This window comes from Flavobacterium aquidurense (assembly GCF_031458035.1).
GTDB lineage: Bacteria > Bacteroidota > Bacteroidia > Flavobacteriales > Flavobacteriaceae > Flavobacterium > Flavobacterium aquidurense_C.
This window is the reverse complement of record NZ_JAVDXR010000007.1, coordinates 1-230,686: the sequence shown is the minus strand read 5'-3', so window position 1 is coordinate 230,686 and position 230,686 is coordinate 1. Positions and strand designations below refer to the sequence as shown.

The 230,686-nt window shown below is 34.1% G+C and carries 188 protein-coding genes, 6 tRNA genes and 1 pseudogene (1 of these 195 cut by a window edge); 101 read left to right on the top strand and 94 right to left on the bottom strand.

Annotation, left to right across the window (positions count from 1 at the left end):
* A protein-coding gene (locus J2X17_RS13220; RefSeq protein ID WP_310298768.1) for a DUF4270 family protein crosses the window boundary here: on the top strand, positions 1 to 1,254 show its 3' portion. It extends 75 nt beyond the left edge of the window; only the last 1,254 of its 1,329 coding nucleotides appear in the window; its start codon lies off the left edge, out of view; its stop codon occupies positions 1,252 to 1,254.
* Entirely contained in the window at positions 1,255 to 2,490 is a 1,236-nt protein-coding gene (gene bamG, locus J2X17_RS13215) for a BamG family beta-barrel-assembly machinery protein (protein ID WP_310298766.1), read from the top strand. It abuts the gene before it with no gap.
* Positions 2,491 to 2,494: 4 nt separating this feature from the next.
* Here bamG and murI read toward each other — a convergent pair whose 3' ends face one another.
* The 8 genes from murI to J2X17_RS13175 all read right to left on the bottom strand — a co-directional run bounded on the left by murI (position 2,495) and on the right by J2X17_RS13175 (position 11,004).
* On the bottom strand, positions 2,495 to 3,271 hold the full coding sequence (gene murI / locus J2X17_RS13210) for a glutamate racemase (RefSeq protein ID WP_310298764.1): 777 nt from the start codon (positions 3,269 to 3,271) through the stop codon (positions 2,495 to 2,497).
* A gap of 156 nt (positions 3,272 to 3,427) precedes the next feature.
* The gene (locus J2X17_RS13205) at positions 3,428 to 3,931 is read right to left on the bottom strand and encodes an OmpH/Skp family outer membrane protein (RefSeq protein ID WP_310298762.1); all 504 of its coding nucleotides are present in this window, start codon (positions 3,929 to 3,931) and stop codon (positions 3,428 to 3,430) included.
* 14 nt (positions 3,932 to 3,945) lie between these two features.
* Complete coding sequence (locus J2X17_RS13200; RefSeq protein WP_310298760.1) at positions 3,946 to 4,959, bottom strand: OmpH/Skp family outer membrane protein; 1,014 nt, start codon at positions 4,957 to 4,959, stop codon at positions 3,946 to 3,948.
* 61 nt (positions 4,960 to 5,020) lie between these two features.
* Positions 5,021 to 7,792, bottom strand: a complete 2,772-nt coding sequence (locus J2X17_RS13195) for a BamA/OMP85 family outer membrane protein (RefSeq protein WP_310298758.1) — start codon at positions 7,790 to 7,792, stop codon at positions 5,021 to 5,023.
* Positions 7,725 to 8,465, bottom strand: a complete 741-nt coding sequence (locus J2X17_RS13190; protein WP_310298860.1) for an isoprenyl transferase — start codon at positions 8,463 to 8,465, stop codon at positions 7,725 to 7,727. The genes J2X17_RS13195 and J2X17_RS13190 overlap by 68 nt, the downstream gene beginning before the upstream one ends.
* Positions 8,466 to 8,469: 4 nt before the next feature.
* Entirely contained in the window at positions 8,470 to 9,159 is a 690-nt protein-coding gene (gene porG, locus J2X17_RS13185) for a type IX secretion system protein PorG (protein ID WP_310298756.1), read from the bottom strand.
* Between the two features lie 173 nt (positions 9,160 to 9,332).
* Entirely contained in the window at positions 9,333 to 10,217 is an 885-nt protein-coding gene (locus J2X17_RS13180) for an NAD kinase (RefSeq protein ID WP_310298754.1), read from the bottom strand.
* A 127-nt stretch (positions 10,218 to 10,344) separates the two neighbouring features.
* Positions 10,345 to 11,004 carry a CBS domain-containing protein gene (locus J2X17_RS13175; RefSeq protein WP_310298752.1) on the bottom strand — a complete coding sequence of 220 codons (660 nt, stop codon included), beginning with the start codon at positions 11,002 to 11,004 and terminating at the stop codon, positions 10,345 to 10,347.
* 116 nt (positions 11,005 to 11,120) lie between these two features.
* Here J2X17_RS13175 and J2X17_RS13170 point away from each other — a divergent pair, with 116 nt between their 5' ends.
* From J2X17_RS13170 to J2X17_RS13140, 7 genes are all read left to right on the top strand, one after another.
* On the top strand, positions 11,121 to 11,834 hold the full coding sequence (locus J2X17_RS13170; protein WP_310298750.1) for a pyridoxine 5'-phosphate synthase: 714 nt from the start codon (positions 11,121 to 11,123) through the stop codon (positions 11,832 to 11,834).
* 133 nt (positions 11,835 to 11,967) lie between these two features.
* The gene (locus tag J2X17_RS13165) at positions 11,968 to 12,732 is read left to right on the top strand and encodes an alpha/beta fold hydrolase (protein WP_310298748.1); all 765 of its coding nucleotides are present in this window, start codon (positions 11,968 to 11,970) and stop codon (positions 12,730 to 12,732) included.
* 166 nt (positions 12,733 to 12,898) lie between these two features.
* The gene (locus tag J2X17_RS13160) at positions 12,899 to 13,243 is read left to right on the top strand and encodes a phage holin family protein (protein WP_310298746.1); all 345 of its coding nucleotides are present in this window, start codon (positions 12,899 to 12,901) and stop codon (positions 13,241 to 13,243) included.
* 116 nt (positions 13,244 to 13,359) lie between these two features.
* Complete coding sequence (locus tag J2X17_RS13155; RefSeq protein ID WP_310298744.1) at positions 13,360 to 14,682, top strand: trigger factor; 1,323 nt, start codon at positions 13,360 to 13,362, stop codon at positions 14,680 to 14,682.
* Between the two features lie 330 nt (positions 14,683 to 15,012).
* Positions 15,013 to 15,687 carry an ATP-dependent Clp endopeptidase proteolytic subunit ClpP gene (gene clpP / locus J2X17_RS13150; RefSeq protein ID WP_310298742.1) on the top strand — a complete coding sequence of 225 codons (675 nt, stop codon included), beginning with the start codon at positions 15,013 to 15,015 and terminating at the stop codon, positions 15,685 to 15,687.
* A 168-nt stretch (positions 15,688 to 15,855) separates the two neighbouring features.
* The gene (gene clpX / locus J2X17_RS13145) at positions 15,856 to 17,088 is read left to right on the top strand and encodes an ATP-dependent Clp protease ATP-binding subunit ClpX (protein WP_310298740.1); all 1,233 of its coding nucleotides are present in this window, start codon (positions 15,856 to 15,858) and stop codon (positions 17,086 to 17,088) included.
* 387 nt (positions 17,089 to 17,475) lie between these two features.
* Positions 17,476 to 18,564: a hypothetical protein gene (locus J2X17_RS13140; protein ID WP_310298738.1), complete on the top strand. Its 1,089-nt coding sequence runs from the start codon at positions 17,476 to 17,478 to the stop codon at positions 18,562 to 18,564.
* A 292-nt stretch (positions 18,565 to 18,856) separates the two neighbouring features.
* Here the strand turns inward: J2X17_RS13140 and J2X17_RS13135 are convergent, their stop codons facing one another.
* Entirely contained in the window at positions 18,857 to 19,318 is a 462-nt protein-coding gene (locus tag J2X17_RS13135; RefSeq protein WP_310298737.1) for a hypothetical protein, read from the bottom strand.
* Positions 19,319 to 19,373: 55 nt separating this feature from the next.
* The gene (locus J2X17_RS13130) at positions 19,374 to 20,339 is read right to left on the bottom strand and encodes a GlxA family transcriptional regulator (RefSeq protein ID WP_310298735.1); all 966 of its coding nucleotides are present in this window, start codon (positions 20,337 to 20,339) and stop codon (positions 19,374 to 19,376) included.
* A 130-nt stretch (positions 20,340 to 20,469) separates the two neighbouring features.
* On the opposite strand from J2X17_RS13130, the gene J2X17_RS13125 reads away from it, so the two are divergent.
* The 7 genes from J2X17_RS13125 (at position 20,470) to serB (ending at position 24,756) form a co-directional block, all read left to right on the top strand.
* Positions 20,470 to 20,886: a VOC family protein gene (locus J2X17_RS13125; RefSeq protein ID WP_310298732.1), complete on the top strand. Its 417-nt coding sequence runs from the start codon at positions 20,470 to 20,472 to the stop codon at positions 20,884 to 20,886.
* Positions 20,887 to 20,962: 76 nt separating this feature from the next.
* The gene (locus tag J2X17_RS13120; RefSeq protein ID WP_310298730.1) at positions 20,963 to 21,283 is read left to right on the top strand and encodes an SRPBCC domain-containing protein; all 321 of its coding nucleotides are present in this window, start codon (positions 20,963 to 20,965) and stop codon (positions 21,281 to 21,283) included.
* A 22-nt stretch (positions 21,284 to 21,305) separates the two neighbouring features.
* Positions 21,306 to 21,710, top strand: coding sequence for an SRPBCC family protein (locus J2X17_RS13115; protein WP_310298728.1), 405 nt, complete (start codon positions 21,306 to 21,308; stop codon positions 21,708 to 21,710).
* 265 nt (positions 21,711 to 21,975) lie between these two features.
* Entirely contained in the window at positions 21,976 to 22,383 is a 408-nt protein-coding gene (locus tag J2X17_RS13110) for a VOC family protein (RefSeq protein WP_310298726.1), read from the top strand.
* 2 nt (positions 22,384 to 22,385) lie between these two features.
* The gene (locus J2X17_RS13105) at positions 22,386 to 22,823 is read left to right on the top strand and encodes an SRPBCC domain-containing protein (protein WP_310298724.1); all 438 of its coding nucleotides are present in this window, start codon (positions 22,386 to 22,388) and stop codon (positions 22,821 to 22,823) included.
* A gap of 100 nt (positions 22,824 to 22,923) precedes the next feature.
* Positions 22,924 to 23,382, top strand: a complete 459-nt coding sequence (locus tag J2X17_RS13100; protein ID WP_310298722.1) for a VOC family protein — start codon at positions 22,924 to 22,926, stop codon at positions 23,380 to 23,382.
* 144 nt (positions 23,383 to 23,526) lie between these two features.
* On the top strand, positions 23,527 to 24,756 hold the full coding sequence (gene serB / locus J2X17_RS13095) for a phosphoserine phosphatase SerB (protein ID WP_310298720.1): 1,230 nt from the start codon (positions 23,527 to 23,529) through the stop codon (positions 24,754 to 24,756).
* 282 nt (positions 24,757 to 25,038) lie between these two features.
* On the opposite strand, the gene J2X17_RS13090 is transcribed toward serB, so the two are convergent.
* Entirely contained in the window at positions 25,039 to 26,547 is a 1,509-nt protein-coding gene (locus J2X17_RS13090; RefSeq protein ID WP_310298718.1) for a GH3 auxin-responsive promoter family protein, read from the bottom strand.
* Positions 26,548 to 26,798: 251 nt separating this feature from the next.
* Between J2X17_RS13090 and J2X17_RS13085 the strand changes: the two genes are divergently transcribed.
* Together J2X17_RS13085 and J2X17_RS13080 are read left to right on the top strand one after the other, a co-directional pair.
* The gene (locus J2X17_RS13085; protein ID WP_310298716.1) at positions 26,799 to 27,593 is read left to right on the top strand and encodes a DUF2797 domain-containing protein; all 795 of its coding nucleotides are present in this window, start codon (positions 26,799 to 26,801) and stop codon (positions 27,591 to 27,593) included.
* Positions 27,594 to 27,833: 240 nt separating this feature from the next.
* The gene (locus J2X17_RS13080) at positions 27,834 to 28,907 is read left to right on the top strand and encodes a glycosyltransferase family 9 protein (RefSeq protein ID WP_310298714.1); all 1,074 of its coding nucleotides are present in this window, start codon (positions 27,834 to 27,836) and stop codon (positions 28,905 to 28,907) included.
* A gap of 60 nt (positions 28,908 to 28,967) precedes the next feature.
* On the opposite strand, the gene J2X17_RS13075 is transcribed toward J2X17_RS13080, so the two are convergent.
* The 3 genes from J2X17_RS13075 to sppA form a co-directional block, all read right to left on the bottom strand.
* Positions 28,968 to 31,559, bottom strand: coding sequence for an AsmA-like C-terminal region-containing protein (locus tag J2X17_RS13075; protein ID WP_310298712.1), 2,592 nt, complete (start codon positions 31,557 to 31,559; stop codon positions 28,968 to 28,970).
* A 178-nt stretch (positions 31,560 to 31,737) separates the two neighbouring features.
* Complete coding sequence (locus J2X17_RS13070; RefSeq protein ID WP_310298709.1) at positions 31,738 to 32,685, bottom strand: alpha/beta hydrolase family protein; 948 nt, start codon at positions 32,683 to 32,685, stop codon at positions 31,738 to 31,740.
* A 6-nt stretch (positions 32,686 to 32,691) separates the two neighbouring features.
* Positions 32,692 to 34,449 (bottom strand): signal peptide peptidase SppA, encoded by a 1,758-nt coding sequence (gene sppA / locus J2X17_RS13065; protein WP_310298706.1) that lies wholly within the window; start codon positions 34,447 to 34,449, stop codon positions 32,692 to 32,694.
* 268 nt (positions 34,450 to 34,717) lie between these two features.
* Here sppA and folK point away from each other — a divergent pair, with 268 nt between their 5' ends.
* The gene (folK, locus tag J2X17_RS13060) at positions 34,718 to 35,851 is read left to right on the top strand and encodes a 2-amino-4-hydroxy-6-hydroxymethyldihydropteridine diphosphokinase (protein ID WP_310298703.1); all 1,134 of its coding nucleotides are present in this window, start codon (positions 34,718 to 34,720) and stop codon (positions 35,849 to 35,851) included.
* 53 nt (positions 35,852 to 35,904) lie between these two features.
* Here the strand turns inward: folK and J2X17_RS13055 are convergent, their stop codons facing one another.
* The 3 genes from J2X17_RS13055 to J2X17_RS13045 form a co-directional block, all read right to left on the bottom strand.
* On the bottom strand, positions 35,905 to 38,853 hold the full coding sequence (locus tag J2X17_RS13055) for an Ig-like domain-containing protein (protein WP_310298700.1): 2,949 nt from the start codon (positions 38,851 to 38,853) through the stop codon (positions 35,905 to 35,907).
* A 106-nt stretch (positions 38,854 to 38,959) separates the two neighbouring features.
* The gene (locus J2X17_RS13050; RefSeq protein WP_310298698.1) at positions 38,960 to 39,502 is read right to left on the bottom strand and encodes an RNA methyltransferase; all 543 of its coding nucleotides are present in this window, start codon (positions 39,500 to 39,502) and stop codon (positions 38,960 to 38,962) included.
* Between the two features lie 76 nt (positions 39,503 to 39,578).
* A complete protein-coding gene (locus tag J2X17_RS13045; RefSeq protein WP_310298695.1) occupies positions 39,579 to 40,016 on the bottom strand; it encodes a DUF1573 domain-containing protein in 438 nt (145 codons plus the stop codon).
* Between the two features lie 156 nt (positions 40,017 to 40,172).
* On the opposite strand from J2X17_RS13045, the gene mutS reads away from it, so the two are divergent.
* The 4 genes from mutS to J2X17_RS13025 all read left to right on the top strand — a co-directional run bounded on the left by mutS (position 40,173) and on the right by J2X17_RS13025 (position 43,700).
* Positions 40,173 to 42,779, top strand: coding sequence for a DNA mismatch repair protein MutS (gene mutS, locus J2X17_RS13040; RefSeq protein WP_310298692.1), 2,607 nt, complete (start codon positions 40,173 to 40,175; stop codon positions 42,777 to 42,779).
* Positions 42,780 to 42,931: 152 nt separating this feature from the next.
* Positions 42,932 to 43,004, top strand: a tRNA-Gly gene (locus J2X17_RS13035).
* A 14-nt stretch (positions 43,005 to 43,018) separates the two neighbouring features.
* Positions 43,019 to 43,104, top strand: a tRNA-Leu gene (locus J2X17_RS13030).
* 221 nt (positions 43,105 to 43,325) lie between these two features.
* Positions 43,326 to 43,700 (top strand): DUF1508 domain-containing protein, encoded by a 375-nt coding sequence (locus tag J2X17_RS13025; protein WP_310298689.1) that lies wholly within the window; start codon positions 43,326 to 43,328, stop codon positions 43,698 to 43,700.
* 153 nt (positions 43,701 to 43,853) lie between these two features.
* Here J2X17_RS13025 and J2X17_RS13020 read toward each other — a convergent pair whose 3' ends face one another.
* The gene (locus J2X17_RS13020) at positions 43,854 to 44,066 is read right to left on the bottom strand and encodes a PG1828 family lipoprotein (RefSeq protein ID WP_026985591.1); all 213 of its coding nucleotides are present in this window, start codon (positions 44,064 to 44,066) and stop codon (positions 43,854 to 43,856) included.
* 349 nt (positions 44,067 to 44,415) lie between these two features.
* Positions 44,416 to 45,648, bottom strand: a complete 1,233-nt coding sequence (locus J2X17_RS13015) for a 3-deoxy-D-manno-octulosonic acid transferase (protein ID WP_310298684.1) — start codon at positions 45,646 to 45,648, stop codon at positions 44,416 to 44,418.
* A gap of 136 nt (positions 45,649 to 45,784) precedes the next feature.
* Between J2X17_RS13015 and J2X17_RS13010 the strand changes: the two genes are divergently transcribed.
* From J2X17_RS13010 to J2X17_RS12995, 4 genes are all read left to right on the top strand, one after another.
* Positions 45,785 to 46,918, top strand: a complete 1,134-nt coding sequence (locus J2X17_RS13010; protein ID WP_310298681.1) for a DegT/DnrJ/EryC1/StrS family aminotransferase — start codon at positions 45,785 to 45,787, stop codon at positions 46,916 to 46,918.
* A 43-nt stretch (positions 46,919 to 46,961) separates the two neighbouring features.
* Positions 46,962 to 47,975 carry a UDP-glucose 4-epimerase GalE gene (galE, locus tag J2X17_RS13005; protein WP_310298678.1) on the top strand — a complete coding sequence of 338 codons (1,014 nt, stop codon included), beginning with the start codon at positions 46,962 to 46,964 and terminating at the stop codon, positions 47,973 to 47,975.
* Between the two features lie 130 nt (positions 47,976 to 48,105).
* Entirely contained in the window at positions 48,106 to 48,300 is a 195-nt protein-coding gene (locus J2X17_RS13000; RefSeq protein ID WP_310298675.1) for a hypothetical protein, read from the top strand.
* A complete protein-coding gene (locus tag J2X17_RS12995; protein ID WP_310298673.1) occupies positions 48,285 to 48,611 on the top strand; it encodes a hypothetical protein in 327 nt (108 codons plus the stop codon). The genes J2X17_RS13000 and J2X17_RS12995 overlap by 16 nt, the downstream gene beginning before the upstream one ends.
* Positions 48,612 to 48,702: 91 nt before the next feature.
* On the opposite strand, the gene fabD is transcribed toward J2X17_RS12995, so the two are convergent.
* Entirely contained in the window at positions 48,703 to 49,578 is an 876-nt protein-coding gene (fabD, locus tag J2X17_RS12990; protein WP_310298670.1) for an ACP S-malonyltransferase, read from the bottom strand.
* Positions 49,579 to 49,635: 57 nt separating this feature from the next.
* Complete coding sequence (locus J2X17_RS12985; protein ID WP_310298667.1) at positions 49,636 to 49,998, bottom strand: DUF983 domain-containing protein; 363 nt, start codon at positions 49,996 to 49,998, stop codon at positions 49,636 to 49,638.
* Between the two features lie 367 nt (positions 49,999 to 50,365).
* Here J2X17_RS12985 and J2X17_RS12980 point away from each other — a divergent pair, with 367 nt between their 5' ends.
* Positions 50,366 to 51,229 (top strand): helix-turn-helix domain-containing protein, encoded by an 864-nt coding sequence (locus tag J2X17_RS12980; RefSeq protein ID WP_310298664.1) that lies wholly within the window; start codon positions 50,366 to 50,368, stop codon positions 51,227 to 51,229.
* 295 nt (positions 51,230 to 51,524) lie between these two features.
* Here the strand turns inward: J2X17_RS12980 and J2X17_RS12975 are convergent, their stop codons facing one another.
* From J2X17_RS12975 to J2X17_RS12955, 5 genes are all read right to left on the bottom strand, one after another.
* Positions 51,525 to 52,058: a YceI family protein gene (locus J2X17_RS12975; RefSeq protein ID WP_310298661.1), complete on the bottom strand. Its 534-nt coding sequence runs from the start codon at positions 52,056 to 52,058 to the stop codon at positions 51,525 to 51,527.
* Between the two features lie 180 nt (positions 52,059 to 52,238).
* A complete protein-coding gene (locus J2X17_RS12970; RefSeq protein WP_310298657.1) occupies positions 52,239 to 52,472 on the bottom strand; it encodes a (4Fe-4S)-binding protein in 234 nt (77 codons plus the stop codon).
* A gap of 172 nt (positions 52,473 to 52,644) precedes the next feature.
* The gene (locus J2X17_RS12965) at positions 52,645 to 53,361 is read right to left on the bottom strand and encodes a pirin family protein (RefSeq protein WP_310298654.1); all 717 of its coding nucleotides are present in this window, start codon (positions 53,359 to 53,361) and stop codon (positions 52,645 to 52,647) included.
* 553 nt (positions 53,362 to 53,914) lie between these two features.
* A complete protein-coding gene (locus J2X17_RS12960) occupies positions 53,915 to 54,277 on the bottom strand; it encodes a hypothetical protein (RefSeq protein ID WP_310298651.1) in 363 nt (120 codons plus the stop codon).
* A gap of 7 nt (positions 54,278 to 54,284) precedes the next feature.
* The gene (locus tag J2X17_RS12955) at positions 54,285 to 55,766 is read right to left on the bottom strand and encodes a helix-turn-helix domain-containing protein (RefSeq protein ID WP_310298648.1); all 1,482 of its coding nucleotides are present in this window, start codon (positions 55,764 to 55,766) and stop codon (positions 54,285 to 54,287) included.
* Positions 55,767 to 56,144: 378 nt separating this feature from the next.
* Between J2X17_RS12955 and aceB the strand changes: the two genes are divergently transcribed.
* Both aceB and aceA read left to right on the top strand, forming a co-directional pair.
* Complete coding sequence (aceB, locus tag J2X17_RS12950) at positions 56,145 to 57,746, top strand: malate synthase A (RefSeq protein WP_310298645.1); 1,602 nt, start codon at positions 56,145 to 56,147, stop codon at positions 57,744 to 57,746.
* A 204-nt stretch (positions 57,747 to 57,950) separates the two neighbouring features.
* The gene (aceA, locus tag J2X17_RS12945; RefSeq protein ID WP_310298642.1) at positions 57,951 to 59,231 is read left to right on the top strand and encodes an isocitrate lyase; all 1,281 of its coding nucleotides are present in this window, start codon (positions 57,951 to 57,953) and stop codon (positions 59,229 to 59,231) included.
* A 79-nt stretch (positions 59,232 to 59,310) separates the two neighbouring features.
* On the opposite strand, the gene J2X17_RS12940 is transcribed toward aceA, so the two are convergent.
* From J2X17_RS12940 to J2X17_RS12905, 8 genes are all read right to left on the bottom strand, one after another.
* The gene (locus J2X17_RS12940; RefSeq protein WP_310298639.1) at positions 59,311 to 59,886 is read right to left on the bottom strand and encodes a Crp/Fnr family transcriptional regulator; all 576 of its coding nucleotides are present in this window, start codon (positions 59,884 to 59,886) and stop codon (positions 59,311 to 59,313) included.
* Positions 59,886 to 60,203, bottom strand: a complete 318-nt coding sequence (locus J2X17_RS12935) for a DUF6370 family protein (protein WP_310298636.1) — start codon at positions 60,201 to 60,203, stop codon at positions 59,886 to 59,888. Before J2X17_RS12935 ends, J2X17_RS12940 begins: the two co-directional genes overlap by 1 nt.
* Before the next feature lie 2 nt (positions 60,204 to 60,205).
* Positions 60,206 to 61,366, bottom strand: coding sequence for a formate-dependent phosphoribosylglycinamide formyltransferase (gene purT, locus J2X17_RS12930; protein ID WP_310298633.1), 1,161 nt, complete (start codon positions 61,364 to 61,366; stop codon positions 60,206 to 60,208).
* 253 nt (positions 61,367 to 61,619) lie between these two features.
* Positions 61,620 to 63,494 carry a peptidase U32 family protein gene (locus J2X17_RS12925; protein WP_310298631.1) on the bottom strand — a complete coding sequence of 625 codons (1,875 nt, stop codon included), beginning with the start codon at positions 63,492 to 63,494 and terminating at the stop codon, positions 61,620 to 61,622.
* A 143-nt stretch (positions 63,495 to 63,637) separates the two neighbouring features.
* A complete protein-coding gene (locus J2X17_RS12920) occupies positions 63,638 to 64,231 on the bottom strand; it encodes a hypothetical protein (protein WP_310298629.1) in 594 nt (197 codons plus the stop codon).
* A 125-nt stretch (positions 64,232 to 64,356) separates the two neighbouring features.
* The gene (locus J2X17_RS12915; RefSeq protein WP_310298626.1) at positions 64,357 to 64,815 is read right to left on the bottom strand and encodes a ferritin-like domain-containing protein; all 459 of its coding nucleotides are present in this window, start codon (positions 64,813 to 64,815) and stop codon (positions 64,357 to 64,359) included.
* Between the two features lie 375 nt (positions 64,816 to 65,190).
* Entirely contained in the window at positions 65,191 to 66,381 is a 1,191-nt protein-coding gene (locus J2X17_RS12910; protein ID WP_310298623.1) for a pyridoxal phosphate-dependent aminotransferase, read from the bottom strand.
* 92 nt (positions 66,382 to 66,473) lie between these two features.
* The gene (locus J2X17_RS12905) at positions 66,474 to 67,568 is read right to left on the bottom strand and encodes a fatty acid desaturase family protein (RefSeq protein WP_310298621.1); all 1,095 of its coding nucleotides are present in this window, start codon (positions 67,566 to 67,568) and stop codon (positions 66,474 to 66,476) included.
* A 107-nt stretch (positions 67,569 to 67,675) separates the two neighbouring features.
* On the opposite strand from J2X17_RS12905, the gene rsmG reads away from it, so the two are divergent.
* The gene (gene rsmG / locus J2X17_RS12900) at positions 67,676 to 68,305 is read left to right on the top strand and encodes a 16S rRNA (guanine(527)-N(7))-methyltransferase RsmG (protein WP_310298618.1); all 630 of its coding nucleotides are present in this window, start codon (positions 67,676 to 67,678) and stop codon (positions 68,303 to 68,305) included.
* An 88-nt stretch (positions 68,306 to 68,393) separates the two neighbouring features.
* On the opposite strand, the gene J2X17_RS12895 is transcribed toward rsmG, so the two are convergent.
* A complete protein-coding gene (locus J2X17_RS12895) occupies positions 68,394 to 69,125 on the bottom strand; it encodes a hypothetical protein (protein WP_310298616.1) in 732 nt (243 codons plus the stop codon).
* Positions 69,126 to 69,671: 546 nt separating this feature from the next.
* Positions 69,672 to 71,297 (bottom strand): L-glutamate gamma-semialdehyde dehydrogenase, encoded by a 1,626-nt coding sequence (gene pruA, locus J2X17_RS12890; RefSeq protein WP_310298613.1) that lies wholly within the window; start codon positions 71,295 to 71,297, stop codon positions 69,672 to 69,674.
* A gap of 202 nt (positions 71,298 to 71,499) precedes the next feature.
* On the opposite strand from pruA, the gene J2X17_RS12885 reads away from it, so the two are divergent.
* From J2X17_RS12885 to pdeM, 4 genes are all read left to right on the top strand, one after another.
* On the top strand, positions 71,500 to 72,558 hold the full coding sequence (locus J2X17_RS12885; RefSeq protein WP_310298610.1) for a ligase-associated DNA damage response exonuclease: 1,059 nt from the start codon (positions 71,500 to 71,502) through the stop codon (positions 72,556 to 72,558).
* 190 nt (positions 72,559 to 72,748) lie between these two features.
* On the top strand, positions 72,749 to 74,350 hold the full coding sequence (locus tag J2X17_RS12880; RefSeq protein ID WP_310298606.1) for an ATP-dependent DNA ligase: 1,602 nt from the start codon (positions 72,749 to 72,751) through the stop codon (positions 74,348 to 74,350).
* 103 nt (positions 74,351 to 74,453) lie between these two features.
* Positions 74,454 to 76,913 (top strand): ligase-associated DNA damage response DEXH box helicase, encoded by a 2,460-nt coding sequence (locus J2X17_RS12875; RefSeq protein ID WP_310298603.1) that lies wholly within the window; start codon positions 74,454 to 74,456, stop codon positions 76,911 to 76,913.
* A gap of 7 nt (positions 76,914 to 76,920) precedes the next feature.
* Positions 76,921 to 77,556 (top strand): ligase-associated DNA damage response endonuclease PdeM, encoded by a 636-nt coding sequence (gene pdeM / locus J2X17_RS12870; RefSeq protein WP_310298601.1) that lies wholly within the window; start codon positions 76,921 to 76,923, stop codon positions 77,554 to 77,556.
* On the opposite strand, the gene apaG is transcribed toward pdeM, so the two are convergent.
* The 5 genes from apaG to map form a co-directional block, all read right to left on the bottom strand.
* Positions 77,553 to 77,939 carry a Co2+/Mg2+ efflux protein ApaG gene (gene apaG / locus J2X17_RS12865; RefSeq protein ID WP_310298598.1) on the bottom strand — a complete coding sequence of 129 codons (387 nt, stop codon included), beginning with the start codon at positions 77,937 to 77,939 and terminating at the stop codon, positions 77,553 to 77,555. The two genes, pdeM and apaG, sit on opposite strands and share 4 nt — an antisense overlap.
* A 79-nt stretch (positions 77,940 to 78,018) precedes the next feature.
* A complete protein-coding gene (locus J2X17_RS12860) occupies positions 78,019 to 79,278 on the bottom strand; it encodes a type IX secretion system plug protein (RefSeq protein ID WP_310298595.1) in 1,260 nt (419 codons plus the stop codon).
* An 84-nt stretch (positions 79,279 to 79,362) separates the two neighbouring features.
* On the bottom strand, positions 79,363 to 80,136 hold the full coding sequence (locus J2X17_RS12855) for a methyltransferase domain-containing protein (protein WP_310298592.1): 774 nt from the start codon (positions 80,134 to 80,136) through the stop codon (positions 79,363 to 79,365).
* 42 nt (positions 80,137 to 80,178) lie between these two features.
* A complete protein-coding gene (locus J2X17_RS12850; RefSeq protein WP_310298588.1) occupies positions 80,179 to 80,583 on the bottom strand; it encodes a GxxExxY protein in 405 nt (134 codons plus the stop codon).
* 69 nt (positions 80,584 to 80,652) lie between these two features.
* Positions 80,653 to 81,471, bottom strand: coding sequence for a type I methionyl aminopeptidase (gene map / locus J2X17_RS12845; RefSeq protein WP_310298585.1), 819 nt, complete (start codon positions 81,469 to 81,471; stop codon positions 80,653 to 80,655).
* Between the two features lie 260 nt (positions 81,472 to 81,731).
* Between map and J2X17_RS12840 the strand changes: the two genes are divergently transcribed.
* A complete protein-coding gene (locus J2X17_RS12840) occupies positions 81,732 to 82,985 on the top strand; it encodes a DUF445 domain-containing protein (protein ID WP_310298582.1) in 1,254 nt (417 codons plus the stop codon).
* Between the two features lie 150 nt (positions 82,986 to 83,135).
* Here the strand turns inward: J2X17_RS12840 and gpmI are convergent, their stop codons facing one another.
* Complete coding sequence (gene gpmI / locus J2X17_RS12835) at positions 83,136 to 84,653, bottom strand: 2,3-bisphosphoglycerate-independent phosphoglycerate mutase (RefSeq protein ID WP_310298579.1); 1,518 nt, start codon at positions 84,651 to 84,653, stop codon at positions 83,136 to 83,138.
* A 139-nt stretch (positions 84,654 to 84,792) separates the two neighbouring features.
* Positions 84,793 to 87,222, bottom strand: coding sequence for a DUF5916 domain-containing protein (locus J2X17_RS12830; protein WP_310298577.1), 2,430 nt, complete (start codon positions 87,220 to 87,222; stop codon positions 84,793 to 84,795).
* 320 nt (positions 87,223 to 87,542) lie between these two features.
* Here J2X17_RS12830 and J2X17_RS12825 point away from each other — a divergent pair, with 320 nt between their 5' ends.
* The gene (locus J2X17_RS12825) at positions 87,543 to 88,265 is read left to right on the top strand and encodes a murein L,D-transpeptidase catalytic domain family protein (RefSeq protein WP_310298575.1); all 723 of its coding nucleotides are present in this window, start codon (positions 87,543 to 87,545) and stop codon (positions 88,263 to 88,265) included.
* On the opposite strand, the gene J2X17_RS12820 is transcribed toward J2X17_RS12825, so the two are convergent.
* A complete protein-coding gene (locus J2X17_RS12820; RefSeq protein WP_310298571.1) occupies positions 88,254 to 89,855 on the bottom strand; it encodes a L,D-transpeptidase family protein in 1,602 nt (533 codons plus the stop codon). The two genes, J2X17_RS12825 and J2X17_RS12820, sit on opposite strands and share 12 nt — an antisense overlap.
* A 1-nt stretch (position 89,856) precedes the next feature.
* Entirely contained in the window at positions 89,857 to 90,294 is a 438-nt protein-coding gene (locus tag J2X17_RS12815; RefSeq protein ID WP_310298568.1) for a GNAT family N-acetyltransferase, read from the bottom strand.
* A 133-nt stretch (positions 90,295 to 90,427) separates the two neighbouring features.
* On the opposite strand from J2X17_RS12815, the gene J2X17_RS12810 reads away from it, so the two are divergent.
* Both J2X17_RS12810 and J2X17_RS12805 read left to right on the top strand, forming a co-directional pair.
* Positions 90,428 to 90,500, top strand: a tRNA-Gly gene (locus J2X17_RS12810).
* Between the two features lie 106 nt (positions 90,501 to 90,606).
* Positions 90,607 to 90,679, top strand: a tRNA-Gly gene (locus J2X17_RS12805).
* 144 nt (positions 90,680 to 90,823) lie between these two features.
* Here J2X17_RS12805 and pepE read toward each other — a convergent pair.
* Entirely contained in the window at positions 90,824 to 91,531 is a 708-nt protein-coding gene (gene pepE, locus J2X17_RS12800) for a dipeptidase PepE (protein ID WP_310298566.1), read from the bottom strand.
* Positions 91,532 to 91,694: 163 nt separating this feature from the next.
* On the opposite strand from pepE, the gene J2X17_RS12795 reads away from it, so the two are divergent.
* The 7 genes from J2X17_RS12795 (at position 91,695) to J2X17_RS12765 (ending at position 97,766) form a co-directional block, all read left to right on the top strand.
* Positions 91,695 to 92,462 (top strand): carboxypeptidase-like regulatory domain-containing protein, encoded by a 768-nt coding sequence (locus J2X17_RS12795; RefSeq protein ID WP_310298564.1) that lies wholly within the window; start codon positions 91,695 to 91,697, stop codon positions 92,460 to 92,462.
* Positions 92,449 to 93,174, top strand: a complete 726-nt coding sequence (locus J2X17_RS12790; RefSeq protein WP_310298562.1) for a carboxypeptidase-like regulatory domain-containing protein — start codon at positions 92,449 to 92,451, stop codon at positions 93,172 to 93,174. Before J2X17_RS12795 ends, J2X17_RS12790 begins: the two co-directional genes overlap by 14 nt.
* Entirely contained in the window at positions 93,164 to 93,925 is a 762-nt protein-coding gene (locus tag J2X17_RS12785; RefSeq protein ID WP_310298560.1) for a BamP family beta-barrel-assembly machinery protein, read from the top strand. Before J2X17_RS12790 ends, J2X17_RS12785 begins: the two co-directional genes overlap by 11 nt.
* Positions 93,915 to 94,421 carry a DUF6702 family protein gene (locus tag J2X17_RS12780; RefSeq protein ID WP_310298558.1) on the top strand — a complete coding sequence of 169 codons (507 nt, stop codon included), beginning with the start codon at positions 93,915 to 93,917 and terminating at the stop codon, positions 94,419 to 94,421. Before J2X17_RS12785 ends, J2X17_RS12780 begins: the two co-directional genes overlap by 11 nt.
* A gap of 67 nt (positions 94,422 to 94,488) precedes the next feature.
* Entirely contained in the window at positions 94,489 to 96,735 is a 2,247-nt protein-coding gene (locus tag J2X17_RS12775; RefSeq protein ID WP_310298556.1) for a M1 family metallopeptidase, read from the top strand.
* Positions 96,736 to 96,841: 106 nt separating this feature from the next.
* Positions 96,842 to 97,201, top strand: a complete 360-nt coding sequence (locus J2X17_RS12770) for a Sec-independent protein translocase subunit TatA/TatB (protein WP_310298554.1) — start codon at positions 96,842 to 96,844, stop codon at positions 97,199 to 97,201.
* Between the two features lies 1 nt (position 97,202).
* The gene (locus J2X17_RS12765) at positions 97,203 to 97,766 is read left to right on the top strand and encodes a phosphatase PAP2 family protein (protein ID WP_310298552.1); all 564 of its coding nucleotides are present in this window, start codon (positions 97,203 to 97,205) and stop codon (positions 97,764 to 97,766) included.
* Between the two features lie 20 nt (positions 97,767 to 97,786).
* Here J2X17_RS12765 and J2X17_RS12760 read toward each other — a convergent pair whose 3' ends face one another.
* Both J2X17_RS12760 and J2X17_RS12755 read right to left on the bottom strand, forming a co-directional pair.
* Complete coding sequence (locus J2X17_RS12760; protein ID WP_310298550.1) at positions 97,787 to 98,428, bottom strand: O-methyltransferase; 642 nt, start codon at positions 98,426 to 98,428, stop codon at positions 97,787 to 97,789.
* A gap of 114 nt (positions 98,429 to 98,542) precedes the next feature.
* Entirely contained in the window at positions 98,543 to 98,875 is a 333-nt protein-coding gene (locus tag J2X17_RS12755; RefSeq protein ID WP_310298548.1) for a hypothetical protein, read from the bottom strand.
* 208 nt (positions 98,876 to 99,083) lie between these two features.
* Here J2X17_RS12755 and rlmN point away from each other — a divergent pair, with 208 nt between their 5' ends.
* Positions 99,084 to 100,127 carry a dual-specificity RNA methyltransferase RlmN gene (gene rlmN / locus J2X17_RS12750; RefSeq protein WP_310298546.1) on the top strand — a complete coding sequence of 348 codons (1,044 nt, stop codon included), beginning with the start codon at positions 99,084 to 99,086 and terminating at the stop codon, positions 100,125 to 100,127.
* Positions 100,128 to 100,211: 84 nt separating this feature from the next.
* On the opposite strand, the gene J2X17_RS12745 is transcribed toward rlmN, so the two are convergent.
* Entirely contained in the window at positions 100,212 to 101,072 is an 861-nt protein-coding gene (locus tag J2X17_RS12745) for a hypothetical protein (RefSeq protein ID WP_310298545.1), read from the bottom strand.
* Between the two features lie 160 nt (positions 101,073 to 101,232).
* On the opposite strand from J2X17_RS12745, the gene J2X17_RS12740 reads away from it, so the two are divergent.
* From J2X17_RS12740 to dnaG, 5 genes are all read left to right on the top strand, one after another.
* Positions 101,233 to 102,210 carry a polyprenyl synthetase family protein gene (locus J2X17_RS12740; protein ID WP_310298543.1) on the top strand — a complete coding sequence of 326 codons (978 nt, stop codon included), beginning with the start codon at positions 101,233 to 101,235 and terminating at the stop codon, positions 102,208 to 102,210.
* A 200-nt stretch (positions 102,211 to 102,410) separates the two neighbouring features.
* Positions 102,411 to 102,971: an RNA polymerase sigma factor gene (locus J2X17_RS12735; protein WP_310298541.1), complete on the top strand. Its 561-nt coding sequence runs from the start codon at positions 102,411 to 102,413 to the stop codon at positions 102,969 to 102,971.
* Positions 102,958 to 103,674: a hypothetical protein gene (locus J2X17_RS12730; protein WP_310298539.1), complete on the top strand. Its 717-nt coding sequence runs from the start codon at positions 102,958 to 102,960 to the stop codon at positions 103,672 to 103,674. The genes J2X17_RS12735 and J2X17_RS12730 overlap by 14 nt, the downstream gene beginning before the upstream one ends.
* Positions 103,675 to 103,875: 201 nt before the next feature.
* A complete protein-coding gene (locus J2X17_RS12725; protein WP_310298537.1) occupies positions 103,876 to 104,928 on the top strand; it encodes a hypothetical protein in 1,053 nt (350 codons plus the stop codon).
* 128 nt (positions 104,929 to 105,056) lie between these two features.
* Positions 105,057 to 107,120 (top strand): DNA primase, encoded by a 2,064-nt coding sequence (gene dnaG, locus J2X17_RS12720; protein WP_310298534.1) that lies wholly within the window; start codon positions 105,057 to 105,059, stop codon positions 107,118 to 107,120.
* Here the strand turns inward: dnaG and J2X17_RS12715 are convergent.
* Positions 107,117 to 107,746, bottom strand: a complete 630-nt coding sequence (locus tag J2X17_RS12715; RefSeq protein WP_026730588.1) for a response regulator transcription factor — start codon at positions 107,744 to 107,746, stop codon at positions 107,117 to 107,119. The two genes, dnaG and J2X17_RS12715, sit on opposite strands and share 4 nt — an antisense overlap.
* A gap of 92 nt (positions 107,747 to 107,838) precedes the next feature.
* Entirely contained in the window at positions 107,839 to 108,645 is an 807-nt protein-coding gene (gene nadE, locus J2X17_RS12710) for an NAD(+) synthase (protein WP_310298532.1), read from the bottom strand.
* A gap of 100 nt (positions 108,646 to 108,745) precedes the next feature.
* Between nadE and gldB the strand changes: the two genes are divergently transcribed.
* Complete coding sequence (gene gldB / locus J2X17_RS12705) at positions 108,746 to 109,702, top strand: gliding motility lipoprotein GldB (protein ID WP_310298530.1); 957 nt, start codon at positions 108,746 to 108,748, stop codon at positions 109,700 to 109,702.
* Entirely contained in the window at positions 109,702 to 110,037 is a 336-nt protein-coding gene (gene gldC, locus J2X17_RS12700) for a gliding motility protein GldC (protein ID WP_026985662.1), read from the top strand. The genes gldB and gldC overlap by 1 nt, the downstream gene beginning before the upstream one ends.
* A gap of 988 nt (positions 110,038 to 111,025) precedes the next feature.
* Here gldC and yihA read toward each other — a convergent pair.
* Both yihA and J2X17_RS12690 read right to left on the bottom strand, forming a co-directional pair.
* Entirely contained in the window at positions 111,026 to 111,646 is a 621-nt protein-coding gene (yihA, locus tag J2X17_RS12695; RefSeq protein ID WP_310298528.1) for a ribosome biogenesis GTP-binding protein YihA/YsxC, read from the bottom strand.
* A 42-nt stretch (positions 111,647 to 111,688) separates the two neighbouring features.
* Positions 111,689 to 112,453 (bottom strand): alpha/beta fold hydrolase, encoded by a 765-nt coding sequence (locus J2X17_RS12690; RefSeq protein WP_310298525.1) that lies wholly within the window; start codon positions 112,451 to 112,453, stop codon positions 111,689 to 111,691.
* Between the two features lie 379 nt (positions 112,454 to 112,832).
* Here J2X17_RS12690 and mraZ point away from each other — a divergent pair, with 379 nt between their 5' ends.
* The 18 genes and pseudogenes from mraZ to J2X17_RS12600 all read left to right on the top strand — a co-directional run bounded on the left by mraZ (position 112,833) and on the right by J2X17_RS12600 (position 143,471).
* On the top strand, positions 112,833 to 113,306 hold the full coding sequence (gene mraZ / locus J2X17_RS12685; RefSeq protein WP_310298524.1) for a division/cell wall cluster transcriptional repressor MraZ: 474 nt from the start codon (positions 112,833 to 112,835) through the stop codon (positions 113,304 to 113,306).
* Positions 113,281 to 114,189 carry a 16S rRNA (cytosine(1402)-N(4))-methyltransferase RsmH gene (gene rsmH / locus J2X17_RS12680; protein WP_310298522.1) on the top strand — a complete coding sequence of 303 codons (909 nt, stop codon included), beginning with the start codon at positions 113,281 to 113,283 and terminating at the stop codon, positions 114,187 to 114,189. Before mraZ ends, rsmH begins: the two co-directional genes overlap by 26 nt.
* Positions 114,190 to 114,204: 15 nt before the next feature.
* On the top strand, positions 114,205 to 114,552 hold the full coding sequence (locus J2X17_RS12675) for an FtsL-like putative cell division protein (protein WP_209576056.1): 348 nt from the start codon (positions 114,205 to 114,207) through the stop codon (positions 114,550 to 114,552).
* Positions 114,543 to 116,555 (top strand): penicillin-binding protein, encoded by a 2,013-nt coding sequence (locus tag J2X17_RS12670; protein ID WP_310298519.1) that lies wholly within the window; start codon positions 114,543 to 114,545, stop codon positions 116,553 to 116,555. The genes J2X17_RS12675 and J2X17_RS12670 overlap by 10 nt, the downstream gene beginning before the upstream one ends.
* Positions 116,552 to 118,015, top strand: a complete 1,464-nt coding sequence (locus J2X17_RS12665) for a UDP-N-acetylmuramoyl-L-alanyl-D-glutamate--2,6-diaminopimelate ligase (protein WP_310298517.1) — start codon at positions 116,552 to 116,554, stop codon at positions 118,013 to 118,015. Before J2X17_RS12670 ends, J2X17_RS12665 begins: the two co-directional genes overlap by 4 nt.
* Positions 118,016 to 118,091: 76 nt before the next feature.
* Positions 118,092 to 119,324 (top strand): phospho-N-acetylmuramoyl-pentapeptide-transferase, encoded by a 1,233-nt coding sequence (mraY, locus tag J2X17_RS12660; RefSeq protein ID WP_310298515.1) that lies wholly within the window; start codon positions 118,092 to 118,094, stop codon positions 119,322 to 119,324.
* A gap of 52 nt (positions 119,325 to 119,376) precedes the next feature.
* Positions 119,377 to 119,729, top strand: a pseudogene (locus J2X17_RS12655) (four helix bundle protein).
* 64 nt (positions 119,730 to 119,793) lie between these two features.
* A complete protein-coding gene (gene murD, locus J2X17_RS12650) occupies positions 119,794 to 121,125 on the top strand; it encodes a UDP-N-acetylmuramoyl-L-alanine--D-glutamate ligase (protein ID WP_310298512.1) in 1,332 nt (443 codons plus the stop codon).
* A gap of 82 nt (positions 121,126 to 121,207) precedes the next feature.
* On the top strand, positions 121,208 to 122,521 hold the full coding sequence (locus tag J2X17_RS12645) for an FtsW/RodA/SpoVE family cell cycle protein (RefSeq protein WP_310298509.1): 1,314 nt from the start codon (positions 121,208 to 121,210) through the stop codon (positions 122,519 to 122,521).
* Between the two features lie 42 nt (positions 122,522 to 122,563).
* Complete coding sequence (gene murG / locus J2X17_RS12640; RefSeq protein WP_310298506.1) at positions 122,564 to 123,649, top strand: undecaprenyldiphospho-muramoylpentapeptide beta-N-acetylglucosaminyltransferase; 1,086 nt, start codon at positions 122,564 to 122,566, stop codon at positions 123,647 to 123,649.
* A gap of 221 nt (positions 123,650 to 123,870) precedes the next feature.
* On the top strand, positions 123,871 to 125,220 hold the full coding sequence (gene murC, locus J2X17_RS12635; protein WP_310298503.1) for a UDP-N-acetylmuramate--L-alanine ligase: 1,350 nt from the start codon (positions 123,871 to 123,873) through the stop codon (positions 125,218 to 125,220).
* Positions 125,207 to 125,929 carry a cell division protein FtsQ/DivIB gene (locus J2X17_RS12630; protein WP_310298500.1) on the top strand — a complete coding sequence of 241 codons (723 nt, stop codon included), beginning with the start codon at positions 125,207 to 125,209 and terminating at the stop codon, positions 125,927 to 125,929. Before murC ends, J2X17_RS12630 begins: the two co-directional genes overlap by 14 nt.
* A gap of 6 nt (positions 125,930 to 125,935) precedes the next feature.
* Positions 125,936 to 127,357: a cell division protein FtsA gene (gene ftsA / locus J2X17_RS12625; RefSeq protein ID WP_310298497.1), complete on the top strand. Its 1,422-nt coding sequence runs from the start codon at positions 125,936 to 125,938 to the stop codon at positions 127,355 to 127,357.
* An 84-nt stretch (positions 127,358 to 127,441) separates the two neighbouring features.
* A complete protein-coding gene (ftsZ, locus tag J2X17_RS12620) occupies positions 127,442 to 129,439 on the top strand; it encodes a cell division protein FtsZ (protein WP_310298494.1) in 1,998 nt (665 codons plus the stop codon).
* A gap of 203 nt (positions 129,440 to 129,642) precedes the next feature.
* Entirely contained in the window at positions 129,643 to 130,092 is a 450-nt protein-coding gene (locus J2X17_RS12615; RefSeq protein ID WP_074659845.1) for a GatB/YqeY domain-containing protein, read from the top strand.
* 79 nt (positions 130,093 to 130,171) lie between these two features.
* Positions 130,172 to 130,245 (top strand) — tRNA-Arg (locus J2X17_RS12610).
* Positions 130,246 to 131,259: 1,014 nt separating this feature from the next.
* A complete protein-coding gene (locus J2X17_RS12605) occupies positions 131,260 to 142,569 on the top strand; it encodes an HYR domain-containing protein (protein ID WP_310298490.1) in 11,310 nt (3,769 codons plus the stop codon).
* 17 nt (positions 142,570 to 142,586) lie between these two features.
* Positions 142,587 to 143,471, top strand: a complete 885-nt coding sequence (locus tag J2X17_RS12600; protein ID WP_310298486.1) for a PorP/SprF family type IX secretion system membrane protein — start codon at positions 142,587 to 142,589, stop codon at positions 143,469 to 143,471.
* A 314-nt stretch (positions 143,472 to 143,785) separates the two neighbouring features.
* Here the strand turns inward: J2X17_RS12600 and J2X17_RS12595 are convergent, their stop codons facing one another.
* From J2X17_RS12595 to J2X17_RS12575, 5 genes are all read right to left on the bottom strand, one after another.
* Entirely contained in the window at positions 143,786 to 144,955 is a 1,170-nt protein-coding gene (locus J2X17_RS12595) for a dipeptidase (RefSeq protein ID WP_310298483.1), read from the bottom strand.
* A gap of 370 nt (positions 144,956 to 145,325) precedes the next feature.
* The gene (locus J2X17_RS12590) at positions 145,326 to 148,565 is read right to left on the bottom strand and encodes a VIT domain-containing protein (protein ID WP_310298480.1); all 3,240 of its coding nucleotides are present in this window, start codon (positions 148,563 to 148,565) and stop codon (positions 145,326 to 145,328) included.
* 400 nt (positions 148,566 to 148,965) lie between these two features.
* Positions 148,966 to 149,712, bottom strand: coding sequence for a hypothetical protein (locus J2X17_RS12585; protein ID WP_310298477.1), 747 nt, complete (start codon positions 149,710 to 149,712; stop codon positions 148,966 to 148,968).
* 159 nt (positions 149,713 to 149,871) lie between these two features.
* Positions 149,872 to 150,336, bottom strand: a complete 465-nt coding sequence (locus J2X17_RS12580; protein ID WP_310298474.1) for an Mpo1 family 2-hydroxy fatty acid dioxygenase — start codon at positions 150,334 to 150,336, stop codon at positions 149,872 to 149,874.
* 82 nt (positions 150,337 to 150,418) lie between these two features.
* Positions 150,419 to 151,120 (bottom strand): gasdermin, encoded by a 702-nt coding sequence (locus J2X17_RS12575; RefSeq protein WP_310298471.1) that lies wholly within the window; start codon positions 151,118 to 151,120, stop codon positions 150,419 to 150,421.
* Positions 151,121 to 151,389: 269 nt separating this feature from the next.
* Between J2X17_RS12575 and J2X17_RS12570 the strand changes: the two genes are divergently transcribed.
* Positions 151,390 to 151,944, top strand: coding sequence for a DUF4494 domain-containing protein (locus J2X17_RS12570; protein WP_310298469.1), 555 nt, complete (start codon positions 151,390 to 151,392; stop codon positions 151,942 to 151,944).
* Between the two features lie 211 nt (positions 151,945 to 152,155).
* Here the strand turns inward: J2X17_RS12570 and J2X17_RS12565 are convergent, their stop codons facing one another.
* The 7 genes from J2X17_RS12565 to J2X17_RS12535 form a co-directional block, all read right to left on the bottom strand.
* Positions 152,156 to 153,382 carry a TMEM143 family protein gene (locus tag J2X17_RS12565; protein ID WP_310298466.1) on the bottom strand — a complete coding sequence of 409 codons (1,227 nt, stop codon included), beginning with the start codon at positions 153,380 to 153,382 and terminating at the stop codon, positions 152,156 to 152,158.
* A 135-nt stretch (positions 153,383 to 153,517) separates the two neighbouring features.
* Entirely contained in the window at positions 153,518 to 154,576 is a 1,059-nt protein-coding gene (locus tag J2X17_RS12560; RefSeq protein WP_310298463.1) for a DUF3644 domain-containing protein, read from the bottom strand.
* A gap of 27 nt (positions 154,577 to 154,603) precedes the next feature.
* Positions 154,604 to 155,140 (bottom strand): hypothetical protein, encoded by a 537-nt coding sequence (locus J2X17_RS12555; RefSeq protein ID WP_310298461.1) that lies wholly within the window; start codon positions 155,138 to 155,140, stop codon positions 154,604 to 154,606.
* 9 nt (positions 155,141 to 155,149) lie between these two features.
* Positions 155,150 to 155,422 (bottom strand): CRISPR-associated protein Cas2, encoded by a 273-nt coding sequence (locus tag J2X17_RS12550; RefSeq protein WP_310298459.1) that lies wholly within the window; start codon positions 155,420 to 155,422, stop codon positions 155,150 to 155,152.
* A gap of 45 nt (positions 155,423 to 155,467) precedes the next feature.
* Positions 155,468 to 156,010, bottom strand: coding sequence for a toll/interleukin-1 receptor domain-containing protein (locus J2X17_RS12545; protein ID WP_310298456.1), 543 nt, complete (start codon positions 156,008 to 156,010; stop codon positions 155,468 to 155,470).
* A gap of 2 nt (positions 156,011 to 156,012) precedes the next feature.
* A complete protein-coding gene (locus J2X17_RS12540) occupies positions 156,013 to 156,987 on the bottom strand; it encodes a caspase family protein (protein WP_310298453.1) in 975 nt (324 codons plus the stop codon).
* Positions 156,988 to 156,990: 3 nt separating this feature from the next.
* A complete protein-coding gene (locus J2X17_RS12535) occupies positions 156,991 to 157,401 on the bottom strand; it encodes a TIR domain-containing protein (protein WP_310298451.1) in 411 nt (136 codons plus the stop codon).
* A gap of 253 nt (positions 157,402 to 157,654) precedes the next feature.
* Between J2X17_RS12535 and J2X17_RS12530 the strand changes: the two genes are divergently transcribed.
* Complete coding sequence (locus J2X17_RS12530) at positions 157,655 to 159,184, top strand: SulP family inorganic anion transporter (RefSeq protein ID WP_310298447.1); 1,530 nt, start codon at positions 157,655 to 157,657, stop codon at positions 159,182 to 159,184.
* Between the two features lie 120 nt (positions 159,185 to 159,304).
* Here J2X17_RS12530 and J2X17_RS12525 read toward each other — a convergent pair whose 3' ends face one another.
* From J2X17_RS12525 to miaB, 10 genes are all read right to left on the bottom strand, one after another.
* Positions 159,305 to 160,504, bottom strand: coding sequence for an alkaline phosphatase family protein (locus tag J2X17_RS12525; protein ID WP_310298444.1), 1,200 nt, complete (start codon positions 160,502 to 160,504; stop codon positions 159,305 to 159,307).
* Positions 160,505 to 160,914: 410 nt separating this feature from the next.
* Positions 160,915 to 162,543, bottom strand: coding sequence for a chaperonin GroEL (gene groL / locus J2X17_RS12520; protein WP_310298441.1), 1,629 nt, complete (start codon positions 162,541 to 162,543; stop codon positions 160,915 to 160,917).
* Between the two features lie 132 nt (positions 162,544 to 162,675).
* Positions 162,676 to 163,032 (bottom strand): four helix bundle protein, encoded by a 357-nt coding sequence (locus J2X17_RS12515; protein WP_310298439.1) that lies wholly within the window; start codon positions 163,030 to 163,032, stop codon positions 162,676 to 162,678.
* A 138-nt stretch (positions 163,033 to 163,170) separates the two neighbouring features.
* Positions 163,171 to 163,446, bottom strand: coding sequence for a co-chaperone GroES (locus tag J2X17_RS12510; protein WP_012023920.1), 276 nt, complete (start codon positions 163,444 to 163,446; stop codon positions 163,171 to 163,173).
* Positions 163,447 to 163,588: 142 nt separating this feature from the next.
* Positions 163,589 to 163,927 (bottom strand): preprotein translocase subunit SecG, encoded by a 339-nt coding sequence (secG, locus tag J2X17_RS12505; protein WP_310298436.1) that lies wholly within the window; start codon positions 163,925 to 163,927, stop codon positions 163,589 to 163,591.
* Between the two features lie 3 nt (positions 163,928 to 163,930).
* Positions 163,931 to 165,406, bottom strand: coding sequence for a tetratricopeptide repeat protein (locus tag J2X17_RS12500; protein ID WP_310298433.1), 1,476 nt, complete (start codon positions 165,404 to 165,406; stop codon positions 163,931 to 163,933).
* Between the two features lie 71 nt (positions 165,407 to 165,477).
* Positions 165,478 to 165,981, bottom strand: coding sequence for an LptE family protein (locus J2X17_RS12495; RefSeq protein WP_310298430.1), 504 nt, complete (start codon positions 165,979 to 165,981; stop codon positions 165,478 to 165,480).
* Positions 165,982 to 166,129: 148 nt separating this feature from the next.
* Positions 166,130 to 167,383 carry a sigma-54 interaction domain-containing protein gene (locus J2X17_RS12490; RefSeq protein WP_310298426.1) on the bottom strand — a complete coding sequence of 418 codons (1,254 nt, stop codon included), beginning with the start codon at positions 167,381 to 167,383 and terminating at the stop codon, positions 166,130 to 166,132.
* A 52-nt stretch (positions 167,384 to 167,435) separates the two neighbouring features.
* Entirely contained in the window at positions 167,436 to 167,807 is a 372-nt protein-coding gene (locus tag J2X17_RS12485; RefSeq protein WP_310298423.1) for a GxxExxY protein, read from the bottom strand.
* Between the two features lie 86 nt (positions 167,808 to 167,893).
* Entirely contained in the window at positions 167,894 to 169,339 is a 1,446-nt protein-coding gene (gene miaB, locus J2X17_RS12480) for a tRNA (N6-isopentenyl adenosine(37)-C2)-methylthiotransferase MiaB (RefSeq protein ID WP_310298421.1), read from the bottom strand.
* Between the two features lie 818 nt (positions 169,340 to 170,157).
* Here miaB and topA point away from each other — a divergent pair.
* The 7 genes from topA (at position 170,158) to J2X17_RS12445 (ending at position 179,858) form a co-directional block, all read left to right on the top strand.
* Positions 170,158 to 172,674 (top strand): type I DNA topoisomerase, encoded by a 2,517-nt coding sequence (topA, locus tag J2X17_RS12475; protein ID WP_310298419.1) that lies wholly within the window; start codon positions 170,158 to 170,160, stop codon positions 172,672 to 172,674.
* A 3-nt stretch (positions 172,675 to 172,677) separates the two neighbouring features.
* On the top strand, positions 172,678 to 173,829 hold the full coding sequence (locus J2X17_RS12470; protein WP_310298418.1) for a formimidoylglutamase: 1,152 nt from the start codon (positions 172,678 to 172,680) through the stop codon (positions 173,827 to 173,829).
* A gap of 263 nt (positions 173,830 to 174,092) precedes the next feature.
* A complete protein-coding gene (gene porK, locus J2X17_RS12465; protein WP_310298416.1) occupies positions 174,093 to 175,496 on the top strand; it encodes a T9SS ring complex lipoprotein PorK/GldK in 1,404 nt (467 codons plus the stop codon).
* 61 nt (positions 175,497 to 175,557) lie between these two features.
* Positions 175,558 to 176,205, top strand: a complete 648-nt coding sequence (gene porL / locus J2X17_RS12460) for a type IX secretion system motor protein PorL/GldL (RefSeq protein ID WP_310298414.1) — start codon at positions 175,558 to 175,560, stop codon at positions 176,203 to 176,205.
* A 52-nt stretch (positions 176,206 to 176,257) separates the two neighbouring features.
* Positions 176,258 to 177,796, top strand: coding sequence for a type IX secretion system motor protein PorM/GldM (gene porM / locus J2X17_RS12455; protein ID WP_310298411.1), 1,539 nt, complete (start codon positions 176,258 to 176,260; stop codon positions 177,794 to 177,796).
* Between the two features lie 44 nt (positions 177,797 to 177,840).
* Positions 177,841 to 178,731: a type IX secretion system ring subunit PorN/GldN gene (porN, locus tag J2X17_RS12450; RefSeq protein WP_310298858.1), complete on the top strand. Its 891-nt coding sequence runs from the start codon at positions 177,841 to 177,843 to the stop codon at positions 178,729 to 178,731.
* A 77-nt stretch (positions 178,732 to 178,808) separates the two neighbouring features.
* Positions 178,809 to 179,858, top strand: coding sequence for an NAD(P)/FAD-dependent oxidoreductase (locus J2X17_RS12445; protein ID WP_310298409.1), 1,050 nt, complete (start codon positions 178,809 to 178,811; stop codon positions 179,856 to 179,858).
* Positions 179,859 to 179,860: 2 nt separating this feature from the next.
* Here the strand turns inward: J2X17_RS12445 and J2X17_RS12440 are convergent, their stop codons facing one another.
* Positions 179,861 to 180,244, bottom strand: a complete 384-nt coding sequence (locus J2X17_RS12440) for a DUF983 domain-containing protein (RefSeq protein ID WP_310298406.1) — start codon at positions 180,242 to 180,244, stop codon at positions 179,861 to 179,863.
* Positions 180,245 to 180,310: 66 nt separating this feature from the next.
* On the opposite strand from J2X17_RS12440, the gene J2X17_RS12435 reads away from it, so the two are divergent.
* Positions 180,311 to 182,224 carry an ABC-F family ATP-binding cassette domain-containing protein gene (locus J2X17_RS12435; protein ID WP_310298405.1) on the top strand — a complete coding sequence of 638 codons (1,914 nt, stop codon included), beginning with the start codon at positions 180,311 to 180,313 and terminating at the stop codon, positions 182,222 to 182,224.
* A gap of 92 nt (positions 182,225 to 182,316) precedes the next feature.
* On the opposite strand, the gene J2X17_RS12430 is transcribed toward J2X17_RS12435, so the two are convergent.
* Positions 182,317 to 183,279: an App1 family protein gene (locus J2X17_RS12430; RefSeq protein WP_310298403.1), complete on the bottom strand. Its 963-nt coding sequence runs from the start codon at positions 183,277 to 183,279 to the stop codon at positions 182,317 to 182,319.
* Positions 183,280 to 183,341: 62 nt separating this feature from the next.
* Between J2X17_RS12430 and J2X17_RS12425 the strand changes: the two genes are divergently transcribed.
* A complete protein-coding gene (locus tag J2X17_RS12425) occupies positions 183,342 to 184,211 on the top strand; it encodes a diacylglycerol/lipid kinase family protein (protein WP_310298399.1) in 870 nt (289 codons plus the stop codon).
* A gap of 4 nt (positions 184,212 to 184,215) precedes the next feature.
* Here the strand turns inward: J2X17_RS12425 and J2X17_RS12420 are convergent, their stop codons facing one another.
* Together J2X17_RS12420 and J2X17_RS12415 are read right to left on the bottom strand one after the other, a co-directional pair.
* A complete protein-coding gene (locus J2X17_RS12420; protein WP_310298396.1) occupies positions 184,216 to 185,361 on the bottom strand; it encodes a peptidogalycan biosysnthesis protein in 1,146 nt (381 codons plus the stop codon).
* A gap of 118 nt (positions 185,362 to 185,479) precedes the next feature.
* Positions 185,480 to 185,968 (bottom strand): DUF1761 domain-containing protein, encoded by a 489-nt coding sequence (locus J2X17_RS12415; protein WP_310298393.1) that lies wholly within the window; start codon positions 185,966 to 185,968, stop codon positions 185,480 to 185,482.
* 181 nt (positions 185,969 to 186,149) lie between these two features.
* On the opposite strand from J2X17_RS12415, the gene J2X17_RS12410 reads away from it, so the two are divergent.
* The 4 genes from J2X17_RS12410 to J2X17_RS12395 all read left to right on the top strand — a co-directional run bounded on the left by J2X17_RS12410 (position 186,150) and on the right by J2X17_RS12395 (position 188,898).
* The gene (locus tag J2X17_RS12410) at positions 186,150 to 187,007 is read left to right on the top strand and encodes a leucine-rich repeat domain-containing protein (RefSeq protein ID WP_310298390.1); all 858 of its coding nucleotides are present in this window, start codon (positions 186,150 to 186,152) and stop codon (positions 187,005 to 187,007) included.
* Positions 187,008 to 187,257: 250 nt separating this feature from the next.
* Entirely contained in the window at positions 187,258 to 187,875 is a 618-nt protein-coding gene (locus tag J2X17_RS12405) for a cysteine hydrolase family protein (protein ID WP_310298387.1), read from the top strand.
* Between the two features lie 2 nt (positions 187,876 to 187,877).
* Positions 187,878 to 188,408, top strand: a complete 531-nt coding sequence (locus J2X17_RS12400; protein WP_310298384.1) for a hypothetical protein — start codon at positions 187,878 to 187,880, stop codon at positions 188,406 to 188,408.
* 184 nt (positions 188,409 to 188,592) lie between these two features.
* Positions 188,593 to 188,898 carry a hypothetical protein gene (locus J2X17_RS12395; protein ID WP_310298380.1) on the top strand — a complete coding sequence of 102 codons (306 nt, stop codon included), beginning with the start codon at positions 188,593 to 188,595 and terminating at the stop codon, positions 188,896 to 188,898.
* A 140-nt stretch (positions 188,899 to 189,038) separates the two neighbouring features.
* Here J2X17_RS12395 and J2X17_RS12390 read toward each other — a convergent pair whose 3' ends face one another.
* From J2X17_RS12390 to J2X17_RS12375, 4 genes are all read right to left on the bottom strand, one after another.
* Positions 189,039 to 190,016 (bottom strand): helix-turn-helix transcriptional regulator, encoded by a 978-nt coding sequence (locus J2X17_RS12390; RefSeq protein ID WP_310298378.1) that lies wholly within the window; start codon positions 190,014 to 190,016, stop codon positions 189,039 to 189,041.
* Positions 190,017 to 190,019: 3 nt separating this feature from the next.
* A complete protein-coding gene (locus J2X17_RS12385; protein WP_310298375.1) occupies positions 190,020 to 191,000 on the bottom strand; it encodes a helix-turn-helix domain-containing protein in 981 nt (326 codons plus the stop codon).
* Positions 191,001 to 191,701: 701 nt separating this feature from the next.
* Complete coding sequence (locus J2X17_RS12380; RefSeq protein WP_310298372.1) at positions 191,702 to 192,679, bottom strand: helix-turn-helix domain-containing protein; 978 nt, start codon at positions 192,677 to 192,679, stop codon at positions 191,702 to 191,704.
* Position 192,680: 1 nt separating this feature from the next.
* Positions 192,681 to 193,661: a helix-turn-helix domain-containing protein gene (locus J2X17_RS12375; RefSeq protein WP_310298369.1), complete on the bottom strand. Its 981-nt coding sequence runs from the start codon at positions 193,659 to 193,661 to the stop codon at positions 192,681 to 192,683.
* Positions 193,662 to 193,921: 260 nt separating this feature from the next.
* On the opposite strand from J2X17_RS12375, the gene J2X17_RS12370 reads away from it, so the two are divergent.
* The 4 genes from J2X17_RS12370 to J2X17_RS12355 all read left to right on the top strand — a co-directional run bounded on the left by J2X17_RS12370 (position 193,922) and on the right by J2X17_RS12355 (position 196,563).
* Positions 193,922 to 194,416: a CAP domain-containing protein gene (locus J2X17_RS12370; RefSeq protein ID WP_310298367.1), complete on the top strand. Its 495-nt coding sequence runs from the start codon at positions 193,922 to 193,924 to the stop codon at positions 194,414 to 194,416.
* Between the two features lie 124 nt (positions 194,417 to 194,540).
* Entirely contained in the window at positions 194,541 to 194,711 is a 171-nt protein-coding gene (locus J2X17_RS12365) for a hypothetical protein (protein WP_310298363.1), read from the top strand.
* Positions 194,712 to 194,769: 58 nt separating this feature from the next.
* Positions 194,770 to 195,366, top strand: coding sequence for a murein L,D-transpeptidase catalytic domain-containing protein (locus J2X17_RS12360; RefSeq protein ID WP_310298360.1), 597 nt, complete (start codon positions 194,770 to 194,772; stop codon positions 195,364 to 195,366).
* A gap of 348 nt (positions 195,367 to 195,714) precedes the next feature.
* Complete coding sequence (locus tag J2X17_RS12355) at positions 195,715 to 196,563, top strand: hypothetical protein (RefSeq protein ID WP_310298357.1); 849 nt, start codon at positions 195,715 to 195,717, stop codon at positions 196,561 to 196,563.
* 96 nt (positions 196,564 to 196,659) lie between these two features.
* Here J2X17_RS12355 and J2X17_RS12350 read toward each other — a convergent pair whose 3' ends face one another.
* The gene (locus J2X17_RS12350; RefSeq protein WP_310298356.1) at positions 196,660 to 197,298 is read right to left on the bottom strand and encodes a hypothetical protein; all 639 of its coding nucleotides are present in this window, start codon (positions 197,296 to 197,298) and stop codon (positions 196,660 to 196,662) included.
* Between the two features lie 404 nt (positions 197,299 to 197,702).
* Here J2X17_RS12350 and J2X17_RS12345 point away from each other — a divergent pair, with 404 nt between their 5' ends.
* Positions 197,703 to 198,959, top strand: a complete 1,257-nt coding sequence (locus J2X17_RS12345) for a fibronectin type III domain-containing protein (RefSeq protein ID WP_310298353.1) — start codon at positions 197,703 to 197,705, stop codon at positions 198,957 to 198,959.
* 309 nt (positions 198,960 to 199,268) lie between these two features.
* Here J2X17_RS12345 and J2X17_RS12340 read toward each other — a convergent pair.
* Positions 199,269 to 199,341 (bottom strand) — tRNA-Met (locus J2X17_RS12340).
* A 289-nt stretch (positions 199,342 to 199,630) separates the two neighbouring features.
* A complete protein-coding gene (locus J2X17_RS12335; protein WP_310298350.1) occupies positions 199,631 to 201,157 on the bottom strand; it encodes a glycosyltransferase family 39 protein in 1,527 nt (508 codons plus the stop codon).
* A 302-nt stretch (positions 201,158 to 201,459) separates the two neighbouring features.
* Here J2X17_RS12335 and J2X17_RS12330 point away from each other — a divergent pair, with 302 nt between their 5' ends.
* Positions 201,460 to 202,308: a DUF4861 family protein gene (locus J2X17_RS12330; protein ID WP_310298347.1), complete on the top strand. Its 849-nt coding sequence runs from the start codon at positions 201,460 to 201,462 to the stop codon at positions 202,306 to 202,308.
* 105 nt (positions 202,309 to 202,413) lie between these two features.
* Here the strand turns inward: J2X17_RS12330 and J2X17_RS12325 are convergent, their stop codons facing one another.
* The 7 genes from J2X17_RS12325 to J2X17_RS12295 form a co-directional block, all read right to left on the bottom strand.
* On the bottom strand, positions 202,414 to 203,685 hold the full coding sequence (locus J2X17_RS12325; protein ID WP_310298345.1) for an acyltransferase family protein: 1,272 nt from the start codon (positions 203,683 to 203,685) through the stop codon (positions 202,414 to 202,416).
* 24 nt (positions 203,686 to 203,709) lie between these two features.
* A complete protein-coding gene (locus tag J2X17_RS12320) occupies positions 203,710 to 206,706 on the bottom strand; it encodes a serine hydrolase domain-containing protein (protein ID WP_310298343.1) in 2,997 nt (998 codons plus the stop codon).
* 258 nt (positions 206,707 to 206,964) lie between these two features.
* Positions 206,965 to 208,473 carry a sodium:solute symporter gene (locus tag J2X17_RS12315; protein WP_310298341.1) on the bottom strand — a complete coding sequence of 503 codons (1,509 nt, stop codon included), beginning with the start codon at positions 208,471 to 208,473 and terminating at the stop codon, positions 206,965 to 206,967.
* Between the two features lie 269 nt (positions 208,474 to 208,742).
* Complete coding sequence (murQ, locus tag J2X17_RS12310) at positions 208,743 to 209,564, bottom strand: N-acetylmuramic acid 6-phosphate etherase (RefSeq protein WP_310298338.1); 822 nt, start codon at positions 209,562 to 209,564, stop codon at positions 208,743 to 208,745.
* A gap of 416 nt (positions 209,565 to 209,980) precedes the next feature.
* A complete protein-coding gene (locus J2X17_RS12305) occupies positions 209,981 to 211,180 on the bottom strand; it encodes an exo-beta-N-acetylmuramidase NamZ family protein (protein WP_310298335.1) in 1,200 nt (399 codons plus the stop codon).
* 265 nt (positions 211,181 to 211,445) lie between these two features.
* Positions 211,446 to 213,179: a RagB/SusD family nutrient uptake outer membrane protein gene (locus J2X17_RS12300; RefSeq protein WP_310298333.1), complete on the bottom strand. Its 1,734-nt coding sequence runs from the start codon at positions 213,177 to 213,179 to the stop codon at positions 211,446 to 211,448.
* A 24-nt stretch (positions 213,180 to 213,203) separates the two neighbouring features.
* Positions 213,204 to 216,470 carry a SusC/RagA family TonB-linked outer membrane protein gene (locus J2X17_RS12295; RefSeq protein ID WP_310298330.1) on the bottom strand — a complete coding sequence of 1,089 codons (3,267 nt, stop codon included), beginning with the start codon at positions 216,468 to 216,470 and terminating at the stop codon, positions 213,204 to 213,206.
* A 247-nt stretch (positions 216,471 to 216,717) separates the two neighbouring features.
* Between J2X17_RS12295 and J2X17_RS12290 the strand changes: the two genes are divergently transcribed.
* The 8 genes from J2X17_RS12290 (at position 216,718) to nagA (ending at position 229,215) form a co-directional block, all read left to right on the top strand.
* Positions 216,718 to 217,467, top strand: a complete 750-nt coding sequence (locus tag J2X17_RS12290; RefSeq protein ID WP_310298326.1) for a DeoR/GlpR family DNA-binding transcription regulator — start codon at positions 216,718 to 216,720, stop codon at positions 217,465 to 217,467.
* Between the two features lie 135 nt (positions 217,468 to 217,602).
* Positions 217,603 to 218,010, top strand: coding sequence for a hypothetical protein (locus J2X17_RS12285; protein WP_310298324.1), 408 nt, complete (start codon positions 217,603 to 217,605; stop codon positions 218,008 to 218,010).
* A 164-nt stretch (positions 218,011 to 218,174) separates the two neighbouring features.
* The gene (locus tag J2X17_RS12280; RefSeq protein WP_310298321.1) at positions 218,175 to 221,090 is read left to right on the top strand and encodes an FAD-binding and (Fe-S)-binding domain-containing protein; all 2,916 of its coding nucleotides are present in this window, start codon (positions 218,175 to 218,177) and stop codon (positions 221,088 to 221,090) included.
* A gap of 233 nt (positions 221,091 to 221,323) precedes the next feature.
* Positions 221,324 to 222,805 carry a glycoside hydrolase family 10-like protein gene (locus tag J2X17_RS12275; protein ID WP_310298319.1) on the top strand — a complete coding sequence of 494 codons (1,482 nt, stop codon included), beginning with the start codon at positions 221,324 to 221,326 and terminating at the stop codon, positions 222,803 to 222,805.
* A gap of 13 nt (positions 222,806 to 222,818) precedes the next feature.
* Positions 222,819 to 225,323 (top strand): beta-N-acetylhexosaminidase, encoded by a 2,505-nt coding sequence (locus tag J2X17_RS12270; protein ID WP_310298316.1) that lies wholly within the window; start codon positions 222,819 to 222,821, stop codon positions 225,321 to 225,323.
* A 4-nt stretch (positions 225,324 to 225,327) separates the two neighbouring features.
* Positions 225,328 to 226,632 (top strand): serine hydrolase domain-containing protein, encoded by a 1,305-nt coding sequence (locus J2X17_RS12265; RefSeq protein WP_310298313.1) that lies wholly within the window; start codon positions 225,328 to 225,330, stop codon positions 226,630 to 226,632.
* Positions 226,633 to 226,884: 252 nt separating this feature from the next.
* Entirely contained in the window at positions 226,885 to 228,036 is a 1,152-nt protein-coding gene (locus tag J2X17_RS12260; RefSeq protein WP_310298311.1) for an exo-beta-N-acetylmuramidase NamZ family protein, read from the top strand.
* Between the two features lie 36 nt (positions 228,037 to 228,072).
* Positions 228,073 to 229,215 carry an N-acetylglucosamine-6-phosphate deacetylase gene (nagA, locus tag J2X17_RS12255; protein WP_310298308.1) on the top strand — a complete coding sequence of 381 codons (1,143 nt, stop codon included), beginning with the start codon at positions 228,073 to 228,075 and terminating at the stop codon, positions 229,213 to 229,215.
* Between the two features lie 111 nt (positions 229,216 to 229,326).
* On the opposite strand, the gene J2X17_RS12250 is transcribed toward nagA, so the two are convergent.
* A complete protein-coding gene (locus J2X17_RS12250; RefSeq protein ID WP_310298305.1) occupies positions 229,327 to 230,421 on the bottom strand; it encodes an exopolyphosphatase in 1,095 nt (364 codons plus the stop codon).
* Positions 230,422 to 230,686 lie beyond the last annotated feature (265 nt).

The window sequence follows — 230,686 nt, the reverse complement described above, 5'->3', positions numbered from 1 at the left end:
TTTGTTGTCGGATCTGATTATTTAGCTTTAAATAACAAAGTCCTTTTAATTGATACAGTAACAGTAGATATGTCAACCATAAATTTCGATTCTCTTGTTACTTCGGGTCAGAGCCGAATTTTAATTGGAAACTACGAAGATCCGATTTTCGGAAAAGTAAAGTCTAACAGCTATTTTCAACTTGCTTCTAATATCTATTCTTTAAATAATGATGGATCTGACACAGAAACAACTAATTATGTTTTTGATTCGATTTCCATGATTTTGAAATATGATAACTACTATTATGGAGATACTACAAAAGTGCAGACTTTTGATATTCATCGTCTTACCCAAAAAGTTAAAACGAATATTGATAGTAAAAATTTTTACAATAATTCTGCTTTAACTTATAGTGATGAAAGCTTAGGAAAGATTTCATATAAACCCAGACCAATCGAGAAAGATTCAATTATTATAAAAATGAATGATGCTTTTGGGGCGGCAATTTTTCAAAAAATTAAGAAAAGAGAAATTACAGGCTTTGATAATTTTTCAGAATATTTAAAAGGACTTGTTCTGGTTCCGTCAACTGATGATTCTTCAAGTGTGATTGGTTTTAATGCAGTCACAAGCAAGATAAGATTGTATTATTCAAAATATCAGGCAGATACTGAAGAAACGCCGTACGTAATTGATTTTACAATTATGGATGTCAGTAAACAATTTAATTCGATATCATCAGATAAAACAGGAACCTTATTGCAGAATTTACCAGTTTCGAGTAGTAAATTGTCCACTTCTTCCACGGATCGGGCGGGTTTTATACAATCTGGTTCCGGAGTGGCATGTCGAATAGATTTTCCCAATATCAAACAACTCAAATATATATCAAATAAAGGTGCTATAGTTGATGCTCAGTTGATTTTAAAACCTGTTAATAATTCTTATTCAGAGAAATATCCATTAGCAGACTCTCTAAAAGTATATGTAGGAGATAATTTAAATAGAATTAGTGGCTCTTTGATAAATTCGGCAGGAACGGCTGTGTTTGGTATTTTAAATAAAAAGAGTGACGAGTTTAATGAGAATGTTGGGTATACAATTCCCATTGGTGGATTCTTGCAAAAAGAAATGTGGAAACAGTCTGACTCTAAATACTCTCTGATTCTGACATTGCCCGGAATTTCTAAAACAGTAAACAGAATTGTTTTAGGAGATCAAAAACATTCGAACAATAAAATTCAACTGAAAATTTATTACCTCTCTTATTAAATGAAAAATAAAATAGTTTATTTAAGTTGCTTCATTTTGATGTCGTTGACGTCATTTTCACAAAGTATTTCTAGTTCTCCTTATTCGTTATATGGCGTAGGAAGTTTATATGATTCTGATTTTGGTGTAATTCCATCTATTGGTTCGTCGGGAATTGCGTTGCCGTCATCGACTTTCATTAATAATCTAAATCCATCGTCATTAGGTTATTTGCCTCAAAATCATTTCATGTTTGATATTGGGGGAAAAGCTATCGCAACAATATATCAGAGTGGTTCAAAGACTGAGAATCGTAATAATTTCCAGTTTTCACATTTAGCTTTTGCTTTTCCAGTGACAAAAAATTCTGGTTTTAGTGTTGCTTTGAGACCTTATTCAAGTGCAACATTTAAAATCTCTAATCTGAAATTGCCTTTAGAAAATAGCCAGGAGTATTATTACCTAACTGCAACAGGTTCGGGTGGACTAAATAATTTTGATTTTTCATATGGATATCGATTTGGAAAAAAATTGTCGGTTGGTGCATCTGCCTCGCTTTTGTTTGGAAATACAGTTGATGACCGGAATTTTTTAATATTAAATTCAATTACAAGCATTCATAAAAAAACTAATTATGATGGTTTGCGCGGCACAGTTGGTGCTCAATATAAAATTGATTCGACACTGACAATTGGGACGACGTTTAAAATGCCGGCTAAGATTAAGGCTTCTAAGATTCAAACAGTTGAAACAATCGCAGATGAGGTTGTAACTACGATAGAGTCTGATGTGCCTTCTGATATAGATGATTATTATATGCCTTCAGAGATTGGAGTAGGGGTGAGTAAACGGTTTAAGAATAATTTAAATATGACTTTAGATTATGAAAAGAGCTTATGGGATAATACAAATCAATCAGAGTTATACGGAAATTTTGTAAATCAGGATCGGTTTGCGATTGGGTTTACGTATAGCGCAAAAAAGAATATCCGAAAATATTGGGATCGGGTTCAATATGCAGCCGGGGTAAATTTAAACAACGGATATCTCGAAGTTGATGGTAAGCGTATAAATAATGCGGCTATTTCAGTTGGATTGTCATTACCAATAGAAAACACTTTTTCAGTCTTCAATATCTCCTATTCTTATGGACAAAAAGGAAAGATTTCAGAAAATTTAATAAAAGAAAATTATCATAAAATATCTCTTAATTTGTCACTTGACGGAATTTGGTTTCTTAAACGAAAAATAGAATAGGGGTTTAAAAATCCTTTTTAATTACATTATATTTATCATTTAATATTGACTTTAAAACAGCGGGATCTGAATTGATATAAAATTCAGGCTCGACTTTTTCAGTATCCGAAAAACCAACTTTTTCACGTAGAACATTTTGCGTTTGGCGTGCAACAGCTTCACCAGAATCAATAATTTGAATGTGCTCGGGTAATATTTTTTTAATCTGAGGAATCAAATAAGGATAGTGACTACATCCCAGAACCAGGTAATCAATATTAGCGTCAATCATCGGCTGCAAATATGAGTCTAGTAACTGAGTCATTTCAGGTGAGTTGAGATTTCCATCTTCAATAAGTTGAACAAGGCCATAACCAACCTGTTCAATTATGGTAGTATGCTGAAACATCTCAGCAGTTTTATTGAACAATTCGCTGTTCAAAGTTCCCTTTGTAGCGAGTATACCGATAACTTGTGTTTTTGAATTGTTTGCTGCGGGTTTTATTGCGGGCTCAATTCCTATAAACGGAATGTTATAAGTAGCACGAAGTTCGCGAATTGCATTTGTGGTGGCAGTATTGCAGGCTACAACAATTAATTTGCAGTTCATTTCTAGTAAAAGATCAACATTTTTTTTGCTTAGATCAACAATTTCTTCTTTGCTTCTTTGACCATAAGGAGCATTTTTGCTGTCGGCTAAATAAATGGTTTTTTCATTTGGGAGTAGATCGTGAATGGCGCTCCAAATGGAAGTTCCTCCAATACCGGAATCAAAAACGCCTATAGGATTGTTGTTCGTCATGCCACAAATTTAGTATTTTTTGAAATAGATTTATATTCTTAGTAAACTGAAATTATCAAATACTATTATTTTTTAATCATAATTTAATATATAAAAAAAAACTGCTCAGACTTTTTGGAAAGGTTGAACAGTTTTTAATAGATAGGAATTCGTTTATTAGAATCCTAAATCTTTTTTGACATCAGCAGTAATGTTTGGACCATCAGCTAAGATTAGCGTAGAACCATCTAGTACATATTGGTATCCTTTAGCTTTTCCAACTTTTTGGATAGAAGCTCTTACTTTTTCCATGATAGGTTTTACGATATCAGAATCTTTTTGTTGCAATTCTTTTTGAGCGTTGTCTCTGTAATCAGTAATTCTTTTTTGCATATCCTGAACTTCTTTAGAACGTTCAGTGTTGACAGCTTCAGTTACAGTTGTAGCTTCTGCTTCATACTTTTTGATTTTAGTTTGATATTCGTCAATCATTTTTTTGTATTCAGCATCGTATGTACCGCTTAATTTTTGTAGTTGATTTTGGGCATCAAGCATTGCAGGCATTTTCGACATAATCTCAGCAACATCAACATGGGCAACCTTCGCCTGTGCATTCATTGTGTTATTTGCTCCTAAAATTAATATAGCAGCAATTAGTAAAGTTTTGATTTGTTTCATCATTTTTAAAATATTAATTAATTATTGGTCGTATTTGTTTTTTGTGTTTCAGCCTCTTTTGCTTTTTTAGCCGCTTCTCGTTCTTCTATTATTTTCTTTCTTCTCTCTTCTAATTCTTTTTTACGCTGTTCGTAAAGTTTCTGTCTTTCTTCAGCCTTGTTTACAGTTGGTTCAGGCGGGGTTGTGTCGTCTGTTCCACTTGTTGTGGCTGGTTTAGCTGTTGCAGGATCTGTTTTAACCGCTTCATTTGTTTTTGCAGGTTCAGAAACCGTGCCATTTTTTTTGGCTTCTCTTTCTGCCAATATCGCTTTTCTTCTGTCTTCGTATTCTTTTTTCTTGGCTTCTTGTTCTAGTTTTCTATCTTCAATTAGCTTTTCTCTTGCCGTCCTTTTTTCATCAAGAACTTTTTGTCGATCAGCCATCGCCGGATTTTCATCGATAGCATTTTCTTTGCTTTCTACAGCTTCTTGTTCCTTCAATTGTTTTTTAGTCAATTGTTCCCGCTTGTCAGTTCGGTTTAAAATACGTAAAACCTGATCACTGATATCAAATCTTTTATTGCTGAAAAGCATTGTCAAATCTGATGATTTATCAAAAACAAAATCATAGTTTTTTGCTTCAGCTATATCTTGTACAGCGGTAAAAACCTGATCCTGTATTGGCTTTGCTAAAGCTGCTTTTTGGTGAATTAAATTTCCGTTTGCTCCAAATTGTTTTTGTTGGTAATCCAACATTTCATCTTCCAGAAATTTGATCTCAGTTTCTCTTTCATCAATAAGCTCTTTAGTAAGCAAAGCTTTTTCAGCTTTAAGACTCTCTTTGAGTGTATTGATTTCTAATTTTTTGGCTTCAATTTCCTGTTTCCATTTTTGAGCTTTTAGTTCTAATTGAGCTTTTGCTTCTTTATAATCGGAAACATTTTCCAAAATATATTCCATGTCGATGTAGCCTATTCTAGTGGTCCTTGTCTGAGCCTGACTTGTACTAGCTACAATCAGGGCTAAAAATATAAATAAAAATTGTTTTCTCATAACATTACTTTCATTTGAAAATTTTTAACCAAATGTACTAAATTGCGTACTATAATTCGCACTAAAATTGCTGGCCGATGATAAAGTGTGTTTCCCAACCATTTGCTTTATTAGTCACAGATCCAGGAAGAGCATCAAAACCATAACCAAAATCAATACCTAACAATCCAAATGCTGGCATGAATACACGTAAACCAAGACCGGCAGAACGGCTTAAATCAAAAGGGTTATAATCTTTAAACGTTGGGTATGATGAACCTGCCTCTAAGAATGTTAATGCATAAATAGATGCCGACGATTTTAATGTAATTGGATAACGTAATTCCATAGAGAATTTGTTATAAATTGTTGCACCAATTTGCTGTCCATATCTAGGATCCTTTCTGTCTTCAATAATTGGTGTTAATGAATTATTTGGATAACCTCTTAACTGAATAGTTTCTCTACCATCCATTGAATAATTTGCCATTCCATCTCCACCTAAATAGAAACGTTCAAAAGGTACAACTCCTCGAGCCTGATCATAAGCTCCCAAGAAACCAAATTCGGTTAATGTTCTTAAAACTAATTTACCATAAACTTTGGTATACCAATCTGCTTTAAACTTAACTTTATAGTATTCTAACCAGTTATATTTTTTCTGGTCAACTTTAGCAATATCTGTATCGGCACTTGCATAATCAGATCCAACACTAACATATCCTGATTGCCCGCCTATTGTTTCTGTTTTTACAAAATCGCCAGTGTTAAGCGGTTGTCCATCTACACCAGACATTGGTGCTCCTGTATATTGAGTTTTGTATTCTTTTTGATTTTGTAAATCTGCATAATCAATTCCGTTAAACAATGAATATGGAGGAGTAACTTTTGCAGAGATACTAAATTCAGAACCATAAGTTGGGAATATTGGGTTTACCCCTTTATTACTTCTCGATAATCCAATTGTATAAGCGAAGTTTCTTGAAGCTCCGTTTCCAAAAGTAAATAAACCAGTATTATAATTGTTCAGATCGTAGTGTTGGTAGCTTACAGATTGTGATAAAACGAAATAATCATCCGGCACTGTTAATCTTTTCGCTAAACCAACTTGTACAGTAAAAATATTAAAACTTTTGCTTTTGTCTACATCTCTGGTAACATAATTGTTTAAGTATTGTTTACTGTATGAAATAGATGAGCTGAATTGTACTGGTTTTTTTCCGCCAAACCATGGTTCAGAGAATGATAAACTATAGGTTTGGAAATAAGTACTTCCTTGTAAACGAAGTGCTACTTTTTGACCATCTCCCATTGGAAGTGGTTTGTAGGCTTCTTTTTTAAACATGTTTCTTGCCGAGAAGTTGTTAAATGAAAGCCCTAAGGTTCCAATGAAACCTCCTCCACCGTAACCTCCCTGAAGTTCGACCTGACTTGATCCTTTTTCAACAACCTGGTACTCGATATCTACTGTTCCGGCTCCTGCATCAACATTTCTGAATTCAGGTTTTATAGCCTCAGGATCAAAGAAACCTAACTGACCGATTTCACGAATAGTTCTAACCAATTGTTCTTTACTATATTTTTCACCTGGTTTGGTTCTTAATTCTCGGTAAATAACGCGGTCATTTGTTTTATCGTTTCCGGTTACATAAATTTTATTGAAATAAGCAATAGGCCCTTCGGTAACTCTAATTTCAAAATCGATTGTATCATTAGCAGTTTTTACCTCTACAGAATTGATTTTTGAAAATAAATAACCGTTGTTTTGATACAAGTTAGTTATATCATCAGCGTCAGGTTTTGTATTATCAGCAATTCTTTTTTCTAACAAAACCCCATTGTATGTTTCTCCTTTTTTAATTCCCAAATAACGGTTTAAAAGTTGATCAGAGTAAACAGTATTTCCTATAAATTTGATATTTCCGAAGTAATATTTATTTCCTTCTTCCATATTGATTTTAATGTCCAGCATATTTTTTTCTTTGTTATATGTAACAGAGTCATATATAATGCGGGCATCACGATATCCTTTTTCTTTATAGGCAGCTATAACTTTTTCTAAGTCGGTTTTATATTTTTCAGGAATAAATTTTGATGCTTTTAAAACACGAAAAACATTCTTTTGTTTTGTGTCTTTCATAGCGCCTCTCAATTGAGAGTCAGTAAGTTGTTTGTTTCCTATGAAGTCAATACTACTGATTTTTACTTTATCTCCCTTGTCTACGCGAACGAGCATATTAACCTGATTTCCGGCAATAGAGTCAGGGGTATTTGTAATAGTAACTTTTGTGTTATAAAAACCTTCTTTTTTATATTTATTTTCGATATAATTTTTAGTAGTCGTAATTAAGTTTTCATTGACTATTTTGTTCTTTGTCAGGTTGTTATCTTTAATTAGTCCTTCAACTTTGCTCTTTTTAATACCAACAAATTTGACCTCGTTAAGTTTAGGAAGCTCAACAATATTTAAATCTAAGTAGATGCTGTCATTATCAATTTTATTTACATAAAAAGAAATTTCATCAAATAGGCCAAGTTTACCTAATTTTTTAATCGCACCACTAATTTCTTCGCCAGGAACAGTTATTTCCTGACCTTTTTGAAGACCAGAAAAAGTAACAACAGTTTGTTCATTGAAGCTTATTTTACCAACAACAGAAACTTTAGCAAGAATATATTTTTTTCCTTGATCAAAAGGAACTCTTTCTTGTGCTTTAATTTGTGAAAAACTACCCAAAAGAAGTAGGGTAAGTACTATTTGTATTCTTTTTTGTAACACTAAAAAATTATTTAATTTGTTCACTGGTTTTTCCAAATCTACGTTCTCTTTTTTGATAACTAATAATAGCCTCATATAAATCTTGATCTTTAAAGTCTGGCCACAAGACATTAGTAAAATATAATTCTGCATAGGCTATCTGCCATAGCAAAAAATTACTTATTCTATGTTCTCCACTTGTTCGTATTAATAAATCTACATCAGGTAAATTTTGCGTGTAAAGATGCTCATTTATAATTGAATCGTCAATAGTGTCTATTGAAATTATATTATTTTTAACTTTATCACTGATGATTCTAACGGCATTTACCAATTCTTCCCGTGATCCGTAGCTTAACGCGAGTGTTAAGGTGAGGCGAGTGTTATTTTTAGTCTTATCAATAACGTCCAAAAGTTCTTTTTGAGCTGTTTTTGGCAATTTTTCAAGATTGCCTATGGCATTAAGTCGGATATTGTTTTCCTGAAGCGTAACAAGTTCTTTTTTTAATGAATTGATCAATATTTTCATTAAAGCATCAACTTCAAGTTTTGGGCGATTCCAATTTTCTGTAGAAAAAGCATAAAGAGTTAAATACTCGATACCCAGTTTCGCACAGGTTGTAATTGTTTTTTTTACCGATTTTGTTCCGTTTTCGTGACCAAAAGCACGCAGGAAGCCTTGTTGTTTGGCCCAGCGTCCATTTCCGTCCATGATAATGGCCAAATGTTTGGGTAAATTTGTTTGATCTATAGAGTCTAGTAAGTTCATTTTATTATTCTGCGCAATAGCAAGGTTTTTGTCCAAAGGTATAAGTTAAAGTTAAACCTGAAAAGACATACCAGTCATTATTATTTAAATTTCCAAATTTCATTATTGTGGAGCTGTTTGTGTTAGGATTACTCCCGTCAATATCGTCTGTGAAAGTGTAACGTGCTCCAACTTCAGCTCCTAAAACAAAATGCGGTGTGATGTTCGATTTTACTCCTAATATTATAGGTATTCCAAATGAACTTGAATTTTGTGATTGAGTTACATTTGGAGTAGATATGGATCGATATAATTGATCATATAAAAAAAAGTTTAATCCTGAATATATATAAGGAGTAACTTTAGTGTGATAATCATGAAGATTAAAATCGAAAAAATTAAATTCTAATCCGGCTGAAAGTTCTTTTATATGATTTTCAAAACTATAACCTCTTTGGTTTCGTCCCGTTTCTTTTGAATCTAAATCATTTCCTGCTACTGTTGATTGCATGTAGGAAAAGCGATATGCGTGTCGTGGGCTCTTATTCCACTTATACAAAATACCAAAAGCTAATTTTTCAGGTGCAATGTAGGTTGTGCTTCCAACGTCACCTACAAAGTTGCTTCCCCCAAGAAAAACACCTATCTCATTTATTTGAGCATTTAGTGTGATAAAGGGGAAAAAACATAACAATAAATTAAAAATTTTCTTCATTTAATTCAAAATTGCGTGCAAATATAATAATTATCGATACGAATCAACGTTCCTTTAGTTAAATGTGCTTTTTTTTCAATTTACTATATGATTTTGAGCAATTTAATGATGATTCACTATATCCAAAACGGGGAAAAGTGATATTATTGTATAGTAAGGAGTCAGAAAAAAGCTTAATTTCTCTTGTCTTCTCCCCATAGCAATTTATTTCTCAGGGTTTTTAAGAAAGTTTCACCTGGAATCTCAACCATTTTTATTTTAAAATCAGTTTTTTTGATCGTTAAAACAGATTCGTTTTTTACAGATGAAATTCGGGAGTCCAGAGAAATTAAATATTGATCTTCCCTTCCGGAAACGCGAAGTTTTATTTCTGTGTCATCAGGAATTACCAAAGGTCTTGCAGTTAGGTTGTGTGGAGCAATTGGAGTAATCACCAGGCTTTCAACGTTAGGGGTTAATATTGGGCCGCCGCAACTTAGTGAGTATCCTGTTGAACCTGTTGGTGTTGAGATGATTAAGCCGTCTGCCCAATATGAATTTAAATATTCATTATTCAGATACGTTTCAACAGTAATCATCGAAGTGGTGTCTTTTCTGCTTATTGTGACTTCATTCATCGCAAAATTCAAATCGGCAATAGCCGCATTTTGTGGTTCACACGTAAGACTTAACAATGTTCTCTCGGTGATAGTATAATTCTTGTCGATTACAAATTGTAAAAAACTGTCGATGTTTTCTTTTTGTACGGTTGCTAAAAAACCCAATCTTCCCGCGTTGATTCCTAAAATAGGTACGCCTGAATTACGAACCAGGGTTGCAGCTCTCAAAATTGTACCATCGCCACCAATACTAATCAGCATTTCAAAACTATTATCTAATGAAGTGCTCAATGAAAAAGTTTCATATTCCTTTTGTATCAGATCCTTTTCATAAAGCATTTTTAAGAAGCTTTCTTCAATTACCATTTCGATATTATTGGTATTGAAAAACATAAAAATATCTTTGATAATGGGCTCGGTACTGTTTTGATAATACTGTCCGTATATGGCTACTTTCATTTTTTTTAATTAGATAATGAGTCAATTTGATAATGAGGCAATGTGTCAATTAGATAATTATTCATTCGGATAATATATTAGGTTATTAAGGAATTATCTAATTGAGTCATTCTCTAATTGACTATTTTTATATGTTAAGATATTTGTCTAAATAATCAGAACGTTCTTTAAGGCTATTAATGTAAGTGTCTTCCTGGTGCTCTGAAATAATTTCGTAACCATATCTTCTGTAAGTCTGGATAATTTCATTCATTGGGCCAACACCAATTTTTATTGTAATCTGAACATTTTCTAAATCAGCTTCAGACACAAAACAGCCTAGGATTTTACCATTATTACTTTCTACAATCTGAGTTACTTCACTCATAGAATAATCTAAAAGCCCTTTTTGTACGATAATAATACCGCCCTGTTCTTTTAAAAATGGAGTTTCCTGAAAAAATTTCATGATATCTTCCATTTCATAGTAACCAATATAGGTGTTGTTTTCATCAATAACGGGAACAGTATTGGTGTGATTTTTTGCAAAAACTTCCAGAACATCAAGCCAAAGCATCGATTTTCTGGCAAAAAAGCGTTCCAAAGTATATTTGTAATCAATCGCTTTTTTATCTATGTCAAAAGTTTCAACATCATCAGCAGCAATGCTTCCAATGAAAGTGCCGTTTTCCAAAACAGGAAAATGCGAGAAATTCAAATCGGCAAAAAAGTCCTGAACCGATGCTATCGTTTCCTGACTGTCAATGGCTCGAAAATCGTTTGTGATATAGTTAGTAATTTCTGTCATAAATCAATTGGAGATATTTCATGCAAAATAATCAAAAAATAGCAAAAAACGCTACGTTTTACTTTGTATTTTTGTCGTAACAAATATAGTGTTACTAGAATTAATTATCTATTTATATGACAAAGTTAAGTGTTAATATCAATAAAATTGCAACCTTAAGAAATGCACGTGGCGGAAATGTCCCTGATTTATTAAAAGTGGCAACCGATATTCAGAAATTTGGGGGACAAGGAATTACAATTCACCCGCGTCCGGATGAGCGCCACATTCGTTATCAGGATGCCCGCGATTTAAAATCTATTGTATATACTGAATATAATATTGAAGGAAATCCGCAGCACAATTTTATTGATTTGGTTTTAGAATGCAAACCAACCCAGGTAACATTAGTTCCTGATGCAATTGGCGCTATTACGTCTTCTGCGGGCTGGGATACTATGAAAAATCAGGATTATTTAACCGAAGTTATTCAGGAGTTTCAACGAAATGGAATCAGGACATCGATTTTTGTTGATCCGATTTTGGAAATGATTGAAGGCGCTAAAAAAACAGGAACTGACAGAATTGAATTATATACAGAAGCTTTTGCTCACGAATATGCTCTCGGAAATAAAAGCGGAATCGATCCTTATGTTGAGTCGGCAGAATTAGCAAACGAATTAGGTTTAGGAATTAACGCCGGCCACGATTTAAGTTTAGATAATATTCAGTTCTTCAAACAAAACATCCCAGGGTTATTAGAAGTTTCTATAGGACATGCTTTGATTGCAGAAGCGCTTTATCTTGGTTTGGATAATGTTGTAAATATGTATTTAAATAAATTGAAGTAAGGTTTTGTAAAGAGCTATTCCTCAGAAATACACAAAAAAACATACAGAGATTCTCAAAGATAATTTTGTGTTTCTCTGTGTAAAACCTTTGTGAATCTTTGCGGAATAAATTTTTTCATAAAAAAAATATAAAATGTTATACTCAAAAATAGAAGGCGAAGGCAAACCATTTATCATCATGCATGGATTTCTTGGCATGTCTGATAACTGGAAAACACTAGCCGGACAATATGTCGAAGCCGGATTTCAGGTTCATATTTTAGATTTAAGAAATCACGGACGCAGTTTTCATTCAGATGAATGGACTTACGAAGCAATGGCTAAAGATGTTTTCGAATATTGCCAGGCCAATCAATTAAACAAAATAGATATTTTGGGACATTCGATGGGAGGGAAAGTGGCGATGGTTTTTGCTACTACATACCCTGGAATCGTCGATAAATTGATTGTGGCCGATATTGGTCCGAAATTTTATAAACAGCATCATCAGGATATTTTGGCAGGATTAAATGCAGTTGATTTTTCATTAAAGCCAAGTCGTAATGATGTTGAAGCAATTGTAGCGCAATATGTTCCCGATTTTGGAACGAGACAATTTTTATTGAAAAATCTATATTGGAAAGAACCGGGTCAATTGGCTTTTAGATTCAATTTGGAAGTTTTTAATAATAATCTGGAAGCTATTGGGAAAGCGCTGGAAGACGATTTGATTTTTGATCATCCAACTTTGTTTATCCGCGGAGGAGAATCAGGTTATATTTTAGATTCAGATTTTGATGCAATTCGCAAGCATTTTCCAAATGTCAAATTCGAAACCATTCCAAATGCCGGACATTGGCTTCATGCCGAAAATCCTAAAATGTTTTTTGAGATGACAACGGAGTTTTTAAAAGAGTAATTTATTTTTATTTTTTTATAGCCACAGATTAAAAGGATTAGAAGATTTTTTTTCAAATGCGGAATTTAAATCTGTGAAAATCTTTTAATCTGTGGCAAAAAACAGAAATGAAATGTTGGATAAATATAAAATTCATTACTTTTATTAAAACTTTAAATCAAAAACTATGAAATTGTTACTCAGACTTCTTGTTACAGCTGCACTGGTTTTATTAATTGCCAATTTTCTGCCAGGAGTTCATGTTGCCAGTTTTACGACAGCTATAATCGTTGCAGTAGTTCTGGGATTATTAAATCTTTTTATAAAACCAATATTGGTAATCTTAACATTGCCGGTAACATTAATTACTTTGGGCTTGTTTTTATTGGTGATTAACGCCATTATTATTTTGCTGTGTACCAATATAGTAGGAGGTTTTGCCGTTGATTCATTCTTAACAGCTTTGTTCTTTAGTATCATCTTGTCTGTTCTTCAGTCTATTACTTATAAAATATTGGGAGACGATAAATAAATCGAAATAAAAGGAGCTCAAAAACGGCTTCAAATACAATAGATTAAAAACTTGGTTGGGTTGCAAAAATTTTATAATTTTGCAACCCAATTTTATTATGTAAATTAAAGAAGAAGATGGATATTAAAAGAGTAGCAACAGACGCTGTGAATGAAACGATTGTATTAAACGTTGTTCACATGGATTATAAAGGTCAAGTAGCAAAAAGAATAAACGAAAAAATGCCATTGGCTACTGTTAAAGGTTTTAGAAAAGGACAAGTTCCTAAAGACCTTGTTGAAAAACAATACGGAAAAGCTATTAAGCAGGAAGAAGTTAAGAAAGTAGTTGATTTGGCTTTAGAGCGTTTTGTTCAATCTGAAAGATTAAATCTTTTAGGAACTCCTCTTGCTAAAGAAAACGAAAACTTTGATTGGGATGCTGAAGAACTAACTTTCGAATACGAAATTGGTTTAGTTCCTAACTTCGAAATTGATTTAGAAGCAAAAAATAATATCGTAAAATATATCGTTACTGCTGATGATAAATTAATCGACGGACAAGTAGAGCGTATCCAAAAACAATTCGGAAAAGCAATTCCACAAGATAAAGTTGAAGCTGATTCTGATTTAACTGGAACTTTCACTAACGAAGAAGCAGGTATCAACAACACTACTACAATTTCTGTAACTACTTTCAACAAAGCTGCTGGAGATAAATTCATTGGTAAAAAAGTTGGAGATGTTGTAACAGTAAGTACAAAAGGTTTATTCGAAGACGATCACCAATTAATGGATTACTTAAAAGTAGCTCATGATGATGTTCACGGTTTAGACATCGAAGTAAACTTTACTATCGAGGCTATCAACGGAGCTGAATTGGCTGAATTAAACCAAGAATTATTTGATAAACTTTTTGGTGAAGGAAAAGTAGCTTCTTTAGAAGATTTGAAAGCTAAAATTAAAGAAGATGCCGAAGCGCAGTTCGCACAGCAAGCAGATCAAAAATTATTATTAGACGTTCAGGATTTCCTGATCGAAAATACAAAATTTGATTTACCAGCTGCATTCCTTAAAAAATGGTTGCAAACTGTTGGAGAGAAAAAACTTTCTGCAGAAGAAGCTGAAGTTGAATACGCAAGATCTGAAAAAGGTTTACGTTTTCAATTAATCGAAGGAAAAGCAATGGCTCAAAGTAATATCCAAATTACATTTGAAGATTTGAAAGCATTTACAACAAACGCTATCAGACAACAAATGGCTCAATTTGGTCAAACAAATCCAACTGACGAAGAAGTTCAGGGAATTGTTGCCAGAGTTTTATCTAATCAGGAAGAGGTAAAAAGATTATCTGAGCAAGTAGTTGCTGAGAAATTATTGGAAGTGTTCAAAGAAAAAGCAAATCCAACAACTAAAGAAGTAACTTACGAAGAATTTATCGCTGCGTCTTACGGAGAATAAATTTAGTCAAAAGTCAAAAGTTATAAAGTAAAAAGTTAGGAGTACAGCCAATTGGCTTTATTTCAAATTTTAAGATTTTATTACAGATATTGAAAGATAAAAAATAGTTATATTTGAGCGTCAAGAGATTTTTCTTTTGACGCTCTTTTTTGTTTCAAGTTTTATTTTGTTTCAAGTTTCAAGTTTTCGGACTTCAACAATTTGAAACCTGAAACCTGAAACAATTTTAAAATAAGACAAATTGGCATCCTTTATAAAAAGGTATGAACTTTGTTTTATCGGTTTAGGTCACTTTCAGACTTTAGACTTTCAAACTTTTAAACTAAAAATATGAACTACGGTAAAGAATTCAAAAAATTTGCTACAAAGCACCAAGGAGTAAACGCAATGTATTACGATAAAATCGTAGCCGCGATGAACCCAACAAACATGACTCCATATATTATCGAAGAACGCCAGTTGAATGTTTCTCAATTAGACGTGTTTTCAAGATTAATGATGGATAGAATTATCTTTTTAGGAACAGGTATCGACGATCAAATCGCGAATATCGTTCAGGCGCAGTTATTATTTTTAGAAAGTGCTGATGCATCAAAAGATATTCAAATTTATCTAAATTCTCCCGGAGGAAGCGTTTACGCAGGTCTTGGAATTTACGATACCATGCAATACATCAAACCAGACGTTGCGACAATTTGTACAGGAATGGCAGCTTCAATGGGAGCAGTTTTATTATGTGCAGGAGCAGCAGGAAAACGTTCGGCTTTGCCACATTCAAGAGTAATGATTCACCAACCATCAGGAGGAGCACAAGGTGTTGCAACTGATATGGAAATCAACTTACGTGAAATGTTGAAACTGAAAGATGAATTATACAATATTATTTCTCACCATTCAGGACAAACTTTTGAAAGAGTACACAAAGACAGTGAGCGTGATTACTGGATGAAAGCTGATGAAGCTAAAGAGTATGGAATGATTGATGAAGTGTTGAGAAGAAGCTAAATTTGTTAAGGTTCAAAGTTGCAAAGGGACTAAGGTTCAAAGGTTAACTTGAAACTTGAAATATTTAACTTGAAACAAAAATATAAGTTAATAAGTTACTAAGTTTTTGAGGTTTTAGTGATAAATCTCAGAAACTTAGTAACTTTGCCGCTTAGTAACTAAAAAAGAATGGCTAAAGTAGTATTAGAATGTTCGTTTTGTGGAAGAAAAAAGCCAGAAACCAATTTGTTGATTGCTGGTATTAATGCACATATCTGCGATAAGTGTATTGAGCAGGCACACGGAATTGTATTAGAAGAATTAAAATCAAGCGGAAGCGCAAAACTTGTTGGTGATTTAATTTTAAAGAAACCAAAAGAAATCAGAGCTTTCTTAGACCAGTATGTTATTGGTCAGGATCAGACAAAAAAAGTAATGTCGGTTGCGGTTTACAATCATTACAAACGTTTAATGCAACAGCAATTAGACGACGAAGTAGAGATTGAAAAAAGTAACATCATTATGGTAGGTCAAACCGGAACCGGAAAAACATTGGTAGCAAAAACTATCGCAAAAATGTTAGATGTTCCTTTGGCTATTGTGGATGCAACTGTATTAACAGAAGCCGGTTATGTAGGAGAAGATGTCGAAAGTATTTTGACTCGTCTATTACAAGCTGCTGATTACGATGTAACCAAAGCAGAAAGAGGAATCGTATTTATTGATGAAATTGATAAAATTGCCCGTAAGAGTGATAATCCATCCATAACACGTGACGTTTCTGGTGAAGGTGTGCAACAAGCTTTATTGAAATTATTAGAAGGAACAGTTGTAAACGTACCACCAAAAGGAGGACGTAAACACCCAGACCAAAAATTTGTTGAGGTAAATACGCAAAACATCTTGTTTATTGCCGGTGGAGCTTTTGATGGCGTAGAGCGTATTATTTCAAAACGTTTAAACCGTCAGGCAGTTGGTTATTCTACTTCTAAAAACGTAGATAACATTGATAAAGACAATTTATTACAATATATTATTCCAAAAGACATTAAAGACTTTGGATTGATTCCTGAGATTATTGGTCGTTTGCCAGTTTTGACACACATGGATCCTTTAGATAAAGAAACTTTGCGTGCAATCTTGACTCAGCCGAAAAATGCTTTGGTAAAACAATATCAAAAATTATTCTTAATGGATGATGTTGAATTTACTATTACAGATGAAGCATTAGATTTTATCGTTGATAAAGCCTTAGAATACAAATTAGGAGCCCGTGGATTACGTTCTTTATGCGAAGCAATCTTAACTGATGCTATGTATGAGTTACCAAGTTCAGATGATAAAGTTCTCGTAATCGACGAAGATTACGCAAAACATACTTTAAGTAAAAATTTATTGAAGAGAATGGAAATTGCTTCGTAAATCTTGAAATATCTTTATCAAGTTCGAAACTTTGACAAAGTTTAAACATAAAAAAACCTGTTCATTTAGTTGAACAGGTTTTTTTATGCTAATAATTTAAGAGAAAATTGTTTTACAATCTAATTCGAAAAATGAAGTGTAGTTAATAGAATTGTGTTAAAAAACTTATTGTGGCGTTTTTTTGTCTTTTTGAAGTATAATACTACAAATAAAATAAGTCAACTTTGTTAGTGTCATGAATAATAATTTAACTAATTTTTTATAAATATCATAACATATTTTTTTTCTAGTTGTGTTTTTATGTAATTATTTGTGATGTTGTTAATGTGATAATAAAACCTTTTCTACCCAGCATATGCAAAACGAAAAGGTATTCAAACAAACAGTATGAGACAAAATTTTACAAAAATTGCAAGATTTTCATTGTGTTTTATTTTAGCTTTGGTTAGTTGTGAGGATGAAAATTATTCAACAAAAAATGAAACGTTAATTCAGGATAACAAAATTACTGAAGCACAAAAGTGGTTTAATAAAAGTAATCCTGAGCTCACTGTTTTAAAAGAAACTAAAAAGATAGATTGGGACCACGCAATTGTCACTGACGGATTAAAAGGTAAGGTTGTTGAAGTTCCAATTATTCTAAATGACAACATTGCCGTAAAAAACGATGATAAATCTATTACAATGTACAATAGATTAATGTTTATTCAGGATGAAAAGGAAAGTTATAAATTGTCACATGTTTTAATCGGAACAAAAAAAAATACATTTGATAATAATGATAAAGATTTTAATTTTTATAAAATTAAAGATGATTTTGAAGGTTCTATAACTATCTTAAATGCTAAAAATGAAATTACTTACAATCATGATGTAGCTAAAAAATCTTCTTCATTAGTCAGTAAGATAAAAATTGACGAGCATGGTTGTCTTGCTTTGTGTTTAATGTATAGTGATGGAAGCTATGACATATTGTTTATAATTTCTTGCACTGGTAGCGAAACGGCTAACAATGGTTCCGGTACGGGAGATATTTATGGGGGTGATGGAAGTGGTTCGGTAGCATCAAATTGGCAATTACAGGGTTACATTAATCAAAGTGATCCTGCAGCTTTTGCTATTGATTTCATGGAGCAATTTCAAGGACAAAAAAACCAAGTAATGGCTAAAACTAGTTTTTATCTTATGCCTTGGTGTGGAATTGATGTGTTTGTAGTTCAAAATAAAAATCCCGGAAAACCTTTTACAATTGATGCAGTTACTACAGATACTTGGGGTCTTACTCTTGGCTATACTTGGACTCAAGATGCGTTTACACAAAATACTACTGGAAATAGAACAGTTTTGACTATTACAGGTACATTAACATATAATACAGGTATAGAAGGAGTAGGGAATGTTTTTTCTAGTAATATTACCTATACCGTTATTATTAATAATACTTATGGTAATATTCAATCAGGAACTAGAAACTAATAATAAAAATATGATAAAGATATTCGAAGATTTTGAGATTGGATTATTTTTTTGGCAAATTATAATATGTGCGTTTTACATATATATTTTGTATTTAATATACTTTATTTTTAAATTTTTTAAAAATAAAAATAATAAAAGACAAGGTTATTGAGGACAATACCAAAATGAATCAGCGACATTAAAATGATTTAGGATTATGGAAATTGCTTCAAAAAGCCTAACTTTAATGAAAAGTAAAACCACCTGACAAAAGTTATTTGCAGGTGGTTTTTTTATTTTAAGAAATGTACTATTTCACAATTTTTAAATATGGATTAACATTAGAAACTAATTCATTATTTAGCCAAATAGTTTTTTTACTAACTGAATTACGAGTTCTGTTATATTCAATTTTTATTATATCAGTACTTTTTTCGCTCCATTGAATATAGGTTTCTGGATATTTTTCTTCTTTTGAATCATTGAGGAAAATGCGAATAATGTTGAGATTGTCTTGCTTGTAAATAAAAAAATTGCGAGGATAATCAGTGCCATTAGGCTTTTCAATTAATTTACCCTCTACTAAGTAAAGTATTTTTATTTTACTTTGATCATAGGCATCAGGTGTATTAGGATCCAGTAAATCGCCACCATTAGAATTTGTTATTAGGATGTTTAAACTCGCATCTAATAAGAATCCCTCAACTTCTTCACCAGAATCACAACCGAATAAAAATAGGATCAGCAAACAAATTGATAAAATTTTCTTCATTTTTGGATTTTTATAATTCAGGTAAATATAAGAAAAAAGTTAATAAAAAGATTTCTTACTGCACCCTAAACTTCTCCCGATATTCAACAGGTTTCATTCCGACCATTTTATAAAATACTTTCCTAAAGGCTTTTGGATCGTTGTAACCTGTTTTTTCTATAATTTCTGAAATTGAAAGCTGGGTCTGTTCCAAATATTTCTTAGAACTCTCCACTCGTATATTCTGTAAATATTCAATTGGCGGAATTCCTGTCACTTGTTTGAATCTTCGTGTCATGTTTCGCGCACTGGTCGGAATGTCCTTTGTAATTTCTTCCAGTTTTTCGATAGTGTTGTAATTGCTTTCTATTTTTTGCTGTAACATCGCAACTAAAGTATCATTATGTAAATGATTCGGTCTGAAAGTACTGAAATAACTCTGCTTGTATCGGTTTAAATCAATCGAGAAAATTTTTGCAATTTGAACTGCAATTTCATTTCCGCAATATTTCTGAACCAAAAGAATTAGCAAATGAAATGATGAGGTCGATCCGCCGCTTGTGTACAAACTTCCGTCTGCGGTTAAGGTTTCTTCTGATTTTAATTTCACCAAAGGAAAAGCTTTTGTAAACGCACTGCACGCATCTACGTGTGTAGTAGCAAGCTTTTCATTTAATAAACCTGAAGCTGCGAACAAAAAAGCGCCCGTACAGAAACTGGCCAATTCAGCTCCTGATTGATGTTGTTTTTGCAGCCACGGAATAAATTTATGATTCTTAACAATCATTTCGCTCATATTATCAGTAGTAAAAGCCGGAATCAAAATGAGTTCCAGATTTATATCAGAAGTTTGGATAGCATGGACCTCATAGCCAAACAAATGCCTTTGTTCTATTTGTTCTGCCGATTGAAAAATCATAATTTCAAAAGGTTTATCAGGCCCTTTATGTAATTTATTAGCAGTTTCAAAAACTTCTAAAATCGCGGCAATACTCAATAATTTATAGTCATGTGGGACAATTAAAGCTATTTTCTTACTCATGGCTTTTGATTTAAGATTCATACAAAAATAGCCATTTTGTCTTAAATGACCCTAAAGTTGACTTTTAAAGTAATATTAAGGTGGTTCTGAAATTCTAAATTTGTATCAGATAATTTGTAATTTTATAGATATGAAAACAAAAATTTTCTTAAATCTTCCTGTAAGAGATTTAGATAAATCGATAGCATTTTTTACGGAGTTAGGTTTCTCGTTTGATGCAAAATTCACAAATGAAAAAGGAACTTGCCTGATAATTGGTGAAAATATATTTGCAATGCTTTTGTTAGAAGATTTTTTCAAAACATTCACTCAAAAAGAAATTTGTAATACAACGACAAGCACAGAAATGATTACCGCAATTTCTGTTGAAAGCAGAGATAAGGTTGACGAAATTTTGTCTGCTGTTTTGAAAGGGGGCGGTAAACTACACAATGAAGCTAAAGATTATGGTTGGATGTACCAAAGAGACTTTTTTGATTTGGACGGACATCATTGGGAGGTTTTCTTTATGGATGAAAGTCAGATTCCGGATAATACGGAAGCATGATAGCGGTAAAAAATACAATTAATGCATCCATAGATAAAGTTTGGGAATTGTGGATATTGCCCGAACATATTATGAAGTGGAATATTTTTCAAATTGGCATACACCTTATGCAGAAAATGATTTGAACGTAGGTGGAAAATTCAAATTTACAATGACTGCGAAAGATGGAAGTGACGGATTTGATTTTGAAGGAACATATACTAGAATTGAAAAATTTTCATTGATAGAATATCGCCTTACAGACAACAGAACGGCAAATGTGCGTTTTGAAAACAATGGCACCGAAACAAAACTCACCGAAACATTCGAACCAGAACCTAATATTTCTGAGGAGATGCAAGAGCAATTTTGTCAGGCTGTTATTCAGAACTTTAAAAACTATGCTGAGAACTTTTAAAAACAAATAAACAATAAACAGAATGATAACAGTACAAAACACAATTAACGCAACAATCGATAAAGTTTGGGATTTCTGGACACTACCAGAACATATTACAAAATGGAGTTTTGCTTCGCCGGATTGGCATACGCCTTATGCCGAAAATGATTTGAAAGAAGGCGGAAAATTCAAATCGACTATGGCAGCAAAAGATGGCAGCATGAGTTTTGATTTTGAAGGAGAATATACTTTGGTAAAACAAAACGAAGCCATCGAATATGTAATGGGCGACGGCAGAAAGGTAGAAATCAGTTTCAAAGAAACACCAAACGGAGTTGAAGTAATTGAAAGCTTTGATCCAGAAACAGTAAATCCGGAAGAAATGCAGCGCGGAGGGTGGCAAGCGATCCTCAATAATTTTAAAAGTTATGTAGAAGCTAATTAGTTCTTTTTAGGCTCAAAGTGGCAAAGTGGCAGAGGTTCAAAGGCTTTGGAGAAAAAAACTTCGTGCCTCGTTTAAAATTGGAGAGGTTTTCAATCTTTGCGTTTCTCTGTGACTTCTTTGTGAATCTCTGTGGTAAACTTTTATGCAAAGTTCACTAAAATTGCACAAAGTGAGATTTGTATGCGTTGCGGGAGACGCACAGCTGTGCGCCTCTACGTTACCAACATTGTGGCAAAAAAAATGTTTAACGTAAAACAGTAAAAAGATGACAAAACAAATATGGCTGAATTTGCCGGTAAAAGAGGTGGCAAAATCTAAAGCCTTTTTCTCGAAAATAGGTTTCTCTTTTAACGACGAACACGATACGCCAAGCTCGACTTGTATGGTTGTTGGCGAAGGAAAATTTGTAGTGATGCTTTTTGAAGAATCTTTGTTTGCCAGTTTTTCTCAAAATAAACTAACAGATACACAAGAAAGCTCAGAAATTTTAATTTCTATTGATGCTGAAAGCAAAGAGGAAGTTGATGAATTGGCCAAAAAAATAGAAGAAGCCGGCGGTACTGTTTTTTCACCTCCTGCAGAAAGCCAAGGTTGGATGTACGGTTGTGGTTTTGCAGATTTAGACGGTCATCGCTGGAATGTTTTATATATGGATTTTAGTAAATTGTCATAATTATGGAAACGCTTGAATTTAAAATAAGAATCAAAGCTTCTGCAGAGAAAATTTGGTCAGTTTTATGGGATGATGAATCCTATAGAAAATGGACAAGTTCTTTTTGCGAAGGATCATATGCAGTTAGCGATTGGAATCAAGGCGATAAAATTTATTTTATGGGACCAAACGGAGGAGGAATGAATAGTATAATCGAAACTAAAATTCCAAATGAATATATGGCTTTTAAGCATTTAGGAGAAATGAAAGACTTTAAAGAATTGCCAATTGACGACGAAACAAGCAAGTGGAGCGGCTCAATGGAAACCTATCGCTTAACACCCGATGACGAGTTTACAGATTTGGTCGTTCAGGTCGATGTAGTCGAAAAATTTATCGATTATTTCAAAGAATCTTTTCCAAAAGGATTAGAAACTGTGAAAGAACTTTCGGAGAAATAGAAGAAAGAAAATAGAGCAAAGAGCAAAGAGAATAGAATAAAGAGAATAGAGCAAGATTAAGATTTAATAATAGTAATAAACAATAAAAAAATATCAAATCATGGCAACATCAGTAAACCCTTATTTATTATTTAATGGAAATTGCGAAGAAGCATTTCTGTTTTACAAATCAGTTTTTGGAGGAGAATTTCCTTATATCGGAAAATTTAAAGATATGCCTAAAGGCGAAGATGGAAGCTGTCCCGAAATATCAGATAAAGACGCCAATCGAGTAATGCACGTTTCATTGCCAATTGGGAATACCATTTTAATGGGAAGCGACAGCAACGAACAATCAGGCGATGTAGTTTTTGGAGGAAATTTTTCAGTTTCAATCAATGTAGAAAGCGCAGCAGAAGCAGACAGAATTTTCAACGGACTTTCAGCAGGAGGAACAGTTTATATGGCCATGAACAAAACATTTTGGGGAGCTTATTTCGGAATGTTCAAAGATAAATTCGGCGTAAGCTGGATGGTTAATTTTGATGAATCCGAAGCGCATAAAGAATATAATAGTTAGGTTATTTTAATAGCGGAACATATTTGTTAAATTACTTCAAAAAGCACATTGTTATGTGCTTTTTGTTTAGAAAAAACGAACGATATACTTTTTTATCAACAATAGATTGCCGATTTTTGTCGCTTCAAAATCAACAGGAATAAAATGGCAATAGAAGATAAAGAGATTATTTTATTAAAAGTTTCAGGACATGATAAAATAGGGGTTACGGCAGGTTTAACATCTGTATTAGCTGCTTATGATGCTAATATTTTAGATATTGGCCAGGCTGATATTCACGATACACTTTCCCTGGGGATTTTGTTCGAAATCGAAGCAGGTTCTTCTTCTGCGCCCGTTTTAAAAGACTTATTATTTAAAGCTTACGAACTTGAAATCAAGGTGAAATTTATTCCAATTTCTATTGAAGATTACGAAACGTGGGTAAAATCGCAATCAAAACAGCGCTACATTATTAATATTTTAGGCGAAAAACTAGCTGCTTCACAGTTGGCTGCGGTGACAAAAATAATGTCCGACCAAAACCTGAATATTGACTCAATTGTACGTTTAACCGGCAGAACTTCTGTTGTAGATATAGAAGAATATCCGCGTTCTTGCATTCAATTATCTGTAACCGGAGAAATTGTGGATAAGATTTTAATGACAGCGAGTTTTATGGAAATTTCCAGAACGCTTGATGTTGATATTTCATTTCAGGAAGACAATATTTACAGAAGAAACAGACGTTTGGTTTGCTTCGATATGGATTCGACTTTAATCCAAACCGAAGTCATCGACGAGTTGGCAGAATTGAACGGCGTAGGCGATCAGGTGAGAGCTATCACAGAATCGGCTATGAATGGCGAAATTGATTTCAACGAAAGTTTCAAACAGCGTATGGCGTTATTGGAAGGTTTGAGTGAAGATGTTTTACAAAAAGTGGCCGAGAATTTACCAATAACTCAAGGTGCGCACCGTTTAATGAAGGCCTTAAAATATTACGGCTACAAAACCGCTATTTTATCAGGAGGATTCACTTATTTTGGAGAATATCTTCAAAAAGAATTGGGAATCGATTACGTTCACGCCAATCAGTTAGAAATAAAAGACGGTAAACTAACCGGAAAATATATAGGTGACATTGTCGACGGTCAAAAGAAAGCCGAACACTTAAAGGCTATTGCCGAAAAAGAAGGAATCCACATCAATCAAACCATTGCCGTTGGTGACGGAGCAAACGATTTGCCAATGCTAAATTTAGCCGGCCTCGGAATCGCTTTTCACGCAAAACCAAAAGTAAAAGAAAGTGCCTCAACGTCAATTTCTAGTCTTGGTCTTGATGGTGTTTTATATCTTTTAGGCTATCACGATAGGTATATTGATATGATGTAGAAATAAGAATTTGGAGTTTTTTGTCATTTCGATCCCGAAGTTTCGAGATCGACATAACAAACTAGACTTAAAAAATAAAAAACCTTAGTTCAAAATGTGAACTAAGGTTTTTTTATGAGTATGTCCCGCCAAACAAAGACCATCGGGCTATCCGTTCCAATCTTTTGTATCTCCCGAAGCCTCGGGACTGGCACAAAAGGATTTCCACTACTATCCCTCATGCGGTTTAGTCGGATTTAAGTATTTTAATTCGTGAAAATTCGTGAAATTTGTGTTTAAATACTACATCTCCTTCAACTGCTCCAAATAATCTCTCTGATTCGAAAGTCTCGGAATCTTGTGTTGTCCACCCAATTTATCTCTTTCCTTTAACCAATCGTAAAATAAGTTCTCACGAGCGACATTAATCACCAAAGGATTTAACGTCATATTGTTTTGGCGTTTAGCTTCGTAATCAGAGTTTAAAGTCTGTAAAGTTTCATCAAGAACTTTCTGGAAAAGACCAACATCAGCCGGTTTTTTCTTGAATTCAATCATCCATTCATGAGCACCTTTCTCTTTGTCCTGCATAAAAATAGGAGCAACGGTGTAATCAATCACTTCAGTTTTAGTAACCTGACAAGCTTTGGCAATAGCCTGATCCGTATTTTCGACCATTAGTTCTTCCCCAAAAACATTAATATGGTGTTTGGTTCTTCCCGTAACCCTAATTCTGTACGGATTTAACGAAGTAAAACGAACCGTGTCACCAATTAAATAACGCCATAAACCAGAATTGGTCGTAATTACAATCGCGTAGTTTTTATTCAATTCAACATCGGCTAGGCGAATCACTTTTTGATTTGGAGTATCAAAAGTATCCATCGAAATAAATTCGTAGAAAATTCCGTAGTCCAGCATCAATAGTAAATCACTGGAATTGTTTAAATCCTGAATCGCAAAAAAACCTTCAGAAGCATTGTATATTTCGTAGTATTTAAAGTCTTTGCTAGGCAAGATTTTCTGGTATTGTTCTTTGTAAGGAGAAAAACTCACACCGCCATGAAAGTAAACTTCAAGATTAGGCCAAAGTTCTAATAAATTTTGATTGCCTGTATTTTCTAAAACCTTATTCATTAAAACCAACATCCACGACGGAACACCGGCAAAACTGGTAACATTTTCATTTTTGGTCTCATTGATTATGGCAGCAATTTTGGCTTCCCATTCGCTCATAAGTGAGGTTTTACTGCTTGGCGTACTGCTGAATTCGGCCCAAATTGGCATGTTTTCAATTAAAATAGCGGATAAATCGCCGAAAAAAGTATTGTTGTTTTCGTAAATCTGAGAACTTCCGCCTAAGCGAAGACTTTTTCCTAAAAATAACTCAGAGTCTTCGTTGTTGTTCAAATACAAACAAAGTAAATCTTTGCTGCCTTTGTAGTGGCAATCTTCCAGGGCTTCATTACTTACCGGAATAAATTTGCTTTTAGCATTTGTTGTTCCGCTTGATTTAGCGAACCATTTTATTGGAGTTTCCCAAAATACGTTTTGCTCACCCTGACGCGTGCGCTCAATTAAGGGCTGCAATTCTTCATACGTTGCAATCGGAACTCTTTCTGTAAAGGTTTGGTAAGTGTTTATCGAAGCAAAATCATACTGCTTTCCTATAACTGTATTTTCTGAAGCCGTTAGTAAATTATGCAGTAGTTCTTCCTGAACTTCATTCGGATATTTTAGAAAAAGTTCGATTTGATGTATCCTTTGTTTAAGGACCCAGGATGCGAAAGAATTGATAATAGATACGGGCATGGATAATTTTTGATTTTAGATTGCTGATTTTAGATTTTGCTATTAGTGCAAAATCAGGAAATTTAAAATTTGATTATTACTAACAAATATTAACTTTGTCCCTCATATCAAAAATAGTGTTTTTTTGCAAAAAACAATTCTATTTGTAGTAAGATTCGATTTCAATAATTGAATTTTAACAATAAAAATTCACTATACTGAACAATCTAAAATCTAATCCCGAAGCTTCGGGACAGCAATCTAAAATAACCATGACATATCAGGGCGTACTTACAAAAATGCAGACCGAAATTGGAAATCCAATTCAATATTATCTTGTTTTTGAAGATAGTTTTTTAAGTATGAACCAGTTATTGGGTAAAGAAATCGAGATAAATTTTACAGGCTTTCAATGTTTGAATTGCAGTAAAAAGAAAAAAATCTACAGGCAAGGTTTCTGTTACGATTGCTTTTATTCTAGTCCCGCTGTGGGCGATTGGATTATGAGACCAGAATTAAGTACGGCTCATTTAGGTATTGCAGATCGTGATTTAGATTATGAGCAAAAAGTACAATTGCAGCCACATGTTGTTTATTTGGCATTGTCAACAGAGGTAAAAGTGGGTGTCACACGTAAAACTCAGGTTCCAACGCGTTGGATTGATCAGGGTGCAACACGTGCTATAGCTATTGTTGAGGTTCCAAACCGATATTTAGCCGGAATTACCGAGGTTGCGTTAAAAAATCATTACACAGATAAAACAAACTGGCGAAAAATGCTTCAGGATACTGAAGTCGCTTTTGATTTAATCGCTGAAAAAGCGAAAGTCGAAAGTTTACTTCCACTACAAGTTCAGGAGTATTTTTATACCAAAAGTGATGATTTGTTCGAATTGAATTATCCGGTTTTAAATTATCCGGCAAAAATCGCAAGTTTAAATTTGGATAAAACGCCAACTTATAATGGAAAGCTTGTTGGTATTAAAGGTCAATATTTAATTTTCGAAGACGGAACTGTTTTTAATATTCGTGGTTCTGAAGGTTATGTCGTTGATATAAACGTCTAGTTTTATTGGGTGTTTGTTTATGTTTTTAAGTTAACTATCTGGTATTTGCTTGTTTACATATTTTTTTTGTATTTTTATTTCTCTTTCAAGGTGTGAATATTAATAAATTTGATTACAATTTTATAATAATTACTTGTCAGAGAGATTCTATTTTTAGAAAAAAAAGAGACTAGTTTTGATTTTTTGAAGAAAAGATCATTAGTTTTTTTTCAAAAAAATATATCAAAAACAAATACCACAATGAGTAATTTAAAAAAAGTTAACGCATTCAGGCGAGGTCTGATGCGTAATTTGACCAAGAATATTGGTAACTCTATTAAAAGTGATAGTAAACCGATTGATAAAACTAAAATTAAAAAGGTATTAATCTGTCGGCCTAACGGAAGATTAGGTAATCTATTATTAATTACACCCCTTGTTCAGGAAGTGACCAAAACATTTCCAGGGTGTAAAATTGACTTGTTTGTAAAAGGATTTCTGGCTCCAATAGTTTTCGAAAATTATAATAACATTGATAAAATAATTCCCCTTCCTAAAAAACCTTTCAAGGAATTAATAAAGTATTTCAAAGTTTGGACATTAATAAAAAAACAGAATTATGACATTGTAATTAATGTAGACCAAAATTCATCTTCAGGACGTTTGGCAGTCCAATTTTCAAGTGCCAAATATAAATTCTTTGGCGATCTGCCAGAGAATATTCAGCTTCCTTATGAAGATTATGATCATATTGCAAAGTACCCAGTTTATAATTTTAGATATTTTCTAAATCAGGTTGGTTTAGAGAAAAATGATGAACCAGTAGCATTGGTTGATTTGAAATTGTCAGAAAAAGAAATTGAAAACGGAAAAAAGATTTTGAACGATATTATAAATCCACATAAAAAAACAATTGCAATTTTCACCTATGCAACAGGTGAGAAGTGTTATTGTGTAGAGTGGTGGGGTGAGTTTTATGAGATTTTGAAAAAAGAATATCCTGATTATAATATTTTCGAAATTTTGCCTGTAGAGAATGTATCTCAGATAAATTTTCAGGCTCCAAGTTTCTATAGTAAAGACGTTCGTGAAATTGGGTCTGTTATGGCGAATGTTGATGTTTTTATTGGAGCTGATAGCGGAATTATGCATTTGTCAAGCGCTTCAAAAGTACCAACAGTTGGCTTGTTTTCGATTTCGAGTCTGAAAAAATACCAGCCTTATGGCAATAATAGTGTGGGTATTGACACTAATACAGCTGGTTATCCGGAATGTTTGAAAGCAATAAACCTTATTTTAGATAAGGGAGAATCACACAAATTACATGCATCATAAATAAAAAACCTGCTTTCAAAATGATATTTTCGAAAGCAGGTTTTTTATAAAATCACAAGATTATTTCTTTTTAAACAAGCCATTTATCAAGTCGCTTGCTTTTTTGGTCACTTCCTGAGTCTTTTGCTCTTTTTCTGTTTTTGCAGCTTGCGTTGTATCTTTAGCTTTGGTGTTTTTATTAATCAAATCGTTAAGGGCAGACGTTCCTTTTTGCGTCAGTTTTTCTTTTTGTTGATTTGCTACTTGCGCAGCTAAACTACTAACAGCACTTTTCATATCTGTCGAAACTTTCGGATTCGAAAAGTTTCCGGTTATCATCGCATTAATCGGAATGTTTTGCAATTTCGCCTGATCTGCCGGAGACATTTTAGCAATAAAAGCATTTGCTTCAGATCCTAAATATTTAGCCGGAACATCTAGTTTTAAATTATAGTTCATCGTTTGATCAAAACCGTGAGTTCCGCCAACGGTTACTTTAATATCCTGATATTTAATATCAAAAGGTTTTACGTTTACCTTTCCGTTTTCAAAAGTCAACGCAGCTTTAATATCGTTTAGATTTACCTTATTCATGTCAATAAATTTGATGTTTGAACCTAAAGCATTTAATAAAGTAGAGTTTTTAGCATTTATAGTGCTTGAAAGCAATTGCCCAAGTAAATCTCCAGAAATTGATTTCAAGTCCGGAGTTAATTCTTTCGCATCAAGATTTCCATTTAATTTTATAGTTGAATTTAATTTTCCGTTGATGATTCCTGCTATTGGAGCAATTTTTTTCATCATGTCCAACTGTGTAAAAGTCTGTGCAATATCCACTTGATTAAAACCTAAATTCATATCAAAAGTTGGTACTTTTTCTTTAGTCGAAACCGCTCCGGTCAAACCGATTGTTCCTCCAAAAATCGATGTTTTAAAGTTTTCCAAAATTGCTTTTTCGTCCTTAACAATCAATTTTCCTGAAACGGCAGTAAGTTTTAAATTATCATATAAAACAGTATTTGCTTTTGCATTTATGGTACAATTTAAGAAAGCTGGGATTTTCATGGCTTCCGTTGGTTTTGCAGCGGTTTTTTCTGTTGCAGGTTCGCCCGCAGTCATAAAATCATCAACAGCCAGTTGGTTAGAACTCATGTTGAAATTTCCTTTCAGTTCTTGTTTTTTAAACATAAAACCATAGAAATTTTCTAGAACTCCGTTAATAGCAAGATCACTTTTTCCAGTAGTTGCATTAAATTGTTTTAAGTTGATGGTACTCGGATTAAACTCAACAAGTGCGGTGCTGATGTTCATCGATTTATTATTTTCATCAGTATATTTAAATCCTGACAAACTCATGGTTCCGGCATTTTTGATGTTTTGGTATTGACTTTTTTCAACAGAAGCCATATCAAATTGTGTGGTTACATCAGCTTTTAAAATTCCTGCCAAAGGTTTGTCCATTTTAATTGGATATGCTTTTGAAAGGTTGGCTAAGTTGATAGTTCCTTTTAATGCAGCACTCACAAGAGGATTAACAGTAATATTTTTAACATTCGCTTTAGCGTTAAAAACGTCCTGATCGATTCTAAAGGAAAGTTTATCTAAATTGACGTAGGTATCATTTAGAATTCCGGTTTCATTGATAATTTTGGTATCAATTACAATATTCTGAACAGATTTTGGTAAGTTCGGATATTGAAAAGAAGCATTGTTTGAAGCAATTTCAATACTGAATTTAGGAACTGTAATATCTGTTAATTCGCCTTTTGCAAAACCAACAACAGTAAAATCTCCTGTTGTTTTAACGCCATCTAAACCTGCAGCATAAGCCGAAGGAATTAATCCTAAGAAGTTGGTGAAGGATGAGGTCGGGGTTTTAAATTTCAAATCATAAATCTGACCCGCATCAACCATCTGAATAAATCCGTCAAATTCTAAAGGCAATTGATTAATTAAAGCTTTATTCTCTTTAAAAGTATATTTGCTTTTATCAAGATCAATTCCTAAAACAGCATCTAAAGTCAGTTTTACATTTTTCATGTAATTAACTTTATCCATATCCAAAGATACTTTAGCCGTAGATTTTGTCGTTAAATCTAATTTTGAATTCGTGAAATCGCCAGTTCCTTCGTGGTTCAAACTGTCGATTACCATTTTTATTTTAGAACCCTGATCAATATATCTGAAAGTGAAATTCTCAATTTTGTAATTTTGAATTTTTAAGGAAAGCGGTTTGCTTTTATCATCTTTGCTTTCTTCTTTTTTGTCCTTTAAGGCAATATCAAAGTTTCCAACGCCATCTTTGTTGAAAATAATATTGATCAAACCATTTTCTGAAGTGATTCCCTGAATACTTAAAGGCTCTTCTTTTCCTTTGAAAAGTTCCTTGATGCTCATTTTTAAATTCAATTCTCCTAATGAAACCAAAGTATCGCCTTCAAAAGGTGCTTTGTTAATAATGACCAATTTTTCAATGCCTACAGTAGCATTCGGAAAATTTCTAAACAAACTTAAATCGGCATCAGCAAAACTTACTTTTGCATCAACACTTTCGTTGATTGCTTCTGCAATTTTTGCTTTAATCTGATCTTTAAAAAAATAAGGAATGGCAAACAATGCCGCAACAAATACCACGAGAACAATGGCGGTAATCTTTAAAATTTTCTTAAGCATAATTATTTATAGATTTGAGGGGTTAAGTTGAAATTCAACTGATGCAAAAATAATTTTTTTTGGATGAGTTAGTAATAATTTTTTCACAAATATGTAAGAATATATCTAATAGTTGTTAAAAAATAAAAATCCGTCTGAATATCTATTCAAACGGATTTTTAATGATTTTATGATTTCATTATTTTTTAATAAATGAAATAATTCGGGCCGTCATAATTTCTGAAATGGGCAACGTCTCATTATTATAACTATCTAAATTTGCCTGTTTATCGCCTTCAATGGTTTTCATGACATGATTCATTTTTTCAACAATCAAAAGCTCTGCATTTTTATTCGCTTGTGATAAAAGTTCTGCATCTTTTACCGTTACCTGCAAGTCGTTGTTTCCTTGTATAATTAAAATAGGGACGGTTAGTCTTTTAATTTCTGCCTGCGGATTATATTTAAACCACGAAATTAAATACGGCTGAATGCTTGGCCTGAAGAGCGAATTAAGCATTGGGTCAACTTTTTTTACATGATTTCCGTTTGCCAGACTATCGATTATCGGAAAAGTCATGTCTTCTATTTGTTTGTTTGACTTTGATGCAATTTGTGCTTTTATAAGTTTATCTGCAGATTCACCAGGGCCGGCAATCGAAATGTATTTACTTGCTTTTGCGCCGGCAATCATTCCAATCAGAGAGCCTTCACTATGTCCGATTACAATAATTTCTGAAAAACGTTTGTCCTGTTTTAATAAATTAATCCAGCTTTTTGCATCTTCTGTATAATTCTCAAAAACAAGGCTTTCTTCAGAAATCGCAGATGCTTTGCTTTCGCCAATTCCTCTTTTATCATATCTCAAAGATGCTATTCCGTTTTTTGCCAGAGCTTCAGCCAACATTTTCAACGAATTGTTTTTCATCATTGAATTATTTCCATTTCGATCTGTTGGGCCAGAACCCGCAATAATTAAGGCAACGGGATATTTCTTTTTTAAATCCGGAGTCGTTAACGTTCCAAAAAGCTGATCGATATTAATTTTTAAAATTATTGGAGATTCTTTAAAAGTAACTTCATCCTTATTCTGAGCATTTGCAACGCTCAAAAATAAAACAGCAATACATAGAAATAGCTTTTTCATTTTTGATTATTTAATGTTTAATCCAAAAGGGAGCAGTGCCTGAACACCTTGTTGTCTCTGGAATTTTTTTACCTGCTCCAGAAGAAGGTAGTTTTCTTCACCAATTTCTTCTTTAATAAAAGCTTCCTTAGATTGGGCGAAAGGTAAATTTGATAAAATATCACTAAATGTTTTTTCGTATTCAGGATAATTCTGAGTGCTGTATGTTTTTATTTTTGCAATTCGTGCCGCTTCTGCGATCGCGTCATTCAATCCTCCAATTTTATCCACTAAGCCAATTTTAAGAGCCTCTGTTCCAGACCAAACTCTTCCCTGAGCAATGGCATCAACTTGAGCGAAAGTCATTTTTCGGCCTTGAGCCACATGCGTCACAAAAGTGTTGTAAATATGTTCGACACCTTCTAAAGTAAAAGCTTTGAATTTTTCATCAACAGGCACAAACGGACTATAATTTGCTGAGTTTTCGTGCGTTTTTACCTGTTCTGTATTGATGCCTAATTTAGTAGCCAATGGTGAAAAGTTTGGTAATATTCCGAAAACGCCAATTGAACCGGTAATCGTGTTGCTTTCAGCAAAAATCTTGTTGGCATTGCAGGCAATATAGTAACCGCCAGAAGCAGCGTAATTACCCATAGAAACCACAACAGGTTTTACTTTTTTAGTTATTTCGATTTCTCTCCAGATCAGGTCAGAAGTTAGAGCACTTCCTCCGGGGCTGTCAATTCTAAGTACAATTGCTTTTACATCATCATTTTTTCTGGCTTCTTGTAAGGAACGGCGCATTGAGCCTTCGCCAATTATATTTACATCTCCTTCACCACTTTCAATTTCGCCTTGTGCGTAGATAATCGCAATCTGATCGCTTGCAGTATTAGTTAAAGCGGTCGTTACATTGTTTTGAGTATAATCTAAAATCGAAATTTTGTTGTAATCATCATCCCCGGTTACTTTCAGTGCTTTTTTGATAGCGTTGTGATAAACATCTTCATAAGCAACAATGTCAACCAAGCCTTCTTTTTTAGCCATTTCCGGAGTTCTTGCCAATAATCCATTAGCAATTTCATTTAATTTTGGAAGCGGAATATTTCGGCTTTTTGAAATGTCGGAAGAAACAGTAGTCCAGATCGAATTCAGTAGCACTGTAATCTGCTGTCTGTTTGCATCACTCATTTTGTTTTCTAAAAATGGTTCAACGGCACTTTTGTATTTCCCATGACGAATCACTTCCATATGAATGCCTGATTTATCCTGAAAATCTTTAAAAAACATTACTTCAGACGATAACCCTTTAAAATCTAAATCACCTGCAGGATTCAAATAAACAGTATTAGCAACGGAGTTTAAATAATATTCTTTTTGCGAATAAGTATTGGCATAGGCCCAAACAAATTTCCCTGATTTCTTGAAGCTTTCAAGCGCATTTCTTAAGTCTTTATATTGAGCAAGTCCTAATGAAGACTCGTCGTTTAAAATCGAAATACCTTTAATATTATTATCAGTTTTTGCAGCTTCGATAGCGTTGATCACATCAGTTAAACCAATTTCTTTTTGTTCAGAAAAAACAGTTACCCAAGGGTCTTTATATTTTCCGGCGTAATCATTTTTTATTTCTTTTAAATCTAATTCTATAACAGAATCATTTTTGACAGAAATTTTATCATCACCACCAAAAATAGCCCCAATAAGAATTACTCCAAAAAAGAATAACATAATAAATACAAAAATACCAATCACTGTGGCAATTACATTTCCTAAAAACTTCATAATACTATTTTTTTAATAAGTCGTCAAAAAGGTCGCTTTGTTACAAATATAATCTAAATGAAATGGAAGTGGTATATATAAATATATAAAATAGTTGTAGTTTTTACATTTTTAAATTCTCTAAATAAGGATCTGTTATTTTATCTCACACATCGTTTTTCTGGCAGGCTTATGTATAGATATGACTTCGAAATAGTTCAAAACTTCTGATTCTTGAGTTAAATAATGTAAGTAATTCTAAAATAGTTTTAGTTAATTTGCAGTAATTATGAAGTCACAGCATCAAATCGTTTTATCTATAGGCAGTAACCAGGGAAATCGGTTAGAAAATATCGAAAGTTGTATTGCATTGATACATCAGGAAATAGGTACCGTTATTCAGGTTTCGAAACTATATGAGACGCCCGCCTGGGGATTCGAGAGCGATGCTTTTTATAATTGTGCATTGCTGCTTCATAGTACTTCATCAGCACAAAAAATACTCAGTCAGGTATTAAAAGTGGAGAAAAGGCTCGGTCGTATCCGATCAAATCAGCAAGGATATCAATCCCGAATAATCGATGTTGATTTAATTGTTTTTGATGATGAAATCATAGATTCTGAAAAGCTTCAGATTCCGCATCCGCTAATGCAAAACAGAAAATTTGTATTGCTACCAATGCTGGATTTAAAATTGAACTGGAAACATCCTGTCATTCAGAAATCTATTGCAGAATTAATTGCTGTTACACCAGATGAAAGTGTCTGTACTGCTGTTAAGGATTTGAAAAATCCTTTAGAAGAAATTCCGTTAGAAAAGTTTAACTATATTGCTTTTGAAGGAAATATTGGAGCTGGAAAAACAACACTTGCAAAAAAAATAGCAGACGATTTTAATGCGAAAACCGTTTTGGAACGCTTTGCTGATAACCCGTTTTTACCAAAATTTTATAAAGACCAGAACCGATATGCTTTTCCGCTTGAAATGTCTTTTCTGGCTGATCGTTATCAGCAATTATCTGATGATTTAGCGCAATTTGATCTGTTTAAAGATTTTGTCGTAGCCGATTATCATATTTTTAAATCGTTGATTTTTGCTAAGATTACGCTTGCTGAAGATGAATATCGTTTGTACAGAAACTTATTCGATATCATTTATAAAGAAATGCCAAAACCTGATTTGTATATTTATTTATATCAGAATACAGATAGGTTACTTCAGAATATCAAGAAGCGCGGCAGGAATTATGAGCAGAATATTGAAGCTGCTTATCTGGATAAAATCAACAACGGCTATTTGGATTATATTAAATCCCAAACAAATTTAAATGTCTTAATAATTGATGTTTCGGATCGTGATTTTGTAAAAAGACATGAAGACTATCTTTTTATTTTGAATGAAATTAAGAAGAAGATTGTATAATTGGATAATGTATCAATTATCTAATTTTCTAATTGACACATTATCTAATTAACTTACCTCTTCAATGAAAAATGACCTCGAAAAACTGGCATTGTATTGTCAATTTTTACAGCATACCAATAATCTGAAGCAGGTAGAGGGAATTTGTTATAAGTGCCATCCCAACTCATTCCCGAAGCGGATAATTGAGCAAGTAATTTTCCATAACGATCAAAAATAGTGACTTGTGCCTGTGGATAATTTTCTATTCCGGTTATTTCCCAAACGTCATTAAAAGTATCATTATTAGGTGTAAAGAATGCTGGAAATACAAGCACCACAAAGTTTAGTGCAGTGCCACCACAGCCATTTTTTTCTTGCACATAAGCTGTTTGCGATCCGCCGGGAACGTTATTAAATACATTAGAATCCTGAAAAGTAGTACCATCAACAGAAAATTCATAATACTCTTCTTTTTTAAGGAGATGAATTGTCACAGTGGTCCCGTTTACATCAATATGATCTATTTTTGGAGTCTGATGTTCTTCAACTTTAATAGTTTTTGTACTTGAACAACCTCCTTCTGCAACAGAATTTGTAACTTCAACAGTATAAGTTCCGCCTTTATAAATATCAATTTGTTGTGTCGTTTCTCCAGTAGACCATTTGTAAGTCATTCCAGATATGCCTGCGTCCAATGTTTTCTTTTGATTTTCACACATCATAAGTTCTTCATTTGTGACAGCCGGAGGAGTGTAGATAATGATATTTATTGGCGTACGATCACTATTGATGCAGTCATTATTTGACGCTTCGGCATAATATATAGTATTAGTTGAAATTGTAGGTGTTGGAAAATTGGCACCATTGTAAATACTTGTGCCACCAGTTGGAGTTTTGTACCAGTTAATGTTGCCGATATCGCTCATGGCCTGAAGATTTACACTTCCTGGGCCACATCTTGAAACATCTGGCGAAGAAACTGTTGGTTTTGCAGGAGTTTTATTAACGACCGCCGTAACCGATTTTCGATTTGAATTACAACCTGCATCAACGTAATAAGTTGTTGTTGTATTAATTGTTGTTGTATATGAATTTCCCGTACCCAAAAGAGTACCTCCGGTTTGCTGGTCATACCAACTAATAATTGCGCCAGGGGCAGTAGTTGCATTTATTGTGACGCTACCCGAATCGCAAATTGGATTTGGAGTAATAGGAGTAGCTTCCGGAATTGTAATTTTAGTACTCGTTGCTATTTGTAAAATGGGGTCTCCAGGCGATCCGCCAAATTCAACAACATAGCCTTTTGGTTGATAATTACCACTCGGGTCTCCAGTATTTGATAAGTCATTCCAAGAGCCTTTTATTCCAACGCCAGGCTGAGTGATGTGGGCATAATCTTCATCTCCCCGTTGATTAGGTTCGCCGGTATTCCAAAAAGTATAAATCATTGAGGTTCCTGCTTCAGGGCCTGTGACCCATTTCCAAGTACCCTCTGTCTCAGCATCACTTCCGCCAATCCACCCTGTTCCTGATGCTTGTTCTCCAATTAATTTGGCTTCGTCAGCAGATAAGATTGTGGCTAAATATCCTTTAAGGCCATAATAATTCTCTGCCTCTGCTAAGGCTTTTGCCTGAGACCAAGTGACACCAATTCTTGATTTAAACCAATAATAATGGTCTGTTGAAGGCAGATAGTTGGCCTGGCCCATTGTAATAGAAAAAGTTCTGCTTCCAGACGCTGTGACTGAAGAATTGGAAAATACAACATCTTTGATGGCTTCTTCAAAATCAGAGTATAAAACATTGTCTAGACCTGTTGAACTTGATAATTTTAGTTTTCCGGTAACCGGATCCCAGGATGTTGTAATAGATGGGTGCGCTGTTGGATTTGAAAGTTCCAGTTTGTCTAAATTGCTGGAATAACCTGAAGAAATTTGAATATAAATGGCTTCGGTTCCTGTTTCTGCAGGATCATGATCAATATGAATTGTTTCTACAATTTTCAAAGTGGTTAAAGGACAGTATATTTGGTCTCCGGTAGCTTCTATTTTAAGTGTGGTATTATTTAATATGTTACAGTTTTCCGAATAGGAAGCGGAAGCATCTTTTTTTGTAGACCAATTAACAATAGAATATGCTGCATTATCAACCTGTATACAGGTGAGATTAGGGTTAGCATTAATTAACAATGTAGAAATGGATAATGCAGTATTGTTTCCATTTTTTAAATTAAGACTATTTAGTTGATTATTTGAACAGGAAAAATTAGTTAACGATGTATTTTTCGAAACATCCAAATTAGTTAGCTGATTACTGTCGCAATAAAAATTTATCAAAGCTGTATTGTTAGCGCTATTTAAATTAGACAATCTGTTTTTACTGCATTCTAAATCGATTAAAGCTGTACATACACTAATATCCAAGTTTGCTATTTGATTTTCATCACAGCTTAAATGAATTAAAGAAGTATTGGTAGAAACATCCAGATTTGCTATGCGATTTTGATCGCAATGTAAAAAATTTAGAAGAGTATTTTTTGATAGATCGAGATTACTTAATTGATTTTCACTACAGTAAAGTTTTGTTAGTTCAGTATTTTTGGAAAGATCTAAAATGGTTAATCTGTTTTTCTGACAGTCTAACTCTTGTAAGGCGATATTTTGAGAAACATCTAAAGAGGATAATAGGTTGTTGCTGCATCCTAGACGAACTAGAGCAATATTTTTAGAAACATCTAAAGTCATTAAGGGATTTTGAAGACAAAATAATTCTTGTAAGGAAACAAAATCCTGAATTCCAGTTAAGTTAGTACATCCTCTGCTGGAGATATTTAAACTAATAACTGCAGCTGCACTTGAGGTGAGCACTTTACCATCAATAACTCCACTATCAATATTTAAATCTATAAGTGCTTGTTCAAAATTTGGATCAGGAATTAAAGTGTATTGAGCAAATCCAAAAAAGCTGGATAGCAGTAAAGAAAACAAAAGAGTTATTTTATAGAAACTGGCATTTTTCATTTTATAAAAGTATCAATTTTATAATAATAAAAAAATATAATTAAATTTCTAGCAATCAAATTTATAATTTACTAAGAAATACTATTTCAGTATGATAAAATGTTGATTAATCAGCACTTGGCCAATTTAGCTTCTGGAATAAATCCCAAACTACAATTCCGGCACTCACTGCAATGTTCAAAGAGTGTTTGGTGCCTAATTGTGGGATTTCGATACAGCCGTCGCAAATTGCAACTGCTTCCTGAGCCACGCCGTAAACTTCATTACCAAAAACTAAGGCGTACTTTTGATTTTTCTCGACTTTAAAATCCTGAAGAAAAACGGAGCTTTCAACTTGTTCAATGGCAAGAGTCAGCACATTTTCTTTTTTCAGACTCTCGATAACTTCCAAAACATTTTCGTGATGTTCCCAAGCAACCGTTTCGGTAGCACCAAGAGCTGTCTTATGGATTTCTTTATTGGGAGGAGTAGCTGTAATGCCGCATAAAATGATTTTTTCGATTAAAAAAGCATCAGCTGTTCTAAATACCGAACCTATATTGTGCAAACTTCGAATATCATCCAAAACTAAAATTAGAGGTGTTTTGTCTGATTTTTTAAAATCTTCAATCGATTTGCGATCCAGTTCGCTATTTTCAAGTTTTCTCATTGGATTGTATTTAGTCATAAAAAAAGCTTCCAAAGATATGGAAGCTTTTTTGATTATTTTCTTTTTGTTTTTCAGATTAGCTTTTTACTGGATCTGGTAAAACAGTACCTTTAATTGTAAGTACTTTTGTTGGCTGTCCTTCTGCATTAGAAGTAACTGTTACCGTTTTTGTAAAAGCACCAACTCTGTCAGTAGCATATTTTACACCAATAATACCTTTAGCACCCGGAGCGATTGGCTCTTTTGGTGTTGTTGGTACAGTACAACCACAAGAACCTTGTGTGTTTGTAATGATTAATGGTTTTGTTCCGTTGTTTACAAAAACAAACTGACGGTTACCATCGGCATTGTGAGCAACTGTTCCGTAATCAATAGTTTCGTTTTCGAAAACCATCCCTGCGCCTTCAATTTTTGCAACTTTTGTAGCTTTAGTTGTAGCCTTTTTGGTAGTTTGAGCGTTAGAAGCTGTAATTCCAACAACAGCTAACATAGCAAATAAAATTATTTTTTTCATTTTTTGGAGTCTTTTTATTTATGAAACAAATCTATGTAAAATTCTTATATCTCAACTTAAAAATTTCTTAAAATATTTTAATTTTTGAAGCCCTTCGATATTCCTCCAAAATATTATAAATTCGCTGTCATAATTTTCATTTAAAAACAGATTAATTTGGCAGCGAAAGAGAAAGTGGTGAAAGAAACACCTTTAATGAAACAGTACAACGAGATCAAGAGAAAATATCCTGATGCATGTTTGCTTTTCAGAGTAGGGGATTTTTACGAAACCTTTGGAGAAGACGCCATCAGAGCTTCGAAAATTCTTGGAATAACATTAACTAAAAGGGGTGCGGGTTCTGAAACTGAAACAGCACTGGCAGGTTTTCCGCATCATTCTATTAATACCTATTTGCCTAAATTGGTCAAGGCCGGACTTCGTGTGGCAATTTGCGACCAGCTTGAAGATCCGAAAATGACCAAGACTATCGTGAAGCGTGGCGTTACGGAATTGGTAACTCCGGGAGTTTCTTTAAACGATGAGGTTTTACAATCTAAATCAAACAACTTTCTGGCATCTGTCTATTTTGCTAATAAAAATATCGGAATTTCCTTTTTGGATGTTTCAACAGGAGAGTTTTTAACGGCTCAGGGGAACGCAGAATATATAGATAAACTTTTGCAGAATTTTAATCCGAGCGAAGTATTAGTTCCAAAGAATAATAAAGGTGATTTTAAAGCTGCTTTTGGAGAAGATTTTCATAGCTTTTATTTAGAAGACTGGATTTATAAGGAAGATTATGCTTTAGAAACTTTGACCAAACATTTTCAGACTGTCTCTTTAAAAGGTTTTGGAGTCGAAGAATTAAAAGAAGGAATTATTGCTTCCGGAGCGATTTTATATTATTTATCTGAAACACAGCACAATCGTGTACAGCATATCACGGCGATTCAGCGTATTGCTGAAGATGCGTATGTTTGGATGGATCGTTTTACTATCAGAAATTTAGAATTATATCACAGTTATAATCCAAATGCAGTAACGCTTTTAGATGTAATTGACAGAACACTTTCGCCGATGGGGGGGCGTTTGTTGAAACGTTGGCTGGCTTTACCGTTAAAAGACAGCAATAAAATAAAAGGCCGCCATGATGTAGTTTCGTATTTGAAATCAAATCCGGAAGTGCTGCATAATATTCAATATCAAATCAAACAAATTTCAGATTTAGAACGTTTAATTTCTAAAATCGCAGCCGGGAAAGTTTCCCCTCGTGAAATTGTTTATTTGAAAGAATCTTTAGATGCTATTATTCCAATTAAGACTTTAGCATTGCAAAGTCCACAAGAAGCAGTGAACGTGATTGGAGATAGTTTGCATGCCTGTGATTTATTGAGAGAAAAAATCAAAACAACATTAAACCAGGATGCGCCGGTTGCTATTGCAAAAGGAAATGCTATTGCAAAAGGAATTAGTGAAGAGTTAGATGAATTGCGTGCCATCTCGACTTCTGGAAAAGAATATTTAGAAGGAATTGAAAAAAGAGAATCAGAGCGAACGGGGATTTCATCTTTGAAAATTTCTTTCAATAATGTTTTTGGATATTATATCGAAGTTCGAAATACACATAAAGATAAAGTTCCGACAGAATGGATTCGTAAACAAACATTGGTAAATGCCGAACGTTATATTACGGAAGAATTAAAGGAATACGAAACCAAAATTTTAGGTGCTGAAGAAAGAATCCATAAAATTGAAAGCGACCTTTTTGAACAATTAGTAGCCTGGATTGCGACTTATATTAAGCCGGTTCAGATGAATGCCAATTTGGTGGCGCAATTAGATTGTCTATGCTCATTTACGCAATTAGCAATTGAGAATAAATACGTTTGTCCGGAAATTGATGAAACTTTTGAGTTGGATATCAAAAATGGAAGACATCCTGTTATCGAAAAACAATTACCTGTTGGAACTCCTTATATCGCCAATGATGTCTATTTGGATAGAGAAACACAGCAACTTATTATGATTACTGGTCCTAATATGTCGGGTAAGTCGGCTATTTTGAGACAAACAGCTTTAATTGTGTTGTTGGCTCAAATGGGAAGTTTTGTCCCTGCAGACAGTGTCAGAATGGGAATCGTGGATAAAATTTTTACAAGAGTCGGAGCTTCTGATAATATTTCGATGGGAGAATCTACTTTTATGGTAGAGATGAATGAAACGGCTTCTATTTTGAATAATATTTCCGATCGAAGTTTAGTCTTGTTAGATGAAATTGGAAGAGGAACAAGTACGTATGACGGAATCTCGATTGCGTGGGCGATTGCTGAGTTTTTACACGAACATCCGGGAAGGGCAAAAACATTGTTTGCAACGCATTATCATGAGTTGAATGAAATGACAGAATCGCTTTCAAGAATTCAGAATTATAATGTGGCAGTAAAAGAATTAAAAGATACTGTTCTTTTTGTTCGTAAACTGGTAAAAGGAGGAAGTGCGCACAGTTTTGGAATTCACGTGGCTAAAATGGCAGGAATGCCTCAAACTGTTATTTTGAAAGCGCAAAAGCTTTTAAAGAAATTAGAGAAAAACCATTCCAGCGATGCTTTAAACGGAATCAAAGCGGCTAATGATGAAATGCAGATGAGCTTTTTTAATTTGGATGATCCTTTGTTGGAAGAAATAAAAGAAGAGATCCTGAGCCTTGATATAAACTCAATTACACCGGTTGAAGCCTTGATGAAACTCAATGAAATTAAAAGAATGATTGTTAAGAAATAAATTTTCATATTTAAGGTTTAGGTTATCAGAAGGTTATAAAATAAGTATTATTTTTTTTTCAAAAAAGACTTGTATAATTGAATAAATGTCCTAAATTTGCACTCGCAATACGAAACAAGTTTGGTGTTGCAGTTCTTACAAAAATTTGAAACGCGAAAATAGCTCAGTTGGTAGAGCGCGACCTTGCCAAGGTCGAGGTCGCGGGTTCGAGCCCCGTTTTTCGCTCAAAATTATATAATGCTCGGATGGTGAAATTGGTAGACACGCTGGACTTAAAATCCAGTGAACAGCAATGTTCGTGCGGGTTCAAGTCCCGCTCTGAGTACTAAAGCCTCTTCTTTTGAAGGGGCTTTTTTTATGCTGTAAATTTAAGGTTCTAAGATTCTAAGGTTCTAAGGTTCTGAGGTTCTAAGGTTCTGAGGTTCTGAGGTGCTAAGGGGTCGGAAGTCTAAGGGTCCAAGAGTCTAAGGGTCCAAGAGTTTAAGAATTCAAGAGTCCGAGAGTCCAAAAATCAAAAATCAAAAATCAAAAATCTGAAATATAAATATGGGTGCTTTCGTAATCAGTAAAAGATTTAATGATGAATATAAATTTGTTTTCACTTCCAGAAAAGGGAAGGTGATATTTACTAGTTTAAGTTATGAGTTGAAATTTGAATGTGAAGAGGATATTGAGAAATTTAAGCTAAATACGGATGCTGCTAAGTTTTTGAAATTTAAAGGCTCGGGTGGTAAGTATTTTTTTAAATTGATGCTGGGGGAGATTCACTTTGCTACAAGCCGAAAATATACTACAGAATTGCTTTTGCAAAAAGGAATAAAAGAAATTGTTACTTATGCGTCTAGAGCAGAAATTTTAGATTTCTCGTCCAATGATTCGATTTTTGAAGATGAAGAAGTGGTTGAGGATGAAATGGAATAAAAAATAAAATTCCAATATTAAAAAATTCCAAATTCCAAATAGCACAGTGTGTGTTGTTGGAGTTTGGAATTTTTTTATTGGAATTTTTTAAATTTTGAGCAAAAAAAAACCATCTCAAGGATGGTTTTAAAATTTTTAGAACTTAGGTTCTAATTATTTTTTTACTTCTTCTACTTTAGCAGCAGCAGAGTCAACTTTAGCAGCAGCAGAATCAACAGTTGCAGCAGCAGAATCAACTACAGCAGCAGCAGAATCAACAGCAACAGCAGTAGAATCTACAGCTGGCTCAGCAGCAGCATCAGCTTTTTTACAAGAAACAACAGTTAAAACAGCAACAACAGCTAAACTTAAAAATACTTTTTTCATCTTACTTTATTATAAAAGGTTAATTATTAATTCGTGGCAAAGATATAAATTTTTTAATATGTAAAATATTTTTTCACTTTTTTTTTAAAATATTTTCCTTACTCACGATTATCTTATTTATCAAAGAATATGCCAAAATACTAAAAAAATGTTATATTATTGAATTTTTCGTCTAAATTATTTTTTGTTGCATATTCTATAAGAGAATTGGCTATTTTGATTCTCTTATTTGCACTTTATTTGGCTTTTGGCTGATTATTACGTAAGCTTCTAAGGTTAAAATACTGCGATTTAAGCCATTTTTATGTTAAGCTTATTATCGAAATGCAGTTTTGCTGATTTTAAGTCCTTACAAAACGATTTTCATGATGCTGTTTGTAGCGCCTTTATTGTCCTGAATGTATGATTTACAGATTTGGCTTTTTTCTTTTAGATAATTTTCATCCAAAAGTAATCGATCAAGGTTTTGTTTTAATTCTATGCTATTTGAAATTACAGTGCAGCCTCCAATTTTTACCAGTTCAACTGCTTCTGCAAAATTTGAATAATTAGGGCCAATTACAATTGGGATTCCAAAGGTCGCGGGTTCCAGTATATTGTGAATCCCGGGGTTTCCAAATCCTCCGCCAACATAGGCGATTGTTCCGTAGCTGTATATTTTGGTTAGTAAACCAACTGTGTCGATGATAAAGACGTTATAATGTGATAAATCGGCAACAGTGTCTTTTTCAGAAAACAAAACCATCGATTTAGTTATCTGAGATTTTAAACTTGAAATCTGTTCTTGTTTAATGTTATGCGGAGCAATAATGAATTTTACATTCTCCGGAGCCTGATTAATGTATTCAGCAAGTAAAGCTTCATCTTTTGGCCATGAACTTCCAATTACAATAGTTGGAGCGTTGTTTGTGAATTTTTCTATAAAATCAACTGTATTGTCTCTTTCGAGAATTGCTGCAACGCGATCGAAACGGGTATCTCCAGAAACAATGACATTTTTAAATCCGATTGCTTCTATCTTTTTCTTTGAACTTTCATTCTGAACAAAAAAATAAGTGAAGGCATTTAGTGCTTTTCTGTAAAACCCGCCATACCATTTAAAAAACATCTGATTGTCTCTGAAAATTCCGGAAATCAAATAGGTCGGAATTCTACTTTTTTCTAATTCTTTTAAATAATTCAGCCAAAATTCATATTTGATAAAGAATGCCAATTCGGGATGAACCAGTTTTAAAAACTTTTTTGCGTTGCTTTTGGTGTCCAATGGCAAGTAAATTGTAACATCCGCAACTGTGTTGTTTTTACGTACTTCGTAACCTGAAGGGGAGAAAAAAGTAACAATGATTTTATAAGAAGGGTATTTCTCTTTTATTTTTTCAATAACAGGTAATCCTTGTTCGTATTCGCCAAGTGAGGCTGAATGAAACCAGATAGTCTTGTCTGTTGGTTTTATTTTTTCTTCTAAAATTGAAAAAACATTTTTTCTTCCATCAATAAAAAGCTTGATTTTCGGACTAAAAAGAGCTACAATTTTCAGAAAAAACCCTGCAATAGAAATAACCAAATTGTATAGAAAAAGCATATCTGTAATTTTGGCGCTAAATTACGCTTCTTTCGATTATTTTCATTGTCCAAAGCTATTAAATAACTATTTTTGTTCCTCGTTTTCGAGATTAGTTTTAAAATCCAATCTCAAAGTTTTAAATAAATAAAGACAAATGAAAAAAATTCAAATGGTTGACTTAAAGAGTCAATACGAGAAAATAAAATCTACCGTTGATGCTTCAATTCAGGAAGTTTTAGATACAAATACTTATATAAACGGACCATTGGTTCATCAATTTCAAAAAAATCTTGAAGATTATTTAGGAGCAAAACACGTGATTCCGTGTGCAAATGGAACTGATGCTTTGCAAATTGCCATGATGGGTCTGGATTTAAAACCAGGAGATGAGGTAATTACTGCCGATTTTACTTTTGCAGCGACTGTTGAGGTAATCGCTTTATTGCAATTGACACCGGTTTTGGTCGATGTTGATATGACAAATATGAACATCGATATTGATGCTATTAAAAAAGCAATTACGCCAAAAACAAAAGCAATTGTTCCGGTACACTTATTTGGCCGCGCGGCAAATATGGATGCAATTATGGAAATTGCTGCGGAACATAATTTATATGTAATCGAAGATAATGCTCAGGCAATTGGTGCCGATTACATTTCAAAATCGGGTACAAAAAGCAAAGTAGGAGTTATTGGTCACGTTGCTGCAACGTCATTTTTTCCATCTAAAAACCTAGGTTGTTATGGAGATGGAGGAGCGATTTTTACAAACGATGATAAATTGGCACACACTATCCGTGGAATCGTAAATCACGGAATGTATGAGCGTTATCATCATGATGTTGTTGGCGTAAATTCTCGTTTAGATAGTATTCAGGCAGGAGTTTTAAATGCAAAATTGCCTCTTTTAGATGAATATAATGCAGCGCGTCGTTTTGCGGCTTCAAAATACAATGCGGCTTTCGCAGGAAATGCACACATTATCACACCAGAATTTGATGCAAACGAAAATGATCACGTTTTTCATCAATATGTGTTAAGAATTATAGATGCAGACAGAAATGCTTTGATGCAGCATTTATTGGATAAAGCAATTCCGTGTGCAATTTATTATCCAATTCCGTTGCACTCACAAAAAGCCTATGTAGATACTCGTTATAAAGAAGAACAATTTCCAGTAACAAATCAATTGGTGAAAGAAGTTATCGCATTACCGATGCATACAGAACTTGACGATGAGCAAATTAAATTCATTACAGATTCTGTTTTAGAATTTTTAAATAAATAAGAATAATTCAACCAAATAAACAACAGGACAAAACAACCAAAAAATGAAAGTATTAGTAACAGGAGGATTAGGATTTATTGGTTCTCACACTGTAGTCGAATTGCAAAATGAAGGCTTTGAAGTAGTGATAATTGATAATCTTTCGAATTCTACAGAAGATGTTTTAAAAGGAATTACGAATATTACAGGAAAAATACCTTTATTCGAAAAATTAGATTTAAGAGAAAAAGCGTCAGTTCAGGATTTCTTTAAAAAACATAATGATGTTACAGGAATAATTCATTTTGCCGCTTCAAAGGCAGTTGGAGAAAGTGTTGAAAATCCGTTGTTATATTACGAAAACAACATTAGCAGTTTGGTATATCTTTTACAGGAATTACAGCAAAAACCAGAGGCAAGTTTTATTTTCAGTTCGTCTTGTACAGTTTACGGTCAAGCCGAAAAAATGCCGATCACTGAAGATGCTCCTATTCAGGCAGCGATGTCTCCTTATGGAAATACGAAGCAAATTGGAGAAGAAATTATTACAGATACAGCCAAGGTGACTAATATCAGTGCCATTTTATTACGTTATTTCAATCCGGTTGGAGCACATTCAAGCACTGAAATTGGAGAGTTACCTTTAGGTGTTCCGCAAAATTTAGTGCCTTTTATTACACAAACAGGTGTTGGATTGCGTAAAGAATTATCAGTTTTTGGAGATGATTACCCAACTCCTGACGGAACTGCTGTTCGTGATTATATACACGTTGTAGACTTGGCAAAAGCGCACGTGATTGCACTGCAGCGTTTGTTCAATAAAAAGAATTTGCAAAAAGTAGAAACCTTTAATTTAGGAACAGGAAAAGGAAGTTCGGTTCTTGAAGTGATTCATAGTTTCGAAAAAGTAAGCGATAAAAAATTACCATACAAAATAATGCCGCGTCGCGAAGGTGATATTACCGAAGCGTATGCAAATACAGACAAAGCAAACAATGTTTTAGGTTGGAAAGCAGAATTAAGCTTAGACGAAGCAATGGCAAGTGCCTGGAAATGGGAACAGAAAGTTCGCTCTTAATAAGTTTTCAGTAGAGACGCACAGCAGTGCGTCTTTCGTACATAAAGAAATCCCAATTAATCAATTTAGATTATTTGGGATTTTTATTTCAATTTATTTTGTATTTTTGTAAGATTAAAATGTAGGAATCATGAAGCAAAACGAGGAAAATAAAAAGAATGATAAGGTCGAAGAGCCTAGAATTGAATATGAAATTCAGAAACCTGAATTTAAAGGAATAGATCGCGAGACTTTTGATTTTGACGCTGAGTTTGCAAAAGGATTGACATTAGAAGAGGCAAAAGCTAAATCAATTAGAAGAATTAGAGAATGGTGGGGGAAATAGAAATTATTTTTACACCAAGCGTAATTCATTATCTTGATGATTTAGTTATTATTTTATATAAAAAAGAGTATTTTGGATTTATCGAATCTGCAATACAATATGTTTCCAATATTTATAATGTTATTCCTGAAAGAATAAAAAAGACTTCGCATAAAAGAACACCAATGCCAATTCAACATTTAGGTTTGAATTATGTTTTTTACAAGGCTAACGCTAGAACAACTTGGTATATTTTTTTTGAAAAAAGAGATCAAAATTATTTGATCACGGGAATTATAAATAATTATTGCATAGAAGCAAAAGAGCTTTAAAAACAAATCCTCACGAACAGATGTTCATGAGGATTTGTTTTTAGGTGTAGTTTTAAACTGAAAACTTAAAACCGCGACTGAATACTAAAAATTAAGCATTGGCCGTAACCGCTTCCTTATCAATTTTATTAATCAAGCCAGCTAATACTTTTCCGGGACCAACTTCTGTAAATAAAGTAGCGCCGTCAGCGATCATTTGCTGTACAGATTGCGTCCATTTTACCGGAGCAGTCAATTGTATAATTAAGTTCTTTTTGATTTCGTTTGCGTCAGAAACAGCATTTGCTGTAACATTTTGATATACTGGACAAATAGGAGTAGAGAAAGTTGTTGCTTCAATTGCTGCAGCCAATTCTTCTCTAGCAGGTTCCATCATTGGTGAGTGAAATGCACCTCCAACAGGTAAAATTAAAGCGCGTTTTGCGCCCGCCGCTTTCATGGCTTCGCAAGCTTTTTCAACCGCTGAAGTTTCTCCGGAAATTACTAATTGTCCTGGGCAGTTGTAATTTGCAGCAACTACAATTCCGTCGATAGAAGCACAAACTTCTTCAACAACATTATCAGCTAAACCTAAAACAGCAGCCATTGTAGATGGAGTGATTTCACAGGCTTTTTGCATGGCCAAAGCACGTTGTGAAACTAATTTAAGGCCATCTTCAAAAGATAAAGTTCCGTTGGCAACCAAAGCTGAAAATTCACCTAAAGAATGTCCTGCAACCATTTCAGGTTTGAAATCTTCGCCTAAAGTTTTAGCCAAAATAACAGAATGTAAAAATACTGCTGGCTGAGTCACTTTAGTTTCTTTTAGTTCTTCGGCAGTGCCTTCAAACATAATATCTGTAATTCTAAAACCTAAGATTTCGTTAGCTTTTTCGAATAGTTCTTTGGCTAAAGCCGATGATTCATATAAGTCTTTGCCCATTCCTGTAAACTGTGCGCCCTGACCCGGAAATACGTATGCTTTCATTTGTCTAATTTAAAGTTGAATTTTTAGTTTCAATTGAAAGGCAAAAATAATACTTTTTTAGCTCGTATAATCCTTAAACATATAAATCCATAATAATCGGGAAAATCTGAGATTAAAAAATGACAGACTAATAATTACAACGGCAATAATTGGAATGATTCGCAAATCGAAAGTCTGCTCAAAGAAAAACTGAGCAACACAATAAGTAGCAATACCTTGCGCAACTGTCAATCCGTAATTTACATACATCGCTCCAAAGAAATATCCAGGTTCTTTTTGAAATTTATAATGACAATGACTGCAATATTCATTCATTTTCGGGAAACCGAAATTCAGAAAGATGTTTTTGTCTTTAAAAACTTTTCCTTTATGACAATTCGGACATTCGTTGCTTAAAATATGAGTTAATGTATTTGACATGACTTTGTTATTTTTTATTTCTACAAAGGTATTTTAGAATCTATTATAAGTCTTTTTTATATCTTCGCTACTTATAGCATAATAAAGACATTTTGATTCAAATTCCAATAAAAAAAATCCAAATTCCAAAATCAGAAATGACAATTTCAGAATTCATAAATAAACCCATTAAGTGTAATTATTTTAAACACATAGAAACATAGATTGTTGAACTTAAAAAAGGTGTTTCACTTGCATTAACAAACATAGCTATGTATGAGAAACTAGTTTCTTTTGATTTACTTTTTTCAAAATATAAAATCTATGTTTCTATGTGTTTTATTAAATTTTTAAGCATTTCACCCCATAGTTAAAGAATATCCTAAATATGAAAAAATATCCAATTTATAGTGTAAAGAATTTCAGTTGTAATGATGTTCATCGAGATTTTTATGTCAATACTTTCGCAGAGCATTTAAAAAGCCACAGTTTTGTAGAAGAGCCACATCGGCACGATTCCTATTTAATGGTTTTTTTTACAAATGGATCGGGAATGCATGAAGTCGATTTTGATCAATTTGAAATAAAAAGAGGGAGTTTATTTGTTCTTCAGCCTGGGCAAATGCACCATTGGAGTTTGTCTGAAGATATTGAAGGTTTTGTGATTATTTTTTCTCAGGAACTTTACAATTTATACTTCGGACAGAAAAAAATCAACGAATATAATTTTTACCATTCCATTCATAACCGGCCGGAAATGGCTTTTGAAGAAAATGAAATTCTGAAAATCCTGCCTTATTTTGATTTGCTGATTCAGGAAAACAATCAGAATAACAAATTTCAATTGGATAAAATGCTGAATTTATTAGATTGCATTCATATTGAAATTTCCAGAAAATACAGTGAGACCTATTCGCATCAAACGCATTCGTACAATATTAAAATCAACAAATTTGAATTGCTTTTGGAACAATATTTCAGACAGGAAAAACTGCCATCCTTTTACGCTGAAAAATTAAATATCACGCTCAAGCATTTAAATAGAATCTGCAATGAAATTCTACAAAAAACAGCCACAGAAGTCATTATGGATCGGGTAATTCTGGAAATAAAAAGAATGTTAATCGATAAACAATTAGCGGTAAACGAAGTTGCGTTTGGAGTCGGATACGAAGATTACTCTTATTTCTCCAGATTTTTCAAAAAACAAACCGGAATGTCTCCCACAGAATTTCGGAATACTTTGCGATGATTTTTTTTAGCCACGACCCGAGCGATAGCGAACAGGCGAAGCAATTCACAAATTTTCACGAATTTTTTTCTCAAAAAGCGTAAATATTTTTTGCCACAGATTAAAAGATTTTCACAGATTTTAAAATCCATAGAATCTTTTAATCTGTGGCAAAAAAGAATAATTCGTGAAATTCGTGTAATTGCTCCGCCTGTTCGCTATCGCTCGGGTCGTGGCAAACCAAAAAAAAGAAAACCCTGCACTTCCTTGGAAGTACAGGGTTTTCAACCAACCAAATTAAATTGAAAATCTATGATTAAGCTTGTTTTACAAATTGTAATTCAATGTTCAGGCGAACTTCTTCTCCAACCAAAACACCACCAGTTTCAAGAGCTGAGTTCCAGTTTAAGCCCCAATCTTTACGATTGATTTTTCCTTCAATGTTTAATCCTACTTTAGTATTTCCCCAAGGATCAGTCATGATTCCGCTAAATTCTACTGGGAATTTTACTGTTTTAGAAACACCTTTGATAGTTAAATCTCCAGTTAATTCGTAATCTCCGTCATCAATTTTTTTGAAAGAAGAACCTTTAAAAGTTAATTTTGGATGACTTTCAGCATCAAAGAAATCAGCACTTCTTAAGTGACCATCTCTGTCTGCATTTGCAGTGTCGATAGAAGCAATATCTCCTGAAAATTGGATATCAGCATTTTCGAAGTCATTTCCTTCTGTAGTAATTGTTGCATCGTAAGTTCCAAATTTACCTGAAACATTTGTAAACATCATGTGTTTAACTTTAAAACCAATTTCTGAATGTGTTGGGTCAATTGACCATTTTGTAGTTGACATAATTTTTATTTTTAAATAATTAATTTCATTTTGATAGGACAAAGTTACGGTGGTAGTAGGCGTAACACACTTAACCTAGATTAAGAAATAAAAAATGCTATAACTTTTTGATTATCACATTGATATTGTTGTTGTCTTGCCAGACCAGACCTAACAGGTTTTAAAAACCTGTTAGGTCTCTTAGGATTTTTGATTATTCATATAAAACGTCAAAGCGCCCGACGGACATTTATGAACGGTTTCTATTATTTTTTCAGTTGTTGATTGTTCAGGAAGAATCCACGGTTTTTCTTTTGGATGAAAGACGTCCGGATTGTTTTTTACGCAATTGGCAGAATGAATGCATTTTCCGGATTGCCATACGATTGTTACTTCACCGTTTGTGTATTCTTTAGTAAGGTTATTTGGATTCATGGTTGAAAATTTTAATGGTTAGTTTTATTTTGAATTCAGACCAATTTTCTATTATAAAATTAATCTTTCTTTTTTGTTTTGAGAAAATTTGGGCAAAAAAGAAACGATAATAATCTGAATTTCAGATTGATTACCGTTTCTGGAAAAAAAAGTATTAATTGTGTTGTACAGGTTAATAGTTCATCGGAATGTCCATCAATAAGAATTCCGCATCCGTGTTTGCTTTTATATTCAAAATATCAGTTCCAGAAATTCCAACAGCATCACGAGTGTTTAATTCCTGACCGTTGATCGTTACATTTCCTTTTAAAACGAAAGCGTAAACCCCGTTTCCTTCTTTTTTAATTTTATATTCTGTTGCAATTCCGGCATCAAAATTTCCCATGTTAAACCAGGCATCCTGGTGAATCCAAACTCCATCATCATCTGCATTTGGAGACAAAATTTGTGCTAATTTATTATGTCTGTCGGCAACATCTAAAGTAATTTGTTGGTAACGTGGTGCTACATTTCTTTTGTTCGGAAACAACCAGATTTGCAACAATTTTGTTTGTTGATCTGCATTTGGATTAAACTCACTATGTTGAACTCCGGTTCCTGCACTCATAACCTGAATGTCACCATTTTTGATGATTTCAGTGTTTCCCATGCTGTCTTTGTGCGCTAAATCGCCTTCTAACGGAATACTTATGATTTCCATATTATCATGAGGATGCGTTCCAAAACCCATTCCGCCTGCAATTGTATCGTCATTTAAAACACGAAGCGCTCCAAACTGAATTCTGTCTGGATTGTACCAGCTTGCAAAACTAAAACTATGGTAAGCATTAAGCCATCCGTGATTTGCATTTCCTCTTGTTTCTGCTTTGTGCAATACTATATTTTCCATGATCTGTGTGTTTTGTTATTTTTATAGTACAAATTTACGATCAACATGGAGGAAAAGTACTTAATGTAGGTTAAGAAAAAAGGGGCTGAGGTTCTGAGGGGCTAAGATGCTGAGGTTTTTGTGTTGATAGAAAATACAATAGAAATAAAAAAGTCCCAGCGGGACAATATGTTTATAGAAAATAAATGAAGCAAATCGTCAAAGCTCCAGAGGAGCGAAATGTTATTATTGGGAAAAATATCGCTACGTTGGAGCTTTGATGTTGGATTGGATATTTCTAAGGTTTTTTTGAAGCAGAAATTTTGGTTTTCAAAAGACGTCTAGTCCCGCTATCCGTTTCAATCTTTTGCGTCCGCGGCGGCGGACACAAAAGGATTTCCACTTCTATCGGGGCTAAATGAGAAATTTTGTTTTCAGAATTTGTCAAACTTTGGCGAGCTGCTTGTGTGATCTCTCCTTCGTCGAGATGACAAGATTGTATTTAGAGAATTATATTCAAAGTGAAATAAAACTTTGCGACTTCGCGTCTTTGCGAGATTAAAAGAAACTCGAATTATTTAATCCTAATCAATTTCCCTTTTCCAACGACTTCGTCAAGATAATTCGCAGCCGAACTTTGCTTATCATGCATGTAAAATGGAATAGTATCTTTTGTGATTTGATCTTTTGAAATACTTATAATTAAATCGGTATTCATAAAATTTTCCAATAGAATTATATTGCCATAAGAAATTTTTCCTTTTGGCATGTACTTGTTATCAAACACAAAAACACTATCCTTAAAAGTAATTTTATCTTTTTGGATATAGGAATTGTTGTCTTCAATTAAATAATTGTAACGGCCATTAAGCTTATCATTTTCCTGACTGTTGAAATTGATAAAAAAGAAAGTGATTATTAAAGTAAAATATTTCATAATATTTCTAACTAAATTGATTTATAAACTGTTGCACAACTGCATCAGTATTATCATGGCGTTTTTTCTGTTCTAAAGCAATTGGCGGTGCGGCTCTTTCTAAACAATTTTTCACGTCACAAGTCTCGCAAGTTACACCAACAATTCTTTTTACAAGCGGTTTTCCTTCGATGAATTTGAATTTCTTTTTCATCGTCGGATTAATTAAAATTCCGACTGAAATACTTCGAATAGTATCCTGCATAAAAGGATCTTTTGTAGCTGATGAAAAAACCAAATATTCATTTCCACTATGAACGTAACTCGAAATTTGAGCATCAAAAAAATGAGGTTTATTTTGTTTGATGGCTTCATCTATTGTTTTTACCGAAACCCATCTTCTGCAATAATGCTCATTGGTTTCGTTGGCGTGCGGTTCCTGCTGATTGGTAATATGTAATTCTTTTTTAATCTTATATACGTCGGAACCAATTCTGTGCGACATTCTTAAAAAGAATAAGTTCTTCAGATGAAAATCTTTTGGTAATAAATTAGTTAATCTCTGATAGAAAGATTCTGGAGAAACCTCGAAACTTTCAATTAAAGATACAAATTCTTCCGGGTTCGGACTTTCGTTATTTAAAAAATCATTGATTTTGTCAACAACCAATTGTCTTGGTAATAATAAAGCTCCGGCAAAATAGGAAGCGTAAAAATTATGCAAAACCTGATCGAAGTTTTCGAATTTTATCCAGCTGAAAGTCAGCAAACGATCGGATATTTTTAAGTAATTATAGGCAATTTCTTTGGCTAAAATAAAAGCCCTCTGTGGATCATCAATTTCTGCTGAAAGTAATAGCGTTTTGCTTTTCGGAACATAAATGGAACGTAAATCGCCCAAAGCTTCCTGATCTGAAAAAGCAATTTCTTTTATAGTATAATCGTATTCTTCTTTTAAAATCGCTTCTAATTCTTCAATACTAATTTTTGGATCTAAATTAATCTGAAACGACTTCGAAAATTCAATTACTTTCTCTTCTAAATCTTCAAAATAGTTACTGTGCGCTTCCTGATAAGAACGCAATGCGGCCAAAAAGAAACTTTCGCGACTTAAATTATAGTGTTGGGCAATTTCGATAATGGTACTGATAAAGGCATTGACTTTGGCTGGAGCATTGGCAATAATGTCAATTAAATCGGCTTCCTGAATTCCAAAAAGCTCAAGCGGAATCTCTTTTAAAATTCCGGATTTTAAGATTTCTCCAATCGGAGCGAGGTTGTTATCTAGTTTTAAAGACACCATTTGGTCGTAAGCCACGTCCAAATGCTCGCACAAAAGTAAAATTTTATCTGTTTTTGGATATTTTTTTCCCTTTTCAATTTCGTTTAAGTACGATTTTGAAAGATTTGTCAATTTGGCTAAGCCAAAAAGGGAGAGGTTTTTTTGAGTTCTAACCTGCTTCAGTTTTAGCCCAAATATCAGCTTTATATAGTCTTTTTCGATATCCATAAATCAAATATAGCTATTTAAAAAATAATCGCCAAAAAATTATTTTTAATATTTAGCGAACGTTCGCTTGTTTTGTATAAAACTTTTTTCTAATATTGTGGTGTAGAAATTATTAGATATCAAGTTGTTATGATTATAGTTTTAAAATAAATGAATTTTAGATAATTGATTTCTAAAAAAAAATAATTAAACACATAGAAACATAGATTTTATGTTTTATGAAAAAAGTAAATCAAAAGAAACAAGATCCTCACACATAGTTATGTGTGTTAAGGCAAGTGAAACGCCTTTGTTGAGTTTAATAATCCATGTTTCTATGTGTTAAATAAATTGTGTTCAAAGAGTTAATAATTACAATGAAAAATAAAATCCACAGCTATGAAAAACCAATTAGAGATTACCGAGACGGCAATGGAATTTTTAGCCGAAAAGAACCTTTCTTATCCAACTATTTGGACAGAAGAAGCAATTGTTTTTATAACAGAATTGCATCGAAAATTCGAAGCGCAACGTAAATTGCTTTTATTACAACGTGATCAAAAACAAGTCGCTTTGAATCTGGGTATTATGCCTTCTTTTCCTTCAGATACCAAAACCGTTAGAGAAAGTAATTGGGTGGCTGGAGAAATTCCGAAGGATTTATTAGATCGAAGAGTAGAGATTACCGGACCAGTGGATCGCAAAATGATAATCAACGCATTGAATTCGGGAGCCAAAACTTTTATGGCCGATTTTGAAGACAGTACTTCTCCAACCTGGCAAAATTTGATGGAAGGACAAATGAACCTAATTGATGCTGTAAACAAAACGATTTCTTATACAGATTCCGTTAAAAACAAAAGTTATCAGTTAAATGAAAAAATAGCAACGCTGATTGTTCGCCCAAGAGGATTGCATTTGCCTGAAAAACATCTTTTAATTGATGGAAAGGAAGTTTCAGGTTCTTTGGTAGATTTTGGATTGTATGTGTTTCATAATCATAAAAAGCTTTTAGAAAACAATTCAGGGCCGTATTTCTACATTCCAAAATTGGAACATTATCTGGAAGCGCGTTGGTGGAATACCGTAATTGATTTTACTGAGAATTATCTAAAATTGAAAAGAGGAACTATAAAAGTGACGGTTTTAATTGAAACGATAACGGCAAGTTTTCAATTAGATGAAATTATCTATGAATTGAAAGAACATATCGTTGGCCTGAATTGCGGGCGTTGGGATTATATTTTCTCTTATATCAAGAAATTCGGTAAGAATCCAAAGTTCATCGTTCCGGATCGTGATCAGGTAAATATGACTTCGCCTTTTATGAACGCCTATTCGAATTTGGTAATTCAGAGATGCCACAAAAGAGGAATTCACGCTATTGGCGGCATGGCAGCACAAATTCCGATTAAAAATAATGAAGAAGCCAATGCGCTTGCTTTCGCAAAAGTAAAAACCGATAAAGAACGAGAAGTTCGAAACGGTCACGACGGAACCTGGGTAGCGCATCCGGATTTGGTTTCATTGGCAAAAGCGGTTTTTGATGCTGGAATGCCAACTCCAAATCAGATTCACATTAAAAGAGAACATCGAAAAATAACGGAAGCTGATTTGCTTGAACCACCAATTGGAATCATAACAGAAAATGGTGTTCGAAAAAATATCAATGTAGGAGTTTTATATTTGGCTTCATGGCTGAACGGTCAAGGTGCCGCAGCATTACATAATTTGATGGAAGATGCAGCAACGGCTGAAATTTCAAGATCGCAATTGTGGCAGTGGCTTCAAAATAAAGTCACTTTGGATAATGACAAGAAATTAGATTTGGCTTATTATCACGAATTGGCTTTAGAGGAATATCAAAAAATTAAAGTGGAATTAGGAGAGGAAAACTATGAAAAACGTCAATTTCCTCTAGCCGAAAAAGTATTAGAAAGATTAGTAGTAAACACTGATTTTGTTGACTTTTTGACGATTCCTTGTTACAAATATCTATAAACTGAGTTTTTAAACACATAGAAAACATAGGTTTAAAATTAAAAAAAAAGGATATTTTAAAAAATCTAGATTTTCACACATAGCTATGCGTTTTTAAACAAGTGAAACGCCTTTAACCACAAAGAAAAGGTATGTTTCTATGTGTTGAAAATTTAAACTCAAACAAAAGAAAACGCTTTACTAACCAACTTAACTATATTATTTATGAAAACAACAGAAGACAGAATTCAGGAATTGATTAACGATTGGATCACGAACCCGAGATGGAAAGGCGTTGAGCGTCCTTACACGGCTACAGAAGTAGTTACGCTTCAGGGTTCGTATCAAATTGAGCATTCTATTGCAAAAATGGGAGCGCAAAAATTATGGAAAAAGTTAAAAAGTCAGGATTATGTTGCTGGTTTGGGCGCATTGACAGGAAATCAGGCGATTCAGGAAGTCGATGCTGGTTTAGAAGCGATATATTTAAGCGGCTGGCAAGTTGCGGCCGATGCAAATTTGGCAGGAGAAATGTACCCTGACCAATCGCTTTATCCGGTAAATAGTGTGCCAATGGTGGTGAAAAAGATTAATAGCGCTTTATTGAGAGCTGATCAGATTCAGGTAGTAAATGAAGTGGAAGATAAAAAAGATTATTTAGTTCCGATTGTGGCTGATGCCGAAGCTGGTTTTGGGGGAAACCTAAATGCTTTTGAACTAATGAAGTCAATGATTGAAGCCGGAGCTTCTGGAGTTCACTTTGAGGATCAGTTAAGTTCTGCTAAAAAATGCGGGCATCTTGGCGGAAAAGTTTTAGTACCAACGCAAGAAGCAATTAATAAACTAATTGCGGCTCGTTTGGCAGCGGATGTTATGGGAGTTTCGACTTTAATTGTTGCAAGAACCGATGCCGATGCTGCTAATTTATTAACCAGCGATGCGGATCCAAGAGATGCTAAATTTATTACAGGCGAAAAAACGAACGAAGGTTTTTTCTACGTAAACAGCGGTATCGATCAGGGAATTGCGAGAGGCTTAAGCTACGCACCATATGCCGATTTGATTTGGATGGAAACCAGTAATCCTGATTTAGTATATGCTAAAAAGTTTGCTGATGCCATGCGAAAAGAATTCCCAGATAAAATGTTGGCATATAATTGTTCTCCGTCATTCAATTGGGCAGCTAAATTATCAGTTGCTGAAATGGAAACGTTTAGAGAAGATTTGGCTGCTATGGGATATAAATTCCAGTTCATCACTTTGGCAGGATTCCATGCTTTGAATACGAGTATGTTTGAATTGTCTAAAGCATACAAAGAACGCGGTATGGCGGGTTATTCTGAATTGCAGGAAAGAGAATTTGCACTACAGAAAAACGGATTCAGAGCGGTAAAACACCAGGCTTTTGTTGGGACTTCTTATTTTGATGCAGTTCAAAATACAGTAACAATAGGAAGATCTTCAACTACAGCGATGAAACATTCTACGGAGGTTGAGCAATTTTAATTTTTTTCCGCCACGAATTCACGAATTTTTACTCTTAAAGATTGTAAAAAAATAATTCGTGAATTCGTGGCGGAAAATCTTATTTCTTTAAAAGCCTTGCTTTCATTTTGCTGAAAAATTCTGGTGTAACGCCGATGAAAGAAGCGATTTGTTTTTGAGGAACTTTATGAACTAGTGTTCCGTATTTGGCGGTAAACTTTTCAAAACGTTCTTCTGCAGGTAAACTCAAATTATCCATTAATCTTTGCTGATTGGCAACTAAGGAGTTTTCAATTAAAATTCTGAAAAAGCGTTCCAGTTTCGGAATTTCAAGATACAATTGTTCCTGATTTTCTTTTGAAAGAGAAACCACTTCCGCATCTTCTAAAACTTCAATAAAAAGCTGTCCCGGTTTTTGCGAAAAGAAACTGTACATATCGCTCATCCACCAGCCTTGGCAAGCGAAAGCTAAAACATGTTCGACAATATTGTCGTTAATATTAAAGCTTCTTAAAATTCCGGAATTTACAAAATACGAATGTTTGCAAACTTCGCCTGCATTTAATAAAACGGTTTTGGCTTTGTACGTGTTCGTTTCTAATTTAGATAAAAAATGAGCTTGCTCTACTGGAGTCAGTGAAACGTGTTTCGCGATATTTTCAAGAATTAACTCCATTATTTTCCTTTTATCAAAGTGAATGAAGTGGCTTTAAAACGATCGTTTTCTACTTTTCCGGTAACAGATGCTTTACGAATTGCATTGCAAAAACCATCTTTTGCATGTGCGTCGCCATGTTGGTCAATTGTTGTTCCATCAACAAAATACGCTTTTCCATCAATGCGAACGGCTAAATCACAACCATTCCCTTTCATTCCGAATTGACATTCTCCACAAGCTGTTTCTACAATTTGAGGTTTCTCCGTTGTTTTTTTATCCTGAGCCTGCGCTGCGATTCCAACAAATAGGAATAATATAAATAATGCTTTTTTCATTTTTAAGAATTTACAGTTATTAATTTTGAAGTGGTTTTGGCGCGTTCCACAATTTCTTCGATTGGTGTTGCTAACGAATCATGACTTAAAACAACTCCCATTCGGCGATACGGTCTTGAAGTAGGTTTTCCGAATATTCTGAAATCAGTTTTTGGCAATGCGGCTACTTTTTCTATTCCGGTAAAAGTTGGATTTTCTGAATCTTCAGAAGCTAGAATTACAGCACTTGCTCCGGCTTTTTCTAAAGTAATTTCGAAAATAGGCAAACTTAAAATGGCTCTCAAGTGCAATTCGAATTCATTAAAATTTTGAGTTCCGGCCAAAGTTACCATTCCGGTATCGTGTGGGCGAGGAGAAAGTTCAGAGAAATAAACACCGTCGTTGGTTAAGAAAAATTCAACACCAAAAAGTCCCGCGCCTCCAAGTGCTTCGGTAATTTTTTCGGCCATATCCTGCGCTTCGTACAAGTCTTTTTCTGAAACTAAAGCCGGCTGCCAGCTTTCCTGATAATCGCCGCGTTCTTGTCGGTGTCCAATTGGAGCGCAAAATAAGGTTGGATTATTATTTTGTGTAATCGTTAAAAGTGTTATTTCAGAATTAAAATCAACAAAGGCTTCTACAATCACTTCGATAACATCCCCACGTGAACCTGCAACGGCGTATTGCCATGCTTTTTCGATATCGCCTTCTGTTTTTATAGTCGATTGTCCTTTTCCGGAAGAAGACATTAAAGGTTTTACCACACATGGAATTCCGACTTCCTGAACTGCTTTTTGCAATGCTGAAGCTGATGTGGCATATTGATATTTAGCTGTTTTTAAACCTAATTCTTTTGAAGCTAAATCACGAATGGCTTTACGATTCATAGTGAAGTTAGCTGCTTTCGCTGAAGGAACAACGGTAATTCCTTGTTTTTCGTAATCGTAAAAGCGTTCTGTACGGATGGCTTCTATTTCAGGAACGATAAAGTCAGGTTTGTGTTTGGCTACAATTCGGTCCAGCGCTTCGCCATCGAGCATATTGATAACTTCAAATCCGTGAGCGACTTGCATTGCCGGAGCATTTTCGTAACTGTCAACAGCGATTATAGTTTGTCCGATTCGTTGTGCGGCAATGACAAATTCTTTGCCTAATTCGCCAGAACCGAGAAGTAGTATCTTCATAGGGGGAAGTTTGAAATTTTGGAATAGTAAAAGTAGGGAAAAATGTTTTTAACCGCAAAGTTCTATTTACAAGTCTTAATGTAGAGGCGCACTGCAGTGCGTCTACGAGATCTATAATTAACCGCAAAGTTCGCAAAGAATTACGCGAAGAACGCAAAGCTTTGTTTTGAAGTAAAATAAAAAAGGTTCGCAAAGATTTTATAATCTTTGCGAACCTTGCGTAATCTCTTTGCGAACCTTGCGGTTAAATTATCTAGTGAAAATGATCTTCCTCAATTTCGAATTCGGCGTCTTTTTCCCAAATTTCCATTTCACAAGGTTTACAGTTGAATTTTAGTTTGTATTCTAATTCACCTTGTTTCAATACTAATGGTTCTTTTACCTTGACACCAACAATGTCTTTTTGGTGTATCGGGCATTTTTTTAATTCGTATTTGATGCAATATTTGGTCGTCATTACACGCGATTTTCCTGGATCCCATTGTAATTCGAATGCTTTTTCGATTTCGGTAACACCGTGGCGTTCGTAGAATTTACGAGCGGTTTTGTTCGAAACATTGTACATGAAATCTAATTTGGTTTCAGGATACGGATGTGACGTTTTTACTATTTGGTGTTCTTCTCGTTTGTAATTTTTCAAACGAATTTCAGTTAACTGATCGTAAACCGTTCTTCGCATTTCGTTGATTTTTGAAATAGGAAGGAACCATTTTTGAGAGAACATAATATTGATTTCATTAGCAGTATAAGGTGTAAAACCTGTTTTTGCCAATTGCGTTTTGATGTTTTCTTCAATTGATTCTCCGGTTTTAGTCTGCTCTTTTGCGTGTTCTAAATTAACGATGCTTACATTTCCGTCTTCATCGGTAGCGATTAATTCGAAACCAGTTTCATTTTCTGTAAGTAATAAAGTCGTGCTGATTTTTCGGACAGCACTGTCTTCTCTTTCTACAATTTTAATGAAAGCGGCGTCGTTATTTCTGTAGATGAAAGTTCCGTCTTTTATTTCTTTTAGAACATTCGGATATATTTTACCGTTTTCTGCTTTGTTTACGTAAATTCCGTCAGCTTCATTGTTTTCGTTGATGAAACAAAGTCCATCACCATTGTTTAGGAATTCTCCGTTTTCGATTTCGTAAGCGTTTCCAACAGTTCTGATTAACTTACCAATATATTGCCCTTTTGATTTTGGGCTTTCCCAAGAACCAATAGAGCTGTGTCTTTCGTTTACAAAATAATCGGTGTAACCGCGGTTGAAAGTTCTGTTCAAAGACGAATCAAAAGTATAGGTACAAGTTCCTGATGAAGCTTTTGTGTATTTTTCGCTTCCTTCGCCTTCTAGATAGCTATCTAATTTTTGACGTAAATACGATACGTTGTTTTTTACATAAACAACATCTTTCAATCTTCCTTCAATTTTAAAAGAAACAATTCCGGCTTCAATCAAATTCGGAATCTGTTCTGAAATATCTAAATCTTTGATCGAAAGTAAGTGACTGTTTTTAATTAAAGTTTCTCCGTTCCCGTCGATTAAGTTATACGGCAAGCGGCAGTTTTGAGCGCAAGAGCCACGGTTGGCGCTGCGTTCTCCATTAGCGACACTCATGTAACAGTTTCCGCTAAAAGAAACACATAAAGCTCCGGTGACGAAAAACTCTAACTCAACATCAGCTTCGTCGTATATTGTTTTAATTTGATGCAGATTTAATTCGCGGGCTAAAACCACACGTTTGATTCCGGCATCTTTAAGGAATTTAATTTTATCTGCGTCACGGTTATTGGCTTGGGTGCTGGCATGAAGTACGATAGGAGGCAAGTCCATCTCCATAATTGCCATATCCTGAATAATTAAAGCATCAACACCAATATCGTATAACTCCCAAATCATTGAGCGACACGTTTCCAGTTCGTTGTCGTATAAAATGGTATTCATAACGACAAAAACCTGAGCGTTAAATAAATGCGCATATTGCACTAAAGCGGCAACATCTTCAATAGAGTTGTTGGCATTTGAACGGGCACCAAATTGTGGCGCACCAATATAAACGGCATCGGCTCCACTGTTTATAGCAGCCATTCCGCCAATTAAATCTTTTGCCGGAGCTAATATTTCAATCTTCTTCTTCATTTCTAGTACTTTAGGCTTTTGTGGTATTCACGCAAAAAAGTCTGCAAAGTTCTTATAAATATTTTGAGTTTACTAATGCTGAAGGGATTTTTTTAGAAATAGTTAACTAATATGGAATGATGATGGGTAATTTGAGATCGCTATTAATCTAAAGGGAAAGTATATCCTAGAGCAAATATTGCGTTTGATTGTTTAGCTGCAGGATGAAAATAGCCGGAAATACCGATTTCAAAATTGTGTTTTCGGCCAATAGCTAATCCTAAACTAAATGGAATATGGAGTAGTACATCGCTTTTGTCGAAATTAACATTAGGCGTTAACGTTTCAAACTTACCTATTGAAGTACCAATACCTCCTTCAATAAATGGTGCCACCCAAGGAATGGGGGCGAAAAAACGAACTTTTCCTCCAAGTAAAATAGCATTGGTTGTTACTTTGTATTGAGGCTGATTTTGTAAATCAGGAATTTCATCAACTGATGTAAAAATTCCACCAACATAAGGTCTTACACTAAACCATGAAGTCATTCCAAAAATATATTCTCCCTGTAGATAAAGTCCACCCCCCATAACATCTACTTCATCTTGTGCGCCATAACTTTCAATATAATAAGATGAGCTGCTTGCAAAACCTATTGAAGCTTTTATTGCATTGCCTTCTGTTTGAGCTTTTGATAAATTTGAGAAAAATAAAGTAAAGATTGTAATAAAAAAGAATTTGCGTAAAGTTATATTCATAAAATAATTTTGGTTAAGATTTATAATTTTGGTTGCGGCGAAAGTAAAGATTTATTTTATAAAACAAAAAAACTACCCAGTTTTACAACCAAGTAGTCTTCTTCTCAAAAAAAAATAGCATCAATTTATGACGATCTTTTAGCTTTAATTTTATCCAATGTACTTTGGATACTGTTTAATTGTTTGGAAACAATGGCGATTTGACTTCCGTCTAATTCGTTTTTTTCAAGTGCCATTTTGTATTTTTCAACGGCAGCTTCTTCTCCGGTAATACAAGCATTGATAATTGCTTCTGTATCTCCACCGGTAAAAGAGGATTTGATGTCAATCCATGTACGGTGCAAAGCTCCTAACGGACCTCCGCCAGAAGTATCTGTCGATTTTCCTAGTTTATTGATTTGATCTTGTAATTCAACTATGAATAAAGCTCTTTCGCGGGCGTACTCTAAAAAATCAGCTTTGATAATCAGATCTTCTACGTGTTCTGCTGCATTGGTATATCCTAGTTTCCCGTCTTCCAAAATAGAAATTAATCCTTCTAAAGTATTAACTGCTTCTGTTGTGGTTTCTTCTGTATGTATCATAACTTTTAGTTTTTAAATTAATGTATAATACAAAGTTGGGATTTTAGGAAGCCTTATGTCTTATAGAATTACAACGGTTGTTTATAAGATTGTAGAATGGGAATTTTGAAAGTGAATTTTGAAAATGAAATTTTATCTCACGCAGATTTTGCAGATTTATTTTGTTTTTTTTTTAAATGAGAATTTCTTGTTACCGATTTGCGTGAGGGATAGTAGTGGAAAGCCCACAGCCGTGAGGAACGAACAGGCGAGGACTTGTAACGGATAGCCCGACCCGGAGGGTCACGCCCAAAATAATCCAATAAAAAAAACAGCTTAAAGTATAAAGTGATGAAACTTTGAACCTTAAGCCGTTTTAATAAACTTATTTATATTTTATACAGTCAAAGCTTCTTTGATTCTGCGTAATGCTTCTTTTAAAATATCGTCGCTGGTCGCATAAGAAAAACGAATACAATTTGGATTTCCGAAAGCGTCACCTGTTACAGTTGCTACGTTAGCCTCAGCTAAAAGATACATCGAAACATCGTTTGCATCTTTAATTTCAGTTCCTCTCAATGTTTTTCCGAAGAAAGAAGAAACGTCTGGGAATACATAAAAAGCTCCTTCCGGAACGTTGATTTTTACACCAGGAATTTCTTTTAATAATCCAACTACTAAATCTCTACGAGTGTGGAATGCCTGAACCATGTGGTTTAATACACTTGGATCAGCGTCTACAGCCGTAATTGTAGCACGTTGCGCTACAGAGTTTGCTCCAGAAGTTACTTGTCCCTGAATTTTTGTACATGCTTTTGCGATGAATTCCGGTGCTCCGATGTAACCAATTCTGTATCCTGTCATGGCGAATGCTTTTGCAACTCCATTCACCGTGATTGTTTTTTCCAACATTCCAGGAATTGAACCGATACTGCAGAAAGTACCTGAGAAATTAATGTGCTCATAAATTTCGTCAGCAACTACATAGATATTTGGGTGTTTTTCCAACACTTTAGCAAGAGCTGTTAACTCTTCTCTGCTATAAACAGAACCTGAAGGGTTACAAGGAGAACTGAACCACATCATTTTTGTTTTTGGTGTGATCGCAGCTTCTAATTGTTCTGGAGTGATTTTAAAATCAGTATCTACAGAAGTTGGAACTTCAACCGGAACTCCGCCTGAAAGTTTTACAATTTCGAAGTAAGATACCCAGTATGGTGCTGGCAAGATAACCTCGTCACCATCGTTTAACATTACTTGTGCAATGTTGTATAAAGATTGTTTTGCTCCTGTAGAAACTACGATTTGAGTTGGTTTGTACTCTAATCCGTTGTCTCTTTTGAATTTTCTTGAGATTGCTTCTCTCAATTCTAAATAACCTTCTACTGGAGAATATGTGCTATAATTTTCGTCTACTGCTTTTTTAACAGCTTCTTTGATAAAGTCTGGTGTATTGAAATCTGGTTCACCTAAACTTAAACTGATAATATCTTTTCCTTGTGCTTTTAATTCGCGTGCTAAAGCGGCCATTGCCAAAGTTTGTGAGGTCGCTAGGTTGTTGATTCTGTCCGAAAGAATGTGATTCATTTTTGTAGTTAATTGCGGTTTAATATTATATTGAGATTGTATTGTAGAGATGCATTGCTGTGCATCTTTACGTTACGATATTTTAAATTGATTTATGCTAATTCAGGTTTCATTCCAAGATCACGCAAATGCTTAAAGTGAGCAATTACGGCACTTGTCATGGTTTTGTATTCGTAGTAAGGCAAATTACATTCTTTTGCAGTTTCTTTCACGATTTTTGCAATTTTACCATAGTGAACGTGACTGATATTTGGAAAAATATGATGTTCGATTTGGTGATTTAATCCACCAGTGTACCAGTTAACTATTGCGTTTTTAGGAGCAAAATTAGTAGTAGTAAACAATTGGTGAATGGCCCAGGTATTGTCCATTTCGCCCAATTCGTTTGGAGAAGGATTTGTAGTTTCTTCAACAACGTGTGCCAATTGAAAAACAATGCTCAAAATTAATCCGGCAGTGTAATGCATTATAAAAAAGCCAATTAAAACTTTCCACCACGTAATTCCGATAACTATTGGAAGAACAATCCAAATAGAAACATAAATTACTTTTGTGATGATTAGAGTTGTCCAAAGAATTTTCGGACTTTTTGGCTCTCCATAAGATAATTTTCTTTTAAGGTAACTTCTCATTTGCTTAAAATCGGTCGTAATTGCCCAATTGAAAGTCAATAATCCGTATAAGAAAACAGAATAATAATGTTGAAAACGGTGGAAACTATGCCATTTTGCATCTTTAGTAAAACGGATGATTCTTCCGGCATCTAAATCTTCATCGTGTCCGGGAATGTTAGTATAAGTATGGTGTAATACATTATGCTGAACCTGCCAGTTGTAAACGTTTCCTGCCAAAACATAAATAGTTCCGCCCATGAATTTATTAATCCAGTTTTTGGTTGAAAAAGAACCGTGATTTCCGTCATGCATTACGTTCATACCAATACCAGCCATACCAATTCCGATAACGATTGATAAAAGCAGCATTAGCCAAAACGGCATTTCAAGCGTAAGTATCAAAAAGTAAGGAGTCAAAAAAACAGCGAACAGAATAACTGCTTTTAAATGCAATTTCCAGTTTCCGGTTTTCTGAATATTATTTTCTTTGAAGTAATTGTTTACCCGTGAGTTAAGTGTCCTGAAAAACTTCAGATTGTCTTGCCTTGCAAATGTAGGTGCGGTATTATTCATAACTATTTTAAATAGGTTTCAAAGGTAATTATTATAAATTCTCAATTTGCAAAATTGAGTTAAATATTTCAATCGTAAAGTAGTACTTTTGTTAAAAATTTATAGCAATGGATGAGATATTGAAATATTTTCCAGATTTGACCGATGTTCAAATCGAACAATTTCAAAAATTAGACTTTTTATACCACGACTGGAATGAAAAAATCAATGTAATTTCTAGAAAAGATATTGATGCCTTATATACAAAACATATTTTGCATTCGCTTGGAATTGCAAAAATCATGAAGTTTGAGCCCGGAGCAACTGTTTTGGATGTTGGAACCGGTGGAGGTTTTCCTGGAATTCCGTTAGCGATTCTTTTTCCGGAAACACGTTTTTATTTAATTGATGTTATTGCAAAGAAAATAAAAGTGGTTCAGGGAGTAGTTGATGCATTAGAATTAAAGAACGTAAAAGCAGAACAAAAACGTGCCGAATTGGTAAAAGGCGATTTCGATTTTATCGTTAGTCGTGCCGTTACAAATATGCCGGATTTTGTTTCGTGGATAAAAGATAAAATCAAAAAACAGCACAAGCATACTTTAAAAAACGGAATCTTATATCTGAAAGGTGGAGATTTAACGGAAGAATTGGCTGCTTTTCCGAAAGCGACTTTGTATGATTTAGCGACTATTTTTGAAGATGAATTTTTTGAAACTAAAAAAGTGGTGCATTTACCGTTGAAGTTTCAACCTTAGAAAATTTGTGGTTTCAGGTTGTTGCAACTTATGGACAATAAAAAATCCGAATCTAATTTTAGATTCGGATTTTTTATTTAAATTGAAATTAGCTGGCATTTTTTTGAATGCACAAAAATGGATTGGTTTTGTAGTCTAAATTATTAATGAAATTATTTAATGCCTTTTCAGAAGATTCAGGTGAATATTTGAATTTAGGATCAAAGAAGAAGTCGCGGGAAATTGGCGTTTCAGTTGATGAGTCATATACAGCCTCATCACTTTCATCGAGATTCTCAGTGCTGTATGGGCAAGGAAATGATAGGGTTAATTCTTTTATTGTTTTGTCGAACCATTTCTCAAAAACTTTTCTCTTTGGACAAAGATGACGTGCCAGTAAAACTAAACCAATGATTTCACTTTGAAGGAAATATGATCCTTTTCTATATCGTACATCAACCATTTTTACAGTCATAAGAGCGGTCCACATTGGTCCATCCACACTTCCTTTAGCAGGCATATCCAGGTCTATATCAAAGTCTAGTGGCATTGTGTATTCAGGGTTGTCTATCAGACACCATAAGGCTTCAATGCGTTTTTCTACGTCATTTGCAGTTGTGGCGTATTTCCTAAAACGCCAATGTACCCATTCCAAAAGAGCTGCAGTTAACCCCACTGCGGCTTTGTGGTTAATTTTGCTAAGTATATTTTCGAGTTGTTCATTTCCCACAAAAGGATCAACAAATTTTTGCATTTTTTTATTGTTCCATTTGTAATCTATAGGATGGTTAATACATTTGGCTTTTAAAATTATTTGTGGGACATCTTTTTGGTTTTTCATGGCTTTCTAGTTTAATGAATTTATAATATTACCTTAATCTAAGCGTGAACAATACGTTCTCTTTTTTAATTTCTGTTAAAGGCAAATTTATTGGTTCACTTATTTATGATGAGATAAGAAAAGTCTTAAAAACAATAAAATAGGGTTTTTAATAATTACAAGTCATTGAAAATAAACATTATAGGAAAAATATTACAAAAGAATTATAGTAGATATTGTGAGTTCTTTATTTTATGATGATTAAATAAACTGAAGAATGAACTTTATAAAAAGAGTCATAGCAACTATGTTAGCTTTGGTTTTATCGTGTAAAACCGAATAAATTCAAAACACTGGAACGGAAAAAGTAAAAAAACAAATTCCACTAAAAGAGAAAGTTTTTAACTGCAGCCAAATAAAAAGAACTAAAGCCGGATTTAGTAATTCAGAGATTAAAAAACGAAATAATAGCAATAATTAAAAAGGAAAAGCCGAATCTAAATTTAGATTCGGCTTTTTTATATAGACAAAGTTTCAAACCTGAAACCTTAAACCTGAAACAAATTATTATCCCAAGAAAGGATATCTGTAATCTTCCGGAGTTACAAAAGTTTCTTTGATCGTTCTTGGAGAAGCCCAACGTAATAAGTTCAATGCAGAACCTGCTTTGTCGTTCGTTCCTGAAGCTCTCGCTCCCCCAAATGGCTGCATTCCTACAACAGCTCCTGTTGGTTTATCGTTGATGTAGAAGTTACCGGCAGCATTTTGCAATTTCGTAGTAGCTACTTCAATAGCATAACGATCCTGGCTGAAAACAGCTCCTGTTAAAGCGTACTCAGAAGTAGTATCAACTAATTCTAAAGTCTCTTCCCATTTTGCATCTTCGTAAACGTAGATAGTAATAACTGGTCCGAATAATTCGGTTTCCATTGTAGTATATTTTGGGTTTGTAGTTACAATAACTGTTGGCTCAATAAAGTAACCTACAGATTTATCATAATTTCCACCGATGATGATTTCAGCATCAGCATCCTTTTTTGCCTGATCAATATAACTAGCTAATTTATCAAAAGAACCTTCGTGGATAACTGCAGTAATGAAGTTTCCAAAATCTTCCGGAGAACCCATTTTCATAGATTTTACATCAGCAATTAATTGTTCTTTTACAGCTGGCCACAAACTTTGCGGAATATAAGCTCTTGAAGCTGCAGAACATTTTTGTCCTTGAAATTCAAATGCACCACGAGTAATACCTGTAGTCACTTGTTTTACGTTAGCACTTGGATGAGCAATGATAAAATCTTTACCACCAGTTTCACCAACGATTCTTGGATATGTTTTATAGTTGTGAATGTTTGCACCAATTTTAGCCCAGATATCTTTAAATACATGAGTTGATCCTGTAAAGTGAACTCCAGCGAAATCGCGGCTTGCTAAAACAGTATCCGTAATCATTAAAGCATCTCCAAAAACAACGTTGATAACACCATCAGGAACACCAGCTTCTTTGAAAACATCAATGATGATTTTTGCAGAGAAAACCTGGCTGTCGCTTGGTTTCCAAACCACAACGTTACCCATCATAGCAGCACTTGCAGGAAGATTAGCAGCGATAGCAGTAAAGTTGAAAGGAGTAATAGCGTAAACAAAACCTTCAAGAGGTCTGTATTCTAAACGATTCCAAACAGTAGAATCAGATTTTGGCTGATCGTTGTAAATTTGAGTCATGAATTCTACGTTGTAACGTAAAAAGTCGATCAATTCACATGAAGCATCAATTTCTGCCTGATGAATATTTTTAGATTGTCCAATCATTGTCGCAGCATTGATACGTGCTCTGTATGGACCTGCAATTAGTTCCGCAGCTTTTAAGAAAATAGCAGCACGTTGTTCCCATGCCATGTTTGCCCATGCTTTTCTTGATTCAAGTGCATTTGCAATTGCTTTTTCAATATGTTGTTTTTCAGCTAAATGATACGTTCCAACGATATGTTTGTGATCGTGTGGAGCTGAAATTGTTTTTGTATTTCCAGTTTTGATTTCTTCACTTCCAATGTATAACGGTACATCAATTTTTGAGTTCCACATTGTAGTGTAAGCCGCTTGAACTGCTGCTTTTTCTGGTGAGTTTGGTGCGTAACCTTTTACTGGTTCGTTTACCGCTTTTGGTACATGAAAGAATCCTTTTAACATGGGATAAATTATTTTTAAAATTACGAATTGTCTAATTTTTTACAAAAGTACAAATGATAATTTGATTATATCACAATACAATATTAAAAAGTTGTAATTTAATAAAGTAATCCCGCGAAACTGTAAAACAGCTTCATTGATAAATAGTTAAATTTGATAGAATGTGCCAATATGGATTATAAACATTAAAAATGGTAACACCATGAAAATCCCACTCTTAGCTTTTAACGATAATGGAATTTATTGCCAGCAGGCCGATGTCTATCTTGATCCATGGAAACCTGTAAAGAATGCCATTATAACGCACGGACATTCCGACCACGCACGTTGGGGAAATCAAAATTACATTACACATCATACTAATATTCCGATAATCCGTCATCGTTTGGGAGAAATAAATGTTACCGGCAAAGAGTGGGGAGAAACCTTCATAATCAACAATGTAAAATTTTCATTTCATCCTGCCGGACATATTATTGGAAGTTCTCAAATTCGGGTAGAGCACAAAGGAGAAGTGTGGGTTTTTACAGGCGATTATAAAACAGAGGATGATGGAATCTCGGTTCCCTATGAAGTTGTAAAATGTGACACTTTTATAACCGAATGTACTTTTGGTTTACCGGCTTTTAACTGGACGCCACAAGCTGAAGTAATGACAGAAATCAATAACTGGTGGGCAGAAAACAAAGCCGAAGGAAAAACTTCAGTTCTGTTTGGTTATTCATTAGGAAAAGCCCAGCGACTTTTAAAATACCTCGATACCGATATTGGAACAATTTATACTCACGGTGCTATCGAAAATATGACAAATGTTTTACGTCCGATGGTTGATTTCCCTCCTACAACATTAGTGACACGTGAAACTAAAAAAGAAGATTTATTAGGAAACATTGTCCTGGCGCCGCCAAGCGCGCATGGAAGTATCTGGATCAGAAAAATGACTCCTTTTGTTACTGGTTCTGCAAGCGGCTGGATGGCGTTTCGCGGAGCCAGACGCAGACGCGCTATCGACAAAGGTTTTGTGTTAAGCGATCATTGCGATTGGTTTTCCTTATTAGAAAGCATAAAAGCAACTGGCGCAGAAAAAATAATTTGCACGCACGGTTACACCGATATTTTCTCTAAATATCTAAGAGAATTGGGTTACAATGCCAGAACCGAAAAAACGCAATACGAAGGCGAAACGGTCGAAATGGAAAAGGAAGAAGAAAAAATAGCAGGAATAAATCAAAACGGAACTGAGATTATTTCTGAAAATTAATCATAAAAAAAATAACACATTGTAACCTAGTTTACTTTGTGGTTAAGGGCATTTCATTTGTTTAAAGAAACATAGCTATGTGTGAAAATCTGGATTTTTTAAAAACATCTTCTTTTTCAATTTAGAATCTATGTTTCTATGTGTTTAATAATTATAAGCAAAGAGTTTAAAATAGTAATAGTAGATGTAGATGAAAAATTTCGCACAACTTATAAAAACACTTGACAGTTCTAATAAAACGAATGTAAAAGTCGACGCCCTGACAACGTATTTTAAAAATGCATCGCCGGAAGATAAAGTATGGACCATTGCCATTCTTTCGCATCGACGCCCACCGAGACCGGTTAATACAACTTTATTACGAATTTGGGCAAATGAATTGGCTAATATTCCACTATGGCTTTTTGAAGAAAGTTATCATATTGTGGGAGATTTAGCAGAAACAATTGCTTTGATTATTCCCACTACAAAAGAACATTCGGATAAAAGTTTAACTGAATATCTTCAGGAAATCATCGCTTTAAAAAAGAAATCGGATATAGAAAAAAAAGAATATTTACATGAAAATTGGCTGGCTTTAAATTATTACGAACGTTTTGTTTTTACCAAATTAATTACAGGAAGTTTAAGAATCGGTGTAAGCCAAAAATTAATGACAAGAGCTTTATCAAAAGCAGAAGATGTGGATGAAGACGCTTTGGCATATAAATTAATGGGGAATTGGGATCCGAATACCATCACTTTTCAGGAATTGATTTTAGATGAAAAAAGCAGTGATTATTTATCGAAACCTTATCCGTTTTATCTGGCGTATCCAATTGAAGGTGAAGTGGACAATTTAGGTAATCCCGAAGATTGGTCCGTTGAACATAAATGGGATGGAATCCGGTCTCAGACGATCATCCGCGAAAGCGAAATTTATGTGTGGTCAAGAGGCGAGGAGCTGGTAACCGACAAATATCCGGAGTTTCATTCTTTGGTCGGATTGATTCCAAACGGAACTGTAGTCGATGCCGAAATTTTAGCTTATCCCGAAGGAGAAATAGGAACTTTTAATGACTTGCAAACCCGAATTGGACGCAAAACAATATCAGCTTCTTTGCTTGAAAAAGTTCCCGTCATTCTAAAAGCGTATGATATTTTAGAATGGGAAGGTCAGGATATCCGGAATTTACCATATTCAGAACGCAGATTATTATTAGAGCAATTATACGATTCGATAAAAGATAAAACTAAAAATTTTCAATTATCAGAAAGGGTTTTGCTCCATTCCTGGGAAGATGTTGCGGCCGAAAGAATGCGTGCCCGCGAAATGAAAAGCGAAGGTTTGATGATTAAACGCAACGATTCAACTTATCAGGTGGGAAGAAAAAAAGGCGATTGGTGGAAATGGAAGATAGAACCTTTAGTGATTGATGCCGTTTTAACGTACGCCATGCGCGGCCACGGAAGAAGATCGAATTTATTTACTGATTATACTTTTGCACTTTGGCAAACAAATGATAAAGAGGAAAAAGAACTGGTCACTTTTGCAAAAGCTTATTCTGGTTTAACCGATGCCGAATTTCGACAAGTAGATGATTTTATCAAAAAAAACACCTTAGAAAGATTCGGTCCAGTCCGAAGTGTCACGCCAAAACTAGTTTTTGAAATTGGTTTTGAAGGAATTGCACTTTCAAAAAGACATAAAAGTGGAGTGGCAACGAGATTCCCGAGAATTTTAAGATGGCGACATGACAAGAAAATTGAGGAAGCCAATACGATTGAAGATTTAAAAAGTATGATTTCATAAAAGGTTCAAAGGGACAAAGTGACAGAGTTTCAAAGAAAAAAACTTTAGGAAACAGCTAAACTTTGTCCCTCTGAGCCTTTGCAACTTTGAACCTTATAAAAAAATGAACAGAGAAGAACTATACACAATTGCAGAAAAATGGTTTCAGGATCAGGGTTGGAAATCTTTTCCGTTTCAAACTCAGACGTGGACTGCTTTTCTGCAAGGCAAAAATGGGTTATTAAACGCACCAACAGGAAGCGGAAAAACCTATGCCTTATGGTTTCCTATTGTTCTCGATTACATGAAAAAAAATCCGGATTTTAAAACCAAGCATAAATCAGGATTAAAGGCAATCTGGATTACGCCTTTGCGCGCACTTTCTGTCGAAATAAAACAAGCGGCTGAACGAATTATTACAGATTTAGAGTTGCCATTGACAGTAGGAATTCGGTCTGGAGATACTTCACAAAGCGAAAGAACGAAGCAAAGCAAAATAATGCCCGATTTATTGATTACTACTCCTGAAAGTTTACAATTGCTTTTAGCCTCAAAAGAGTTTTCTAAAACTTTCTCTAATTGCGGTGCTATTGTAGTTGATGAATGGCATGAATTATTAGGTACAAAACGAGGTGTTCAAATGGAATTGGCTTTGTCCCGATTAAAAACAGTTGCTCCGAAAATGAAAATTTGGGGAATTTCAGCAACCATTGGAAATCTTGAATTAGCACAACAGGTTTTGTTAGGTGTTAATTCTGAAGCTTATGAAAATTCGGTTTTGATAAAAGCGAATATCAACAAGAAAATAAAAGTGATTTCAATCCTTCCGGAGAAAATGGAGAGCTATCCATGGCGCGGTCATTTAGGTTTGCATTTAATTGATGAGGTTGCTAAAATCATCAGAAAAAGCAAAACCACTTTAATTTTTACTAATGTACGTTCCGTTTGCGAAATGTGGTATCAGGCAATTTTGGAGAAATACCCTGAATTTGCCGGCGAAATGGCGATGCATCACGGAAGCATAAGCAGAGAAGTTCGGCAATGGGTTGAAAATGCCATTCGGAATGAAGAATTAAAAGTAGTAGTTTGTACGTCAAGTCTGGATTTGGGTGTTGATTTTGCACCAGTTGAAAGCATTATTCAGATTGGCGGTCCAAAAGGCGTTGCACGTTTTCTGCAAAGAGCGGGAAGAAGTGGTCATCAGCCCGGAAAAGAAAGTGTTATTTATTTTCTCGCTACTCATGCAATAGAATTAATTGAAGCATCAGCATTAAAAAAAGCAGCTGAAAAAACGATTGTTGAAGATCGGATTCCGTATTTGAACAGTTGGGATGTGTTAATTCAATATCTAAATACTCTGGCGGTTTCTGACGGATTTTTCCCTGATGAAATTTACAAGGAAGTAAAACAAACCTTCTGCTATCAAAATATAACCAAAGAAAACTGGAATTGGATTCTCAATTTTATTACCAAAGGAAGTCAAAGTTTACAAGCGTATGATGAATTCAAAAAGATAGAAATTGAAGAAGACGGACGTTTTAAAATCAATAGCCGACTCATAGCAATGCACCATAGAATGCAAATTGGAACTATCGTTGGAGATGCAGTTCTTAACGTAAAATATTTAAGCGGAGGTTATATCGGAACCATTGAAGAATGGTTTGCTTCAAAATTACAACCCGGAGATGTCTTTACGTTTGCCGGAAAACGACTCGAATTATTTAGAGTAAAAAATATGCAGGTTTTGGTGCGGAAAGCAGATCCGAAAAAAAGCTCTAAAACGGTGAGCTGGATGGGCGGGCGTATGGCGTTATCTGTACAAATGAGTGAATTGCTTCGAGAAGAATTATATGCCGCCAATACAGATAATTTAACTCCGGAATTAAAAGCCTTAAAACCTATTTTTGACAGACAGCGAAAAGAAAGTATTGTTCCTGATGCAAATGAATTTTTAATTGAAACATTTAAAACAAGAGAAGGCTTTCATGCGATTTTTTACCCTTTTGAAGGCCGTTTTGTGCATGAAGCTTTGGCAAGTATGTTGTCTTATCGTATCAGTTTGCTGTTTTCTATAACTTTTTCACTGGCCTATAATGATTACGGATTTGAACTGCTTTCTGATCAGGAAATTGATATGCAGGCTGTTTTTGACAATGATTTGTTTTCGACAGAATACGTACATCACGATTTGCAAAAAAGTCTGAATTCGACTGAAATGGCAAGAAGAAAGTTCAGGGATATTGCCGTAATCGCCGGATTGGTTTTTACCGGAATGCCTGGCAGACCTGTTAAGACGAAACATTTACAAAGCGGTTCCCAATTGCTTTTTGAAGTTTTCCGCGATTATGAACCTGACAATTTATTGCTTCATCAGGCGTTTATAGAAACCTTTGAACATCAGTTGGAAGAAGGGCGTTTGATTCAGGCTTTAGAAAGAATTAGCCGGCAAACAATTGTGTGGAAACAGTGTAATAAACCAACGCCTTTTAGTTTTCCGATAATTACAGATCGTCTTAGGGAAAAATTATCCAGCGAAACTTTACAGGAAAGAATCAAAAAAATGACCGCCAGTTACATGAAATAATTTCTTTATGCGAATAGTAATTAATAATCAGAATTTTATTCTGCACCAATCTGGTGCTGCTTTTTGGGAGGAAAAAAAGATGCTTCTGATTTCTGATGTTCACTTAGGAAAAGTGACACACTTTAGAAAATACGGCATTGGAATTCCCAAAGAAGCAATTTTTGAAAATTTCAGTCGTCTGAAAACGGTTTTAGAAATATTTAATTCAGAAACTATTGTTTTTTTGGGTGATTTATTTCACAGTAAAATCAATACTGAATGGGATTTTTTTGTGGATTGGATAAAAGAACGATCCCAGAAAATAATTTTAGTGGAAGGAAATCATGATATCATTTCAAAAAGATATTATACAGATTTGAATATCGAAATTTATAATGAGCTAATAATTAATGGTTTTTCATTGACCCATCATCCAACAGATAGTGAAAATTATTTTAATTTTTGCGGACATATACATCCTGGAATAAAATTAAAAGGATTAGGGAGACAGTTTTTAAGTTTACCCTGTTTTTTTCTGAAACCAAAGCAATTGATTTTTCCTGCTTTCGGTGAATTTACGGGAAACTCGTATATTATTCCGACAGAAAATGACAAAGTCTACGCCATTACAAAAGAAGGAATAATAGAAGTGGAAATAAATTAGTTTATAGCAAAAGGAGCACACATTCTAAAAGTAGGTACAATTACTTTGAATGTTTTTGTAGTAGTGAAATTAATCATATTAAAATGACCTTTCATCGCTCCATAAGGAGATGATAATAAACAGCCTGAACTATATGTGTGATTTTCACCTGGTTTCAGGACCGGTTTTTTTCCAATAACACCTTCTCCGTCCACTACTTCGATATCGTTCAAAGAGTCGAAAATTTCCCAGTGACGAGAAGTTAATTGTACAGAATCTTTACTATGATTTTCGATTGTAACTACATAACTAAAGGCAAAATGAATCTTGTAGTTTTTGAAGTAAGTTCCTTCAAAACTAGTCAAAACGGATATTTTTATGCCTCTTGTAATTTGAGAAACCATACTAACGTAGTATATATGTGTGTGTTATAGCTGCAAACTTACGAAAAAAAATCGTTCAACGAAATCCTTTAACAATGTTTTAATTGGTGATATTTATTGAGTTTGCATTTCCTTTTCCGATTACTCTTTCATATCGATCTGAACTGTGTTTGTAATAAACTAACACAGTGTACTCATTTTCTGTCTGATAGAAATTACCATCAATAGCATTTTCAAAATCTATTTTGCCTTTTTTATCAGCTACCCGATACATATAATTTGTAAAACCCTGTTTGATCATAACGGCTTTTTCAAAAACTCCTTTATCTGCATTATAATCCATCTTGTATTCGGGAGTAAGACTATAATTATTGAACATTCCCACAATATAAACATCTTTGTTTAATTGAAAAGCCGGAGCCGAAAGGCTAAAGTACACCCAAGCGTAATCCGCCTCAATTTCATGGTTGAAACCGTTTATGTTTTTCACAACAAAATTTCCATCTACATCTTCATATAAAGTATAAATTTGGTTTGCCCGTGCATGATTGGTGTACAAATAGGAGCTGTAAACATCATTGCTCGAACCAATTTTTGCAACATTATTAGCGGCAGCGCGAATGTCTTTATTTTCAAAATATAAAAATTCATTGCCCGCCCAAAACTGTGTTTCTGTATTGTATTTGTAAATGAGCTGATTACCCATATTGTATTGCGGAGGAATATTTTTGATACCCGTGCTAAAATCGCTGTTTTGTAATAAAAGCACTTTTACGTTTTGCAAAGGTGTTTGAAAAACAATATCATTTGAAAGTACTGTAAATTCAAGACTTTGCTTGTAATCAATATTGCTGAGGTTTCGGCTTCGTTTTACCACAACTCCAACAGTCGAATGGTTTTCGAATAAAACGAATTTTCTGGAGAAAACGACTTCCTTATCTTCATTCAGAATTCTCAGCATATAGTTTCCTGAGATTCGCAACTGCGTTGTAAACTGGTTTGGAAAAGAAAGGCGATAATGCGAAAAAGACTGAAGCGTATTAAATGAATTGGAGTAATCTGTAATTCTCTGATTATCGAAACCACGAATATAATCCGTTTTCGGAATATCAGAGGGAGCCCAATTGTAATCACAGTGAATTATATCAAAATAATAATTGGCTTCATTGCCAAATAAATCATCAAATTGCAATTCAAATACGGAGCCTAATTCGAAAATCGGAACTACATTACTTCCATTCTGAACAAATGAAACCGTTTTGATATTATAAGGAGGAGTAACTTCGGTTTGTACTTCCTGAGCAGTCGCCGAAGTAAAAATGAAAAGTAAAAATAGACTTTGAAATAAAAATTTTGGCATCTTATTGCGTTGTAAGATTGTAAATATAACAATTTATATAACGTAATAAGATGCCATTTTATTGACCTGAGAGGATTTTAGGTTTTAATTTTCCTTTTTGAAGCAAAGCGGAATAATTTCTCCTTTTGCCAGGCAATATTTTTCTACTAATTCCGGAGCAATTTTATTGGTGTAATCTTCTTCGATTACGATAAAACCAATGCTTCTTAATTTATCAAAATAGTCACGGCCATAAATACGTACGTGATCGTATTGGCCGAAAATTTTAGCGCGTTCTTTTTGATCTGTAATTGTATCGTCTGCAAAGGTAACTTCTCTTGATAAATCCTGAGGAATTTGTAAAATCGCCATTCCTCCTGGTTTTAACACGCGAAATAATTCCTGCATCGCTTTCGTATCATCCGGAATATGCTCTAAAACGTGATTACATAAAATCACATCATATTCGTTATCTTTAAAAGGTAAATTACAAATGTCTGCTTTTACATCTGCCAAAGGCGAAAACAAATCGGTTGTGGTATAATCCAGATTTTTTTGCTTGCGGAATAATTTATAAAAAGCCTGTTCCGGAGCAAAATGAAGTACTTTTTTGGGTGCTGTAAAAAAATCAGTCTGATCATTTAAATACAGCCAAAGCAAACGGTGTCTTTCTAAAGAAAGTGTACTTGGCGAAAGCACATTATTACGTTGTTTTCCGTATCCGTAAGGCAAAAACGATCTAAAACTTTTTCCGTCAATCGGATCAGTAAATTTATCTCCTTTTAATGATAATGCTAAAATCGGACGCGCCACATAACTCAAACGAATTAATAATGGACGTGGTATTGTATTAAGTACTAATTTAAATAGTTTCTTCATAGGGGGCTGTTTCGCAAAGTTGCACAAAGGAGACACAGAGTTTCACAAAGTGTTTATAAATCTTTTGATATTATTTTTTAAAATTTTTGAATCAAAGTTAATAAGTAATCCTAATGGATAATTTCCTAGTTTTAAATAAGTCAATATTTGTGCAAAATGGACATCTGTAAATGCTTCGACAGTTTTCAATTCAATTACAATCGTATTTTCGATTAATAAATTAAGTCGATATCCATGATCAAGTTTTATGTCTTTATAAATAATTGGTAAAACTTTTTGTCTTTCAACCGTCAAGCCGGCATTTACTATTTCATAATATAAACATTCCTGATAAGCGGATTCTAATAAACCAGGACCAAGCTGTTTGTGCACTTCAATCGCTAAACCAATAATTTTATATGTAATTGCATCTAATCTATTACGAGATTCATTGTTTTCTTCAAACATTTAATCGGCTTGTAAAATAAATAATTTTGTGAATCTTGGCGTATATCTTTGTGAATCTCTGTGGAATAACTATAAAACTAAAGGCACTTGTCTGAATTCGTCTTCTTCGTTGCTTTCGATTCCTAATGCTTTGTAGATGTATTGAAAAGTCGATAATAATTCTGGTTTTCCATCAATCAATGCAACATCGTGTTCGAAATGCGCACTTGGTTTTCCGTCAGCGGTAAGAATTGTCCAGCCGTCTTTTAATTGTTTGATATTTCTTGTTCCCATGTTAATCATTGGCTCGATCGCAACGACCATTCCTTCAACAAAAAGTTTTCCGCGACCACGTTTTCCGTAGTTTGGCATTTCTGGTTCTTCGTGCATTTTTTGCCCTAAACCGTGACCTACCAATTCACGAACCACTCCGTATCCGTGAGATTCTGTATATTTTTGAATCGCATTTCCAACGTCTTCAACACGATTTCCAGCCTTAAATTCTCTGATACCTACATAAAGAGATTCTTTAGTCACTTTCAATAGTTTTTTAACTTCCGGAGCAACTTCTCCAATTTCAAAACTATAAGCATGATCTCCGTGATATCCATTTTTGAACGCACCACAATCTACCGAAATAACATCACCGTTTTTTAGAGGTGTATTGTTTGGAATTCCGTGTACAACTTGTGCATTCGGACTCATACAAAGTGAATTCGGGAAATCATACAACCCAAGAAAACTTGGTACTGCACCATGATCACGAATAAATTCCTCGGCTAATTTGTCAAGATATAATGTGGTAACTCCTTCTTTAATTTCAGAAGCAATCATTCCTAATGTTTTAGATACGATTAACGCACTTTCGCGCATTAATTCAATTTCTTCTCTACTTTTTTGGATAATCATATTTTTCAGATTTTCAGTTCGCAAAAGTACAATTTTAATATTATTTTTTTGCCACGAATTTCACGAATTAGCACGAATTCATTTGTTATATAGAAATTGAATTTTGAGAATGCATTGTTTCTGTAGTTTGGGAAAGAAAAAATTAGTGAAAATTGGAGAAATTCGTGGCAAACCTTTTTTTATGCTCATTGATTTCAAAGTTTTTCAGCTTATTATTTGAGAGAAAAAACGTAAATTAGTAGTTAAAAACGTTTAAAATCATGGAAACTTCAACAGATCAGGATATAGTTAAATTAAAAGCTTTACGAAAAATGAAAGCGAGCGCTTTGTCCCTTTTAGGATTCGCGGTACTTTTGTTTATTATTGCTATTTATTTTAAAATTCCAATACTTCAGGCTTTTAGCGAGGCAGCAATGGTTGGCGGAATTGCCGATTGGTTTGCAGTTGTCGCATTATTTCGCCATCCGCTTGGAATTCCGATTTGGCATACCGCAATTATTCCAACAAAGAAAAATGAAATTGGAGAAAACCTCGGAAATTTTGTTTCAGAAGAATTTCTAAATCGGGAAAAATTAGAAATTAAACTGGAAGAATTCAACTTTGCGACGAAAGCGTCAGATTGGCTTTCACATGAAGAAAATGCCGATAAAATTGCCGATTCGATTGCGTTGCATGTTCTTCCCGGAATTCTAAAAACAATAAAAGATGAAGATGTAAAGCGATTTATTCAGGTTCAATTTAAAGAAAAATTAGAAGGGATAAATTTTGGAGATTGGGTTGCGCTGGCTTTGGAGCCTTTACAGAAAGGAAATATGAAAGATCAGCTGCTAACGAATCTCGTCGAAGTAATGAGTTCGGAATTGGCTAATAATAAAGATCTGATTCGGAAGAAAGTAAAAGAATCTACACCTTTTTTGAGTTTTGGTCTCGCCGATAAAAGTATTTCAGAAGGTGTTTTTAAAGGATTGGCCGAGTTTTTAGATGAAGCAAAAAATCCAGAAAGTGCGGTCAGAATCAAAATCGACGAATATGTTTATGATTTTCTTGATAAAGTCAAAAATTCCGAAGAAATGAGAATCAAAATCAACAATTTAATTCTTGGTTTTGCCGGCAAAAAAGAAGTTCAGGATTACATCAACGGAATTTGGGATGAAATCAAATTATCGATTTCCAATGATTTAGAAAAAGGAGATGAATCTTCTATTAAAAAAAGTATAGCCAGTTTAATTCAGGGTTTTGGAAACGGGATCAAAGAGGATTCACTGATGATTGACAAAATTAATAATTTTATCAAAAATGATTTATTAGAAGTACTTCTGAATAACAAAAAAGTAATCGGCGATTTAATTTCTTCAACCGTAAAAAGCTGGGATGGGAGAGAGGTTTCTGAAAAATTAGAATTAGAAATAGGAAAAGATTTGCAGTATATCAGAATCAACGGAACTTTGGTTGGTGGCTTAATTGGAATTATAATTTATGGTGTCGAATGGACGTATCATTATTTTGTAATATGATTATTTTAAACCATATAAGTTATATAAGTAATTCTTTTCTAAGTATTCTTTTTAAATGAACTTATATAACTTATATGGTGAAAATGAATAAAAACAAAAAAGAGACAAATCCTAAAACTTGTCTCTTTTTCTATTAAAAAAAGTGGTTTTCTATAATAATGAATGACAAGTCATTGCAGCCGGCTGCTGAACGCCCATCAATTCTAAAATGGTTGGAGCAATGTCGCCCAATACACCATCGTTGATATTTTTAAGCTCCTTATCAACCAAAATAATCGGCACTGGATTTGTTGTATGCGCCGTATTCGGGCTTCCGTCAGGATTGATCATAGTTTCGCAATTTCCGTGATCGGCAATTACAATTGTAGTATAATCGTTCGCAAGTGCCGCTCCAATAACTTCTTTTACGCAAGCATCTACCGCTTCGCAAGCTTTAATGGCTGCAGCCATGATTCCGGTGTGACCAACCATGTCTCCGTTAGCAAAATTCAGACAAACGAAATCTACTTCACCTTTATTTAATTCAGGAACAAGAGCGTCTTTTAATTCGAAAGCACTCATTTCCGGCTGTAAATCGTAGGTTGCAACTTTTGGAGAATTTCTCAAAATTCTTGATTCACCTTCAAAAGGAGTTTCTCTTCCGCCAGAAAAGAAAAACGTTACGTGAGGATATTTCTCTGTCTCGGCAATACGAATTTGTTTTTTGCCCGCTTTCTCTAAAACTTCACCAAGAGTTTCGGTAATATTATCTTTATTGTAAACAACTTTTACATTTTGATACGTTTCGTCGTAATTGGTAAGCGTTACATAATACAATTTTAATTTGTGCATGTTTTGCTCGTGGAAATCTTGCTGAGAAAGTGCTTCTGTAAGTTCACGACCTCTGTCAGTTCTAAAATTAAAGAAGATTACAACATCATCTTCAACAATTGTTGCCAATGGTTTTTCCTGCTCGTCAACCATAATGATTGGGGCGATAAATTCGTCAGTAACATCGTGCGCATAACTGTCAAGAACACTTGCAACTGCATTTTTTGATGGCGTTCCGGTACCGTTAACGACTAAATCGTAAGCTAATTTTACACGTTCCCAGCGTTTGTCACGATCCATTGCGTAATAACGGCCAATGATTGAAGCGATTTTTACCGGTGTATCTTTAATGTGTTCTTCTAAATCATGAATGTATTTTGCTCCTGATTTTGGATCAACATCACGTCCGTCTGTAAAAGCATGAACATAAACTTGATCTAAACCATATTCTTGCGACGCATCAATTAATCCACGTAAGTGTGATGTGTGAGAGTGAACACCTCCATCAGAAACTAATCCTAAAAAATGTACTTTTTTATTGTTTTCTTTAGCGTATGTAAAAGCGTCAATAAGCACTTGTTCTTTTGCAAGTGTTTTATGTGCAACTGCCAGATTTATTTTGGCTAAATCCTGATAAACGATTCTACCTGCACCAAGATTCATATGGCCCACTTCGCTATTTCCCATCTGACCTTCAGGTAAACCTACGTTTAATCCGTCAGTACGAAGTTGCGCGTTTGGGTAATTTTTGTAAAGACTGTTTATAAAAGGAACATTTGCATTGTCTATTGCAGATACTTTAGGGTCAGGAGATTTTCCCCAACCATCTAAAATCATAAGGATAACTTTCTTGTTCATTATTTTTTGTTTTTTACAAAGATAAGCCATTTATAAAACTTGCAAGAGCACCTTGCTACAATTGTATTTAATAAAATGAACGCTATTGAAAAATAATAATTTAATTAAAGAAGGCTTTATTTTTTAAAATTAATTCACGCTACGCTCTCTTTCTAAGCTTATTTTTGACAGCATTATAGTCAATAAAATATTTCACACTTATTGAAAAAACATGTTTTAAGGTATCATTATTAAGCAAGCCCGTTACATTGTCTTTAAAGTCCTTGTCGATTGTTCGTTCAAAATTGTCAGAACTGTTGCGGTATAAGACAGAAACCTGACTTCCGGGAGCAAACCACCATGAGTAGGATAAGTCGGCATTCCAGGTATTAAAACTCGAATTTTTATTTTCAGTATATTGAGGATAAGGTGTTAAAGTTCCGTCTGGTTGCAATTCAAGAATGTCTTTATTTTCAGCATACGACCAATATTGGCGAAGTGATAAATTAAGTGTCATAGTGCTGTTTAAAGCATATTTTCCTGAAATGGTATTCGAGTACGTAATTACATTTCGATTAGCAAAAACAATAGTTTCCGGAGTGCTTTCGTTGTTGTCGTTATCAACATTGTCTATATACCCTTTGTTATTATTTTTTCTGTAAAAACTAAAATTATAAATTAATAGCAGTTTGTCACTAAAACGATATCTTGGCCCAATATCAAAACCGTAAGACATTCTTCCGGATTCATCAGCAACAAAAATTGACGGATTTATATCTATTGCAAATTTATGATTGTAATTTGTAGAAATACTACCCCAGGCCTCTATTCTTCGTGGGAGAATAACATAACGATTTTCAGCTCTTGGCTCATAATAATCACACACTAACATAGGATAAACAGTAATTCCCCCGCCATAATAATTATTTTTGACAGTGTTTAAATTTACATTTGCATTAATGCTGTTGTCCTGAATTTTTCCAGATTCCTTATTGAATTCAGCATACATATTGTAGTTTACTCTGAAACTATTAAAAAGCTTTGTCGGATTCAGGATTCTGTAATTAGCGTTTCCGTAAAAATTGTAATAATTTTTGTAAAAGTTAATTCCGAGGTCATTTGGGTCGTAATCTTTTGTAACAAAATCAGAACCTACACTATAGCGATAATTTCCGGAAGTTTCAGCCAAGCTAATGGTTGAAAAAACACCTGTTTTATCCTCTGTTTGATTGATGATGCTGTATTTTACATTTCCGGATAAATTATAGGTATTTGCTTTAGTATTTAAATCCCAGGCAAGACCAGAAACATTGGCGTCTCTGTAATGTCCGTTTCGTGTAACGTTCGTATTAATAAATGTTACCGAAGAGTTTTTACGAAAACGCTGATCTAAGACCAAAACGTTATAATTAGCCAATGGTTCAATAATTACGTTTCTTGTTTCGCCCGAAATGGTGTCTTTTACAGTGGCATAAGTTTTTTCGGTTACAGCATTTAAAATCCCAATTCCTAACCCGTTTTTAGTTCTTCCTGAAATTTTCAAAGCATTAATTAAATTAACATTTTGCACCGTTTCAACAACTTCCTCATTATCGTGTAAGTCTGGATCTATAGAAGGTGCTCCTCCAATTCTTCGTGAATAAAAGATATTACCTTTATTGAACAAATCAGTTCCTTCGGTAAAAAAAGCTCTGTTTTCATTAAATTGCTGTTCAAACGGACTCAAATTCAAAATCTGATCATCATATTTAGTCTGTCCAAAATCAGGTACCAAAATTGCGTCGAGTGTAAAAGCATCATTTATTCCGTACTTAATATCCATACCGCCTTTCATGGTGCCGTATGTTTTTTGACCATCCGCGGCATTTAAATAATAAGAAGCGTAAGGCATAAAAAATAATCGGGTAGGAGGTTTGATGTTTTCGATTCCCGCCAATTCTCCGTTTTGTTGTGTAAAAGTTCCAATTTTGGTATCAATCAGATTCCACGTATATTTTTTGCGTTCTCTTTTTACTTCTCTGAAAAAATTAATCCCCCAGATTTGCTTGTTTTCACCTGAAAAACGTAAAGCTGCGTACGGAATTTTAATCTCAACAACCCATCCTTGATCTGTTATTCTGGCTTTGCTGAGCCAAACGGCATCCCAGGAATAGTCTTCTCCAATTGCATCTGTCATAATGCAGTCGCCCTGAACATCAGCTGCAGAAACAAAAAACTCAAAGTTTTGCTGCCCATCATTAAAACCATTAATAAAAACTCCAAAAATATCGGCAGTTCCAAAGTTATCGCGTTGCGAAATCTCTTTTAAAATTTTATGCGGTTCATCGTCATACATAATCGCAGCAATATAAATGGCGTCATTATTGTATAAAACCTTGATGTCAGTTTTTTTAGTGTCAGGAATTGGTTTCCCGTTATCGGGTTCAAACATGATAAAATCTGTTGCAACGGGTACGTTTTCCCATGCTGGCTCGTCTAATTTTCCGTCAATAGTTATGTTTTGCGGGGTTTGTTGTGCCTGCAAAACTTTTTTCTGGCTATGACACCAAAATGCGGATAGTAGAAGACTAAAAAAAAGTATTTTATTCATGAATTTTTGGAAAATGGAATGTCTGAAACCTTAGTGGTTGGATTAATAGACAGTCTTTTGTAATATTTGTTACAGTCTTAATTTTAAAAACGCTGCGAAGTTATACTAATTTTAAGAAATTGACTAAAACTGATAGGGTTTTAAGTATAGCTAAATATCTTACAAAAAGGAAATGTTTTTGACTGAAATGCTAATTATTTACTTTGTTTTTGTTAAAGTTTCAACAAAAAGTGGCTGATTTACAGGCTTCTATTTTGACAACTATATTTTTTTTATACTTTTGCCAAACCCAAACCTTTTGTTTAACCTAAAGAAATTCAATGATTTACAAAATATATCCTCTATTTGTGTTTTTGCTATTATCTTTTGGAAAAGATTCAAAAAGCACTTCCGAAATTAAAAAAGAAACAAGTAAAAGTATTGCAAAAGTTGTAACACTTACTGTCGATGCTAAAATTGAAAGTGTTTACAATACTTTGAACACTAACAGTTTTCAGTTGCCAGAACTTAAGACTTTTTCCGAAGCCTTAAAAGGATTTTATTTGCTGAAAGAAAAAGGAAAAATTCAAAAAGATATTTTAACGTTGATTGATTTCAGCTTGTCGTCTAACACCAAACGTCTTTGGGTAATTGACCTGGCAACAAATACTATTTTATTTCAGTCTTTGGTAGCTCACGGAAGAAATACCGGAGAAGAATATGCTTCAGCATTTTCAAATTCAGATTCGTCATATAAAAGCAGTTTAGGTTTTTACTCAACTGGTGAAATTTACCAGGGAAAACACGGTGCTTCTTTACGTTTAGACGGCTTAGAAAACGGTGTGAATGACCATGCGCGCGGAAGAGGAGTTGTGATGCACGGAGCTGATTACGTCTCAGAATCTTTTATCAGAAATAATAAGAGATTAGGAAGAAGTCAGGGCTGTCCGGCGATTCCTTTTGAGTTGACCAATAAAATAATTCAAACAATAAAAGATAAATCTTGTTTGTATATCTACCATCCGTCAAGAAGTTTTGCGATGGAAGAAAAACTAATTTCTTAGTTTATTATACAAATCCTGATCTAAATTATAAATATCAGCTCTAAAAATGAGCTGATTTTTTTTGCTCCAGGCTGTCCAGTACCATTGGTATAAGGCATACTTTTTTGTTATTTTAGCGTAGGTTGTTATTTTGGTTTCTATGATGGAATCAATTTTTTCTTTGGGCCAAGTGGTCGCTATAGTATCATTTAAAATATGTTCTGCCAGTTCTAATGGATTTTCAATACGAACACAGCCAGAACTTAAGGAACGATTGTTTCTCCCAAAATAATTACGATGATTTGTGTCATGCAGATAAACACTATGGTGATTTGGAAATAATATTTTCATTAATCCTAACGAATTATTTGCGCCCGGACTTTGAACGTATTTATAACTATGAGGTTTATTTTCATTCCATTTTGCAGGATTAACTTCATTACCAGCTGTATCATAAATCGTAATATTTTTATTTTTTAAATAATTGCGATTAAGCTTCATGGCGGGAACTACATCTTCTTTTAAAATTGTTGGAGGAACAGTCCAGGTTGGGTTAAATACCACGGTCTTTAATACAGAAGTGATAATAGGTGTTTTTCTTTTGCTGGTTCCAACCACAATATTACGTGTTAAAGTAGTGTCTTGACTTTCAACAACATTTAAGCTATAATTCGGAATGTTGATAATGAAATAATTTTCGGCAAAGTCATTATTATACCATCGCCATCGTTCTAAATTGGCAATAATTTGCTGTTTCCTTTTTTCTTTGGAATAATTTAAAGCACTAATTGTCCCCTGACCAATAACACCGTCTGAAGTTAAGCCATGTCTTTCCTGAAAAATCTTTACGGCATCAAAGGTCCTTTTATTATAAATAGTGGACAAAGTATCTTTTCCGGACAAATCTCCCCAAAACAAAAGTCTTTTCTTGATGTTTCTTAAGGCAGGATTTGTGTCATTTAAAGTTATTTTCTTTGTTAAAGAGTCGAATTTAATCGGTCCAATATTTTCTTCAGGAAACGTATTGATAATTTCAAGTGCTTTTAAAAGCTGTTTGTACGTTTGTGATTTCGGTTGAATATATTCGACAATGCTGTCTAGTTTATTTTTGTTAAAAGCCTTTATTAAAACACTATTAACATCTAATGTTTTTTCTGCAAGATCCCAATCTGTGTATAATTTTTTGGGATCTAGTTTTCCTTTGAACAAATTATTTAGGTACAATTCAAAATTATAAGTAAGTAAAATATCGTAAGTGGCTAATTCTTTATCATTAAGGGAGCTCACTCTTTTTTCGTATTTTTCAAGTTCTTTAAATTTGTAATCGTCTGGATTTAAGCCTAGTTTTTCGCAATCTTTTAATTGTGACAAGACATACGTTCTCTTTTTTAGATTGCCCCAAACGGTTTGATGGTTGGAGGAGTTGTAAAATTCTTCGAGTGTTTTGCTTTTAAAAACACCAATTAATACAGTGTCAATAGAAACTTTTCTTTCATCAGTTAATAGGATTGCCGGAGGTGGAATTGCTTTTTTTACAGGAATAACTTTTGGTTCTTCCTTTTTGCAACTCATAAAAATGCATACTACTATAAGAAAGTAAAATTTCTTCATTTTATAATTTTTTAAACATTAGAGAATGTTCGCCTACATCTTTGATATCAAAAGCTTCGCCAATGGTTTGATAATTCATTTTTTTGTAAAATCCAACGGCAGCTGTTCTGGCATTAAACCAAATTAAATCTACATTTTCTTCGATGCAGTATTCTTCGCAATATTTTACCAGGGCTTCGCCAAAACCTTTTTTCTGATGTGTTTCCAAAACTGCCATGCCGCGAATCTGAGCCTGATTCTTTTCGGCAAAGGTAGTATTGATTTGTTTGAAAAGTGAAATAATTCCTGTTAAATTTTCATTGTCAAATAGACCAAAGTGATGTGTAGTGTCTAAATCGTCTCCTTCAAAGATACAACTTTCTATAGGTTTTCCTTTTCTGAGAACCGGTTGACGAACGATATAGGTTTCTTTTGAAGGTATTTCTTTAATTTGAATCATAATTGTGAAAAATAATTGTCTCTATAACTTTTTAGTTTTAAATAGGTTATAAGAAATTGTTGTTTTTAATTCATTTTTTTTGAAAAAAAGCTTGTTTTGAACTGAACTTATTTTTTATATTTGCACCAGTAATGCGAAAGTAGCTCAGTTGGTAGAGCTCCAGCCTTCCAAGCTGGTTGTCGCGAGTTCGAGCCTCGTCTTTCGCTCTAAAAAACCGGAACTTAAATGTTTCGGTTTTTTTATCAAAGTTGAATAATTATTGATTTTTATTTTTTTAAATGATTTAATTATTTATATTTGCACCCTGTTAATGCGAAAGTAGCTCAGTTGGTAGAGCTCCAGCCTTCCAAGCTGGTTGTCGCGAGTTCGAGCCTCGTCTTTCGCTCTTCAAAAATCCTCAAACATTTGTTTGGGGATTTTTTGCTTTTAAACGGTTATTGTAAATCCCAATATTTTGAAATTCCAAATTCCAGGTTTAAGACAAATGAATGTAAAGATTTGGAATTTGGAATTTTAAAACTTGGAATTTCTATTTTAAGTTGCTCAAATCGCTTTCGGTTTCTAATTCAATCGGACTTTGATTTTGTTTGAATAAACGAGCGGTCAGACTTCCTTTTAAAGTTATTTTTTCTCCTTTTACTTCCAGCCAGCTTCCTTCTCTTAAGCCCAAAACAGGAATTGCATTAAAAGCATGAAACTCCTTTATTCTGGTTTCGCGCGTTTCTCCCATGTGGTTAGATTGCAAATCCGGATCTAGATAATGCGGATTTAAATTGAAAGGAATTAATCCTAAAGTTTGAAAACTTGGTGGGTAAATAATCGGCATATCATTGGTTGTTTGCATAGATAGGCCGCAAATATTGCTTCCGGCGCTCGTTCCTACATAAGGAGTTCCGTTTTTTACAGTTTCAGCAAGAAGCTGCATAATGTTATTTTGGTATAATTGTGTTACCAGCAAAAAAGTATTTCCTCCGCCAGTGAATATTCCTTCTGCATTTTTAATTGCATTTTCCGGACTTTCAAACTCGTGAATTCCTTTTACGGAAATGTGGATACCTGCAAATGCCTGTGCAACTTTTTCGGTGTAATCATTATGTGAAATCCCGCCTGGACGTGCGAAAGGAATAAATAAAATGCTTTTGCAATTTTTATAATGAATTTTTAAAGTAGGTAATAGGTATTCTAAATAACTGCCTCCGTGTAAGGTAGAAGTGCTGGCAATAATAATGCTTTTCATAAAATTTAAACTCAGATTGTTTATGTTAAAGGTATTAAAAACTCTTTTTTAAGACTAGGGAATCGGGGTTTAATTAACAAATTTTTACCAAGCCGTTAATACTAAATTTGGAACACATTAAGATATTTTTACACTTTTAACGATAATTTTATTTTTTTTTATTTTGATCAACAAAATTTTATGCATTTTGATTGTTGTTTTGAGTCAGACTTCATGGTCTCAGAATCAGGATCGTTCTATTATAAGCGGTAAAATCATTTCCAATACAAATGATTTGGAAGGTGTTTATGTGGTAAATGCAAAAACCGAAGTCATGACAACTACAGATACTGATGGTGGTTTTTCAATTCTTGCTAAACCAGGAGATACACTTGTTTTTTCTTCTATTCAATTTAAAGAAAACAGAGTTTTGCTGGCAAATGATGATTTTACGAGTCTTAATTTTACAGTTAAGCTAGGTCTTGTCATGCATCAACTACAGGAAGTAATTGTAAAGCGATATGATAATATTAATGCCAGAAATTTAGGTATTGTTCCTTCAAATCAGAAAACATATACAGAAAGCGAAAGAAAACTACGTACTGCTACAGCTTTAGACGCGACTGCAAGCGTAAGTGGAATGGCGGGTGGTTCGATTTCTGCGGACCCATTTTTAAATTTTTTATCGGGCAGGACAAAAATGCTTAAAAAAGAATTGGTTGTGGAGCAAAAGGAATATTTTATGAAACTCTTAGAGAAGATGTTTTCACTTGATCATTTCGTGAACATATTAAAAATTCCTGGTGATTATGTAAAAGGGTTTGAGTATTACGCTGTAGAAAATGATAAGTTTACGGTTATCTTAAATTCGAAAAATAAGACTTCGACAGAGTTTTTATTAGGAGAGTTGGCTGTTAAATATAAAGAAATACTTGCAGGTGAAAATAAATAATACTTTACTAATTCTTTTTCTATGGATTGCTCAAATTTCATTTGGACAAACTTCCGGTGCCAAAGAAATTCTGGGGCAGGTATTTGAGGAATCAACTTCTGTCGGAGGCGTAAATATCATCAATAATATAACTCAGGTTGCGACTGTTACAGATGAAAACGGTAAGTTTTCTATCGTTGTAAAAGAAGGTGATGTTTTGGTTTTTTCTGCTGTTAATTTAGATCCTCTCAAGCATAGAATTACAATTGAAGACTTAAATTCTGCTTCAATTCAGATAAAAATGACTGCTAATCAAATAGAACTGAAAGAAGTTATTGTAAATGAAAATGCAGATATTACCACTAAAAATCTCGGAATTGTTCCGCAGGGACAAAAAACTTATACCCCGGCAGAAAGAAAAGTCTTTACAGCAACTTCTACATCTGTAGATAAGTTGCTAAATAAGATTTCCGGGCGTACCGCTATGCTTAAAAAAGAAGTAAATGTTGAGAAAAAAGAAATGCTTTTCAGGAAGCTGGAATACCTTTTTGATGATAATTATTATACTGAAAGATTGAAAATTCCGCTAGAATATGTTAAAGGATTTCAATTATTTTGTGTAGATGATTCAGAATTTGCCGTATCTTTGAATAGTAAGAACAAGACAATGAGTATGTTTTTAATAACCGAATTAGCCAGAAAATATCTAAATATCCTAGAAAATGAAAAATAGCCTGAAAATACTCATTTTATGCTTCTTTTGTCAAATTACCTTCGGACAAAACGATTCAAGAAGATCACTACACGGTCAAGTGGTTAATGCTTCTCTTCCTATTGAGAGTGGTTATGTGATGAATATTAATGCAAAGACCAGAACTTTTATTGGTTCAGGAGGATTGTTTGATATCATGGCAAAACCCAAAGACACATTGTTGTTCTCGGGGATGGCATTTCAGTCTAAAAAAATTGTTTTGACTGAAAAAGATTGCTCGCAAATACTATTTTCTGTTTCTTTAGATTTGGTGAATAATCAACTTAAAGAGGTTTTGGTCCATAAGGATTTGAAAGTAAAATCTCTTGATAAAAATTCACAGCAATATGTAGACATGCAGTTTGAAGACGACAATCAGTCTACAGCGAAAAACACGGTTATGTATTCTGATCAAACGATTAAGTACGGAACTGATTTTGTTCGAATTTTTAAAGATGTTAAGAAACTCCTTCGTAAAAATGATGATGTCAAAGAGGAAGTTATTAGTGATATAGCTTTTACAGAATATGCGAAAGATAATTTCACTCATGATTTTTTCAATAAAACACTAAATTTGAAAGATGATGAAATAGATTTATTTCTGATGTATTGTTCTAATGATCCTGAATCTAAAAGATACTTAAAACCAGATGATAAATTCCACCTAATCGAATTTATGATCAATAAAAACAATGAATTTAAGAATGTTACTGTTTCTAAAAATGAAAAATAAATTATTCTACCCCTTAATTGGGGTATTATTTTTGTCGTTATCCTCGTTTGCTTTCCATAAATTTTACATGGGCGTTTTTCAGGTAAATTACGCATCCGAAAAGAAAATGATTCAAATTACCTCCCGTATTTTTATTGATGATTTGAATAGCGGACTGGAAAAAAAATACCATAAAAAAACATTGGTAGGAACAGAAAAAGAAACACCTGAAGATTTAGAGCTATTTAAAAAATATTTAGCTGAAAATTTCACCATAAAAATAAACGGTCAATCTAAACCGATCACTTTTTTGTCTAAAGAAATTGAAGCAGGGGATGTATTAGTGTGTTATTCCAGAATAAAAGACGTTGATAAGTTTAAAACAATTGAAATATCCAATACTATTTTAGTTGACTGGAACGCTGAACAGCAGAACATTACACATATTTCAGCTTATGGTACTAAAAAGAGCGTGCTTTTTACAGAATCTTCAAGGAAAGAATTGTTAAAGTATTAATAAATAGGTAGAATTATCATTTTAATTGTTATTTTCACACCCTGACAAAATTATTCTATTACATTTTATGAAAAAACTTTCATTATTATTAATTTTTCCTGCTTTGTTAATGGCTCAGGAAAAAAACACTACTACTGTTGCCCCAAAACAACAAGGTAAATATGATACCAACAAATTCAGCCAGATGTATGACTTATTAGCAACGCCTAATATGTTTCGTACGGCTTCGGGAGCACCGGGTCCTGCTTATTACCAACAACAGGCAGATTATAAAATTGATATCGAATTAGACGATAAAAATTCAAAATTAAGTGGATCTGAGGTTATTACTTATTCGAACAATTCTCCGGATAGTTTAGAATATCTATGGATTCAATTGGATCAAAATCAGGCTAAAGCAAACACACAAGCACCATTAGCGGAAAGCGAAAAAATCAACCAGGTATTGCCGTTAGATGGTTTTTCAAGCAAATATTTGAAAAAAGATTTAGAGCGCGGTTTTAATATCGAGCAAGTAAAAGATGCAAAGGGTAACCCAATGTCTTATACGATCAATGAAACGATGATGCGTATTAATCTGGCAAGTCCTTTAAAACCAGGTGAGAAAATCTCATTGGCTATAAAATGGTGGTACAACATCAACAATTATAGAAAAGAAGGCGGACGTTCAGGTTATGAATTATTCGAAAAAGACGGAAATAAATTATATGTAATTGCACAATTCTATCCAAGAATGGCAGTTTACAACGATGTTGAAGGATGGCAAAATATGCAATTCTGGGGAAGTGGAGAGTTTGCTCTTCCTTTCGGAAACTTCGACGTAAATATTACAGTTCCTGCTGATCACGTTATTGATGCAACAGGAGAATTAACCAACAGAAGCGAAGTATTTACTGCAGAACAAGTAAAACGTTATGAGCAGGCTCAAAAATCATTTGATAAACCTGTTGTAATTGTTACTCAGGCTGAAGCTGAAGCTGCTGAAAAAGGTTTCTCTGAAAAGAAAAAAACATGGAAATTCAGCGCTAAAAATGTACGTGATTTCGGAATTGCTTCTTCAAGAAAATTCATCTACGATGCAATGGCTGTAAAATTGGGTGGTAAAATTGTTATGGCAGAATCTGTTTATCCTAAAGAAGCAAATCCGCTTTGGGGAGAAACGTCTACAATGACAGTAGCGCATACTTTAAAAAGCTATTCATCTCATACTTTCGATTATCCTTATCCAAAAGCAGTTTCAGTTTCTGCGGAAGATCAGGGAATGGAATATCCGATGATTTGCTGGAATTTTGGTCGTCCTGACGAAAATGGAGTAACAAGTAAAGAGATTAAAAACGGAATGATTGGTGTTGTAATCCACGAAGTTGGACACACTTTCTTCCCAATGATTGTAAACTCAGACGAGCGTCAATGGACTTGGATGGATGAAGGTTTAAATTCATTTTTAGAATATTTGGCTGAACAGGAATTAGATTCAAATTTCCCTTCAAGACGTGGGCCTGCGAAAAATATTGTTCCTTATATGAGTGGAGATCAAAAGTTTTTAGAACCAATTATGTCTAACTCTGAAACAATTGCTCAATTTGGAAATAACGCTTACGGAAAACCAGCTACGGGTCTTAATATTTTGAGAGAAGTAGTTATGGGAAGAGAATTGTTTGATTATGCTTTCAGAACATATGCAAACAGATGGAAGTTCAAGCACCCAACTCCTGAAGATTTCTTCAGAACGATGGAAGATGCTTCGGCAGTAGATTTAGATTGGTTTTTCAGAGGATGGTTTTATTCAACTGATTTCGTAGATATCGGAATTAAAGATGTAAAACAATATTATGTTTCTGATACTCCAACAGCGGATATTAAAGATGTAAAAGTTAGAAAAGGACGTTTCGGATTTGATAAAGGACCATTCGTTTATTTGGTTTCAAGCGACAATGCTGAGGTAAGTGCTTCTAAGAAAAAAGCATTACAGGTTGATGACGTAAAATTATTGGCAGATTATGTAAACCAAACTTTTACTGCTGAAGAAAAAGCAAGTTTAAAATCGCCTAAATATTTCTACGAAGTTGAGTTTAACAAACCTGGCGGAATGATTATGCCAATTTTAGTGGAGATCACTTACGAAGATGGTTCCAAACAAAACTTCCAGTATCCGGCACAAATCTGGAGAAAGAACAATGATACTGCTAAGAAAGTTTATGCAACTGCAAAAGCAATCAAAAGCATTCAGATAGATCCAAAATTGATGACAGCTGATATTGATGTAACCAATAACTCTTGGCCAAAAGTAGAAGAGAAATCAAAATTTGATTAAGGATAAAACTAAAAAAGACTCTGAAAAGAGTCTTTTTTTTTTAAGTAAATTTTAAAACAGTCCGCTACAAATTTTAATATCTTTGTGGCACATTAAAATATAAGATATGTTTGGTATAGGAGGAGGGGAATTAGTTTTCATACTGTTTATAGTGCTAATGCTTTTTGGTTCTGATAAAGTGCCGGAAATAGCGCGTACAATGGGAAAAGCTATGGCGCAATTAAAAAATGCAACCAACGACATTAAAAGCGAAATTCAAAAAGGAGCAGAGTCAAATGGTCTTGATACAAAATCTTTAACAGATATTACAGGAAATATTAATGCCCAGATTAACGATGCAAAAACGAATTTGCTGGGCGATACCACTAATATCACTGGTAATTTGTTAGGCGATACCGCTACAGAAATCGACAAAGTAAAAGAAGATATAGATTCAATCTCAGGACCTGTAAAACGCCAAATGTAATATGCTCGAAAAAATACAAGAATTAGATACGCAATTATTTGTCTATCTGAATGGTTTAGGTTCCGAAACATACGACAAACTTTGGCTGATAATTACGAATCAGTTGTATTGGACACCATTTTTTCTATTACTTTTTTTTATGATTTATAAAAAAATAGGAGGAAAACAAACCTTGTATTTATTGCTTTTTATAGCGGTTCTAATTGCTTTTACAGATCAGACCTGCAATTTATTCAAACACACTTTCGAACGCTTGCGCCCCTGCAATAATCCCGAATTAAAATCATTTATTCGTATTGTTCAGGTTCGTTCATCATATAGTTTTTTCTCTGGTCATGCTGCAAATACAATGGCTGTGGCAACCTTTTTATTTTTGATTCTAAAAGACAAATTCAAATACTTAGGATTCTTGTTTTTATGGCCGTTAGTCTTCGCCTATAGCCGAATTTATTTAGGGTTGCATTATCCGGCAGATATCCTGACAGGTTATTTCTTCGGAGCACTTTTCGGATTTTTGATTTTCCTGGTTTATCGAAAATTAAAACCACGATATTTCCCGGGATAATTTACAAAGATTCCTTTTTCCTAAAGAACCCGACTCACTGTCAACCCATCACGAATTGGCAATAAAACTGTTTCAACTCTCGGGTCATTTTTTAAAAGTAAATTATATTCTAAAAGCACTTTTGTACTAACATCATTTGGATGAACAGGCTCCAGAATTTTTCCGCTCCATAAAACATTATCAGATAAAATAATGCCGCCTTTATTCATTTTCGGAACAATCATTTCCCAGTAATTCAGGTAATTTTCTTTGTCAGCGTCAATAAAAACCAAATCAAATTTCACATCCAACGTTGGAATAATATCTACGGCTTCACCCAAGTGCTGAAAAATCTGTTTTCCCCAAGGCGAGGCATCAAAATATTTTCTTTGAAAATCAATCAATTCTTCCTTAATATCAATCGTATGCAACTGACCATTTTCCTGCATCCCTTCGCACAAGCATAAAGCAGCGTAACCGGTATAAGTACCAATTTCGAGAATATTCACAGGACGAATCAATTTTGATAACATACTTAAAACACGTCCCTGAAAATGCCCGCTTAACATTCTTGGTAAAAGAATTTTCTGGTAAGTTTCCTTATTAAGTTTTGCTAACAATTCTGGTTCGTTTTCAGAATGTTGTTCGATATAATCTTCTAAGTCTTGTGAAATAAAATGCATGTTGTAGTGTCTTCTAATTTTGAAGCAAAAATACAAAAAATATCCACTCTGTTTTTTGCATAAAAAAACCATCCGCCGTGGAGGATGGTTTCAGTTTTCTCAAATCAGAAGAATTTATTTTTTCAATGCTTCATCAACATCTTTGGCAGTTTTTACTGTCCCGTCTTTAGCAGCTTTAGCGGCAGCTTCTACTTTTTCAGCACCTTTTTTTGTAGCGTCTTTTACATCCTCAGCGGCTTGTTTAGTAGCATCTTTTACTTCTTGGGCGGCTTTTTCAGTTTTAATAACCGCGCTGTCTTTAACTTCTTCAATATCTGTGGTCAGCGAGTCAACTTTGTTTCCAAGAGTTAATTCATCTTCTGCAGGTTTTGGTTCTTTCTTCTCGCAAGATTGAACGGCGAAAGCTAATAAAGCAACAACAGCTAAGCTTAAAATTTGTTTTTTCATGATTAAATTCATTTTTAAAGTTGATAAATATAAAGGTTATAAAGCTGAAAAAATAAAAGTACAAATTTTAAAATTAGGCGCGCTTTGTAAGATTATTTTTCTTTTGAGAGCAAGACAATTCTCATGCCAAATTTTAAGATTTCAAAAGATTCCGCTAAAGTTTTTTCAGAATGAAAAGGTTTCCATAAATACTTAGTAACTTTGCACCATGCAAATTGAGAAAAAAGACATAAGAGCCTTATCAAAAGATCAGTTACGAGATTTTTTTGTCGCAAATAATGACCAGGCATTTCGTGGTAATCAGGTTTATGAATGGTTGTGGAGCAAAGGAGCACACAGCTTTGACGACATGACGAATGTTGCCAAAGCGACACGCGCCATGCTCGAGAATAATTTTGTAATCAATCATATTAAGGTTGACACAATGCAGCGCAGCAGCGACGGTACAGTAAAAAATGCAGTTCGTTTGCACGATGGGTTAGTGGTAGAATCTGTTTTGATTCCAACCCAAACCAGAACAACAGCTTGCGTTTCAAGTCAGGTGGGTTGTAGTTTGGATTGTAATTTTTGTGCGACTTCACGTTTAAAAAGAATGCGAAATCTGGAACCGGGAGAAATCTACGATCAGATTCTGGCGATCGATAAAGAAAGTCGTCTGTATCACAATCATCCGCTTTCAAATATTGTTTTTATGGGAATGGGAGAGCCTTTAATGAATTATAACAATGTTATTAAAGCGATTGATATGGTAACGTCGACAGAAGGTTTAGGAATGTCTCCAAAACGTATCATGGTTTCAACCTCCGGAATTCCAAAAATGATTAAGAAAATGGCTGATGATGAAGTGAAATTCAAATTGGCAGTTTCATTACATTCGGCAATTGATGAAATTCGTGCGCGAATCATGCCTTTTAGTAAAAATTTCCCTTTAGCAGATTTACGTGAATCTTTAGAATACTGGTACAGAAAAACCAAAAGCAAAATCTCGTACGAATATGTTGTCTGGAAAGGAATTAATGATGATAAAGCTTCAATTGATGCATTGGTAAAGTTTTGTAAATATGTGCCTTGTAAGGTAAATTTAATTGAATACAATCCAATTGATGATGGTGAGTTTCAACAAGCTTCAGAAGAATCTATAATGGCATATATCAAAGCTTTAGAAAATATTGGAATAGTGGTTAAAGTACGTCGCAGCCGCGGAAAAGATATTGATGCCGCTTGCGGACAATTAGCAAATAAAGAAGGATAATTTTTTTTATTTTTAGCTAAACAAAAAAGCATTAAAAACGAGAGGTAATCTTGTTTTTAATGCTTTTTTTCTGGGCAAAAAGGATTATTTTTTCAAATCAATTTCTTCCGTTACTCCATCTTTGGTGATTTTTGCAAGTGAATCGCAAGTTCCGTCTCCATAATCAATAACTGCCGTAGCGCCATTTTTTGTTATAGAAACAATACCTTTTACAGCAAATGATCTTTTGCAGACAGCTTTAAATTGTAAAGGCGTTGTGATTTCAGCCGTAAAAGTATCTCCGTTTGGAAAAGTTGTTGTCCCGCTTCCGGTTACTAAATATGCATTATCATCCCAATTGAACCAAGTATCAAAACCTTCTACCATTTCTTTAACCAAAGAACCTTTTCTGGTATAAACACCTCCGTCATCAAAAGTTACAGTTATGTCAATTGCAGCTGTAAAAACCGGATGTGCTGTTGCCAGTAAATCAGTTGTTTTAACAGTTCGCACAATGCTTTTGCTGCCTTGAAGTTTTTTGCCATTGTGATAAAAGCCATCAAAAGTGTAACTAATAGTTTGCGTTGAAGCTGCAAAATCATTAGAAAAAGAGATAACCATTTTTCCTTTTACGGTATTTCCGTTTTCAAGAGTACAGCCTTCAACACCAAAATCTACAGTTCTTGTCCAGGTATTATTAGCTAAAACTGTTGTTATAGTAGCACAACTCGGAAGGAAATTTTTTACCGGTCCGCTGGGTTTGCCAGTTACATTTTGTTGCGCAGCAAATTGATCTTCAGCAATATTCGTTACATCATCTATTGAAGCGTCAATTTGAGAGTTTGTAATAATTTCATCTTTAGAAATTGCTGTAGTTGTTCCGTCATTTGTTTTATCATCAGAATTACAACTGATAAAAAAAGATAAAACTACTAATGTTCCAATAAATAAAAATTTTGTTTTCATAATAATTCGTTTTCGTGATTTACTTTTAATTAATGAATTCGAATTAGGCTTTAATCAGATTATGTTTTTTGGTGATTTTTTAAATTAGTACACAATTGTTGATATACTAACTTAAAATACACAACGTTTTTTTATTTAAAATAGTATATTTGGAATCGAAATGAATATTACTTCTCAAATAAAACAGCCCATTTTTGACGAGATGGAACTTTTTGAAACAAAGTTCCATGAATCGATGACTTCAAAGGTGGCATTACTGAACCGTATAACGTATTATATCGTTAATCGTAAAGGGAAACAAATGCGTCCGATGTTTGTTTTTTTGACAGCAAAAATGGTTTCTGGCGGAATAGTAAATGAAAGAACTTATCGTGGAGCTTCGGTAATCGAGCTAATTCATACTGCAACTTTGGTACATGATGATGTTGTCGATGACAGTAATCGCCGTCGCGGATTTTTCTCTATCAATGCACTTTGGAAAAATAAAATCGCCGTTTTGGTTGGTGACTATTTACTTTCAAAAGGATTATTACTTTCGATAGACAATGGCGATTTTGATTTACTTCGAATTATTTCGGTTGCCGTTCGTGAAATGAGTGAAGGTGAATTGCTTCAGATTGAAAAAGCCCGAAGACTCGATATTACAGAAGATATTTATTACGAAATCATCCGAAAAAAAACTGCGACACTTATCGCTGCTTGTTGTGCACTTGGAGCAAAATCTGTAATTGAAGATGATGTTCAGGTAGAGAATATGCGCAAGTTTGGTGAGCTTATCGGAATGGCTTTTCAAATTAAAGATGACTTGTTCGATTATAGTGAAGAAGCTATCGGTAAACCAACCGGAATTGATATTAAAGAGCAGAAAATGACTTTGCCTTTAATTCACGTTTTAAATACTTGTACTCCGCAAGAAAAAAAATGGTTGATAAACTCCATCAAAAACCACAACAAAGACAAAAAACGCGTCAAAGAAGTTATTGCTTTTGTGAAAGACAATAATGGTTTGGCTTACGCCGAAAATAAAATGGTGCAATTTCAGCACGAAGCACTTTTACTTTTAGAGAATTACCCCGATTCTGAGTTTAAAGCTGCCCTTATTTTGATGGTGAATTACGTTATTGAGAGAAAAAAATAATTAGAAAATTAGAAAATTTGCCAATTAGAAAATTGCTCTTATTCCTTTGTTAATAAGAGTTTTGTTGTGTCTGTTTGTAATTTGGAATTTTTTTTATTGAAATTTTCTACAGTTGATGCAACCATTTCTAAACTTCACTCGTCTATGCTAATAGAAGTCCGTTAGTAACCAAAAACAAACCAAATACCAAAAGCTTATAAATGAAAATTATTCATTTACATCATGAAGAAACCGAAATCATAAAGTTGGCTGTCGAAAATAATCGACAAGCACAGCAGCAGATTTATAGCAGGTTTTCTTCAAAAATGCTAAGTGTGTGTCGACAATATATAAAAGACATTCAATTGGCCGAAGATGTGATGATTACGGCTTTTATGAAGGTGTTTACTAATTTGAGCAAGTTCGAAAACAAAGGAAGTTTTGAAGGCTGGATTCGCCGAATTATGGTTAACGAATGCATATCCTATTTAAGAGTTCAAAAAAAAGTAAAGTTTACTGAAGATGAGATTTATATCGAAGAAAGTTTCAATACCATTGACAGCAAGTTTTCGACAGATCAGATTCAGTTTTTAATTGACGCTTTGCCGGATGGTTATAAAATGATTTTCAATTTATACGCCATTGAAGGGTACAAACACAATGAAATTGCAAAGATGCTGGGAATAAACGAAGGGACTTCGAAATCGCAATTATCGCACGCACGAAAAATGCTGCAGACACAAATTAATACATTAAAAAAACAAGATAATGGAACCGAATAATTTAGATAAGGATTTCCGTGAAAAACTAAATCAGCGTACAATTGAACCAAGCGACAAAGCCTGGGATCGATTGGACGCGATGTTGAGTGTAACTGAAGAAAAGAAACCGAACAAGAAAAATAGATGGATGTATGTAGCAGCAGGTCTTATCGGATTTTTATTGGTTGGAAACTTCTTTTTCAATCAAAAGAAAAATATTGTTGAAACTCCAGTAAATACTGTGGTTATTAAAGAAAATGGAAAGAAAGATTCGGTTGAAAAACCAAGTTTAAATACGATTGATTCGACTAAAACAAAAGTAGCAATTTCAGAGCAAACATCCATTCAGAATTCAAATAAAAAAGAAGAGAAAATTTCAAATAAAAAATCTAATCTACTTGTAAAAAATAAAAAAAATCAAATAGCGGAGTCTTCAATCATCATCAAAAACAATCAGGAAAATCAATCCCCTAACAATCAAAATCCAATCATCGAAACTTCAAAAAATGAAAGTGTAGATCAATTGCTGAATTCGGCCGAAAAAACAGTTGTTGCAGAAAATTCGGCTAAGCCAAAAACAAAAATTAAAGTCAACGCCAACGATTTATTAAATCAGGTTGATGGCGAATTAGAACTTTCGTTTAGAGAAAAAGTGATTACTAAAGTCAATAAAAACTATCAGACAGTAAAAGTGGCTTTGGCAAACAGAAATCAGCAGGAGTAAAGAGTAAAGAATAAAGAGTAAAGAATAAAGAGTAAAGAGTAAAGAGTAAAGAGACAAGAAAATAGAATCTAGATCTTTAGTTCCGGAGAAACGATGCGCATTGTAGTGTCGTGTTTAACCCGATGGAGATGGAAAACCATTCACAATTCAGCATTTATAATTCACAATTAATCATCATCAATCAATTAAAAAAAATCAATCATGAAAAATTTTACCATTTATCTCGTTATCGTAATCTTTATGTTTGTCAGCAAAGTGCTGGGGCAGGAAACTTTCGAATCCAAAGCAAGGCAGATTGCTAACAAAATAGAAAAGATTACAAAAGAAGAAAAAGAAACTTTAAAACAAGAAGTTGAAGCAGTGAATGTGCAACTATCTGAAGGGAAAATTACGCAGGAACAGGCAGACAAACGCAAAAAAGAATTAGCTGAAGCCCGAGCTACAATTATTGAGGAAAAAGTGACTTTGGCACAAAGCGAACTTAATGATCTGGTACAGCAAAAAGTTGACGGAAAGATCAAAGAAGATTCAGTAAACAAACATACTTTGGTTATTCATTGGAATGACAAAGATTGGAACGAAAATCATAAAAAAAGAAAAGATTCGATTCGTGGAGAAAGAAGAACTACATCGCAATTTGTGTTTGCAATGGGTTTGAATAATATGATGGTCGACGGTAAACTTCAGGATTCTAACTACAGTTTTATAGGTTCGCATTTCTACGAATGGGGTTTTACCTATAATTCAAGATTGATGAAAAACGACAATTTATTGCATGCAAAATACGGACTTTCATTAATGTACAATAATATTCGCCCAACGGACAATCGTTATTTTGTAGTGAATGGAGAGCAGACAAATTTAGAAGTCAATGCTATAAATCTTGATGAATCGCGCTTTAGAAATGTTTATATCGAATTGCCTCTTCATCTGGAATTTGACTTCACGAAACCTAAAATAAGTAACGGAAAAACCTATTTTAGAACACAAAAAAGTTTCCGATTTGGAATTGGAGGTTACGCCGGAATCAATGTAAAGTCAAAACAGATTTTAAAATACGATCAGGACGATTTAGATTATAAAGTAAGGGTAAAAGGCGATTATAATGTCAATAATTTCAATTATGGAGTGAGTTCTTACATTGGATATCAGGATATGAGTTTGTATGTAAAATACGACTTAAGCCCTTTGTTTCAGGACAATTTAATTAAAGAAAATAATATTTCATTAGGATTACGTCTTGATTTGAATTAATTATAAAATTGAATTTAGTTAGTAGAAAAAGCACTTCGAAAGAGGTGCTTTTTTTATGGAAAAGCATAAGATTTCAAGCAGGATTTGTGTATTTTTACAAGCTTTCAACTTTAAAAATATTTTACGTTTTGATTTCACAAAGTACAATTGATTCCGTTTTTGAAACTGCTCGTGTAGAGGAGGTTATTGGTGATTTTGTAAATCTAAAACGTGCCGGAAGTAATTTTAAAGGTTTGAGTCCGTTCTCAGATGAGCGCTCGCCGTCGTTCATGGTGTCGCCTGCCAAGGGGATTTGGAAAGATTTTAGTACAGGAAAAGGAGGGAATTCTGTTAAATTTTTAATGGAGCATTCTCAATTTACCTATCCGGAAGCAATTCGGTATTTAGCCAAAAAATACAATATTGAAATTGAAGAAACAGAAGTATCAGAAGCGGATAAAGCTATAACCGATGTTCGTGAAAGTATGTATCTGGTTTCGGAATTTGCTTCAAAATATTTTCATGATGTTCTTCTCAATTCTGAAGAAGGAAAAGCAATTGGACTTTCTTATTTTAAGGAAAGAGGTTTTACAAACGAAACGATCAAAAAGTTTAGTTTAGGATATTCGCCGGAAACCTGGGATGCGCTTACCAAAGAAGCTTTAGGAAAAGGTTATAAACTGGAGTTTTTAGAAAGCACCGGTTTGACAATTCCGAGAGAAGATCGTCCTTTTGACCGTTTTAAAGGTCGTGTGATGTTTCCAATTCAAAGTATGTCCGGACGAGTTTTAGGTTTTGGAGGACGTATTTTAACGAACGATAAAAAAGCAGCAAAGTATTTAAATTCGCCAGAAAGTGATATTTACCATAAGAGTAAAGTGCTTTATGGGATTTTTCAGGCTAAGCAGTCTATCGCCAAGCAAAACAATTGTTATTTAGTTGAAGGTTATACTGATGTGATTCAGTTCAATCAGGCTGGAATCGAAAATGTGGTGGCATCGTCAGGAACCGCATTAACACCAGATCAAATTAGGTTAATCAATCGTTTGACTCGAAATATTACCGTACTTTTTGATGGAGATGCTGCAGGATTGCGTGCGTCTATTCGCGGAATCGATTTGATTTTGGAAGAAGGAATGAACGTTAGAGTTTGTTCTTTTCCTGATGGGGAAGATCCGGATAGTTTTGCCCGAAAAAATTCTCATGATGATTTAGTAGCTTATTTAGAAGAAAATAGTAAAGATTTTATACAGTTCAAAGCTTCCATTTTGATGAAAGAAGCTAAGAACGATCCTATAAAAAAAGCAGATTTAATTCGGGATATGGTTGTGAGTATTTCGAAAATTCCGGACCGTATTCAGCGTGAAGTTTATACTCAGGAATGTGCACGAATAATGGATATTTCGGAGCAGGTTTTGGTAAGTACATTAGCGCAGCTGATTCAAAAAGATCTTACCGAAGCTAATAAAAAGCAAAAGCAGGAACAAAAACCTTTTGAAGTTCATAGAAACCAAAATCCTAAAAACACGGGTTTTTCAGGAGGAGATCCGGACGATCCAAGAGGGCCGGAGGATTTTTTTCAAGGTGAGCCTGGATATCCACAACAGCAGCAACAAACTGAAAAGGTTGATATATTATATCGTCTGGAACGAAAAGTAATTGAAATTTTGTTGCTTTATGGAGATAAAACCGAAGAGTTTGAAGATGTGCTTTTGAAAAGCAATGAAGAGGGTGAAATCGAAATGGTTACAGAAAAGAAAGAATACAAAGTTTTTCAGCGTATTTATTTGAGTTTGCAGGAAGATGAGGTTGAGCTTTCAAATAATTTATTCCGGGATATTTTCACAGATTTAATTTCATTCTATCTTCAAAATGAAAAATTTAGTCTGGAGCAGTATTTAATGCGTTTACAGCCTGACTTTGCTCAGGAAGTAACGGATATTTTGATGGAAGATGAAAAAGTAACGCTGCACAATTGGGAAGGGCAGAATATTTTTGCAAAAGATAAACAGGCCGGTATTGCTCAATATGTTACTGAAACCATTATGTCTATGCGTTGGTTTTTGGTAGATCGAATTATTGAAGAATTAAAAAGCTCTATAAAACCTGATAATTCAGATAATACAGAGCTTTTGTCTATGGTTGTCGATTACTCAAAACTGGTAAATTCATTCTCGAAAAAACTAGGAAGAGTAATGTCGAGATACCATTAAATAATTTCTAAAGTCTTTGCTTTGTTTACTAAGTCAACTAAATTAGTAACATTCAATTTAGTCAATAATCTTAATTTGTATGTACTGATCGTTTTTTCGTTCAGGTTTAAGATTTTAGAGATTTCATTGTTTTTTTTACCATCACTTAAGTAACGTAAAACTTCAATCTCGCGATTCGAAAGTTTTCTGTACAAACGTTCACTTTTGCTTTGTTTAGCAATTAGAGCCATGTTTTTACGTACCGTTTCGTTGATGATAATTTTCCCTTCATGTACCTTAATAATAGAAAGACCTAAAGTTTCAAGTTTTTCTGTTTTGTGCACATACCCGGAAACTCCTGCTTTAATTGCATTTGGAGCATACATTTGCTCGGCGAGGTCACTGAAAATTACAATTTTTGTTTTTGGGAAGTTTTTCAAGATCGATTTAACTTCAAAAATACTAGAAAGACCCTCTAATTCTAAATCTAAAATCAGAATGTCAATTTCCTTCGTTTGAAGAATATCTCTAACCATTGAAAAGTTACCTACGTTGGCAACAATTGAAATTTGATCGTGGTCTTTAAAATAAGACTTAACGCCAAAGTGAGTCACAGGATGATTGTCTGCAAGACATACTTTAATCATAATTTTTACCTTTTTTAGAATTGTTCATGTTTTTGGAACGGTAAAATTAATAAATAAATTCTGTAATTAATTGCAGATGAATGTTAAAAATTTCATTTTAACGTTTTTGGAATCACACATACAGGGATTGCATCCATTTTATGCTTGTTACTGGTGTTTAAACGTTTATAAATTTCAAAGACAGATTTTTCTCTCCCATCAAAGTCAGCTATTGTTTTTCCTGACTCCGCGGCCAACATCGCCCATTCGAGTTCATCATAACTTGCTCCTAATTGATCTTCATCGGTTCTGTTGTCACCAAATAATCCATCTGTTGGGGCTGCTGTTAAAATTGATTCGGGAATTGTTAAAAAAGCCCCAAGAGCATAAACATCAGATTTCATTAAATCCGCAATCGGACTTAAATCAACTCCTCCATCGCCGTATTTTGTATAAAATCCTACTCCAAAATCTTCCACTTTATTTCCTGTTCCTGCCACTAAAAGGCCATGAATTCCAGCTAAATAGTATAAAGAAGTCATGCGTAAACGAGCACGTGTATTGGCCAACGACAAGCTTACTTTAGCATCGTCATCAGTTTTTGGAACGGAGCTCTTAAAAGCCTCAAAAGTAGCTGTCAAATCAGTTTCTACACTCGAAACGTTCGGGAAGCGTTTTTTTAATTGTTCAATATGTTCTCTCCCTCTTGAAACTTGACTTGCAGCCTGGTGAATTGGCATTTCAACACATAAAACTTGTAAACCGGTTTGTGCGCATAAGGTAGAAGTTACCGCAGAATCTACTCCGCCGGAAATTCCGATTACAAAACCATTTACTTTTGCATTGTTAGCATAATTTTTTAACCACTCTACAATGTGAGTATTTACTTTTTCTGTCTGAATAGTACTTTTTTTAGCCATAATAGTTCAAGTTTTAAGATACAGGGATGTATATTTGCATAAAATTTTTTAAGTAGATGTTTTACTTAAATTTCAGCTACACAAATCTAATTAAAATAAAATGAAAATATATCGCCTTGCAGTGGTTCTGTGCTTGTTTTTTTTGTCTTGTGATCAAAAAAGTAAAGTAGAAAAAGAAGTTGAAGAAATTCCTGTTGATATTAAAGTAGAGCGTTTCGACAAAGTCTTTTTTGAAACAAAGCCTGAAGATTTGGCAAAGGTAAAAAGGCAATATCCTTTCTTTTTCCCCCCCGGTAATGATGATGCGGTTTGGTTAAATAAAATGCAGGACCCTTTGTGGAGAGAAGTTTATACTGAAGTGCAAAAAAAATATTCGGATTTTGAACCGGTGCGTGAGCAATTCAATGCACTTTTTAAACATGTGAAATATTATTTTCCGAAGACCAAAACACCAAAAGTAATTACAGTAATCGGAGAAATGGATTATAATGCGAAAGCTATTTATGCAGATAGTTTGGTAATTGTTGCGTTAGAATTGTATTTGGGAAAAGAACATAAATTTTATGAGTTCCCAACTTATCTAAAGGCAAATTTTGAAGAAAAACAGATTATGCCGGATGTGGTTTCTAGTTTTACTTATCGAAATATTCCTCCATTTCCAGATAAAAATTTAATTTCTCAAATGATTTTTGAAGGAAAGCAATTGTATGCCAAAGATTTGCTGTTGCCAGATTATACAGATGCTGAGAAAATTGGCTATACTCCGGAACAAATAAAATGGTGTGAAGAAAATGAAGCGTACATGTGGCGCTATTTTATTGAAAAAGAAATGTTGTACAGTGACGATCCTAAATTAAATGCCCGTTTTATTGCTCCTGCACCGTTTTCTAAGTTTTTTCTGGAAATAGATAACGACTCGCCAGGAAGAGTGGGAGCCTGGATTGGCTGGCAGATGGTACGTTCATACATGAAGAATAATAATACAACCTTGCCGGAATTATTAAAAACAAATAGTAAAGAGATTTTCGAAAAGTCAAAATATAAACCTAAGAAATAATGTCAGATACAATAAACTCAGAAATTAAATTCAATATAGAATTAGACGAAAACCGTGTTCCTGAAAAATTAACGTGGAGTGCACAAGACGGCGGGGTTCAGGCCGAAGAAGCAAAAGCAATTATGTTGTCAATTTGGGACAGTAAAGCAAAAGAAACCATGCGTATTGATTTGTGGACAAAAGATATGCCGGTAGATGAAATGAAAATTTTCTTTCACCAGACTTTAGTTGCAATGTCAGATACTTTTAAACGTGCCACAGATGACGAAAAAATGTCAGATACAATGAAAGATTTCTGTGATTATTTTGCAGAAAAACTGGAATTGACAAAGTAGTAGATTTGGCTAAATATAAAATTCCGAATTCCAGACTTTATGATTGGAATTCGGAATTTTATATTTCTAGATTTTATCGTTTAAATGAAATTTAAAAATTGGAATTTCGAGCCAAATCTTGATTTTAGAATAAAATTTAATTTTCAATTTTAAAATGATTTATATTTATAGATTATTTTAGTACAGTAAAACTTGACCTTATGTTATTTCCTTTTTTTGTAAGCCTTGTTGGGCTGTTTTTTTTACTAATAAACAGTATTCTGTTTTATAGGGCTCGAAAAAATAAAAGTATTCAGTATTCGATAATTACGATTTATTTGATTTGTTTATTTGTAGAGGAATTACTTTGTAATATTACTGGTTTTTACCGTCCGGGATCTAACTTTTTTCTTTCACATTACTATTTTATTTTTCAATTTATAGCTTTAAGTGCATTTTTTCGACAAGTATTTTCAAATATTGCTTTAAAGAGGATAGTTCTTTTTTTTCTGATATTGGTTTTAATTTTATTGGCGATACAGTATTATAGAAAGCCTGATCTTTATTGGGAATTTAATTTGTTCGAAATTGGTGTTACTTCAGGATTGTTAATTTCTTATGGATTAATTTTTTTAATACAAAATCTTAAAAAAAATAAATCTAATTATTTGTATTTCACTAACGGATTAGTAATGTATCTAACCAGTAGTTTGAGTATTTTTTTAACCGGTAATACTGATTCAGTAATTTTTACTGAGCCATTTTTGCTTGATTTTTGGTTTTTTAATTCCTTGTTTTATATCGTATATCAATTTTTAATATTTAAAGAGTGGAAAGTTTTAACTGTAAAGAATCGATTAAGAATTCCACAGGAATAATTTTGTAAATATTCTGAAAGATCAGATCGACAAAGGATTAAATGCTAAAAAATCCCAAATTCCAAGTGTTAATTGGAATTTGGGATTTTTATTTGTTATGTTTTCCTTTTTTGGAATTTCTTATTTGGAATTTAAAATTGACCGTTGTTTTTAAAAACCTCCTGATTTACTTCATCAATATAAGATAAAAGTTCTTCTTTTCCAGTAGATTCTGTAGAAGAGGTTACGAAATACTGAGGCATTTCTTCCCAGTTATTAGCAAACATTTGTTTTTTGTATGCTGCAATATGAGAGTCAATTTTTGTCTTGCTGATTTTATCTGCTTTCGTAAAAATGATGCAAAATGGAATTTCGCTTTCGCCCATATACGACATAAATTCAATGTCAATATTTTGAGCTTCGTGGCGAATATCAATCAAAACAAAAGCGCAAACTAATTGCTCTCTGGTTTCAAAATAATCTGTGATGAATTGCTGAAAAACTGATTTTGTTTTTTTAGAAACTTTCGCGTAACCATAACCGGGTAAATCGACCAAAAACCAATTATTATTGATTTTAAAGTGATTTATTAATTGAGTTTTGCCAGGTCTTCCTGATGTTTTTGCTAAATTTTTATGATTGGTAAGCATGTTGATCAACGATGACTTACCTACGTTTGATCTTCCGATAAAAGCATATTCTGGCAAAAATTCTGCAGGGCATTTTGCTACTTCAGAATTGCTGACAATAAATTCGGCGGTTGTAATTTTCATGTTTTTTGGTTTTAAAACCTCCTAAAAGTCGAGAGATAGATGCTATAAATTCGTTTTAACGAGCCATTCTTCAAGAATTTTGTTGAATTCCTGAGGATGTTCCATCATAGCAGCGTGTCCACATTTGTCTATCCAATACAAGCTTGAATTAGGCAATAATTTATCAAATTCTTCGGCAACATTTGGTGGTGTAACGGCATCATTTTTACCCCAAATAATACAGGTTTCTACTGTCATTTTTGGTAAATCTTTTGCCATATTATGACGAATTGCACTTTTGGCAATCGTTAAGGTTTTTATTAATTTGATACGGTCATTAACGGTAGCATAAACTTCATCAATAAGTTCCGGAGTAGCAATTGCAGGATCGTAAAATACGTCTTCGGCTTTCTTTTTGATGTACTCATAATCACCTCTTTTTGGATAGCTATCACCCATCGCACTTTCATAAAGACCAGAGCTTCCGGTAATGACAAGTCCGGCAACTTTTTCGGGGTATAATTTTGTGTGATAAAGTGCAATGTGTCCTCCTAACGAATTACCTAATAAAATGACCTTGTCAAAACCTTTAAAAGTGATAAAGTCTTTTACGTATTTAGCAAAACTTTTTACATTGGTTTTTAAAATACTCTGAGTATATATTGGCAAATCCGGGATGACAACTTTGTATCCTTTTGTTGGAAAATATTCGGCTACAGCATCAAAGTTGCTTAGACCTCCCATTAAGCCGTGTAAGATAACGATAGGAGTTCCTTCTCCAGCTTCATAATAGCTGTATTTGCCTTCTTTTTTGTAGTGTTTGTCCATCTAATTTAATGCCAATTTCAATTTCGACAAATATAGGGTTTAATAAATAAAAATGAATTTTTGCTACCATTTTTTAACTAGATAATTTTTGTAGAATTTATAAGTGTTTAAAAATCAGCTTATAGGGGCGATATAACGTGTTTTTAAAAATGTTAAAAAACCGATATAATAATTAGTTTTTTAAGAGAAAGACTGCATATTTTTTTTAATTGAGATATAATATTGAGTTCAAAATAAATATTAGTTAAAGTATTGATAGTCTATTGATTAATGGTGGTGGGGTAAAAGTGGTTAAACTTATTAACAAAGTGGTACATAGTGGTAAAATGTGGTAATATTTTTTATATTTTTGTCCTATAACATATCTAACCAAATTTTCTTGAATACAATAGTTGGAACATATGAGTGTAAAGTCGATGCTAAAGGGAGGCTAATGATGCCTGCGCCTTTGAAAAAGCAATTGGCTTCTTCTCTTCAAAACGGATTCGTTTTGAAGCGCTCGGTTTTTCAACAGTGTCTCGAATTGTATCCGATGGATGAATGGGACTTGATGATGCAAAAGATCAACAAACTAAATCGTTTTGTAAAAAAGAACAATGATTTCATTCGAAGATTTACTGCCGGTGTTAAAGTGGTAGATATTGATGCATTAGGAAGATTGTTGGTACCAAAAGATTTGGTAGCTTTTTCAGGTATTTCTAAAGATGTGGTTTTTTCATCTGCGGTTAATATTGTGGAAATTTGGGATAAGGATTTATATGAAAAATCAATAAGCGGCGAAGATATGGATTTTGCGGATCTAGCTGAAGAAGTAATGGGAAATATTAATGACGACGACAATGGAATATCATAATCCGGTTTTGCTTCATCCTACAGTTGATGGTTTAAATATTAAGCCTGATGGTATATATGTAGATGTTACGTTTGGTGGTGGTGGTCATTCAAAAGAAATTTTGAGACGTTTGGGGCCAAACGGAAAATTATTTGCTTTTGATCAGGATGAAGATGCGCTTGCAAATGCGTTGCCAGATGAAAGGTTCACCTTAATTAATGAGAACTTCAGATTTATAAAAAGATTTTTGCGTTTTCATGGTGTTAAAGGAGTAGATGGTATTCTTGCTGATTTAGGTGTTTCATCGCATCAGTTCGATGTTCCGGAAAGAGGTTTCTCAACAAGATTTGATGCCGGACTAGATATGCGGATGAGTCAGAAAAATGATTTAAATGCTTATCGGGTGGTTAACGAATATGAAGAACAGGATTTACGTCGTGTTTTTTTTGATTATGGGGAGTTGAAAAATGCACCAGTTTTGGCAAGAACAATTGTTGAAGCCAGAGAGAAATATCCAATTAAAACGACTGATGAATTAAAGGATGTTTTAGCAAAACATTTACCTGAAAGAGTTAAAAATAAAATATTGGCTCAGATTTATCAGGCAATTCGAATTGAGGTAAATCAGGAAATGGATGTTTTAAAAGAGTTTATTGAGCAGTCATTAGAGATTTTAAATCCGGGTGGAAGATTATCAGTGATCTCATATCATTCTTTAGAAGATAGATTGGTGAAGAGATTTATTAAAAACGGAATGTTTGAAGGAGAACCTGAACGTGATTTTTTTGGAAACTTTTCGGTTCCTTTTAAAACCATCGGAAAATTGATTGTTCCTGACGATGCTGAAATTAAAATCAACAATAGAGCAAGAAGTGCAAAATTAAGAATTGCAGAGAAGATATAATATTAAGGTAGAAAAATGAAAGGCGGAGTATTTAGCATATTAAAAGCAAGGTTTCTTATAAATGATGACGCTGTAAAAAACTGGCGATTCATTGTTTTTATCATTTTACTTGCCATTATAATGATTGCCAATACACAGCGATACGAACAAAAGGTTTTTGAAATTGCAAAACTGAACAATGAAGTAAAAGAATTGCGATCTGAATTTGTAGACCGACGTTCTGAACTAATGAAATTAAAAATGGAGTCAACGATATCGGATAAAATGTTAGAAAAACAGATTTTTCCATCAACAGTTCCTCCGGTAAAAATAGAAGTTAAAAAAGAAGAAGAAAAAAGTTTCTTTAAAAGAATATGGCAGTAGACGATAAACATATATCCTACAGAATTTACCTCGTAGCAGTTTTCATCTTCGTGATGGCAATTGCTATTGTCGTTAAATTAACCAATATTCAATGGGTTGAAGGAGATTATTATAGAAAACTGGCAAAACAGCGTACAGTTAGAAATTTTGTAATTCCGGCGAACAAAGGAAATATTTATTCTGCTGATGGAAGTTTACTGGCAACGTCAATCCCTAATTATGAAATTAGATTTGATGCAAAAGCGCCAAAAACGGAAACTTTCGAGAAACACGTAAAAGCATTGTCAGATTCACTGGCTACTGTTTTAGATAGACCAGGTGGTTATTACGAACAGGAATTAAGAAAAGCCAGAGCCAATAAAAATCGCTATTATTTGATTGCCCGCAATTTGAGTTATACGGAATATGTAAAAATTAAAGGTTTCCCATTATTCAATTTAGGCGCTTTTAAAGGAGGAATTATAATTGAACAAGAAACAGTTAGGAAACATCCGATAGGGAAAATTGCTGAAAGAACGATAGGTTATGACCGAATCGATCCGGCAACGGGAGTTGAAGTTGGGAAAGGAATCGAATGGGCTTTTAAAAGTTATCTGAACGGGAAAGACGGTAAGATCCTAAAGCAAAAAATTGCAAAAGGACAATGGAAACCTATTCGTGATGTAAATGAAGTTGATCCAATTGATGGTTACGATGTGATTTCTACAATTGATGTATTTATTCAGGATATTGCACATCACGCTTTATTGAAGCAACTTCAGGATTATGAAGCAGATCATGGTTGTGTGGTAGTTATGGAAACTGAAACAGGTCATGTAAAAGCGATTTCGAATTTAGGAAGATCAGAAGACGGATCATATTTCGAAACAACAAATTATGCAATTGCTGAATCTCATGAACCGGGATCTACTTTTAAATTGGTGGATTTAATGGCGATTTTAGATGATAAAGTAGCAGATACAAGCACGGTTTATGATAGTCACGGTGGACAAGTAAGATATTATGGGCGTCCTGTTAATGATTCACACAAAGGAGGTTATGGGAAAGTTTCATTAGCGCGTGGTTTTGAACTTTCCTCCAATACGGTAATGGTTCAGGCAGTTTATGATAATTACAAAAGTAATCCATCAAGATTTGTGAATCATATTAAGAGTTATGGATTAGATAAAACATTAGGATTGCATTTTAAAGGAGAAGGAAGGCCTCATATCCCACAACCAGGGGATAAACATTGGTCGGGAATTTCACTTCCGTGGATGGCTTTTGGATATGAAGTTTCAGTTACACCAATGCAGACATTGGCATTTTACAATTCGGTTGCAAATAATGGCGTAATGGTAAAACCGCAGTTTGTATCGGAAATTAAAGAATGGAACAAAACAATTAAAAAATTCGATACAGAAGTAATCAATCCAAGGGTTTGCTCACCAGAAACAATTAAAAAACTAAGAGCTGTTTTGTTGAATGTGGTTAAAAAAGGAACAGCTTCAAAATTGTATTCGAAAGATTTTTCAATGGCAGGAAAAACAGGAACGGCTCAGATGAATTATGGAGGAAAAGAAGGGAAGTCTGCATTGTATTATGCCTCTTCTTTTGTGGGATATTTTCCGGCTGATCATCCTAAATATTCTTGTATTGTTGTCGTTCATAAACCAAATACAGCTAAAAATAATTATTACGGAGCTGATGTGGCCGGGCCGGTTTTCAAAAGAATTGCCCAAAAGATATTTACAGATGCGCCTTCAACAAATACTATAAAAAAACTAGATTCAAGAATTCCAAAACAAGATTCCAGTTACGATAAATATTATGTTGTTGAAGCCACTAAAAAATCAAATCAAGTTCCAGATTTAAAAGGAATGCCAGGAATGGATGCGATTGCTTTACTGGAGAATTTAGGTTTGAAAGTAAAAGTAAACGGAGTAGGAAAAGTTAAAAAACAGTCTTTGCAGGCTGGACAAAATATTAGTAAAAATACAACTATAGTATTAGAATTATCGTGAAAATACTGAAAGACATATTATATAAAGTAGCGATTGAATCTGTAACAGGTTCGACAGAAATCGACATACACAAAATTGATTTTGATTCAAGGAAGATTGAAGCAAATGATGTTTTCGTTGCAATTCGCGGATCACTTTCTGATGGACATGATTATATCGAAAAAGCAATTCAGTTAGGAGCGATTACTGTTATTTGCGATACATTGCCAGAAAATATTGAAAAAGGAATTACATACATAAAGGTAAAAGATACCAATACAGCTTTAGCTTTTATGGCTGCTAATTATTTCGGAAATCCATCTGAAAAATTAAAATTAGTTGGCGTTACAGGTACAAACGGAAAAACAACAATTGCATCTTTATTATTTCAATTGTTTCAAAAAGCAGGTTTTAAAGTTGGTTTATTATCAACCGTAAAAATCATGGTTGATGAAACGGAATTTAAAGCAACACATACGACGCCAGATTCGATTACGATCAATTATTATTTAAATGAAATGATTGAAGCTGGGGTAACGCACTGTTTTATGGAAGTGAGTTCTCATGGAATTCATCAAAAAAGAACAGAAGCTTTGCATTTTGTGGGTGGGATTTTTACCAATCTTTCGCACGATCATTTGGATTATCATCCAACTTTCGCAGAATATAGAGATGTGAAAAAATCATTTTTTGATTCATTGCCAAAAACAGCTTTCGCTTTATCAAACATCGACGATAAAAACGGAACGGTAATGCTTCAAAATACGGTTGCGAGAAAATTCACGTATGCCTTAAAATCTTATGCAGATTTTAAAGCAACAATATTAGAAAGCCAATTGTCCGGATTATTATTAAAAGTAAACGACAATGAAGTTTGGGTAAAACTAATTGGAACTTTTAATGCTTACAATGTTTTGGCTATTTATGGAACTGCGATCGAATTGGGAATGGATAGTCTTGAAGCGTTACGCTTACTGTCTGATTTAGAAAGTGTTTCGGGTCGTTTCCAGTATATTGTTTCAGGGGGAAACATTACTGCGATTGTAGATTACGCACATACGCCGGATGCATTAGATAATGTTTTAAAAACAATCGATGACATTCGTACTAAAAATGAGCAATTGCTTACAGTTGTGGGTTGTGGCGGAAACAGAGATAAAACAAAAAGACCAATAATGGCTAAAATTGCTTCAGATCTTAGTGACAAAGCGATTTTAACCTCTGATAATCCAAGAAACGAAGATCCGGAAGTGATTTTAGATGAAATGGAAAAAGGTGTTGAAGCTCACAATTTTAAAAAAATGTTGAGAATTACCGACAGAAAACAGGCTATTAAAACAGCTTGTCAATTAGCTCAGCCAAATGATATCATTTTAATAGCAGGAAAGGGACATGAAACCTATCAGGAAGTAAATGGCGTTCGTCATCATTTTGACGATATGGAAACTGTAAAAGAAATTTTAGAACAACTCGGGAAATAACAAAAAGGAAATTCCAAATTCCAATTTAGATGTTGGAATTTGAGATTTAAAAATTGGAATTTAAAATAAAAGATATATGCTATACTATTTATTTGAATATTTAGACAAAACATTAGATGTTCCGGGAACGGGAGTTTTTCAGTACATCACTTTTAGATCGGCTTTAGCATTGATGCTTTCGTTGCTTTTGTCGACGATTTACGGAAAAAGAATTATTAACTTTTTGAGAAATCAGCAAGTTGGTGAAACTGTTCGTGAGTTAGGTCTTAAAGGTCAAAATGAAAAAGCAGGAACGCCAACAATGGGGGGGCTGATTATCATTTTTGCGACACTTGTACCGGTTTTGTTATTTGCTCGTTTGCATAATATTTATATCGTTTTGCTTATTGTAACCACACTTTGGATGGGGACAATTGGTTTTATCGATGATTATATTAAAATATTCAAAAAAGATAAAGCAGGTTTAAAAGGAATTTTTAAAGTTATTGGTCAGATTGGTTTAGGGGTAATTGTTGGTGCGGTTCTTTATTTCAATCCTGCGGTGACGGTTAGAACTGATACCGGAAGAACTGATATTTATAAAACTGGAACTAATACAACTGTAGTTTTACCTGCTCCGGTAGAAGAAAAATCTACAGCAACAACAATTCCTTTTGTAAAAAATAATGAGTTCGATTATGCTGAACTTTTAGCGTGGACAGGTGAAGGATATGAAAAATGGGCTTGGTTGATTTTTATTCCAGTAGTCATTTTTATTATCACAGCGGTTTCAAACGGAGCAAATTTAACTGACGGAATTGACGGTCTCGCGGCCGGAACTTCTGCAGTTTCCGTGCTCGCACTCGGAATATTTACATTCGTTTCGGGGAATATTATTTTCTCTAATTATTTGAATATTATGTATATCCCAAATTCGGGAGAAATGACGGTCTTTATATCCGCTTTTGTTGGAGCTTTAATTGGATTCCTTTGGTACAACTCCTATCCGGCATCAGTCTTTATGGGAGATACAGGAAGTTTGACAATTGGTGGAATCATCGCAGTTTTAGCGATTGCCGTTCGTAAAGAATTATTGATTCCGTTATTGTGTGGAATCTTTTTGGTAGAGAATTTCTCAGTGGTTTTGCAAGTGAGTTATTTCAAATTTACTAAAAAGAGATACGGAGAAGGACGAAGAATTTTCCTTATGTCGCCACTGCATCATCATTATCAGAAAAAAGGATATCATGAAAGTAAAATTGTTACCCGATTCTGGATTGTTGCCATTATGTTAGCCATATTATCAATCGTTACTTTAAAATTAAGATAGAGTTTTAATTAAAAATTTTCAATTAAAAATTAAAAATAGTGTGTTCGGGTAGATGAAGGAGAATGTTATTCAAGAGAAGTCATTTCTCTTTGCAATTAGAGTAGTCAATTTGTATAAATATCTAACTAATTCAAAAAAGAATTTGTTTTAAGTAAACAACTTTTAAGATCAGGAACTTCAATAGGAGCAAATATTGAAGAATCAATAGGTGGAAGATCAGATAAAGAGTTTTTGTTTAAGCTTGAGATTTCATATAAAGAAGCGAGAGAAACGATTTACTGGTTGAAAATATTGAAAGCAACAGATTATATTTCTGCTAATGAATTTGAAAGTATTCATAGTGAAGCAGAAGAAATATGTAAAATATTAGCGAAAATTATAATAACCTTAAAAGGGAAAAAGTGATGCAATTAAAAGCCTCGTGTATTAGATTTTTAATTTTTAATTCTCAATTTTTAATTTATAAAGTATGAGGTTAGTAGTTTTAGGAGGAGGAGAAAGTGGTGTAGGTACTGCTATTCTCGGGAAGAAAAAAGGATACGATGTTTTTGTATCGGATTTTGGAAAAATAAAAGAGAGTTATAAAGAAGTTCTTATCATTAATAAAATTGCCTGGGAAGAGGAACAGCATACTGAAGACCTGATTTTAAATGCCGATGTGGTAATGAAAAGTCCGGGAATTCCTGAAAAATCTCCCATCGTAAAAAAGTTGATTGAAGCAGGCGTAAAAGTGATTTCGGAAATTGAATTTGCAAAACCTTTTACAGAAGCACTTACAGTTGGAATTACCGGAAGTAATGGTAAGACAACAACAACAATGCTGACATTTCATTTGTTAAAATCGGCGGGTTTGAATGTAGGTTTAGGAGGAAACATCGGAAAAAGTTTTGCCTGGCAGGTTGCCGAAAATAAATTCGATGCTTATGTGCTTGAGTTAAGTAGTTTTCAGCTTGATGGCATTATAGAATACCGGCCGGATATTGCCATAATTACGAATATTAGTCCAGATCACTTAGACCGATACGAGTATAAATATCAAAAGTATATCGATTCAAAGTTCAGAATAACAATGAATCAATCCGAAAGCGATTATCTTATTTACGATGCAGATGATGAGGCGATTGCAGAATGGTTAAAAAATAACACAACAAAAGCAAAATTAATTCCTTTTTCACTGACAAAGAGTTTTGACGAAGGAGCTTCTATAAATAACAACAAAATGGAAATAAAGATCAACCAAGAAGAGTTTACAATGGAAACAGAATACATTGCGTTAGAAGGAAAACATAACATGAAAAACGCAATGGCAGCAAGCTCTGTAGCGAAGTTGATGCAAATTAGAAATGCAACAATTCGCGAAAGTTTATCAAATTTTCAAGGTGTAGAACACCGTTTAGAGAAAGTATTAAAAATTCAGAATGTTCAATATATCAATGATTCAAAAGCAACAAATGTAAATGCTACATTCTTTGCTTTAGACAGTATGAATGTTCCAACAGTTTGGATTGTTGGTGGTGTTGATAAAGGAAATGATTACAACGAATTGATGTCATTAGTTCGTGAAAAAGTAAAAGCAATTATTTGTTTAGGAATCGATAATCGTAAAATTATTGAAGCTTTTGGCAACGTAGTTGATATCATGGTTGAAGTAAACAACATGAGTGACGCTGTAAAAACAGCACAAAGATTAACAGAAAAAGGTGATGCCGTTTTATTGTCTCCAGCCTGCGCAAGTTTCGATTTATTTGAAAACTATGAAGACAGAGGAAAACAATTCAAACAAGCAGTCCATAACTTGTAGGAAAATAGTTTCAAGTTTCAGGTTTCACGTTAGTAGGAACCTGAAACCTGAAACAAAAGAAACTTGAAACAAATTAAAGATTATGAAAGAGCTAGTAAACAAACTAAAAGGAGATAGAGTAATATGGTCATTCGTGGCTTTATTAGCGCTGTTTTCGTTTATGCCTGTTTTTAGTGCAAGTAGTAATTTGGCTTACATTGGTCATGGAACCGGAAATACCTTGGGTTATTTGGTAAAACACTTAGCGCATATTTGCATCGGCTTCCTAATTATTTACTGGGTACACAAAGTGCCGTATCATTATTTCAGGGCGATTTCGAAAATTGCATTGCCAATTGTTTGGTTTTTATTGCTTTACACATTATTGAAAGGAACTGTAATTGCCGGAGCAAACGCAAGTCGTTGGATTCAGGTGCCGTTTATCGGAATTACATTTCAGACTTCGACATTAGCTGCTATCGTTCTGTTTATTTTCGTAGCGCGTTATTTGTCTAAAAAGAAAGAGGAAAACGAACCTTTTCAGGTTTCATTGATACAGCTTTGGTTGCCGGTTTTTATCACATTGGCACTTATTTTGCCAGCGAACTTCTCGACCACAGCGTTGATTTTTGCAATGGTAGTGATGCTGACATTTATTGGTAAATATCCATTAAAATATATTGGTTTTATTATTGGTTCAGGAATTGCAATGCTGGCATTCTTCCTTTTAGTAGCTAAAGCTTTTCCGGATTCAAGATTTTTTAGCAGGGTGTCAACATGGGAAAGCCGTATTTTGAACTTTACCACAGACAAACCTGATGAAGATGATTACCAAATTGAAAAAGCTAAAATTGCAATCGCCTCCGGAAGATTTGGAGGTTTAGGACCTGGAAAAAGTGTTCAGAAGAACTTTTTACCGCAATCGTCTTCCGACTTTATTTATGCCATTATCGTTGAAGAATATGGTCTTGTTGGAGGAGTTTCAATATTGGTTTTGTATTTATTGCTGCTGTTCCGATTTGTAATCGCTTCTCATAAAGCAAATACATTATTTGGGAAGTTAGTCGTCGTCGGGCTCGGTTTTCCGATGATATTTCAGGCGATGATCAATATGGCAGTTGCAGTCGAATTATTGCCGGTAACAGGACAAACGCTTCCGCTGATAAGTAGTGGGGGTAGTTCCATTTGGATGACCTGTTTAGGACTTGGAATTATCATTAGTGTTACCAAAAAAGAAGAGGAAATCGCTGAAGAAAAAGAGGAGAAACTAAAAAGAAAAGAAGCGCTTCAAAGATTAATTGATAAAGAATTAGCAGAAGAAGATTTGCCTGCGGATGAAATACACGAAGAAGAAGGATTGATGTATTCAATTGAGGATAATTCGAGAAATCCAATGAATGCAGTTTTAAATAAATAAGTTAAGAACAGTATAGTTTTTAAAGAGTAAAATTTTTTAAAGATGACAAATTATAAATTCATATTAAGCGGTGGCGGTACAGGAGGACATATCTATCCTGCGATTGCTATTGCGAATGAATTAAAATTACAATTTCCTGATGCTGAATTCCTTTTTGTGGGTGCACAGGACAAAATGGAAATGCAAAAAGTGCCTCAGGCAGGGTACGAAATAAAAGGACTTTGGATTGCCGGTTTACAAAGAAAATTAACGTTGCAAAACTTGATGTTTCCACTAAAATTAGCAACAAGTTTACTAGAATCGAGAAGAATCATCGGACAATTCAAACCAAATGTAGTTATAGGAACAGGCGGTTTTGCCAGCGGACCTTTGTTACAAGCCGCAGGTCAGGCAGGAATCCCAACTGTGATTCAGGAGCAAAATTCATTTCCAGGAATTACGAATAAATTGTTGAGTAAAAAAGCAAATGCGATTTGTGTAGCATACGGAAATCTGGAGCGTTTTTTCCCAAAAGAAAAAATTGTTTTAACCGGAAATCCAGTTCGTCAGGATTTGATCGACATTGAAAGTAAACGTGATGAAGCGATTGCTTTCTATGGTTTAGATCCGAATAAAAAAACGCTTTTGGTTTTAGGCGGAAGTTTAGGAGCGAGAAGAGTCAATCAATTAATTGAAAAAGAATTACACAGTATACTTTCACAGGATGTTCAGATTATTTGGCAATGTGGAAAATTATATTTTGAAGATTACAAAAAATACAATCAACAAAATGTTAGAGTCGTTGATTTCATTGAAAGAATGGATTTTGTATACGCTGCCTCAGATGTGATAATCTCACGTGCGGGTGCATCATCAGTTTCGGAATTATGCATTGTTGGTAAACCAGTAATTTTTATTCCGTCACCAAATGTGGCCGAAGATCATCAGACAAAAAACGCACAAGCCATAGTAGATGCAAAAGGTGCTATTCTATTGAAAGAATCAGAATTAGACAGTCAGTTTAGTATCGTTTTTGAAGCCTTGCTAAAAGATCAGGGCAAGCAGCAGCAATTAAGTGCTAACATTAAAAAGCTTGCTATGCCAAATGCAACAAAAGTGATTGTTGATGAGATTATTAAGTTGTTATAATATAAGTTTTGGCTAAAATTATACAACAGCAGATTAAAAAGAGAACGCTATTTTAGGATTTTTGATTCCTAAAAAACATTAAAATACAAAGGTTTAGTTATTAGTTTATTACAAAATAAATAGACAGAATAGTTAAAGAATTAGGAAGCAATTAAAAATTTAAAAGTCATAAAGTTTAGAGGTCTACAGCCTAAAGCTTAATGCTTAAAGCAGAAAATAAAATGAATTTAAATCAAATACAAAACGTTTATTTTATTGGTATTGGAGGCATCGGAATGAGTGCTCTGGCCCGCTATTTCAAATATATCGGGAAACAGGTTTCAGGTTACGATAAAACACCTTCGATGCTGACTAGTGAATTGATTGAAAGCGGAATTGATATTCATTTTGAAGATAATATTAATTTGATTCCTAGTGATTATTTTGTAGAGAATACACTGGTGATTTTTACACCAGCAGTTCCAAAATCACATTCAGAATGGAATTATTTTATTGAAAGAAATTTTGAAATTAAAAAGCGTGCTGAAGTTTTAGGGATTATAACAAAAGACACTTTTAGTTTCGCAGTTGCCGGAACGCATGGTAAAACAACAACGTCAAGTATTCTGGGTCATATTTTATATGAAAGCGGAGCAGATGTTACTGCTTTTGTGGGCGGAATTGTAGAGAATTATAATTCAAATTTAATTGGAACCGGAAAAACGGTAACTGTGGTTGAGGCTGATGAATTTGATCGTTCATTCCTGCATTTGCATCCAAATATCGCCTGCATCACTTCTATGGATGCAGATCATTTAGATATTTATGGAACAAGCGATGCTATTGAAGCTTCGTTTGTAGAATTTGCTTCTAAAGTTGAAGATAAAAATAATCTCTTTATAACCAAAGAATTACCTCTTGAAGGAGTTCAATGTGCGATAAATGAAGACGCTGTATATAAGGCATTTAATGTCCGAATTGAAAATGGAAGTTATGTTTTTGATGTGCAGACGCCATCAGAAGTAATGAAAGATTTGCATTTTGGATTGCCTGGAAAACATAATTTAATGAATGGATTAATGGCTATTGCGATGGCGAAAACTTACGGCACCCCGACCGCGTCAATTGCAAAAGCCATTGCTTCATTCAATGGGATAAGAAGACGTTTTTCTTATCAGATTAAAACTGAAAATTTAGTTTATATAGATGATTATGCACATCATCCAACAGAAATAAATGCTGTACATCAAGCGGTTACCGAGCTTTATCCGGGACGTAAAGTGCTGGCGATTTTTCAGCCGCATTTATTCAGCCGCACAAGAGATTTTGCTGATGGATTTGCAGAAAGTTTATCTCAATTTGATGAAGTATTTTTAATGGATATTTATCCGGCACGCGAATTACCGATGGAAGGAATTACATCAGAATGGCTGTTGGGAAAAATGACAAATTCGAACAAGAAAATTGTTGCAAAAAGTGATTTATTAGCGGAGATCAAAGCCAGTGATGCGCCAATAATTGTGACAATAGGAGCTGGTGATGTTGGTGAAATGGTTCCGTCAATCAAAAAAATGCTAAATGAAAATATTTAATTGGGCAAATATTCGATTAATTCTCATTTTTGGGCTTGTACTTTTTTTGTATTCGTTCGCTCAGCATCGAAATGGAGATCGAAAACTGAAGAAATCTATGGTTGTTTTTGTAGGAGAAAACACTTTGTTTGTGAAGCCGGAATCGGTTAATAAATTGTTAATAGAAAATAAAAGAGATGCTTCAACTATCCGAAAAGATGAGTTAGATTTGAATAAGATAGAAAAAAACCTTGATACACAAGACATGATTGAGAAGTCGGATGTTTTTGTAAGTATTGATGGAGTTCTAAAAGCGATAGTAAAACAGAAGACACCAATAGCGAGAGTTTATGATGGTGATAACTCTTTTTATATTGACTATGAGGGAAATAAAATGCCTTTGTCAGACAATTTTACGGCGCGGGTTCCTCTTGTTTCAGGGGCAATAAATAAAAAAAATAACGAAGATTTAGCTGCTTTATTTCGCACAATTTATGACGATGCGTTTTTGAAAAAAAACATCATTGCAATACAAATTATGCCCAATGGCAGCTTAAAAATGTTTAATCGAAATTATGATTACTTCATCGATTTTGGCAGAACGATGAATGTTGATAAAAAATTTAGAAACTATAAAGCCTTTTTTCAAAAAGCAGTTTTAGATAGTTCGTTATATAAATACAATAAGATTGACCTGAGGTTTACGGAACAAGTAGTTTGCACAAAATAATAGAAAATGGAAAAAGATAACATTGCAGTAGGTCTAGATATTGGAACAACCAAAATAGTTGCCATGATAGGCAAGAAGAACGAGTATGGAAAGTTGGAAATCTTGGGTATTGGTAAATCCAAAAGTTTGGGAGTTGCCAGAGGAGTTGTAAACAACATTACGCAAACCATCCAATCAATTCAACAAGCTATCTTGGAGGCGGAAAATAATTCAGGTTACAAAATCAAAGATGTTGTTGTGGGTATTGCCGGACAGCACATTAGAAGTATTCAGCATACAGATTACATCAGCCGTAGTAATCCGGAGGAGGTGATTGGCGAAAAAGATATTCAGCTTTTGATTGACCAGGTTAATAAACTGGCGATGTTACCGGGAGAAGAAATCATTCACGTTTTGCCGCAAGAATTTAAAATCGACGGACAATCTGAAATTAAAGAGCCAATCGGAATGTACGGCGGAAGACTGGAATCTAGTTTTCACGTAGTAGTAGGACAGGCTTCATCCATTAGAAATGTTGGAAGATGTATTCAGAGTTCAGGAATCGAATTGTCAGGATTGACATTAGAGCCTTTAGCTTCTGCAGATGCAGTTTTGAGTCAGGAAGAAAAAGAAGCTGGTGTTGCATTAATCGATATTGGTGGTGGAACAACAGATTTAGCCATTTTTAAAGATGGAATCATTCGTCATACTGCTGTAATTCCTTTCGGAGGAAACGTAATTACAGAAGATATTAAAGAAGGATGTTCGATTATTGAAAAACAGGCAGAGCTTTTAAAAATAAAATTCGGATCGGCTTGGCCGGGAGAAAATAAAGATAACGAAATTGTTTCTATTCCGGGATTAAGAGGAAGAGAGCCAAAAGAGATTTCGCTTAAAAACTTATCTAAAATTATCCATGCCCGAGTGGTGGAAATTATTGAGCAGGTTTTTGCTGAAATTAAAGCTTACGGACACGAAGATCCTCGTAAAAAATTAATTGCCGGAATCGTTCTTACAGGTGGTGGAGCTCAACTAAAACACATTAAGCAATTAGTAGAGTACATAACCGGAATGGATACCAGAATTGGATATCCAAACGAACATTTAGCAGGGAATTCAAGTGAAGAAATTTCTAGCCCGTTGTTCGCAACTGCAGTTGGTTTGGTAATGAACAGCATTGAAAATAGTACACAAAGTGCTGTTAGAATGGAGTTGGTTAACGAACAGCCAAAAGTGGTGTACAGAAATGTTCCGCCACAGCAACAACAGCCAGTTCAACAACGATACGAAGTGGAAGAAAACTACGTTGAAAGAGTAGAAACTATCGAACAGTCAAGAGAAGTTAGAAATAATGTGGCTAAAGAGGAATCTACCGAAACAAAAATTAGAAGGTCATTTTTTGATCGCTATGTCGATAAAATCAAAGATTTTTTAGACAACGCAGAATAAAATAATAATAGACGAAAAGGATTACTATTGGCCCCAAGTCAAGAAGTAAAAAATGTATTTAATAAGAATTTCAAAACCAAAAAGATGATGAGCAACTCAGAATTTGGAAGTATTTCATTTGATTTACCAAAAAACCAATCAAATGTAATCAAGGTAATAGGTGTAGGTGGAGGCGGAAGTAACGCAATCAACCACATGTTTAAACAAGGTATTAAAGGGGTAGATTTTATCGTTTGTAATACAGATTCGCAAGCACTTCAAAATAGTGCTGTACCAAACAAAATCCAGTTAGGGATGAACTTAACTGAAGGTCTTGGAGCGGGAGCAAATCCTGATGTAGGACAACAATCTGCTATCGAAAGTATCGCTGACATCGAAAAAATGTTAGACCGTGGTACTAAGATGGTATTTATTACCGCTGGTATGGGTGGTGGAACAGGTACGGGCGCAGCTCCGGTAATTGCACAATTAGCCAAAGAAAGAGAGATTTTAACGGTTGGTATCGTAACAATTCCATTTCAGTTTGAGGGTAAAGTTCGTCAAGAACAAGCGCTTTTGGGAATCGAAAAATTACGTAAACAAGTCGATTCGTTAATCGTAATCAATAATAATAAATTAAGAGAAGTATACGGAAATCTTGGTTTTAAAGCCGGATTCTCTAAAGCGGATGAAGTTTTGGCAACAGCCTCAAGAGGTATTGCCGAAGTAATTACGCACCACTATACTCAAAATATCGATTTACGTGATGCAAAAACTGTTTTGTCAAACAGTGGAACTGCCATCATGGGATCTTCTGTAGCTACTGGTGAAAACAGAGCAAAAGAAGCTATTGTTTCAGCATTGGATTCTCCGTTGTTAAATGACAACAAAATTACAGGAGCCAAAAACGTATTGTTGCTTATCGTTTCTGGATCTAACGAAATTACGCTTGACGAAATTGGAGAAATCAACGATCACATTCAGGCAGAAGCAGGTTACAACGCAAATATTATCATGGGGGTTGGTGAAGACGAAACTCTTGGTGAGGCTATTGCTGTAACTATTATTGCAACTGGTTTTGATGTTGAACAACAAAATGAAATTGTAAATACAGAACCTAAAAAAATCATTCATACGTTAGAAGATGAGCAAAGAAGTGTTCATAATTTAACGAATAAATCGGTTACATCTTTTGATTTAAATGCTGAAACACCTACTGCGAAATCAGAGGAAAAAGTTGTTTTTGAATTAATGGAAGATGAGCCTTTTGCAAATACTCATAATCCTTTAGTTCCAACTCCTGTTGCTCCAGTTGCAGTTGCTCCAACTATCAATCAGGAAGAATTAGTGGTGATGTCAGAGTTTATCAAAAATCTTGATGTGACTTTTGAAATCGTTTCTCCAATTACAGATATCGATTTTACTATTTCATCTCCTGCTGCAGAAATTGCTCAGGAAGTAAAACCAGTTCAGCAAAGAACTTTTGAAAGAGAAGAACAAACTACTTTCTCTTTTGATTTGCCTCTTTTCAGATCTGAACCGGAAGTGAAAAAAGAACCGGTTGTTGAGGAGACTAAAATCTTGTTCGAATTATCAAACGAAACACGTAATATCAAAGTTAACGATCCTGTACAATTCGTACCGGTAACAGAAGTTGCTGAAAATGGAGTTATCAAATATTCTCTTGAAGAATATATGGAGGTTGAGGACAATTTAATGGCATCAAAACCAGTTGAAAAAGTGGTTGAAGATGTTGTTCCGGCAGAATTGAATATTCAGTTGAAACCGAAGGTTGATTTTGCTCAGGAAGCGGATTATTCAACAACTTCAAATGTTTCTCCGATGGAATTAACTATTGAAGAAACATTACGTTTGAGAGCAGAAGAAAGAAGAAAGAAACTGAAAGAATTTAATTATAAATTCCATAATAATGTTTCAAGAATTGATGAACTTGAAAAAGAGCCTGCTTACAAAAGATTAGGCATCGATCTTTCAAATAATCAGTCTAATACAACCAATTCAAGAATATCTGTTGGTACTGACAGTAATAACGATTTACAATTGCGTTCAAACAATTCATTTTTGCACGATAACGTAGATTAATTTTACATTCATAATATTAGGATAACCCGAAAATTGGATTTAATTTTCGGGTTATTTTTTTTATCTTCGCACAGAATTTTAAAATTTGACTTCTTTAATAGACTTTTAAAGTGAATCTTATTGTCGCGTTGAGTGAAGTCGAGAATAATTTCAAATAATCATATCAATATATAAGTCTTGGGCTTATTAAAATAAAATATAAAATGAGTTTACAAACATTAATCATGGACGAGATTAAAACCGCCATGAGAGCAAAAGATACCGTTGCATTAGAAGCATTAAGAGCTATTAAATCTGAAATGTTATTGGCTGCAACCGCTTCAGGTTCTAAAGAAGAATTAACAGAAGACGATGAAGTTAAATTACTTCAAAGACTAGTTAAAACCCGTAAAGAAAGCGCCAGAATTTTTACAGAACAAAATCGTCCTGATTTAGCTGAACCAGAATTGGCTCAGGTTGCTGTAATCGAGAAATTCCTGCCAGCTCAATTAAGCGAAGAAGAAGTAGAAGCAGTTGTAGCAAAAATCATTGCTGAAACTGGAGCTTCTGGAATTGCTTCAATGGGTAAAGTTATGGGATTAGCTTCTGCTCAATTAGGCGGAACTGCTGAAGGAAAAACCATTTCTGCAATTGTGAAGAAACTTTTAGTTTAAAATTCCAATAAAAAAATTCCAAATTCCAAACTTTTACAATTGGAATTTGGAATTTAAAAATTGAAATTTCAAGAATATTGACCTCGTAGTTCAACTGGATAGAATATCAGATTTCGGCTCTGAGGGTTGGGGGTTCGAACCCCTCCGGGGTCACTTAAGGGGATAATCAATTTTGATTGTCTCCTTTTTTTGTTTTAATTAGTTATGTGGGTATTTGTATGGTTTTTTACTGCTTCTAAATTTTTGATCCGTTAAAATCGCTTAAAAAAACAACAAAATAGATAATAAAAACCAATAATTTGAGGTCGATATCCCATTGTGGGGTGAAATCAACTTTGATATATTTGAGCATCTTGTTTTTGAATATAATTTAGTAAATGCATACAGGAAATTAAGTGTTTTTTTTGACTTTGCTACGGTTTTCTTGATACCATTCTTTTTTAATATTGTCATTACCTGATTTACAGGAATTCTTCTATTTGAGAAAACTCCAGGGTTTATTGTTTGAATTTTTATAAATGTTATTTGTGTTTACAAAATTATAAAACCGCTTAAAATTTCTATGGTAAAATCATGGTTCATGGGAATTTGCAAAAAAATAGAAATTCAATATCGACAAGTCTTCCGAATTTGTATTAGAATATATTAAATTCATGGAACTAGAAAAAAGGTCGAGTGACCATCGATTTTCAGTCCAAAGAAGAAAAATCCATCTTATAAAAGTACAGCTTCATTATAGTCCTTTTGTTTTAATTTACTACAGAATTTAATTGGAATGTAATAACCAATAGACAGAATCTGGAAGTTAATCATCAAAGATATGTCATGGTTACCTAATAGATTATCCTACATTTTTAATTCCGAGATAGCAATTGTGAAATATCTAATATCACAATAAGTTTCCTGATAGTTCATTATAAATCAGGCTGTATTTTTCTCCAAGTTGTTTAGACAGAGATTCCGTTTAGTACTTCCTTTATTCAGGGATGGGTGATCTTTATAGAATGAATTTGCCCATTTTTCTTGCTTTTAATAAATAAAAAAAAAGACTTATCGTGTTGTTATTCAGTCTTCGATGGTCCCTTAAGAAATGAGATGTAATTTATTTTTGCCCCAAATAATAGTTGTAAATGCCTAATAAACAACCTGGAAATTAATTTTTCACTTATGAAAACTGAATTAAAAAAGTTTAATGGATTTAATTTGAAGAGTAAAATCATATTGCAAAGTTGGATTCTTCTCTTGACACTTATGATGCAGAACACTATATCTGCTCAATGTACACCAATCGGATTCGGAGATAATGTCTGGAATGTTGCGGTGTACAATGCTGGTGACGGTTATGGAGGATCTGGTGCATGGAAAGACAACTATATTGGATATTATACAGATACCAGACTTTCGTTTAGTACTGAAGATAGATGGAGTAAAGTTTCAACTCCGTCAGCTGCAAATGGAACTTCAGGTTCTCCATTTGTAAGCTGTGTTGGTCATGGTACCACTTCTAACGATTATTTCTCATTTTCCTATAAACGTAAAGGATTTCCATCAGGAACATACAGTATCAGTATGCCAGAGCATGATGATACGGCAATTTTATTGATTGACGGAAAGGAAGTATGGCGTCATGGTGGATATGATTTTGGTGGTACATTGCATCGCGATGTATGGAAAGGCAATTTGTCGGCTACCACAACGATCGAACTAAAAACAGATGAAGATGTTGGGGATGCTTTTGCTCAATTAACTTTTACGTTAATAGATCCGTTATCGGTGCTGCGTGTTACTGCCAATAATATTGGAGCATACAATCAGGGGAGTATAGATGTTTCCGGTGTATTAAACGGTCAGATAAATATATTGTCCACCGGTTTCGGAACGCTTCCAAATGGAAGTGGTGTGGTTGGAAATGCCAGTATTGTAGATGAAACTTTGTCATTGACCAGAAATACAAATAATGCAAAGGGTAGCTGGGGTTTTAAACCTTCTATTCAGCCGAATTCTTTTGAAGTAGCGTATGCTCAATATATGGGAGGCCAGGGAACCTGTGCTGCAGATGGTATATCTTTCAATTATGGAAATTTTGATTATACAGACAATCAGGGAGATGCCTTCGGCAGAACTAATGAAGGATTGTCGGTGAGTTTTAACGACAACGGATCGACGGCAAACTGGGGAATTTCGGTGTGGTATAAGGGTGTTCAGGTAGGAAATAGTTACCGTGGTGCTCCCGGGGCTTCTATTACAAACGCTTTTTTGGCGACAGGTACTTGGGTTCCTGTAAGTATTACTATTAATAGTGAAGGGCAATTGACTTTGATGCACAATAATGTGCTTATTTTTAAAAACCTGCAATTGCCATCAAATTATCTAACAGATAATAAATCGAGTTGGCAATATGCTTTTTCTTCAAGTACTTCTAGCGGTACTGCTACTAATTGCGCAGAGTATCACGCTGTAGATAATTTGCGTGTTACCGCTACTGGATACCTTGAATATTCTACTGATCAATCTTCTTGGCAAACCTCCACGCACCTTATAAGACCTGCGGGAACTTATCAGGTATATGCCCGTCAGATAGGTACAACGAATGCTTTTTCCGTAGGACTGCCAGTAACAATCGGTACGATGAGTAATCCGGGCAACGGTCTTAATTTTGACGGAGTCGATGACTTTGCAGCTGCCACAGGAACCATAAAAACACCTAATATATTCACTTTTGAGGCCTGGTTTAAAACTACGGGAACCAACGGAGGTATCGTAGGATTTAATGACGGAGTCAATGCTTACTATTGGAGTAAGTTCGTTTATATGAATGCTGGAAAAGTGAAATTTGCGGTTTGGAATGGCACCGGTCAAATCCTGACCTCTACCAAAACATACAACGATGGTCGATACCACCATGTAGCTGCCACTTTTGACGGAAGAACAATGAATCTTTATATGGATGGAGTCCTGGATAAAACCATGGCAATTACAAAAGACTCTGAGAACTTTGATGGTGTTTTAAAAATAGGCGGATTCAAAGATTGGACAAATGGTAACGGAACTACTAATCCTGCTCCAGCCTATGACTTTTTTAAAGGTACTATAGACGAGGTAAAAGTATGGAATACCGTACGTACCAAATCTCAAATAGTCAATGGAATGTTTGCAGAAATAGACCCTGCAGCGCAAATAGCAGGTAATTTGTTAGGATATTATCGTTTTAATGCTTCAACAGGCAATATATTAACTGACTTGTCAGGAAATGGGTTTCATGCCATTCTAAATAATATGACTTTGAGTGGCACCACCTCAAACTGGGTGGAAAGCTATGCCATGATAAGTCCTCAAGCATTGTCTACTACAGATATTATCCCTACAGGTTTTACAGCCAATTGGACTGCACCAGCTATAGGAACAGCTGATAATTATGTGCTTGAAGTAGCAAAAGATGCGGCATTTACTAATTTATTACCGGGTTATACCAATAAAAATGTTGGTCCCGTTACCTCATCTGTCATAACAGGATTGACGCCGGGTACGGTTTATTACTGGAGAGTTCGTGCAAACAAAGGGGCTTCAGCAGTAGTTAACCAGGGTTTTTATGCGCTTAATGCTGATAATTTAGCTAATTATGTAACAGTAAATACGGCTCCGTCGCCTATCAATATAACTTCTACCACAACAAGTACTACATTCAATTTATTAACCAATACAGGTACTGTAGTCGATCCAAATATCAGCGTCGCTACTGATATAAATATTACAGGTTTTAACGTGGTAATATCAGATGGTATGCAAAATGGAGATGTTTTGTCTTGTTCTGGTATAACATTCCCATATAACGGTATAGCAGCTCCAACTTATGATTCAACTAAAGGAATGCTGCTTTTCACCGGTAGCGCAACTGCAGCCAACTGGCAAACGGTTTTGCGAAATGTAAAATTTATGGGGTATAAAAATGGAATAGGCAACAGAACTATTACTTTTTCTGCCGGATCATTGCCTTCGTTTAACGGTCACTTCTACGAAGTTGTAAATGCTGGTGCTAATATAACATGGACAAATGCTAAAACTGCCGCGGAACTTAGATCAGCTCTTAACTGTAAAGGGTATTTGGCAACCCCAACAACGGCAGCTGAGAACGTCTTTCTTAAACAAATATTGACTCCGCAATCCGCATGGATCGGAGCTAGTGATGCCTATTCAGTTATTAATGCGTGTTCGACCAAAGCTTATTATCTGAGCCAAACGTATTCAGAAGGGAGATGGTATTGGGTAACCGGGCCGGAAGCAGGGACACAATTTGCACAAAGCAATTATCCGTCTGTAGCGGCTACTGGCCAATATAATGGCAGTTGGGCTCCTAATGAACCTAATAACTCCACTTCAAATGGTACTACCGAAAACTTTGCAGGATATTATAGTAATACATTCGGAACATGGAATGATTTTACAGATAGCAACACTTATGTAAATTATTATATAGTTGAATACGGTGGTCTAAGTACCGACCCTGTACAAAAATTGACAAATTCGGTAAACTTAAATGTTACCGCTGCAGAGCCGGGCAATGCCTTAAGTTTCGACGGAAGTGGCGATTATGTTACAATGCCAAGAAATCCTCAGGATGATTTTACAATCGAATTTTGGATGAAAACCACTCAGGCTGGTGCTGCTGCAGGTAAATTATGGCATGAAGCAAGCGGAATAATCGGTTCGGAAATATCTGGTGTAACAAATGATTTTGGAATTGGTATAGTAAATAAGAAAATTTCTTTTGGTGTTGGAAACCCAGAATACACCCTTTATTCAAACGCTGATGTCAATACTGGCAGATGGGTGCATGTTGCCATTACAAGAGCTAAAACTTCTGGTTTAATGCAAATATATATTAATGGTGTTCTTGATGCTTCTTATACTCAGGGAAATCATAATTCTCTAAATGCTTCTGCCAGTTTATATTTAGGAACTATTTTAGGTGCAGCTCCTGCAAATTTTTATAATGGTCTTTTGGACGAAGTTAGAATTTGGAACTATGTTCGGTCAACCCAAGAAATTCAAGCGAATTATAAATCTCTTGTACCAAATAATGCCGCAGACGCAACGAATCCTACTACTAAATATCTGATAAACTACTATAGCTTTAATCAAGGGGTATCTGGAGCTGCTAATCCAGGAAATACAATTTTGTACGATCAAACAACCACTAAAAGTAATGGAACTTTAACTGGTTTTGCCTTAAACGGAGCAACATCAAACTGGGAGGAGAGTTTTGCTATGGTGGTGCCTGCCACAATACCAGCTACTAAGACATATTCGCTTGGCTTTACGGCCAACTGGACTTCTTCAGTAGTAGGCAAAGCTGATAATTATCTTTTAGATGTATCAACAGATCCAAATTTTGGAACTTTTATTAGTGGTTATAATGGTAAAAATATAGGTAATGTGACATCTTATGACGTAAATACGGCATTGGCGGTAAATACTACTTATTACTATAGAGTACGTTCAGATAAATCGACTGTAACTGTGGTTGCCAATACAGGCCAATATTCCAATGTGACGTCAATAAAAACAGGTACAACAGAAACCTTAGTAGCTACAGAGGCTTCTGATAGAACTTCTACCAGTTTTGTGGCCAATTGGTCTAATCCACCTTTGCATAACATTCAGTCATATACTCTTGAAGTGGCAACAGACAATGCTTTCACTCATCCTGTGACAGGTTCGCCTTTTACAGTTTCGGGAACTTCAAAAGAACTTACGGGTGCTGCTAATGGTATATTGGCAAATACATTTTATTATTATCGCGTAAAAGCGACTGGCTATAACGATTCTAATATAATTACAACCAGCACCAATGCTCCTTTTGCAACAATTACGACCTCTGCAAATACGATCGTTTGTAAGGATGATACTGTTTTGCCTGTTATTACTTTTACAGGTTCAGGTAGTGCACGCCCTTATACTTTTGAATATACAATTAATGGAGGAACGAGCAAAACAGTTTCGACTACTTCAGATTCTGATACGGTTGATGTAACAGTTCCTACTGGTACAGATGGTAAATTTGTTTATGCTTTGGTAAGAATTACGGATTCAAATAGCCCAACTCCGGGAACAAATCTTCAATCAGGGAATAAGACGATCATAGTGAATCCACTACCAACAGTTAGTTTAACTGCGCAAACAGAATTGGATTCACAAGCTACTATAGTTTGTGCAGAAACAGATGTAACGTATACGACTGAAGCAGGGCAAAATAATTATATTTGGTCTGTGCAAGGTACAGCAGGCGTTGATTACACTATAATATCAGGTGGAACTTCACTACTAGATAATACAGTTACCTTAAAATGGATGACAGCAGGCGATAAAACAGTTACAGTTAAGTACACAGATACTGTTAACGGATGTCTTGCAACGATTCCTGCGACTACTACAGTAACTGTTACAGCACTTCCTGTCGTGACGCCAATTACAGGTCCATCTGAAGTATCTCAAGGATTTAACGCTCATTTACAAAATAATACTCCTGGTGGGATTTGGAGCACGTCTGATCAGGGAATTGCGCCAATCAGTCCTGACGGAACAATTACAGGAGTAGATTTAGGAACAGCTATTATCAGCTACACGGTAAATACCGGAGGCTGTCCAAAAACAGTGACACACAGTATTACGGTAGAAGAGGCTCTTCCACCAGCTATAGTTTCTTTTACACCAGCTATGGGATTAGCCGGAAACACAATAACTTTAGCAGGAACTAATTTATCAGGTGCTACAGAGGTTCTGATTAATGGTATACCGACAGCGTTTACAGTAGATTCTAAAAACAGCATAACGATTACGGTGCCTAATGGAACCGGCGCCGGAAAGATTGAAGTAACTACTCCGGCAGGAACAGCAGTTAGTTCAACTGATTTTACTTTTATTGTTTTGACATCAGCCCCAGTAATAACCTCTTTTAATCCAGTAAATATTTGTCAGGGAGGAAACGTAATTATTAGCGGTATAAATCTTACCGATGCAACAGCTGTAAAATTAGGAGGAACTTTAGCGACTAATTTCACAGTAGATTCAGATACACAAATAACAGTAAACGGTATAACAGGTTCTTCTGGAGATGTTGAGGTTACTACAGCAGGTGGAACGGCTTTAGCGCCAGGATTTATTCTGGACCTGCCTTCTGTAGCCGGTTCTATTTCTGGGGAAGCAACAGTATGCGCAGGAAAAAACTCAACAGTATTAACTTTAAATGATTATAGGGGTTCAATACAATGGCAGTCTTCATCTGACAATATTACTTTTGCAGACATTTCTGGAGAAACTGCATCGACTTATACGGCGACCAATCTTACTGCTACAACTTATTACAAAGCTGTAGTCTCAAGCGGAGTATGTATTGATACAACAAATCCGGTAACGATAACAGTTAGTCCAGCTGTAGTAGCAGGGACTATTACGGGAGGGGGAACTGTTTGTAATGGAACTAATTCTACAATTCTGACATTAGACGGAAACGATGGTGAAATTCAGTGGCAATCTTCAACAGATGGAAATACTTTTACCGATATTTCGGGAGAAAATAGTACCACTTACACAGCGGTAAATCTTACTGAGACAACTTATTACAGAGCTGTAGTGGGTAATGGAAATTGTTTTTCGAATACTCCGGTCAAAACAATCTCAATAGAAACTACTCCTCCAACAGTTGTTACTAAAAACATCACTGTATATTTAAATGACTCAGGCACTGCTTCTATTCTTCCAGCTGATATAGATAATAACAGTACGGGAAGTTGTGGAATTGCCAAAAGAAGCCTTGATATAAGTGACTTTAACTGTTCAAATAAAGGAGCCAATACCGTAACGCTGACTATAACGGATTTAGGTGGTAATACGGCTACTAAAACTGCAATTGTAACTGTAGTTGATAATATCAAGCCAACTATTACAGCTCCGGCGGCTTTAAGGATGAATGTAACTTCGGGTTGTGAAGCTACAGGAGTAGCTTTAGGAACTCCGGTAAGGGCAGACAATTGCTCGGTTGCTTCAGTAAGTAATAATGCGCCAACAACATTCCCAATTGGAGATACTACCGTAACATGGACGGTCACAGACGAAAGTGGTAATACAGCAACTGCAACCCAAATAGTTACCATAACGGATAACATTTTACCAACAATAACGGCTCCTGCAGCAGTAAGTGTGAATGTAACTTCAGGCTGCGAAGCTATAGGAGTAGCTTTAGGAACTCCTGTTACGGCAGACAATTGCTCGGTTGCTTCAGTTGAAAACAATGCGCCAACCTCTTTCCCAATAGGTGATACTACTGTGACGTGGACAGTGACAGATGGAGCTGGTAATACAGCTTCAGCAACTCAAATCGTAACAGTAGTTGATAATATAAAACCAACCATAATAGCTCCTGCAGCAGTAGGCGTTAATATAACTTTGGGTTGTGAAGTTTCAGGAGTAGCTTTAGGAACTCCTGTTACGGCAGACAATTGTTCGGTAGCTTCAGTAGATAACAATGCTCCAGGTGTTTTCCCGATAGGAAATACTACAGTAACCTGGACAATTACAGACGGAAGTGGTAATACGGCGACTGCAACCCAAATTGTTACCGTAACTGACAATATCTTACCAACAGTTTCTACTAAAAATGTTACTGTTTCTTTGGATGCCACAGGTAAATTGTCTATCACTGCGGCAGATATAAATAATAACAGTACTGATAATTGCGAAATTGCTTCCATGAGTGTTAGTCCAAGTAACTTTACTTGTTCGAACAAAGGGGTAAACACTGTAACATTAACGGTAACTGATGTAAACGGAAATATAGCTACTGGCACCGCAACTGTAACAATAATAGATGATATTTTGCCGATAGTTTCGACTAAAGATATCACGGTATCTTTAGATGCTACAGGGAATGTTTCTATTGTTGCGGGAGATATCAATAATAACAGTACTGATAATTGTGAAATCGCTTCAATGAGCATTGATAAAAACAGCTTTAGCTGTGCTGACAAAGGTGCCAATACAGTTAAATTGACCGTCACAGATGTCAATGGTAATACGGCTACTAATACTGCAACGGTAACAGTAGTTGATAGTATTATGCCGACAGTTTTAACTAAAGATATTAGCGTGTCTTTGGACGCAACAGGAAATGTTTCTATCGCTGCTGCTGATATCGATAATAATAGTACAGATAATTGTGGAATCGCTACAATGAGCGTTTATCCAAATCTTTTTAGCTGTGCCAATATCGGTGTAAACACGGTAACATTGACAGTTAAAGACCAAAGTGGTAATACAGCCACGAAAACTGCAATTGTTACTGTTTCTGATACTACTTTGCCAACCATAACTGCTCCGGCACCAGTGAGTGTGAATGTAACTTCAGGTTGTAGAGCTAGTGGCGTATCGTTAGGAACTCCTGTAACGTCAGACAATTGCTCGGTAGCGTTGGTAATTAATAATGCTCCAACGACTTTCCCAATAGGAAACACTACTGTAACATGGACGGTATCAGACAAAAATGGTAATACCGCTACTGCAACTCAAATTGTAACAGTAGTTGACAATATCAAGCCGACTATTACAGCTCCGGCAGCGGTACACGTGAATGTGACCTCGGGTTGCGAGGCTGCAGGAGTGGCTTTAGGAACTCCTGTTACGGCAGACAATTGTTCAGTAGCTTCAGTAGTTAATGATGCACCAACGATATTTCCAATCGGAAATACTACCATAACATGGACAGTAACAGACAGAAGTGGTAATACTGCAACTGCTACTCAAACTGTAACAGTTGTAGACAAGATCAAGCCAACTATTACAGCTCCTCCAGCGATAAGTATAGATGCACTTTCAGGTTGCGAAGCTACTGGAGTAGTTTTAGGAACTCCTATTACGGCAGACAATTGTTCAATAAGTTCAGTAGTAAATGATGCTCCGGCAACCTTCCCGATCGGAAATACTACAGTAACATGGACAGTAACAGATGCAAGTGACAATAAAGAAACGGCAACTCAGATAGTTACTGTAACAGATAACATTTTGCCAACAATAACAGCTCCTGCAACAGTAAGCGTGAATGTAACTTCAGGATGCGAAGCTATAGGATTAAATTTAGGGACTCCTGTTACATCAGACAATTGTTCAGGAAGTACAGTAACGAATAATGCTCCTGCAACATTTCCAATCGGAAATACTACAGTAACATGGACAGTAACAGACAAAAGTGGGAATAAAGCAACTGCGACACAAATGGTAACAGTCTCTGATACTATTTTACCAACAATAACAGCTCCCGCAACAGTAAATGTGAATGTAACTTCAGGTTGCGAAGCTACAGGAGTAAATTTAGGAACTCCTGTTACATCAGACAATTGTTCAGGAAGCAAAGTAATCAATAATGCTCCGGCAACATTCCCAATCGGAAATACTACAGTAACATGGACAGTAACAGATAAAAGCGGGAATACTGCAACTGCGACTCAAACGGTAACGGTAGTTGACAATATCAAGCCGAGTATCACTGCTCCGGCAGGGGTAAGTATAGAGGCAATTTCAGATTGTGAAGCTACAGGAGTAGTTTTAGGAACTCCTGTAACGTCTGACAATTGCTCAGTAACTTCAGTAGTGAATGATGCTCCGGCAACGTTCTCGATCGGAAAAACTATAGTAACGTGGACGGTTACAGATGCAAGTGGCAATAAAGCAACTGCGACACAAATGGTAACGGTAGTTGATAATATTAAACCGACTATTACCGCTCCTGCAGCAGTAAGTATGGATATTGCTTCGGGCTGTAGAGCTAGCGGAGTATCTTTAGGAACTCCGGTAACGTCAGACAATTGCTCGGTAGCGTTAGTAGTTAATAATGCTCCAACCACTTTCCCAATTGGAAATACGACTGTAACATGGACAGTATCAGACAAAAATGGTAATACAGCTACTGCAACTCAAATTGTAACAATAGTTGACAATATCAAGCCAAATATTAAAGCTCCTGCAACGGTACAGGTTAATGTAACTTCGGGTTGCGAAGCTATAGGGGTAGCTTTAGGAACTGCTGATACAACAGATAATTGCTCAGGAAGTTCGGTAATGAATAATGCTCCGGCAACGTTCCCAATCGGAAATACTACCGTAATATGGACAGTAACAGACAGAAGCGGTAATACTGCAACTGCGACTCAAATTGTAACAGTGGTTGACAATATGAAGCCGAGTATCACTGCTCCGGCAGCAGTAAGTACAGGTGTAACTTCAGGTTCTGAAGCTTCAGGAGTAGTTTTAGGAACTCCTGTAACGGCAGACAATTGCTCTGTAGCTTCAGTGATTAATGATGCTCCAAAAACATTCCCGATAGGAAATACCACTGTAACATGGACAGTAATTGACGGAAGCGGAAATAAAGCAACCGCCACTCAAATTGTAACCGTGATGGATAATACTTCCTCAACTATCATTGCTCCGCCAAAGGTAAATGTAAATCTAACCTCGGGTTGTGAGGCTTCAGGAGTTGTTTTAGGAACTCCAGTAACAGCAAACAACTTCTCGGTACAATCTGTTGTCAATGATGCACCGAAATCATTTCCAATAGGGACTACTACCGTAACATGGACAGTTACAGATAAGGAAGGAAATACTGCACACGCCACACAATTGGTTGAGGTACGTGACCTTATAGTACCAACTGTTTTAACTAAGAATATCACTGTATTCTTAGATGAATCAGGGAATGCTACAATTAATGAAGATGATATAAATAATGGTAGTTTCGATAATTGTGGTAACGTATCATTGAAATTAAGCAAGAAAATATTTAACTGTAATGATACCAATAATGATGTTGCTACTATAGTGACTGTTACTTTGAGTGCAACAGATAAAAGCGGAAATACAGCTACAGCCAAAGCAAATGTTACAATTGTCAACAATTTTGGAGATAATGATAATGACCACATCAAAGACAATTGTGATGATGATGATGACAATGACGGTATTTTGGATGTGAATGATAATTTCCCTCTGATTTCTAATAATACATTGGTTGACACCGATCATGACGGAATAGACGATTCGATAGATACCGACGACGATAATGATGGTATTCCTGATACAGAAGACAATTCTCCTTTAATTCCTAACCCTGACCAAAAAGACAGGGATAATGATGGTAATGGAGATGTTACCGATACAATTAAAGTCCTGCCGTCAGAAGCAATTACTCCAAATGGTGATGGTATTAATGATACCTGGGTGATTCATAATATAGAAAAATACCCTGGTACTATAGTTCATGTTTACAACCGTTTGGGTCAGGAGGTTTTTAACGCAAAAAATTATCAAAATGACTGGAATGGTAATAAAAATGAAGGAAGGCTTTTAGAAACAGGGTCTTATTATTACCAGATTGATTTAGGAGGTGATGATACCATTGACCTTAGAGGGTGGCTATACATCACACAATAATTATAAAAATGAGAAGGATGAAAAAAATGAATTATGTATTGACAGGTATGTTGCTTTTTATAGGGAGCAATCTTTTTGCCCAACAGGAAATTAATTTTACAATGTATCGTTACCACATGAACATGATAAACCCAGCTTATGCTGCTATAGATGATGAAACTATGGCAGTAATTAGTTATCGTGACCAATGGAGTGGGGTTGCAGAAGCTCCAAAATCTCAGGCAGTTTCTTTTTCCACTCCGCTGGGAAGAAATCTGGGAATAGGTGTTTCTGTTGTAAACGATAAAACGTTTATAGAAAAACAAACTTTTTTGGGAATTGATGTTTCCTATAAATTACAAATAGGAGCAGAACAAAATATCTATTTTGGAATTAAGGCAGGCGGAAATTCATTTAATGTGAACGCATCAGGACTGAACACCTACAACATTCAGGCTGACCCGGCTTTAGGAGACATTAGTAGCTTTACGCCTAATGTAGGAGCGGGAGCAGTACTGAAAGGCAACGGCTATTTTGTTTCATTTTCTGTACCAAGAATCCTGAGTATGGAAAGTGCGAAAACAGATGCCGGGTATGCCAGCGTTATTACAGACAGACCTCAATTTTACCTTAGTGGAGGATATGATTTTATTTTGAACGAGACATTTGTTTTAAAGCCAACGATGTTAATGCGATATGTTAGCAAAAGTCCGGTTTCTATAGATTTGACGACATTACTACAGATAAACAATATATTTGAAATTGGAGCTTCATACCGAACAGACAAGGCGTTAGCAGCAATTGCAGATTTTACAATCAATAAACGTTTAACGTTCGGATATGCATATGAAGTAAGTACAAGACCAGAGTTGGCCAGCGCAAGAGCAACAAACGAATTTGTGTTAAAATTTACGTTTAATTAATTTGTGATTAGTGGCCTATCAATATTAATGACTTTCTTGTTGGCGTGTAAATTGAAATAATTACAATTTTAAGCCAAGGTAGAGTATTACTCTAGCATTTGATTAATATTGGGTGTGTTAACTTAGCATTGAGTTAGTTAATAACAAAAAGCTTGTAATTCTTGATTTTTGTTAGTCAAAAAAACAATACATTATATGAAGAAGCCTTAAAAAATGCTTTTGTTATAAGATGTCCTAAAAGGTTCGGATTTTGTACTTCCAAGTTCACCTTTAAAAAGCCTGCAAACTATATATTTTGCAGGCTTTTTTACTCTCTAATGCACTTCATTTGCCTTCAATACCCGTAGAATATTTCCGCCAAGAATTTTATTGATATCTTTTTTAGAATATCCTCGTTCGATCAGGGCTTTTGTAATTAAAGGGTAAGTGGTGACATCATCTAATTGTTGTGGAGGCAGTACGATCCCGTCAAAATCTGAGCCAATACCAACATAATCGATACCTACTAATTTTATGATGTATTCAATGTGATCCATAACCAATGAAAAAGGAGCTCTTAATTTATCAGAATCCTGTTTGTATTTGATGTGAATCATTTCTTCGGCTATGTTTTCATTTTTTGTTGCAGCTGTTAAAGAATCTAATTCTGCTTTATGACTTTCCATAAAATCATCTTCTCTTTTTTTTACCGTTGGATCAATAAAACCCGAATTAAAATTGATTTGGATAACACCATTATTTTTGGCGATTGCCTTAATTTGGTCGTCTTTTAAATTTCTTTGAACGGGGCATAGCTGATATACAGAACTATGAGATGCAATAATTGGCTTTGAAGTGGTTTCCATTACATCCCAAAATGTTTTTTCACTAACATGAGAAATGTCAACCATCATTCCAATTTTATTCATGTGCTGCACCACTTTCTTCCCAAAGTCAGACAATCCTTTTCCTTTGAACTCCGGTTTAGTTTTTTCGTCAAAAGCGCTTGTTGCCCAATCTGTCGAGTTATTCCAGGTTAATGTAATATATCGTGTACCGCGACTGTAAAAAATGTCGATATTTTCAAGGCTATTTTCAATTTGATGGCCGCCTTCAAGTCCGATTAGGGCCGCAATTTTATTTTGCTTTACGACTTTTAAAAGTTCTTTTACGTTGGCAACTTTTACAATTTTGTCTGGATTTCTTTTGATTGCGGCATCGAGACTATCAATCTGGCGATTGGCGAATGCAAAAGGATTTCTTTGATTGCCATCGCTCCAAACAGAAAAAAATTGAACATCTACGCCACCAGTTTTTAGTCGGGATAGATCAGTATGGGTTTTGCCTTTTAAATCTGAATCTAACGCAAAATCGTATTGCATGACTTTGGTCAGGAAATCATTGTGCGTATCGACGAGAATTGCTTTTTTATGAATATCCTGATAAGATTGCGCATTAGCGTTATTCACTAATAAGGTTAAGATTATAAATGATTTTATCTTCATTTTGTCAGTTTTGTAAAAGTTAGTTCCCGTCTTAGATTCAGATTTAAATATAAAACTAATTTTAATATGTAGATGAATTTGAAACCGTTATTGTTTAATTCTGAATAAAGTAATTCTGTTTATGAAGTAATGAAAAAACGTAAAAGTTCTTGTCTAGCCCCGATAGCAGCGGTATCTCCCGATTTAGAAAAACAAGGCTTTTTAGCCGTAGTTTTTGTTAATCGGGAATATAGCGGATAGCGGGACAAAACGTATTTTGAAAACGAAATTCTTGTGCTCCAAATAAAAAATACGGATAAGAAAAAAGGTCTTAATAAACATACTTTCATATGTCAATTAAAAACCTTTTTCAGTAAAATGAATTCAATAATTAATCAATCACAACTTCTGCAAGGTTTTGATTTTCTTTGATTTTACCTAGCTGAATCGTTTGTAATTTTCGTTCTGTAACGCCGTTTTTAGACGTATAAATTTCCACCATAACGGTTGTTGGGCCATTTTCAGTCAGAGCTCTTTCGCCAAAATAATTCGATTTGATAATGTATTTTCCTTTCACGGCATTTCTCAATAAATATTGTTCCGGTCCATAACCTTGCGTGAAATCTTTCGAGAAACGGGCACCAATTTCAGTATCTCTGTGACCATAAAAACATTCTTCGTTCGTTGGTTCAATAACATTAAGATCAATATCGGTATCCATTTGATTCCAGTTTAAAATAATGCGGATGGCAACGGGCATTTTATCCAGATATTTTTTGTCCAGTTTGTCCGTTTTAATGCTGCTGTGGTCCTGAATCATTCTGTTCAAATCCATTAAAATAATATCTTCGACACCAGAATATTGTCCGCTCATTTCGCCAAAATAATTTACTTCCAAGGCTTTGAGCAACTCATCAAAAGCAGCTTGATATTCTTTGTTATCTTCAAGAGTCAAAGCCAAATCGCGATGTGCCTGTGGTTCCTGTTCTCTCCATTTTGCTACTTGGTTTGCAGTAAACAAAGCATCGTCGTACGTTTGCCACTGACGTAAAACATAAGTCAGCGATTTGTATAATTGATGATTTTCTAATCCTAAATCGGCAATGTTGCTCAATACTAAAAAGGCTTTTTCTTTTTGTCCATTATCATAAAAGAAATTGGCTACATCAAAATAAAAGTTAGGATTGTTAATTTGGTCGTCGCGCAACTCAAGATACAGACTGTAACGTTTTTCAGCAGGCGTGTTGGCTAACGCTTTCAGATAAATTCTGTCCGGATTCCAAGTGTTTACTTTTGTAAGTTCTGAGCTGGAATAACCAACAGTAACATCTAAATTAGCATCTACAACATTTTGATTTTGAATTGCATTGTCAGAAACAGGCGCATTGCTAACCGCAACTCCGGCAACTTTACCGGCCAACACTTTTTCAACGTTCATGTTTGGAGCCGAAATACTTTCTGAACGCAACATCATTACAGAAGCAGCGGTATTACTTCTCTTTTCTTTTCTATCTGCGACTTCATCTTCTTCATCATCTTCATGCTGACTTCTTTTTATTCCCATTGCTGTAGTAACTACAACTTCGGATAATTGCTGATGTGCGTCTTTTAGAGTGATATTGTAATTTCTTCCGCTTCCAACCCTAATTTCTTTGCTGTCCATTCCAATAAAACTAATCTGAAGTATATCGCCATTGGCAACATCAATCCCAAATTTGCCGTCAAAATCTGTAGTAGTGCCACGACGAGTGCCTTTTACAACAATAGTAGCTCCAGGGACAGGACGACCGCTTTGATCTAAAACAACGCCCCTGGCATTGCCGGTAATTGTGCTGATATTTTTTGAATTCTTTGTAACAGGCACCGGTTTCGGAATATTGTATTTAGTGTTTTTATTCCACCAGATTTTAAGCTGTTCGTAATAACTTGCCACATTTTCCCAATTGCTGTATTTTTTTGCCTGAGCGCTTGCCAATTGTTGCTTCATGATATTGTCAAATTCTGCTCGTAATTCTGCTGGCGGAATAATATCATATTGAATATAATCGTGCAGACTTTCCAAAACAATCAGCGAAGTATTTTGAGTTACGATGCCGTAACGTTTTCCAAGAGTTTCAATTTCGTCAGCATTTGTTTTGTACTGAATTTCGAGATTTGCAATTTTCTTTTGCGCCCACAATTTTTCGATACTAATTTCTCCCGAAACCGGAATTGTAGCATCAATATGGATTGTTTTTTCTAAAACAGGTTTTTCGTCATAACCAAAAAGCAATACCACATCATTAGAATTTTTTAATGAAATTCCGGCAATGCTAAAGCTTCCCGAAACCGGCGTTCCGGCCATAGGATATAAATCGGTAATCAGATAATTTTCTTTGATTCCAAGGAATTTTAAACTCTGATACATTAATTTATCATAAGCCTCTTCAGTTTTTAACTGATTCAGGTTGATGAAATTTCCGCCCGTTTTTATCGCATTATAATTCAAAAAAGCATAATCAGATGAACCAAGCGAACTGATGGTGTAAATTGGTCTTTTGGTCGTGGCCAATAGGTTTGAACTCAAAGAAGATAATCCGTCAGTAAAAAATAAATATTCATCGTGAGCAGGCAATTTGATTTTTGAGAATCGGGTTCCGCCATCATAAACCACATTTTCGAGAACAGATTTCAAGGCAGTCCAATCGCCATTTTTTATTACATAAGTATTCTTTTTTTCAAAATTATATCCAGAAAAATATAAGGTTACCGACACATTTTTCAATTGATTGAAATACGCATCCAATAATTGAATTTCTTTTTTAAGGTTTCGGTTTTTGCAGCTTAAAGAAACATCCCAAATCAAACCAATTGAATTCGGGTTTTTCTTTAGAATTTTAGGATTATCCAAAATCGTATTGGCATAAAAATAATGCTGATCGTCAACACTCTGAGCCACGACACTCGGGATTTCAGCACGGATAGGAATCGTAATAACTAATTTATTCTTAAGCTGATAATTCTCTTTTTTAACCGAAGTCAAATAAGCCTGATTCTGATTTTCCAACGCCAGAATTCCTTCATCATTTGTAATCGTTGGTGCCGCGGTTGCCCCCATAACCGCGACATTCAACTCAAAAATATCTAATTTTCCAGAATAATTGCTCAACATTTGATACGATAAATGAGTAGCATCAAAACTGTTTAATTCCTGTTCGTAACCAATAATTACAATGCGCTCTTTTCCCGGCATCAAAGGATAAATTCGGGTTCTAAAATTATTTCCTTCCACTTTTTCAAGCAGTCCCGGATCGACACGACGATGTTCAACAGCTTCAAAAACCTGTTTTCCCTTGTTTTTATTTACCGGAACGGCTTCACGCATTTTTCCGTTAATATCAATGGCATATCTTGAAACTGAAACGCCTTCCGGCAACGGAAACAGTAATTCGGCTTCCATTTGGCGGTTCGTTCCGTTAAAAAAGTGCATTTCGGTTGTGGTGTAAGCAATATTACCCACGATTTTTACGGCAACTTTTAGCTGGTTCAGGCGAACCAAAGAAGAATCTTTACCTTTTACATTCAGTTGCGGACTTTGAGCCTGAGTAAAAAATCCAACGAATAACAGCGAGATTAGAAGTACGTTTTTCATAAAGTATAGTTTTAAGTTTTCCAGAAGAAACTCCTCTATCTTTATAGAGCACTATTTTTATAAAAAGGTTGGGAACGAGATATAATTTTCAATATTTTTTTCAGGAGCTATTTCCCGCTATCCATTTCAATCTTTTACTTTTTAAAGAAAAAAGTAAAAGGATTTCCATTTCTATCGGGTCTAGGGCACTCATTTTCAAAAGAAGTATTTTTTTAAAATTGTAAGAGATGATTTTATTTAAAAAGATCATTCCTTTCACATAGTAGTTAATATGCTTTAAATAAGTGAAACAAATTTGTAAAAATTTTCTATGCCAATGATAATTGAAATAGTTGACTTCTTTTTATCCAAAAAAAACACAATTCAAATTGGCTTGCAGGTTTCTGAAAAAACATCAGCATTATTCCTCAAGAACTTTCTCAGTATCCACAGCATTATTTTCCTGATAGAGTTTTTTGCCAATTTCACCGCTGTCGCCTAAAGCCCGTCCTTTAATCAGCCAGGCAATTCCAAACGCAAAAAGAGAAAGCGCCTCAAGTAGTAAAGTAGAATATCGGAACAATTTAAAAGTTTCAGAAATTGGTACGAGAACTAGAAAAACAATAATCGAATAACCGCAAAAACGGTAAATATTGTTTTCGTTTAAAATACTTTTTGGGTCTCGGGTTTCGTTTTCCTGTCCAATCGTAAAAACATTGATGGCCAGTAAAGCCATAATCAGAAAAAGCAGACCCGCAAAACCATAATGAAGCCAGCCAAGCCATTTTTCAGGATACGGAATAAAAGTGTAAATTTTAGTCGCAAAATCATCCGGGTTCATGGGAAACAACGCTACACCAATGGCCATAATTCCGGCAATATTGGTAAGTAAATTGTCGTTTTTCCAGACAGAAATATTGCCGTGCCCTTTGTAACGTATCAAAAATAATCCGACAGCAGCCAATATTCCTGTGAAAATCTCCCTGAGATTGGTGTAATAATAATTGCTAATCGAAGGCTGAGGCTCAGTTTTAAAAAAAGAAATAAATGACAACCCAACCAAAAGTATCGGAAGACTTATACCCAAATATCCAATAGCGCGCCTGATTCGTCTGTAGGTAAAAATATCATAACCTTCAATTTTAATCTTTTTGCTGTCTATCTTCATAATCAATCGAATTTGATTTTTAGGAAGATAAAGTTAAGAGATTATTTTAAAAGTATTTGAAATGGAGTACTTAATAATGGTTTTCGAAAAAAGTCAGGAAAATGAAAAAATCCGTCTTAACCCGCGTCATCCGTGTGCTATGAAACAAGTATTCAAAACTTATTTTCTAGAAAATAAATTCTCCACCACCCAAGCCGGACCAATCATTAAAAACTGAAGATCTTTTAAGAAAGAAGGCTTTTTGCCCTCGATATTATGTCCGTAGAATTGTCCAATCCAAGCGATTACGAAAACGCCGATAGAAAACATCCATAAAGGCACAAACTGTCCGATATAATAATTTACAACCAGACAAATTGCAGAGAAAATGGCAATCTTGAACGCCATTGCAACCGATAAGCGAATGTAGAAAATGAGTACAAAAAGCAATACAACAACCGCCCAGTTTTCGATAATTGGCGCGTTTAGTTTTAAAGTGTCGGAGATTATTCCACTCGGAATACTCATCAGTAAACCAACGATAGAAAAGTAAATTGCAGGCACACAAACATAGTGAATCGCCTTGTTTTTTGGGTTCTGATGACTTACAGCATATTCTGCAAACCATTGGTCTAGAGTTCTCATCTTTTTGGTTTTAAGGTTAGTTGCGTAAATCTAATAATTTTTTCTTCAGTTAGTCATCGGCCTACAAGAATTATACAGCTAATTAAAAGATGTTATTAGTATCTGTAACCTGAATTAATTTTTGGAATCGGCTTCTGTCAAAATCAATTCGGCTCGCTTTAACCGCAATCGGAAAATAGACGCCTACGTTTGAATTCATTTTTAGTTTACTTACTCCATTGGTAGAAAAATCCAGTTTACCATCGGCGATTTCGTTTAGGCCTGCCACAAAAGCAGCGGTTACAGTATAATCAGTATCAATATCGACCACCAGATTTTGGGCAAAAACAGTTCCTGTTGTCAGTAAAATATAATTGTGGTTGATGTTTTTTAAAAGAGAAGGATTCGGATGTAGAAAATCGGCCCCGTAAAAATATTCCTCAAGGTTTCCAATCGCATATTCTTTGGTAACTGAATTTTCATAGCTGATTGTAACTGTTTTTCCCGATTTTATTTGCGAAGTGATTTCAAATGTTCCGAGTCCCAACGTTTTTAAAATTTCTCCCAAAAGTGTAATTCCGATATTAAATCCGTACTCATCTTTTTTAGTATAATCGACGTTCAACGCCACGTTGTCAATTTCAGTTAAAACAATATTACTTTTAAAAGCATGGGAGATATTCTCATAATAAAGCTGAGCCTCATCAAAAGGTTTTTTTAGCCATAATTGCAATGGTTTATGATTTCTGACCGGGCCTTCGATTAAGTCATAACCTTGTTCGCTTAAAAATGTTGTAAGTTTCATTCTTCAGTAATTTAAAATGAATAGTAGTTTGGGTTGTTTCTATGATTATTTAATCTAATGTCTTCATTTACAGGATTTAGACTTACAAATTTATTAAATAATTATAAGTTAATTCGCAATTTTATGATTCATTTAAGTGTTATTGTCTGATAAATAGCGAGTTAAGAAAATGATGAAGAATTAAAGCAAAAATTGTGAATATCTATTTCGAAAATAGCTGATTTTATTTCCGTTAAAATTTATCTTTGGCAACCTTAAAATAGAAAAAGATGAGCGCAGTTTGGTACGAATGCAAAGTAAAATATCGAAAAACAGATGATATTGGAACACAAAAGGTTACGACAGAACCTTACTTGGTAGACGCCATATCATACACAGAAGCCGAGAGCAGAATTAATGAAGAAATGGCAGCTTATGTAAGCGAAGAATTCAAAATCACGAATATTAAAGTAGCCAATTACGCCGAGATTCACCCGTTCGAAAATGCCGATCGTTGGTTTAAATCGAAAGTTTCTTTAATTGCTTTTGACGAAGAAAGTGGGAAAGAACGTAAAACAAATATGTACTTGTTAGTGCAGGCAAATGATGTAAAAGAGGCCTATGACAACACGGTTACAGTAATGAAAAACACTATGGGAGATTACACCATTCCGGCTATTTCAGAATCGCCAATTATGGATGTTTTTCCATATTTTAGTGGGGAAGAAGGAGATTTAGAACAAATCGAAAGATTCAATGCACTAAAAGGCTCAAAACCTGAATTAGTGGCCGTAGGAGATATGGGCGAAAATGTAGAAGATTTGGTTGAAGTTGATAATGAATAATTTATCAAAATGATGATATAAAGAGGGCTTTTTAGTCCTCTTTTTTTGTTTTATAAGGAGCTATTTCCTGCTGTCCGCTTTATCTTTTGTGGCTCCCGAAGCCTCTGGACCGCCACAAAAGGATGTCGCTTCCATCAGGGCTAGGACATTCGTTTTCATGAGATAAATTATAGTTTGTTATAGTTAACCATTAACCATTAACAATTTACAATTAATAATTATATTCAAAAACCCCATCCCATAAAGCATCAATAGTAACAAGAGCTTTTTCTAAAGAAACCACTTCCCATTTTCCATTCGTTTCAAATCCAAGGCCGATGTTTTTAAGTTTTAATAAAGCATCTTTCACATCAAAATCAAGATCTGTGTTTAGTGTAGTTTTAAACCAGGATTCAATTTGATCATCAAGTTCCTGAGCGGTTAATGGATGTTCGCTTCGGTGTAAAAAGGCGTAAGCCAAAATAGTTTCTTTAAGGACTTCTTCTTCAGATGAATTTAAAAGTGAATAAAATGCGCCGCTATTATTTCCCAGATTCTTAAAATACAAACTATCCGAAAGCATTTTAGAATACTTGATTTTCTTGTTTACAAAATTATTGTATTGGCGGAAGCAATAAGCAGATAAAATTCCCAATGCAATTAATCCCTGATTTAAAGAAGTTTTGCTGTTTAATAAATCGATATTTTCGCCTGTTTCGTAAGCATTATACATATTGATTAGCGCCGGAATTACTTTTGCACTTAATAACGAAATTCCACCAAAAATTCCCGGAACCCAAAGCAGCATTTTATCTTTTACAGACATCCTCGGAATCGCATTTGGGAAAATCGTTTCAAGATCATTTTTAGGAACACGCTTGAAGATTTTTAGACCAATAGTTCCCGGATCAACTGGCATTTTTCCTAATTTGACTTTATTCTCGCTCAGATAATCAGCTTCGTTATAATTCAGATAAATCATAACGCGATCGTAATATTCGATTTCGACTTCCTTTTTCCAGAAGATGTATTTCGAAACCTTTTCTGTTGCTTTATGATGACCGCGAACGTACAATTCGTAGTCTTTAAAAGCATTAAAATCTATGGAAAGATTTAAGCCAATCAGGTCAGAATCTTTAAAAGCCTGATCTAAAGTTTCCTGATCAATTCGGATGTAATTTCCACGTTCCAAAACCTGTTGCAGCGTTTCCTTAAAAACCGAAAAATCACTTTTGCCAACAAAAATTTTACGTTCTTTCTCGCTCAGATCCGGATCAAACAAAGCATAATGCTGCTTTAAATTTCGATTCAGATTGAAAGCTTCATAATGATAATAATGTTCGATGATATCGAATAATTTTTTAAAATTATCCGTCTTTTTTGGGTCTTCAGAGAAAGTTTTAAGTTGCTGTTCGAGTAAGAATTCCTTGTTAAAGGGAATATAATGTTCTCGTGTCATATCGATTTTGGGCTTTAATTTTCGTGGCATTTCCAGAACACAAAAATACCACCCGAAATTTGATTTTTGGATGCTATTTTATTAAAGTTTCGTTATTTGTTTTTATTCTTTAATATGAAGAATAATTCCGCTAAGTTATTTTGTACGGTATTCCATCCAAATTTCATCAATAGTTTTTTCTTTAAGTCCTTCTCTTATTTTTTCTATTGTTTTCTGAGAATATCTATCAAAAAGACTATTCCCAATTTTAATTTGTTTAAAGCATTCCGGATCGTTTTTTATATTGAAAATCTGAACGGCAGCGGTAATTTTTGGACCGGTATGATTAAGTTTTTTTGCGATGGCATCTCTACCTAAATTGTAAAAATCTAATTCATTTACTCTTTTTATAGCAAGTACATTCGAACCCAAAGTGCCTTCTGGAACAATTGTTATAGGTACTCCTTCATTTTTTGAAATTCGTAAATCCAATGATGGACCATAACCATTTTGTGTAAATGATAATGTAGACACGCTAGGAAATAATTGAACCCAAGTTGAGCCCTTACTAAGTTTTTCGGCGAGATTATTTAGTTCTTTATCAGATGGCTGAGATTCATTTCCTTGAATTGAATTTTCCATTATTGCAAGGGCTCTTAATTTTTCATTCGCTTCTAGTTTTTTTCTACTATTTGGGATAAGTAATTTTTTAATATCGGTAATCTCACTAGCAAAGAAAGCTTGTATGTCCATTGGAGGAGAGGTTGATAATGGTAAAACTCTGACAGGGAGTTGAGTCTTTAAATTAATATTGAAAACCCTTCGTGTTATGTCTCGAAAAAGCGTTAGACCCGCTTGTGCTTGGAAATAAATATGTTGTTCGGACATTTCCAAAGTATAATGTTGTGCTGCATCTCGAAGCCCATTTAACGATTGTAGTGTTAAAACTTCTTCTTCATTCAAGAATTTCAATGAAGCATCACTAAAGCCCTTTCGTATGCAAGCACTAAATCCAATTGTCTCTTTTGCACCTGTTTCTTTAATTCTTCCTCCTTTTGCTATTATTGATGCTTTTAAAAGCATTTCAAACGCATGATCCATAAAAATCAAAACACCTGGAATCCGGCCGCAATCATTTGGGCGATTGAATATCTCTACACTTAAAGTTAAGGAGTCAATTGCTTTCTTGTATAGATGTTTTGCTTCTTTTTTCATTCTGATTTTTTGATTTCAAATTAGATTTTACATTTTAATTTGAGCTTGTTCAATTAATGACAAAAGTATTCCAAAATCCTCTGGAGAAAGAAAAAGCATGGAGTTTCGATCATATTTTTCAACTTGAATATATGCTGTCCACTTATTTTTTTCAACACTAAAATATGCTCCAGCTTCAAATCCTGTTCTGCTTGCAAAAGTTACTTCTGTATATACATCTTTTATTGAGGGAAAAATGTTAGTTTGGAGATTTTTTATTGATTTGATTAATCCGTCTATTTCATCAACATCGAGTGCCGCAATTTTTGTATCAGTTGAATAAGAGCTTTTATATGCATATTCAAATCGAAGGGAATTTTTAGTAATTCCAGAATTTAAATCTTTAAATTTTAAGACTTTCACCTCAAGCCCTTTTACTTTTCCAATTTCAAAGAATTGTCTTTCCATTAAGACACCGGCTTGAGCGCTAAATTGTTCTGCCTGAGTTTTTTCTTTCTCTTTATTTTGGGCAAAGATTGATAATGAGAATGCAATTAAAATACACGTAAAAATTGTTTTTTTCATAATATTGAATTAAAGATTGTTTTTTAACCAAATTGAACACTCTTCTGTGAAACCTGTCCACGCACCTTCGCCAGTTAAACAAACAACTAATAACTCATCATTGCTATCAATAAATTTTTTCAAGTGATCTCTAATTATTGATGCATTTGAAGATGATTTTATTATCCAAGTACTATCAAGACAATGCCACCATGTTCCTAATTTTTTAATTTCCTCAATCAAAGTCGTATAGTCTTGACCTGATTTATTTAAGTCATAACCTATTAAATAAGTTTTTTTCATAGTTAATTTATTTATAATTAAAAGTTCTTAAGTGCATAATTTGATTTAACGTCTTGTTGAATTTTCACCATTAATCCATCCTTGGAAAGATATATAAGTGGTCGAATCGTAATTAATCCATAATGTATTTGAAGCTGTGTCCAAATAAGGGTAAAGCTTTAAATATTCCACTCTATTAAATGAAGTAAGATTATCTCTTGAAATTGGTACAATTGCGCATCTATCTGTTTTTCCATCTACAAAACCTAATTCCCATGGCATCCATTTTGACATTGCAGCATTTGTGGAAATAGCTAATAATAAACTTTTTGAATTTTTCATTCGATTCTTAATTATTTCAGCTGTTTCCTTAGTTACGTTATTTCTATCTAAATTTGGGTCTATGATCCAATCAACATAAACTAAAAATCCCTTTTCACTAAGTTCTCTGTATAAGCCAAGAACCTCTTCTCGGTCTAAATAACTATGTGATAAAAAAATATCAAATTTAAGTTTTGATTTATTTAAATTGGAAAATTGCCTCTTTTGTTCTATAAATATCGATGAGGAATATTTACTTTTTAAGTAATTGCTTGTAAATAATGCCATAATTAAATTCTGTTTTTTTCTGCAAGTCTTCTATAATGTTCGCCTAAAGCTGTTAGTTTGCAAGTTTTATTTTCCATTGCGGCATTCCACATATGTGGAGCATCAATTGGAACTAAAAGATTCAATCGATTGTATTTTTGTAATATTGAAAATGTTTTAGTATTTTCTTCTATTGGTTCAGGCATTCCTTTATCTCGACCTTTTTGTTCAGGCTCAAAAGTTGGATCTAATTGAAATTCAAAGCCAGGAGTGGGGAAAAGTTTACATATTAATCGTAAATTTTCAAGTGGGATTGAAGGGGCAACTTTTCTTAGCGATACAAAATTCTTTACATTTGTTTTAAAAACTGGTCTTTGATCCCATTCTCCTAGCGATTGGTCAATATGGGCATAAACACTTCCTGGGGTTATATCCCCCATTATATTGGCAGAACTACCACTTAATGCGTCCACAAATAAGCTTGTAAATATTCCGCTTCCATCTTCCTCACTAGCATACTGATCACTTGTTGATGCTGTCAAAATTGTAATACCTTCTGCAAGTATAGCACTATCTGAGACTGTTGGTTGAGTTCCTGCAATTCCCGAATGACAGCTATCCAATATTATTATTTTATTTGTAGCAGTTGACTTATTTGCATATAATAGCACTTCATTAAGAGATAAACCATCATCTCCTCTTTTTGCATCAGACCCCAAAAGGTATCCACCAGTTGCTTCGATATGACCATGACCAGCAAAATAAAATAAAGCTATTTCTGCATTTGTTGAAAATAGCTCTTCAACTGCATCCTTTAGTTCTCCTCTGTCAATACTCTCTTTGGTACTAGATGCAGTGATTAATTTGCATCCAAAATTAACAGAGCCATCAGAATGTCTTTCAAGAATGTTTTTCACATTATATGCGTCATTAACGCATCCATATAAATCTCCTCCATAAGGATAGTGATTTATGCCTATTATAAGAGCTTTTCTCATAATTTACTTGTTTTTTCCTTCAGTCATACATTGATCAATAGCATTTGCAATACCATCCCAGTTCCAAGTTATTGTTCTATTCCTTTGTAAGCCAGTAGGTAATGTTGAAGTTGAATCGGCCTTGTCAACATAAATACCAAACACAGGAACATTATGTTCTTTTGCGAAAGAAATTTCCTTCACTACACCTGTTGCTGATGCCATATTTCTTCCAACCAGAATAATTAACATATTGCATTTTTTTATTTTTGCATGGATAATTTCTTCCCACTCTTTTTGAGGTAAATGTGCCTTTGAACTCCAGTCTTCTATATTGAAAGGTGTTCTGGAATTTTTTGATTGTCCAATAAAATAAAGCTTTGCATCACTATTATTATCAAAATCAAAACTGATAAATGCTCTTGGGTCTGCCATAGGTTATATGATTTAATTTTATTTTGGTTTTCTGTTGAGTTTATATTTAGTAAAAATCAACATTCCATATTTCTTTATTTTACGGAAATCCATAATTCCATAAAATATTTATTTTCAAACAATTATACCACTAAATAAATCCCAACCACCAAGTACTTATACGGGTTTTACAAAAAGTGATGTAAACATCTGTAAAAAACATTATCTAATTCTCACATTGCCACATTATCTAATTCCCTAAATTTGTGCTCGTATGAAAAAAGCACTCCATCTCTTCGATTTTACCCAAAAAGTCAATTATAAAAACGAAATTTTAGCAGGTTTAACAGTCGCCATGACGATGATTCCGGAATCTTTGTCGTTTGCTATTTTGGCTGGATTTCCGCCTTTAGTTGGTTTATACGCTGCTTTTATTGCCGGTTTGGTAACGGCAATTTTTGGAGGAAGACCCGGAATGATTTCGGGTGGAGCAGGAGCTACCGTGATTGTTTTGATCGCTTTGATGAAATCCCACGGAATCGAATATGTTTTTGCAGCCGTAGCACTTGGGGGTGTTGTGCAAATTTGCATCGGACTTTTTAAACTTGGAAAATTCATTCGGTTAGTGCCGCAACCCGTTATGTTTGGTTTTGTAAATGGTTTAGCAGTTGTGATTTTCATGTCGCAATTAGAACAGTTTAAAACCGTAGTGAACGGACAAGTTTCGTGGCTGCAGGGAACGCCTTTGTATATCATGCTCGGTTTGGTCGCGCTTACAATTGGTATTGTTCTATTATTTCCCAAGATTACCAAAACAGTTCCGGCTTCTTTGGTGGCAATTATGGTGATTTTTGCCATCGTGCTACTATTCAATATCGAAACAAAAACAGTTCAGGATATCGCTTCTGTTCAGGGCGGATTTCCTCCGTTTCATATTCCAAATATTCCTTTGTCTTTTGAGACTTTCAAAGTCATCTTTCCGTATTCTGTAATTGTCGCAGCCGTTGGTTTAACAGAAGGTTTGCTTACGCTGAATTTAGTCGACGAAATAACCGGAACCCGCGGAAACAGCAATAGAGAATGTATAGCACAGGGAAGTTCGAATATCTTAAATGGTTTCTTTTTCGGAATGGGAGGCTGTCCAATGATCGCGCAGACTTTGGTAAATCTTGGGGCTGGTTCAAGAGCACGACTTTCGGGGATTATTGCTTCGCTGACTATCTTAATGATTATTCTTTTTGGAGCTCCGGTAATCGGGAAATTACCAATGGCGGCTTTGGTTGGTGTTATGATGATGGTCGCGATTACAACTTTTGAATGGGCGAGTTTCAAAGTCATCAATAAAATGCCTAAACACGATATTTTCGTTGGAATCTTAGTAGCTGTTGTGACTATTTTATTGCACAATTTAGCATTGGCGGTATTAATTGGTGTGATTATCTCTGCCTTAGTTTTTGCGTGGGAAAGTGCTAAAAGGATCCGCGCGCGTCATTTTATCGATGAAGCAGGAGTAAAACATTATGAAATTTACGGACCTTTATTTTTTGGTTCAATTGCTGCTTTTATGGAAAAATTTGATGTAGCAAACGACCCAAATCATATTATTATAGACTTCAAAGAAAGCAGAATTGCCGATATGTCGGCCATTGAAGCGCTGAACAACCTAACAAAAAAATACAGCCAGGTAAATAAAGTTGTCGAACTCAATCATCTAAGTGAAGACTGCAGAATATTACTCAAAAATGCAGAAGCTGTTATCAAGGTAAATGTAATTGAAGATCCGACGTATAAAGTGGTTTCTTGAAATTAGATAATGTGTCAATCTGATCAATGTGTCAATGTGTCAATTAGAAAATTAGATAATGCTATTCGCAATCTATGAAATTTTCTAATTGTCACATTTTCTAATTGACACATTGACACATTATTTCAACATGTTGCTTACTTCACTGAACTTACCATCAACTTCTTCGATTTTTAATCCCAGAATATGCGCAATTAAAGGATAAACCGAAACATTCTGAAAAGAACCAAATTCTTTATTTACTTTAAAAGCGGGGCCTTTTGCGTAAAAAATTGCCTGCATATCTTTTCTTCGGTTGTCGTAACCGTGCGTTCCGCCTTTTACATTTTGGGTTTTCGTAGTTACCAAACTGTATCCTTTTTTGGCTTCAATAACAAAATCATGCACTCGCGGATTACTGCCGTAATGAAATCTCCTCGGAACTTCACTGGATTGCCAGAATTTAATGTGGGGTACTTTTTTTAATGCTTTAAAGATAGAATCCTGACAGCCTGGTTTTGCCTGCAGACTCATAATTGGGTTAATAACAGCTTTATATCCCAGCCATTCTGGTTTTAGGTAATCTAAGACTGCTACTTTTTTATCATTGCTGATGTCGGTCATTCCGTGATCTGAAACAATAATTAAATTGATTTGTTTACCGATTGGCAATTGATCTAATTTTGATGATAATTGTCCCATAAGCAAATCCATTTTACGAATCATCTTTTCATTCTCAGATGAAAGCGGACCAAAATCATGACCCGTATGATCAGGTTCGTCAAAATATAAAGTAATCAAATGCGGACGTTGTTTTTCCGGAAGCTGCAGCCATTTTACAACCGTATCAATTCGGGTTTCAAACGGAATTTTCTCGTCGTAATCTTTGTAAATGCCAGGTCGTTTTTTATCAGTATCAGAACCCGGCCAGAAAAAGGAGGCTGTTTTTACACCTTGTTGTTCGGCTACATTCCAAATGGGATTTCCACCAAAAAAGCGCGAATCGTTTTTTGCATTTGTCGATAATGAAAAAGATTCATTTAAGGCCGCATCATAAAAAACATTATTGATAATACCATGATGATCCGGATAAAGTCCGGTCACGATTGCATAATGATTGGGAAATGTTTTACTCGGGTAAGAAGGCCGCATCGATTTGGCATGAACGCCTTCTTTTGCTATTTGATTCAGATTTTGAAGCTTAAAATGTTTTGCATAATCCCAACGAAATCCATCCATAGAAACCAAAACGACATAGGTGTCTTTATTGGATTGCGAATATGAAAAAACAGTGAAAAGTAATAATGTAAAAGATAAGAGTTGGGTTGTGAATTTTCTCATTTTGAAATTGTAAATAGAACTGCAAAGATACCGATAACCTATTTTTAAAAGAAAAAGAGAATGTTAAGTTTGCGACGAATTACACGAATTTTCACGAATTGCTTTGTGTAAAAAATCTTTGCGTAAAAAAGTTAGCCACAAATTGCACAAATTTCCACGAATACTTGCGCGCAAACTTTGGAAAAAGTAATTAGCGAAAATTTGTTTAATTTGTGGTTAAAAAAAGGTTTGCTTCTAATTATACTAGTTGCACGACATGAATTCTTATCGCAATCTTTGAAAAAAATTAGTGGAAATTAGTGCAATTCGTGGCTAAAAAAAATCTTTTTAATCTGTGCAATCTGTGGCAAAAAAATAAAAAAAAAACGCCAGATAAGAATCTGGCGTTTTAAGTTTTAAGAAAAGAACAATTACATCATTCCTGGCATACCGCCACCCATTGGCATTCCGCCAGCGCTTTCTTCTTTAATATCAATTAATGCACATTCTGTAGTTAAGATCATTCCGGCAACAGAAGCAGCATTTTCTAACGCTACACGAGTTACTTTTTTAGGATCGATAATTCCAGCTTTAAGCATGTCTACATATTCGTCAGTTTTAGCATTGTAACCAAAATCACCAGAACCTTCACCCACTTTTGCTACTACTACAGAACCTTCAAGACCTGCATTTTCAACAATAGTTCTTAATGGAGACTCCACTGCACGAGAAACAATCTGAATTCCTGTAGCTTCGTCAGCGTTGTCAGCTTTAAGGTCTGCTAATGCAGCTTTTGCTCTTAATAAAGCAACACCACCACCAGCAACAATTCCTTCTTCAACAGCAGCACGAGTTGCGTGTAAAGCATCGTCAACTCTGTCTTTTTTCTCTTTCATTTCAACTTCAGAAGCTGCACCAACATAAAGAACAGCAACACCGCCAGCTAATTTAGCCAAACGTTCCTGCAATTTTTCTTTATCATAATCAGAAGTTGTAGTTTCCATCTGACCTTTAATTTGGTTTACTCTGTTTTTGATGATATCGGCTTCACCAGCACCACTTACAATTGTAGTGTTGTCTTTATCGATAGAAACTCTTTTTGCAGTTCCTAACATGTCGATAGTTGTATTTTCAAGAGTATATCCTCTTTCTTCAGAAATTACAGTTCCACCAGTTAAGATTGCGATATCTTCTAACATTGCTTTTCTTCTGTCTCCAAAACCTGGAGCTTTTACAGCAGCAATTTTAAGAGCACCTCTTAATTTGTTTACTACTAAAGTAGAAAGAGCTTCTCCGTCAACATCTTCAGCAATAATCAATAATGGTTTTCCTGATTGAGCAACTGGCTCTAAAACTGGAAGTAATTCTTTTAAAGAAGAAACTTTTTTGTCATATAATAAGATGTATGGAGAGTCTAGTTCAACTTCCATTTTCTCTGGGTTTGTTACGAAGTAAGGAGAAAGATATCCTCTGTCAAACTGCATACCTTCAACAACATCCACGAAAGTGTCCGTTCCTTTAGCTTCTTCAACAGTAATAACACCTTCTTTTCCAACTTTAGCAAAAGCTGTAGCGATTAGTTCACCAATCACTTCGTCATTGTTTGCAGAGATAGAAGCAATTTGTTTGATTTTATCAGAATCGCTTCCAACTACTTTAGCTTGTTTAGCTAAGTCAGCAACGATAGCTTCAACCGCTTTATCGATACCACGTTTCAAATCCATTGGATTTGCACCTGCAGCAACGTTTTTCAACCCTTCTTTAACGATTGCCTGAGCTAAAACTGTAGCGGTTGTAGTTCCGTCACCCGCTAAATCATTAGTTTTAGAAGCTACTTCTTTAACCATTTGAGCGCCCATATTTTCTAATGGGTCTTTTAATTCGATTTCTTTTGCAACAGAAACACCATCTTTAGTAACGGTTGGTCCACCAAATGATTTTCCGATAATTACGTTACGACCTTTTGGTCCAAGAGTTACTTTTACAGCATTTGCTAATGCATCAACACCACGTTTTAATCCGTCACGTGCTTCAATATCAAATTTTATATCTTTTGCCATTTTTATTTTTTGCTTTAGGCAGTAGGCTTTAGGCTTTAAGCTTTTTTCTACTGCTGGGTTAATATTTTTTTTACTGCTTTAAGCTTTAGGGAGTACGCTTTACGCTTTGTTTAGAAGCTTATTGCTTACAGCTTATTGCTGAACTAATACTTGTTTTAATTTGTGAATTTTGCTTTTTATACTGTTGATTTTTTCTATTTGATTCTCAGCAATTTCATTATTAAGATATTGCAAATCTTTAGCTAAAATCAAAAGGTATTCTGTTTCATTGGCAGAACCTAAAGCTATGTTGAGAAATTGATTAAATTCTTTGTCGCTGTTTCTTCCGCATCCCTCGCTAATATTGGTTGGGATTGATGAAGAGGCCCTTCTAATCTGACTTGTTAATCCATATAATTCTTCTTTTGGAAATGTAGAAGTCATTTTATAGATTTCTAAAGTAAAAGAATGACTAAGCTGCCAAATATCGTATTTTTTAAAATCTCTCATTGATTTTTTTGCTTTAGGCAATAGGCTATACGCTTTTTGTGGGAGCCTACAGCTTATAGCTTTTTGCATTAGGCTTTAGACAATAACTTTAAGCTTTTTTGAAAAGCCTACAGCCTATAGCTTATAGCCTACAGCGATTTAAATAATCGCAAGAATATCGTCTTCGCGCATAATCAAATAATCAGTTCCTTCAAGTTTTAATTCTGTTCCTGCATATTTACCATAAAGAACAGTGTCGCCAACCTTTACGGTCATAGTGTGATCTTTAGACCCGTTTCCTACTGCTACAACAGTTCCTTTTTGGGGTTTTTCTTTGGCGGTATCTGGAATAAAAATCCCTGACGCAGTTTTAGTTTCAGCTGCAACAGGCTCAATAAGTACGCGATCTGAAAGCGGTTTAATGTTTAAGGCCATGATTTTATATTATTATAGTTATACGTTTTTTTAATGTTCTACTAACTTTCAGAAATTGTGCCATGATCTAAAAACTGACATTTTTTCTTAAAAAAAATGCCAGCTTTGACAGGCTGGCATTTTTATATTTATTTCAAAAATATTATTTTGCTGCTGGCGTTGCCGGAGCAGGAGTTTGTTGAACTGGTGCAGCTGGCGCATTTGCAGGAGCTTCAGTTTTTTCAATAATTTTAGATTCAGTATCGCTTAATGATCCTGTAAAGCTTAAGCTTGAAAGCAAAATTAAAGCAATTAAAATAGTAGCAAGTGTCCAAGTACTTTTGTCTAAAAAGTCAGTTGTTTTTTGAACTCCACCTAACATTTGAGTTCCGCTGATAGTAGACGATAATCCGCCTCCTTTAGGGTTTTGAACCATGATTACTACGATCAATAGAAAACAAACTATTGTGATTAAAACTAAAAAAATTGAAAATGTGCTCATTGCTTAATTGTTATTGTTATTTTGTTGTAAAATCTTTATATCCGAAATACGGTCTGCAAAGAAACTAATTTTTTCTGGATATTTCAAAATTAATATTTCATATGCTTGTATCGCTTTTGTATATTTTTTTTGTTCCAAATATACTCTGGCTAAGGTTTCGGTCATTAAATAAGAATTCTCTTCTTTATTGATGTCAAATTGTACCGCTGGAACTATTGCAGTCTGTTTTATTGGCGAAATTTTAGGATTTGCCTCAATAAATTTATCAATTATTTCAGCTTTTTTCTTCTTCTCTTCGTCAATTATTTCGGGTTCAGCACTTTTTTTAGCTGTTTTTTCGACTTTTTGTTCAATTGATGCCAGTTCTTCAGGCGCATCTTTCGTTCTGTCAATTGGTTCCGTTTTGGCTAATTGAAGCCATTCCTGAAACGAATGTTTTTCATTCGCAGAGAAATCTAACGGTTTTCCTATTTCCAGATTTTCTTCTGCAGTTTTTACTGCTTCAGAAACCTCAATTTCTTCTGATTCTTCAAATTCAGTCGTCTTAACTTCTTTAACTTCAATTGGTTTTTCAACTTCAATTGGTTTTGCTTCTTCAAAAACTACTGTCGAAGCTTCTTTTATAGATTGTAAAATTGATTTTTCAATCGGATCAATACGTAAACCTGGAATTTCATCATCATCTAATCTATCCTCAAAAAAAGTTGGAGTAGGTCCTTTAATAGGATTTGAAATTTCGTCATCGGTAATTACTTCCGTTTTCGATTCCTCAATTTCAGTAGGTTCTTCAAAAGTTAAATTACTTGCTTCCTTAATAGAAGTTAAAATAGATTGTTCGATAATTGGATCAATTGGCTTTTCTTCAATTTTTACTGGCTCCTCAAAAGTATAGGTTGTAACTTCTTTAAAAGTATCTAAAATTGATTGCTCACTTGGTAAATCAATGGGTTGTTCTTCCACTTTTACAGACTCTTGAGAAGCTGTAATTGTCACTTCTTTAAATGTGTCTAAAATTGATTGCTCACTTGGTAAATCAATTGTTTTTTCTTCAATTTTTTCAGATTTTTCAAACGTAGTACCAGTCGCTTCCTTAATAGAATTCAGAATAGATTGTTCAATTGGGTCAATTCGGACTTCAATAGCTTTTTTGATTTCTTCAGCCGAAATAATCTCACTTTCAAAAACAGTAATGTCTAAAAGGTCTCTCAGTTTACGGTCGTAATATTCACCTTGAATAGGAGTGAAATTTTCGGATGTAATAAAATCAAATAAAACGCTGCGGTCAGTGGTATGGGCAGCTGTAACTTTTAAAGCGTAATTATACTTAAAACTGTTTTGATTGTAAAGTCCTTTTAATCGCAATGCACGCGCACTTTGAAAATACGGAAATTCATTCAAAACATTCCCTAATGCTTCCGCCTGCTTTTCAGTAATAGCATCGGGTTTGTTTATTAGGTATGTATAATCAGTTACATTCATTATTTATTGTTTAATCGTTTATTTGTTTATTTGTTTAATCGATTTAACGATTTACCAATTACACAAAAAAATTACCATTTGGCTAATGACTCATTAAAAATATCCTGAGTGATTCTTTCAAAAATAGTTGTAATTGCTGTATTTAAAAGAGATCCTGTTGGAAGAGATGTTCCTGCAAAATCATAGTAAAATTCAAATGTTTTTTCGAAATCATCGCTTTCTTTCTTTTTATTCGAAAATCTTACATTTACACGAATTGTCAGCCTGTTTTGCGCCGCCTGCTGATCGGCAGTTGCAGTCATTGGAGTAATTCTGTAGTCAATAATTTCACCTTCATAAACTAAATCGCCACCAGTACTAACCAAATTCAGATTGGTTTGATTCATAATCAAATCCTGCAATGCTAACGTGAATTCTCTGTCGATTCCCGGTGCAACTAAATCAGCGTTATTCTGAAAAAAGTTAACCTGAAAAGTTTTGGCGTCGATTGTTCCCGTTCCTGTAAAATTGTAAACATTGCAACCACTCAATAAAAAGAGACTGACAAGGGCTAATAAAGTATATATTTTTTTCATAAAATCATAAGTTGGAAATTCCAAAAATTAAATTCCAAATTCCAATATTTAAAAATTACGAAGTAATTTTTTAGTGTTTTGGTTTAAAATTTATTTTTTTCAAATATAACAATTTGGAATTTGGAATTTAATTTTTGGAATTTTCTATTTATAGATCAAATTGTTTAATTTTTCGATATAAAGTTCTTTCCGAAATTCCCAATTCATCAGCAGCTGCTTTTCGTTTTCCCTTATTTTTCTCTAATGATTTTTTAATCATTTCGATTTCTTTTTGTTCTAAACGCAGAATTTCTTCTTCTTCAATAGTTTCGGCAAACAAATAATTGTCGTCCTGCATTTGGTAATTTTCTTCTCGGGCAGAAGGTGTCATCACAGCAGTTCTTGGTTCTTCTTCAAAATCAATTTCACTGTCATTTTGTTGTGAACCGTATATTTTCTGAATTAAATTCGGATTTATATCCTGCACTTTTGAAGAGCCGTTTTTCATTAATTCCAAAGTGAGTTTTTTTAAATCATTCAAATCACTTTTCATATCAAAAAGCACTTTGTACAAAATATCTCTTTCGGTACTAAAATCATCTTTTTTCTTATCACTAATTACAGAAGGCAAATTACTTCCTTCAGTTGGTAAGTAAGAGCGTAAAGTTGCAAGAGTAATATCTCGATTCGTCTCTAAAACAGAAATTTGCTCAGCAACATTTCGCAGCTGACGAATGTTTCCGTTCCATCTGAATTTTTGCAAAAGCTGAACTGCGTCGTCATCTAATTTCAAAGGAGGCATTTTGTATTTATGAGCAAAATCAGCCACAAATTTTCTGAATAACAAATGAATGTCTTCGTTTCTTTCTCTCAAAGGAGGTAAAGTAATTTCGACAGTACTCAAACGATAGTACAAATCCTCGCGGAATTTTCCTTTTTCAATTGCATTAAATAAATTTACATTTGTTGCCGCAACAATTCTCACATTTGTTTTTTGAACCTGAGACGAACCAACTTTTATAAATTCACCATTTTCCAAAACACGAAGTAAACGAACTTGTGTGGTTAAAGGTAATTCTCCCACTTCATCAAGAAAGATTGTTCCGCCATCGGCTACTTCAAAATAACCTTCACGCGTGCTTGTCGCTCCTGTAAAAGCGCCTTTTTCGTGACCAAAAAGTTCACTGTCAATTGTTCCTTCTGGAATGGCTCCACAGTTTACAGCAATATATTTACCATGCTTTCTATGTGAAAGTGAATGGATTATCCTCGGAATATTTTCTTTACCAACACCACTTTCCCCAGTCACCATTACCGAAATATCAGTAGGAGCAACCTGAATGGCTTTTTCAATGGCGCGATTTAATTTCGGATCATTTCCAATAATCTCAAATCGCTGTTTTATTGCTTGAACTGTTTCCATTTATATTTTTTCTTTTGCCACAGATTAAAGTGATTAACACAGATTTTCTAAATTATAAAATATATCTTTTATATTGAAGAGATTTTGTTTGAAAATTTACAAGCAATCCAACTTCTGAATTTGATATCTTAATATAATTTAAAATTTGAGCGATATGTTCACCTGAAAATTCTTTTATTGCTTTTACCTCTAAAACAATATCTTCGTTGATTATGAAATCCGCATAAAATTTATGGGGTAAAACTTTGCCTTTATATTCAATTGAATATTCCTTCTCTCTTTCAAAAGGAATATTATTTTCTAAAAATTCTATTTCTAAAGCGTCTTTGTAAATTATTTCTAATAAGCCAGCTCCAAGATTTCGGTGAACTTCCATACAAATACCGATAATCTTATAAGTTTCATTCTCTCTATAATGTTGCATAAATTAATTTATTTGCCATAATTTTAAAAATAAGAAAAATAATACAAAAAAATCATTTTAATCTTATTAATCTGTGGCAAAAAAAATTAATTCATGCTACTCAAACCAACTGCAGTTCCTTTCAATGTTCCTGAAGTACAGCTTGTAACTTTTACATTCACAAAATCCCCGATTTTATAATCCTCCTTTGGAAAAACAACCGTAATACTTTGAGAGTTTCTTCCTGAAAATTCTTCTTTTGACTTTTTAGAAACTTTCTCTACCAAAACCTCTACAACTTGTCCCACATATTCTTCGCTTCTAAACCAAGCGTGTTTTTGTTGCAAGTCCACAATTTCCTGCAACCTTCTGGCTTTGGTTTCTTCCGGAACATCATCTTCCATTTTTCTTCCTGCCAAAGTTCCAGGGCGCTCAGAATACGAATACATATAACCAAAATTATATTTCACATATTCCATCAAGCTCATGGTATCCTGGTGATCTTCTTCAGTTTCTGTTGGGAAACCAGCGATCATATCTTGTGAAATCGAAGCATTCGGAATAATAGTTCTGATTTTATCAATCAAAGTCATGTATTCTTCACGAGTGTGCAGACGATTCATTTCTTTTAAAATTCTGTTGCTTCCAGATTGAACTGGTAAGTGAATGTGTTTGCAGATATTTGGATATTTTGCGATAACATGCAAAACACTTTCGTGCATATCCTGCGGGTTAGAAGTCGAGAATCTTATACGCATTTTAGGGAAACCAACCGCAACCATTTCCAGCAATTGATCAAAATCTACTGCAGTTGCTTTTTGCATTTCAGAAGCATTTACAAAATCCTTCTTCAAACCGCCGCCGTACCAAAGATAACTGTCAACGTTTTGCCCTAAAAGTGTAATTTCTTTAAAGCCTTTATCCCATAAATCCTGAATCTCAGTCATAATACTTTGCGGTTCACGGCTACGCTCACGTCCACGAGTAAAAGGTACAACACAAAACGTACACATATTATCGCAACCACGCGTGATTGAAACCAAAGCTGTAATTCCATTACTCATCAAACGAACCGGCGAAATATCTCCGTACGTTTCCTCTTTCGATAAAATTACATTGATAGCGTCACGGCCTTCTTCAACTTCTGCCAATAAATTCGGCAAATCTTTGTAAGCATCAGGTCCAACAACAAGATCGACTATTTTTTCCTCCTCCAGAAACTGACTTTTCAAACGCTCAGCCATACAGCCTAAAACGCCCACTTTCATTTTCGGATTAATACGTTTTACCGCATTATATTTCTCCAGACGCTTACGAATAGTTTGCTCCGCTTTATCCCGAATCGAGCAAGTATTTACTAAAACAAGGTCAGCTTCTTCAAGGGTTTGTGTAGTGTTGTATCCGTTTATTGATAAAATGGAAGCTACGACTTCACTGTCCGAAAAATTCATCGCACAACCGTAACTTTCTATAAAAAGTTTCTTTGTATTCTCAGGTTTATTCTCCAAAACAAGACTTTCGCCCTGCTTGCTTTCTTCAATAATCTTTTCCATTGTATAATTTCAAAGTGCAAAGATAACGCAAAAGGTATAAATATGACAAGATGGCAGAGAAAAGATTTTAGATTTTAGAGTTAAGATTTTAGATTTGCCTGTAGGGGCGGTAAAAGATCTTTTTTAATGTAAGTAAGGAATTTAAAATATATTAACCAGAAGATTAAAACTCAAAGTTATTCTCAAAGCTTTGTGAACTTCCTCTGAAACTTTTCAGCTTAAATTAAAACTTAGCGAACTTTGTGTAAATCTTTGTGGACTTTGTGGTTAAATTTTTATTTAAGAAGCTATTCCAGCTTTCCGTTTCAAGTCCTCATAAAACAAGCTATTTTTCTAAGCCACAAAACGAGCTTCCTCCGGTCGCTGTTTTATGGCAAGAAAAATTAGCTTTTTTTATTCCGGGCTTTACACTGCAATCTGGGCTAGAAATAACCCTAAAATCTAAGATGTTTATCCATAAATTAAAGGTAAAAATCATCTCAAAGCTTTGTTAAATTCCTCTGAAATTTTTCAGTTTAACTAAAGCTTGGCGACCTTTGCGTAAACCCTTGCGACCTTTGCGGTTAAATTACTACACGAAATATATGCAGATTAAAATCTCAAATCTATCCCGAAGCCTCGGGACTAAAATCTAAAATTCTAAATAAAAGCACATTCTTGATACATAATCCATTAAAAATTATACCTATATATATAATAGGTAGGATTACAGATAAATCTGCAATTTTTAGAAACATAATATCAAAATACCTCAAAAATGCATTATCAAGGTTGATATTTAAAAAAAACTTCTACTTTTGTTGCAGAAAAATAGATCAATGGCAAAGAATTTAGTAATAGTGGAATCACCTGCAAAGGCGAAAACGATAGAGAAATTTCTAGGGAGTGATTTTCAGGTCGAGTCAAGTTATGGGCACATAGCCGACTTACCATCAAAGGAAATTGGAGTGGATGTAGAGAACGGTTTTAAACCAAAATATGAAGTTTCTCCCGATAAAAAAGCCTTAGTAAGTAAACTAAAAACACTATCTAAAAATGCCGAAATGGTTTGGTTAGCAAGTGATGAGGACCGCGAGGGAGAAGCCATCTCATGGCACTTGGCGGAAGAACTAAAACTAGATATTAAAAAGACCAAACGAATTGTTTTTCACGAGATTACCAAGTCAGCGATTCTTAAAGCAATCGACAATCCAAGAGAAATTGATTATAACTTAGTAAACGCACAACAAGCACGTCGTGTTCTGGATCGTTTAGTAGGTTACGAATTGTCTCCGGTTTTATGGAGAAAAATCAAAGGCGGACTTTCAGCCGGTCGTGTACAATCAGTTTCAGTTCGTTTGATTGTTGAAAGAGAACGCGAAATTCAAAATTTTAGCGCAGTTGCCACTTATTCAATTGTAGCAGAATTTGTAAACGAGGCAGGAAAAGCTTTCAAAGCAAAATTGCCAAAAAACTTCAATACTAAAAAAGAAGCCGAAGATTTCTTAAAACAAAACATCGGATCACAATATAAGGTAGCAGATTTAGAAACGAAACCTACCAAAAAATCTCCAACAGCACCTTTTACAACTTCTACGCTTCAACAGGAAGCAGCTAGAAAATTGTATTTGCCAGTAGGAATCACCATGCAGCTTGCGCAGCGTTTATACGAGGCCGGACTTATTACTTATATGAGAACGGATAGCGTGAATCTTTCTAAAGATGCAATGGACGCCGCTGAAGCTGAAATCATAAAATCATACGGTGCAGCGTTTTCAAAACCTCGAACTTTCGCCAACAAAAGTAAAGGAGCGCAAGAAGCGCACGAAGCAATTCGTCCAACGGATATGTCGCGCCACACTGTAAATATCGATCGTGATCAGGCTCGTTTATATGATTTGATCTGGAAAAGAACATTGGCATCTCAAATGAGCGATGCGCAATTAGAAAGAACAAACGTAAAAATTGAAGCGAATAATCATAAAGAAATTTTTACTGCTTCAGGAGAAGTTTTACTTTTTGAAGGTTTCTTAAAAGTATATCTTGAAGGACACGATGACGATGAAGAGGAACAAGAAGGAATGCTTCCAGCTTTAAAAGTGAACGAAAAACTGGCTAACAACTATATTACAGCCACAGAACGATATTCAAGACCACCGGCACGTTATACAGAAGCTTCTTTGGTGAAAAAATTAGAAGAATTAGGAATTGGACGTCCGTCGACGTATGCGCCAACTATTTCGACTATCATCAACAGAAATTATGTTGAAAAAGGAACTTTGGAAGGGCAGGAACGTAATTACACACAACTTACTTTGCAGGCTGATAAAGTAGGCGAGAAGTTGCTGAAAGAAAATACAGGGTCTGATAAAGGAAAATTAGTTCCGACAGATATTGGAACAATCGTTACTGATTTCTTAGTTAAGAATTTTGGAAACATTCTGGATTATAATTTCACGGCAAAAGTAGAACAGGATTTTGACGAAATCGCAGAAGGAAATATTGACTGGGCAACCATGATGCAGGAATTCTACGACAAGTTTCATCCAAATGTTAAGGATGTTGAAGCAAATGCAGAGAGAGAAAGTGGTGAAAGAATTCTTGGTAAAGATGCAGATGGAAGACAGGTTTCTGTTCGTTTAGGAAAATTTGGTCCGATGGCTCAAATTGGAGAAGCGGATGACGAAGATAAAAAGTTCGCCAGTTTAATGGCCGATCAAAATATTGGAAATATTACTTTAGAAGATGCTTTGAATTTATTCTTATTACCTAAAAACTTAGGCGAATATAAAGGAGAAGAAGTTGAAGTAAGTAACGGACGTTACGGACCTTATGTGCGTCATGGAAGTGTTTTTATTTCGCTGCCAAGAGGTGAAGATCCGTTAGCTGTTACAAAAGAAAGAGCTCAGGAATTAATTGACGAAAAAGCACTTGCTGATGCGCCAATTGCTATTTACAAGGGAGAATCTGTGCAAAAAGGTGTGGGACGTTTTGGCCCGTTCATCAAATGGAATGGTCTTTTTGTAAACGTGAGCAAAAAATACAATTTTGATAATTTATCGCAGGCAGAAGTTGAAGAATTGATTGAAGATAAATTACAAAAGAATATTGATAAAGTACTTCACAATTGGGAAGACGAAGGAATTCTGGTTGAAAAAGCACGTTGGGGTCGTTCTGTTATTACAAAAGGAAAGATCAAAATTGAATTAAGCAAAGATGTTGATGCAGCGAAATTAACATTGGCAGAAGTTCAGGAAATGATCGCTAAAAAGACTCCAGCAAAGAAAACGCCGGCAAAAAAAGCAACAACGGCAAAAAAAGCTCCAGCTAAAAAAACAGCAGCTAAAAAGAAATAAAAAATGGAATTTGATTTTCTAGAACCAGTTAACAACGGAATTTTACAATTTATTGCTTCGTTGTCTTCTCAAGAATTGGGCAGCAAAATTGTTTTGCATACTCAGGATCAATTTCCTGATATTAGTAAAGTAAATATTGCTATCGTAGGAGTTTTAGAAGATCGTCGTAACATCAATATGGTTAATGAAGTTAATCTGAATGGTGTTCGAAAAAAGCTCTATAGTATGTTTCCTGGTAACTGGGATGCTTCTATAGCTGATTTAGGTGATATTCTTGCAGGTGATACTGTAGAGGATACGTACTTCGCATTAAAAAAGGTAGCAGCTGCTTTAATCAGGAATAAAGTGATTCCTATAGTCCTGGGAGGTTCACAGGATTTAACCTATGCTTTATATCGTGCTTATGACGATTTAGAGCAAATGGTTAATATGGTTTCTGTCGATAATCGATTTGATTTTGGGAAAGAAAACGAGTCGGTTTCTGCCACTTCTTTCCTTACAAAAATTATTATAGACGAGCCAAATAACCTTTTTAACTATTGTAATATTGGTTATCAAACCTATTATAACTCGCAGGAAGAGATTGATTTAATTGAAAAATTATTTTTTGATGCCTATCGTTTAGGTGAAATTTCAAATAATATAGCGTTAGCGGAGCCGGTCTTTAGAGATGCTGATTTGGTAACTATAGATTTAAACTCTGTAAAGTCATCAGATTCAGGTAATACTATTTCTTTTGAACCTAATGGTTTTAATGGAAAAGAGATCTGTTCGTTAGCAAGATACTCTGGTATTAGTGATAAAGTATCTTCGTTTGGAGTCTTCAATCATAACAGTACTGCGGAAGAATCTGTAATAATTGCACAAATTGTCTGGTATTTTATAGAAGGATATCATTATCGTTCTAAAGAATATCCATTTGGTAGCAGAACGAACTATTTGAAGTACATTGTACCACTTGAAGACGAAGAACTAATTTTTTATAAAAGTGACAAAACAGATCGTTGGTGGATCGAAATTCCGTTTGTTTCAAATGGCCACAATAAATTGAAAAGAAATACGTTATTACCGTGTTCGTACGACGAATATTTGTGCGCTTGTAATCAAGAATTGCCAGAACGCTGGTGGAAAGCGCAGCGAAAAAATGCATTATAAAAGATAATTTTTTTAAAATTCTTAAATTCTTAAAATTCTTAAAAAGATTTTAAGATAATTTAGTAAGAAAAAAGCCATATACTCTAAAAATTAACGTTTTACGTCGATTTTTTATGTTAGTTTATCGATAAAATATTTTTTTTTTATTTTATTTAACATTATTTTTGAACGGTAAAATAAATTTCGCAACTAGTATTGTTTTTTAGCTAAATAATAAATACGTTTACGAACTTATAATAATGAATAGATAATCCCAAATTTATATGAAGAAGTTTATTGCATTTGCAACAATGTTAACACTAGTAATCGGCTGTGGTAAGTCAGGTGACAAAGGTGAGTTAGTTGGTGTTACAGGAGGGAAATGGCATCCTGAGAAACCTTATGGAATGACATTAGTTCCAGGTGGATCCTTTATTATGGGTAAATCAGATGCTGATTTAGCTAATGTAGAAGATGCTCCGACTAAAACGGTAACAGTTCGTTCATTTTATATGGATGAAACTGAGATTACGAACAGTGAGTATCGTCAGTTTGTAGAATGGGTTAAAGATTCTACAATGAGAGTTCGTCTTGCTATTTTAGCTGATGAAACTGGGCAGAAAGCTACGCCAGATGCTAAAGGTAAGCAAGCTGGTAGTATAGCTGATTATGCATTTAATGACTCTGAGCCAGATAAAATGACGGCTTATGATAAATATATGTATGATAACTATTATAGTGTTGGGACAAAAGACGATCCTTATGCTGGTAGAAAACTAAATAAGAAAGTTAAGTTAATTAAAGATACAAAAGCTTATCCGGATGAGTATTATGCTGAGGTAATGGATTCTATGTATTTGCCAATTGAAGAATCGTACAATGGATTACGTACAATTGATGTGAATAAATTGAAATTCCGTTATTCCTGGATGGATATTCAGGCTGCTGCTAAAGCTAAAGTTGGAAAAAGAAAAGATTTCGTTAAAACTGAGCAGGTAAGCGTTTATCCTGATACAACAGTTTGGATTAAAGATTTTGCTTATTCTTATAATGAGCCAATGCATAATGATTACTTCTGGCATAAAGCTTACGGAGATTATCCTGTAGTAGGGGTTACCTGGAAACAAGCTAAGGCATTTTGTGCATGGAGAACATTAAATAAAAACAGTTACATTAAATCTAAGAAAAAAGGACGTGATTTAGTGAATGCATTCAGATTGCCAACTGAGGCAGAATGGGAATATGCAGCTAGAGGAGGTCTGGAATCTGCTACTTACCCTTGGGGAGGTCCTTATACTAAAAGTGATAGAGGTTGTTTCTTAGCAAACTTTAAGCCAAGTAGAGGGGATTATGCTGCTGATGAAGCTTTATATACTGTTGAAGCTAAGTCGTATGACGTGAATGGATATGGTTTGTATAATATGGCCGGAAATGTTTCGGAATGGACTGACTCAGCTTACAATCCAAATGCGTATGAATATGTTTCTACGATGAATCCAAACGTTATCGACGGAAACAATCAAAGAAAAGTAGTTCGTGGTGGATCATGGAAAGACGTTGCTTATTTCCTACAGGTAAGTACTCGTGATCACGAATATGCTGATTCTGCAAGAAGTTACATTGGTTTCAGAACTGTACAAGATTACATGGGAACGCAAGTAACAGGAAGCGGAAAAAAGAAAAAGTAAGTTACAATTAAATCAATAACCAAATCAAATCTATTTTATTAAAACCTAAAAAAAAAGTATTATGGCATTATTAAGTAAAAAAGCAATGAATTTCGCTTACGGAATGGGAGCGGCAGTAGTAATTATTGGAGCATTATTCAAAATTACTCACTTTGAAATCGGGCCATTAACAGGAACGTTGATGCTTTCTGTTGGACTGGTAACTGAGGCGTTAATCTTTGCTCTTTCTGCTTTCGAACCAGTAGACGAAGAATTAGACTGGACTCTTGTTTACCCAGAATTAGCGAATGGTGAGGCTAGAAAAAAAGCTGACAAAGTTGAAACTCCAACCGATGCCCAAGGATTGTTGTCTCAAAAATTAGATGCCATGTTGAAAGAAGCTAAAATTGACGGTGAATTAATGTCAAGTTTAGGAAATTCTATTAAAAACTTCGAAGGAGCTGCTAAAGCAATTTCTCCAACAGTAGATTCTATTGCAGGACAAAAGAAATATGCTGAAGAAATGTCTATGGCTGCTGCACAAATGGAATCATTAAACAGTTTATACAAAGTACAATTAGAAAGTGCGTCAAGAAATGCACAAGCAAACAGCGAAATTGCTGAAAATGCTTCTAAATTAAAAGAACAAATGCAATCAATGACTGCAAACATTGCTTCTTTAAACAGTGTTTATGGTGGTATGCTTTCTGCAATGAGTAACAAAGGATAATTAGTTTATAGCTATTATATTAAATTTATTAATAAGAACTAATTAGAAAAAAATGGCAGGAGGAAAATTAACCCCTAGACAGAAGATGATTAACCTGATGTATCTGGTTTTCATCGCAATGTTAGCAATGAATATGTCAAAAGAAGTATTATCTGCTTTTGGCTTAATGAATGAAAAATTCGAAAGCGCTAACACATCTTCAGAACAGTCAAATGCTGGATTATTGATGTCGTTAGATCAAAAAGCTGCTGAAGCAAAAGGTGAATTCGCAACTGCTGCAGTTACTGCTCACCAAGTTGAAACAGCTTCAAAAGAATTTTATGCATATATCGGTGGTTTAAAAGGTGATGTATTAAAAGGATTTGAATCTGATAAAGAAACTGGAAAATTACCTTACGAGTCTATGGACAAAGGTGATAATATCGACAACTGGTTTACAGGTGAAGGTTATACTGCTAAAGGAAATGATATCATTTCTCATATTGAAAAATATAAAGCAGCTATGAAATCTGCTTTAGCAGATAAAAAATATGCAGCAATTTTAGCTGAAGTTGAAAAGAAATTTGACGTTTCAGATGTAAAAAATAAAGAAGGTTTAAAAGATAAGTATTTAGCTTATCACTTTAAAGGTTTCCCGGCTGTTGCTTCATTAGCTAAACTTTCAGCTTGGCAAAATGACGTTCAAAAAGCAGAATCTGATGTTTACAGTGCTGCTTTAGGTAAAGCTGCAGTTGCTGCTGCTTCTTACAGCAATTACCAGGCAATCGTAGTTTTAGATAAAAATGCTTATTTCCAAGGAGAAAAAGTTACAGGTAAGGTAGTTTTAGGTCGTTATGACGAAAATACAAAACCTACTTCATTCCAAGGTCCTGGGCAAATTGTTAACGGACAGGCTGTTATTTCGTTAACTGCTGGTGGTGTTGGAGAACAAAGTATTAATGGACAATTTTCATTCTTGGAGGATGGAAAAAACATTCCACTTAAATTTGCTGGAAAATATGTTGTAGTGCCAAGACCTAACTCTGCTACAATTTCTGCTGATAAAATGAATGTTGTATATAGAGGGGTTGTTAACCCAATCTCTGTTTCATTCGCTGGTGTTGCTGATAATAAAGTGGTGGCTAGTGCTCCTGGATTATCATCTGCCGGTAAAGCTGGTAAATATAACATGAGCCCTGGACAAGGTACAGAAACTACAATTTCTGTTACTGGAACTTTACCAAATGGTGATAAAGTTACAGATAAGAAAACGTTCAGAATTAAAGGTATTCCTGGTCCAACAGGTACAATTAGAGGTGAGATGGGTGTTGTTAAAGGACCTAAATCAAACTTAGAAATTGCTACAATTGGTGCTAAATTACTTGATTTTGATTTCGAAGTTGGTTTAGATGTTGTTGGATTTAATTTAAAAATTACCGGACAACCTACAGTTGTTGTTAATGGTAACAAATTAAACGCACAATGTAAATCAGTTCTTTCAAAAGCAGGTAGAGGAGATCAAGTTACTATTTCTGAAATTAAAACAAAACTTGTTGGAGCTGGTAGCTATTTGTTGCCACGTACTGCTCCGGTAATTTACGAAATACAATAATAAAGTAGGTAAAACTACGTTCAATATCTTATAATGATATCATGATGAAAGTAAGAAATTTTTTAATAGCTATTATTTCTATCGCTGGAGGTTTTGCTTCTAACGCGCAATCTAATTTGCTTAATGCAAAAACACCTGATCAGATAGGACTTAAGACTCCTGCGCAACTTATCTCAGATAACGATAAGCCATTGGCTTACGGCTATGTGGATGATAGAGATGTCTTGATGGGAAAAACTACTTGGGAAATTATTGATTTAAATGAAAAAATCAACTTTCCATTATATTTTCCTGTAGATACAGCTAATATTGGTTCTGACAGACGTTCACTTTACGATGTTTTGACGAAAGCCATTAAAAATGGTAAAATAACTGAAGTGTATACTGATAGTTATTTCAATACTAAAAAATCTATGAAAGACATCGAAGCTTCATTATCTCGTATTGATACTACAGATGCTGGTAGAGAGCAAATTAATGCCGGAACAGCTTTGTCTAATGAGTATGTCTTGAAAACTGATATGACTTCTCAGGATGTAACGCAGTACAAGATTAAAGGATACTGGTATTTTGACAAACGTCAAAGTGAATTGAAATATCGTTTGCTTGGAATTTGTCCTGTAACTCCTGATGTTTATACAATGAATAGCGATGAAAAGGATTATGTTGAATTATTTTGGGTTTTTTACCCTAATGCCAGAGAAGTATTGCATGAAGCAAAAGCTTTTAATGACAACAATTCAGCACTTCCAATTTCATTTGACCAGATTTTAAATTCGCGACGATTTAATGCTGTTATCTATAAAGAAGAAAACTTGTACGGAGATCGCGAGATTAAAGAGTACATGAAAGATAACGCGCAAAATCAGTTGTTAGAATCTGAGAGAGTGAAAGAGAAGATTCGTAATTTCGAGCAGGATATGTGGAATTACTAAGTATCTAAAATTACAATATACAAGAAACTCTTACTACCTTTGTAGTAAGAGTTTTTTTTATTTTTACCCATTACTACATGTTAGATTATTTAATTGTCGGATCTGGATTGGCTGGAATTTCCTTTGCAGAAATTGCCCTTAGAAACAATAAATCTGTACTGCTGATAGATGATAAGTCTCAGATATCATCCAGAGTTGCAGGTGGCTTGTATAATCCTGTTATTTTGAAAAGATTTAGCGAAGTTTGGAAAGCAGAAGAACAATTGGTTTTAATGGAAGATTTTTACGGTCATCTTGAAACTAAGCTGCAGACTAAAGTTAATTTTAAACTTCCTATTTTGAGGAAATTTTTCTCAATTGAAGAACAAAATAATTGGTTTTCTGCTTCAGATAAACCGCTTTTGGCTCCGTTTCTTTCCACTAAATTAATATTTAAAAAGTATTTTGGGATCAATTCTCCATTTGATTATGGCGAGGTATTGCATACCGGTTATGTTGATACTGCGTTATTATTAGATAAGTATCAGGAATATTTAATTGAAAATGATTTATTACTACAAGAGTCGTTTCAGTATAACGCTTTAGTAATTAATAAAGAAGCTGTTCAATATAAAGATTTTGAGGCTAAGAATGTAATTTTTGCTGAAGGTTTTGGATTGCATGCAAATCCTTTTTTTCAGGATTTGCCGCTAGACGGCACCAAAGGCGAACTCTTTGTTATAAAAGCACCGGAACTTGATTTAGATGTAATCGTTAATACCAGCGTCTTTATTTTGCCTTTAGGGAATCATTTGTTTAAAGTTGGTGCAACTTATAATTGGAAAGATAAGACTGACGAGCCAACTGAGGAAGGTAAAGCTGAATTAGTTGAACGTATTCAGGAAATTATCAATTGTGATTTCGAAATAGTTTCTCATTTTGGAGGGGTAAGACCAACTGTACGTGATCGTAGACCTATTATAGGGACACATGATAAGCATGAATCACTGCATCTGTTAAATGGTTTAGGAACACGTGGCGTAATGCTTGGCCCGGCAATGGCTAAAGATTTATTCGATTATATTGAAAATGGTAAACCTTTAGATCCTACAATCGACATTCAGCGATTTTATAAAAAACGAAAATAGTCTTATTTTTTTCCGGCGTTTGGATCGTATGAAATAAACATATTAATGTACAGGTTTCTTGAAAGTCGTAAGACAAAAGGAAATAATACAATTAAAGTGATAACGATTGTCAAAAATGATTGTTCAATAGAAGCTCCAAAGAAAACAAAAGAAACAATAAATGCTGCAATTCCTACGGCAACATTTAGTCCATAACTAACATACATTGCGCCGTAAAAAAACGAAGGTTCAATTAGATATTTTAATCCGCAATGACTGCAATTTTCATTCATTTTGAGAACTTTAGTCAAATGAAGCGGATTTTTGTCCAAATACATGCTCTCATTTTGACATTTTGGACAACTTCCTGTTAAAATACTATTTAGTTTGGATCCTTTTTTTAACATTTGCAAAAAATTTAAACAAAGGTACATTTTTGAACCTTTACTGCTCGTAACAATAGTCATAAAATTATGCTTAATATACACAATCTTTCGGTTTCTTTTGGTGGTACATATTTATTTGAAGAAGTTACCTTTCGTTTAGGTGCCGGAGACCGAGTTGGTCTTGTTGGTAAAAACGGTGCAGGTAAATCTACAATGCTTAAAATGTTAGCAAGAGATTTTGCTCCTGATTCTGGAGTTATCTCTCAGGAGAAAGATATCAAAATGGGTTTTTTACGTCAGGATATTGATTTTGAACGTGGAAGAACTGTTTTAGAGGAAGCTTATGAAGCTTTTACTGAGATTAAGATTGTAGAAAAAAAGTTAGAAGAAATCAATCATCAATTGGTGACGAGAACCGATTATGAAAGTGAAGAATATGGTCAGATTATTGAAGATTTATCTGATTATACACATCGTTTTGATCTTCTTGGGGGTTATAATTATGTTGGAGATACAGAGAAAATTCTTTTAGGTCTTGGTTTTAAAAGGGAAGTTTTCAATAACCAAACTGAAACATTTTCAGGAGGTTGGAGAATGCGTATCGAGTTGGCTAAATTATTATTACAATCCAATGATGTATTGCTTCTGGATGAGCCAACGAACCACTTAGATATTGAGAGTATCATTTGGCTGGAGAGTTTCCTTCGTAATTATCCGGGTGTTGTCGTAATTGTATCGCACGATAAAATGTTCCTTGACAATGTTACGAATCGTACAATCGAAATTTCATTAGGAAAAGCATACGATTTCAATAAACCGTATTCACAATATTTAGAATTGCGCCACGAAATTCGTGAAAAGCAATTGGCAACTCAAAAGAATCAGGCAAAGAAAATTGAAGAAACAGAGAAGTTAATCGAGAAATTCCGTGCAAAAGCTTCAAAAGCTTCTATGGCGCAATCGTTGATTAAGAAATTAGATAAAGTAGAACGAATTGAAGTTGATGAAGACGACAATTCAGTAATGAATATTTCTTTTCCAGTTTCTAAAGAACCTGGAAGAGTGGTGGTTGAAGCCGAAAATGTTACTAAAGCATACGGTGATAAAACCATTTTAAAAGACATTAGTTTGTTAGTGGAACGTGGAAGTAAAATTGCTTTTGTTGGTCAGAATGGTCAGGGAAAATCCACTTTTATTAAAGCGATCGTTAACGAATTTGAATATAGCGGAACGATTAAATTAGGTCATAATGTTCAGTTGGGTTATTTTGCCCAAAATCAGGCAGAATATCTTGACGGCGAAATCACTTTGCTTCAAACTATGGAAGATGCTGCAATGGACACGAACCGTTCTAAAGTTCGTGATATGTTAGGTTCATTTTTGTTCCGTGGAGATGATGTGGAGAAAAAAGTAAAAGTACTTTCAGGAGGAGAACGTAACCGTTTGGCACTTTGTAAATTGTTATTACAGCCAATCAACGTTTTACTTATGGATGAGCCTACCAATCACCTGGATATTAAATCTAAGAATGTATTGAAAGCGGCACTTCAAAAATTCGGTGGAACTTTATTATTGGTTTCTCACGACAGGGATTTCCTTCAGGGAATGTCGAATATTGTGTACGAATTCAAAGACCAAAAAATCAAAGAATATTTGGGTGACATCAACTATTTCTTAGAACAGCGCAACCTTGAAAATATGCGTGAAGTTGAGAAAAAAGATGTTGCAAAAGCTGCTGCTCCAAAAGAGACAAATAAAGCATCATACGAAGATCAGAAAAAAGGAAAATCACTTCAAAACCGTTTGAGTAAAGTTGAAAGTCAAATCAAACAATTAGAAAAAGACATTCAGCATGACGATAAAATGTTAGCTTCTAATTATGACAAACATATCGAAGATGCTTCATTTTTTACTGCCTACAATAAAAAGAAAGCAGATTTAGATCAATTACTTTTAGACTGGGAAATCATTCAGGAAGAGATTGACAATTTCAACGCTTAATATTAGTTTTCTTTGTTTCAGGTTTCAAGTTTCACGTTCCTATCGTAACTTGAAACCTGAAACCTGAAACTTGAAACCCTGAAACAAAATAATCATTTAATAAGCCCAATAGATTTAGAATGCATAATCGCCTGACTGCTATCCTTAAAATAGCAAACGGAAACTTCCAGGTTCTCTAAGTTTTTCAGAATAGCTTTTGTAGATTTTTTTTGAAATTTTCCTGTTTGTCTTATGTACACTGCTTTTACAGTGACGGGAAAAATTTTGCAAATTTGCTCATATAAAAAAGGGTCATGCTGAGAATCATCCCCCAATAAAACGTATTTAAGATTCGGATAAAATTCCAAAACATGTTTTATCTTATCAAATTTATGATTGTGATTGCCTCTTCCACTCATGAAGAAATCAGTAATGCCACGTTTAATATCTTTTAATAAAATAACAGCTCTTGGCAACTTATGTATTTTGGTAAACTTTACAATAAATCGGTACAAATTCCATTCGCTGCTAGAGATGTAAAAAAAAGCATTTTCCTCTTCTTTATTATTTCTTCCAGCCGAACTCAAGGCCTGATAGTGCGGAACAACATCTTTAAAAACCTTTCTGTCATTTACATTTTTAAATAAAAGAATGTACATTTTTTTGAAGACATTTCTGGTATGTGAAATCAAAAAGGTATCATCAATGTCAGAGATAATTCCCAGATTTCCGGTGTGAGGCCTAATAAAACTGCCCACTGTCGTTATTATTTCCGATTTGTATTTTATGCTCACTTCATATTCCATCCATCCAAAATTAAATTCTTTTTCGAGCGGAATACAAAATTTAAAATAACCGTCGTCCAGCGTTTTGGTGTGGATTTCCAGATTGCCAAGTTTAAGATAAACATCAAAATTCTGAATGGTTTTTATTCTAAACTGATTAATAATAGAAGTAGCGTTTTTAAAATTTTTCTTCTGAAAATCATATTCATATGTTCTCTTAAATACATGCCCCATTACAATTAATTCTTGTTCATTGGCATAACCGCGATATAATTGTAGTATAGGTTTCATTAATTACGTATATTTATATATGTTGTAAATTAATTATTTTAATTGACTTTAAAAATAAAATTTTGAAAAAGAATATCATATTTGTTGTAAACCCTATCTCCGGAGACCTGGATAAATCCGATTTAATTGGGGCTGTTCAGGAGTTTGCAACCACAAATCATTTTGATCTGGAAGTTTATGAAACTAAAGGAAAAAATGACCAAAAAGAAATACAATCACTCTATAACCAATATTTACCCGAACGAATTATTGTTGCCGGTGGTGACGGAACGATCAAAATGGTTGCGGAAGCAATGGAACAACATGATGTAATTATTGGAATTTTGCCAGCAGGATCCGCCAATGGATTATCAGTTGATTTGAATTTGCCACCCACCATCGAGGAGAACCTTAAAATTGCTTTCCTGAATCATTATATCGAAATGGATATGATTTGTATCAATGGAAAAAAAAGTATTCATTTAAGCGATATTGGTCTTAATGCCGATCTGGTTAAAAATTATGAAGAAAGTGATTTACGTGGTTTTTGGGGTTATGCATTGCAGGCCTTTACGACGCTTAAGGATTCTGAGAAACCTTTTTTAGCCACTATTTCAGCCAATAATGAAACGGTAGAACATACCGCCCGAATGATTGTTATTGCCAATTCTCAAAAGTACGGAACAGGTGTAATCATTAATCCAAATGGTGTGATGAACGACGGTAAATTTGAGTTAGTTATCCTGAAAAATCTGGATTTATTTCTAATCGGGAAAATTATTACAGGCAATATGCCAATTGATACTGATGACGTTGTTATTATTTCGACTGACAAGGCAACTATAAAAGCAGATTATCCTGTAAATTTTCAAATTGATGGTGAATATTGCGGTGCCCAGACTGATTTGGAAATTCATATTTTGCACAAACAGATGAAAATTGCAGTTCCGTAAATTACTATTTAAAAGGATTACGCTCCTGCCATTCCGTTTTTGGTTCCAAATAATTGAAAAAACGTCCGATATTATGATTGATTAATGCGTTGCTGTGGGTAATCAAACCATACATTTTCAATGGTTTTGCACCAACAGAACTTTTAATTTCAAGAGCAGTTCTTGCGAAAACAATTTGCTTAAAACCTTTTTTGACAGAATAAGCAATCATGTCGTATAACATATTTAAGTAAAGCATTTTATCGCGCTGAACACTTTCGTCATATCCTAAAAAATAGGTATCCATTATACCGCCATTTTTTATTAAGGTATTAAAACCGATTAGCTTTTCATCTAAAAAATAGCCATATAATAAAAAGTGATCTTTAAGGATTTCTTTAAAAAAACTGAAATGATTTCTAGCCAGGAAAAAAGTATTGAAAGGGGCATTTTTTGCTACATGAAAGTACAATTCATAAATGGCATCTTCATATTTTTGAATGTCGGACAAAGACATTTTCTGTTTTTTTATTCCTTCAGATTTTTTGCGGGCGCGTTTATATTGATCACGATATTTTTTTGATAAAGCATCGATATAATCTTGTTCTGTTTTCCAGTTTTCATTGATTTCAAAAATCATATTCGGCTGTGTAGAGAACGTGAAATTGTTTTTAAATTCAATTTGTAGAGGCTTAATTTCAGCTGCTGTAAAATCTTTAATACTGGTTATGTGAACTTTTTTTCCATTGGCTTTCAACTCTTTTTTAAGTTGATTAATCGCTTTATGAAGTGTTTTGAACGCTTTTGAATGCTGTATATTTTTATCAAAGGCAAAAGCATTTTGCCCTGTCAGCATATTATTTCCGACGAATAATACATGTGAGGCGAAATTTTTAAGAGCAAAATTACGTACGGAAGTTTTTAAACATTGATCGCGTTCGCCAAATGATTCCAATTTTTCTGTAAATAAAAATTGGGTAATTACAATTCCGATAAGTATTTCCTTTTCAAAAATTCCAATAAAATGACAAATCATATTTACCGGACAAGATTTTTCAAGGACTTCGAGATATTCCCGGGTCAAAAAAATATTTTCCGTAGCAAGCGAATTCCATTCTAAGGGTAGTACTGATGCGCTATTGTATATTTCGAAAGAATAAGTTGTAGTCAAAAGAGAGTGCTAATTTTTTCAAAATTAGATAATATTTGTAATAACTTATGTGGTTTAAGTTATTATTAAGAAAAACCCATTTGAGATTTGTGTTCAAACGGGTTTTGTATTTATAATTTTAAGCGAATCCACAAACTATTCCGCCCATAAAGGTTAAGGTAACAATCCAGAATCCAGCGTGAATTAAGATATATTTCCATGATTTTCTTTCGAATAAACCATTAATTCCAATTACAGGAAGAGCAAAAAATAATCCTGAGATAAAGCCGTGCAGTGCACCGTGTTTAAAAGTACGATAAGCTGTTCCGTAATCTGCCATAAAAGCCGTAAAAGAAGGCTTTGCGCTATCGATCAAGGGTGGTCCGCCAACCATTCCGACAGCTCCTGACTGATGAATTGTTAGTGACATTAGCGTCATAGTAATCATTACAGAAAAAATATACGTTAAACCAAAAATTTTAAGCATATTTCCTGTTCGGAGTTGTTCCTGTGTGAAATTGTTTTCTTTCATCCAGATGGTTCCGAAGACTTTTGGATTGTACCAAATAAAACCGATTACCAGAGTGACAAGTCCGGCTAGGAGTAATGCAATAAAGTTAATTTCCATAATATGAGGTTTTTAGGATTAGTTAAGTCAAATTTAAATAAAAAAACGGGAATTTTGACCAATTCTAAAATATAAGAAAAATAGTAGTAAATATTTACTTATTAACACTTTATCGACAATATAGGCATTATAGCTATGAAATGTATAATTTTAACGCTCAATAACGAAACCCCAATTAGTTATGAAAAGCTTAACCACATTTTTTTTAATATTTGTATTTTCTGTCAATGCTTTTGCAGACATTGTTTCAGATAAGGAAAAAGACGCTCTTATAAAATTCTATCATTCAACCGATGGATCGCAATGGCACAACAAATGGGATTTATCATTATCAGTTTCAACATGGTACGGAGTTCAAACTGAAAATGGAAAAGTTACAGGGATTAGTTTGTCGAATAACAATTTGCAAGGTGAACTGCCAGAAGCATTCTTTGACTTAGTAAATTTAGTTGCCATTGATCTGCATGAAAATAATCTGCAGGGAAATTTACCCATTGCAATTCAGAATCTTAAAGAACTCGAAGTTTTAGATGTTTCGCATAATGCATTATCTGGAACTATACCAACATCAATCTGCGAATTGAGAAAGCTGAAAGATTTAGAGCTTTTTATGAATAAGTTATCAGGAGAATTGCCTTCGGAAATTGGCAAATTGAATCAACTTGAAATCCTTTCTTTATGTAATAACGAAATTCACGGCGATTTACCCGGTTCTATTTATAAGATACAAACATTGAAAGTCTTGCTTTTAAACAATAATAAGCTTTCAGGAAATTTAAGTAGTGAAATAATTAATTTTCATGCTTTGCAAAATTTAAGTCTTTTTGATAATAATTTTGAAGGTGAAATTCCGAAAGGACTTGAAAAATTAAATAATTTATCAGAAATGAATCTTTCGTACAACAAATTTAAAGGAACAGTTTCTAAAAATCTGGCTTTGTTGGATCCATTAAATATGACAATGTTTGACGAGGATGGAAATCCGTTTTTATTAGAAATTAATACCGAAAAAGAAACAACAATAGTTACCCAAAATTAATCGTGCTTATGAATGAATTTTACTCGTTGAAAAAAGTTGATTAAATATATTTAGTTAATTGCTGGAAACCGTAATTCGTTACGGTTTTTTTGTGGAATATAAGTTCACTGTTTTTTTTGATATTTCGAAGAGTATGAGATTATTAGCGGTATATCATAAATATTTTTTATTTAACTTATTGAATATCAGATAGATAAAATACGGTTAGAATTTTGGAGTATAAAATAAAGTAACTTCTAAATTTCATATCATGAGTACCTATCAAAATACCCGAACCGCATTGATATTGATTGATCCGTTTAATGATTTTCTTTCAGAAAACGGAAAACTTTGGCCTCTTGTTAAAGAAACTGTTGAAGGAGGAAATGTCATTCAGAACATGAAAAAGGTTTTGATGGCCGCACGAAAACATAAAATTCAGGTTGTTTACGCACCGCACAGGCACACACAAAAAGGAGATTATTTAAATTGGAAGTTTTTTTCACCATCACATAATGGGAGTAAAAGTTTGACGCTTTTTGAAAAAGAAAGTTGGGGCGCCGAATTTCATCCTGAACTTTTGCCGATAGAAGGTGATTTAATTGCTCAGAATCACTGGACGGCTAGTGGTTTTGCAAATACCGACTTAGATTTTCTTCTAAAAATGCATGACATTGACCATATCATAATTGCCGGTATGCGTGCTAATACTTGCGTTGATTCTACCGCAAGATATGGAGTAGAACTTGGCTATCATGTAACTTTAATTAAAGATGGAATTGGTGCTTTTAATCAGGAGGAAATTAGAGCTACTGTAGAAACGAATTTCCCAAATTACGGACATTCTCTTTTGTCAGCCGAAGAATTTATTAAAGTCTTAGAATCATAAAAATGGAAGTTTTAGCTGAATGTACTGCGAAAGCCATGATTCATTGTGCTGCAGAAAAAATAAATATCACGGATTGGCTTTTTACTCTGAGAGACCAGGAATATCAATCTTGTTCAGTCAGTCATATAGCAGGAGGATCGTCAATCTCACAAGACGGAAAAAAAATGTCGATAAATGTAGAACGTATTGCTGATAATCTATTAATACAGCATTATATTGAAGAAATTGGAGAGAAAAATCATTGTAGGGTTAACTCCATGTCGGATTCATTTTCTGCTTTGGGCCGGACAAAATTAGGAATTACTTGGGAACTGAAGGTAAGGAGGTTAACAGCAAATAGTTGTGAATTTACAAATAAGGTGGTGGTACGATCGACGAAAGAATTTTTAGAATCACTAAAATCGGTTAATATTACTGATATAGAAGTTGTAAAAATTCAAATGCTTCAAAATGTAGCCGAACACAATGCAGAAGAAACACCATTGTTTGCGGCTGATATTCATAATAAAGTATTGAGAGGAAAATGGGAATAAATTCTCTTTTTTAAATAAAAATAAACAAATCCTGAAATAGAATTTATAGTAACTTTGTAACAAATTGATAATTTAAAATCAGTTTGTAAAATGATTTACTTTTTTTCATAACTTTAATATTGTATTCAACAAAATAATGTTGAAGTGATGAGAAAATTAATTTAAACTTTTAATACTAAAAATTATGATAGTACAGTATCAGGGTGAGCAATACGGAAAAGCGACAACCTTTACGTTAAGGATAATTGGAAATAATCTTTCAAAAAGCAGTTCTAATTATCAAATTGATTTATTGGTGGGAGGGAAGCAATTACCAATTTTCACAACCTCAATTCATCAAAGTTTATCGAATTGCTTAAAAGAAATTTATTTATTCAGAAAACATAACGGAATTAAGTTTAATGCTTCATCAGAAAAAATAGCACCATTATTAGTGCCTTATGATAAGGTTTTATATAATTATAATAAATATGCTTTATTTATGGCTTAAGTTGTTTCTAAGGTTGGAAAATACAAAAATACCGTTCTTAAGAACGGTATTTTTTTTATTCAAAATTTTTAAAATCGTAGCTGTAAGTTTTGTGAGTTTTTGCCCTGAAAATAAGATGACGCGAATTAAATTAATTTGCACTAGACTTCTAATGTCTTTTTAACAAAATCATCAGAAAGTTTTCTTTTAAAATGTTTTAAGTACTTAATTGCGAAATAAGACGGTTTCGAATAATTTAATAGTTCACTTATTTCAGTTATAGAATAGAAAGCACCACTTTGCAGAAGTTTATGTGCGAGAATTATTTTTTGTTCGTTAAAGAAATGGTTTGGTGTTACATTGTTAGCTTTTTTAAATAGTATTTTGTATTTCGTACGAGACATTCTTGCCATATTTGATAATAATGTTAATGTCGGAAATGAACCATATAAATTGTCAAGTAAATAGAGTTTTGTACTCTCTATTAAATCACTATCCATTTTTGTTACTTGTTCACGTTTAGGATTTGAATATGTTTCAATAAAATTAGCTAGTAGTTTTAAGCATATACCTCTTATGTAAGAGTCGTATTGGATATCAAATACATGTTTCTCTTTAAGACTATTAATTAATATTTTATTATTGCTGTTAAGGTGATCGTAAAAAAGTATTTTTTTCTCAACATTTTTTATGGATTTGTTTTTTTTATCTTTTTGATACAAAAGATCATGAAGCATCTGTTTTTCTATCAGTAATCTTAGAGCGAAAGTTCTTTGTTTAAGATATGGTTTAAATGAATTTTCTATACTTGTATGTAAAACCGAAAAACCAGATTTAAATTTTTTGTTTTTTGCATTACAACATACTGTGACTGTATTAATCTTTTCACTAAGATCAAATTGTAGAATATATAAATCATCATCAGATATTAATCTTTTTATATTAATTTCTTTTGTAAATACAGCATCTAAAAGTACGACCGAAATTCCATTCGTAACAGGACAAAAATAAGATATCCCTTGCGCAAAATCTTGCGGTAAAATAACTATTTTATCACGAACATGTAATGCATTCAATTTTTGTGCAGCTTCTGCTTGCCATTCACCTTTTAGGGAATAATAGTGACTTAATTCTATCATTTTTTATAATTGTTGTGAATAAGTTTTAGGAAGAAGTCCAAATTTTCCTCTAAATTTATTAGCAAAATAAGACGAATTGTTAAAGCTTAAAATTTCAGATACTTCAGTAACTGTCATTTGCTTTTCTTCAAGTAATTCTTTTGCTTTAAATAGTTTGTTCTCTAAAAAAAATGAATTTGGCGTATCGCCTGTAATTTTTTTAAAGAGACTTTTAAACTTAGTAACCGACATATTGCTTTTTTGTGCAAGAGCTTTAATACTCGGAAAATGATCATTAATATTTTCTAACAAATACCGTTGAACTGATAAAATACTTGATAAATCATCTTCATTAACTAATTGTATAATGCATTTTTTTTCAGATACTTTTCGTAAATGATCAGAAATTAACAAATGAACCGTACCTGTCAAGTGAAGATCGAAAAGTACATCATGTTCCTTTAGTTTTTGGAGATCTTTTAGTGCATGATAACTTTTTATACTCATTCTTTCCCATTGTACAATTGTATTTTGCTGAGGGTTTAATATTTGATCTATGGTTTTTTTGAAAATATTATTTTTCTGAGCGTATATTTTCATTGTTTCCTTCTTGATAAAAATGCAGCACATAAAAATTTTGCTGCCTTTTTTTGCTTCAAATTCGAATTGCAGGGAGCTATCTAGTAATAAAAGATTATATGACCACGAACCTACAGTATTTGAAACTGTGTCAAATGATAGTGTTGCATCTGACTCAGATAAGTAATAATGAAGTCCTACATAATCATTTGTATTGTTTTTAATTGTGAAATGTACATCCGTGTTATATGTGACATCAACATACATTGCAACTATTCCGCTGCCACAATCTTTAAAATATCGAATACCGGTATGTATATCTTCAGATGCTTTTATAAAGTTACCCTGTATTTTTCCGTCTAGTTTTTTGGCAAGTGATTTAGTCCATTCTAAATCTGCACCATAATGCTGAATTATCTTTTTCATACTATTTATACTAATGTTTTTTAATACGTTGAATCTTTTAATTCAATTTATTTAGGCAAAATATTTTTTTGAGTCTTTTCTTATTTATTTATGGTTATTAGTTGGTTTAACAAAAAAAGTAAAAGGCAAATATAGTAGTGGTATGAAGTGAATTTGTTCCTAATAAGGTCAGAAAAACATTGAAATAAGCCTTATTTGCGCAACGGATTGTTTTTTAAATGTCTTAAAAACAATTAATTAAAAAAAAATTGTGCTTTTTACTCGCAGAAAATTGTGAGACTTATTTTTATATAAATCTGAATTTGATAAATTTTAAACTTTTCTTGATTTGATTCAGATTTTTTCTACTCGCTTAGTCGTAAAGAAGATCATCAGTATAATTGATAATACCGAATATTGGATACTTGATAAAACGGCCGGAAATGATAATGTTGTGCTAAAGTTAAGCTGGATGAAGAAACAACCGTAAGTACTATTTATAGTTTGCCATACGACGAAATTCATATTTTTCGTTGGAATGATGTCCTAAATAGGGATCGATATGGGTGGAGTTATCCTCTATTTAAGTTATTAGTAGAGAAGTAAAAATCTGTTGAGATAATCTTTGCTGCAGCATATTCAACCGCCATGAATTAATAAAATTTAAAATGAATTTAAATACAAAATCATCAAACTATATTTGTTGTTTTTTATTAAGAGTTTTACTTTTTAATAAAATCCTCTGATGGTTTTTTATTGAATATTTGAAAATATCTTGAAGAAAAAGGCTGTATCTTGTTGAAATTTAGTTCATGCATTATTTCTGTCAGACTGTTGTAATCTCCACTCTGAAGCATTTTATGAGCGTGTTCCATCTTTTGCTGAATAAAGAAATCGTTTGCCGTGTTGTTGAATTTTTTTTTGAATAAAATTTTAAATTTTGTACCCGACATTCCTGCTAATTTAGATAAAAAGGCTATTGATGGAAAATGTTCATTTAAGTGACTGATAAGGTAATTTTTACTTGACAATAGCCCTTCTTTTTCAGATTTATGAATGTTGTCTGAAGTTTTTGTTTCATTATCAGTGTATTTTTTAAGAAAATTGCCCAATAAGTTTAAGGCTATTCCTTTTATGAAAGCATCAAAAGATTCGTCGTATATTGATTTTTCATTTAATGATAAAATTCTTAGTAAACTGTTTCCATCTATATCATCACAATAGAATTTTTTTCTTGCTGTTTCTAATTTTTTCAGAACATTTTTATTATTCGTTACAAAGGGTTGTATTAATTTATGGTCAATATAAAGACGCATGGCAAAGGTTCTTTCGTTCATGGAGGGCTCAAAGAAACTTTCTTTCTGATTATTAAACACTGTTAATCCAAGATTTATTGAATTTCCGATCTTTATTTTTTTATTATTAATTATCAAGAAATTTGGCTGTTCACTTAAATCATAATGAAAAATATATCTTTGAATGTTGTCTTTATATGTTTTTATTTTTAAAGGCTTTTTTATTTTACAATCCCATAATAGTAAAGCCATTCCTGGGATCGCCTGAATATAAAAGACTTGTCCTTTTCCTAAATCAGAGGGTATTTCGATTATTTTATTTTGAATTAATCTTCCGCCTATATCTTCTGCAAATTGAAATTGCAGTTCTGGAGGCAAAGAAAAAAAAAGACTGTCTTTATACATATTATAATTTTTTAATAAACGTATTTGGTGATACTCCAAAATATTCTCTAAACTTAAAAATGAAATAGGAATAGTTTGAAAAATTAAGTTGTTCACAAACTTCTGTTATAGTATTTTTTTTTGTCTCCAGTAATTCCTTGGCTTTTTTGAGTTTATTACTCATATAGAAATAATTTGGAGTAGTACCAGTGATTTTTTTGAACAATTTTTTGAATTTGGTTTCAGACATATGTGCTTTGTCTGAAATTGTTTTAATGGATGGGAAAGGCTTGTCAATATTTTCTATTAATATTGCCTGAATTCCAATGATTTTCATAAGATCGTCCTTATTGACTTTTTCAATAATATCAGTAGTAAACATCTGATCCAGATAGTTCGAAATTAATTCATACCCCGTTGCTATTAAATTTAAATTAAAAAGTTCGCCGCCAACATCCTGTTTTCGTAAATCCCTTAATACATTGAAAATTTCAGGAGACATGTGGTCAAATTTTATAAATGTGTTTTGATTGGTATCCATTATTTTGTCAATATTGGCAGAAAAATTTTTATTTTTTTTTGCGAAATATTCAATTTTTAATTTCTTGATAAAGATGCAGATACCATAAGATTTTGTTCCGGGACTTACATAATAATCGCTTTCCAGTAGACTGTCAATTATCGACACGTCGTAACCTAAAGATCCAATATCATAGGAAAAGTCCGTGCATGTTTTGAAGGTTTTGCCTTGAATTAAATTAAAATAGAGACCAATAAAATCTTTTTTTAAATGAGATTGAATTATATGAATTTGACTATGATACGTAACATCAATATATAATATTACTACATCTTCCTCTCCTGTGTCAAGGAAATAACGGACACCTGTACTAATGTTTTCAGGAGTGTTTATGAAATTTCCTTCGACACTTCCACCAAATTCTTTGGCAAAGCTTTCTATCCAATCCAGATCTGCACCGAAGGAATGTTGTATTGTCTTCATGTTTAGATGTTTAGAGCTATGAATGTACTAATTTAATAAAAAAACCTTTTTAATCCTGTTTTTTTATTTCTAGCTGTAAGTCAAAAGAACGGTATGTTTTATGGATGCAACAACCCCTTTAAGTTCATACTATTTATGAATTTAAAATAAGGTCTTATTCTGATGTTGTTATGTCCCTAAAAATGAAAAAATATCTTTTCATAATTAAACCTTTGCTATTCCAAAAAAACGGTCTATAGGTTTAATTAATTTAATATTTTATGATGTATAAGTGGAGTCGTATAATTTGCGCAATTATAATTTTTCCAATCTCAAATTCATGTACAAGTGATTCAGTTGATAGCTCTCAAAGCAAAGATTCAAATGTCAATTATACTTACACGGTTTCAGAATTAGAAGCTATGGATTTGATTAATAAGTATCGCGCTGATAATGGATTGAATGTACTCGAAAAAATAGACTATGTTTCTTTTAAAGCAGAAGAACATAATAATTATATGATAGCAACTCATACAGTAACTCATGATGGATTTGTAGGTAGATCAGACGATATTATAAAGGTTCTGGAAGCTAAAAATGTAAGTGAGAACATAGCATACAATTATAATAGTCCAAAAGGAGCTTTTGAAAGTTGGTTGAAAAGTCCAGAGCATAAAAAAAACATTGTGGGTGATTTTACCAATTTTGGAATTTCAATTAGACGGGACACTATTACGCAGAAAATATATTACACAAATATTTTTGTAAAAAAGTAAAAATGAAAGTTGATAGGTCTATAAAAAAGTTACAGTCTGTCAGCATTTAAAAAAAATAACTGTCAAATCGGAAAATAATTGATTTTAGGGCAGTCATCAGGGTATTAATTAAAAATATTTAAAAATGAAAAAATGGAAAGTATCAAGAAAGAGAATTGAGATTGCAAAAGCGAATATGAAAATGATATCATTTTTGGCAATGCAAGAAAAAATATTGCCAAAATGGAGAAGAATCGCTTTTGATCTTTTAAGTGATGAAGAAACAATACTTATAAATAACAGCATTTGTAAGTAGTATTTTTTCTTTAAAATATAAAATGACAATAAAGACAAATTAGAAAAATAACATTTTTATGAAAATATTTTTTATATCATTATTGACAATTGTTTTTTTAAATACTCCAATATATGTTAATAATAGAGAATTAAATACAGACTTTGATGTAGAAAGGTTTAATCAGGAAGTAAGTGCTGTAAACGAAATTATTAACGCTAAATCTGTTTACAATAATAAGATTGCGTTTCTTGTAGATATGAAAATAAAATCAGGTAAGAATCGCTTTTTTATATATGATTTAATTAATGAAAAAATAATAGATCAGGGTCTGGTAGCGCATGGATCTGGCTCAGAAACTGGAATTAGAGGCGAGTTAAAATTTAGTAACGTGGCTAATTCTAATTGCACATCATTAGGAAGATATGCCATTGGCAAAAATTACATCGGAATTTTTGGGAAGGCATATAAGCTATATGGTTTAGATGAAACCAATAGTAATGCTTTTATGAGAAATATAGTTTTGCATCAGTATTCGGCTGTACCTTTAGAAGAGCAGGATCATTATATTGTAGACAGTCATGGATGCCCAATGGTTAATGAGGAGTTTTTTAAGCGAATAGCAAAAATAATTGATACTTCGAAAACTAAAATTATTTTAAATATTTATTATTAAATGTGCAAAGCTTACTTTTCTCATTTAGGAAAACCTTTTTTACTAACATTTCTTTCCTTTTTTTAATTGGAAAACGAGGAACAAAAAAGAACTAACTTTTTGTTTAATTACCAGAAAATTTATTAAAAAAAGAAATTTCCAAGTTTTATATTAATCAATTAAATTTTGAATTTATTTTTTCAAAAAGTTTGTTGTTTTGATAAGATAAAAGTCGGCTAATTAACTTATTAGGTATTATTTAAAATGAACAAACTGGTTTGTTTTTGATTTAAAGCTTATCGTTGTTGTTTTATGTCTTATTTAGTTTATAAAAAATTTAGGCAAAAGCTATTTTCGCTTAAAAAAAAGATGAAAAAAGTAATAACGTTGGTGTTTTTGATGATGGTTTGTTTTATGACAGCTCAGGATCAAAAGAAGGCTTTGGATAAAATTGTAAAAAAAGATTTTACTGTCATTGAAGGTAGTGTAATAAAAGTAACAGGCAATACTGTAGATTTCTCCTATATAAATGAGAATACTATTAATTCATTAGATATCAATACTGTTGCTAAAATTTATTTTTCAAGCGGAAGAGTTCAGGATTTTACAGTTGAGGGAACATTGAGTTCAGGTGTTCAAAATATAATTGTAGAAAAGAAGACTATTACTTTCAAAGAGATTAAAAAAAATACAGTAGCCGTATTGCCTGTTTCGTTTTTGAATACTGAAACACATGAGTTTTCAGATGAAAGGTCAAAATATGCCCAGAATGATTTATATAATGAAGTATCTAAATACTCCAAATATACGTTGCAGGATTTGAGAGAGACAAATAATTTATTGAGATTGGCTGGTATAGATTATAATTTGTTGGATACAGCTCCTATAGAAACCTTGCAAGGGATTTTAGGGGTCGACAATATTGTGATAGGAAAGGTTTCTTATACAGTTGACAAACGTCAGGAGGTATTGACTGATTCGTACTCTTCTGTGGGAACAAACAGAAGAAGTGATAGGGTTTATGGAACTGAATTTTCTAATACAAGTGTGCAAGACGACACAATGTATGACTACAAGGTTTATCTCGATGTTTATAAAGATTCTCAAAAAATATATTCACAAACTCGTGTACCCCTAACTATTTTTGGGGCAGGGAAAAGTAAATGGGTTGATGCAATGAAATATCTGATTAAGAGAAGTCCATTGTATGTGAAGTAATATTAGCGATGACGAATAAAAAATAATCAAAATGCTATTTGTTGTTCGTCATCGTTTATTTTGTTATCAAGGCAGTTTGTTCTTTTATGTTAAGGGTTAATCCGCTTTCGTTATGCTGAATTTTTGCTGATCCAGTTTGTAATATATTTTTCCTGTACCTCCAGTTGGAGTAGGATTTTTATCATTTTCTTTATAAATAGGAAATTCCATTACCACCATTTCTTTGTCAAAGTAAAATTTATTGTGTCCCATAAATCCTTCCATAAATCCTCCTTTTGAATATTCTTTCTCTTCTATTTTTTCTTTTTTACAAGTTTTCAGATGTTTGTCTTTATCAGAGCAATAAGCATAAAAATTACCATTACTGCCGGATCCGGCACTTCTTGTAAATAGAAATAATTCGTCAAAACCATCATTGTTTAAATCTTTTGATTCAATTTTTTCAATTGGGTCAATATCGTTCAAATTAACAATTCTGTTTACTTCAAATCCTTCAGTAGAAATTATTACAGATGAAATGCTTTGTCCAGCAGGATGTGTTTCGATAACGGTAATGATTTTTCCAGTTTTGGTTTTTAATTTTGTGACTTTCGATTTTTTTTCTTCGTTTATGGGTATGGTATTCCTTTTTGAATCGGTTGCATAAATGTCATCATTTGTAAAGTTGAATTTATAAATTACCGCGAGTAAAAAGAGTCCCAGGATAACTGCTATCGCTAAAAATATTTTTTTCATTTATTAAATTGTTTGTTAAATATTCAGTAAAAGTTTTTTTGTAAAAATAGATATGAATTTGAATTTGAAGATGATAAAATAAGCTGTAAAAACATAAGAATAGGTTTTTTGTTTTTTCATTTGTAATAAAGTACTTGAAACTAATCCGCATTTAAATAGCGTGTTCAAAACCGAAAAAGGTTTGAAATGGAATTTATCCTTAAAAGGAATTAAGATTTTCATATTTTTATTGAATCAATTTGATTGCGTGATTTGATATTCGTAATCAAAAGATAGTATTGAGTTGCCTGTTTTTTAAAATTGTACAAAAAGCTTATCGTGGTATTTTCACGTCTTAATTAGTATATTTTATATTACGTAATGATTTAATTTTGTAAAAAAATAATAGAGAAGAAAATATAAAAATGAAAGAAAAAATAATAGTATCAATCGTGTCAATTCTAATGTTTATTAGTTTACTATGTTCTTCGGGCTGTTCAAAATCAGACAGCGAATTAATTCCATCAACAGAATTGATAATTGTTCCGATTCCAGTTACTACCAGCGCAACAAATAGTACTGCAAATAGTTTTTCAGCGAATTGGGAAGCATTAAAAGCGATAGATAGTTGTTATCTGGATGTTTCGGAAAAAATGGATTTTACAACAAAAATTGCAGGATATAATCCAAAGGTTATAAAAGGTTCAGAGTTAACAAGTCAGGTAGTATCAGGATTAGCGGCTGGCAAAACATATTACTACCGTTTACAAGCTTGGGTAAAAGGAAAGCAAGGTGCATTCTCTAACATTCAGAGTGTAACAACAGTTGCAGAAAGAGTGACATTAGTTGACAATCAAGGACTTTTTGGACAATATATTGTTTCTCCTGAAGAATTTAATCTCTGGAATACTCTTGATATGAGTGGTGCCGAAGTAACAGGTTTGATGAAACAAGCAAGCAAGGAAATATATAAAACCTGGCCAGATAAATTTGATTTTATTGTATTCGTACTAAACAATACAAGTAATCCGGATAATAAACCGTCTGCACAGGCTATTCCTCTAAGGAACACAGTAAAAGGACTTGGTTTTTCAGATAAATTGAACGAAGCCATTGATTATGGTTCTCCTTCTCAATTGCAGGCTGTTTCTATTATATATAAGATTCAGTTTAGTGCAACAAGTACCAACAGCTCTATAATTACAGGGCCAATTCTTCATGAGCTTGCACATCGTTGGATGAATTTTGGTTTAAATGAAAAAAGTGATCCTTCAGGAGGAATTCCTCATTGGCCTTCATATACTGTTGATGGTAACAAAACAGATCTTACCAATGGCGGAATTTTTGCTTCTCCAACTAATAACTATGCACCTATTGAGCTTTATTTAATGGGACTTATAGATGGAAGTGAAATTACCGACGCAACAAATAAAGCATTGTATGATAAAATTATTGCGGCTCAGGGTATAAGAATTCCGTCAAAAGCTAATTCGCAAAAAGATTTTAAAGCAATAATTGTGGTTGTAACACCCCAAGCATTGACTTCGCAGCAAATTGCAACAACAAACAGCGGTGTGACAGGTTTAACGAATAAGGTATTGACAGGAAGCGGGGTTAATTTTTATCGTCAGACAGGAGGTAGAGGTACACTTAGTTGTACCTTGAATGATGTGAAAAAATAGGATGTAATAGCTTATAAAATTGATTTTCAAAGCTATTAGTTAATAGAATATATCTTTGTTAAAAACCTTTTACGCGACAATCAAAAGCCTGATAAATCTATGATTTATTGGGTTTTTGATTTTAAATCGGCTTACAGCAATAATCCGATTACTTCTAAAGGATTTTTGTTATTTGCTGTACAGCTATCTCTGGAATATCATGGAGGAGCGTAAAATATAAATTTCTAGTTCGCCGCAGCGAAGACTCGAACCTCTGTGAGAATTTAAAATAAAAAAACACCAACTTTTCAAGTGGTGTTTTTCTCTTAGTAGCGGGAACAGGACTCGAACCTGTGACCTTCGGGTTATGAGCCCGACGAGCTGCCTACTGCTCTATCCCGCGATGTTTCGGGTGCAAAGATACACAGTAAATACGGTTATGGCAAGAAATTAGTTGAATATTTTTATTTATTGATATTTTGATTGTAACTTATTTATTTTTAGCTTGTTACGTTGTTGAGGTGTTTGGGAATTAGATTTCAAATGTAAATAAGGATTGTTTTTTGAACTTGATCAATTACCAAAAGAAGTTTCAGTTTTGTATCTAGTTGTTTTCAGGATATCAATTTCTAATTGGAGTTTTTATCTTTTGTTGTTAAAATCTCAACTCTCAAATGCCTCTAAAACAACCGTTATTTGCTGTAGTTCTTTTCTTCTTTAATTTCCTTTTGTATTCTTGTGTTGATATTAATTTTTGCATCAGTAAATACAAAAATGGTTGTTTTGTATTCACGGGCATATTGGTTTGTTATCTCACCAGCAATAACAGAGGTTTGAAAGTACGGACTTGTCTCGTGAAGTTCATTACTTTTTTCTTCAAATTCTTTGATTCTGATAAGATTTTTATAATTCACATTCAAATCAAACCAATTCACGTAATCAGCATTGAATGAAACGGCCTTGATTCCTTTTTTGGTGTAATAATTAATAGCTCCGGCCTGACCGTAATTATCACACAGGACTAATGTTTTTTCAGGATTAGGCAGTGTAGCATAAGCGGAATCCGTTTTGCGGGCAAGTTCTTGCCATCCCAGCATGTCGGCGAAATCTTGTGGTAAAGCATGATCCTTGCCGTCTTCCCAGCGAAGCATGCCTAATTTTTTATATTTCTCCGGATGCTGAAAAATGTATTCCGGACTTTTATTAGGAAAAGCGAGGTTGTACATTGGTATAAAAAGTAATAACGGAATTAGTATAAATACTGGTTGTAAGTAACGTTTCCATCCTGTCTTTAAAATTTCGCTAAGAAAAACAGCTCCAAAAGCAATATAAATTGGATACAAACCTATTGCGTAATAAGCTTTGGCCTTGAAATATAAAAAAACAAGAAGTGAAAAAATGATTGTTGTAAAAAAGAACTTAAATTCTCTAAAAGGTTTGTAAAATAACAGCGCATATAAACCTGAAAGAATAACTAAAAAAGAGCCTATAAAAAAAAGTAATTGTTCTTTTAAAAATCCAATACGATCTACATTGACCAATTGTGTTTCGGCTAATTCTTTCATGTGATGCACAATTGGAAATTGATTATTATATTGCCATAACAAATTCGGCAGTATCAATATTAATCCTAAAGCTAAGGCAAAATAGAGTTTTTTTTCCGCTAGAATTTTTCTTTGGTCAGAGAGTAAAAGAGCCGGCAAAAGACCAATAAGTAAAAAAAGGATATTGTATTTATTTAAAAAACCAAAAGCAAATACAATTGCTCCAATATAAAACCATTTTTTTTCTTTGGTTATTATGTATTGAATAACTACATAATAAAAAGCTGTCCAGCATAATATGTCTAATGAATTTGGCTGATATAACATATTGATTCGTAATAAGCATGAAAATACAACACAGCAGGCTCCTAAAATTAAGGCATATAAATTGCCTTTAAGTGTTTCGATAGTTTTCCACACAATTATTAATGTTAAAACACCGAAAAGAGCAGGAAAAAACTTAATCCAGAAAACCGAATTCCCAAGTAAAAATATAAGATACGAAAACCACGAAGTCACTGGCGGTACCGATAAATATCCCCATGCTAGATGATTTGCCTGATCTAAGTGAAGATATTCATCACGTTGCAAATCATATTCCGGACTCAGTAATATGTACTGTAAAACAAATTTTAAAATGATGAAACCGCTTAAAATGATGATTTTTTTGGTCATAGAGATTTTGTATAAAAGTTTTTTATAAAAATGCTATAGCTAATATATCATTTATTTAAATTGGAAATGAAAGGAGTAGCTTTTCAAACTCATAAAATGATAATTAATTCTTTTTTGCAGAATCTTCTCCTAAATATCGTAAACGAGAAAATTTCAATTTATCTCCAAAGTTTTTGGTTTGTTGTAAATAATTTTTCTAATTCATAGAAATAGAATTTGTTAATAAATGTATATTTCTTCGCGCATTGATAAAATGCTATTTATATTTACAAAAAAAAATTAATCTATAAATAATGTAAATTATGAAATTACCATTTATCACAGCTTTATTGTTTTGTTGTATTTGTTTTGGACAAAATAATACAGACACAAGTTTGTATATGAAAGCTGAAAAAATAACATATTTGACAGACATAGGGTCAGAATCTGGAGATTTATATAAGACAATCGGACATCACGGACCTGCGGTAGAAAACGAGTGGATGGGATTGAGAATTTATTTTAGTGATAAAGCGGCTATCGACGTTTATTCTAAAGCAAGACCAGGTCTAGAATTAAAGCAGGCAAATTGGTATCCAACACCGGAACAACAAAAAGAAGGTTGGGGGGCTGATTATTATAAAGTTGGAGCAACTGTAGGTTTGGGAGGTGTGCGCCTTTGGGATGGAGAAAAAGTAGTTCCTTTGAATCCTGTATCAAATCGTCTGGCCCATGTTGGAAAAACTGAAACGACGTCATTTATGGAAATGATTTCCAGAGGAGTTCCTTACAAAGGAAAAAAAGTAGACATTATGGTTCGTGTTACCGTATTTTCTGGAAAAAGAGAGGCTAAGGTTGAGGCTTTTAGCTTAAATGGTGAAAAAGTACAGTTTGTTACAGGAATAAATTATTTCAAAGATTTTGAAACTAAAAAAGGAACCAATTATATTGCTGTCTGGGGAAAACATCCAGAAGATGTAGCTGCTGAAATTGTAGGAATTGGAGCGGCAATAATTTATAATCCTAAAGATTATGAGAAAAATACAGATGATGGGACGCAATATTTATTAATTTCAAAACCAACTAAATCTTTAGAAACAAAAATCATAGCGGCAAGTGCGAGAGAACAAGAATTAAATACTCTGGATAAATTAGAAGCCTATATAAAATAGAAAAAGACAATAAAAAAAGCTTCAGGTTTATCTGAAGCTTTTTCATAGTAGCTGTAATATAACTCACAAACAATTTTCATGAATTCTGTGAGGACTGTTTTTGTTTTAAACCTTAAAAACTAGCTTGTTTTTATAAAAAATCCAAAGGATAATAGACCAAAAAATGGCATATAATAAAGCATACGCCAAGGAAGAGTTCAACGGATTTTCAAAACATGGGACAATCCAATGATTATAGATTAAACCTTGAACACCAATTTCTTCTGAAGGGATTTCTGGATTTTGGACCTTAATGGAGCTCATTACTCTCGGAATTATTCCTGAAAAGAAAAACACAATCATAGGATTTACACCCCAGATCAAGAAGAATTTTGTCCATTTTTTGTAATTGGCAATGTCAATGACGTAGTACAATAATGTTAGGATTACTGTTGCAATTCCGGCAGTATACAAAACGTAAGAACTTGTCCAAAGTGATTTGTTGATAGGGAAAAAGATATTCCAGATTAAACCCGCAATTATCAATGCAACTCCCGTGATGGCTGTCTTTTTTGCGATTTCAATTTTAGGAATTTGCAGGTTTAATAATTGCCCGATATACATTCCGAGAATTCCTGTTCCAATTGCTGGTAAAGTGCTCAAAATTCCTTCAGGATCCCAAGTTTTGGAGGAGGCCCACAAATGTCCTTCTAAAAGTAAATTGTCTAACCAAGCTGCGAGGTTGGTTCCTTTTTCAAAATTAGCTTCACCAAATCCGGGAACTGGAACGAAAGCCATTAAAAGCCAATATCCCACTAAAATAGAACCCGCAACGATAAGTTGTGTTTTCAAATTTGTTTTCAAATATAAAATAGAAGTAAAGAAATATACAATTCCGATACGTTGTAAAACTCCCGGAATTCGAGTGTCTTCAAAATGTTCCATACCACTAAAAGCCAGTGATATCAATGCCACAAAAATTCCAACCGCGAGATATGTTTTAACTTTTAAGCTAAAGTTTCCTAAAAGGGCATAAGCAACTCCAAAAGCAGTCACTAATCGAATTGCCAATAACGGAATTCCTTCTAAACCAAAGATGTGAATTCTGCTGAAACAGCTTAAAAACAATCCTAAACAGAAAATTCGTAATGAACGAACCAGAATTTTATTAAAAACTGCCGAGTCAAAATGTTTGATAGGCATTGCAAACGGTATTGCAGTTCCCATTATAAAAACGAAAAACGGAAAAACTAAATCGGTAGGGGTGCAACCGTGCCATTCAGCGTGTTCCAAAGGCGGGTAAATAGCATCCCAGCTTCCCGGGTTGTTGACAATCGTCATCAGTAAAATAGTAAATCCTCTAAATACGTCGAGTGATGTTAAACGTTCTTTTGTCATTGTTTTGGTTTTTTGGTTTGATAATTATTTTATAATAGCTTCCTGAATAATTTTCTGAATATCTTCTCTAATTTTTCCTTTGGCGAGTTTATTTTCGTCGTTAATAACTTCAGGGTAGGTTCTATTGGATAAAAACACATATACAATTTCTGTTGCGGGATCGACCCATGCGATATTTCCTGTGAATCCGGTGTGTCCAAAACTGGTTTCAGAAACACAGCCGCAGGTTGGGCCGTCTTTACCAATTCTTTTGTCAAAACCTAAACCTCTCTGAACACCTTTGTCTTTGTAATAACAGGTATTAAAAGTATCAAATGTTTGGGCTGAAAAGTATTGTTTGTCGCCGTAGTTTCCTTTTTGCAAATACAATTGCATCATTTTGGCAACATCCATAGCATTAGAAAAAATTCCGGCATGACCTGCAACTCCGCCTTCCATTGCTGCTGCCATATCGTGAACATAACCCTGAATGACCTGATGTCTGAAATAATTATCAACTTCAGATGGAGCAATATTACTTTTGTTAAATCTGTCCAGCGGATTGTAAAGTGTATTATTCATTCCTAGTGTGCTATAGAAGTTTTTCTGACTCAAATTTTCCAGTTTTTTGCCCGTTTTTCTTTCTAAATATTCTTTTAGGATGATAAAGGTAAAGTCGCTGTATTTGTATTCTATTTTTGGAGATAACGGCGTATCAGCAATAATTTTCATAATAGTGTCGTGATAGTCATTCCTGATGTAAAGGCTATCAGCAACTTTAGTAGAAAATTTAGAATCGGCAATTTTTCGATAATATTTTTCAGAAGGCTGACTGTTTTTATCCAAAGTTGCTTTGTAAAACGGAATCCATGCCTGCAGTCCTGCATAATGACTTAGTAAATCTTTGAAGATGATGTTGGCCTTGTTTGTATTTTTAAAAAACGGAACCATATCTTTCAATTTAGTATCCAAAGCCACTTTGTTTTTATCGTACAATTGCATCACATTCGGCAGTGTTGAAATCATTTTTGAAATGGAAGCAACATCATATAAATCTGAATTGGTTACTTGTTTAGCATTATCATAAGTTTGATAACCGTACGATTTCTGAAAAATAACACTTCCTTTTCGGGCAACAAGAACCTGGATTCCCGGAGTCATTTTGCCATCAATAGCTTTTTGGGCAATGGCATCAATTTTAGATAAAATCGCCGGATTCATATCTACATTTTCAGGAGTTGTGAAGGCCAGACGGTTTAATTTTTCTGTTGTTAAACCATCATTTACATTGAAATGTGTGTTGATAGAAACTGGTAATTTTCCTTTAGCGCCAATTCCTCCAAACAATAATTCGGCTGAAACTACCTGACTGATATTCGAATTTTGGTACGACACTACTAATCCTTCAATATCATCAAAGCTCTCGATTGGTAACAACGAATATGGTTTGGTGAAAATATCCAAAATCACTTTGTTATGCTTCGCAATTTCCTGTAACCAAAGTAATTCAGTATCGCTGAAGTTTTGTTTTTCCCAGGTTTTATTCACTTTATGGAAACCAATAATAACGGTGTCGTAATTTTTTAATTCGGCATTCAGACTGTCAATATTGGTGCTTGCAACTTCTGTAACTTCGGTATATTTTTTTAGAGTCGTTACAAAAGTGCTGTTGACATCTTCTCCCAATTTTACGTAGGCAATTTTCTGATTTAAGTTTTTGATTGGAAGAATTTCCTTTTCATTTTTTAAAACCGTAATCGCATTTTCATACAATTTATAATGCAACGCATCATTTTCTGACGGATTTAAATCATTGTAGATATTCTTCATATCTACTGGTTTGTAATGATTTAACCCAGCTTTGAATTTATAATGTAATATTTTTTTAACGGAATGTGCCAAGCGTTCTTCGGTAATCGTGCCGTCATTATAGGCTGCTTCCAGTTTTTCAACGGCAACAGGTACATTTTCAGGACAAAGCAAAATGTCATTTCCAGCCAGAAGCACGGCAATTTCTAAATCTCCCGGACCCTTAAAATTACTGGCGCCTTTCATGGCTAAACCATCGGTAAAAATCAAACCTTCAAAGCCTAATTCTTTCTGAAGTAAGTTTGTAACCACATTATAAGAAGCCGAAGATGGATAATTTGGGCGTGATTCTAAACTCGGAATATTAAGATGTGCGACCATTACCGATACTAAACCTTCGTCGAAAATGCGTTTGTACGGATATAATTCAACCAAATCAATACGGTCTTTTGAGAAATCAATCAGAGGTAAGGCATGGTGAGAATCTGTTGAGGTATCGCCGTGTCCCGGAAAATGTTTTCCTGTACTAAAAACGCCCTGACTCTGAACGCCGGTCATTAACGCAATAGCTTTGTTGCTCACATTGACTTTGTCTTCACCAAAAGAACGGTTTCCGATAATTGGATTTTTAGGATTGGTATTGATGTCCAAAACAGGGGCAAAGTTGAAATGAACTCCGATTCGTTTGTTTTCTCTGGCCATGTTTTTTCCAACATGTTCAATCAAATTTAAATCCTGAATAGCGCCTAAAGTCATATTCCACGGATAAATATAAGTGGAATCCAATCGCATTCCCAATCCCCATTCGGCATCAATCCCAACAAATAAAGGAACTTTGGCTTTCGCCTGATACTGATTCGTTAATTTCGCCTGACGAACCGGGCCTCCCTGAAAAAATATGACACCGCCAACTTTATAATCTGTAATTAACTTATTAACCTGATTTACGTGAACTGAATCTTTGTTGGAATAGGCAGAAATCATGAACAATTGACCCACTTTTTCACGAAGCGACATTTGATTGTAAATGCTGTCAGCCCAAGCGGTTTCTCTGTCTGAATCTTTAAAAAAAGTTTTTCTTTCGGTTTTATTTTTAGGTAAATAAACAACGGTATCTTTTAACGGAATATCTTTTTTTGAAGCTGTAAGAGTGCTGTTTTTTTTGGTCGCACAATTGGTAATCAAAAATATAAGTGTGGCAAACAGGCTGATTTTTATGAAGGAATCTTTCATTTTATAACATTTTGAAGTTATAGAATTACTTTATCTATAACTTATTGCGTGCAATTTTTTTTAACACATAGAAACATAGATTTTAAATTTAAAAAAAAAGATATTTTTAAAAAATCTAGATTTTAACACATAGCCTATGTTTTTTTTTTAAGTGAAACGCCTCTTTAAGCTTACAAAGTCTATGTCTCTATGTGTTGAATACTATTTTCTAATGTATTTTATTCAACAGGTTAGATAGTTTTTTTTATTTATAGATGCTTAAAAACTTATTTTTTCACTGCTTCTGGAACTTGTCAGGAACAGTCCTAAATAAGTTATTAATCCATTAAGCACAATTAATTCGTTATCGAAGACGTAACCTGAAAATAATATTTTCGAATTTTCATTGATTAAATACGTGAAGAATGGTGATAACAAACAAATTATCGGAACTAATTTATCATTCACATGTCTTGATTTTTGGAACAATCCAAACGCATATAATCCCAATAATGGACCATAAGTGTAAGATGCAACCTTAAATATCATTCCAACGACAGAACTATCATTGATGGTATTAAAAATAATAATAACGAAGAAAATCAATATGGAGAAGCTGATGTGAACCAAATGACGTACGCGTACAGCATTCTTTTTATCAACATTCTCTGCTTTGTCCATGCCTAAAAAGTCTACACAAAAAGAAGTTGTTAAGGCCGTTAGTGCCGAATCTGTTGTAGCAAAAGTGGCTGCAATTATTCCGAGTAAAAATACAATTGCCGGAATTGTCGCCAAATGATTCAATGCGATTTCAGGGAAAAGTAAATCGGTTCTTGGTTTTCCTGTGATTAAATCGGTTGGAATTGCGATTCCGTTTTTATTAGCATAAAGGTAAAGTAGCGCTCCAACGCTTAAAAAGAAAATATTGATGACAACGAAGATTCCTGTAAACGTAAACATGTTTTTTTGTGCTTCGCCGATGTTTTTGCAGCTCAGATTTTTTTGCATCAGATCCTGATCTAATCCTGTCATGGCAATAGTTACGAACATTCCGCCCACAATTTGTTTTACAAAATGAAATTTGCTTCCCAGAAAATCATCAAAGAAAAATATTTTGGAATAGTTGCTGTTTTTTACTTCTTCAAAAGCACCAATTGCACTTAAATCCATACGGTCGCAAATAAAATAAATGGTAAGAAAAACTGAGGTAACCAGAAAAAATGTTTGCAAAGTATCGGTAATAATAATCGTTTTTAATCCGCCTCTATAGGTATAAGAAAAGATTAAAATCAGGGAAATTAATACTGTAAATGCGAAAGGAATTTTGTAAAAATCAAATACAAAACGCTGTAAAACAATTACAACCAAATAAAGCCTGAATGCGGAGCTGACTGTTCTGCTGATTAGGAAAATAGAGGCTGCAGTTTTGTAACTGTAGAACCCCATTCTTTGTTCAATATAACCGTAAATAGAAGTTAAATTCATTCGGTAATACAACGGCAATAATAATTTTGTGATTACTATAAATCCAAGAGCGTTACCTAAAACAAACTGAAAATATTTGAATTGCTCACCGCTTGGCGCACCAACTTCACCTGGAACAGATATAAAAGTTACTCCAGAAAGGGCAGTTCCGATCATCCCAAAAGCAACTAAATACCATTTTGAGTTTTTATTAGCTGTAAAAAAGGCATTATTTCCATTGTCTTTTCTACTCACTCTGTGCGAGATGTAAAATAATGTTCCGAAATAAATGATGATTAGGATAAGAATAGTACTTGGTGTCATTTTATATCTTTAGTGGTTTTGGTTTTATCAATAGAACGCATTAATTAACACATAGAAACATAGATTTAAGTTTACAAAAAAGGTATTTTTAAAAAATCTAGATTTCCACACATAGTCCCGATCCCGAAACTTCGGGACGGGATGTTTCAAAATAAGTGAAACGCTTTTAACGTCAAACTAAATCTATGTTTCTATGTGTTAAATACTTTTTTTAGATTATTCTTAGTGTATAAATCTATAAAATATTTGAATGGTTAACTCGTTAAATTTCAGTTGTTTTTGTTTTCTGCCATTAAAACGGCTCTAACGCTTTTGTGTTTATGCAGTAATTCTTCAGCTAAATCATATTCAATTCCAAGTTCTTCCATAATCATTTTAATACCGCGTTTTACCAGTTTTTCGTTAGACAGCTGCATGTCAACCATTTTATTGCCTTTCACTTTTCCCAGTTTAATCATTACCGACGTTGAAATCATGTTTAAGGTCAGTTTTTGAGCTGTTCCTGCTTTCATTCTTGTACTTCCGGTTAAGAATTCAGGACCTACAATTAATTCAATAGGATAATCTGCTTCCTGAGCTATAAGTCCGTTACTGATGCACGAAATACTTCCTGTTTTGACATTGTGTTCTTTCGCTTTTTTCAACGCTCCCAAAACATACGGTGTATTTCCTGAAGCTGCAATTCCGATAATAAAATCTAAGCTTGAGATTTCAAATTTAGCCAAGTCTTTCCATGCTTGTTCAGTGTCATCTTCTGCATTTTCAACTGCTTTTCTGATTGCAGTATCGCCACCTGCAATAATTCCGATAATCATATCATGAGGCACGCCAAAAGTTGGAGGACATTCTGAGGCGTCTAAAATTCCAATTCTACCCGAAGTCCCGGCTCCAATATAAAATAATCTTCCGCCCAAATGCATTTTTTTTACAATTGCCTTAACTAGTTTTTCAATTTTCGGAATCTGTTCTTCGATAATATGAGGTACTTTTTTGTCCTCCGTATTGATATTCGTAAGAAGTTCTTTCACGCTCATTTGATCCAAATCTTTGTAGAAAGATTCTTGTTCGGTTTCAGGATTTTTATTTTTCATTTTTCTCTTTTTTTTTGATTTTTGAAACCAGACTTTTCTAATAATTGGTTTCACTCTTTTTTTTTAATAGTATCTATTTATTTAAAAAATAGTTCGATATGGAAATTTTTTTAACCATATAAGTCATAGAAGCTTTTTTAACATTTTAATCGATTAATGATTAAAAAAGATTATATAAGTTAAAAATGCTTTTAAATATTTTGGCTCAAATGAACTTTTGTCTTATTTTAAAGAAAACTAAAAATTCATATATGATGAAAAATTCATTCCAAGTATAAGTTCATTTATAATTTCGCTTGACTTTTCTTATATTTTAACTTATATACTTAAGAAAACATCTGGCTTATAATCTCTTAAATGAACTTAAATGGTTAATAATTTATTGATAAAATGCTTGTTGTTTATAGAGTTTAGCGCTATTTATAAATTAGATATTGTGTTCGCATTTTTTTGAAAGCTTCTAAATCTTTCTGCCAGCTCTTTCTTATTGCTTCTTCAGAAGTTCCGCTTTCAATTTGCTGCTGTAATTTTTTGGTTCCGGCAAGTTTGGTGAAGAAGCCGTTAAAAAATTTCGTTTTATCACTTGTATTTTGATAGGCTTTAATCAGCCATTTTAGTTCTAATTGCTTTAGTTTAGGATAGGAAGATAGATCTTCACCAAAACATTCTTTTCCGTTATACAATGGGTCTTTAGCACCAAAATTTGGTTTTGGGGTAAAACTGAAATTCGTTTTTGCCAAAAATGGAGAACCATAAATTTGGAATTGTGTTTCTGTCCCACGACCAACGCTTACGTTCGTTCCTTCAAATAAACATAAACTTGCGTAAAGATTTATAGATTGGTCATTGGGCAAATTTGGAGATGGTTTTACCAGTAAACTATATTCCATTTTTCTGTTATAATCAACACATGGAATAACGGTCAGTTTGCATTGAATTCCATCTTTCAGCCATTTTTCACCATTAACCATTTGTGCATATTCGCCAATTGTCATTCCGTGCAGGAGCGGAATAGGGTGCATACCCACAAAACTTGTAAATTCTTTTTCCAAAAGCGGTCCGTCAACAATGCCTCCGTTTGGATTTGGGCGGTCCAGAATGATCAGCGGAATACCGTTTTCGGCGCAAGCCTCCATCACATAATGCAAAGAAGAAATGTAGGTGTAAAATCGTGCACCAACATCCTGCAAGTCAAAAACCATAATGTCGATTCCGGCTAATTGTGCGGCTTTAGGTTTTTTATTATCTCCGTAAAGAGAGATAATTGATAATCCGGTTTTTGGGTCTTTTCCGTCAACTACGTGCTCGCCGGCATCTGCAGTTCCTCTAAATCCGTGTTCTGGGGCAAATATGATTTGAATGGCAATTTTTTTCTCTAGTAAAAAATCTACCAAATGTGTTTTATCAGATAAAATTCCGGTTTGATTCGTAACGATTCCTATTTTTTTATCTTTTAAAAGCGGCAAATATTTCTCGTAATTATCAGCTCCGGTTTTGATAGGAGAATTGATTTTTTCTAAGCTGCTTTTTGTAACTGTCTGAAATGAATTAGAATACGATGATGTGTAAAACAAAGAAGCTACAATAAGAACACTTTTTGTGATGAATTTTATCATTTTTATTACAGTTAATAGTTAAAGGCAAAAAATTGACTTAATATAATTATATTATTATTTGATTGCTTTGATGTTTTTTGATTGATGTAGTGCGGATAGTGTAGAAATTGGTTATCTGAGTTTTTCAGATCGGGGTATTATTGCATTGTATTTTTGTTTTTGCTCTGAGGTTAGAGAAAAAACTTTTTAAATACTACCTCTGGAGTGATTGAAATCCAGAGGTAGTTTTAATATTATGGGGCAATTATTTTTTAGTAATTCCGAATTACCAGCCTGGGTTTTGTTTTAATTCAACACCCTGAGCTTTGTATAAATCAATATCGTTTGTTGGGATATTCATTAAATAGTGTTTCGCTTCGAAAGTTCTTGTGCTTGTTGGATAAATTTTCACATATCCGTTAGCGTCAACTACAGTTTGCCCTCCAACCGGAGTACCAATTCTGGCTCCAAGGTTTACATCAGGGTTTTTAGAAGTATCTAAATAATCTCCTTTTTTCCAACGGTAAATGTCAGCTTGTCTTAATGTTGTCCAGCTCATGAATTCGATTTGACGCTCACGACGAACTTCCCAGATCAATGGACTAACAACTCCTGAAATTTGCTCTAAAGCAGCAGTTCTTCTTGGGTCATTAATTGCTACACCTAATGCAGAAGCACTTGTTCCGTTAGTAGTTAAAGGAGCAATTCCTGCACGTGCACGTACTTTGTTGATAGAAATGTCAAGATCATTATTTGTAGCTGTACCAAGTTCAGCACAAGCTTCAGCATAATTTAAATATACTTCACTTAAAGTGAATAACGGAGCATCAGTGTAATTACGTCCACCAGTTGTAACGTCTGGTCCTGTTGTTGCAGGGTTGTTGTACAATTCGAATACATATCCTGACATTGAAACTAATGCAGCTGTACCAAAAGGTTTTCCTTTGTATCCGTAATTTGCAGGATTAACCGTTTTAGCAAAACGTGGATCTCTGTTAGCAAATGTTTTTGTAACGTTATCATCACCAGTAAATTGAGCGTTTCCAGCTTGTTGAATTGGTAATCCGTTTGTAGTTACATAACTATCAGCAGCCCATTTTGTCAATCCGTATTGAATTGTAGAGGTGTTAGTATAGTTTTGAAGAGAGTGCATCAATACGTTTGTTAAATAACGTTTTGTAAGTATCACCTCAGTATTTCCAAGTAATTCAACTGAATTGTAAAGTCCTTTCCAGTCTGCATTTAATTTGTAAGCAGGGTTGTTCATGATAGCTAATGAAGCTGTTTTTGCTTTGTTTAAATAAGCGCTTCCATCCTGACCTAAATGATATTTTCTATAAGTTCCCTCATAAATGCAAGCGTTACTTAAAGCTGCGTATGCTGTGTATTTATTTACGGTAGCATTTTTATCATCCACAGGAAGCATCAAATTAGCAGCTTCTTCCAATTCAGCAATAGCTTTGTCCATAACCTGAGCTCTTGGCATTGCCGGAGCATAAACTTCAGGATCACCTTGTGCTAAATATTTATCTATGTAAGGAACATCTCCCATTTTTTGCACTAAACGGAAATAAGTATATGCTCTGAAGAATTTAGCTACTCCAATATAATGGTTCTTTTTGTCTGGAGACATGTTAACGGTTGGTACTTTTTCAAGCATCAAATTACAACGGCGAATAAGTGTATAGTACTCATTCCATGAATATTGATTTGTTGTAGCAGCAGTAATTGGCATTTGGTAAAAAGTATATGCGGATAAGTTATCATCTACTTTGTAATCACTTCCATGGAAATAGAAAAAAGAAAGTCCAATTGTTGTCCCGTTTCCGTAGCCATAAAAAGTATCATAATTCAACCACGAAAAAGTTTTTACGTTGTCTTCTGATTGCCAAAAGTTATCGTTTGTAAATTTATCTGCAGGATCATCTGTTAGATAATCAGAACAGCTAACTGCATTCATTGCTACTACAGCGGTAGCAAACATCAGCAGAAATTTAGATTTTATATTTGATTTTTTCATTTTAAAAGTTTTGAATGGTTAGTATTAGAAAGACAGCTCAACACCAAAAGACCATGTTTTAGTATACGGATAAGCTCTTCCCCAGAAAACTTCTGTTTCATCAATTTCAGGGTCAACAGGAAGACGTTTGTCAGCCCATGTTACTAAGTTTTCACCAGAAGTATATAATCTTACTTTTTCTAATCCCGCTTTTTTAACAATTGCTAAAGGTAAAGAATATCCAAGACTAAAGTTTTTCAAACGGAAATAAGACATATCTAATAAGTATCTTGTTTGTGTTACGAAGTTGTTCATACCATTAGTACTACCTCCAAAAGCAGTTGATTCACTACCATAATATGGATTAGGAAAGTATGCATCAGTATTTTGTGGTGTCCAATAATCTGCCTGATTTGCATACATTTGTTGAGGCGCGCGATAAAAAGGCAACACAGCATCAGAAGCAGCCCAATAATCACGTTTGCCAACTCCCTGAAAGAAAACCGAAACATCAAATCCGTGATATTTTCCACCTAAAGTAATACCATATTTATAACGAGGCGTAGAATTTCCAATTTTACTTAAATCTCCATGATCGTCTGCAGTTCCTGCTCCACGAGAGATAGCACCATCTCCATTTGTGTCCACATAATGAACATCTCCAGCTCCGTATTTAAAGTTACCAAGCATTGTTTTAGAGTAGTCAACACCATTTACCGTTTTACCACTATTTGTGATTACGTCATCAGACTGAAGAAGTCTGTCGCTGGTTAAACCCCAGATTTGACCAATTTCATATCCATCATAATAAGTGGTCAATAATTTTGAGCTATTATTCCATTTTGTCACAACTGCTTGGTAATCTGATAAAGCAAGATCAACAAATACAGAAGCATTTTCGTTGAAGTTTTTGTTGAAATTCAATGACAATTCCCAACCTCTTGTTCTCATGTTTCCAGAGTTTGTCTGAGCAGCAGATTGTCCAAATGAACCCGGAAGTGTAATTCCCGGAGCCAACATTCCTTTTGTATCACGTTGGTACCAGTCAAATGAAGCGCCAAGCATGTCAAATATTTTAATATCGATACCTATATCCTTCGTGTACACTTTTTCCCATGTTAAAGCCGGGTCAACATTGGTTGGTAAACTCATAGAAGGAGGTATAGTAGATCCACTGTTTACCCATGAAGGGTTTGTAGAATTTAATAAAGATAAGAAAGCATTGTTTCCAACGTTTTGATTTCCAATTGAACCAATAGAAGCACGCAATTTAAGGTCATTTAACCAAGTACGTGTAGATTCCATAAAGCTCTCATTAACAATTTTGTATCCTACAGAAGCAGAAGGGAAGAATCCCCATTGTTCGTTAGTTGGGAATTTTGAAGAACCATCATAACGCGCATTTAATTCTAATAAATAAATTCCGTTATAATCGTAATTGATACGTCCAAAGAAACCTGCGATTGAATACGTTGTTTCAGCTGGATTCAAAGAAGTATTTGCTGCTCCCGCTGTAAATTGTTCTCCTACAGCAAGATTGAATTCTGGTTTTGATTTGTCTAACAAAGTATTTCTTCTCGCATAATTACGAGAGAATTCATTCCACTCAGAGTTGAAACCTCCCAAGAATTTGAAGTTATGCTTGTCTAATTGTTTTTTATAGTTAGCATAGATATTCACAACATTTGTAGTTGACTCTGATTTCGATTGACCTACAAAATCGTTTCCTGTTTCTAATGTTGCAGGTACTGCTGTTTGAATAGTTGTCGCGTCATATGGCATAGCAGACCAGCTATCCCAAGCCTGGAATTTTCCACCATTTTGTTTTCTGTTTGCGTAGTTAGTTACGTTGCTTATTTCTGTAATTACATTGAAAGATTTTGTAATATCCGCAGTAAATTTAGCGCTTAACCTGGTATTGCGATTCGTGTTTTCATTTTTCGATGCATTAGATAAATATCCTCCTGCAGTACGGAAATTATACCCTCTGTATGTTCCAAAATTCGGGAAGTACTGACCCCAGCGAAGTGCATATCCAAAATAACCTCCATAACCAGTATCATCAGTACCAGAACCTCCATAATAATTAAAAGGCTGCTCATAAGAACTGTTTATCGACATTACTTTGAAATCACCAGTAAGCCACTCAGCTAATTTTGTAGTAAATCCTAAGTTAACATTGATTCTTTGTCTTTGTTCCTGATTTACTCTTAACATACCATCTTGGTTAGTAACAGCGAATGATGCGAAGAAAGAACTTTTGTCACCTAAATTACCTTGCGCTGAAAGATTGTGTGTTGTTTGAAGCGCATCTTTTGCGTACAATTCTTTATTTGCATCCCAAACTTTATAGAAGTAAGGCGTACCATTTTTAATTTCCCAGTCTTCTCCATAAACCATTTCGTGAGTGCTTGGCCTGTTTCCGTATTTTGCTTTCCAGTTTTTGATTCCGTCAAGTAAAACGCTATAGTTTTGACCAAAAATCTCTGGTGTAGAACCATCAGTACGTGTTCCTGCTAAGATTAAGCCTGGAATTTCCTCTGTTGGATCCAGGAATTTTAAAGTAGAAATTGGATTCGTAAAAGCGGTGTTTCCACTATAAGAGAATCTAACTTTTCCTTCACCTGTTTTTCCGCCTTTAGTAGTAATTAATACAACTCCAAATGCTGCACGAGCACCATAAATAGAGGCAGAAGCCGCATCTTTAAGTACAGACATCGTTGCAATATCATTAGGGTTGATAAGAGATAAATCTGTTGGAACCCCGTCAACTAATATTAAAGGAGCGTCAGAACCATTAATAGTGCCGGCTCCACGTATATTAATAGTCGCCGCACGGTTAATGTTTCCAGAGTTGAAACTAACGTTAACTCCAGGAGTTGTTCCCTGCAATGCTTTACTAACATCTGTTAGAGGTCTGCTGCCAATTGTTTTAGCAACATCAATAGACGCAACTGCACCCGTTAAATTTGTTTTTTTCTGAGAAGCAAATCCTACCACTACAACTTCATCTAATTTTGAAGTGCTTTCAGAAAGATCGACAGTAATTTTTTGTTGCCCCTCAACTTTAACTACTTTGGATTCAAAACCCATATAGCTAAATGTTAAACTTTGCCCTTGTGCTACATTGATGCTGAAATTTCCGTCAAAATCAGTTGTAGTACCGTTTTTAGTTCCCTGAACAAGGACACTAACTCCAGGTATAGGAAACCCGTCGGCTTTGTTTTTTACAGTTCCAGAAATTGTTTTTGTTTGCCCAAATGATGCTTGAATGAACAAAACCAATAATGAAATAAGGAATAATTTTTTCATAATTATTTGGTTTTTTAAAATGGTTGTTGAGCAAATATATTTATTTATTGCATATAAATGCAATATTTTGTATTTTTTTTCAAAAATTTACTTGAATAATGCAAACTCCTGCATATTTTGATTAGTGATTCATCCTGTTGTGTGACAAAAGTCACTAAAACGCAAACTATTGCAGATACATTTAACACAAGTGTTTGTGAATAGATTAATTTGATATATTTGTGCAGAATTTTAAATTTTAACAGGAATGCTAAAAGCGGAAAGACATAGATATATAATGTCTAAACTTATTGAAAACCAAAAAGTTGTTACAACAGATTTGGCTCTGGCTTTAGATTTGTCAGAAGATACAATAAGAAGGGATTTGAATGAATTAGATAGAAAGAAACTGCTTGAGAAAGTTTATGGAGGTGCTATTCAAATCACTGAAAAATCAGCCGATGTGTTCAATATTGATATAAATGCTGAAGATGAAAAGAAGCAAATTGTAACAAAAGCGTTGTCTTTATTGCATGACGGGCAGGTAATTATTATGAGCGGAGGTAGCACTAATCTTGTGTTTGCAAAGCTAATTCCGTCAAATTTAAAAGCTACAATATATACGTATAGTCTGCCTATAGCAATGCAATTATCTCAGCATCCTAATATTGATTTGATATTTATTGGTGGAAAAATGCAGAAAAACGCAATGGTTACCATTGGTATGGATGTGATTCAGGTCGTATCAAAGATTAAAGCAGATATTTGTTTTATTGGAGCCAGCAGTATTAATATCAAACAAGGTCTTACTGAAATTGGATATGAGATTTCTATTGTGAAAAAAGCAATGATAGAGGCTTCTGATAGAGTGGTTTCGATGTTTTCTTCTGATAAATTAAATACAAAAATGCCGCATGTAGTTTGTGAATTAAGTCAGTTGGATACTATTGTTACCAATTTAGATCCGGAAGATCTGTTGCTGGAAGAATATAGAAAATCGGGCGTTTTTATCCTGTAAATGAAACTCGGCTAATATTTTTTGCGTTATTTTACGTGTTTTAAATTTAATTTTGTTAAAAAACGCAAAATAATGAAATCGTTTTGTTTTTTGTATATATTTGTTAAACCAAAAATTTAACTAATCGAATATATTATGAAAACCACTACTTCTCTGACTTATGATATTGATGGATGCCGAACCTTCGGGATGGAAGAGAGCCGATTTGAAAAAAATCATAATGTTATTCTCGAAAGTCAAGAGGAAATAACTTCAGAAATACCTGTTACATTTTTAAAAAACAATTCTAGTGCAACCTTTATATTAGGTTTATTTTCTGTGTCTGAATTCAACCGATTTTTTATTGACGGTTATATCAGCATAAAAAAAATAAAAAATAAAGCTATCGTTTGGCTTTTCAAAAAGACGAAAAAATCAATTTTAAAAGCAACGGACAGTAATTGTAACAATGACAGTATGTCGGATCCTTTGGATCGTGATTATTCTGCTTTTGTTATAGATTCATCTGTTATAAAAATACAGCCCATTTCTATCATAGATTAGGATTGGCCGAAAGATTGAAACTTTATACGTTTCAATTACTATAGATCTGGAATAAGTTTAAATGTTAGTTAGTAAGCCAGGCAGGTTTTTAATCTGTCTGGTTTAAATTTAAACTTCTAAAAAAGATTTAACTTATAAAATAAAAAATATCAATAAGAAATTAAATGCCCGATTCTCTTTCATTTCAGCAATTATCTGATGCATTAGAAGGAACTCTTTTTTACGATGAACTTCATAAAAAATTGTATGCGACTGATGCTTCTGCCTATAGAATTATTCCGCAAGCTGTTGCTATTCCAAAATCAGAAGAAGATATTGTGAAGATTATTCGCTTTGCGTCACAAAATAAAATTTCAATAACGCCCAGAACAGCCGGAACTTCATTGGCAGGGCAAACCGTCGGAAACGGAATAATTGTCGATGTCTCAAAACATTTCACCAAAATTATTGCTTTTGACGCTGTAAAGAAAACTATAACAGTTCAGCCCGGCGTAATTCGGGATGAACTGAATTTGTATTTAAAACCACACGGTTTATTTTTCGGACCAAATACTTCGACTACAAATAGATGTATGATTGGAGGAATGGTAGGGAATAATTCCTCGGGCACAACATCAATACGATACGGAGTTACCCGCGATAAAATTGTCGAAATAAAAGCGGTTTTAAGTGACGGAAGTATTGTAGTTTTTAAAGAAATGACTTCGGAGGAATTTCTGGAGAAAACAAAAGGCGATTCCCTGGAAAGTAAAATCTACAAAACCATTTACGACGAACTTTCAAATAAAGAAAATCAGGAAGAGATTGTAAAAGAATTTCCGAAACCTGAAATCCACAGAAGAAATACAGGTTATGCAATTGATTTATTATTAAAATCGGATCTGTTTTCGGGAACAGAAAATACCATAAACTTAGGAAAACTACTTTGCGGAAGCGAAGGAACTCTTGCCTTCACCACAGAAATCACACTAAAAGTAGACGACTTACCACCCACAAATAATGTGATGGTTGTCGCTCATTTCCATACCATTCAGGAAAGTTTAGAAGCTGTCGTTACTGCAATGAAACATCATTTGTATACGTGCGAAATGATGGACGACACCATTTTAGATTGTACCAAAACCAATCGGGAACAGGCCAAAAACAGGTTTTTTATTCAGGGAGAACCAAAAGCAGTTATCATGCTCGAAGTTGGTTCGCACTATAGTATGGAAGATGCCGAAATGCAGGCAGATGCTTTGATTAAAGATCTACAGAAGAATAATTTTGGGTATGCTTTGCCTAAAATCTATGGCTCTGATATTGATAAAATAAATGAATTGCGAAAAGCAGGTCTCGGACTTTTAGGAAGTATCGTTGGCGATGATAAAGCAGCTGATTCTATTGAAGATACGGCGGTTGAATTAAGTGATTTACCCAATTATATTGCCGATTTTGCTGCAATGATGGAAAGACACGGACAAAGTGCCATTTATTACGCGCATGCCGGAGCCGGAGAATTGCATCTACGCCCAAAGATAAATTTAAAAACAAAAGAAGGATTACACCAGTTTAGAAACATATCCACGGAAGTGGCTCATTTGGTAAAAAAATACAGAGGTTCGTTAAGCGGTGAACATGGCGACGGAATTTTACGCGGAGAGTTTCTACCTTTTATGATTGGGGATAAAAATTATGAATTGCTGAAACGAATAAAGAAAGCATTTGATCCGAATACCATTTTGAATGTCGGGAAAATTGTAAATGCTTCTAAAATGGATGAAAATCTTCGTTTTGAAGCGGGAAGAGCAGAACCGGATATCAAAACCATTCAGGATTTTTCTGATAGTTTAGGGATTTTGCGTGCTGCCGAAAAATGTAATGGTTCAGGTGATTGCCGTAAAGCACCTTCCGCAGGGGGAACTTTGTGTCCGAGTTACCGTGCGACCCGAAATGAAAAAGATACCACACGTGCCAGAGCCAACGCTTTAAGAGAATATCTGACACACTCAGAAAAAGAGAACAAATTCGATCACGAAGAATTATACAAAGTATTTGATTTATGCGTGAGCTGTAAAGCCTGCGCGAGCGAATGCCCAAGCAATGTAGATGTTGCGACTTTAAAATCGGAGTTTTTATATCAGTATCAAAAAGCCAACGGATTTTCTGTTAGAAGTAAAATATTTGCTTTCAATTCAAAATTAAATAAGCTCGGAAGTATCGCACCGTCGATGACAAATTTTGTTTCCAATTTATCTTTGGTCAAGAAAAGTATGGGAATTGCGCCTAAAAGACAAGTTCCGTTATTGGCTCCGATGACTTTTAGAAAATGGTACGAAAAGAATAAAAAGTCAGCCGAAATCAATTCTTTTAAAAACGGAAAAGTCTATCTTTTTTGTGATGAATTTACCAATTATTATGATGTCGCTGTCGGGATTGATGCCTACGAATTGCTGACAGGTTTAGGTTATGAAGTAATTATTGCAGAACATGAAGAAAGCGGAAGAGCCTTTATATCAAAAGGTTTTCTGGAAGAAGCACAGGAAATTGCCAACAAGAACGTGACTATTTTTGCAGCTTTAATTTCTGAAGATTTGCCTTTGATCGGAATAGAACCATCTGCTATATTAACTTTCAGGGACGAATATATCCGATTGGCAAAAGACAAAGAAAGTGCCGAAAAATTATCTAAAAATACTTTTACAGTAGAAGAGTTTTTCAAAAGAGAAATAACAAAAGGAAAGATACATGCTGGACAATTCTCCGATGTAGAAAAAACAATAAAAATTCACGGACATTGTCATCAAAAGTCTTTGAGCAGCGTCGAAGCTTCATTTGCCATGCTGAATGTACCAAAAAATAGTTCTGTTACCATTTATAATTCAGGTTGTTGTGGTATGGCGGGTTCATTTGGCTACGAAAAAGAGCATTACGAAATCAGCATGCAAATGGGTGAAGATACCTTGTTTCCAAAAATTCGTGCAACCGAATCTACAACGGCAATTGCTGCTGCAGGAACAAGCTGTCGTCACCAGATTTTTGACGGAACGAACAGAAAAGCGATGCATCCGGTTACGATTTTGAGAGATTGCCTTAAATAGGGTTTTTTTGAAGGTACAAAGAGGCAGAGGTTCAAAGGGACAAAGGTTTTCGTAGAGGCGGACAGTAGTGCTTCTAATGCATGCAGAAAAGGTTCAGAGGAAGCAAAGGTTTTCGTAGAGGCGCACAGCAGTGCGTCTCACACATGCAAAGGAGGCAAAGGTTTTATCGTAGAGGCGTACAGCAGTGCGTCTAATTCTGAATTAAGATTATAAATAATTTTAAAATATAAATCATGAAAAGCTTAAAAATTGTACTACTGGTATTGTTGATTCAAACCAATATTTTTAGCCAGCAATCTCCAAAAAGAGAAATGCGTGCGGCTTGGATATCAACTGTTGACAATATCGACTGGCCGTCAAAACCAGGATTGTCAGACAAAGAAATGAAAGCCGAAATGATTGCGATTTTGGATAATTTACGATCTTATAATTTAAACACTGTTGTTTTTCAGGTTCGCCCTACGGCAGATGCTTATTACAAATCTACAAAAGAACCTGCATCGCACTGGATAACAGGAACTCAAGGTGTTGCTCCCGGTTTTGATCCTTTACAATTAATGATTGATGAAGCCGGAAAAAGAGGGATGAACGTTCATGTCTGGCTAAATCCGTATCGTGTACAAAAAGATACTACGAAAGAAGTCCTTTCTAAAAATCATTTATTTTTTAAGAAGCCGGAGCTGTTTCTAACCTACGGAAAATCAAGATATTTTAATCCGGGGTATAAAGAAACCAGAGATTTTGTTTCGTCTGTGGTAGGTGAAATTGTTCGAAATTATGATGTTCAGGCGATACATATGGACGATTATTTTTATCCGTATAAAATTGCAGGACAAGAATTTCCTGATGATAAGGCTTTCGCCAAAGAACCACGACAGTTTAAAGACAAAGACGATTGGAGAAGAGACAATGTCGATTTGATTATCAAACAAATACGAGATACAATAATCGCCAATAAGCCTGAAGTCGAATTCGGAATTTCGCCTTTTGGAGTGTGGCGCAATATTGCCAAAGATTCAGATGGTTCAAAAACCGTTGCCGGTGCTACAAATTATGACGATTTGTATGCCAATATTTTAAAGTGGCAAAAAGAAAACTGGATCGATTATGTTACGCCGCAATTGTATTGGCACATTGGTTTTGACAGAGCAAATTTTGAAGTTTTGGCAAAATGGTGGGCGGCACACAAATTTGGTGCAAATGTTTACATCGGACATGGTGATTACAAAATTTCGAGCACTGCGAAAGAACCGGAGTGGAGAAGTGCCGATCAAATTGTGAAGCAAATAGAAATGATCCGTACGATGCCTCAAATAGATGGTTCAATGCATTTTACGGCGAATAATTTTCTGAAAAAAGGCGATACACTTCGAAAACCTTTAATGGATAAAGAATATAAATTTATTGCCCTAACTCCCGAAGCCAACAGAATCACAAGAATAAAAGCACTGCCGCCAACAAATGCTGTAGCTTCGAAAAAAGGAGGTTCAGAAATTTTGACATGGAAAGCAGGATTGAACGACAAGAAATTTGTCATCTACAGATTTCCGAAAGGAAAAATAACTGATTTCTCCAATGCTGAAAACATTTATTACGTCACAACTGCAACAAAATTAGAAGTTCCAAATCCTAATTTTGAAAACTATATCTATGCTATTTCGGCCTTGAGCCAAACTCAGACGGAAAGCACTCCAATACCATTTACAACAAAATAAAAGCCATAAAAAAATGAGAAAAAGTATTCTCTTAATAGCCATTTTTCTGAGTTGCGTCAATATTTCGCAGGCTCAAAAACTGGACATTATTCCAAAACCAGTAAAAGTAGAACAGAAAGAAGGCGTATTTGTAATTCCTTCATCGGTACAAATTGTAATTGATAAAAAAGTACAGTTAAGTTCCGATTATATAAAAGCAAATCTTTTAAAAAATACAGGAATCAATCCGATCGTTTCTATTGGAAAATCCCATAAAAAAAATACGATTTCTTTTTTGGTAGATGAAAAAATGAGTCTTCCAAATGACGGTTATAAATTGACAGTCACTAAAAAAGGAATTGCTGTAAAAGGAAAATCTGTAAACGGAGTTTTGAATGGTTTTCAAACCCTGATTCAGATTTGCACTGCAAAAGAGGTTAAAAAAGGAACAGTTCCATTTGTGAAAATAGAAGATTATCCTCGTTTTGAATGGCGCGGAATGATGCTCGATTGTTCCAGACAGTTTTTTGATAAACCAACGGTAGAAAATTATATCGACTGGCTGGCGGCGCATAAAATGAATGTTTTCCATTGGCATCTTACAGACGATAATGGCTGGCGAGTTGAGATTAAATCAATGCCAGATTTGACTGCAAAAGGAGCATGGAGAGGGCCGGGCGAAGTTTTATTGCCATCATACGGATCAGGAAACAAACGTTATGGCGGTTTTTATACCCAAAAAGATATTAAGGAAGTTGTGGCTTATGCCTCAGCTCGCGGAATTTCCATCATGCCTGAAATTGAAATCCCGGGACACTCGCGTGCCATAACCGCATCGTATCCGGAAATTGGCTGCGTTACCACTCAGGAAACCAAAAGTGTTCAGGGAGAAGTAAAAAATGTTTGGTGTGTAGGACGTGAAGAAAACTATCAGATTTTGGATTCTATCATTAGAGAATTTACCGAAATGTTTCCGTTTGAATACATTCATGTGGCTGGTGATGAAGTGAACAGAGCGAATTGGGAACATTGCCCGAAATGTAAAGCTTTGATGGAAAAAGAAGGTTATACAGATACGTTTCAGCTTCAGAATTATTTCTTTAAAAGAGTTGAAAAAATCGTAGAAAAATACAACCGAAAAACAGCTGGTTGGAATGAAATTATGAAAGGTGGAGATGTGAGTCCAAATACCCAGATTTTTGCCTGGCAGGGAATTAGTTACGGAATAGAATCGGTTAAAAAAGGTTATTCAACGATCATGATGCCGGGGCAATATCTTTATTTTGATATGGCACAATCTGAAAATGAGCGCGGTCACAGATGGGCTGCAATTACCGATACAAAAAGAGCGTATTCGTTTGAACCAGTTCCGAATGACGATTTAACACCAGAGCAGCAAAAACTGATAAAAGGCGTTCAGGGAGGTTTGTGGAGCGAATATTTAGATCGTCCGACACGTTTTGTAGAATATCAAAGTTACCCAAGAATTAGCGCTTTATCAGAAATTGGATGGTCTAAAAAAGAGGACAAAAACTGGGATGATTTTTACGCAAGATTAACCAACAGTCATTTACAGCGTCTGGCAAATATGGGAATTGCTTTTAGGGATTTTCCACCAACAGCACTTTATAAAAACGGAAGTATTACGGTAACTCCGCCTTATGCAGGAGCAGTGGTACGCTATGACGCGAACGGAAATGAGCCTACAAGACAATCGCCATTGTACACAAATCCGATTCAGACAAAAGAGTACGAGCAATATCAATTCCGTACTTTTTTCAACGAAGAATCAGCAAGCCCTGCAGTAAAAGCGGAGAAATTGCCGGTTGCAAACTGGAATACTTCTAAAGCTGAAACTGTGAATATCTCAGAAAATATTTCTGAAAATGTAGATAAAAACGGAATCTGGTATTTAACTTTTACTCCAACAGAAGACGGAACTGCAAATGGAATAATTAGAGAAGTTTCTCTTTATGAAAATGACAAATTGATTCAGACGTATGCTGAAGAAAGAACTTTAAAAGCAAAACCTCGCTTGAGATTTGTGATTGAAAATTATAATGAGAAAAACACCTATCGCTTAGATTTCAAAGTCGAAAACAAAGAAGCAACCGCCTCTTCGGCAAAAGTGAATTTCAATTGTTCGCCTTATCAGGAACCGGAAGTAAAAGTGACTTCTTCTATGGCTGAAAATCCGAAATTTCCAATTTCGAAACTAGAAGATTATAACGCCGAAACGTATTTGCGCACCGATGTTCCGTGTGTCGATGGAGACTGGATTTTGTATACTTTCACAAATCCTGTAACTTCTTCCAAAATTGATGTTTTGACAGGAATTCCGCATCACCCGAGATTTATAGTTAATGATGGTTATGTGGAGTATTCTTATAACGGAATTGATTTTGAAAAAGGAGATAGTTTCGATTACGGAAATGCTTCAATTTACCCAAAACAACCTGTAAAAGCAGTCCGAATTATGATCAAAGGAACAAATAACGAACTTTTGATGGCTGCTCAGGATTTAAGAATTAACCCTTAAAAATATGAAGAATATAGTAATTAGACTCGGATTTGTTTTTTTAATTCTTTTTGGAATAAACTGTAATGCCCAGAAAAATTCACAAAAAGCCTTTGATGAAAAACGTAATGAAGTTTACATCGATTCGATGATGAACAACGCACTAGAAAAAGGATTTTTTCCGGGAGCTCAGATTATTGTGGGAAGCAAGGACGCTGTTTTCATTTCGAAAAATTATGGTTTCCATGATTATTCCAAAAAACAACCCGTAAAGTCAGATGATGTTTACGATCTGGCTTCTATGTCTAAAGTTTTAGGAGCAACACTTGTGACCATGCGTTTGGTTGGCGACAAGAAAATAAAATTGGAGGAGAAAGTGGGCGATGTAGTCTCAATGTACAAAAACACAGCAATCGCCGATTTAACGCTTTTTGAATTATTGACACATACTTCGGGGCTAAAAGCCAGTATCACTTTTTACCAAAGTATGCTGTCTACGCCTGATGGATCACCTTTGTTAAGTAATGAAAAATCGGATGTTTATGCTGAGTCGTTTGACAATATGTATGTAAACAAGAACATTATTTATGATCCGAAGTACCTATCTTTTGAACCTAAAGACAATTATGTTCAGGTTTATAAAAATATGTGGTTAAATCCCGAATTTTATAAAACGGTTTATGATAGAATTGCTACGGCAAACACAAACACTCGAGGAAAATATGTGTACAGTGATTTGAATTTGATGCTGGTACAGCAAATGATCGAAACAAAAACAGGTAAAAAACTCGATCAGTTAGCAAAAGAAATTTATACAGAATTAGGCATTTCAAAAATTGGATACAATCCGTTAAAATGGACTTCGAAGGAAAATGTGATGCCAACTGAAATTGATAATTTTTTCAGAAAAGATACGATTCAGGGTTATGTTCACGATGAATCTGCGGCTATTTTAGGAGGCGTTTCGGGAAATGCAGGTTTGTTTGCCAATGCAGAATCGATCTCTGTAATTTGCCAAATGTTATTGAACAATGGAAAATATCACGGAAAACAAATTTTGAAAGCAAAGGTGGTGGCAGCGTTTACAGAATCGCCATTGGTTAAAGAGGGGATTTATCGTGGTCTTGGTTTTGACAAACGAAAACCAGATGAGTTTTATAAAGAAAATGATTTCGGACATACCGGTTTTACAGGAACTTTTTTCTTTTTAAACCCAGATGACAACAGATTTTTGATTATTCTGACCAATCGTGTAAATCCAACAAGAACCAACAGATTAATGTATAAGGATGATTTCTCTGCTAAAATTTGGAAGCAAATTAATAAATGAGAAACTTAAAAAGTTAGCCACGGATTATAAGATTAAAAAGATTTTTTAGCCACGAATTGCACGAATTGCACGAATTTTCACGAATTTTTATTTACCGCTTGTTTTCAGCTTTGACAAAGTTCAAAACTTTGTCAAAGCTTTAATTCGCGAAAATTCGTGACCCGAGCGATGGCGAAAGGAAGAAGTAAATTTGTGGCTAACCAAAAAAATCTTTTTAATCTTATAATCTGTGGCAAAAAAAACAAAAAAGCTATGAAAAAAAAACTAACCTTAATTTGCGTCCTAATTTCGACATTATCTTTTGCGCAAAAGATAAAAACCGGAGCAGAAAATTACACTGCCTATTTGCCTTTACTCGAAGGTAAAACCATTGGAGTTGTAACCAACCAGACCGGAATTATTGACGGGAAAACGCATTTAGTTGATTTTTTGGCCCAAAATAAAGTAAAGATAAAAACCATTTTTGCGCCAGAACACGGTTTTCGTGGTACTGCTGATGCCGGTGAAAAGGTTTCTGATGAAATCGATGCAAAAACGGGCCTTTCAATTGCTTCACTTTATGGAAAAAACAACAAACCAACTCCTGAACAATTGAAAGGCATTGATATCATGGTTTTTGATTTGCAGGATGTTGGAACAAGATTGTATACGTACGTTTCGACCATGCACAGAATAATGGAATCTTGCGCAGAAAATAATATTCCGTTAATTGTTCTGGATCGCCCAAATCCAAATATTGGAATTATTGACGGACCAGTTTTAGATATTGCTTTTAAAAGCGGCATAGGCATGCATCCAACGCCGTTGCTTCATGGAATGACTTTGGGCGAAGAAGCTAAAATGATCAATGGACAAAAATGGCTGAAAGATGGAATTCAGTGCAAACTGACTGTTATTCCGTGTTTGAATTACACCAGAAATATGACATATAGTTTGCCAGTTCGACCTTCTCCAAACTTGCCAAACGACCAGTCAATAAATTTATATGTGAGTTTATGCCTTTTTGAAGGAACGAATGTAAGTATGGGGCGCGGAACGGAAAAACAATTCCAGATTTATGGTTCTCCTTATTTGCCAAAAAGCAATTTTGTATTTACGCCGAAACCTAATTTCGGAGATAAAGATCCGTTATACAATGGAGTAGAATGTAATGGAGAAGATTTATCAGCAATTCCGAGGATTAATAAATTGGAAATAAAATGGCTGATAAAAGCCTATCAGACAACGGCTGATAAATCAAAATTTTTTGATAAAAGAAAATTTTCAATCAGAGCCGGAAGTGAACAATTACAGCAGCAAATTGAAGCAGGAGTTTCAGAAGACGAAATTAGAAACAGCTGGAAAGAAGGTTTGAAAAACTTTAAAAAAATGAGAAAGCAATATCTGATTTACAAGGAAAAATAAAACATCGGAATTGATTAAAAAATAAAATTATACAAAATGGAAAAAGCAATTATCAATGCTACTATACATACTGGAGACGAAATAATTGATAACGGAGCCATCATTATAAAAAATGGAATTATTCTTTCCGTTCAAAAAGAGATTCCAACTGATATTGAAACAATTGATTTACAAGGAAAACATGTTGCGGCAGGTTTTATAGATATTCAAATAAACGGTGGAGAAAAATTCTATTTTAGCCAAACTCCAACCGAAGAAACCATTCAGGATATATATGATTCGAGTCTCAAGTATGGTACAACACAAGTGCTTCCGTGTTTAATCTCTTCTTCTAAAGAAACAATTCTTCAAGGAATTGAAGCTGTTCGAAATTACAGAGAAAAATATGATAACGGTGTAATCGGAATGCATTTAGAGGGGCCTTTTTTAAATCCTTTAAAACGTGGCGCACATAGTATTCATCAGGTTCGTAAACCAACAAATGCTGAGCTTGAAGAGATAATTCGCCATGGAAAAGATGTCATAAAAGTTATTACAATTGCCCCCGAATGTTTTACAGACGAACAACTCAATATGTTATTAGAAAGTGGCATTGTAATTTCAGTCGGGCATTCAACGGTTACCTATAAAGAAGCACAGGTTTATTTTTCAAAAGGTATAAAACTAGTAACGCATTTATTTAATGCGATGACTCAGTTTGGTCATCGTGAACCCGGTTTAGTGGGCGCATGCTTTGAAAATGAAAATGTATTTACACCTATTATTTTAGATGGTGCACATTGTGATTATGCAGCAGCAAAGTTGGCCTATAAATTAAAAAAAGAGAAGTTCTTTTTGATTAGTGATGCTACCTTTTTAGGTAGAAAAGTGGCTAATTTTAATTGGGATAATTTTGACGCGCATCTGGATAATGGTTTTTATAGAAATGGTGATGGTAATTTGGCCGGAGCAACAATTTCTATGCAGGAAGCAGTACAAAATGCTTATAATCATTTAGATGTTTCAGTTGATGAAGCGATTAGAATGGCGACTTCAAATGTTGCAAAGGCAATTGGTTTAGAAAATAAATTCGGTAAAATAAAGCCTGGATTTCCCGCTAGTTTTGTTGAATTCAATGCTGATTTATCTAAAATAGAAGTGCTTAATTTTTCAAAAGGCTCAACAAATTTTACAAAATAATTGAAGCAATCATATAAAAAAGCCTGAAAGATCTATCTTTCAGGCTTTTTTATGGAGTATTCTTAATTTTCATTTTTCAGGCGAAACGCTACCGAATAGATTGTAAAAAATTTAGAAATTAGTATTTACTTTTTTAGAACGATCTGCAATATGTGAAATAAGCCAGATTGTTTGTCCATCTTTTACAAAGTATATTTTCTTTGTCTCTAAATTTGGAATGCTTTCAAGACAGCTCGCTAATATGTTATTTGCTGAAATGAGGTATTTCTGATCGTAAGTGCTTAAAACTCTTGCTGCTTCTGTATTGGTTTTTGCCAGGTTACTAAACTTGGTAAAATTATTTTTCAGAATTGCATCATAATTTAGAACATCTTCCATACTTAAAGAAATATAATGCTCTTTAACATTATCATTATAATACAAGGTTGCAAACGCCCATACAGCTCCGCCAGATAAATACATCTTGTCTTTTTTTAATAATTTAGGATTTTTGTCAAGTAAATCTTTGATCTTCTTGCGCAGAATTTCATTAAAGTCAAAAGATTTTTCCTGATAAACAGACATGTCATTAACCTGATTTTGATTAGCAACCGTTTTTTTTACAGCATCGGTAAGAGTCATTGTACCGAAATCAAGTTCCAAAGGAACAAACTCTAATTTGTTATCATCAAGTTCATCAATATATCCTCCTCTAGTGGTTTGAGCGCCGATGTCAAGCAGGAAAGCATCAGCATAATCTACCGGTGGAATAGCACCTTTAACCAGCGTTTTAGGTTCTTCGTTTACATTAAGTATGTCAAGGTTTTTCTTGGTTAAGAAAGTGATTTTGTTTTTTAAAACGTCAACATTGCGGGCAGATGCAAAAACAGGGGCGGCAACTATAAATATGTTTTCCTCGAGCAGCTTAAATTTGGTTCTTATTTTTTTCAATTGATCAACAACTGTACTACTAGCTTTGTCAATGTCTTCCTGAGTCAACTCACCATTAGCAGTAATATGGTCGGCAAAACTAAATCGCTCAGTTTCGAAGTACAAAATATCATAATCAGCTTTTCGGATATTATTTACATCCAATACTGAAACTTTTATTGCTCTGCGCCCGATTTCAATTCCGGCGTAAAGATTTTTTTGAGAGAATGAATTAATGGAAAAAAATAAATTTAAAAGAATAAAAAATAAAATTTGGGATTTGTTTTTTTGAAGCATTGTATTTAATTATGGTTATAATATAATTTGTTTTTAAAGGAGTGTATGTTTGTTATTTTATTGATAATCAATGTTTTGAGTCGAAATTAGTTGCTTTTAAGGGTCTGTATTTCAGAGCGCAAATTTATAAAAAACATTTGCGAAAATGGGTTCCTTCAGTAAGAAAACATGGATCAAGAACAAATCTTGGGGAGGAAATATCAAAATAAAATGAGAAATTTGCAATCTAAGAATTTAAGATGACCCCGATAGAGCTTTTAAAATT

Coding starts and splice junctions, on each gene's coding strand:
- bamG (WP_310298766.1), top strand. CDS start 1,255: ATGAAAAATAAAATAGTTTATTTAAGTTGCTTCATTTTGATGTCGTTG.
- murI (WP_310298764.1), bottom strand. CDS start 3,271: ATGACGAACAACAATCCTATAGGCGTTTTTGATTCCGGTATTGGAGGA.
- J2X17_RS13205 (WP_310298762.1), bottom strand. CDS start 3,931: ATGATGAAACAAATCAAAACTTTACTAATTGCTGCTATATTAATTTTA.
- J2X17_RS13200 (WP_310298760.1), bottom strand. CDS start 4,959: ATGAGAAAACAATTTTTATTTATATTTTTAGCCCTGATTGTAGCTAGT.
- J2X17_RS13195 (WP_310298758.1), bottom strand. CDS start 7,792: ATGAGGCTATTATTAGTTATCAAAAAAGAGAACGTAGATTTGGAAAAA.
- J2X17_RS13190 (WP_310298860.1), bottom strand. CDS start 8,465: ATGAACTTACTAGACTCTATAGATCAAACAAATTTACCCAAACATTTG.
- porG (WP_310298756.1), bottom strand. CDS start 9,159: ATGAAGAAAATTTTTAATTTATTGTTATGTTTTTTCCCCTTTATCACA.
- J2X17_RS13180 (WP_310298754.1), bottom strand. CDS start 10,217: ATGAAAGTAGCCATATACGGACAGTATTATCAAAACAGTACCGAGCCC.
- J2X17_RS13175 (WP_310298752.1), bottom strand. CDS start 11,004: ATGACAGAAATTACTAACTATATCACAAACGATTTTCGAGCCATTGAC.
- J2X17_RS13170 (WP_310298750.1), top strand. CDS start 11,121: ATGACAAAGTTAAGTGTTAATATCAATAAAATTGCAACCTTAAGAAAT.
- J2X17_RS13165 (WP_310298748.1), top strand. CDS start 11,968: ATGTTATACTCAAAAATAGAAGGCGAAGGCAAACCATTTATCATCATG.
- J2X17_RS13160 (WP_310298746.1), top strand. CDS start 12,899: ATGAAATTGTTACTCAGACTTCTTGTTACAGCTGCACTGGTTTTATTA.
- J2X17_RS13155 (WP_310298744.1), top strand. CDS start 13,360: ATGGATATTAAAAGAGTAGCAACAGACGCTGTGAATGAAACGATTGTA.
- clpP (WP_310298742.1), top strand. CDS start 15,013: ATGAACTACGGTAAAGAATTCAAAAAATTTGCTACAAAGCACCAAGGA.
- clpX (WP_310298740.1), top strand. CDS start 15,856: ATGGCTAAAGTAGTATTAGAATGTTCGTTTTGTGGAAGAAAAAAGCCA.
- J2X17_RS13140 (WP_310298738.1), top strand. CDS start 17,476: ATGAGACAAAATTTTACAAAAATTGCAAGATTTTCATTGTGTTTTATT.
- J2X17_RS13135 (WP_310298737.1), bottom strand. CDS start 19,318: ATGAAGAAAATTTTATCAATTTGTTTGCTGATCCTATTTTTATTCGGT.
- J2X17_RS13130 (WP_310298735.1), bottom strand. CDS start 20,339: ATGAGTAAGAAAATAGCTTTAATTGTCCCACATGACTATAAATTATTG.
- J2X17_RS13125 (WP_310298732.1), top strand. CDS start 20,470: ATGAAAACAAAAATTTTCTTAAATCTTCCTGTAAGAGATTTAGATAAA.
- J2X17_RS13115 (WP_310298728.1), top strand. CDS start 21,306: ATGATAACAGTACAAAACACAATTAACGCAACAATCGATAAAGTTTGG.
- J2X17_RS13110 (WP_310298726.1), top strand. CDS start 21,976: ATGACAAAACAAATATGGCTGAATTTGCCGGTAAAAGAGGTGGCAAAA.
- J2X17_RS13105 (WP_310298724.1), top strand. CDS start 22,386: ATGGAAACGCTTGAATTTAAAATAAGAATCAAAGCTTCTGCAGAGAAA.
- J2X17_RS13100 (WP_310298722.1), top strand. CDS start 22,924: ATGGCAACATCAGTAAACCCTTATTTATTATTTAATGGAAATTGCGAA.
- serB (WP_310298720.1), top strand. CDS start 23,527: ATGGCAATAGAAGATAAAGAGATTATTTTATTAAAAGTTTCAGGACAT.
- J2X17_RS13090 (WP_310298718.1), bottom strand. CDS start 26,547: ATGCCCGTATCTATTATCAATTCTTTCGCATCCTGGGTCCTTAAACAA.
- J2X17_RS13085 (WP_310298716.1), top strand. CDS start 26,799: ATGACATATCAGGGCGTACTTACAAAAATGCAGACCGAAATTGGAAAT.
- J2X17_RS13080 (WP_310298714.1), top strand. CDS start 27,834: ATGAGTAATTTAAAAAAAGTTAACGCATTCAGGCGAGGTCTGATGCGT.
- J2X17_RS13075 (WP_310298712.1), bottom strand. CDS start 31,559: ATGCTTAAGAAAATTTTAAAGATTACCGCCATTGTTCTCGTGGTATTT.
- J2X17_RS13070 (WP_310298709.1), bottom strand. CDS start 32,685: ATGAAAAAGCTATTTCTATGTATTGCTGTTTTATTTTTGAGCGTTGCA.
- sppA (WP_310298706.1), bottom strand. CDS start 34,449: ATGAAGTTTTTAGGAAATGTAATTGCCACAGTGATTGGTATTTTTGTA.
- folK (WP_310298703.1), top strand. CDS start 34,718: ATGAAGTCACAGCATCAAATCGTTTTATCTATAGGCAGTAACCAGGGA.
- J2X17_RS13055 (WP_310298700.1), bottom strand. CDS start 38,853: ATGAAAAATGCCAGTTTCTATAAAATAACTCTTTTGTTTTCTTTACTG.
- J2X17_RS13050 (WP_310298698.1), bottom strand. CDS start 39,502: ATGAGAAAACTTGAAAATAGCGAACTGGATCGCAAATCGATTGAAGAT.
- J2X17_RS13045 (WP_310298695.1), bottom strand. CDS start 40,016: ATGAAAAAAATAATTTTATTTGCTATGTTAGCTGTTGTTGGAATTACA.
- J2X17_RS13025 (WP_310298689.1), top strand. CDS start 43,326: ATGGGTGCTTTCGTAATCAGTAAAAGATTTAATGATGAATATAAATTT.
- J2X17_RS13020 (WP_026985591.1), bottom strand. CDS start 44,066: ATGAAAAAAGTATTTTTAAGTTTAGCTGTTGTTGCTGTTTTAACTGTT.
- J2X17_RS13015 (WP_310298684.1), bottom strand. CDS start 45,648: ATGCTTTTTCTATACAATTTGGTTATTTCTATTGCAGGGTTTTTTCTG.
- J2X17_RS13010 (WP_310298681.1), top strand. CDS start 45,785: ATGAAAAAAATTCAAATGGTTGACTTAAAGAGTCAATACGAGAAAATA.
- galE (WP_310298678.1), top strand. CDS start 46,962: ATGAAAGTATTAGTAACAGGAGGATTAGGATTTATTGGTTCTCACACT.
- J2X17_RS13000 (WP_310298675.1), top strand. CDS start 48,106: ATGAAGCAAAACGAGGAAAATAAAAAGAATGATAAGGTCGAAGAGCCT.
- J2X17_RS12995 (WP_310298673.1), top strand. CDS start 48,285: ATGGTGGGGGAAATAGAAATTATTTTTACACCAAGCGTAATTCATTAT.
- fabD (WP_310298670.1), bottom strand. CDS start 49,578: ATGAAAGCATACGTATTTCCGGGTCAGGGCGCACAGTTTACAGGAATG.
- J2X17_RS12985 (WP_310298667.1), bottom strand. CDS start 49,998: ATGTCAAATACATTAACTCATATTTTAAGCAACGAATGTCCGAATTGT.
- J2X17_RS12980 (WP_310298664.1), top strand. CDS start 50,366: ATGAAAAAATATCCAATTTATAGTGTAAAGAATTTCAGTTGTAATGAT.
- J2X17_RS12975 (WP_310298661.1), bottom strand. CDS start 52,058: ATGTCAACTACAAAATGGTCAATTGACCCAACACATTCAGAAATTGGT.
- J2X17_RS12970 (WP_310298657.1), bottom strand. CDS start 52,472: ATGAATCCAAATAACCTTACTAAAGAATACACAAACGGTGAAGTAACA.
- J2X17_RS12965 (WP_310298654.1), bottom strand. CDS start 53,361: ATGGAAAATATAGTATTGCACAAAGCAGAAACAAGAGGAAATGCAAAT.
- J2X17_RS12960 (WP_310298651.1), bottom strand. CDS start 54,277: ATGAAATATTTTACTTTAATAATCACTTTCTTTTTTATCAATTTCAAC.
- J2X17_RS12955 (WP_310298648.1), bottom strand. CDS start 55,766: ATGGATATCGAAAAAGACTATATAAAGCTGATATTTGGGCTAAAACTG.
- aceB (WP_310298645.1), top strand. CDS start 56,145: ATGAAAAACCAATTAGAGATTACCGAGACGGCAATGGAATTTTTAGCC.
- aceA (WP_310298642.1), top strand. CDS start 57,951: ATGAAAACAACAGAAGACAGAATTCAGGAATTGATTAACGATTGGATC.
- J2X17_RS12940 (WP_310298639.1), bottom strand. CDS start 59,886: ATGGAGTTAATTCTTGAAAATATCGCGAAACACGTTTCACTGACTCCA.
- J2X17_RS12935 (WP_310298636.1), bottom strand. CDS start 60,203: ATGAAAAAAGCATTATTTATATTATTCCTATTTGTTGGAATCGCAGCG.
- purT (WP_310298633.1), bottom strand. CDS start 61,366: ATGAAGATACTACTTCTCGGTTCTGGCGAATTAGGCAAAGAATTTGTC.
- J2X17_RS12925 (WP_310298631.1), bottom strand. CDS start 63,494: ATGAAGAAGAAGATTGAAATATTAGCTCCGGCAAAAGATTTAATTGGC.
- J2X17_RS12920 (WP_310298629.1), bottom strand. CDS start 64,231: ATGAATATAACTTTACGCAAATTCTTTTTTATTACAATCTTTACTTTA.
- J2X17_RS12915 (WP_310298626.1), bottom strand. CDS start 64,815: ATGATACATACAGAAGAAACCACAACAGAAGCAGTTAATACTTTAGAA.
- J2X17_RS12910 (WP_310298623.1), bottom strand. CDS start 66,381: ATGAATCACATTCTTTCGGACAGAATCAACAACCTAGCGACCTCACAA.
- J2X17_RS12905 (WP_310298621.1), bottom strand. CDS start 67,568: ATGAATAATACCGCACCTACATTTGCAAGGCAAGACAATCTGAAGTTT.
- rsmG (WP_310298618.1), top strand. CDS start 67,676: ATGGATGAGATATTGAAATATTTTCCAGATTTGACCGATGTTCAAATC.
- J2X17_RS12895 (WP_310298616.1), bottom strand. CDS start 69,125: ATGAAAAACCAAAAAGATGTCCCACAAATAATTTTAAAAGCCAAATGT.
- pruA (WP_310298613.1), bottom strand. CDS start 71,297: ATGTTAAAAGGATTCTTTCATGTACCAAAAGCGGTAAACGAACCAGTA.
- J2X17_RS12885 (WP_310298610.1), top strand. CDS start 71,500: ATGAAAATCCCACTCTTAGCTTTTAACGATAATGGAATTTATTGCCAG.
- J2X17_RS12880 (WP_310298606.1), top strand. CDS start 72,749: ATGAAAAATTTCGCACAACTTATAAAAACACTTGACAGTTCTAATAAA.
- J2X17_RS12875 (WP_310298603.1), top strand. CDS start 74,454: ATGAACAGAGAAGAACTATACACAATTGCAGAAAAATGGTTTCAGGAT.
- pdeM (WP_310298601.1), top strand. CDS start 76,921: ATGCGAATAGTAATTAATAATCAGAATTTTATTCTGCACCAATCTGGT.
- apaG (WP_310298598.1), bottom strand. CDS start 77,939: ATGGTTTCTCAAATTACAAGAGGCATAAAAATATCCGTTTTGACTAGT.
- J2X17_RS12860 (WP_310298595.1), bottom strand. CDS start 79,278: ATGCCAAAATTTTTATTTCAAAGTCTATTTTTACTTTTCATTTTTACT.
- J2X17_RS12855 (WP_310298592.1), bottom strand. CDS start 80,136: ATGAAGAAACTATTTAAATTAGTACTTAATACAATACCACGTCCATTA.
- J2X17_RS12850 (WP_310298588.1), bottom strand. CDS start 80,583: ATGTTTGAAGAAAACAATGAATCTCGTAATAGATTAGATGCAATTACA.
- map (WP_310298585.1), bottom strand. CDS start 81,471: ATGATTATCCAAAAAAGTAGAGAAGAAATTGAATTAATGCGCGAAAGT.
- J2X17_RS12840 (WP_310298582.1), top strand. CDS start 81,732: ATGGAAACTTCAACAGATCAGGATATAGTTAAATTAAAAGCTTTACGA.
- gpmI (WP_310298579.1), bottom strand. CDS start 84,653: ATGAACAAGAAAGTTATCCTTATGATTTTAGATGGTTGGGGAAAATCT.
- J2X17_RS12830 (WP_310298577.1), bottom strand. CDS start 87,222: ATGAATAAAATACTTTTTTTTAGTCTTCTACTATCCGCATTTTGGTGT.
- J2X17_RS12825 (WP_310298575.1), top strand. CDS start 87,543: ATGATTTACAAAATATATCCTCTATTTGTGTTTTTGCTATTATCTTTT.
- J2X17_RS12820 (WP_310298571.1), bottom strand. CDS start 89,855: ATGAAGAAATTTTACTTTCTTATAGTAGTATGCATTTTTATGAGTTGC.
- J2X17_RS12815 (WP_310298568.1), bottom strand. CDS start 90,294: ATGATTCAAATTAAAGAAATACCTTCAAAAGAAACCTATATCGTTCGT.
- pepE (WP_310298566.1), bottom strand. CDS start 91,531: ATGAAAAGCATTATTATTGCCAGCACTTCTACCTTACACGGAGGCAGT.
- J2X17_RS12785 (WP_310298560.1), top strand. CDS start 93,164: ATGAAAAATAGCCTGAAAATACTCATTTTATGCTTCTTTTGTCAAATT.
- J2X17_RS12780 (WP_310298558.1), top strand. CDS start 93,915: ATGAAAAATAAATTATTCTACCCCTTAATTGGGGTATTATTTTTGTCG.
- J2X17_RS12775 (WP_310298556.1), top strand. CDS start 94,489: ATGAAAAAACTTTCATTATTATTAATTTTTCCTGCTTTGTTAATGGCT.
- J2X17_RS12770 (WP_310298554.1), top strand. CDS start 96,842: ATGTTTGGTATAGGAGGAGGGGAATTAGTTTTCATACTGTTTATAGTG.
- J2X17_RS12765 (WP_310298552.1), top strand. CDS start 97,203: ATGCTCGAAAAAATACAAGAATTAGATACGCAATTATTTGTCTATCTG.
- J2X17_RS12760 (WP_310298550.1), bottom strand. CDS start 98,428: ATGCATTTTATTTCACAAGACTTAGAAGATTATATCGAACAACATTCT.
- J2X17_RS12755 (WP_310298548.1), bottom strand. CDS start 98,875: ATGAAAAAACAAATTTTAAGCTTAGCTGTTGTTGCTTTATTAGCTTTC.
- rlmN (WP_310298546.1), top strand. CDS start 99,084: ATGCAAATTGAGAAAAAAGACATAAGAGCCTTATCAAAAGATCAGTTA.
- J2X17_RS12745 (WP_310298545.1), bottom strand. CDS start 101,072: ATGAAAACAAAATTTTTATTTATTGGAACATTAGTAGTTTTATCTTTT.
- J2X17_RS12740 (WP_310298543.1), top strand. CDS start 101,233: ATGAATATTACTTCTCAAATAAAACAGCCCATTTTTGACGAGATGGAA.
- J2X17_RS12735 (WP_310298541.1), top strand. CDS start 102,411: ATGAAAATTATTCATTTACATCATGAAGAAACCGAAATCATAAAGTTG.
- J2X17_RS12730 (WP_310298539.1), top strand. CDS start 102,958: ATGGAACCGAATAATTTAGATAAGGATTTCCGTGAAAAACTAAATCAG.
- J2X17_RS12725 (WP_310298537.1), top strand. CDS start 103,876: ATGAAAAATTTTACCATTTATCTCGTTATCGTAATCTTTATGTTTGTC.
- J2X17_RS12715 (WP_026730588.1), bottom strand. CDS start 107,746: ATGATTAAAGTATGTCTTGCAGACAATCATCCTGTGACTCACTTTGGC.
- nadE (WP_310298532.1), bottom strand. CDS start 108,645: ATGGCTAAAAAAAGTACTATTCAGACAGAAAAAGTAAATACTCACATT.
- gldB (WP_310298530.1), top strand. CDS start 108,746: ATGAAAATATATCGCCTTGCAGTGGTTCTGTGCTTGTTTTTTTTGTCT.
- gldC (WP_026985662.1), top strand. CDS start 109,702: ATGTCAGATACAATAAACTCAGAAATTAAATTCAATATAGAATTAGAC.
- yihA (WP_310298528.1), bottom strand. CDS start 111,646: ATGAAAATTACAACCGCCGAATTTATTGTCAGCAATTCTGAAGTAGCA.
- J2X17_RS12690 (WP_310298525.1), bottom strand. CDS start 112,453: ATGGACAAACACTACAAAAAAGAAGGCAAATACAGCTATTATGAAGCT.
- rsmH (WP_310298522.1), top strand. CDS start 113,281: ATGACGACGACAATGGAATATCATAATCCGGTTTTGCTTCATCCTACA.
- J2X17_RS12675 (WP_209576056.1), top strand. CDS start 114,205: ATGAAAGGCGGAGTATTTAGCATATTAAAAGCAAGGTTTCTTATAAAT.
- J2X17_RS12670 (WP_310298519.1), top strand. CDS start 114,543: ATGGCAGTAGACGATAAACATATATCCTACAGAATTTACCTCGTAGCA.
- mraY (WP_310298515.1), top strand. CDS start 118,092: ATGCTATACTATTTATTTGAATATTTAGACAAAACATTAGATGTTCCG.
- murD (WP_310298512.1), top strand. CDS start 119,794: ATGAGGTTAGTAGTTTTAGGAGGAGGAGAAAGTGGTGTAGGTACTGCT.
- J2X17_RS12645 (WP_310298509.1), top strand. CDS start 121,208: ATGAAAGAGCTAGTAAACAAACTAAAAGGAGATAGAGTAATATGGTCA.
- murG (WP_310298506.1), top strand. CDS start 122,564: ATGACAAATTATAAATTCATATTAAGCGGTGGCGGTACAGGAGGACAT.
- murC (WP_310298503.1), top strand. CDS start 123,871: ATGAATTTAAATCAAATACAAAACGTTTATTTTATTGGTATTGGAGGC.
- J2X17_RS12630 (WP_310298500.1), top strand. CDS start 125,207: ATGAAAATATTTAATTGGGCAAATATTCGATTAATTCTCATTTTTGGG.
- ftsA (WP_310298497.1), top strand. CDS start 125,936: ATGGAAAAAGATAACATTGCAGTAGGTCTAGATATTGGAACAACCAAA.
- ftsZ (WP_310298494.1), top strand. CDS start 127,442: ATGATGAGCAACTCAGAATTTGGAAGTATTTCATTTGATTTACCAAAA.
- J2X17_RS12615 (WP_074659845.1), top strand. CDS start 129,643: ATGAGTTTACAAACATTAATCATGGACGAGATTAAAACCGCCATGAGA.
- J2X17_RS12605 (WP_310298490.1), top strand. CDS start 131,260: ATGAAAACTGAATTAAAAAAGTTTAATGGATTTAATTTGAAGAGTAAA.
- J2X17_RS12600 (WP_310298486.1), top strand. CDS start 142,587: ATGAAAAAAATGAATTATGTATTGACAGGTATGTTGCTTTTTATAGGG.
- J2X17_RS12595 (WP_310298483.1), bottom strand. CDS start 144,955: ATGAAGATAAAATCATTTATAATCTTAACCTTATTAGTGAATAACGCT.
- J2X17_RS12590 (WP_310298480.1), bottom strand. CDS start 148,565: ATGAAAAACGTACTTCTAATCTCGCTGTTATTCGTTGGATTTTTTACT.
- J2X17_RS12585 (WP_310298477.1), bottom strand. CDS start 149,712: ATGAAGATAGACAGCAAAAAGATTAAAATTGAAGGTTATGATATTTTT.
- J2X17_RS12580 (WP_310298474.1), bottom strand. CDS start 150,336: ATGAGAACTCTAGACCAATGGTTTGCAGAATATGCTGTAAGTCATCAG.
- J2X17_RS12575 (WP_310298471.1), bottom strand. CDS start 151,120: ATGAAACTTACAACATTTTTAAGCGAACAAGGTTATGACTTAATCGAA.
- J2X17_RS12570 (WP_310298469.1), top strand. CDS start 151,390: ATGAGCGCAGTTTGGTACGAATGCAAAGTAAAATATCGAAAAACAGAT.
- J2X17_RS12565 (WP_310298466.1), bottom strand. CDS start 153,382: ATGACACGAGAACATTATATTCCCTTTAACAAGGAATTCTTACTCGAA.
- J2X17_RS12560 (WP_310298463.1), bottom strand. CDS start 154,576: ATGAAAAAAGAAGCAAAACATCTATACAAGAAAGCAATTGACTCCTTA.
- J2X17_RS12555 (WP_310298461.1), bottom strand. CDS start 155,140: ATGAAAAAAACAATTTTTACGTGTATTTTAATTGCATTCTCATTATCA.
- J2X17_RS12550 (WP_310298459.1), bottom strand. CDS start 155,422: ATGAAAAAAACTTATTTAATAGGTTATGACTTAAATAAATCAGGTCAA.
- J2X17_RS12545 (WP_310298456.1), bottom strand. CDS start 156,010: ATGGCATTATTTACAAGCAATTACTTAAAAAGTAAATATTCCTCATCG.
- J2X17_RS12540 (WP_310298453.1), bottom strand. CDS start 156,987: ATGAGAAAAGCTCTTATAATAGGCATAAATCACTATCCTTATGGAGGA.
- J2X17_RS12535 (WP_310298451.1), bottom strand. CDS start 157,401: ATGGCAGACCCAAGAGCATTTATCAGTTTTGATTTTGATAATAATAGT.
- J2X17_RS12530 (WP_310298447.1), top strand. CDS start 157,655: ATGAAAAAAGCACTCCATCTCTTCGATTTTACCCAAAAAGTCAATTAT.
- J2X17_RS12525 (WP_310298444.1), bottom strand. CDS start 160,504: ATGAGAAAATTCACAACCCAACTCTTATCTTTTACATTATTACTTTTC.
- groL (WP_310298441.1), bottom strand. CDS start 162,543: ATGGCAAAAGATATAAAATTTGATATTGAAGCACGTGACGGATTAAAA.
- J2X17_RS12515 (WP_310298439.1), bottom strand. CDS start 163,032: ATGAGAGATTTTAAAAAATACGATATTTGGCAGCTTAGTCATTCTTTT.
- J2X17_RS12510 (WP_012023920.1), bottom strand. CDS start 163,446: ATGGCCTTAAACATTAAACCGCTTTCAGATCGCGTACTTATTGAGCCT.
- secG (WP_310298436.1), bottom strand. CDS start 163,927: ATGAGCACATTTTCAATTTTTTTAGTTTTAATCACAATAGTTTGTTTT.
- J2X17_RS12500 (WP_310298433.1), bottom strand. CDS start 165,406: ATGAATGTAACTGATTATACATACCTAATAAACAAACCCGATGCTATT.
- J2X17_RS12495 (WP_310298430.1), bottom strand. CDS start 165,981: ATGAAAAAAATATATACTTTATTAGCCCTTGTCAGTCTCTTTTTATTG.
- J2X17_RS12490 (WP_310298426.1), bottom strand. CDS start 167,383: ATGGAAACAGTTCAAGCAATAAAACAGCGATTTGAGATTATTGGAAAT.
- J2X17_RS12485 (WP_310298423.1), bottom strand. CDS start 167,807: ATGCAACATTATAGAGAGAATGAAACTTATAAGATTATCGGTATTTGT.
- miaB (WP_310298421.1), bottom strand. CDS start 169,339: ATGGAAAAGATTATTGAAGAAAGCAAGCAGGGCGAAAGTCTTGTTTTG.
- topA (WP_310298419.1), top strand. CDS start 170,158: ATGGCAAAGAATTTAGTAATAGTGGAATCACCTGCAAAGGCGAAAACG.
- J2X17_RS12470 (WP_310298418.1), top strand. CDS start 172,678: ATGGAATTTGATTTTCTAGAACCAGTTAACAACGGAATTTTACAATTT.
- porK (WP_310298416.1), top strand. CDS start 174,093: ATGAAGAAGTTTATTGCATTTGCAACAATGTTAACACTAGTAATCGGC.
- porL (WP_310298414.1), top strand. CDS start 175,558: ATGGCATTATTAAGTAAAAAAGCAATGAATTTCGCTTACGGAATGGGA.
- porM (WP_310298411.1), top strand. CDS start 176,258: ATGGCAGGAGGAAAATTAACCCCTAGACAGAAGATGATTAACCTGATG.
- porN (WP_310298858.1), top strand. CDS start 177,841: ATGAAAGTAAGAAATTTTTTAATAGCTATTATTTCTATCGCTGGAGGT.
- J2X17_RS12445 (WP_310298409.1), top strand. CDS start 178,809: ATGTTAGATTATTTAATTGTCGGATCTGGATTGGCTGGAATTTCCTTT.
- J2X17_RS12440 (WP_310298406.1), bottom strand. CDS start 180,244: ATGTTAAAAAAAGGATCCAAACTAAATAGTATTTTAACAGGAAGTTGT.
- J2X17_RS12435 (WP_310298405.1), top strand. CDS start 180,311: ATGCTTAATATACACAATCTTTCGGTTTCTTTTGGTGGTACATATTTA.
- J2X17_RS12430 (WP_310298403.1), bottom strand. CDS start 183,279: ATGAAACCTATACTACAATTATATCGCGGTTATGCCAATGAACAAGAA.
- J2X17_RS12415 (WP_310298393.1), bottom strand. CDS start 185,968: ATGGAAATTAACTTTATTGCATTACTCCTAGCCGGACTTGTCACTCTG.
- J2X17_RS12410 (WP_310298390.1), top strand. CDS start 186,150: ATGAAAAGCTTAACCACATTTTTTTTAATATTTGTATTTTCTGTCAAT.
- J2X17_RS12405 (WP_310298387.1), top strand. CDS start 187,258: ATGAGTACCTATCAAAATACCCGAACCGCATTGATATTGATTGATCCG.
- J2X17_RS12400 (WP_310298384.1), top strand. CDS start 187,878: ATGGAAGTTTTAGCTGAATGTACTGCGAAAGCCATGATTCATTGTGCT.
- J2X17_RS12395 (WP_310298380.1), top strand. CDS start 188,593: ATGATAGTACAGTATCAGGGTGAGCAATACGGAAAAGCGACAACCTTT.
- J2X17_RS12390 (WP_310298378.1), bottom strand. CDS start 190,016: ATGATAGAATTAAGTCACTATTATTCCCTAAAAGGTGAATGGCAAGCA.
- J2X17_RS12385 (WP_310298375.1), bottom strand. CDS start 191,000: ATGAAAAAGATAATTCAGCATTATGGTGCAGATTTAGAATGGACTAAA.
- J2X17_RS12380 (WP_310298372.1), bottom strand. CDS start 192,679: ATGTATAAAGACAGTCTTTTTTTTTCTTTGCCTCCAGAACTGCAATTT.
- J2X17_RS12375 (WP_310298369.1), bottom strand. CDS start 193,661: ATGAAGACAATACAACATTCCTTCGGTGCAGATCTGGATTGGATAGAA.
- J2X17_RS12370 (WP_310298367.1), top strand. CDS start 193,922: ATGATGTATAAGTGGAGTCGTATAATTTGCGCAATTATAATTTTTCCA.
- J2X17_RS12365 (WP_310298363.1), top strand. CDS start 194,541: ATGAAAAAATGGAAAGTATCAAGAAAGAGAATTGAGATTGCAAAAGCG.
- J2X17_RS12360 (WP_310298360.1), top strand. CDS start 194,770: ATGAAAATATTTTTTATATCATTATTGACAATTGTTTTTTTAAATACT.
- J2X17_RS12355 (WP_310298357.1), top strand. CDS start 195,715: ATGAAAAAAGTAATAACGTTGGTGTTTTTGATGATGGTTTGTTTTATG.
- J2X17_RS12350 (WP_310298356.1), bottom strand. CDS start 197,298: ATGAAAAAAATATTTTTAGCGATAGCAGTTATCCTGGGACTCTTTTTA.
- J2X17_RS12345 (WP_310298353.1), top strand. CDS start 197,703: ATGAAAGAAAAAATAATAGTATCAATCGTGTCAATTCTAATGTTTATT.
- J2X17_RS12335 (WP_310298350.1), bottom strand. CDS start 201,157: ATGACCAAAAAAATCATCATTTTAAGCGGTTTCATCATTTTAAAATTT.
- J2X17_RS12330 (WP_310298347.1), top strand. CDS start 201,460: ATGAAATTACCATTTATCACAGCTTTATTGTTTTGTTGTATTTGTTTT.
- J2X17_RS12325 (WP_310298345.1), bottom strand. CDS start 203,685: ATGACAAAAGAACGTTTAACATCACTCGACGTATTTAGAGGATTTACT.
- J2X17_RS12320 (WP_310298343.1), bottom strand. CDS start 206,706: ATGAAAGATTCCTTCATAAAAATCAGCCTGTTTGCCACACTTATATTT.
- J2X17_RS12315 (WP_310298341.1), bottom strand. CDS start 208,473: ATGACACCAAGTACTATTCTTATCCTAATCATCATTTATTTCGGAACA.
- murQ (WP_310298338.1), bottom strand. CDS start 209,564: ATGAAAAATAAAAATCCTGAAACCGAACAAGAATCTTTCTACAAAGAT.
- J2X17_RS12305 (WP_310298335.1), bottom strand. CDS start 211,180: ATGATAAAATTCATCACAAAAAGTGTTCTTATTGTAGCTTCTTTGTTT.
- J2X17_RS12300 (WP_310298333.1), bottom strand. CDS start 213,179: ATGAAAAAATCAAATATAAAATCTAAATTTCTGCTGATGTTTGCTACC.
- J2X17_RS12295 (WP_310298330.1), bottom strand. CDS start 216,470: ATGAAAAAATTATTCCTTATTTCATTATTGGTTTTGTTCATTCAAGCA.
- J2X17_RS12290 (WP_310298326.1), top strand. CDS start 216,718: ATGCTAAAAGCGGAAAGACATAGATATATAATGTCTAAACTTATTGAA.
- J2X17_RS12285 (WP_310298324.1), top strand. CDS start 217,603: ATGAAAACCACTACTTCTCTGACTTATGATATTGATGGATGCCGAACC.
- J2X17_RS12280 (WP_310298321.1), top strand. CDS start 218,175: ATGCCCGATTCTCTTTCATTTCAGCAATTATCTGATGCATTAGAAGGA.
- J2X17_RS12275 (WP_310298319.1), top strand. CDS start 221,324: ATGAAAAGCTTAAAAATTGTACTACTGGTATTGTTGATTCAAACCAAT.
- J2X17_RS12270 (WP_310298316.1), top strand. CDS start 222,819: ATGAGAAAAAGTATTCTCTTAATAGCCATTTTTCTGAGTTGCGTCAAT.
- J2X17_RS12265 (WP_310298313.1), top strand. CDS start 225,328: ATGAAGAATATAGTAATTAGACTCGGATTTGTTTTTTTAATTCTTTTT.
- J2X17_RS12260 (WP_310298311.1), top strand. CDS start 226,885: ATGAAAAAAAAACTAACCTTAATTTGCGTCCTAATTTCGACATTATCT.
- nagA (WP_310298308.1), top strand. CDS start 228,073: ATGGAAAAAGCAATTATCAATGCTACTATACATACTGGAGACGAAATA.
- J2X17_RS12250 (WP_310298305.1), bottom strand. CDS start 230,421: ATGCTTCAAAAAAACAAATCCCAAATTTTATTTTTTATTCTTTTAAAT.